Source organism: Pseudoalteromonas sp. CNC9-20, from assembly GCF_022347875.1.
Taxonomy (GTDB): domain Bacteria; phylum Pseudomonadota; class Gammaproteobacteria; order Enterobacterales; family Alteromonadaceae; genus Pseudoalteromonas; species Pseudoalteromonas ruthenica.
The window spans coordinates 519043-749728 of sequence record NZ_JAKRFS010000001.1; the positions used below are offsets into that span (position 1 = coordinate 519043).

General features: G+C 47.4%; 201 protein-coding genes, 4 tRNA genes and 1 pseudogene (1 of these 206 cut by a window edge). 81 read left to right on the forward strand and 125 right to left on the reverse strand.

Translation table 11 applies throughout. The annotated features are described in order from the left end of the window. The 5 genes from MHM89_RS02340 to MHM89_RS02360 all read right to left on the reverse strand — a co-directional run. Positions 1 to 1570: the 5' portion of a DUF3488 and transglutaminase-like domain-containing protein gene (locus MHM89_RS02340; protein ID WP_239407977.1), read on the reverse strand. Its footprint begins 371 nt before the window's first position; only the first 1570 of its 1941 coding nucleotides appear in the window; the start codon lies at positions 1568 to 1570; its stop codon lies beyond the left edge, outside the window. After that, positions 1567 to 2544: a DUF58 domain-containing protein gene (locus tag MHM89_RS02345; protein WP_235419030.1), complete on the reverse strand. Its 978-nt coding sequence runs from the start codon at positions 2542 to 2544 to the stop codon at positions 1567 to 1569. The genes MHM89_RS02340 and MHM89_RS02345 overlap by 4 nt, the downstream gene beginning before the upstream one ends. A gap of 1 nt (position 2545) precedes the next feature. Further along, a complete protein-coding gene (locus tag MHM89_RS02350; RefSeq protein ID WP_045978794.1) occupies positions 2546 to 3454 on the reverse strand; it encodes a MoxR family ATPase in 909 nt (302 codons plus the stop codon). Positions 3455 to 3465: 11 nt separating this feature from the next. Next, positions 3466 to 3846, reverse strand: a complete 381-nt coding sequence (locus tag MHM89_RS02355) for a response regulator (RefSeq protein WP_022944208.1) — start codon at positions 3844 to 3846, stop codon at positions 3466 to 3468. 411 nt (positions 3847 to 4257) lie between these two features. Then, positions 4258 to 4788: a cold shock domain-containing protein gene (locus MHM89_RS02360; RefSeq protein ID WP_239407978.1), complete on the reverse strand. Its 531-nt coding sequence runs from the start codon at positions 4786 to 4788 to the stop codon at positions 4258 to 4260. Between the two features lie 254 nt (positions 4789 to 5042). On the opposite strand from MHM89_RS02360, the gene MHM89_RS02365 reads away from it, so the two are divergent. Beyond that, the gene (locus tag MHM89_RS02365) at positions 5043 to 5276 is read left to right on the forward strand and encodes a hypothetical protein (RefSeq protein WP_239407979.1); all 234 of its coding nucleotides are present in this window, start codon (positions 5043 to 5045) and stop codon (positions 5274 to 5276) included. 39 nt (positions 5277 to 5315) lie between these two features. On the opposite strand, the gene MHM89_RS02370 is transcribed toward MHM89_RS02365, so the two are convergent. From MHM89_RS02370 to MHM89_RS02395, 6 genes are all read right to left on the reverse strand, one after another. Further along, complete coding sequence (locus MHM89_RS02370) at positions 5316 to 5708, reverse strand: MAPEG family protein (protein WP_151172792.1); 393 nt, start codon at positions 5706 to 5708, stop codon at positions 5316 to 5318. Between the two features lie 151 nt (positions 5709 to 5859). Then, positions 5860 to 6573 carry an SIMPL domain-containing protein gene (locus tag MHM89_RS02375; RefSeq protein ID WP_171036730.1) on the reverse strand — a complete coding sequence of 238 codons (714 nt, stop codon included), beginning with the start codon at positions 6571 to 6573 and terminating at the stop codon, positions 5860 to 5862. Positions 6574 to 6673: 100 nt separating this feature from the next. Next, entirely contained in the window at positions 6674 to 8230 is a 1557-nt protein-coding gene (locus MHM89_RS02380) for a SulP family inorganic anion transporter (RefSeq protein ID WP_045978789.1), read from the reverse strand. Positions 8231 to 8340: 110 nt separating this feature from the next. Continuing rightward, positions 8341 to 8799, reverse strand: a complete 459-nt coding sequence (locus MHM89_RS02385) for an Lrp/AsnC family transcriptional regulator (protein ID WP_022944202.1) — start codon at positions 8797 to 8799, stop codon at positions 8341 to 8343. A 68-nt stretch (positions 8800 to 8867) separates the two neighbouring features. Beyond that, on the reverse strand, positions 8868 to 9509 hold the full coding sequence (locus MHM89_RS02390; protein WP_239407980.1) for an MBL fold metallo-hydrolase: 642 nt from the start codon (positions 9507 to 9509) through the stop codon (positions 8868 to 8870). A 4-nt stretch (positions 9510 to 9513) separates the two neighbouring features. Further along, positions 9514 to 11283, reverse strand: coding sequence for a M14 family metallopeptidase (locus MHM89_RS02395; protein ID WP_239407981.1), 1770 nt, complete (start codon positions 11281 to 11283; stop codon positions 9514 to 9516). Between the two features lie 119 nt (positions 11284 to 11402). Between MHM89_RS02395 and MHM89_RS02400 the strand changes: the two genes are divergently transcribed. After that, the gene (locus tag MHM89_RS02400; RefSeq protein WP_045978871.1) at positions 11403 to 12230 is read left to right on the forward strand and encodes an SDR family oxidoreductase; all 828 of its coding nucleotides are present in this window, start codon (positions 11403 to 11405) and stop codon (positions 12228 to 12230) included. Between the two features lie 72 nt (positions 12231 to 12302). Here MHM89_RS02400 and rplT read toward each other — a convergent pair whose 3' ends face one another. From rplT to thrS, 4 genes are all read right to left on the reverse strand, one after another. Next, complete coding sequence (gene rplT, locus MHM89_RS02405) at positions 12303 to 12662, reverse strand: 50S ribosomal protein L20 (protein WP_022944198.1); 360 nt, start codon at positions 12660 to 12662, stop codon at positions 12303 to 12305. Between the two features lie 15 nt (positions 12663 to 12677). Beyond that, positions 12678 to 12878, reverse strand: coding sequence for a 50S ribosomal protein L35 (gene rpmI, locus MHM89_RS02410; RefSeq protein ID WP_022944197.1), 201 nt, complete (start codon positions 12876 to 12878; stop codon positions 12678 to 12680). Positions 12879 to 13086: 208 nt separating this feature from the next. Then, on the reverse strand, positions 13087 to 13647 hold the full coding sequence (infC, locus tag MHM89_RS02415; RefSeq protein ID WP_022944196.1) for a translation initiation factor IF-3: 561 nt from the start codon (positions 13645 to 13647) through the stop codon (positions 13087 to 13089). A 60-nt stretch (positions 13648 to 13707) separates the two neighbouring features. Next, positions 13708 to 15618, reverse strand: coding sequence for a threonine--tRNA ligase (gene thrS, locus MHM89_RS02420; protein ID WP_022944195.1), 1911 nt, complete (start codon positions 15616 to 15618; stop codon positions 13708 to 13710). Between the two features lie 246 nt (positions 15619 to 15864). Here thrS and MHM89_RS02425 point away from each other — a divergent pair, with 246 nt between their 5' ends. Continuing rightward, complete coding sequence (locus tag MHM89_RS02425) at positions 15865 to 16305, forward strand: DUF3010 family protein (protein WP_022944194.1); 441 nt, start codon at positions 15865 to 15867, stop codon at positions 16303 to 16305. Between the two features lie 40 nt (positions 16306 to 16345). On the opposite strand, the gene MHM89_RS02430 is transcribed toward MHM89_RS02425, so the two are convergent. After that, positions 16346 to 17368, reverse strand: coding sequence for a DNA topoisomerase IB (locus MHM89_RS02430; RefSeq protein ID WP_239407982.1), 1023 nt, complete (start codon positions 17366 to 17368; stop codon positions 16346 to 16348). Between the two features lie 287 nt (positions 17369 to 17655). Between MHM89_RS02430 and MHM89_RS02435 the strand changes: the two genes are divergently transcribed. The 3 genes from MHM89_RS02435 to MHM89_RS02445 all read left to right on the forward strand — a co-directional run bounded on the left by MHM89_RS02435 (position 17656) and on the right by MHM89_RS02445 (position 21958). Beyond that, positions 17656 to 18096, forward strand: coding sequence for a PA2169 family four-helix-bundle protein (locus tag MHM89_RS02435; protein ID WP_022944192.1), 441 nt, complete (start codon positions 17656 to 17658; stop codon positions 18094 to 18096). A 186-nt stretch (positions 18097 to 18282) separates the two neighbouring features. Continuing rightward, the gene (locus tag MHM89_RS02440; RefSeq protein ID WP_239407983.1) at positions 18283 to 19998 is read left to right on the forward strand and encodes an AMP-binding protein; all 1716 of its coding nucleotides are present in this window, start codon (positions 18283 to 18285) and stop codon (positions 19996 to 19998) included. A gap of 115 nt (positions 19999 to 20113) precedes the next feature. Next, complete coding sequence (locus tag MHM89_RS02445) at positions 20114 to 21958, forward strand: ABC transporter ATP-binding protein (RefSeq protein ID WP_239407984.1); 1845 nt, start codon at positions 20114 to 20116, stop codon at positions 21956 to 21958. A 160-nt stretch (positions 21959 to 22118) separates the two neighbouring features. Here MHM89_RS02445 and MHM89_RS02450 read toward each other — a convergent pair whose 3' ends face one another. From MHM89_RS02450 to lrp, 9 genes are all read right to left on the reverse strand, one after another. Next, the gene (locus MHM89_RS02450) at positions 22119 to 22571 is read right to left on the reverse strand and encodes a hypothetical protein (RefSeq protein WP_239407985.1); all 453 of its coding nucleotides are present in this window, start codon (positions 22569 to 22571) and stop codon (positions 22119 to 22121) included. A gap of 767 nt (positions 22572 to 23338) precedes the next feature. Beyond that, positions 23339 to 23899 (reverse strand): hypothetical protein, encoded by a 561-nt coding sequence (locus MHM89_RS02455; RefSeq protein ID WP_239407986.1) that lies wholly within the window; start codon positions 23897 to 23899, stop codon positions 23339 to 23341. Between the two features lie 425 nt (positions 23900 to 24324). After that, positions 24325 to 24744 carry an MAPEG family protein gene (locus tag MHM89_RS02460; protein WP_239407987.1) on the reverse strand — a complete coding sequence of 140 codons (420 nt, stop codon included), beginning with the start codon at positions 24742 to 24744 and terminating at the stop codon, positions 24325 to 24327. A gap of 101 nt (positions 24745 to 24845) precedes the next feature. Further along, complete coding sequence (gene serS, locus MHM89_RS02465) at positions 24846 to 26141, reverse strand: serine--tRNA ligase (RefSeq protein ID WP_022944186.1); 1296 nt, start codon at positions 26139 to 26141, stop codon at positions 24846 to 24848. Between the two features lie 8 nt (positions 26142 to 26149). Further along, on the reverse strand, positions 26150 to 26533 hold the full coding sequence (gene crcB / locus MHM89_RS02470) for a fluoride efflux transporter CrcB (protein WP_022944185.1): 384 nt from the start codon (positions 26531 to 26533) through the stop codon (positions 26150 to 26152). Beyond that, on the reverse strand, positions 26520 to 27803 hold the full coding sequence (locus MHM89_RS02475) for a replication-associated recombination protein A (protein ID WP_239408097.1): 1284 nt from the start codon (positions 27801 to 27803) through the stop codon (positions 26520 to 26522). Before MHM89_RS02475 ends, crcB begins: the two co-directional genes overlap by 14 nt. 46 nt (positions 27804 to 27849) lie before the next feature. Next, the gene (lolA, locus tag MHM89_RS02480; protein ID WP_239407988.1) at positions 27850 to 28494 is read right to left on the reverse strand and encodes an outer membrane lipoprotein chaperone LolA; all 645 of its coding nucleotides are present in this window, start codon (positions 28492 to 28494) and stop codon (positions 27850 to 27852) included. A gap of 9 nt (positions 28495 to 28503) precedes the next feature. Then, positions 28504 to 31131 carry a DNA translocase FtsK gene (locus tag MHM89_RS02485; RefSeq protein WP_239407989.1) on the reverse strand — a complete coding sequence of 876 codons (2628 nt, stop codon included), beginning with the start codon at positions 31129 to 31131 and terminating at the stop codon, positions 28504 to 28506. Between the two features lie 124 nt (positions 31132 to 31255). Further along, positions 31256 to 31735 (reverse strand): leucine-responsive transcriptional regulator Lrp, encoded by a 480-nt coding sequence (gene lrp, locus MHM89_RS02490; RefSeq protein WP_022944181.1) that lies wholly within the window; start codon positions 31733 to 31735, stop codon positions 31256 to 31258. A 141-nt stretch (positions 31736 to 31876) separates the two neighbouring features. Between lrp and ald the strand changes: the two genes are divergently transcribed. Continuing rightward, positions 31877 to 32998, forward strand: a complete 1122-nt coding sequence (ald, locus tag MHM89_RS02495; protein ID WP_022944180.1) for an alanine dehydrogenase — start codon at positions 31877 to 31879, stop codon at positions 32996 to 32998. A gap of 204 nt (positions 32999 to 33202) precedes the next feature. Here ald and MHM89_RS02500 read toward each other — a convergent pair whose 3' ends face one another. The 4 genes from MHM89_RS02500 to MHM89_RS02515 form a co-directional block, all read right to left on the reverse strand. Continuing rightward, positions 33203 to 33592: a hypothetical protein gene (locus MHM89_RS02500; protein ID WP_239407990.1), complete on the reverse strand. Its 390-nt coding sequence runs from the start codon at positions 33590 to 33592 to the stop codon at positions 33203 to 33205. A gap of 75 nt (positions 33593 to 33667) precedes the next feature. After that, complete coding sequence (locus MHM89_RS02505) at positions 33668 to 34084, reverse strand: hypothetical protein (protein ID WP_239407991.1); 417 nt, start codon at positions 34082 to 34084, stop codon at positions 33668 to 33670. 124 nt (positions 34085 to 34208) lie between these two features. After that, positions 34209 to 34721 carry a hypothetical protein gene (locus tag MHM89_RS02510; RefSeq protein WP_239407992.1) on the reverse strand — a complete coding sequence of 171 codons (513 nt, stop codon included), beginning with the start codon at positions 34719 to 34721 and terminating at the stop codon, positions 34209 to 34211. Between the two features lie 25 nt (positions 34722 to 34746). Beyond that, on the reverse strand, positions 34747 to 35178 hold the full coding sequence (locus MHM89_RS02515) for a hypothetical protein (protein WP_239407993.1): 432 nt from the start codon (positions 35176 to 35178) through the stop codon (positions 34747 to 34749). 78 nt (positions 35179 to 35256) lie between these two features. Here MHM89_RS02515 and MHM89_RS02520 point away from each other — a divergent pair, with 78 nt between their 5' ends. Further along, positions 35257 to 35556, forward strand: coding sequence for a hypothetical protein (locus tag MHM89_RS02520; protein ID WP_239407994.1), 300 nt, complete (start codon positions 35257 to 35259; stop codon positions 35554 to 35556). Between the two features lie 245 nt (positions 35557 to 35801). Here the strand turns inward: MHM89_RS02520 and pssA are convergent, their stop codons facing one another. Next, a complete protein-coding gene (gene pssA, locus MHM89_RS02525) occupies positions 35802 to 37127 on the reverse strand; it encodes a CDP-diacylglycerol--serine O-phosphatidyltransferase (RefSeq protein ID WP_239407995.1) in 1326 nt (441 codons plus the stop codon). A 261-nt stretch (positions 37128 to 37388) separates the two neighbouring features. On the opposite strand from pssA, the gene trxB reads away from it, so the two are divergent. The 4 genes from trxB to infA all read left to right on the forward strand — a co-directional run bounded on the left by trxB (position 37389) and on the right by infA (position 40099). Next, the gene (gene trxB, locus MHM89_RS02530) at positions 37389 to 38339 is read left to right on the forward strand and encodes a thioredoxin-disulfide reductase (RefSeq protein ID WP_045978766.1); all 951 of its coding nucleotides are present in this window, start codon (positions 37389 to 37391) and stop codon (positions 38337 to 38339) included. Between the two features lie 30 nt (positions 38340 to 38369). Further along, positions 38370 to 39113: a leucyl/phenylalanyl-tRNA--protein transferase gene (gene aat / locus MHM89_RS02535; RefSeq protein WP_239407996.1), complete on the forward strand. Its 744-nt coding sequence runs from the start codon at positions 38370 to 38372 to the stop codon at positions 39111 to 39113. Then, the gene (locus MHM89_RS02540; protein WP_239407997.1) at positions 39079 to 39783 is read left to right on the forward strand and encodes an arginyltransferase; all 705 of its coding nucleotides are present in this window, start codon (positions 39079 to 39081) and stop codon (positions 39781 to 39783) included. Before aat ends, MHM89_RS02540 begins: the two co-directional genes overlap by 35 nt. Before the next feature lie 97 nt (positions 39784 to 39880). Further along, entirely contained in the window at positions 39881 to 40099 is a 219-nt protein-coding gene (infA, locus tag MHM89_RS02545) for a translation initiation factor IF-1 (protein ID WP_010560183.1), read from the forward strand. Positions 40100 to 40167: 68 nt separating this feature from the next. On the opposite strand, the gene clpA is transcribed toward infA, so the two are convergent. After that, positions 40168 to 42435 (reverse strand): ATP-dependent Clp protease ATP-binding subunit ClpA, encoded by a 2268-nt coding sequence (gene clpA / locus MHM89_RS02550; protein WP_045978764.1) that lies wholly within the window; start codon positions 42433 to 42435, stop codon positions 40168 to 40170. Positions 42436 to 42461: 26 nt separating this feature from the next. Further along, entirely contained in the window at positions 42462 to 42779 is a 318-nt protein-coding gene (gene clpS, locus MHM89_RS02555) for an ATP-dependent Clp protease adapter ClpS (RefSeq protein WP_053911292.1), read from the reverse strand. 200 nt (positions 42780 to 42979) lie between these two features. On the opposite strand from clpS, the gene cspD reads away from it, so the two are divergent. The 9 genes from cspD (at position 42980) to MHM89_RS02600 (ending at position 51763) form a co-directional block, all read left to right on the forward strand. Next, complete coding sequence (cspD, locus tag MHM89_RS02560) at positions 42980 to 43201, forward strand: cold shock domain-containing protein CspD (RefSeq protein ID WP_022944168.1); 222 nt, start codon at positions 42980 to 42982, stop codon at positions 43199 to 43201. Positions 43202 to 43505: 304 nt separating this feature from the next. After that, positions 43506 to 45728, forward strand: coding sequence for an NADP-dependent isocitrate dehydrogenase (locus tag MHM89_RS02565; RefSeq protein WP_239407998.1), 2223 nt, complete (start codon positions 43506 to 43508; stop codon positions 45726 to 45728). A 64-nt stretch (positions 45729 to 45792) separates the two neighbouring features. Then, positions 45793 to 46428: a pseudouridine synthase gene (locus MHM89_RS02570; RefSeq protein WP_239407999.1), complete on the forward strand. Its 636-nt coding sequence runs from the start codon at positions 45793 to 45795 to the stop codon at positions 46426 to 46428. Further along, the gene (locus tag MHM89_RS02575; protein WP_138547247.1) at positions 46421 to 46864 is read left to right on the forward strand and encodes an NUDIX hydrolase; all 444 of its coding nucleotides are present in this window, start codon (positions 46421 to 46423) and stop codon (positions 46862 to 46864) included. Before MHM89_RS02570 ends, MHM89_RS02575 begins: the two co-directional genes overlap by 8 nt. Positions 46865 to 46947: 83 nt before the next feature. Further along, positions 46948 to 48048 (forward strand): tRNA 2-thiouridine(34) synthase MnmA, encoded by a 1101-nt coding sequence (gene mnmA / locus MHM89_RS02580; protein ID WP_022944164.1) that lies wholly within the window; start codon positions 46948 to 46950, stop codon positions 48046 to 48048. Between the two features lies 1 nt (position 48049). Continuing rightward, positions 48050 to 48652, forward strand: coding sequence for a high frequency lysogenization protein HflD (gene hflD / locus MHM89_RS02585; protein ID WP_045978760.1), 603 nt, complete (start codon positions 48050 to 48052; stop codon positions 48650 to 48652). Positions 48653 to 48720: 68 nt separating this feature from the next. Continuing rightward, positions 48721 to 50088 carry an adenylosuccinate lyase gene (gene purB, locus MHM89_RS02590; protein ID WP_239408000.1) on the forward strand — a complete coding sequence of 456 codons (1368 nt, stop codon included), beginning with the start codon at positions 48721 to 48723 and terminating at the stop codon, positions 50086 to 50088. A gap of 65 nt (positions 50089 to 50153) precedes the next feature. Continuing rightward, positions 50154 to 51296: a cupin domain-containing protein gene (locus MHM89_RS02595; RefSeq protein WP_239408001.1), complete on the forward strand. Its 1143-nt coding sequence runs from the start codon at positions 50154 to 50156 to the stop codon at positions 51294 to 51296. Between the two features lie 8 nt (positions 51297 to 51304). Then, positions 51305 to 51763: a GNAT family N-acetyltransferase gene (locus MHM89_RS02600; protein ID WP_022944160.1), complete on the forward strand. Its 459-nt coding sequence runs from the start codon at positions 51305 to 51307 to the stop codon at positions 51761 to 51763. Here the strand turns inward: MHM89_RS02600 and MHM89_RS02605 are convergent. From MHM89_RS02605 to MHM89_RS02625, 5 genes are all read right to left on the reverse strand, one after another. Continuing rightward, the gene (locus MHM89_RS02605; protein WP_239408002.1) at positions 51747 to 52169 is read right to left on the reverse strand and encodes a DUF4826 family protein; all 423 of its coding nucleotides are present in this window, start codon (positions 52167 to 52169) and stop codon (positions 51747 to 51749) included. The two genes, MHM89_RS02600 and MHM89_RS02605, sit on opposite strands and share 17 nt — an antisense overlap. A gap of 83 nt (positions 52170 to 52252) precedes the next feature. Next, complete coding sequence (locus MHM89_RS02610) at positions 52253 to 53494, reverse strand: lipoprotein-releasing ABC transporter permease subunit (protein WP_239408003.1); 1242 nt, start codon at positions 53492 to 53494, stop codon at positions 52253 to 52255. After that, positions 53491 to 54189 carry a lipoprotein-releasing ABC transporter ATP-binding protein LolD gene (gene lolD, locus MHM89_RS02615; RefSeq protein ID WP_235419050.1) on the reverse strand — a complete coding sequence of 233 codons (699 nt, stop codon included), beginning with the start codon at positions 54187 to 54189 and terminating at the stop codon, positions 53491 to 53493. Before lolD ends, MHM89_RS02610 begins: the two co-directional genes overlap by 4 nt. After that, entirely contained in the window at positions 54182 to 55390 is a 1209-nt protein-coding gene (locus MHM89_RS02620; protein WP_239408004.1) for a lipoprotein-releasing ABC transporter permease subunit, read from the reverse strand. The genes lolD and MHM89_RS02620 overlap by 8 nt, the downstream gene beginning before the upstream one ends. Positions 55391 to 55491: 101 nt before the next feature. After that, the gene (locus MHM89_RS02625; RefSeq protein WP_239408005.1) at positions 55492 to 56382 is read right to left on the reverse strand and encodes a LysR substrate-binding domain-containing protein; all 891 of its coding nucleotides are present in this window, start codon (positions 56380 to 56382) and stop codon (positions 55492 to 55494) included. A gap of 92 nt (positions 56383 to 56474) precedes the next feature. On the opposite strand from MHM89_RS02625, the gene MHM89_RS02630 reads away from it, so the two are divergent. Both MHM89_RS02630 and fghA read left to right on the forward strand, forming a co-directional pair. Beyond that, complete coding sequence (locus MHM89_RS02630) at positions 56475 to 57602, forward strand: S-(hydroxymethyl)glutathione dehydrogenase/class III alcohol dehydrogenase (protein ID WP_239408006.1); 1128 nt, start codon at positions 56475 to 56477, stop codon at positions 57600 to 57602. A gap of 8 nt (positions 57603 to 57610) precedes the next feature. Continuing rightward, a complete protein-coding gene (fghA, locus tag MHM89_RS02635; protein ID WP_239408007.1) occupies positions 57611 to 58459 on the forward strand; it encodes an S-formylglutathione hydrolase in 849 nt (282 codons plus the stop codon). A gap of 23 nt (positions 58460 to 58482) precedes the next feature. Here fghA and MHM89_RS02640 read toward each other — a convergent pair whose 3' ends face one another. Continuing rightward, on the reverse strand, positions 58483 to 60000 hold the full coding sequence (locus MHM89_RS02640; RefSeq protein WP_022944152.1) for a BCCT family transporter: 1518 nt from the start codon (positions 59998 to 60000) through the stop codon (positions 58483 to 58485). 162 nt (positions 60001 to 60162) lie between these two features. Then, entirely contained in the window at positions 60163 to 62055 is a 1893-nt protein-coding gene (locus MHM89_RS02645; protein ID WP_022944151.1) for a beta-ketoacyl synthase, read from the reverse strand. A gap of 122 nt (positions 62056 to 62177) precedes the next feature. Between MHM89_RS02645 and MHM89_RS02650 the strand changes: the two genes are divergently transcribed. Beyond that, entirely contained in the window at positions 62178 to 63173 is a 996-nt protein-coding gene (locus MHM89_RS02650; RefSeq protein ID WP_022944150.1) for a helix-turn-helix domain-containing protein, read from the forward strand. A 7-nt stretch (positions 63174 to 63180) separates the two neighbouring features. Here MHM89_RS02650 and msrA read toward each other — a convergent pair whose 3' ends face one another. Then, complete coding sequence (msrA, locus tag MHM89_RS02655) at positions 63181 to 64407, reverse strand: peptide-methionine (S)-S-oxide reductase MsrA (RefSeq protein ID WP_239408098.1); 1227 nt, start codon at positions 64405 to 64407, stop codon at positions 63181 to 63183. Between the two features lie 204 nt (positions 64408 to 64611). Here msrA and MHM89_RS02660 point away from each other — a divergent pair, with 204 nt between their 5' ends. From MHM89_RS02660 to MHM89_RS02680, 5 genes are all read left to right on the forward strand, one after another. Beyond that, positions 64612 to 65913 carry an MFS transporter gene (locus MHM89_RS02660; protein WP_239408008.1) on the forward strand — a complete coding sequence of 434 codons (1302 nt, stop codon included), beginning with the start codon at positions 64612 to 64614 and terminating at the stop codon, positions 65911 to 65913. Positions 65914 to 65991: 78 nt separating this feature from the next. Then, entirely contained in the window at positions 65992 to 66660 is a 669-nt protein-coding gene (pxpB, locus tag MHM89_RS02665; protein ID WP_239383953.1) for a 5-oxoprolinase subunit PxpB, read from the forward strand. Continuing rightward, positions 66653 to 67594: a biotin-dependent carboxyltransferase family protein gene (locus MHM89_RS02670; RefSeq protein ID WP_239408009.1), complete on the forward strand. Its 942-nt coding sequence runs from the start codon at positions 66653 to 66655 to the stop codon at positions 67592 to 67594. The genes pxpB and MHM89_RS02670 overlap by 8 nt, the downstream gene beginning before the upstream one ends. Before the next feature lie 273 nt (positions 67595 to 67867). After that, the gene (asnB, locus tag MHM89_RS02675; RefSeq protein ID WP_151172824.1) at positions 67868 to 69544 is read left to right on the forward strand and encodes an asparagine synthase B; all 1677 of its coding nucleotides are present in this window, start codon (positions 67868 to 67870) and stop codon (positions 69542 to 69544) included. Beyond that, complete coding sequence (locus MHM89_RS02680) at positions 69525 to 70337, forward strand: PhzF family phenazine biosynthesis protein (RefSeq protein WP_239408010.1); 813 nt, start codon at positions 69525 to 69527, stop codon at positions 70335 to 70337. Before asnB ends, MHM89_RS02680 begins: the two co-directional genes overlap by 20 nt. Here MHM89_RS02680 and egtD read toward each other — a convergent pair. Together egtD and egtB are read right to left on the reverse strand one after the other, a co-directional pair. Next, complete coding sequence (gene egtD / locus MHM89_RS02685) at positions 70317 to 71285, reverse strand: L-histidine N(alpha)-methyltransferase (RefSeq protein WP_152440695.1); 969 nt, start codon at positions 71283 to 71285, stop codon at positions 70317 to 70319. The two genes, MHM89_RS02680 and egtD, sit on opposite strands and share 21 nt — an antisense overlap. Continuing rightward, positions 71278 to 72474: an ergothioneine biosynthesis protein EgtB gene (gene egtB, locus MHM89_RS02690; protein WP_239408011.1), complete on the reverse strand. Its 1197-nt coding sequence runs from the start codon at positions 72472 to 72474 to the stop codon at positions 71278 to 71280. The genes egtD and egtB overlap by 8 nt, the downstream gene beginning before the upstream one ends. 199 nt (positions 72475 to 72673) lie before the next feature. On the opposite strand from egtB, the gene MHM89_RS02695 reads away from it, so the two are divergent. Then, positions 72674 to 74839 carry a S46 family peptidase gene (locus MHM89_RS02695; RefSeq protein ID WP_239408012.1) on the forward strand — a complete coding sequence of 722 codons (2166 nt, stop codon included), beginning with the start codon at positions 72674 to 72676 and terminating at the stop codon, positions 74837 to 74839. Between the two features lie 257 nt (positions 74840 to 75096). Beyond that, entirely contained in the window at positions 75097 to 76677 is a 1581-nt protein-coding gene (locus tag MHM89_RS02700; RefSeq protein WP_022943851.1) for a BCCT family transporter, read from the forward strand. Between the two features lie 57 nt (positions 76678 to 76734). Here the strand turns inward: MHM89_RS02700 and MHM89_RS02705 are convergent, their stop codons facing one another. The 7 genes from MHM89_RS02705 to MHM89_RS02735 form a co-directional block, all read right to left on the reverse strand. Continuing rightward, entirely contained in the window at positions 76735 to 77442 is a 708-nt protein-coding gene (locus tag MHM89_RS02705; protein WP_045978740.1) for a 3'-5' exonuclease, read from the reverse strand. Further along, positions 77442 to 79337, reverse strand: a complete 1896-nt coding sequence (locus MHM89_RS02710) for a DUF294 nucleotidyltransferase-like domain-containing protein (protein WP_239408013.1) — start codon at positions 79335 to 79337, stop codon at positions 77442 to 77444. Before MHM89_RS02710 ends, MHM89_RS02705 begins: the two co-directional genes overlap by 1 nt. A gap of 88 nt (positions 79338 to 79425) precedes the next feature. Continuing rightward, on the reverse strand, positions 79426 to 82512 hold the full coding sequence (locus tag MHM89_RS02715; protein ID WP_239408014.1) for an efflux RND transporter permease subunit: 3087 nt from the start codon (positions 82510 to 82512) through the stop codon (positions 79426 to 79428). A gap of 3 nt (positions 82513 to 82515) precedes the next feature. Next, positions 82516 to 83478, reverse strand: coding sequence for an efflux RND transporter periplasmic adaptor subunit (locus MHM89_RS02720; RefSeq protein ID WP_239408099.1), 963 nt, complete (start codon positions 83476 to 83478; stop codon positions 82516 to 82518). A gap of 357 nt (positions 83479 to 83835) precedes the next feature. Next, positions 83836 to 84906 (reverse strand): endonuclease/exonuclease/phosphatase family protein, encoded by a 1071-nt coding sequence (locus tag MHM89_RS02725; RefSeq protein WP_239383945.1) that lies wholly within the window; start codon positions 84904 to 84906, stop codon positions 83836 to 83838. Between the two features lie 126 nt (positions 84907 to 85032). Further along, a complete protein-coding gene (locus MHM89_RS02730) occupies positions 85033 to 85263 on the reverse strand; it encodes a DUF6500 family protein (RefSeq protein WP_053911322.1) in 231 nt (76 codons plus the stop codon). A 58-nt stretch (positions 85264 to 85321) separates the two neighbouring features. Continuing rightward, complete coding sequence (locus MHM89_RS02735; protein WP_022943844.1) at positions 85322 to 86308, reverse strand: rhodanese-related sulfurtransferase; 987 nt, start codon at positions 86306 to 86308, stop codon at positions 85322 to 85324. A 165-nt stretch (positions 86309 to 86473) separates the two neighbouring features. Here MHM89_RS02735 and MHM89_RS02740 point away from each other — a divergent pair, with 165 nt between their 5' ends. Further along, on the forward strand, positions 86474 to 87823 hold the full coding sequence (locus tag MHM89_RS02740; protein WP_239408015.1) for a DEAD/DEAH box helicase: 1350 nt from the start codon (positions 86474 to 86476) through the stop codon (positions 87821 to 87823). After that, positions 87823 to 88662: a S1-like domain-containing RNA-binding protein gene (locus MHM89_RS02745; RefSeq protein WP_239408016.1), complete on the forward strand. Its 840-nt coding sequence runs from the start codon at positions 87823 to 87825 to the stop codon at positions 88660 to 88662. The genes MHM89_RS02740 and MHM89_RS02745 overlap by 1 nt, the downstream gene beginning before the upstream one ends. Before the next feature lie 18 nt (positions 88663 to 88680). On the opposite strand, the gene MHM89_RS02750 is transcribed toward MHM89_RS02745, so the two are convergent. The 10 genes from MHM89_RS02750 to gyrA form a co-directional block, all read right to left on the reverse strand. Beyond that, positions 88681 to 89064 carry a hypothetical protein gene (locus MHM89_RS02750; protein WP_022943841.1) on the reverse strand — a complete coding sequence of 128 codons (384 nt, stop codon included), beginning with the start codon at positions 89062 to 89064 and terminating at the stop codon, positions 88681 to 88683. Between the two features lies 1 nt (position 89065). Continuing rightward, entirely contained in the window at positions 89066 to 89773 is a 708-nt protein-coding gene (gene pyrF, locus MHM89_RS02755) for an orotidine-5'-phosphate decarboxylase (protein WP_022943840.1), read from the reverse strand. An 11-nt stretch (positions 89774 to 89784) separates the two neighbouring features. After that, positions 89785 to 90921: a lipopolysaccharide assembly protein LapB gene (gene lapB / locus MHM89_RS02760; RefSeq protein ID WP_022943839.1), complete on the reverse strand. Its 1137-nt coding sequence runs from the start codon at positions 90919 to 90921 to the stop codon at positions 89785 to 89787. A 2-nt stretch (positions 90922 to 90923) separates the two neighbouring features. Next, positions 90924 to 91220 (reverse strand): LapA family protein, encoded by a 297-nt coding sequence (locus MHM89_RS02765; RefSeq protein ID WP_045978733.1) that lies wholly within the window; start codon positions 91218 to 91220, stop codon positions 90924 to 90926. Positions 91221 to 91241: 21 nt separating this feature from the next. Continuing rightward, entirely contained in the window at positions 91242 to 91529 is a 288-nt protein-coding gene (gene ihfB / locus MHM89_RS02770; protein WP_022943837.1) for an integration host factor subunit beta, read from the reverse strand. Positions 91530 to 91590: 61 nt separating this feature from the next. After that, positions 91591 to 93258: a 30S ribosomal protein S1 gene (gene rpsA, locus MHM89_RS02775; RefSeq protein ID WP_022943836.1), complete on the reverse strand. Its 1668-nt coding sequence runs from the start codon at positions 93256 to 93258 to the stop codon at positions 91591 to 91593. A gap of 95 nt (positions 93259 to 93353) precedes the next feature. Continuing rightward, positions 93354 to 94070, reverse strand: a complete 717-nt coding sequence (gene cmk / locus MHM89_RS02780; RefSeq protein WP_045978732.1) for a (d)CMP kinase — start codon at positions 94068 to 94070, stop codon at positions 93354 to 93356. A gap of 154 nt (positions 94071 to 94224) precedes the next feature. Further along, entirely contained in the window at positions 94225 to 95505 is a 1281-nt protein-coding gene (aroA, locus tag MHM89_RS02785; RefSeq protein WP_239408017.1) for a 3-phosphoshikimate 1-carboxyvinyltransferase, read from the reverse strand. Continuing rightward, entirely contained in the window at positions 95505 to 96587 is a 1083-nt protein-coding gene (serC, locus tag MHM89_RS02790) for a 3-phosphoserine/phosphohydroxythreonine transaminase (protein WP_045978730.1), read from the reverse strand. Before serC ends, aroA begins: the two co-directional genes overlap by 1 nt. Before the next feature lie 129 nt (positions 96588 to 96716). After that, the gene (gene gyrA / locus MHM89_RS02795; RefSeq protein ID WP_022943832.1) at positions 96717 to 99389 is read right to left on the reverse strand and encodes a DNA gyrase subunit A; all 2673 of its coding nucleotides are present in this window, start codon (positions 99387 to 99389) and stop codon (positions 96717 to 96719) included. Positions 99390 to 99577: 188 nt separating this feature from the next. On the opposite strand from gyrA, the gene ubiG reads away from it, so the two are divergent. From ubiG to yfaE, 4 genes are all read left to right on the forward strand, one after another. After that, on the forward strand, positions 99578 to 100288 hold the full coding sequence (gene ubiG, locus MHM89_RS02800; RefSeq protein ID WP_151172837.1) for a bifunctional 2-polyprenyl-6-hydroxyphenol methylase/3-demethylubiquinol 3-O-methyltransferase UbiG: 711 nt from the start codon (positions 99578 to 99580) through the stop codon (positions 100286 to 100288). Between the two features lie 518 nt (positions 100289 to 100806). Continuing rightward, complete coding sequence (nrdA, locus tag MHM89_RS02805; protein WP_045978728.1) at positions 100807 to 103092, forward strand: class 1a ribonucleoside-diphosphate reductase subunit alpha; 2286 nt, start codon at positions 100807 to 100809, stop codon at positions 103090 to 103092. A 69-nt stretch (positions 103093 to 103161) separates the two neighbouring features. Continuing rightward, positions 103162 to 104292 (forward strand): class Ia ribonucleoside-diphosphate reductase subunit beta, encoded by a 1131-nt coding sequence (gene nrdB / locus MHM89_RS02810; RefSeq protein WP_022943828.1) that lies wholly within the window; start codon positions 103162 to 103164, stop codon positions 104290 to 104292. 60 nt (positions 104293 to 104352) lie between these two features. Next, positions 104353 to 104598, forward strand: a complete 246-nt coding sequence (gene yfaE / locus MHM89_RS02815; protein WP_272946256.1) for a class I ribonucleotide reductase maintenance protein YfaE — start codon at positions 104353 to 104355, stop codon at positions 104596 to 104598. Here the strand turns inward: yfaE and MHM89_RS02820 are convergent. Then, complete coding sequence (locus tag MHM89_RS02820) at positions 104595 to 105119, reverse strand: YaeQ family protein (RefSeq protein WP_239408018.1); 525 nt, start codon at positions 105117 to 105119, stop codon at positions 104595 to 104597. The genes yfaE and MHM89_RS02820 overlap by 4 nt on opposite strands. Positions 105120 to 105270: 151 nt before the next feature. Here MHM89_RS02820 and MHM89_RS02825 point away from each other — a divergent pair, with 151 nt between their 5' ends. Beyond that, positions 105271 to 107742 carry a TonB-dependent receptor gene (locus MHM89_RS02825; RefSeq protein WP_239408019.1) on the forward strand — a complete coding sequence of 824 codons (2472 nt, stop codon included), beginning with the start codon at positions 105271 to 105273 and terminating at the stop codon, positions 107740 to 107742. A 53-nt stretch (positions 107743 to 107795) separates the two neighbouring features. Here MHM89_RS02825 and MHM89_RS02830 read toward each other — a convergent pair whose 3' ends face one another. From MHM89_RS02830 to MHM89_RS02930, 21 genes are all read right to left on the reverse strand, one after another. Then, positions 107796 to 109547 (reverse strand): DUF3466 family protein, encoded by a 1752-nt coding sequence (locus tag MHM89_RS02830; RefSeq protein ID WP_239408020.1) that lies wholly within the window; start codon positions 109545 to 109547, stop codon positions 107796 to 107798. An 11-nt stretch (positions 109548 to 109558) separates the two neighbouring features. After that, entirely contained in the window at positions 109559 to 111475 is a 1917-nt protein-coding gene (locus MHM89_RS02835) for an ABC transporter ATP-binding protein (protein ID WP_239408021.1), read from the reverse strand. Next, positions 111462 to 111728, reverse strand: coding sequence for a glutaredoxin family protein (locus MHM89_RS02840; RefSeq protein WP_045978722.1), 267 nt, complete (start codon positions 111726 to 111728; stop codon positions 111462 to 111464). Before MHM89_RS02840 ends, MHM89_RS02835 begins: the two co-directional genes overlap by 14 nt. After that, positions 111703 to 113823 (reverse strand): bifunctional 23S rRNA (guanine(2069)-N(7))-methyltransferase RlmK/23S rRNA (guanine(2445)-N(2))-methyltransferase RlmL, encoded by a 2121-nt coding sequence (gene rlmKL, locus MHM89_RS02845; RefSeq protein WP_239408022.1) that lies wholly within the window; start codon positions 113821 to 113823, stop codon positions 111703 to 111705. The genes MHM89_RS02840 and rlmKL overlap by 26 nt, the downstream gene beginning before the upstream one ends. Positions 113824 to 113876: 53 nt before the next feature. Further along, positions 113877 to 114404 (reverse strand): cell division protein ZapC domain-containing protein, encoded by a 528-nt coding sequence (locus MHM89_RS02850; RefSeq protein WP_239408023.1) that lies wholly within the window; start codon positions 114402 to 114404, stop codon positions 113877 to 113879. Between the two features lie 130 nt (positions 114405 to 114534). Beyond that, positions 114535 to 115545 (reverse strand): quinone-dependent dihydroorotate dehydrogenase, encoded by a 1011-nt coding sequence (gene pyrD / locus MHM89_RS02855; protein WP_022943965.1) that lies wholly within the window; start codon positions 115543 to 115545, stop codon positions 114535 to 114537. Between the two features lie 74 nt (positions 115546 to 115619). Further along, entirely contained in the window at positions 115620 to 120458 is a 4839-nt protein-coding gene (locus MHM89_RS02860; protein ID WP_239408024.1) for an NAD-glutamate dehydrogenase, read from the reverse strand. 197 nt (positions 120459 to 120655) lie between these two features. After that, positions 120656 to 122974: an MMPL family transporter gene (locus tag MHM89_RS02865; RefSeq protein WP_022943967.1), complete on the reverse strand. Its 2319-nt coding sequence runs from the start codon at positions 122972 to 122974 to the stop codon at positions 120656 to 120658. Positions 122975 to 122976: 2 nt separating this feature from the next. Continuing rightward, complete coding sequence (locus MHM89_RS02870; protein ID WP_239408025.1) at positions 122977 to 123975, reverse strand: YCF48-related protein; 999 nt, start codon at positions 123973 to 123975, stop codon at positions 122977 to 122979. Positions 123976 to 124050: 75 nt separating this feature from the next. Beyond that, positions 124051 to 125418: a DUF1329 domain-containing protein gene (locus MHM89_RS02875; RefSeq protein WP_022943969.1), complete on the reverse strand. Its 1368-nt coding sequence runs from the start codon at positions 125416 to 125418 to the stop codon at positions 124051 to 124053. A 12-nt stretch (positions 125419 to 125430) separates the two neighbouring features. Continuing rightward, positions 125431 to 127518, reverse strand: coding sequence for a DUF1302 domain-containing protein (locus MHM89_RS02880; protein WP_022943970.1), 2088 nt, complete (start codon positions 127516 to 127518; stop codon positions 125431 to 125433). A 243-nt stretch (positions 127519 to 127761) separates the two neighbouring features. Then, a complete protein-coding gene (locus MHM89_RS02885; protein WP_026110974.1) occupies positions 127762 to 127983 on the reverse strand; it encodes a DUF2835 domain-containing protein in 222 nt (73 codons plus the stop codon). 1 nt (position 127984) lies between these two features. After that, positions 127985 to 130594, reverse strand: a complete 2610-nt coding sequence (gene pepN, locus MHM89_RS02890; RefSeq protein WP_239408026.1) for an aminopeptidase N — start codon at positions 130592 to 130594, stop codon at positions 127985 to 127987. A gap of 55 nt (positions 130595 to 130649) precedes the next feature. Continuing rightward, positions 130650 to 132125 (reverse strand): Na+/H+ antiporter NhaC, encoded by a 1476-nt coding sequence (gene nhaC, locus MHM89_RS02895; protein ID WP_239408027.1) that lies wholly within the window; start codon positions 132123 to 132125, stop codon positions 130650 to 130652. Between the two features lie 142 nt (positions 132126 to 132267). Continuing rightward, positions 132268 to 134298, reverse strand: a complete 2031-nt coding sequence (prc, locus tag MHM89_RS02900) for a carboxy terminal-processing peptidase (RefSeq protein WP_022943974.1) — start codon at positions 134296 to 134298, stop codon at positions 132268 to 132270. 16 nt (positions 134299 to 134314) lie between these two features. Further along, positions 134315 to 134959, reverse strand: a complete 645-nt coding sequence (gene proQ, locus MHM89_RS02905; protein WP_022943975.1) for an RNA chaperone ProQ — start codon at positions 134957 to 134959, stop codon at positions 134315 to 134317. A gap of 15 nt (positions 134960 to 134974) precedes the next feature. Then, positions 134975 to 135253 carry a hypothetical protein gene (locus tag MHM89_RS02910; protein WP_022943976.1) on the reverse strand — a complete coding sequence of 93 codons (279 nt, stop codon included), beginning with the start codon at positions 135251 to 135253 and terminating at the stop codon, positions 134975 to 134977. After that, entirely contained in the window at positions 135253 to 135711 is a 459-nt protein-coding gene (locus MHM89_RS02915) for a GAF domain-containing protein (RefSeq protein WP_022943977.1), read from the reverse strand. The genes MHM89_RS02910 and MHM89_RS02915 overlap by 1 nt, the downstream gene beginning before the upstream one ends. A gap of 143 nt (positions 135712 to 135854) precedes the next feature. Continuing rightward, entirely contained in the window at positions 135855 to 136241 is a 387-nt protein-coding gene (locus MHM89_RS02920) for a hypothetical protein (RefSeq protein WP_022943978.1), read from the reverse strand. A 116-nt stretch (positions 136242 to 136357) separates the two neighbouring features. Further along, positions 136358 to 136448: transfer RNA gene (locus MHM89_RS02925), tRNA-Ser, on the reverse strand. A 44-nt stretch (positions 136449 to 136492) separates the two neighbouring features. Continuing rightward, positions 136493 to 136583 (reverse strand) — tRNA-Ser (locus MHM89_RS02930). A 226-nt stretch (positions 136584 to 136809) separates the two neighbouring features. On the opposite strand from MHM89_RS02930, the gene MHM89_RS02935 reads away from it, so the two are divergent. Genes MHM89_RS02935 through MHM89_RS02955 form a run of 5 tightly spaced genes read left to right on the forward strand, consistent with a single transcriptional unit; the run spans position 136810 to position 138847 of the window. Further along, positions 136810 to 137475 carry a Bax inhibitor-1/YccA family protein gene (locus MHM89_RS02935; RefSeq protein WP_022943979.1) on the forward strand — a complete coding sequence of 222 codons (666 nt, stop codon included), beginning with the start codon at positions 136810 to 136812 and terminating at the stop codon, positions 137473 to 137475. Between the two features lie 56 nt (positions 137476 to 137531). Next, positions 137532 to 137885 (forward strand): sulfurtransferase complex subunit TusD, encoded by a 354-nt coding sequence (tusD, locus tag MHM89_RS02940; RefSeq protein ID WP_130145235.1) that lies wholly within the window; start codon positions 137532 to 137534, stop codon positions 137883 to 137885. Further along, on the forward strand, positions 137882 to 138238 hold the full coding sequence (gene tusC / locus MHM89_RS02945; RefSeq protein WP_138508381.1) for a sulfurtransferase complex subunit TusC: 357 nt from the start codon (positions 137882 to 137884) through the stop codon (positions 138236 to 138238). The genes tusD and tusC overlap by 4 nt, the downstream gene beginning before the upstream one ends. Next, complete coding sequence (locus tag MHM89_RS02950; protein WP_022943982.1) at positions 138235 to 138504, forward strand: DsrH/TusB family sulfur metabolism protein; 270 nt, start codon at positions 138235 to 138237, stop codon at positions 138502 to 138504. The genes tusC and MHM89_RS02950 overlap by 4 nt, the downstream gene beginning before the upstream one ends. Before the next feature lie 13 nt (positions 138505 to 138517). Then, positions 138518 to 138847 carry a TusE/DsrC/DsvC family sulfur relay protein gene (locus MHM89_RS02955; protein WP_138508472.1) on the forward strand — a complete coding sequence of 110 codons (330 nt, stop codon included), beginning with the start codon at positions 138518 to 138520 and terminating at the stop codon, positions 138845 to 138847. A 35-nt stretch (positions 138848 to 138882) separates the two neighbouring features. Here MHM89_RS02955 and MHM89_RS02960 read toward each other — a convergent pair whose 3' ends face one another. The 4 genes from MHM89_RS02960 to MHM89_RS02975 form a co-directional block, all read right to left on the reverse strand. Continuing rightward, the gene (locus tag MHM89_RS02960) at positions 138883 to 140049 is read right to left on the reverse strand and encodes a lipase family protein (RefSeq protein ID WP_045978711.1); all 1167 of its coding nucleotides are present in this window, start codon (positions 140047 to 140049) and stop codon (positions 138883 to 138885) included. Positions 140050 to 140101: 52 nt separating this feature from the next. Next, entirely contained in the window at positions 140102 to 140533 is a 432-nt protein-coding gene (locus MHM89_RS02965) for a DUF6795 domain-containing protein (protein ID WP_022943985.1), read from the reverse strand. Positions 140534 to 140872: 339 nt separating this feature from the next. Next, positions 140873 to 142093 (reverse strand): amidohydrolase family protein, encoded by a 1221-nt coding sequence (locus MHM89_RS02970; RefSeq protein ID WP_239408028.1) that lies wholly within the window; start codon positions 142091 to 142093, stop codon positions 140873 to 140875. Positions 142094 to 142101: 8 nt separating this feature from the next. Then, the gene (locus tag MHM89_RS02975) at positions 142102 to 143487 is read right to left on the reverse strand and encodes an amidohydrolase (protein ID WP_239408029.1); all 1386 of its coding nucleotides are present in this window, start codon (positions 143485 to 143487) and stop codon (positions 142102 to 142104) included. Positions 143488 to 143928: 441 nt separating this feature from the next. Between MHM89_RS02975 and MHM89_RS02980 the strand changes: the two genes are divergently transcribed. Continuing rightward, positions 143929 to 144288, forward strand: a complete 360-nt coding sequence (locus tag MHM89_RS02980) for a DUF3718 domain-containing protein (protein WP_045978708.1) — start codon at positions 143929 to 143931, stop codon at positions 144286 to 144288. Positions 144289 to 144340: 52 nt separating this feature from the next. Here the strand turns inward: MHM89_RS02980 and MHM89_RS02985 are convergent, their stop codons facing one another. Beyond that, entirely contained in the window at positions 144341 to 145021 is a 681-nt protein-coding gene (locus MHM89_RS02985; RefSeq protein WP_239408030.1) for a DUF445 domain-containing protein, read from the reverse strand. Between the two features lie 126 nt (positions 145022 to 145147). Here MHM89_RS02985 and MHM89_RS02990 point away from each other — a divergent pair, with 126 nt between their 5' ends. Continuing rightward, positions 145148 to 146026 carry a fructosamine kinase family protein gene (locus tag MHM89_RS02990; RefSeq protein ID WP_239408031.1) on the forward strand — a complete coding sequence of 293 codons (879 nt, stop codon included), beginning with the start codon at positions 145148 to 145150 and terminating at the stop codon, positions 146024 to 146026. Positions 146027 to 146126: 100 nt separating this feature from the next. Beyond that, positions 146127 to 146330, forward strand: coding sequence for a CPXCG motif-containing cysteine-rich protein (locus MHM89_RS02995; RefSeq protein WP_022943991.1), 204 nt, complete (start codon positions 146127 to 146129; stop codon positions 146328 to 146330). An 11-nt stretch (positions 146331 to 146341) separates the two neighbouring features. Here the strand turns inward: MHM89_RS02995 and MHM89_RS03000 are convergent, their stop codons facing one another. Next, complete coding sequence (locus MHM89_RS03000; protein ID WP_022943992.1) at positions 146342 to 146971, reverse strand: riboflavin synthase; 630 nt, start codon at positions 146969 to 146971, stop codon at positions 146342 to 146344. 70 nt (positions 146972 to 147041) lie between these two features. Between MHM89_RS03000 and MHM89_RS03005 the strand changes: the two genes are divergently transcribed. The 4 genes from MHM89_RS03005 to MHM89_RS03020 all read left to right on the forward strand — a co-directional run bounded on the left by MHM89_RS03005 (position 147042) and on the right by MHM89_RS03020 (position 149689). Beyond that, positions 147042 to 148394 carry an MATE family efflux transporter gene (locus MHM89_RS03005; RefSeq protein WP_239408032.1) on the forward strand — a complete coding sequence of 451 codons (1353 nt, stop codon included), beginning with the start codon at positions 147042 to 147044 and terminating at the stop codon, positions 148392 to 148394. Then, positions 148369 to 149391, forward strand: coding sequence for a DUF3080 family protein (locus MHM89_RS03010; RefSeq protein WP_239408033.1), 1023 nt, complete (start codon positions 148369 to 148371; stop codon positions 149389 to 149391). The genes MHM89_RS03005 and MHM89_RS03010 overlap by 26 nt, the downstream gene beginning before the upstream one ends. A 115-nt stretch (positions 149392 to 149506) precedes the next feature. After that, positions 149507 to 149583: transfer RNA gene (locus tag MHM89_RS03015), tRNA-Val, on the forward strand. Between the two features lie 29 nt (positions 149584 to 149612). Further along, positions 149613 to 149689: transfer RNA gene (locus MHM89_RS03020), tRNA-Val, on the forward strand. 91 nt (positions 149690 to 149780) lie between these two features. Here the strand turns inward: MHM89_RS03020 and MHM89_RS03025 are convergent. The 12 genes and pseudogenes from MHM89_RS03025 to MHM89_RS03085 form a co-directional block, all read right to left on the reverse strand. Continuing rightward, entirely contained in the window at positions 149781 to 150272 is a 492-nt protein-coding gene (locus MHM89_RS03025; protein WP_239408034.1) for an arsinothricin resistance N-acetyltransferase ArsN1 family B, read from the reverse strand. A gap of 50 nt (positions 150273 to 150322) precedes the next feature. Then, a complete protein-coding gene (locus MHM89_RS03030; protein ID WP_239408035.1) occupies positions 150323 to 152350 on the reverse strand; it encodes a methyl-accepting chemotaxis protein in 2028 nt (675 codons plus the stop codon). A gap of 171 nt (positions 152351 to 152521) precedes the next feature. After that, positions 152522 to 152929: pseudogene (locus MHM89_RS03035) on the reverse strand (VOC family protein). Positions 152930 to 153042: 113 nt separating this feature from the next. Beyond that, positions 153043 to 153303, reverse strand: coding sequence for a hypothetical protein (locus MHM89_RS03040; RefSeq protein ID WP_239408037.1), 261 nt, complete (start codon positions 153301 to 153303; stop codon positions 153043 to 153045). A gap of 113 nt (positions 153304 to 153416) precedes the next feature. Next, on the reverse strand, positions 153417 to 155225 hold the full coding sequence (locus MHM89_RS03045) for a serine hydrolase domain-containing protein (RefSeq protein WP_239408038.1): 1809 nt from the start codon (positions 155223 to 155225) through the stop codon (positions 153417 to 153419). Positions 155226 to 155520: 295 nt separating this feature from the next. Continuing rightward, positions 155521 to 155919: a hypothetical protein gene (locus tag MHM89_RS03050; RefSeq protein ID WP_239408039.1), complete on the reverse strand. Its 399-nt coding sequence runs from the start codon at positions 155917 to 155919 to the stop codon at positions 155521 to 155523. A gap of 90 nt (positions 155920 to 156009) precedes the next feature. Then, a complete protein-coding gene (locus MHM89_RS03055) occupies positions 156010 to 156321 on the reverse strand; it encodes a cupin domain-containing protein (protein WP_045978698.1) in 312 nt (103 codons plus the stop codon). A 588-nt stretch (positions 156322 to 156909) separates the two neighbouring features. Continuing rightward, on the reverse strand, positions 156910 to 157584 hold the full coding sequence (locus MHM89_RS03065; protein WP_045978697.1) for an alpha/beta hydrolase: 675 nt from the start codon (positions 157582 to 157584) through the stop codon (positions 156910 to 156912). Between the two features lie 140 nt (positions 157585 to 157724). Continuing rightward, positions 157725 to 159485 (reverse strand): ATP-dependent helicase, encoded by a 1761-nt coding sequence (locus MHM89_RS03070; protein WP_239408040.1) that lies wholly within the window; start codon positions 159483 to 159485, stop codon positions 157725 to 157727. Positions 159486 to 159487: 2 nt separating this feature from the next. Then, positions 159488 to 161587: an AAA family ATPase gene (locus MHM89_RS03075; protein ID WP_239408041.1), complete on the reverse strand. Its 2100-nt coding sequence runs from the start codon at positions 161585 to 161587 to the stop codon at positions 159488 to 159490. A gap of 50 nt (positions 161588 to 161637) precedes the next feature. Continuing rightward, entirely contained in the window at positions 161638 to 162312 is a 675-nt protein-coding gene (locus MHM89_RS03080; protein WP_239408042.1) for a hypothetical protein, read from the reverse strand. A 103-nt stretch (positions 162313 to 162415) separates the two neighbouring features. Then, positions 162416 to 162898, reverse strand: coding sequence for a hypothetical protein (locus MHM89_RS03085; RefSeq protein WP_239408043.1), 483 nt, complete (start codon positions 162896 to 162898; stop codon positions 162416 to 162418). Between the two features lie 572 nt (positions 162899 to 163470). On the opposite strand from MHM89_RS03085, the gene MHM89_RS03090 reads away from it, so the two are divergent. Beyond that, positions 163471 to 164286 (forward strand): MliC family protein, encoded by an 816-nt coding sequence (locus tag MHM89_RS03090; RefSeq protein ID WP_239408044.1) that lies wholly within the window; start codon positions 163471 to 163473, stop codon positions 164284 to 164286. Here MHM89_RS03090 and MHM89_RS03095 read toward each other — a convergent pair. The 3 genes from MHM89_RS03095 to MHM89_RS03105 form a co-directional block, all read right to left on the reverse strand. Beyond that, entirely contained in the window at positions 164283 to 164642 is a 360-nt protein-coding gene (locus MHM89_RS03095) for a VOC family protein (protein WP_239408045.1), read from the reverse strand. The two genes, MHM89_RS03090 and MHM89_RS03095, sit on opposite strands and share 4 nt — an antisense overlap. Before the next feature lie 93 nt (positions 164643 to 164735). Further along, positions 164736 to 166412 (reverse strand): glutamine--tRNA ligase, encoded by a 1677-nt coding sequence (gene glnS / locus MHM89_RS03100; RefSeq protein WP_022944012.1) that lies wholly within the window; start codon positions 166410 to 166412, stop codon positions 164736 to 164738. A gap of 85 nt (positions 166413 to 166497) precedes the next feature. After that, the gene (locus MHM89_RS03105) at positions 166498 to 166890 is read right to left on the reverse strand and encodes a VOC family protein (protein ID WP_045978693.1); all 393 of its coding nucleotides are present in this window, start codon (positions 166888 to 166890) and stop codon (positions 166498 to 166500) included. A gap of 92 nt (positions 166891 to 166982) precedes the next feature. On the opposite strand from MHM89_RS03105, the gene MHM89_RS03110 reads away from it, so the two are divergent. The 4 genes from MHM89_RS03110 (at position 166983) to MHM89_RS03125 (ending at position 173011) form a co-directional block, all read left to right on the forward strand. Further along, a complete protein-coding gene (locus MHM89_RS03110; protein WP_239408046.1) occupies positions 166983 to 167408 on the forward strand; it encodes a CBS domain-containing protein in 426 nt (141 codons plus the stop codon). Between the two features lie 84 nt (positions 167409 to 167492). Then, the gene (locus MHM89_RS03115) at positions 167493 to 168557 is read left to right on the forward strand and encodes a DUF3083 family protein (RefSeq protein WP_239408047.1); all 1065 of its coding nucleotides are present in this window, start codon (positions 167493 to 167495) and stop codon (positions 168555 to 168557) included. Positions 168558 to 168787: 230 nt separating this feature from the next. Then, positions 168788 to 169918 (forward strand): efflux RND transporter periplasmic adaptor subunit, encoded by a 1131-nt coding sequence (locus MHM89_RS03120; RefSeq protein WP_151172861.1) that lies wholly within the window; start codon positions 168788 to 168790, stop codon positions 169916 to 169918. A gap of 3 nt (positions 169919 to 169921) precedes the next feature. Continuing rightward, entirely contained in the window at positions 169922 to 173011 is a 3090-nt protein-coding gene (locus MHM89_RS03125) for an efflux RND transporter permease subunit (protein ID WP_045978691.1), read from the forward strand. 27 nt (positions 173012 to 173038) lie between these two features. On the opposite strand, the gene MHM89_RS03130 is transcribed toward MHM89_RS03125, so the two are convergent. The 10 genes from MHM89_RS03130 to recC form a co-directional block, all read right to left on the reverse strand. Next, positions 173039 to 173659: a TetR family transcriptional regulator gene (locus MHM89_RS03130; RefSeq protein WP_045978690.1), complete on the reverse strand. Its 621-nt coding sequence runs from the start codon at positions 173657 to 173659 to the stop codon at positions 173039 to 173041. A gap of 73 nt (positions 173660 to 173732) precedes the next feature. Next, positions 173733 to 174524 carry an SDR family oxidoreductase gene (locus tag MHM89_RS03135; protein ID WP_152440654.1) on the reverse strand — a complete coding sequence of 264 codons (792 nt, stop codon included), beginning with the start codon at positions 174522 to 174524 and terminating at the stop codon, positions 173733 to 173735. Beyond that, positions 174521 to 175021, reverse strand: a complete 501-nt coding sequence (locus MHM89_RS03140; RefSeq protein ID WP_235419089.1) for an Mpo1-like protein — start codon at positions 175019 to 175021, stop codon at positions 174521 to 174523. Before MHM89_RS03140 ends, MHM89_RS03135 begins: the two co-directional genes overlap by 4 nt. 62 nt (positions 175022 to 175083) lie before the next feature. Continuing rightward, on the reverse strand, positions 175084 to 175728 hold the full coding sequence (locus tag MHM89_RS03145) for a DUF2589 domain-containing protein (protein ID WP_081604450.1): 645 nt from the start codon (positions 175726 to 175728) through the stop codon (positions 175084 to 175086). Beyond that, on the reverse strand, positions 175725 to 175991 hold the full coding sequence (locus tag MHM89_RS03150) for a hypothetical protein (RefSeq protein WP_239408048.1): 267 nt from the start codon (positions 175989 to 175991) through the stop codon (positions 175725 to 175727). Before MHM89_RS03150 ends, MHM89_RS03145 begins: the two co-directional genes overlap by 4 nt. After that, positions 175981 to 176637 carry a DUF2589 domain-containing protein gene (locus MHM89_RS03155; RefSeq protein ID WP_239408049.1) on the reverse strand — a complete coding sequence of 219 codons (657 nt, stop codon included), beginning with the start codon at positions 176635 to 176637 and terminating at the stop codon, positions 175981 to 175983. The genes MHM89_RS03150 and MHM89_RS03155 overlap by 11 nt, the downstream gene beginning before the upstream one ends. 58 nt (positions 176638 to 176695) lie before the next feature. Continuing rightward, entirely contained in the window at positions 176696 to 177061 is a 366-nt protein-coding gene (locus MHM89_RS03160; RefSeq protein ID WP_239408050.1) for a hypothetical protein, read from the reverse strand. A 2-nt stretch (positions 177062 to 177063) separates the two neighbouring features. After that, positions 177064 to 178896, reverse strand: coding sequence for an exodeoxyribonuclease V subunit alpha (recD, locus tag MHM89_RS03165; protein ID WP_239408051.1), 1833 nt, complete (start codon positions 178894 to 178896; stop codon positions 177064 to 177066). Beyond that, complete coding sequence (gene recB / locus MHM89_RS03170; protein WP_239408052.1) at positions 178889 to 182458, reverse strand: exodeoxyribonuclease V subunit beta; 3570 nt, start codon at positions 182456 to 182458, stop codon at positions 178889 to 178891. The genes recD and recB overlap by 8 nt, the downstream gene beginning before the upstream one ends. Further along, positions 182445 to 185708, reverse strand: a complete 3264-nt coding sequence (recC, locus tag MHM89_RS03175; RefSeq protein ID WP_239408053.1) for an exodeoxyribonuclease V subunit gamma — start codon at positions 185706 to 185708, stop codon at positions 182445 to 182447. The genes recB and recC overlap by 14 nt, the downstream gene beginning before the upstream one ends. 230 nt (positions 185709 to 185938) lie before the next feature. Between recC and MHM89_RS03180 the strand changes: the two genes are divergently transcribed. Beyond that, positions 185939 to 186496 (forward strand): DUF6795 domain-containing protein, encoded by a 558-nt coding sequence (locus MHM89_RS03180; protein ID WP_022943770.1) that lies wholly within the window; start codon positions 185939 to 185941, stop codon positions 186494 to 186496. Positions 186497 to 186652: 156 nt separating this feature from the next. Here the strand turns inward: MHM89_RS03180 and MHM89_RS03185 are convergent, their stop codons facing one another. After that, positions 186653 to 187702, reverse strand: a complete 1050-nt coding sequence (locus MHM89_RS03185) for an alkene reductase (protein ID WP_239408054.1) — start codon at positions 187700 to 187702, stop codon at positions 186653 to 186655. A 124-nt stretch (positions 187703 to 187826) separates the two neighbouring features. Here MHM89_RS03185 and MHM89_RS03190 point away from each other — a divergent pair, with 124 nt between their 5' ends. Both MHM89_RS03190 and MHM89_RS03195 read left to right on the forward strand, forming a co-directional pair. Further along, positions 187827 to 188411 carry a TetR/AcrR family transcriptional regulator gene (locus MHM89_RS03190; RefSeq protein WP_022943767.1) on the forward strand — a complete coding sequence of 195 codons (585 nt, stop codon included), beginning with the start codon at positions 187827 to 187829 and terminating at the stop codon, positions 188409 to 188411. A gap of 161 nt (positions 188412 to 188572) precedes the next feature. Continuing rightward, on the forward strand, positions 188573 to 189457 hold the full coding sequence (locus MHM89_RS03195) for a patatin family protein (protein ID WP_022943766.1): 885 nt from the start codon (positions 188573 to 188575) through the stop codon (positions 189455 to 189457). A 33-nt stretch (positions 189458 to 189490) separates the two neighbouring features. On the opposite strand, the gene MHM89_RS03200 is transcribed toward MHM89_RS03195, so the two are convergent. The 6 genes from MHM89_RS03200 to MHM89_RS03225 form a co-directional block, all read right to left on the reverse strand. Then, the gene (locus MHM89_RS03200) at positions 189491 to 189931 is read right to left on the reverse strand and encodes a nuclear transport factor 2 family protein (RefSeq protein ID WP_212750967.1); all 441 of its coding nucleotides are present in this window, start codon (positions 189929 to 189931) and stop codon (positions 189491 to 189493) included. A 266-nt stretch (positions 189932 to 190197) separates the two neighbouring features. Further along, positions 190198 to 190515, reverse strand: coding sequence for a hypothetical protein (locus MHM89_RS03205; protein ID WP_022943764.1), 318 nt, complete (start codon positions 190513 to 190515; stop codon positions 190198 to 190200). A gap of 86 nt (positions 190516 to 190601) precedes the next feature. Beyond that, positions 190602 to 192026, reverse strand: a complete 1425-nt coding sequence (locus tag MHM89_RS03210) for an alanine/glycine:cation symporter family protein (RefSeq protein ID WP_138547182.1) — start codon at positions 192024 to 192026, stop codon at positions 190602 to 190604. Positions 192027 to 192150: 124 nt separating this feature from the next. After that, positions 192151 to 193050, reverse strand: coding sequence for a protein translocase subunit SecF (secF, locus tag MHM89_RS03215; RefSeq protein WP_138547181.1), 900 nt, complete (start codon positions 193048 to 193050; stop codon positions 192151 to 192153). Beyond that, positions 193043 to 194872, reverse strand: coding sequence for a protein translocase subunit SecD (gene secD / locus MHM89_RS03220; protein WP_239408055.1), 1830 nt, complete (start codon positions 194870 to 194872; stop codon positions 193043 to 193045). Before secD ends, secF begins: the two co-directional genes overlap by 8 nt. 76 nt (positions 194873 to 194948) lie before the next feature. Further along, a complete protein-coding gene (locus tag MHM89_RS03225) occupies positions 194949 to 195374 on the reverse strand; it encodes a hypothetical protein (RefSeq protein ID WP_239408056.1) in 426 nt (141 codons plus the stop codon). Between the two features lie 236 nt (positions 195375 to 195610). Between MHM89_RS03225 and MHM89_RS03230 the strand changes: the two genes are divergently transcribed. Next, positions 195611 to 196897 carry a Glu/Leu/Phe/Val dehydrogenase gene (locus MHM89_RS03230; protein ID WP_138547178.1) on the forward strand — a complete coding sequence of 429 codons (1287 nt, stop codon included), beginning with the start codon at positions 195611 to 195613 and terminating at the stop codon, positions 196895 to 196897. On the opposite strand, the gene MHM89_RS03235 is transcribed toward MHM89_RS03230, so the two are convergent. After that, positions 196884 to 197465, reverse strand: coding sequence for a TetR/AcrR family transcriptional regulator (locus MHM89_RS03235; RefSeq protein WP_022943758.1), 582 nt, complete (start codon positions 197463 to 197465; stop codon positions 196884 to 196886). The two genes, MHM89_RS03230 and MHM89_RS03235, sit on opposite strands and share 14 nt — an antisense overlap. 387 nt (positions 197466 to 197852) lie before the next feature. Here MHM89_RS03235 and MHM89_RS03240 point away from each other — a divergent pair, with 387 nt between their 5' ends. The 8 genes from MHM89_RS03240 to MHM89_RS03275 all read left to right on the forward strand — a co-directional run bounded on the left by MHM89_RS03240 (position 197853) and on the right by MHM89_RS03275 (position 209634). After that, positions 197853 to 199043 carry an efflux RND transporter periplasmic adaptor subunit gene (locus tag MHM89_RS03240; RefSeq protein ID WP_045978677.1) on the forward strand — a complete coding sequence of 397 codons (1191 nt, stop codon included), beginning with the start codon at positions 197853 to 197855 and terminating at the stop codon, positions 199041 to 199043. 8 nt (positions 199044 to 199051) lie between these two features. Continuing rightward, positions 199052 to 202225, forward strand: coding sequence for a multidrug efflux RND transporter permease subunit (locus MHM89_RS03245; protein ID WP_138547177.1), 3174 nt, complete (start codon positions 199052 to 199054; stop codon positions 202223 to 202225). 205 nt (positions 202226 to 202430) lie between these two features. Then, positions 202431 to 203015: a PilZ domain-containing protein gene (locus MHM89_RS03250; protein WP_045978675.1), complete on the forward strand. Its 585-nt coding sequence runs from the start codon at positions 202431 to 202433 to the stop codon at positions 203013 to 203015. A gap of 118 nt (positions 203016 to 203133) precedes the next feature. Next, complete coding sequence (locus tag MHM89_RS03255; RefSeq protein ID WP_138547176.1) at positions 203134 to 204174, forward strand: agmatine deiminase family protein; 1041 nt, start codon at positions 203134 to 203136, stop codon at positions 204172 to 204174. Then, positions 204171 to 205070: a carbon-nitrogen hydrolase gene (locus MHM89_RS03260; protein WP_239408057.1), complete on the forward strand. Its 900-nt coding sequence runs from the start codon at positions 204171 to 204173 to the stop codon at positions 205068 to 205070. The genes MHM89_RS03255 and MHM89_RS03260 overlap by 4 nt, the downstream gene beginning before the upstream one ends. Positions 205071 to 205083: 13 nt before the next feature. Continuing rightward, a complete protein-coding gene (mfd, locus tag MHM89_RS03265; protein ID WP_045978672.1) occupies positions 205084 to 208560 on the forward strand; it encodes a transcription-repair coupling factor in 3477 nt (1158 codons plus the stop codon). Beyond that, on the forward strand, positions 208557 to 209363 hold the full coding sequence (locus MHM89_RS03270) for a CsiV family protein (protein ID WP_082079271.1): 807 nt from the start codon (positions 208557 to 208559) through the stop codon (positions 209361 to 209363). The genes mfd and MHM89_RS03270 overlap by 4 nt, the downstream gene beginning before the upstream one ends. 19 nt (positions 209364 to 209382) lie before the next feature. Then, on the forward strand, positions 209383 to 209634 hold the full coding sequence (locus tag MHM89_RS03275; RefSeq protein WP_022943670.1) for a hypothetical protein: 252 nt from the start codon (positions 209383 to 209385) through the stop codon (positions 209632 to 209634). A 12-nt stretch (positions 209635 to 209646) separates the two neighbouring features. Here the strand turns inward: MHM89_RS03275 and MHM89_RS03280 are convergent, their stop codons facing one another. From MHM89_RS03280 to MHM89_RS03290, 3 genes are all read right to left on the reverse strand, one after another. Then, positions 209647 to 211020 carry a hypothetical protein gene (locus tag MHM89_RS03280; protein ID WP_239408058.1) on the reverse strand — a complete coding sequence of 458 codons (1374 nt, stop codon included), beginning with the start codon at positions 211018 to 211020 and terminating at the stop codon, positions 209647 to 209649. Positions 211021 to 211132: 112 nt separating this feature from the next. Then, positions 211133 to 213877, reverse strand: a complete 2745-nt coding sequence (locus tag MHM89_RS03285) for a TonB-dependent receptor (protein ID WP_239383898.1) — start codon at positions 213875 to 213877, stop codon at positions 211133 to 211135. A 557-nt stretch (positions 213878 to 214434) separates the two neighbouring features. After that, the gene (locus MHM89_RS03290; protein ID WP_239408059.1) at positions 214435 to 214926 is read right to left on the reverse strand and encodes a hypothetical protein; all 492 of its coding nucleotides are present in this window, start codon (positions 214924 to 214926) and stop codon (positions 214435 to 214437) included. Positions 214927 to 215236: 310 nt separating this feature from the next. On the opposite strand from MHM89_RS03290, the gene ccoN reads away from it, so the two are divergent. The 11 genes from ccoN (at position 215237) to ttcA (ending at position 225137) form a co-directional block, all read left to right on the forward strand. Further along, on the forward strand, positions 215237 to 216670 hold the full coding sequence (gene ccoN / locus MHM89_RS03295) for a cytochrome-c oxidase, cbb3-type subunit I (RefSeq protein WP_022943666.1): 1434 nt from the start codon (positions 215237 to 215239) through the stop codon (positions 216668 to 216670). 10 nt (positions 216671 to 216680) lie between these two features. Next, positions 216681 to 217301, forward strand: a complete 621-nt coding sequence (gene ccoO / locus MHM89_RS03300) for a cytochrome-c oxidase, cbb3-type subunit II (protein WP_022943665.1) — start codon at positions 216681 to 216683, stop codon at positions 217299 to 217301. Positions 217302 to 217306: 5 nt separating this feature from the next. Further along, positions 217307 to 217492, forward strand: coding sequence for a CcoQ/FixQ family Cbb3-type cytochrome c oxidase assembly chaperone (locus MHM89_RS03305; protein WP_045978669.1), 186 nt, complete (start codon positions 217307 to 217309; stop codon positions 217490 to 217492). Beyond that, a complete protein-coding gene (gene ccoP, locus MHM89_RS03310; protein ID WP_022943663.1) occupies positions 217489 to 218457 on the forward strand; it encodes a cytochrome-c oxidase, cbb3-type subunit III in 969 nt (322 codons plus the stop codon). Before MHM89_RS03305 ends, ccoP begins: the two co-directional genes overlap by 4 nt. 122 nt (positions 218458 to 218579) lie before the next feature. Continuing rightward, positions 218580 to 219071: a FixH family protein gene (locus tag MHM89_RS03315; RefSeq protein WP_026110935.1), complete on the forward strand. Its 492-nt coding sequence runs from the start codon at positions 218580 to 218582 to the stop codon at positions 219069 to 219071. Continuing rightward, positions 219072 to 221456, forward strand: a complete 2385-nt coding sequence (locus MHM89_RS03320; protein WP_239408060.1) for a heavy metal translocating P-type ATPase — start codon at positions 219072 to 219074, stop codon at positions 221454 to 221456. Next, on the forward strand, positions 221453 to 221626 hold the full coding sequence (gene ccoS / locus MHM89_RS03325) for a cbb3-type cytochrome oxidase assembly protein CcoS (protein ID WP_022943660.1): 174 nt from the start codon (positions 221453 to 221455) through the stop codon (positions 221624 to 221626). Before MHM89_RS03320 ends, ccoS begins: the two co-directional genes overlap by 4 nt. Next, positions 221613 to 222284, forward strand: a complete 672-nt coding sequence (locus MHM89_RS03330; protein ID WP_022943659.1) for a sulfite exporter TauE/SafE family protein — start codon at positions 221613 to 221615, stop codon at positions 222282 to 222284. Before ccoS ends, MHM89_RS03330 begins: the two co-directional genes overlap by 14 nt. A 37-nt stretch (positions 222285 to 222321) precedes the next feature. Further along, positions 222322 to 223077: an FNR family transcription factor gene (locus MHM89_RS03335; RefSeq protein WP_022943658.1), complete on the forward strand. Its 756-nt coding sequence runs from the start codon at positions 222322 to 222324 to the stop codon at positions 223075 to 223077. A gap of 103 nt (positions 223078 to 223180) precedes the next feature. After that, positions 223181 to 224104 carry a universal stress protein UspE gene (gene uspE, locus MHM89_RS03340; protein ID WP_045978667.1) on the forward strand — a complete coding sequence of 308 codons (924 nt, stop codon included), beginning with the start codon at positions 223181 to 223183 and terminating at the stop codon, positions 224102 to 224104. A gap of 121 nt (positions 224105 to 224225) precedes the next feature. Next, on the forward strand, positions 224226 to 225137 hold the full coding sequence (ttcA, locus tag MHM89_RS03345) for a tRNA 2-thiocytidine(32) synthetase TtcA (protein ID WP_239408061.1): 912 nt from the start codon (positions 224226 to 224228) through the stop codon (positions 225135 to 225137). Between the two features lie 42 nt (positions 225138 to 225179). On the opposite strand, the gene MHM89_RS03350 is transcribed toward ttcA, so the two are convergent. After that, positions 225180 to 225830: a DUF2987 domain-containing protein gene (locus MHM89_RS03350; protein ID WP_239408062.1), complete on the reverse strand. Its 651-nt coding sequence runs from the start codon at positions 225828 to 225830 to the stop codon at positions 225180 to 225182. Beyond that, positions 225823 to 226638: a glucosaminidase domain-containing protein gene (locus MHM89_RS03355; protein WP_239383893.1), complete on the reverse strand. Its 816-nt coding sequence runs from the start codon at positions 226636 to 226638 to the stop codon at positions 225823 to 225825. Before MHM89_RS03355 ends, MHM89_RS03350 begins: the two co-directional genes overlap by 8 nt. Before the next feature lie 161 nt (positions 226639 to 226799). Here MHM89_RS03355 and MHM89_RS03360 point away from each other — a divergent pair, with 161 nt between their 5' ends. The 3 genes from MHM89_RS03360 to MHM89_RS03370 all read left to right on the forward strand — a co-directional run bounded on the left by MHM89_RS03360 (position 226800) and on the right by MHM89_RS03370 (position 230674). Continuing rightward, positions 226800 to 228095, forward strand: coding sequence for an anti-phage deoxyguanosine triphosphatase (locus MHM89_RS03360; RefSeq protein WP_045978663.1), 1296 nt, complete (start codon positions 226800 to 226802; stop codon positions 228093 to 228095). A gap of 90 nt (positions 228096 to 228185) precedes the next feature. Next, positions 228186 to 229277, forward strand: coding sequence for a DUF481 domain-containing protein (locus MHM89_RS03365; RefSeq protein ID WP_239408063.1), 1092 nt, complete (start codon positions 228186 to 228188; stop codon positions 229275 to 229277). A gap of 8 nt (positions 229278 to 229285) precedes the next feature. Next, entirely contained in the window at positions 229286 to 230674 is a 1389-nt protein-coding gene (locus MHM89_RS03370; RefSeq protein ID WP_239408064.1) for a DcaP family trimeric outer membrane transporter, read from the forward strand. Positions 230675 to 230686: the final 12 nt, after the last annotated feature.

The window sequence follows — 230686 nt, forward strand, 5'->3', positions numbered from 1 at the left end:
CGCTTTTTTGTTTTTGTTGATCAAAACCAAGCACCCACTTTGTCCAGCTGTAATCGAGCTCTTCCAATGTTAATCGTAACCAGTTCAATGCCTCTATATGGCTCAACTGCAATAAGCCGACATCAAGGTTATCCATAAACTCTTGTTGCAATTCTTGAACCTGAGAGAGCGAGCCATTTAATCGCTCTGGCGCGACCACACTGGTTGCATCAAAACGCTGCCATTGATTGCCATCATAATACTCAACCCAGGCGTGGGCATCATACTGATATACACGCAGGTAATTACCCTGTTCACTTTGCTCTCCTCCCAAATACCCTGATACCACACGTGCAGGGATCCCGGCAGCACGCATTATAAATGCACTTGTACTAGCATAATGGCCACAAAAGCCACGCTTAGTTTGGGTGAGAAATACGTCAAGGGAATTGTCATCGGTGATCGGCGTTGGAGTCAACGTATAGCTAAAGCCTTGTTGTTCATAAAAGCCCATCAGCCGGCTAGCAAACTGGTTTGCCGTGTTTGTACTTTGACTCAACTGCCGGGCTAACGCTCTTGCCTGCGGATTCCCATCCGTTGGCAGTAGGCGGTTAAGGCGTGATTGGTAATTAGTCAGGACACTTGCTTGCACCGGTCGGTAAAGCAATGGGTATTGAAAGCTCGATGCTGCTGACTCTTTGCGCTTAAGTAAACCGCCTCGTAAATTATCTACTTTTTGACTCGGGCTAACACTGTCTTGCAATGCATATAGCCAGCGGTTTGCGGAGCTTTCTAAGTACAGAGTGGCCTGAGCGCTATAACTCTGCCAGTCTATATCTGTACGAGGGCGAGGAGGGCGCTGCGCTTTTATCCATGCTTTGCCGTCGAATTCTTCATGATTAAGCGCTCGCCAATAATAAGGGGGCGCAGGAAGTTGCCCTGAAAACTCAGCACGAAACACCAAGTCATCGGACTTCGCCAGATTGGCAATATTGAACGGGTCTATACGCTCATTAAGGCCTGTTTTAGCACCGCCAGCGCCAGGAAGTTTCCAAAATGCAGGCACTTTGGGAATAAATAACAACAATAACGCAGCGATGGGGATTGCCATAGCGAACGAGCCAAGTGCTTGAAAGTAGGCTCGTTTGGGCGTGCGAGCACCATGTAAGGCGGCTAAAGATGCCAACAAACAAACGTAAAATATGGCCACTAATATTGAGCTATATAAAGACTGTTGATAAAGGAACACAGTCGATAATGAAAAGAAGGTAAGCACAATGACAGTCGATAGCTGCTTGGACGTTTTCGCTTGTAAGAGCTTTAATATTGCTGCCTGTAACAGCATTGACACGAACAGTAGGACACTTTCATCATAGCTGACCGACACAAACAGCACACCTAAGCAAGCCGCTGCCAATAAGTTAGTAGCCAGTGCACCTGGGCGAGTCAATGACTTGTTTGCCAGTAACAAATTCCAAAGACACAGTAACAACAACAGGCTCAGCATTAAGGAGGGGAGTTCTGCGCCTATTAACGTGAAAATACCGATGTAAATGACACTGAGCACCGTGCTAACAAAAGACAGCATCATTTCTCTCCATTTTTAAATAAAGCCAGTGCACGCAATGCATTAGTATAATGGGAGGGGCTGTTATCAGCATCAAACTGAGTACTGCCAATACGCAGCGCAAGCTTTGTTTGGGTGCTTTTCGCCTGCTCAATGGAATAGGCCATCGCACTCAGGCGTTGCTCAACACTGCCTTGTAGTGATGCGTAGTCGAGCATATATTGCGCATCCTGATAAGATACAAACTCTTTCACTAACAACTGCTCACGCTTGGCAAAGTGTTTCCAAGAAATGCGGCGGTAGTCAGCACCTTGTTTATATTCATTCAAGGCATAAAACTCTTCATTTCCTGACTGTGGCTTAAGCGCGTTCACTTCACCTTGGTTTTCACTGGCCTCATAGGTCAGTGCAGTATTGTGCGCGTGTGCAGATGGATAAACAAAGTAATGGGCATGTGGCTCTAGATAGCTCCATACTTTAGCGAGGCCAAATGGGAATCCCGTTGAAATCTGGAGTCGTGTTGCTGGATACTTGCCACGGGAACATTTACGGCCACTTACAAGCACGACCTGGGCATCTTGGCTAACGCGTTCAACTTCCTTACATTGACCTTGCCACGTTAGTTTAACGCCATAGCTGGTACGCGAGTTATTGCATACAGTAATATTCAATACAGGTGTTTGGTTCGCAAAAACATCACTAATATTATTAAATTTGACCTCGAGGCCCTTTAAGTTGGTATAGGCCTGAATTAACGACATCAATACCAACACCAACATCAAATAAGAGACAACTTGCACTAGGTTATTCTGATAATTGGCGGCCAAGATAAAGTTCAACACGGCAATAAGTAAAAAGCCCAAGCCCAGCTTAGATGGCAGCACATATAACGTACTGTGACCCAGTGTCAGGTGCTTTTTTTTGTGTTTATCACGCAGCAGTAGGGATTCTATTCGCGTTCGTATGGACGACCATCCCTGTTGCATTGTTGCAAGCATACTAAAGCGGAACCTTGACGCGAGCGAGAATATCGCTGCATACAGAGCCTTGACTGTAAACGTCATGCGGATTAATGCGGTGCTCACAAATACTGGCGAACACAGCTTGCACATCTTCTGGCATAACAAAGTCACGGCCTTCCATAAATGCCCAAGCCCGTGCGCCTTGGGCGAGCGCGATGCTGGCACGAGGAGATAAAGGATGACTGATATCTTTATCATGACGGGTGTGAGTTACGAGTGACAAGATATAATCAACAACGGTATTGGCTATAGTAACCTTATCAACATTGGCCTGCATGGCTTGTAACTGCTCGGCACTGATAATGGCATCAATCGCTTTATCACGCTGAGGAATATGGCCACGAATGAGTTGTTTTTCCGCATCGGCTGGGGGGAATCCTAAGCTTAAGCGCATAAAGAACCGGTCTAGCTGTGACTCTGGCAATGGAAAGGTGCCGGATTGATGCTGTGGGTTTTGCGTTGCAACCACAAAAAATGGAGTAGGGAGCGTATATCGTTCAGAGTCGATACTGACACAGCCTTCTTCCATGGCCTCAAGCAACGCACTCTGTGTTTTAGGACCCGCACGGTTTATTTCGTCGGCGAGTACCACTTGGCTAAATACCGGGCCTTTATGAAACGAGAAGCGCTGCTCTTGAGTGTTAAAAATGCTCGCCCCCAGAATATCTGCTGGCAACAAGTCACTGGTAAATTGAATACGTTGATAACTCATCCCCAGGGCTTGTGCCAAGCCATGCGACAGGGTTGTTTTACCCATGCCTGGAAGATCTTCTAATAATAAATGGCCGCGCGCTAACATTGCACACAGAGCTAACTTTATTTGCTGTTCTTTGCCATAAATAACATCAGCTAGGCCTAAGGTCAGCTGTTTTAATTGTTCTTGCATAAGGGGGCTTATTAATTTAGTTCTAAACGCTTCATAACCATATCAACCTTATTCGCGTTGAATGGTTTGCTAATGTATTCTTGCGCACCGAATTCCCAGCTATGTTCTACGTTTTCCTGGGAGTTATGATCAGCGCAAAGGATAATTCGACTGTGGGGGTGTAAATCTTTTAGGTAACTGACGACGTCGCAACCATCAGTGTCTGGGAGCGCTATATCCACAAATATCACCTCTGGCTCCAGTTGAGATAACAGCGGTTTGGCCTCTGCGACATCTGTAGCAACCGCGACTTGGTCGTAACCCAGCTCGGTGAGGATGGTGGTCAAAGAACTTCGCATGGACTGATCATCATCAATGATCAGAATCGGCTCCAAAGGGCGAACAAACTCCATAATACGTCTTTTTATTCGTGGTTTGGTTACTAATACTATGCGATAAGCGCATATTGCTCAATACAACCATAGACTAAAGCGCAGTAACTAACTAGGAAATTGTATAAATTGGTAAATGAACAACACTTGTCACAACATACTAAAAGCCGTAATGACACTAAATGTCCGATACCGTCTAGTATTGGACTTTTAGTATCGGTTTCTATGATAGTTATCTGGTTATTATAGCAACCTCCTATAAATTAGATTATGTTAAATAGCATTTAAACCTATTTAACCAACATCAATCGTCTAGTTAATGTATGACACAAACAAGCCTCTTTCGCTTTGAACCCATCAATCTCACTCTCGTACAGAGCAAAGCGTTCATTACGGTTCATCGTTAGAGGCTTATAGCTAGGCATTTACCTTTTAAAATCTTGAGTCACTCTCACAAGGATTGCCATCGTTATCACCGTCCATTTTTGTATTCGGACAATTTCGAATGAAAAATACAGCTTCTTCTCGTGATCTCATTTGGCTACAGTACTGGCGCCCATCACACTTAAATGTTTGTCGTGGCGTGGTGTCGAATGCGGTGTCTGGGATTTGTTGAATAGCCCTTGGGTTGCTGACTTGTTCGGTAAAATCTAAATAGTTAAATAATAAAACCGACATAATCCCAACCACTAATACAGGCACTAGCTTATTCGCACCGGGCTTGTTGGTGCTTTTTGAGGTTTTGAATTTCTTCGCGGCAACTCCCTCTATACGAGCATTTGTAGCGCGCGTTTTCCCTTCATGCCTTTCAACTTCAAAGTAAATATAGTCGCCTTGTTTTGGCGATCGACTCATGTGCTTAAGCGTTGAAATGTGAATAAAGGTATTTGATGAAAGCTCTGCTGCGCTGATGAAACCGAACCCTTTATCGTCATTCCAATTGACTAGCTTACCGCGATACATGTGCTCATCCTTGTTAGCAAATAAAGCTGCGATATTACAAATAATTACCAAGAAAATCTATAAATTACTCGTTGAATCAATCCGCTAACAGCCATTGCAGAAAAGGTTTGGCTACAGTTCCTCAGTCTTTGTCGGCGCTTGTTTTAAATAGTTACACTTTTTGCGTTGCAAACGAGCGCTTGGAATATAAAAATTACCTGAGTTACCGCACGTATACTCAAAATTTTAACAGTGTGGGCATTAAGGAGAAGTCAATGAAGTACGCAATCATCATCTTAACAGCAGCACTGGCTGGCTGCGCATCCCCTGAACAACAGCAATCATTTGAACAAGCTATGCTAGAGCAAGCAAACTGCTCTGGTGAGGTTGAGCAAAGTTATCGTATGACTTTTTATAGCTCAGACGAGCCAGAGAATGTGGGTAAAACCGAGCTGCAAAAAAAATGCAACCCGATCCCTACCCATGGTGATTTTGAGAAAAAGAAATAGCCATTTTCGTTGGGTTAAAATAACAAAATAATCAGGGCTTTATAAATAGAGCCCTAACGTAGCATCGAGCAGTAAGCTAATCGCCAATAAAACGATGACAGAGAATGTCAGCACCATGCTCACCACGCGAATCTTCAGCTGCTCATTGCTTTGGGCGATATTGCTTGCGTGCAGCAACCTCCCTAATACTAAGGCGGCACCAAATAGGTGGCAATAATGACTCGCTAAGCCTTGATACTCATTGAGAAAAAGTAAAATCAGTGCAAATGGCACATACTCAATGAAGTTTCCGTGTGCGCGAATAGCGCGTATTAAGCCTTCATCTTCGCCTGTACCTATGGATTTTTGAGCTTTGCGCCGTGCTTTAATAACATACATACTCAACTGCACGTAAACCAGCGCTAAAATTGCAGCGTAAATTGAGACTATCACCCTAACCCCTTAACAAATCAAAATTTGAGTAAGAACTTACAGGGCTTGGAGTAAAAAGAAAAGTGCCGACGGTAAACAAAATGCGTTTAGCCGCCGGCAGTTGGAGAGGTCGTTTCGATATCATGATTGCATCATGATAATTTCTATACCCTTAGTCCTCGAGCAAAAACACTGCGTTCACTTTCGCAGTGACTTTGATTTCACCGATGTTATAAGCATCTTCCACTTTCGCGCTACCGGCGCTATCAGCTCGTACCATCATGGCCTCGACCTGGGGCATTGGACGCGCGTAATCTTGTTGGGCACTGATACTATAGACTTTTTCAATGCGGGCGTTGAAACCTTCTGCGTAGGTGTTGGCTTTGGCATTTGCATCTTTGAATGCTTTTTGCTGCGCTTGGCTAAAAAGCTCATCATGATTGGTTAAACCAAATTGCGACTGCCCTACTTGATTTGCTCCTTGCTGAATAAGACCTTGCAGAGTTTGCGCATAGCTATCAATATTGCGCAAAATGATGCTGAGGTTACGACTGACTTCATAACCATCAAATTCGTTGGTTTGAGTATCGCGGTTGTAACGCGTTTTGCTGCGCACATTCAGTTGGCTAGCGTGAATATCTCTGCTGGCAACTCCCTGCTCTTTTAACGCCAGAATCATGGCCGCAAGTTTGTCATCAGCCGCTTTCTTTGCCGCAACAACATCCTTGCTGTGTTCATTGACACTGACATTCAACGTGACCTTGTCGGGAGTGGCCCACACCTCCCCTACACCAGTAACTTGAACGTGAGGCTCATCAGGGACACTGGCGGCATGAGCGCCGAATGCGATGCCTGATGTAAGTATTAGAGAAATAAGCTTTTTCATGTTTTTACCCATTAGCAAATAATGCTATCCAGTTTAGGGTGAAAACGTTAATTGTGCCTGAATAAAAAAGGCCAGCATGACGCTGGCCTGTTATTAAATGTTATCCGAGTTTATCGGAAGCAACGCGGTATTTGGGGTCTTCAATAACATTGATCTCGACTAAATCGCGCGCTTTATGCAGTAGTTGCTTACAGTCAGGGCTAACATGACGTAGGTGTAAGGTTTTACCTTGCTTGGTGTATTTTTCAGCAAGGTTATCTATAGCTTCAATGGCACTGTGATCGGCAACTCGGCTATGCTTGAACTCTACAATGACATCTTTAGGGTCATTCTTAACATCAAATAACTCAATAAAGTTTTTCACTGAGCCAAAGAACAAAGGTCCATGTAACTCATATACTTTTGACCCTTCTTCATCAATGTAGCTTTCGGTGTAAATATGTTTAGCATGCTGCCAAGCAAACACTAGCGCAGAGACAATAATACCCACGCAGACCGCAATGGCTAAGTCTGTGGCCACAGTTACGGCACTGACCAAAAAGATAACGAAGGCGTCAGATTTAGGTACTTTGCGCATAATGCGGAAACTTGACCATTCAAAAGTGCCTATAACCACCATAAACATAACGCCAACCAGTGCCGCCAGAGGCACCATCTCAATATAGCTTGCGGCAAACAAAATGAAGGCCAGAAGCATCAGAGCAGCTGTCACACCCGATAAACGACTGCGGCCACCTGAGTTGATATTAATCATTGATTGGCCAATCATGGCACAGCCACCCATCGCGCCAAAGAAACCACAAGTTAAGTTAGCTGCGCCCTGGCCCATGCATTCTTTATTACTTTGACCACGGGTGTCTGTGATTTCGTCAATTAGCGTAAGCGTTAGTAACGATTCGATCAGACCAATGGCGGCAAGAATAACCGCATAAGGCAGAATAATCTGGAATGTTTCCCAGTTGAGCGGCACTTGAGGAATATGGAATTCAGGTAAACCACCGGCGATTGTGGCGCTGGCATCACCGGTCATATCTTTAACAAAGTCGATAACCGTGCGGGCTTCTAAATCTAACCCTAAAACTAAACCCGTCACCACGACAATCGCTGCCAAACTTGAAGGAATCGCAGTGGTTAGTTTAGGTAAAAAGTGAATGATAGCCATGGTCAAAGCAACCAGGCCCAGCATGGTAGCCATCATTTCGCCTTGCATCCACTGCATTTGGCCATCGTCGCCAAGTACTTTAAATTGGCCAAGTTGAGCGAGAAAGATAACAATGGCCAAGCCGTTTACAAACCCCAACATCACAGGGTGCGGCACCATACGAATAAACTTACCAAGTTTAAAGACCCCAGCGAGAATTTGCAGTATGCCCATCAACACCACCGTGGCAAACAGGTACTCTACCCCATGGGTCACGACGAGGGAGGTCATGACAACAGCAAGGGCACCGGTGGCGCCAGATATCATGCCCGGGCGACCGCCTAATAAAGAAGTTATTAGGCCAACAATAAAGGCAGCGTATAAACCAACCAGAGGGTCTACTTGGGCTACAAAAGCAAAGGCAACGGCTTCGGGTACCAGCGCTAGGGCCACCGTCAATCCAGACAATATATCGTTTTTAGCAGAGCTTGGGGCTTTGCTTAATAAGTTAAACATTCATTCCTCGTGTACGTTAGGCAGAGCTCTTCGAAAAGGTCGCAGAGTCTAGCAAAATACCGAGAAATTAACAATTGAGTAAAAAGCTGAAGGCAGGCTTACTGCCACTTTTACAGTGGCAGTGCGGTGGAGCGCTTAACACAGGTCATAGTCACATTCGAATGTACTTCTTGCACATAGGGAAGGCTTAATAAGTGGTCTCGAACGAACTGTTCATAGCCTTCAATGCCTTTGGAGATAATACGCAACATAAAGTCCATGGTACCCGCCATAGTGTAGCATTCAGTGACTTCATCATAGCTCATAATCAGCTTTTCAAAATCTGCGAGCTGATCTCGGCCGTGGTTAGACAAACGTACATGGGCGTATACAAGCATATCGAAGCCAAGCTGCTTCTCATCTAGCAAGGCTACCTTGCCTTTGATATAGCCCTCCTGCTCAAGACGTGCAATACGGCGCCAACATGGTGATTGGGAAAGGCCGACTTGATCGGCTATTTCGGCGGTCGATAAACTGGCATCCTGTTGCAGCAATGCCAAGATCTGACGGTCAACTTGGTTTAATGACATTGATTTTTCTTTTTTAATTGTGAATTAGGTAAAATTATACATAACGCAAGGGTTTTCGTCTGTACTTTTTAACCGAATTTTCCGCTAATAAACGGGTTTTTATGGCGCTCTTGTCCCACCGAGGTATCTTCACCATGACCGCTAAGCAATCGATAGTCGTCATCTAGGCTAAGCACCTCTCGTTTGATAGAAGCGATTAATGTCGGGCCGTCGCCTTTAGGAAAGTCCGTCCGCCCTATTGAGCCTTTAAAAATCACATCGCCAACTATAGCAAGCTTATGACTATGACAAACAAAAATCACGTGCCCTGGCGTATGTCCTGGGCAATGGCGTACTTCAAATTGCTGCTCACCTAAACTTATGGTTTGCCCGTGCTCGAGCCAGGTGTCGGGCAAAAAAGGCACTTGCGGCGCAAAGCCAAACATCTGAGCCTGCTGCGCCAAGGCATCAAACCAAAATTGCTCATCTCGTTGCGGGCCAACAATGTCGATTTGGTAATGTTTGCGCAATGTATCCGCTGCACCAACATGATCTAAATGCCCATGAGTTAGCCAAACTACACTGGGCTCAATGCCGCGCTGTGTTAACGCACGGATGATTTTATCACTATCGCCACCGGGGTCGATAATAGCGGCCTGACCACTTTGTGCGCATTGCAATGTGCGGCAATTTTGCATAAAGGGAGTAACAGGAATGGTGGTAATTTTCATAAGTTTAAAACTGCATTAATATTGGGTAGTGCAAATAATGCTGATCATAATACGGTGTTTGCGCATAAAGCCAAGCTCTGCGAGCATCACTGTCGTTTGCAAAGTCTTCATCTTCAAGTTTGGCGTTGTAACGCTCGGCGATATCCGGGTTTGACTCAAGCATTTGCTGCGCATATGGAGCGAGTGCATAGTTCTCAACATACTCAGTGCGCTGAAAAATACTGTGGAAGAAGCCCCACTGGAACAATGAGTCTGGCGCCTCTGGGTGCAGCATATGTGTAGCCAAAAGCCCTAAGGGTTGTGTCGTGCTAACCTTCAGCCACTGTTGATTTACTGTTGTTTTCGCAGTGCTGTAATCAAACTCTGCACTAACGCGAAAGCGCCCCTCAAATGGTGCTTGAGCAAATTGATGATTAACAATACGTGCTTGTGCCAATGGCAACTCGGTGTCTGCTGTAACAGCCTCTATTTCAACCCCCTGCATTTTTAAGGTCGCGATCACATCAGTATACTGGCGTGGAATATAGAAAGCCTTGGGCACATCAACCTCGGTTTTTACCTCCTTTTGCCAGAATATGGGTAACGCACCATAATGCTTAGGTTTGCCTAAATAACGTACTTCTTTAGCACCGGTTGCTGTGCTTTCATAGTAATCATAGGCAATCCCCTTAAAGGCAATGGTATCAGGCTCTTTGGCATAGCTGCGTTCAACAACGAGGCGTTCTTGCTGCTGCGCTTTAGACTGTGCCACGGCGGCGCTGATATCATCGCCATGGCGGGTCAAGGCCGTGATAGCGCCGTCAATGAGCACATAAGTACCCAATACCCGTTGTTTATAAGGCTTAAGCGAATGGTTTTCTACCAAAATGGTGGGTAAATGGCGTAACTCGCCCCAACCATTTGAATAGCGAGGTCCAGCGACCCACCCAGCGAGACCTTTCGCAAAATCCATTTTATCCATGACGAACACTAAAGGCCCTGGAATATGCCCCATTTCTTCAAGTTTCTGGTCAATGACAGGCGCTATCCATTGATCCATCGCAGCTGTCACTTTTGGTGTGGCGCTGGCGAACGTTGGCGCATAACCATAGGTAATATCGTATTGGTAATCTGCGCCATCGGTAACATGAATATCGAGGTACAAACTGGGTTGATACTGATTAACAACCTTAGCTAATGCGCGCACACCAGGGGTATCAAGCTTAGTGAAGTCACGGTTTAAATTGAGGTTTTGACCATTGGTTCGAAAACCCATAACAGCAGGACCGCGCTGGTTGATGCGATTATAGGCACTGGCACGCTCGTGACCGTCGACGTTTAAAATCGGTATAAACAGTAGGTTAACGCTTTTCAAGATATCCAATCGTTTACCGGTGGCAATGTCTCGCAACAACATAAAGCCTGCGTCTTTACCGTCAATTTCACCACTGTGAATACCCGCTTGAATCAATAACGTGGGTTTGTCGCTATTAGCAATGTGCGCCGCGCTATTATTTCCTTGCTCGCTGGCAACCAGCATATTGATATCACGGCCAGCGTCACTTTGGCCTATTTTAACTAGGCTGAACTGCGTCGGGTTAGCCTGTTGTAAACGCTTTAAATAGGCCATCGTCGCTTGATAGTCGGGAGAGATCATTCCCCCAGAGTGTTCAAACGCCGTAGTTAACACGCCTTGTTGCTGCATCAACGCTTCACTTTGGCCTTGCCAAGGGATCAGTTTGGGCAAGTGGGCATCAGCGGCTAGGGCCGTGGCTAATAACAAGCTGGTAAACATAATACGCTCTTTTTGTTGTTGTTTTGCTGTATTTGAGTATAACAAGGGGGCTTTAAAGGTGGCCAGGATTGCGACGAAATGGTAGTTTTTCGCTATGACGTTGGCACTGAGTGCAAATTATGAAAACCATTCTTATCACCGGCTGCTCTAGCGGCATAGGTTATTACTGCGCTAAACAACTGCAAAAGCGCGGTTACCAAGTGATCGCTAGTTGCCGCAATGTAGACGACGTACGCGCTCTCAACGAGCAAGGCATCACCTGCGTGCAGCTTGATTACACCGATACTGACTCCATTGAACAAGGGCTAGCCGATGCCCTGGCTTTTAGCGGCGGTAAATTAGACGCCTTGTTCAATAATGGCGCTTATGGTCAACCTGGCGCTGTGGAAGATTTACCCGTGGCAGCGCTGCGCCGGCAATTTGAAACCAATGTTTTCGGCTGGCATCACCTTACCCAATTAGTATGTAAAAAGATGCGCCAACAAGGTCATGGCCGTATCATTCAAAATTCATCGGTGTTGGGGTTAGTCACCTTGCCCTATCGCGGCGCTTATAATGCCAGTAAATTTGCATTGGAGGGATTAACAGATACCTTGCGCTTAGAGCTACAAGGTTCCGGCGTATATATTTCTTTGATTGAGCCTGGGCCGATCAGTTCGCGTTTTCGTGATAACGCACTGCACGCATTTTTAACCTCAGGCATTGATATCGAAAAAAGTGCGCACCGAGATAATTATTTAGCGCAGCAGCGGCGGTTGGAATCCACCAGTGGCCCTCAGCCTTTTACCCTTGGACCCGAAGCGGTTTATAAACGCTTGGTGCATGCGTTAGAGTCGCAGCGCCCGCAGGCTCGTTACTATGTTACCACGCCCACCTATCTATTCGGTTTCCTTAAACGTATTTTACCAAGCAGCTGGCTTGACTGGGTGCTTACCAAGTCGCGCTAATGGCTATAGACGTGATTTTCAGGCATTAAAAAAGGAGCCAAAAGGCTCCTTTCTTCTGCTAACACAGGTAGATTAAGCTGAAAGACCTTCTTTCGCTTTAGCTACTAATGCTGCGAATGCAGTTTGGTCATAAACAGCGATATCTGCAAGGATCTTACGATCGATTTCTACAGAAGTCTTCTTAAGACCGTTGATGAAACGGCTGTAAGACAAACCATTTTGACGAGCTGCTGCGTTGATACGTGCAATCCATAGTTGACGGAAAGTACGTTTCTTCGCACGACGGTCACGGTAAGCGTATTGACCCGCTTTAGTAACCGCTTGGAAAGCTACGCGGTAAACACGTGAACGTGCACCGTAGTAACCTTTAGCTTGCTTTAAAACTTTCTTGTGACGTGCGCGCGCGATAGTACCGCGTTTTACTCTTGCCATTATTCTATACCCCTATTAAGCGAATGGTAACATACGAGAAACTAAGCCGTGATCGTTCTTATGAACCATTAGCTTAGGACGTAGGTGAAGCTTACGCTTAGAGGTTTTCTTGGTCAGAATGTGACGAAGGTGCGCTTGTTTACGCTTGAAACCACCAGAAGCAGTTTTCTTGAAGCGCTTAGCGGCGCCACGGTGTGTTTTTAGCTTATAAGCCATTGCAATAACTCCAATTGATATTGCTTAAATTTAGCAAGCAGGCGGTTTGAGTTCACAAACACTTTTTTGGCCCAACTTACTCCCAAAACCGGTGAGAGCGCTTAAAAAAGCGCCCTACTTCAACCGGATAGATACAGGTGCCACTGCCTTAGAAAATAAGTCACGTGGCTTGTAAACCTGCACTAATTCGTTAAACGCGCGGAGTATACTATTTTTTAGCCACCGGCGCTAGCATCATGATCATTTGGCGGCCTTCCACTTTTTTCGGGAATGACTCGACCTGTGCCAACTCTTGCAGATCATCTTTAATGCGATTCAAAAGCTCGATACCAATTTCTTGGTGGGCCATTTCACGACCACGGAAACGAATCGTTACTTTTGCCTTATCGCCAGCTTCTAAGAACTTGGTTAGATTGCGAAGCTTAACTTGGTAGTCACCAATGTCTGTACCAGGGCGGAACTTAACTTCCTTAACCTGAATTTGCTTTTGCTTCTTCTTCTGTTCTTTTTGCGCTTTGCTTTTTTCAAAAAGGAACTTACCGTAGTCCATTACCTTACAAACGGGGGGTTCAGCATTTGGGCTGATCTCTACTAGATCGACACCCGCCTCATCCGCCATTGACTGAGCTTCACTCAGGGACACGATGCCTGCTTGTTCACCTTCAAAGTCAATTAGTCGAACTTCTTTTGCCGTAATATCTTCGTTAATACGATTTTTTTGGACCTGTTGTTGGCCCTTTTTTCCGCCTCTAATGGTACGTTCCTCCAAGAATATTAAAAACTAAAAGGGTGTATTCGATACTGTTTGATACACCCTTTCGATCACAAATTACTGTCTTGTTTTAATTTCATTTGTGATTTTAGTGATAAAGTCATCGACTTTAAATTTACCTAGGTCTTCACCTGTACGTGTTCTTACTGCCACTTCTTGCTGCTCTACTTCTTTGTCACCAACAACTAGCAAGTAAGGAATACGTTTTAAAGTATGTTCGCGAATTTTAAAGCCAATTTTCTCATTTCTCAAGTCGGCTGCGGCGCGAATACCCAGTTTATTCAATTTTTGTACAACTTCGTGCACATAATCAGACTGTTTGTCAGTGATATTCATAATCACCACCTGCTTAGGAGCAAGCCAGGTTGGGAACAGCCCTGCGTATTCTTCGGTCAAAATACCGATAAAGCGTTCAATTGAACCCAGAATAGCACGGTGAATCATCACCGGAGTGCGACGCTCATTGTTCTCAGCCACATAAGTTGCGCCAAGACGTCCTGGTAACATAAAGTCTAGCTGTACTGTACCACACTGCCATGCTCGCTCTAAGCAATCATACAAAGTAAATTCAATTTTCGGACCATAGAAGGCACCTTCACCTGGTAGGTATTCGAATTCAATGTCTTTATCGCTCAATGCTTGCGCCAAGGCTTTCTCGGCTTTATCCCACAGTTCATCTTCACCGATGCGCTTTTCTGGGCGTGTAGAAAGCTTTACAACAATCTTTTCAAAACCAAAGGTCGAATAAGTGTCGTAAACCATATCGATACACGCTGTCACCTCTTGCAAGATTTGCTCTTCTGTACAGAAAACATGAGCATCGTCTTGAGTAAAGCCACGTACGCGCATCAAACCGTGCAACGCACCCGATGGTTCGTTACGGTGACAACAACCAAATTCGGCCATACGCAAAGGTAAATCACGGTAAGATTTCAAACCTTGGTTGAAAATCTGCACGTGACCAGGACAGTTCATTGGTTTAATAGCATACTCACGTTTCTCTGACTCCGTGGTGAACATGGCATCGCCATATTTGTCCCAGTGGCCTGATTTTTCCCACAGTCCACGGTCCATCATTAGCGGCCCCTTTACCTCTTCATAGTCATATTCGCGCAGTTTTTCGCGAACAAACTCTTCGAGCTCGCGGTAAATGCTCCAACCATCATTGTGCCAAAACACCATACCTGGCGCTTCTTCTTGCCAGTGCCATAAATCTAGGGCTTTACCAATTTTACGGTGATCGCGTTTTTCCGCTTCTTCTAAGCGCTGCAAGTAGCCTTTAAGTTGCTTTTTATCACCCCATGCGGTGCCATAAATACGCTGCAACATTTTATTGTCAGAGTCGCCACGCCAGTATGCACCTGCTACTTTCATCAATTTAAAGTGCTGACAAAAGCTCATATTCGGTACGTGTGGGCCACGACACATATCCACGTACTCTTCGTGGTGGTATAAACCAGGACGGTCATCTTTAGCGATATTCTCGTCCAAGATTTCAACTTTATAAGGTTCGCCACGTTGTTCAAACGTGTCGCGGGCCTGCTGCCAGCTCACGGTCTTCTTAACCACGTCATATTTGGTTTTCGCAAGTTCTTTCATACGCTTTTCAAGCGCTTCTAAATCCTCTTGCGTCAGCGAGTGCTCCATATCGACATCATAATAAAAGCCGTTGTCGATAGTTGGACCAATGGCCATTTTTGCATCAGGATACAATTGCTTAATGGCGTGGCCGATAAGGTGCGCACAGGAGTGACGGATAATTTCTAAACCGTCTTCATCTTTTGCGGTGATGATCTCTAACCGTGCGTCTTCGCTGATTAAATCACAGGCGTCAACACGCTCACCGTTAACACGCCCAGCGATGGTCGCTTTGGCAAGGCCTGGGCCGATGTCTTGTGCTACGTCTAACGTGGATACAGGGTTTTCGAATGAACGCTGACTGCCGTCAGGAAGAGTAATTACTGGCATGTTTAATCCTTGTACAGTGGTGACACCTACGCCGCGCCACGTGTATTTATTTGTCTATTTAATAAGTCTAATCAACGCTTATACCAACAAGCATTGCGATGATACTGCCGCCCACACAGCGTGAGCAAGGCGTTATTTTGGCGCGCTATAGAGGTAAATACAAGGCTCGTCTGCTAATTTTCTTAACAAATTTTGTATGCGCTTCTGATATACTAATGCCATTGATAAAAAAGGTGATATTTGACTATGCATACTTGCGGCGTAGAAATAAAAGGCAGTGAAGTTTTACTATGCCTTCTAAGTAAAGAAAATGATGTGTTTGACATCCGTGATGTGCGCCAAACACGTTTTGTTTTAAGCGATGCCAACGATACTGAAGAAATCCAAAAGTTTCATCGTGACTTTAAAAAGCTGATGGAAGATTACCAAGTGGATGCTATCGCCATCAAAGCGCGACCTCACAAAGGTAAGTTCGCTGGCGGCGCGGTTGGCTTTAAAATGGAAGCGGCACTGCAGCTAATAACTAACTTAGATGTGCACATTATTAGTGCCACAGAGATGAAAGAACAGCTTAAGCGCAACCCATTACCTATTGAGTTTGCAGATACGGGGCTGAAGAAGTTTCAAGAGCAAGCCTTTATGACGGCGTATGTCGATATTATGCTGCGCACTTACGCTAAGCAGTAATCCCCCCGACAGTAACAGGCCGCAGAAATGGCTTGTTACGTCATCGCCCGGTAATAATCGCTAACGCATGCCTCTCATCCATGTCTAACTCCCCGGTTAAAGAGCGCGGTGTCGCGTCAAAATGCGCAAACGGGTGTTCATTTTCATAGTGTTCGCTGAGGTGTTCTAACACCTTCGGGTGAATATAATACTGTTCGCAAATGTTCGCGGTATTGCCTAATTGCTTGGCGACGAGTTTAACCAGTTGAGACTTAAATTTGCGCCTCGGGTGCGCCTGTACTTGCTCTGCGGCTACGTGGGCAAAGCGTACCGCCATTCGCGTCCCCGCCCAAGTGCGATAATCCTTGGCGCTAAAGTGGCCGCCAAAAACACGGTGGATAAATTCGTTAATATCATCACTTTGCAGGTCATGCCATTGGCCTTGTTGATAATAACGTAGCAAGCTATACCCTTGTTGCTCTGCACTTGAAGCCACTAATTCAGCAAGCTCAGTATCGTCGATGCGCACCTCTCGATGTTTTGCGTGTTTACCTTTAAAGCTAAATTGTACATGGTCGTCTTTAATATCCACATGCTTGCGTCGGAGCGTGGTTAACCCGCAAGTTTCATTGGCTTTGTAATAATTATTATTGCCTACACGAATCGCGGTAAGGTCTAAGATTGCGCACCCAAGCGCGCACACTTTGTCTTTCGTCCAATCAGGTTCTGCCAATAAGGATAAGCATTGCCCTCGCGCATCTGGAAGCTGAGCAGCGAATTCACCTAACTTGGCAAATTTTTTTTGCTGTTGCGCCAATTGCCAATGGGCGTGGTAAATGTATTGTCGCTTTCCTTTGCCATCAACGCCAACGGCCTGCACCTTATTGTACTGGCAAGCGCTAATACGTACATCACGCCACATAGGAGGCACAGCCAACTCTCGCATTCGTTTTAAGTAAGCACGACTGGTTATCTTTTCCTTATCAAGATGGAAGTATTCAAATCCTTTTCCCCGTTTACGACGCGTTGTCGTAAGGGTATTACACTCGTGGTAGGTTGTGCTTGGGGCAACGTTACAATCCATTCTTCTTCCTTCTTTTTCCGATAATAGCTACTACGCAGCACATTTTCACTTGGCGCACTGTGAAAGGTAAAAAATAATACGCTTTGTTGGCTGTACGACTATGACGTTTTTACCGCCTGCAATTGAAAAGCTTTCACAGTTGCCCATGAAAAAGGTGTTGGTTTATACATTCCAAGCGTTCGAAGATAAAGATAAAACACTGTTTAATAATGGTTTTTATATATTTCCTCTATTTGGCACAAGCATTGCTCCTATTAAATCGAATTCAAAATTGAAGGAGCACAATTATGACAATGCAACGTTCAGAGAAAATCACAGACATTATCAAAGTACTAAAGGGTGGCATTGATTTTTACTCCGATGCCAAAGACAACATTGATAGTAATGATGTACGTACCGTGTTCCAAAACATGATCGATGAAAAGCACAAAGCGGTGACCGACTTGCAACCCTTTGCCATTGAAGAGCAAGGCGAAATTGAAACCGGCTCAGACACCCTGGTAGACGTACGTAAAACCTACACTAAGGTTATGAGCGCGATTAAGAGCAACGAAGAACATACGTACATCAAACACCTTGAAGAGGTTGAAGATAAAGTGCTTGAAGAGTTCGACGATGCACTAGAAGAGTCGCAGCCACCTCAGTGCGCACAAGTTCTTTCTCAGCTTCGTGAACGCATGCAAATTTGCCACGATAAAATGAAGGCACTGCAAGAAGCAACGAGCTAAATTATTTCTCTCCCCAAGACGATTTAGCGGGCCCATGGCCCGCTTTTTTATGTCGACAAAAACTAAACCTTTAGTCTAATTCCAACAGAAACCACCTCAAAATAATGGAAAGTGTCGACACTCTGTGCTTGATTAGGTGTTGAATAACCTAAAATGACAACATCTATCCGGGCAAGGAGGCAGTCAATGCCGCAACAACAAGACAATCACTCCCCTTCACTACCGTTAACGTTGAGCCAGTACCACGGCTCATTTTCAACGCCGCTTAGCGAGCGAACCATCGCCGAGCATCTTGATTATATTGTCGACAAACACCCAGACAATGAGGCGATTGTCGTTCGCCACCAAGGGATCCGTTGGACTTACCGCCAGTATTTACGGGAAATAGAGCGCCTCGCTGCGGGCTTACTCGCTCTAGGTGTGCAGCCAGGGGATCGGGTTGGCATTTGGTCACCCAACAATATTGAATGGTCCTTAGTGCAATTCGCAAGCGCCAAAATTGGCGCCATTATGGTGTGCATTAACCCCGCCTATCGCCCTCATGAGTTGGCCTTTGCCATTAACAACGTGGGTGTAAAGTATTTGGTGATGGCCGAGCAATTTAAAGCATCAAACTACGTTGACATGATCTACCAGCTTGCACCGGAATTAAAAGACGGTAGCAAAACCACCCTGCAAGCGCTGCCCACTTTAGAGCAGGTAATTATTCTCTCCGAGCAACCTTTTGCCGGCATGACATCATTTACGTCGGTTCAACAACTGGGCGAGGATGCGCACTACCAGCAAATGCGGGTTATTGAAGCGCAACTTCGACCCGATGACGCCATTAATATTCAATTTACCTCGGGCACAACCGGAAACCCCAAAGGCGCCACGCTCTCGCACCGCAATATTTTAAACAACGGTTTGCTGGTTGCCCAAGCAATGCACTTTAATGACAAAGACAGACTGTGTATTCCGGTGCCCTTATACCATTGCTTCGGCATGGTGCTGGGCAATCTAGTGTGTTTGGCCAGCGGCGCCTGTGCGATATTTCCAGCTCCCTCATTCGATGCAATCAGCACCCTAAGCTGCGTTGAGCAAGAACGCTGTACGGCGCTCCACGGCGTACCAACGATGTTTATTGCGCAATTAGAACACCCCGACTTTCAGCAGTACGACCTTAGCACTTTGCGCACCGGAGTCATGGCTGGCAGCACCTGCCCGCAAGAATTGATGCGCAAAGTACACAGTGATTTTCATATGCGCGAAGTGGTGATTGGTTACGGCCAAACCGAGTGCAGCCCCATCAACCATATTACCCAAACCGACGCACCAATTGACAAACAAGTGCAAACCGTGGGCCGAGCAATGGCGCACACAGAAATTAAAATTATTGATGAACGCGGTCAAATCGCTGCCATTGGTAGCCCGGGTGAAATTTGTGCTCGCGGCTACTGTGTGATGCAAGGCTATTGGGGCGATGAAGCGAAAACTAACGCCACTATCGACGCTGAGGGCTGGCTACACTCTGGCGATTTAGGGGTCATGGATGAGCAAGGTTACGTGACCATCGTTGGCCGAATTAAAGATATGATCATTCGCGGTGGCGAGAACATTTATCCGCGCGAAATAGAAGAAGTACTGTATTTGCATGACGCTGTCAGTGATGCGGCGGTCTTTGGTATCCCCGATGATAAATTTGGCGAGCAAGTATGCTTGTGGCTCAAAGCAAAGGACAACCGCGATATCGATGAGCCGCAAATTCGGGCCTACCTAAAAGATCAACTCGCCTACTTTAAAGTGCCTAAGTATATTCGTATCGTCGAGGAATACCCGATGACGGTCACCGGGAAATTACAAAAGTTTAAAATGCGCGAAATGATGCTTGCAGAGCTCAATGAGCAAGCACAAAGCGCGTAACTAGGTGTCGGCATAGTCACCACAGTGGTGCAAAATTAGCACACTTGTTGCGCTAGGTTTTACGCCGCAAAATCGCTACACTGACGCCTTAAATCAGTTAGTTATGTGTGGTGCTATGCTTTCCTTTTTCGAGAAGTTAACCGCCCCTTTTCCCGAGCGCACAACGACCGCGCCACCCAAGGGATTATGGGCTTTTTGCCGTTATTACACCCAAGGTATGGGCGGGCCGCTGGCGGTGATGTCAATCAGCGCTGCCTTGTTAGCCATTGTTGAAGTTTCGCTATTTAGCTTTATGGGTCAACTCGTTGACTGGCTTGGACAGACAACCCCGGAACAGCTGTTAAGCACCGAAACCGATACGCTTTGGTTTATGGGCTTGGTCACTATCGTGCTGTTGCCTATTTTAGTGTTTGTTCACTCAGCCGTTCTCCACCAAAGCTTGCTCGGTAATTACCCCATGGCCATCCGCTGGTTGGCGCACCGTTACCTACTGCGCCAAAGTGTGAGCTTTTATGCCGATGACTTTGCCGGGCGCATTGCCACTAAGGTGATGCAAACGTCGTTGGCGGTAAGGGAAACCGTCATCAAGCTACTGGATGTCGCGGTGTATATTGTGGTGTATTTTTCCGCCATGCTGTTCTTTGTTGGCCAGGCAGATTGGCGCTTAATGATGCCAATTTTAGGCTGGCTTGTAGGTTATATTGCAGTGCAGCGTTATTTTATTCCGCGCCTGAAAGCGGTCGCCGAGCAACAAGCCGAAGCCCGCTCGCAAATGACAGGCCGTATTGTTGATAGCTACACCAATATCGCCACTATCAAACTTTTCTCTCATTCATCGCGGGAGGAGCAATATGCCCGTGAATCGATGGAGCTGTTTTTAGACCCGGTATATCGGCAAATGCGTCTGGTCACTAAATTACAAGTGAGTGTGCAGCTGCTTAACTATGGTTTGGTGGCGGTGATTGCGGCGTTATCGATTTACCTTTGGTCTATTAGTTTAATCAGCGTCGGCGCCATTGCCATTGCCGTTAGTTTAGCACTTCGCCTTAACGGCATGGCGCAGTGGATTATGTGGGAAGTCAGCGCCCTGTTTGAAAATATCGGCACCGTTGCCGATGGCATGAACACCTTAACGAAACCCATAACCATAACCGACGCAGAGGATGCCAACACGCTGAAGGTGACCCAAGGGCGCATTGACTTCAATAACATCACCTTTAATTATGCCAAGCCAATTACCCCGTCACACCCGCCGGTGCTCGATGGGCTATCTCTGAACATTGGTGCTGGCGAAAAAGTTGGGGTTGTTGGTCGCTCTGGCGCCGGTAAATCAACCTTAGTTAACCTGTTATTGCGCTTTTATGATGTTGAGCAAGGACACATTCGTATTGATGATGCGCCGATAAACCAGGTGACTCAGGAAAGCCTACGCCAACATATCGCTATGGTGTCACAAGATACCGCGCTGCTGCATCGTAGCGTGCGCGAAAATATCGGTTATGGCTTAGCCGATGCCACGGATGAGCAAATCATCGCCGCAGCGAAAAAGGCTGAGGCATGGGACTTTGTCAGTGAACTGGAGGACAGTCATGGCAACAAAGGGCTGGATGCGCAAGTGGGTGAGCGCGGCGTTAAGCTATCAGGTGGCCAGCGCCAGCGTATCGCGATTGCTCGCGTACTGTTAAAAGACGCTCCTATTTTAGTACTGGATGAAGCCACATCAGCTTTAGACTCTGAGGTAGAAGCAGCGATTCAAGCGAGCCTCGATACCTTAATGGAAAATAAAACCGTTATTGCCATTGCCCACCGCTTATCAACCATAGCGCAAATGGACCGCTTGGTAGTGATGGACAAAGGCCATATTGTAGAGCAAGGCACACACCAAGAGCTTATCGCCCAAGGAGGGATCTACGCCCAACTGTGGGCCCATCAAACTGGTGGCTTTATAGGCACAGACTAATAAACAAGGGGCCATACAAGGCCCCTTTTTTTGTCGGTTTGAATATCGCCAGTGAATAATATTCACGCCGCCTTAAGTGGTAAGTAATTGTTGGCTAAAATGCGATACGGAGTCGATCCGACTGTTACGAACCCAACTTTAAAGCTTTGTTATGTGAAATTTAAAGGCAACCTTGCTCTACCTTTGGTAATTCAACTTTATCTAACCCAATGTAAGCGCCACAATAAAAGACGTACTTAGAGCAATGATGATTAGAGTCCGTTATTGTTAAGGTGTTATCTTTGAAGGAAACGTCCAACTCACAACTAATATCGTATTCAGGCTCACTATGACGATAAACGAGCTTGTTGTCGGCATAGTCCATTTGCAGTGGCCCATCAGTGCCTTCAATAGGAGAACCAATACGGCAAATGTGAAAATTAGGCCCCCAAATAACACCTTCTACTGAATAGTCATCAGCAGCCCTTGAAATTTTTACGTAAGTAGATTTAGTTTCTGACTCTTCAGATGAAAAACTGGTTATCTTATCAGTGGCCAAATAACAACCGTCGATTGATTCTGCATGCACATAAGGCACACAAATCAAACCTAAAAGAGCCATGATTCTTTGCATAGTAGCCTCTTTACACTGGCTTTACCCATCAAAAGTAGAAAGGTCATTAGGCAAACAGTTTGTCATATTCCAGCGGGTTGAGGTAACCCATTGCTGAAGGACGTCGTTTGCGATTAGAAAATATTCTTATTTATTCAAACTGAATTTCTCGGCATAAACCAGCTCAATTTTGAGGCGGTTGAAAAACGACTCCATCACATAGCTAGGTAAAGCTACAAGGCCGTAGGCACGGGTATAGGTCCATTTTTGGCTGTTTGTTTTTGAACCGCTAGCCAAGTACGTTTCAATCTACATTCAAGTTTGAATAATTACTGTGACTGTAACAGAACGCTTTACCGTTTCTTGCTTTGATGGCGTGATTTTGCATGATTTTAAGCAACCATATTCACAGAGCAGCGAACACTATAGACTACTTGCGCTTTGTTAGACACCCAAATAATGGGCTTCAACAATGAGCAAAATTGTTTGCACCTTCGTTGAACCTGAGACTAACCGGAGCTAAGAGCCGACTGACTTTAATTGTGCCTCCTAAGTTACCTATGAATATCTGGTTTCCTGAACCTGCATCAGGAATAACAGGCTTATTCAGTGATAAGAGCACAATATGAGAGCCTCAACATGTGTTTTCCTTAAGCAACTTTTCAACGGCGAATGATAAAACGAATTAAATTATTTTGCTGGTTGAAAACAATTAGCTGCCTATCAGCAGCTAATTGTTTAACGAAGGAAGGTCTATATGTGCTACTCTAATCAGTTGATATTGTAGCTTACTTCGGTGTTAAAGGGTTATCACCCACAGTGATAGTTTTACTATTAGCATCTTTTAAAATTTCATCTGCTTCCTTGTTACCTATTGACGCTCCGGCAATAGAAATAACACGAATTAGTTCTGCGGTCTGTGTATCCGTGAGACTTCCGTTTGCAGAAATCTGACACGTGTAAAACATACCTAAGTCAAGAAAGGTAGTCCTTTCGGTACTCGTGGTTAAGAGCTTTGCTGTTTCTTTCAGCGAATTAGTTACAGAAACTAAATCTTCGCTTTGACCGCTATTGGCTGCAACCTCAGCCGTTTTGGATAAAGCCAGCATTGCTTGAGAGACCTTAAACGAAGTATCTGCATCTATAGTTTTTACTGCGAGTGCTCGTTGCATACAGATCTGTCCTGAGTTGTAAGCTACAGCAGCAGACATTTCAGCATTCCATATAGATAGGCTACCTCCTGAATCTTTTGTAAACGCTATTGATGACTTTTTCGTCCATGCTCCACCAAGAGTTTCACAACCTGTCAGGAAAAAGATTAAAGTGATTGATATGAATATTTTAAACATAAGGTAAGTCCTTGATATGACTAAGAGCATTAACAACTGAATACTGGGAGCTCCATTTGCCAGCATCAACTACAGTATCTATTAGGCTTACAGCCCATTAGTAATGGCCTTGAAATCAAGTATGTATCACTGTACTGATAAGGCTAATAAATTGTTATGAATACTGCCACAGCATAATGTGAGTTCGCTCCAATATCGGCCCTACGTATTCTAAAGTTCGTAGAGATATTGAAGTCAAAAGAAGCTTACAAATATATACTAGTATTTACCACAGACCCCAAACCGCTCTAATAAAGAAAGTGAGTGAGTTCACCCCACCCGCTTTCAGTAATCCTATCTTTCTATATATGCAATTCATCTGTTACAAGCTCGTAGATTCTACTGCTCACGGCATTAACAATTAAATACACCTCACACCGGCAAGATTAAAAGAATAAGATTTCCAGTGTGAGGAGCACGAGCATCACGATATTCGCGAGCCAGCCGATCATGAAGAAATAACTTCGGGGGCTGGGGTTGGATTCGGTGGCAATCACATAGTAAAGCAGCATATGAATGACTCTCGCGGCGACAAATACCGCGCTGGCTATAGCGAAAATGGGCCCTGACACGCCCAAGTGCAGACCGACTAGGGAACAAACAATATACAGCGGCGCGTTTTCTAATGTATTTTGAAACGTTCGGTGGGCACGAAAGATAAATGAGTCATGAGACAGGTTATCATCAATTTTTCCAGGAATAGCGTTATCGGCCCTCGCCTTTACGGTTGATGCCACAAACCACTGCGCTACCAACATCCAGGCAAACAACACCAATGACACCAAAATAACCGCAGAATAATCCATACTTTCTCCTTGTAGTTAGCTTTGTATTAACTACGGTCAAGGCGTGCGGTGCGATCAAAAAAGGCCGCTAAAATGCGGCCTTTTCAATAAGCTACTAATAATTAAGCAGCACTGATACGCTCTAACCCACCCATGTAAGGGCGCAGCGCCTGTGGCACTTCAATACTGCCATCCGCCTGTTGGTAATTCTCCAAAATAGCCACTAACGTACGGCCCACTGCTAACCCTGAACCATTGAGTGTATGCAGTAATTCCGGTTTTTTCTCGCCCGCGCGGCGGAAACGCGCTTGCATACGGCGCGCTTGGAAGTCGCCCATATTTGAACAAGACGAAATTTCGCGATAGGTGTCTTGTGCTGGCAACCACACTTCTAAGTCATAGGTTTTCATTGCACCAAAGCCCATATCGCCGGTACACAACACTACTTTACGATACGGCAACTCAAGCGCCTGCAAGATTTGCTCGGCATGAGAAGTAAGCTCTTCCAGCGCCTGCATTGAATCTTCAGGTTTAACCAATTGTACTAACTCAACTTTATCGAACTGGTGCTGACGAATTAAGCCCCGCGTATCGCGGCCATAGCTGCCCGCTTCACTGCGAAAACACGGAGTATGGGCAGTCATTCGTACTGGCAGCTCTTTTTCTTCAAAGATTTCGTCACGCGCACAGTTCGTCAGCGGCACTTCAGCGGTAGGGATCAGGCTAAAGCCATCATCGTGCTCACCCAATTTCTCTGTGTGGAATAAGTCTTCTGCAAACTTAGGTAGCTGACCCGTGCCTAACAAACTGTCTTTATTCACTAAATAAGGCACATACATTTCGGTATAGCCGTTTTTATCGGTGTGCGTATCAAGCATCAATTGCACCAACGCGCGATGCATGCGCGCGATTTGCCCACGCATTACTGTAAAGCGGGCACCCGAGAGCTTCACCCCAGCTTCAAAATCCAGCCCTTTATCCAGCGCTTCGCCTAAATCAACGTGATCTTTGACCTCAAAATCATAGCTTTTTGGCTCACCCCAGCGGCTAACCTCGACGTTATCGTCTTCATCATTGCCTGCTGGAACATCCTCTGCTGGCAAATTAGGCAGGCCTAAGGCAATGTCTTTTAATTCATTGAGGACGGCATCTTGCTCTTTTTTAGCATTTTCGAGCTCATCACCTAAGTTGGCAACGGCATCCAATAAAGGTTGAATATCTTCACCCTTCGCCTTCGCTTGACCAATGGCTTTGGAACGGGAGTTACGCTCGCTTTGTAATTCTTGCGTTTTAGTCTGTAGCGCTTTACGTTGTTCTTCGAGTTGTGCCAGTTTCGCTACGTCTAATTCAAAGCCACGTGCCTTTAAACGGGCTGCTGTTTGCTCTACGTCCTGACGAAGATACTTTGAGTCTAACATGTGAGTTTTTAACCTTTTTGCGTTGTTAGCATGAGGCCTATCCAAGCCATAAATATACACATCCCCACATTAAGGAGGACGTTTAACGCCACTTTCAACCACTGCCCTTGCTGAAGCAACAACAGCGTATCCATGGAAAATGTAGAAAATGTTGTCAGCGCGCCCAAAAACCCGACTCCGAGTGTGACGCGGTGCGGATGCGATAGCATTTCGCGATCCAACAGGCCATATAATATGCCCATTAACAATGAACCGAGAATATTAACCGCCAGCGTGCCAAAAGGGAATCCCTTAGGCAGCAGTTTTAGTGCTAATTCACTTATACCAAAGCGGGCGCAGGCACCCAAGGCCCCGCCAATGGCAATAAAAAAGTAGGTACTAAGAGCGCTCATAGCGCTTCCTGTCGCTTTGCGCATCACGCTCTTGCAAATAAGCAAGCTTATCACTAATGCGTTTTTCTAAACCACGATCGCTCGGGTGATAATAACGGCTGTCAGCAATCTCCTCGGGGAAGAATTTTTCGCCTGCTGCATAGGCTCCCGGCTCGTTGTGGGCATAGCGATAATCCTCGCCGAAGCCCTGCTCTTTCATTAATTGCGTGGGCGCATTGCGAATGTGATAAGGCACATCGAGGTGAGCGGTCTCTTTCGCATGACGTTTGGCCTCATTAAAGGCCATATATACGGCATTACTTTTCGGCGCACTGGCTAGGTATAAGGTGGCTTGAGCTATGGCACGTTCACCTTCGCTGGGGCCAACGCGGTGAAAAATATCCCAGGCATTCAGCGCCACTTCCATCGCTTTGGGGTCTGCATTGCCAATGTCTTCGGTAGCAATCGCTAATAGCCGCCGCGCAACATACAAGGGATCGCCTCCGGCGGTGAGAATACGGCAATACCAATACAATGCTGCGTCCGGCGCAGAGCCGCGCACCGATTTATGAAAAGCGGAAATCAAATCGTAGTAATGATCGCCCCCCTTATCGTATTGGGCAACCATTTGCGGCGCGACTTGCTTGAGCACCGCCTGATTAATACAGCCTTGGTGTTGTTGTGCCAAATTTGCCGCCACTTCCAACAGGTTAAGTACACTGCGAGCATCGCCATTGGCGCTGTGGCACAACTGCTCAAGGCTATCGGGCTCGATGGTTACACCTTGCTGGCGAAGCAAGTCATCCTGTTCTAGCGCCTGATTCACCACTGCCTGCAAATCTTCCACTGAAAGCTTTTTCAGCGTGTACACCCTAGCACGCGACAGCACGGCGTTATTCAGTGCAAAAGAGGGGTTCTCTGTGGTAGCGCCAATAAAGATGAAGGTGCCGTTTTCAACATGCGGCAACAGAGCATCTTGCTGCGACTTATTAAAACGGTGTACTTCGTCCACAAACAATAAGCTGCGTTTGCCTTGTTGTTGTAGCAGGTCGCTGGCACTGGCGACAGCCTCACGGATATCTTTTACCCCTGCGCTGACCGCCGATAACTCCAAAAACTGGGCATCGCTGTGGTGCGCAATAATATGCGCCAGCGTGGTCTTACCGACCCCAGGTGGCCCCCACAAAATTAAGCTGTGGCAATGGCCACTTTTAATGGCTTGGTACAAGGGTTGCTCTGTGCCTAATATATGGCTTTGGCCGATGTACTGATCCAATGTGTGTGGGCGCATGCGCGCCGCCAACGGGCGCACATCGGGGGCAAAATCTAGGGAGAAATTATTCGCCACGGTCTATCTCGGCTTGTGGCGCACGCTGATCATCAACAAACACGTGCTCAGGAAGGGTAAATTCAAACACGCTGTCATCAATATCAACATTGCGCTTGGGCGCATCAAAATGAAAGTGTGAACGCTGACCTGATTGGTCAAGCACCTCAAGCGCCGCAACTTGTTGCTGCTCATCAAAATGCAACGTTAGCTTTTCTACTTGCGCATCTTCAGTATTTTTAGGGGTAATCTCAAAGCCGGCTTCGATTTGCTTGATACTAAACTGCTGCCACAACTCTTCATCTTCTGTGGTGAGCAGAATAAACGGCGTATTATCAATTAGTTTAGAGGTATCCAGTACCGTCACTTGCTCGGCGAAAGGGTCAAAGTAATAGCTATCAACCCCGTTGGAGACAAACAAGGTTTCGTCTGGTTGTTGTTGCTCCCAACGAATTTTCCGTGGTTGTTCTAGTTGCAATTTGCCTTTACTTTCACTCACCAGCTGCCCCTGCGGGTCAAACACTTGCTGTGAAAAAGCCGAACTGAGTGAGTCCAAACCCTGCAGCTGTTGTTGCAGCATCTGTGCGTCGTCGGCAAAAACCGTTGATGAAAACAGTGCTGTACTTGCCACTGCACTGTATAAGAATTGTTTCATATTACTTCCTTAGCCAGCGTTATTCTTAACTAGCACTTCACGGGCGCCATTATGGCCGGGCGAACTGACTAAACCGGAGTGCTCCATTTGTTCAACCAATCGCGCAGCGCGGTTGTAACCAACACGCAGTTTACGCTGTACACTTGATACCGACACACGACCACTTTCAATAACAAAAGCGCAGGCCTCGTCATACAATGGGTCTGATTCATCGTCGCCGTCTTCGGATGTTTCCCCTGGCAGCAATACGTCTTCGACGGCGTCACCATTGAGTATTTCATCCACATAATCAGGTTTACCTCGGGCCTTCCAATCACTCACAACTGCGTGAACCTCATGGTCGTCAACAAAGGCGCCATGAACACGGATTGGCACACTGGTCCCAGGTGGCAAATATAGCATGTCACCCATACCTAAAAGATGCTCGGCCCCTTGTTGGTCAAGAATAGTGCGCGAGTCTATTTTCGAGGACACCTGAAACGCCATACGTGTAGGTATATTGGCTTTAATCAGGCCGGTGATCACATCCACCGATGGACGCTGTGTAGCCAATACCAAATGGATGCCTGCAGCCCGTGCTTTTTGTGCGATTCGGGCAATGAGCTCTTCCACTTTTTTACCAACAATCATCATCATATCGGCGAATTCATCAATCACCACGACAATGCTGGGTAACTTGTCTAGCTCTTGCGGCCCATCAGCCATACCGTCTGTGTCTTTGAACAAAGGATCTAAAATAGGTTCCCCTGCGGCTTTAGCATCAAGCACTTTTTGGTTGTAGCCCTTCAGGTTACGCACCCCTAAAGCCGACATCAGTTTATAGCGGCGCTCCATTTCACCAACACACCAACGCAGTGCATTGGCCGCTTCTTTCATATCGGTAACCACTTCACACAGTAGGTGTGGGATCCCCTCGTACACCGATAACTCCAGCATTTTCGGGTCGATCATGATCATGCGCACATCTTCTGGCGGCGATTTATATAGCAAGCTTAAAATCATCACATTAACGCCCACTGACTTACCCGAGCCGGTGGTACCTGCTACCAACAAGTGCGGCATTTTGGCTAAGTCTGCAACCACAGGTTGCCCGGCAATGTCTTTACCTAATACCATGGTCAGTGGCGATTTATTTTGCTCAAACTTAGGGGCATTGATCACTTCTGATAAGCGCACGATTTCGCGGTGTTTATTAGGCAGCTCAAGGCCAACATAGGTTTTCCCCGGGATCACCTCAACCACACGCACACTGACCGCAGATAACGAGCGCGCCAAATCTTTCGACAAACCGGAGATTTTCGCGACCTTTACACCCGGTGCTAAATCGAGTTCAAAGCGTGTAACTACCGGACCGGGATAAACCCCTACAACCGACGCTTGTACGCCAAAATCTTGCAGCTTGCTTTCAACTAACCGAGAAACAGCCTCGAGCTCTTCTTCAGAAATGGGGTTTTTCTGTTTATCCGGCCTATCAAGTAAATCCAACGAAGGAAGCGGCTCCATGGGCGGCTTTTCTTCTAATAGCTGTTCGAATTTCTCTTTGGCTGTTGGCGCTTTTTTGTGTGCTACAGTGTTTGTTGCCACTGAATTGGAGGTTTCTTTTTGCGCTGATGCAACAGCCGTGTTCGCCCCTTTATTTTGGGGCTGTGTATTGGGTATTGCCTCGGTGGGCGCTTGGTCTAGCTCGTTGAGCGCGCTGACGGTATCAAAACCCTCATCATCAATGGCGCTAAAATTCATTTCATCGCCGAGCATGGCATCAATATCATCAAATGCCGGATGTTGTTTAGGCGCCTCTTTAGTAGCGCTCTGCGTATCATTTTCACTGCTTTGTTCTTGCCAAGGCTCTTTCTTTGGTTCAGGCGCAAACATAGCCGCAGCTTTATCTAACAATGATTTGTCTTTATCGGCTTCAACTTCTGTGTCGGCGTTATCGCTTTGGATTTCAAGCTTTGGTTCTTGAGCGCTCTGCATCGCTTCCACTTGTGGATTTGGCTCATTGGCCAAGCTGCGCTGCTCTGCTTCGGCAAACTCACTTTGGTATTGGCCGCGTTTGCTTTGCAACCATTGCCAGACAAACAAGGCCGCTTTCATAACATACGCGCCCAAGGTATCAACAAACTGAACCCAAGAAACACCTGTAAGTAAGGTCATGCCGGCAAAGAAAAAGCACAATAATAGGATAGAGGTACCCGTGAAATTAAATGCTGGCATCATCGCACCGGCAATAACATCCCCCACTACCCCACCGGAAGAAAAATAAAAAATATCGTCAAAATTAATGGAGCTAATAGCGCAAGCGCTCAATGTAAACAGCACTAAGCCGATGAGGCGCAGCGCCAAGGTAACATAATCTAAGCTAAGCACTCTGTGGGGGCGTTTAAAAACGAGATACCCAAACAGTTGAATGGCTGCGGGAACTAAAAACGCCAACCAACCAAAACTAAATAATAAAATATCCGCAACCCACGCACCCGCTGTGCCGGTGATATTTTTAACATCGACAAACTCACCTGTTTGCGACCAGGACGGATCGGCTGGGTCAAAACTCACCAGCGCACACAAAATAAAAATGGCTAGCGCGGTGCTGACTATTAAGCCAGTTTCAAGCAGTCTTTGGACACCATTTAGGCGCATATTCCATTATCCTTATTCTTTCTTTCGATACTACAGCGCATTACTCTTACCTTATCAATTCTCAGCTGAATATGCACTGGGTTTATAATCAGTAATTGTAATCGGCACGAGCATTAACGGGCCCTTAAGGAACTTGTGGACGGATAATTAATGCCTCTTCACCCTTTACTTCTTCCATGACCACATAAGTACGGCTTTCGCTGATATTGGGTAGCTTCAGCAAAATATCGCCAAGCACCTGACGATACTCAGACATATCGGTCACTCGTGTTTTCAGCAAAAAGTCGAAATTCCCTGATACTAAGTGGCATTCCACAATCTCATCGTGCTTTTTTACCGCTTGGTTAAATTCGTCAAACACATCGGGAGATGTTTTGGTAATGGTCACTTCCACATACACCAGCAGCGCCTGACCGAGCTTGGCGGGGTCGACCACCGCTTTGTAACCACGAATATACCCTTCACGCTCAAGTTTTTTCACGCGTTCCAAACAAGGGGTCGCACTGAGGCCAATTCGTTTTGCCAATTCAACGTTGGAAATACGGCCATCCCGTTGCAATTCGACTAAAATTTTACGGTCGATGCGGTCTAGTTGTGTATACATAGTTAATGAAAGTGGATTTATCTAATTTTACTTTGATTTAAGTGTATTCAACTGGCTTGAAAATGTAAAACAGTGAGACACACTATTTAGGCATAAGTACAATAGTGAAAAATTTTCCTGTTCACAAAAGGTATAGTAACTATGATTATTGGTGTACCAAAAGAGATAAAAAACCATGAGTACCGTGTTGGTATGATCCCAGCCAGCGCGCGCGAACTTATCAACCATGGTCACGAAGTCATTGTTGAAACGAATGCTGGTTTAGGCATTGGTTTTACTGACGAAGATTACATCGAAGTAGGCGCAAAAATCTTACCAAACGCGGCAGATGTGTTCGCCCAAGCAGAGATGATCATCAAAGTAAAAGAGCCGCAAGCTGTTGAGCGTGCGATGCTACGCCAAGATCAAATCTTGTTTACTTACCTTCACCTAGCGCCAGATTTACCACAAACTGAAGACCTAGTGAAAAGCGGCGCTATCTGTATCGCATACGAGACCGTAACCGATGCTAAAGGCGGTTTACCGCTACTTGCGCCAATGTCAGAAGTGGCGGGTCGTATGTCTATCCAAGCCGGTGCTCAGGCACTTGAAAAGTCAAAGCAAGGCCTTGGCATGTTGCTTGGTGGCGTACCGGGTGTTGAGCCTGCTAAAGTTGTGGTTATCGGCGGTGGTATGGTTGGCCGTAACGCAGCCCAAATGGCTGTCGGCCTAGGCGCTGATGTGACCATTTTAGACCGTAACGTTGACGTACTACGTAGCCTTAACGCTCAGTTTGGTTCTCTTGCTAAAGTAGTGTATTCAACTGCCGACGCGCTAGAGAAGCACGTACTGGATGCCGACTTAGTGATTGGTGGCGTACTTATCCCAGGTGCTGCTGCGCCAAAACTTGTGACTGCTGAGCACATCAAAGCAATGAAGCCTGGTGCAGCGATTGTTGACGTAGCTATCGACCAAGGTGGTTGTATTGCGACTTCGAAGCCAACCACTCATGACGAGCCTACATACATTGTTGATGACGTAGTTCACTACTGCGTTGCGAATATGCCAGGTGCAGTACCACGTACATCAACTTTCGCGCTTAATAACGCGACATTGCCGTACATCATCAAGCTGGCTAACAAAGGCTACAAGCAAGCACTTCTTGAAGACGAGCACTTCCTAGAAGGCCTTAATGTCATCAAAGGTAAAGTAACTTATAAAGAAGTTGCTGAAGCATTTGATATGGAATACCTTGACCCACGCACTGCGGTTGAGAGCCTATAACGACAAGTTATAAGTGACTAAATATAAAGGGCAGATACACTATCTGCCCTTTTTTATTGCCGATTAACAACTATTCCAGATTATCTATGACCCTACCCCGAATAACGCGAAACTTAATTAAGAGCAAGTATGAGACCGGTCGGAGACGGTCGGACACACTCGATTTTGGACAAAAACACGTTAGAGTATTTATTCAGTAACGCCCTACTCAGCCGAGCCGTTGTTTGGCATCGGCTGCATTTGATTGTTAGGTAACGTTGCATGCCCAGCTTTAACTTGGTCTGCTATGTACTTATCTATAGCATTTTTTAAATTGCTGCTTGGGTTAGTGTTACAATATGAACCGATGCTCAAAATAAAATTTTGACCTTCTGGCATTTTGTCAGGTGACTTACCTTGTTTAAAAACAACACCCGTTCCTGTTAAGTATCCAGCCCACCAATTTTTATAACCATATTGCCAATTGGGTTCATTTTTCTTTTTATTATATTGAGAGCACTCGACGCTACCGAATACAGTATTGTTTTCTGTTGCGTTTAATTGCTCAGAAATAATTAATGCAAATACGAGTGTAATCAGTTGCGAGAATCTCATTTATTTACCTAACGCCCTAATAATGGGCTAAAAATAGTTTGCTAAAATTTGAGGAACGAAAACAGCAAACTGTTTTTAGTCCTTATTTATTAGCTTGTTAGGTACACGTTGCACCCAGTTACGTTTTATAAACTTTACCCCAGTTATTACTACTAAAGCTATGATGCCGCCGTAGTAAAATGACTGGGAAGGTATCTGATATAGGACATCTAAAAGTTGCCCACCAAACCTGATGTGCTCCGCACTACCTATGTACGCAAAAAGCGAGAAAGCAGGGATATAGTGATATTTACTTTTAGGGCCTGCAAAGTATGAAACTAAGACAAACATACATCCAGCGAATATCTCTGGCCATTGGCTACACACGTAAGAATTATTATCAGGGAAACAGGCATCAAAAGCAGGACTAGGAAACCAAAAAATAACGAAAATAGCTAAAGCGAGAGCTAGAATACTTTTTCCAATATTTAAGAATATGCCTGAACTACCCATGTGTACCTAACGCCCAATTAAGGTGTGAAGCACGCTACCACGACAGTCAAAGTGGACGCCGGAATCACTAAACTAGACCCAAACCAAAAATGCCAAGCGTGCTGAATCACTCTTAAATTGTTTGTTATGCGTTGTTCAAAAAGACATACCTTCCACTGACAGTAGCAACATTTATCAATACCTTAGATGCCATACCTAAGTTGGTTACTTGATTATGGATCTGAGTAATATCCTTGTTTCCGTGGAACAAGTTATTTCTGAGTCGATAAACTATCAACAATATGGCGTGAGCTACTTTTAGTGCATCTGTTTGATTACCCAATAATACATCCGACACTAGTTTAATATGCGGTTTATGAGTAAAGCCTAGTTTATCGAATGACTTATTCGTTGCACCTTCTTCAATATATCGATTCGACCAAAACGCCAATTCCTCAGAAAAATCAATGTGGTCTTTCACTAACCGACAAGCTACATAAGCGAGTTCATCAACAGCAGAGTCAGCATCTGCCAACTCAGTCCCCTCAAACACAGCCCACATTACGCAAAAGTCTGCGATAGCTGTATATGTAACACCGTCATCAAGTCGCGTGTTTTCTAATTTACCTGATAACCAATCTTGTACTTCTGATGTCATAATTTCCTCGTAAACGCATAACGCTTCACTCAGCCGCAGCTTTAGCTGTCGGCTGGAGTGACTTGTTAGCTGGTGTTAGTGCATAGAAAAGGGGCGCATGCTTTTCAGATACGCGTTTTTCCCTTACCCAACGCTCTACATCCTGCGCAGTAAAACTAGGCTCTGAAACTTGGATTTGCCGAATTACATCTTTAAATACATCCTGCCCGAATGCATCGGCCTTTGATAGCCACTCAAAAGCTTCAAGATCAACTGTATTATTTGCTGCCTGTTTATATTTTTGTAGTGCCAACTGAACGGAGCCGTTTGCATTATTTGCTTTGGAATAAATATGCCAGTTCTGGGCTCGAATATAATCAGAAAGCCTAGCTTTAGAGCGATTCTCATAAACCGCATATGCTAAACCGGCGATACCAACAATCAAGCCAGCAACTCCTAACCAATCGGAACCTGTCATTGTTTCTCCTTTGGGCAGCTAACAGCTTATTAGTGAGACCTTGCAAGGTATGCTAACTTGTAAGGTAGGAGATTACCTATGTATAGACAAACTAATAAAGCTTCAAAAAATTATCGTAAATCATACACTAATCGAAAATTTGATATAGAACAAGAAAGCTTTGTAGAGCCACAAAACATTCCTGAACTAAGAAGAATAATCGAAATCACCGATTACGATAGTGGTGAACCCATTACTCATAAACTTGAACTGTACAAAACTGATCGGATCGATTGTTATAAAGTTTTAGTCGACGGAAAGCTTTGGAAAAAGCGTATTGGTTGGAGCAACATCTTGGCAGGAATTAGAAAAGCCCTCCCTAGATTAGCTAGAGAGTGACAGTCCGTTTTGCTCTAAGCCTCCCTTAGAGCATTTACGTTAACTCTTTTTGGGCAAAAACAAGTTACGCCTGAAAATCTGATTTTGGCATTGAATCGACTGCCGCACAAATTGTTATATCGCTATAACACCCCTATTCTTCCCTCACACTTGGGTCACAATAAACGGGTGACGACAACGATTACGCAAACAAAAAAGCGACCCGTTATGAGTCGCTTTATATAAGTGAATGCTACAATATGGCGTTAAATGAAGCGTTTAACGACAAAGTCCACTTTGACGCGCTTAGCCTGGCCAAGAATCTTCTGCACTGGCTCTGGGTAGTCAGCCATTTGCTCCAGCTCTTTATAGCTGTTCAAGCGGGTACAATGTTGCATAATCGCCTGCTTCTCTTGCTCAATCGCTGCAACCATTTGTCCGTCTTTGTCATCAATAAAAATACCGTTTTCGATATCCAGACCCCAAGCTCGAGGATTAAGGTTATGACCACTTAATAAGTGGTAACGCTTGTCGCTGCATATACCCTTGAGGTGAAACGAGTTGCTGTCATGTTTCCACAGGTACACATTAAGATTACCCGCTTCGATGAAGCGCTTTTGGTTTTTTAGGAACTTGGCCAAAATGGTTTCGTATAAATAAGGCAGAGCCCCTACTTTCGAAAAGCGCTCAGTCGGAGGGATGTAAAAATCATTGGCGGTTTTATCACCGACAACAATGGTGACTTGCTTACCTTGACGTAACAGCCTGCGTAGCGCTCTTAACAGCGGCGTTGGGAAATTAAAGTAAGGAGTATATAGCACAAGCTCATTATCGGTGATATCAAACAGTTGCTTGATTAAACGATTAAGTTTGTTGTTGCGCCGCCCGAGCCCAATGAAAGGGCGTACGGTTAAGGGGGCATGACTGTCTTGGCTGCTCTGGCGATAACTTGCTTTTTTCAGTGCCCTTACTAATTGCTTGTGCTCGGCTTTAATATCGACAAAGGCTGGAATTGGCCGTTTGTCTAAGCGCGGCACGGCGTCAGAAGCGATTAAGGTCTGCTCTATAAACTCAACAAAGGCATCACTTAGTTGTGCTTGCTTGATAACAAAATACCGGTCTAAGCGGTAGCGCTCGAAATAGTGTAGATAAACGTTATTTAGGCTCGCGCCGCTGTACAGCAAGGTGTCGTCGATGACGAAGCCTTTGAGATGCAGCACCCCAAACAATTCCTTTGCTTTTACTGGCACGCCATATACTTGCACGTTGGAGCCGCTTTGCTGTAAGCGCTGGTAATACAAAGCCGCATTGCCCTCGCTTTTGTCGGCACCAATGAGCCCACGCTGAGCACGATGAAAATCGACCAGTACTTTTATTTCCAACTCTGGATTTTGGCGCGATGCGTCATGCAATGCATCAAGAACTTCCCGACCCGCTTCATCATCTTGAAGGTACAAAGCGGTGATATAAATACGGTGTTTAGCCGAGGCAATCAGCTCAAGCAGTCGCTGCCGGTAGCTTTTTGCATCAAGTAAAATATCAATGTCTTGTTGTTCGAGCGCATAGCCCGCTTGATGTTGCCAAAAATACATGAGGCCCTTATTTTTCTGCGTCGCCGGGGGCGCACCCTCGGGGCGAGTTTATAATTGCCCTAGAACATAGCAAAAAAAATATCACAGGTCATGAAATAACGGTTTGTTATTCGTTATTTGCTGTAATAACGCACAAGTACAGATTTTTTGACATCCTGCGGTTTTAGCGCTGAGTTATGTTTGCAAAATTGTTTACTTATGGATTGTTTTTCTTAGAATCACCCGCATAACTATGTTCACATGAATTAATTGGAAAGTTGTATGAGCGCCAAACACTGTAAATTACTTATTCTTGGCTCCGGCCCAGCGGGATACACCGCAGCCGTCTATGCCGCCCGTGCTAACCTTAACCCTGTGCTGGTTACTGGTATTCAACAAGGCGGTCAGTTAACCACGACCACTGAAGTTGAAAACTGGCCTGGCGATGCCCACGGTTTAACAGGCCCGGCTTTAATGGAGCGTATGAAGGAGCATGCTGAGCGCTTTGAAACTGAAATTGTGTTCGATCACATCAACGAGGTGAATACCCAGGTTCGTCCGTTCGAACTCAAAGGTGACAGCGGCACGTACACAGCCGATGCGCTGATCATCGCCACCGGTGCATCAGCAAAATACCTTGGCCTTGATTCAGAAACTGCCTTCCAAGGCCGAGGCGTGTCTGCGTGTGCGACCTGTGACGGATTCTTTTACAAGAACCAAAAAGTGGCTGTTGTTGGTGGCGGTAACACCGCTGTTGAGGAAGCGCTGTATTTGTCTAACATCGCCTCTGAAGTTCACGTAATTCACCGCCGTGATAGCTTTAGAAGTGAGAAAATCCTTTCTGATCGATTATTAGAAAAGGCTGAAAACGGCAATGTAACTATCCATTGGAATCGTACACTTGATGAAGTGTTAGGTGACGACATGGGAGTAACAGGTGTGCGTATTAAAGATGCCAATTCTGACGCCACCGAAGAGCTTGATGTAATGGGCGTGTTTATTGCGATTGGCCATAAGCCGAACACCGATATGTTCCAGGGCCAGTTAGAAATGAAAGACGGTTATTTAGTTGTTGAATCAGGCCTAAATGGCAATGCTACACAAACCAGTGTGGAAGGTGTTTTTGCTGCCGGTGACGTGTCTGACCACATTTACCGCCAAGCAATTACCTCTGCTGGCACAGGTTGTATGGCGGCGCTCGATGCCGAGCGTTACCTAGATAACTTAAAATAAGTATTGATGGGGCTACGGCCCCATTATTCTATGACTCAATATTTACACCACTTGGGTAGCATTGACGAAGGCTTCCCACACCCGAATACTGCGCTAGAGAACCCTGATGGCCTCCTTGCTATTGGTGGTTGCCTTAGCCCTTCACGCTTAAGCGATGCGTATCGCCAAGGTATTTTTCCTTGGTATAGTGAGGGTGAACCTCTTATGTGGTGGTCTCCTAGCGAGCGCGCCATCATCGAACTTGATGATTTCCACGTTAGTCGTAGCCTGCGTAAAAGCGCACGCAAACTTGCTATCAGCGTAAGCGTGAATCAGTGTTTTGCTGAGGTTATCCATCAGTGCAAAGTACAACGCATAGCGCAAGAAGGTACTTGGATCACAGATGCGATGGAGCACGCATATATCCAAGCTCATCAACAAAACCTAGCCCATAGCGTTGAAGTATGGCAAGGCCCCCGTTTGGTTGGCGGACTTTATGGCATTATGCAGTCACGCGTATTTTGCGGTGAGTCGATGTTTTTTCGCCAGCGGGACTGCTCCAAATTAGCGATGTGGGCGCTGGTGGAATTGCTCAAGCAACATGGTGGAGATTTTATTGACTGCCAAATGATGAACCCCTATTTGGCGCAGTTGGGGGCAACTCCCCTACCCAGAGAGGATTTTTTAGCTAGACTTAAAGAGAGTAATCAATATCCCATTGATTTGTCTTTTTGGCGAGCACGACAACTAGAGTCTCCTTATGGCGCAACACCTTCCCATAAAAATAGGCCTTAGCCAACGTTTTCCTTGTAGTTATCTTGATGAACAAGAAGAACAGCTGTTGGTTATTCTTGATCCCTTATGTTATACCCCGCAAGGGTTTGAAGCGCTCTTGCAACATGGCTTTCGCCGTAGTGGTGAACAAATATATCGACCCCATTGCCCCAGTTGCACAGCCTGTGAATCGGTGCGCATATTAGCCAGTGAGTTCGCACCTTCACGTTCGCAAAAGCGTAAGCTTAATAAAGTCAAAGAGTTTGCCGTGCATGTGAGTCACTTTGAGCGCCCTGAATACTACCCGCTGTACGAACGCTATATTAATGAGCGCCACAGTGATGGCAGTATGTATCCCGCTGAGCGCAGTCAGTTTGAAAGTTTCTTACTGTGCAAGTGGATGAACATCGCTTTTATTGAGCTTTGGCATCAAGAGCGCCTGATTGGCGTTGCCGTTACCGATGTTATGCCTAACTCCTTGTCTGCTATTTATACTTTTTTTGACCCCGACTATGAGGCGCTTAGCTTGGGAAGCGTAATGATCCTCAAACAGATAGAGCATGCCCAGAAGCTGGCAAAAGACTTTGTCTATTTGGGATATCAAATCGATGATTGTCGCAAGATGCGCTATAAATTGCAGTACCGACCAGCGCAAAGATTGCGTGCAGATGCGTGGATTGCCGTCGAATGAGCACAAATTCGACAAATTCAGTGCCTTGGCTTTACTTATTCGTTGCTTTTCGGCACAATCGCATGCGTTTAACTATCACAGAGGTGTTACGCTAGATATGGCGAAAGAAGACGTAATTGAAATGCAAGGGACGGTACTTGATACCCTACCTAATACTATGTTCCGTGTAGAACTAGAAAACGGCCACGTAGTTGTGGCGCATATTTCCGGTAAAATGCGTAAAAACTACATTCGTATTTTGACTGGTGATAAAGTAACTGTGGAACTTACGCCTTACGACTTAAGCAAAGGCCGCATCGTTTTCCGCGCGCGCTAATTTGCCAGCGAAGCCAGTTTAGCAAAAAGCCCAGCAAGTGCTGGGCTTTTTGCTAAGTGCTAAGCACATTAGGCGGGGCTAAGCTCTTCAGAATAGTTAAATTCCAGCTTATCGTTTTTGACATCCACTTTCACATCACCGCCATCAACGAGCTGACCAAATAAAATTTCGTTAGCCAATGGTTTCTTAACTTGCTCCTGTATCACTCGCGCCATTGGCCGTGCACCCATAGCTTTGTCATAGCCTTTATGTGCCAACCAAGTGCGTGCTTCGTCGGTCAGTTCAAGGTTGACTGATTTCTTATCAAGCTGTGCTTGCAGCTCTACCAAGAATTTATCAACCACTTGCAAGATCACCTCGGTATCAAGGTGGTTGAACCAAATGATATTATCCAAACGGTTTCTAAACTCTGGCGTAAACACCTTGTTGATTTCCGCTAACGCATCATGCGATGAGTCTTGCGTGGCAAAACCAATGGAATTTTTCACCGTTTCTTGCACACCCGCATTGGTGGTCATCACTAAAATAACATTACGGAAGTCCGCCTTACGGCCGTTGTTATCGGTTAGTGTGCCGTGATCCATAACCTGCAACAGGATATTGTAAATATCGCTATGTGCTTTTTCGATTTCATCGAGTAGCACAACGGCATGCGGCTGCTTGATCACTGCATCAGTCAATAGCCCTCCTTGCTCGTAACCAACATACCCAGGCGGTGCGCCTATCAAGCGACTTACGGCATGGCGCTCCATGTACTCAGACATATCAAAGCGGATAAATTCAATACCTAAACACGTGGCCAACTGTTTAGTCACTTCTGTTTTACCCACGCCCGTTGGACCGGCAAATAAGAATGAGCCCACCGGCTTATCTTCATTGGCAAGGCCCGAGCGCGACAAGCGTATCGCCGAAGATAAAGCCTCAATTGACTGATCCTGACCGAACACCAACATTTTGAGGTTGCGGTCGAGATTTTTAAGCACTTCTTTGTCGCTTGAAGACACACTTTGCTGCGGAATGCGCGCTATCTTAGCGATAATTTGCTCGATATCGGCAACATTAATGGTTTTCTTGCGCTTAGATACAGGCTGCAAGCGTTGATTTGCACCCGCTTCATCAATGACATCAATGGCTTTATCAGGCAAATGACGCTCATTAATATATTTTGCACTTAGCTCAGCTGCCGCACGCAGTGCCTTTTGCGTGTAGCGTATGCCGTGGTGCTCTTCATAACGTTCTTTCAAACCATTAAGAATCTTTGCAGTGTCTTCAACGCTTGGCTCGCTCACATCTATTTTCTGGAAACGACGCACTAAAGCGCGGTCTTTTTCAAAAATGTTCTTAAACTCGTTATAGGTCGTCGACCCCATGCAGCGAAGCTCGCCACTTGAAAGCAATGGCTTAATTAAATTCGAAGCGTCCATGACGCCGCCCGATGCTGCGCCGGCACCAATAATGGTGTGTATTTCATCAATAAAGAGAATGGCCCCAGGTTCTTTTTGAAGCTGTTTAAGCAAACTCTTTAAACGTTTTTCAAAATCCCCCCGGTACTTAGTACCAGCAAGCAAGGCACCCATATCAAGGGAATAAACCACGCCATCGGCGATAACTTCAGGGACTTCATTGTGAATAATACGATATGCCAACCCCTCGGCTATGGCTGTTTTACCCACGCCAGCTTCGCCGACCAACAACGGGTTATTCTTTTTGCGCCGACACAACACTTGAACGGTACGCTCCACTTCTTGATCGCGACCGATCAGCGGGTCTACCTGCCCTTTTTCTGCCTGCACGTTGAGGTTAGTGGTGTATTTGTCGAGAATATTTTGCTCTTCCGACGCTTCACCACCCATCTCTTCGTGAATTTCTTCATGATCACCGAGTTCTTCCCCCTCATCGTCCATGCGCGAAATGCCGTGGGAGATAAAGTTCACTACATCGAGGCGATTAACGTCGTTTTTCTTCAATAGGTAAACGGCCTGGCTCTCTTGCTCAGAGAAAATAGCAACCAGCACGTTTACGCCTGTGACTTCACTTTTCCCGGACGACTGCACATGAAACACGGCACGCTGTAAAACGCGCTGAAAACCAAGTGTTGGCTGGGTTTCCCGTTCTTGTTCAAGATCTGAGATGACCGGCGTTGTTTCATCAATAAACTCAGATAATTCGTTACGCAACAAACTCAAGTCAACACCGCAGGCAATGAGGGCTTCATTCGCGGATGGATTATCTAGTAATGCCAGCAGCAAATGCTCCACAGTCATAAACTCATGGCGGCGTGTGCGGGCTTCTTTGAACGCATTGTTCAAGGTAATCTCTAGATCTTTATTTAGCATTGGCAACCCCCAAAACTTTCAAACTTTTATTCCTGCTCACAACTGCAAAGCAGTGGATGCTCATGGTCACGGGCGTAGCGGTTAACCTGCTCTGTTTTGGTATGGGCAATATCTGCAGGGTAGATACCGCAAACCGCTTTACCCTCGTGATGGACCTTGAGCATCACGTCTGTTGCTCTTTCGCTATCCATATTGAAAAACGTTACTAATACTTCAATAACGAAGTCCATGGGCGTGTAGTCGTCGTTATTTAAGATTACCTTAAACTTACGCGGTGGCTGCAGCTTTTGCTTTTGCTCGTCACGACTACGCTCTACAACACCTGAATCTTTCATTCCACTCATATCTAAATATAGTCTTGTCTCTAGATCTCAAGCAAACCTGAAATCAAAAATAAATAAACTGTTAAAAAAATGCACAAAAAACTTGACTGAATGACCAAATAAACTACAGTCAAACGTGGACTGGCTATTCATTCGCCAGTCTAACAAACTATCAGGTTTAGATTAACTAAATTAGTCAACTTATAGAAGGATGTAGAAGTATGGCTTGTGGAAAAGTCAAATGGTTCAACAACGCCAAAGGGTTCGGTTTTATCCAGGAAGATGGTAGCGAAGAAGATATCTTTGCCCACTATTCCACTATTCAGATGGACGGATATAAAACACTGAAAGCTGGCCAAGATGTTACGTTTGAACTGCAACAAGGGCCTAAAGGCCTGCACGCAACCAATATTGCACCAACTGATGGCTCTGAACCGCTTTAATGCGGAAAGACCTAAGTGCTTTTGAAGCGTACGCAGACATCAAACAGTACATCGAAGAGCGGGCTTTGCAGTATTTCGGCTCGCTTTGATTTTCCCCCTGACCCCTCCCTCATCTTTATTTACCGTAAAATCCGTTCATTTGTGTAAACATTACTTGAATTTTTTCTAATCGCCCTAACGTCTAGGTGAATGGAGCTTTTCTGTTTAGCTTGTTACACTGCCATACAGTAACAGCACGAGTTGGCCGCGCTAAACTAGACTTTAAAAGCGGTCGATACGATACAACGATAAATTAGGACACAAAATGACCTCGAAAATCATTTATACAAAAACTGATGAGGCGCCAGCCCTGGCTACCTACTCACTCCTACCTGTTATTGAAGCCTATTCCAAAGCTGCGGGCGTTGAGGTAGAAACCCGTGATATCTCGCTAGCCGGGCGCATCATTGCGCTATTCCCCGATTTCCTAAACGAAGATCAGCGCATTGGCGATGCACTTGCCGAATTAGGTGAGTTGGCAAAAACACCTGAAGCAAACATTATCAAACTGCCTAACATCAGTGCCTCAATTCCACAGCTGAAAGCGGCTATTAAAGAGTTACAAGCGCAGGGTTATGCCCTTCCAGATTACCCAGATGAGCCAAAGAACGAGCAAGAACAAGACGTTAAAGCACGTTATGACAAAGTAAAAGGCAGTGCGGTAAACCCTGTATTACGTGAAGGTAACTCAGATCGTCGTGCGCCTTCTTCAGTAAAAGCGTACGCTCGCAAAAACCCACATTCAATGGGCGCATGGAGCAAAGATTCACAGTCACGTGTCGCGTCAATGCAAGACGGCGATTTCTTCGGCTCTGAGCAGTCAGTAACCGTTGATAAAGCCACTAGCGTGCGTATTGAGCATGTCGACGATGCAGGTAACACCACCGTATTGAAGCCAGAAGTAAAATTACTTGATGGCGAAATTATTGATGGCTCACGCATGAGCGCAGCAAAGTTACAGGCCTTTATTGGCGAGCAAATTGATGCTGCGAAAGAGCAAGGCGTGTTGTTCTCGCTGCACATGAAAGCCACTATGATGAAAGTGTCTGACCCAATTATCTTCGGCCACGCGGTCAAGGTGTTCTACAAAGACGTTTTCGACAAGCACGGTGAGCTCTTCAATGAGTTAGGCGTAGACGTCAAAAACGGTATTGGCGATGTGTATGCACGTATCGAAAACCTTGATGAAGCCAAGCGCAAAGAAATTGAAGCGGACATTATGGCCGTGTATGACAAGCGCCCACGCGTAGCCATGGTTGACTCAGACCGAGGTATCACCAACTTACATGTACCTAGCGATGTGATCATTGACGCGTCAATGCCAGCCGCTATTCGTTCATCAGGGCAAATGTGGAACGCCGATGGCCAGTTGCAAGATGCCGCGTTTGTTATCCCAGATCGCAGCTACTCTGGCGTATACGATGCAACCGTTGAGTTTTGTAAAAAGCACGGCGCATTTGACCCAAGCACCATGGGCAGCGTGCCTAACGTCGGCTTGATGGCGCAAAAAGCGGAAGAGTATGGCTCACACGACAAAACGTTTGAGATCAAATCAGCCGGTAAAGTACGCGTTGTCGATGCGAACGGTCACACCTTAATCGAGCACGATGTTGAAGCCGGTGACATTTGGCGTATGTGTCAGGTTAAAGACGCGCCTATCCAAGACTGGGTCAAATTAGCAGTGAACCGTTCACGCGCGTCGAACACCCCTGCGGTATTCTGGTTGAATGAAAACCGCGCCCATGACGCCGAGCTAATCAAAAAGGTGAACAACTATTTACCTCAGCACGATACTGACGGCCTAGATATTCGTATCATGGACCCAGTCGCGGCAACGCAGTTCTCATTAGAACGTATCAAAGACGGTAAAGACACCATTTCCGTTACTGGTAACGTATTGCGTGACTACCTAACTGACCTATTCCCGATTCTAGAGTTGGGAACCAGTGCTAAAATGCTGTCTATCGTTCCATTAATGAATGGCGGCGGTCTGTTTGAAACTGGCGCCGGCGGTAGTGCACCTAAGCACGTGCAGCAATTCCAAAAAGAAAACCACTTACGTTGGGATTCTTTAGGTGAATTCCTTGCGCTGGCAGCATCATACGAGCACCTAAGCGGTCGCTTTGACAATGCCAAGGCGCAAGTGCTCGCCGATACGTTAGATGCAGCAACAGCGAAGTTCTTAGATGAAAACAAATCACCGTCTCGTAAAGTGGGTGAAATCGATAACCGTGGTAGCCACTTCTACCTAACGCTGTTCTGGGCCGAAGCGCTTGCAGCTCAAGATGACGATGCTGATCTAAAAGCACGTTTCACAGAAATTGCAGGTGAGTTGCGTAGCAACGAGCAGAAGATTATGGATGAGCTTAACGGTGCCCAAGGTAAAGCCATGGACATTGGTGGTTATTACCAGCCAAATGAACAACTTGCCTTCGGCGCGATGCGTCCAAGCGAGACATTTAACGCGATTCTAGCTAAACTTAAGTAATCGCCATTAATGCATTGGAAGGCACCCATAATGGGTGCCTTTTTTATTGGAAAAACTAACATTGATGAAACAACCACGTGGATTTAAAAGCGCAAGCGGGCATGCGCGCACGCGCCCAAAAAAAGCCAGCAAGCCCCCGTTGCCGAAAAAGCAAGTAAAAGTCGTGCTGTTTAATAAGCCTTTCGATGTGCTTAGCCAATTCACCGACGCTGAAAAACGGCAGACCCTGGCGGATTTTATTCCAATTAAACATGTGTATGCCGCTGGTCGCCTAGATAGAGACTCCGAAGGCCTGCTACTACTTACTAACTGCGGTAAGTTACAACATCAACTGGCCAATCCGAAAAAAAACACCTTTAAAACCTATTGGGTTCAAGTCGAAGGCGCAGTCAGTAAAGAAGCGCTCGAGGCACTACGAACCGGGGTCGAATTAAAAGATGGTCTGACCCGCCCTGCCAAGGTAAGTGTGATTGCCGAGCCACCTCACCTTTGGCCTCGTAACCCGCCTATTCGTGAGCGCAAAAGTGTGCCCACTACCTGGCTGCAAATTGCTATCAGTGAAGGGCGTAACCGCCAAGTAAGGCGCATGACCGCCCATGTGGGCCACCCCACCCTTAGGTTGGTAAGAGCCAGCATAGGTGAGTATCAATTGGGTGAGTTACAACCCGGCCAGTATCAGGAACTGCACCCTTATGCATAAGCCAAATGTCACGGTCGCCATAGTCGTAAAGAGCGCAGAGCGCTATTTACTGGTAGAAGAGCGCGATAAAAGCACCGGCCAGCGTGTATTGAATCAGCCAGCCGGCCATTTGGAAGCGAACGAAAGCTTAATAGCAGCAGCGCAGCGCGAGTTATTGGAAGAAACAGGACTCAACCTCGCGCCGCAAGGCCTAGTGGGTATTTACAGTTTACAAGCGCGCAATGGCACCCATTATTTGCGATTTTGCTTTTTTACTGAGCTCGATGAAGCAAGTGAAACCGCTCCCCAAGATAGCGATATTATTGCCTGCCACTGGCTGAACATAGCGCAAATCAAGGAGCAGCCATTGCGTTCGAGCATCGTGTTAACATGCATTGATGACGCCCAAAACCGCCCTATTTTACCCTTAGAATATCTGCGTCATTGTCAAGACTAAGCGCGCAGCAGTACTTCAAGCCCTTATGTAAGCGTGGTATAATCCGCGCCTTAGTAGCAACGTGATAGTTATTTTCAGTTTTTATGACCGATAACAGCCAAATAAAAGTCATCGTCGGCATGTCCGGCGGTGTAGATTCCTCCGTCTCAGCATACCTGTTAAAAGAGCAAGGCTACCAAGTGGAAGGCTTGTTTATGAAAAACTGGGAAGAAGACGACAATGACGAATATTGTGCCGCCGCCGAAGATTTAAAAGATGCGGAAATGGTATGTGAAAAGCTGGGAATTGAGCTGCATACGGTCAACTTCGCTGCCGAATACTGGGATAACGTGTTTGAGTACTTCTTAGCCGAATACAAGGCAGGACGTACCCCGAACCCAGATATCATGTGCAATAAAGAAATCAAATTTAAAGCCTTTTTAGAATTTGCTGCAGAAGCTTTAGGCGCCGATTACATAGCCACAGGTCACTATGTGCGCCGTGAGCAACGCGGTGATAAGTTTGTTATGCTGCGCGGCGAAGACGACAATAAAGACCAAAGCTACTTTTTGTATACTTTGAGTCATGAACATATCGCGCAAACCCTCTTCCCGGTCGGTGATATTCCCAAGCCACAAGTGCGTGCTATCGCTGAGCAACAAGGCCTAGTCACCCACGATAAAAAAGACAGCACCGGTATTTGCTTCATCGGCGAGCGCAAATTTAAAGACTTTTTACAGCGTTACTTGCCCGCCCAACCCGGTAACATTGAAGACACCGAAGGTGAAGTTGTCGGCGAGCATGAAGGCTTGATGTATCACACCCTAGGACAGCGTAAGGGTTTGCATATAGGCGGTTTAAAAGAAGGTTCAGGTGAGCCTTGGTATGTGGTTGATAAAGACATTGAGCGCAACGTGCTTATCGTTGGTCAAGGCAAAAATCATCCACGGCTATTTAGTAATGGCTTAAACGCCAATCAACTGCATTGGGTTGATCGCATCGGGCCTAAGGGCACGTGCCGACTTACGGTAAAAACCCGCTATCGCCAACAAGATATCCCCTGCACCGTGGTCGCTGGTGAAGACGGCGTCGCACGCGTGCTTTTTGATGAGCCGCAAAAAGCGGTAACACCCGGTCAATCGGCGGTCTTTTATGACGGAGATGTGTGCCTAGGTGGCGGCATTATCGACTCGGTGATTAAATAATATGAATGCCAATCAGATCATGGCCCTAGCCGCTATGTGCCAAGTGGCCATTCAAGTACAAAAGCTCGCGAAGTATGGCCAAGCCCAGCAAAGTGATATCGAACCCCTGCTCAATTCGCTGGTAGTTACCGACCCGGATAACGTCGAAGATGTATACGGCTCTCGTCGCGAGCTATACAGCGGCTATCGCGCCTTGGTGGCGCAGCTAAGTGCTGGCACCGAGAAAAATGTCGAACTTGTAAAATATGTCGGTGGCTTAATTCAGCTCGAGCGCATCTTAGCTTCCAAGCCCGAGGCATTGAATAAGTTGGGTAGTGAAATTCAAACCACTAAAAATAAGCTGACTCATTTAGAGCTAATGGATGAGTCCATTATTGCCGCTTTTGCCGAGACATATGCGACGGTAATAAGCCCCCTAGGGCAACGTATTCAAGTATTTGGTCAGCCTCAACTACTCAAACAAAGCAGCATCCAAAACCGTATTCGCGCCCTGCTATTAGCCGGTATTCGCGCGGCGGTGTTGTGGCGCCAGTTAGGCGGTAAACGGCGGCATTTTATTTTTGCCAAGCGCAAGATGTTGGCATTGGCCAAAGAACAACTTTAAACCCCAGCGCCGCTTCCGGTGGCGTACACATAGACATTATCGTTCAAACGTAAAACTTAGGAGTTAATATGGAGCTTTCAGCGTTAACCGCGATCTCTCCGGTAGATGGGCGCTACGGTAGCAAGACCAGCGAATTACGTAGCATTTTTAGTGAATACGGCCTGATCAAATACCGCGTACAGGTAGAAGTACGTTGGTTACAAGCTCTTGCTGCTGCCGAGCAGATCACTGAAGTTCCGGCTTTAACTAGCGAAGCCAATGCACTCCTCGATGGCATTGTAGCCAATTTCAACGAGCAAGACGCACAGCGTGTCAAAGATATCGAGCGCACCACCAACCATGATGTTAAAGCCGTTGAATATTTACTAAAAGAAAAAGTGGCTGATAACGCTGAGCTTAACGCCATCAACGAGTTCATCCACTTCGCCTGCACCTCGGAAGACATTAACAACCTATCTCATGGTTTAATGCTGCGCGAAGCCCGTGATAGCGTATTACTCCCTTACATGGATCAACTGCTTGAGGCCATTAAAGCCAAAGCGGTTGAGTACAAATCGGTGGCGATGATGACCCGTACTCACGGTCAGCCTGCCTCGCCTTCGACCATGGGTAAAGAGTTTGCCAATGTTTATATGCGCTTAAAACGCCAACGTGATCAGGTTGCGAGCATTGAATTGCTTGGCAAGATCAATGGCGCAGTCGGTAACTACAACGCTCACTTAAGTGCTTACCCTGATTACGATTGGCACAGCCACGCCGAGCGTTTTGTTACAAGCCTAGGCCTAAGCTGGAATGCCTTTACAACACAAATCGAACCGCATGACTATATTGCCGAGCTGTTTGATGCCGTTGCCCGCTTCAACACCATTATCATCGACTTTGACCGTGATGTGTGGGGTTATATTGCTCTAAACCACTTTAAGCAAAAGACCGTTGCCGGCGAGATTGGCTCATCAACCATGCCACATAAAGTGAACCCGATTGATTTTGAAAACTCCGAAGGTAACCTTGGCATCGCCAACGCTATTTTCGCCCACCTAGCGCAAAAACTACCAATTTCTCGTTGGCAGCGTGACCTCACCGACTCAACGGTGTTACGTAACTTAGGTGTGGGCATGGGTTATACCTTGATTGCCTACCAAGCGACGTTAAAAGGTGTAAGCAAGCTAGAAGTGAACGAAGAGCGCCTATTGGCTGAGCTTGACCAAAACTGGGAGCTACTTGCTGAGCCGATTCAAACCGTAATGCGTAAATACGGCATTGAAAAACCGTATGAAAAGCTTAAAGAGCTGACTCGAGGTAAACGTGTAGACCAAGCCGCTATGGCCGAGTTTATCGATACCCTAGCGTTACCTGAGCAAATCAAAGCGCAATTAAAAGAATTAACACCGGCAAATTATATTGGCCGTGCCGTTGAATTTGTAGATAACCTATAAATCCATCGACAGTGATAACATAAAAGCGAAAGGGCTGCCCTTTCGCTTTTTTATTGGGAGAAACTATGTATAGCTTAACAATCAATGAGCTGACTAAAGAACAGTTTTTGCAGCACTATTGGCAAAAGAAACCGCTGCTGATAAAAGCGGGCTTTACTGATTTCAATGATCCACTTTCACCCGAAGAGCTTGCCGGGCTTGCTATGGAAGAAGGGATTGAATCACGGATTGTCATCAATGATGGCAGTTGGCAATGTCTAAATGGTCCTTTTGAAGACTTTAGCGCCCTTGGCGAGTCTGACTCAACCTTGCTGGTGCAGGCGGTGGACCATTGGCATCCTGAAGCAAGTCAATTGCTGGAACCATTTCGATTTATCCCGAACTGGCGTATTGATGACTTAATGGTTAGTTACTCTACCCCAGGCGGCGGTGTTGGTCCGCATTTAGATCAGTATGATGTGTTCATTATTCAAGGGCAAGGGCAACGCCATTGGCGCGTTGGCGAGGTCAATAAGAACCTACGTCAATTCAGTGCTAATAAGGGATTATTACAAGTCGACCCCTTTGAGGCCGTTATTGATGTGCAACTAGAGCCTGGCGATATTCTCTATATTCCCCCGAATGCACCGCACGAAGGCTATGCCGTGGCCCCCTCACTGAACTACTCGGTGGGTTTTCGCGCTCCCAACCAAGTTGATTTAATGAGTGCCTTTGCCGATCACCTTATCGATCACGACCTAGGTCAACATCGCTATGGCGACCCAGAACTGGCAATTCGTAGCAGCCTAGGCCAACTTCAAACACACGAGCTCGACACCCTACGTGCGCTAATGCATCAGGTAATCGATGACGATAAGGTGTTTTTGCGCTTTATTGGCGAAACGTTGAGCCAACCTAAACATGACAAAGACTTACTCCCTGTTGAACCCGCCATGTGCGCAGATACTATTTGCGACTATGTGAGCGATTATCCGCATTTATACAAGGCAGGAGGCTTACGAGCCCTATACATTACTCGCGATAACGCGGTGATATTATTTGTCGAGGGGCACAGCTTTTCCCTTCCAATTGAGCATCTAGGCGTTATACGAGCCTTGTGTGATCAGCAAAGCATCTGCACATCTGTACTTGAGCCTGCGTTAAATTGTTTACTTTTTCGACAAACCTTGTCTACACTGATCAATGAGGGATACTGGTACAGTGAATAGGAGGGTGTATGTCCTATCAGATCCACCAAGTCGACTGGGGATCACAAGACAACCCAATAAGGCAAATTCGCGAAAGGGTTTTTGTGTGTGAGCTGAATATACCAAAGGCCATCGAGTTTGATGGCCGCGATACAACCGCCCTGCACTTTATTGCCTATGCAGATAACGGCGAACCCGTTGCCACTGCGCGGCTATGTAAAGATGGCTTACTTGGCCGAATAGCCGTGCTACCGCCCCATCGGAACCGAGGCATTTACTCGCAAATGCTCACTTTCATACTGAGCAACGCGGCCAGTAATGGTTTAGAGTCGATATGCATTAACTGCTTACTCGATGAAGTCGAGCGCTTTAAGAACAAGGGTTTCTCGCCGTGTGGGTGCGTGTTTATGGAGGCGGGCATTCCAAGGCAACGCCTGCAATGCCCTATTGCACAATGTGATTCAAGCCCTTTTACGATGGTTCATTAACCCATAACGCGTCTTTGTCACACAGCTCATACAAGCCGTGAGCGCGCTTGATTAGCAGTTGTGCAAAGTCGTGTTGGGTTTTATCTAAGTTTTGGCTATTGAGTAGCTGCTCAGCTTGCATTTGCCACTGCAACGAGAAATAGCGCATTGCTTCACGTGCGTTGGTGGCTGCTGTAACCTCAACATGATCAGCAGGCAAGCGCCCTGTGATCACCCAATAGGTTTTGCCGTTTTGCGCTCCAAATTTCCACACTGCACACAAAGGGGCGAGGAATCGACTGTCTTTGTCGACAACCGATTTAGGCATAATGCCCTTCTCTGCTAAGTGCTTTTGCGCACTTTGGAAACAGTGGCGTTGGAATTCGCGAATTTCTTGTTCTTTTTGCTGTTCTTGTTGTTCTGACATGTTACTACTTTTTTATCTGTTAACGCTGGCTTCACTTTACGAATTACCACTGCGTGTTGCAAGAGCTACGACGGATTTTGCCGTTAATTGCCAAGTACTTTAGCTGGGTCCACTTTGCTGGCCTGCCAAGCTGGGTATATAGAGGCTAAAACAGTGATCACAAGGGCAATCACAGCAATAGCAACAATATCCTGCCAATGGATTTGCGAAGGTAAAAAGTCGATAAAGTAGACCCCAGCCAGCTTGTTCTCACCGATAAAGGCACTCCACCAAGCAAAAAGTTCGGTGATGTTCATGGCTAACAGTACGCCGATAACAATACCTACTATAATCGCGAACAGCGCTGACACCACACCTTGCAGTAAAAATGCATGCATAATCACAAAGTCACTGGCCCCCATGGTGCGCAATATAGCGATGGCGCTTTGTTTTTCTTTTACTTCCATAAACAGCGACGAAACGATGTTAAAGCTCGCCACCGCGATGATCAAAAAGACGCTTAAATACACAATAGTGCGAACCATTTGAATATCCGCATAGAGGCTGCCTTGGGTTCTTATCCAGCTATTAACGTACACATAATCACTGAGTGTACGGCCTATGGCCATTGCCTGAGTTTGCGCGGCAAAGACATCATGCAGTGTTACTCTTAGCCCTGTGACCTGATGGTCGGCCATTGAAAAAGCCGATTGCAACCTAGACATAGGCAGGTAAATCAACTGCTTATCAAGCGGTCCATGGCTGTTTAGCATGGCCACCACCCGACCTTGTATGCGGATCGGCGCAGACAGTCCTTTGCTTTTATTCGTCACATCACTCATTAGCAAAGTGATATCATCACCAATATTAACCGCCAGTTGTTTTGCTAGCTGCTGGCCGATAATAAGGTCATTGCCTGCGAGTTGTGCTAAAGGTTTACCATCAATAAACTCATCGGCGATTGATACTTGGCTCTCAAACTCAGGCACAATCCCCCGAAGCTGAGCGGCGGCAAGTTCACCTCGATATTGCGCCATAGCATTGGCAGCAACAAAAGGCGCGGCGCTGGCTACCACATCCTGCTCTGCCAATTGCTGGCGTTTCGCTTGCCAGTTATCAATAGGGGTATCAGCGGCGACATACTCTACATGAGGCACCAAGGCTAGCAGCCGCTCTACTAACTGCTGCTGAAACCCATTAACCACCGAGAGCGCTAATATCAGTACCGCCACACCGAGGATAATGCCAAGACTGGAGCTTTTCGCCATAAAGCCCATAAATCCAGAGTGATGCTGAGATTTACGAAACCGCCGCGCAAGTTGGTAGCTTAGCTGTAGGGCATTCATTGTGCTTTGCCCACCACAGATTCATGAAGCACCCCTTCATCAAGTTCCACCTGGCGACTCAACTTCCCTGCTAACTCCAAATCATGGGTTACCACCACAAAGCTGGTTCCTAAATCTTGTTGTAACTGAGCAATAAGTTCATAAATACGCTGGGCATTATGTTTGTCTAAATTACCTGTGGGCTCATCGGCCAAGACTAAGGCAGGCTCGTTAACGATGGCCCGAGCAATAGCAACTCGTTGGCGCTCTCCGCCGGATAGCTTGGCGGGCTTGTGGCTCAAGCGGTGTGAGAGGCCAACGCGCTCAAGCATAGCTGCTGCCTTTTGCTGGGCTTGTTTAGCGTTGACCCCAGCGATAAGCAGTGGCATAGCGACATTTTCAAGTGCGGTAAACTCCATTAATAGGTGATGAAACTGATAAATAAAACCGAGGTGCTTGTTACGAAATTGGGCCTGTTGCTTACGGCTAAGCGCCGCAACATCGGTATCACAAATACGTAATTGGCCGCTACTTGGTACATCTAAGGTGCCAAGAATATGCAGCAAAGTGCTTTTTCCAGACCCAGAGGCGCCAACAATGGCAACACTTTCGCCGCGCTCTAAAGATAAATCGATGCCTTTTAAAACAGTAATCTCTTCTGCTGCATCGGCATATGTTTTGATTAGGCTTTCACAGCGTAATACTGCATTACTCATATCGTAGAACCTCTGCCGGGCGGACCTGCGCCGCTTTTTTTGCTGGGTATAGCGTTGCTAAAAAGCTCATAAAAATTGCTCCGGCAACAATCGCTAATAAATTAATAGAGGATACCACCACGGGCAGCTCCTGCTGCCCTAGAAGCTGGATTCCTATACTCGTTAAAAGGGTATTCAAATTACTCACCACCAACAGTGCCAATACGGCGCCGATAATGCTACCCACTACACCGTTGTACATACCCTGAACCATAAACACGCGAGCCACTTGACGATAGTTAAGCCCTAATGTTTGCAAAATAGCGACTTCACCTTGTTTTTCTCGCACCATCATGGTCAACGACGAAACAATGTTAAACACTGCCACCAATATAATCAGTCCTAGCAGTAGGCTCATAATACGCTTTTCCATTGCCACTGCTGAAAACAGGCTTCCCTGACTTTGCCGCCAGTCGGTTATGCCTTCACGCTGGTCGATGGGGAGTTTACGTAGCACCTCATCCACTAAGAAAGGGTCCTTGAGCATCACTTCTAATGGCGCGTGCGCTTGCTCTCGGATGCGCATCACGCGTTGTAATGATTCGCCGGAGGTAAATAAGGTATGCATATCAAGCTCAGATCCGGTGCGATAGATGGCGTTAATGGTAAACAATCGCTGTGCGGGAATACGCCCCATAGGGGTATAGGTCGAGACACTGGGAATGGTCACGCGCAACGTGTCTCCTAGCCCCACTTGTAAAGAACGAGCAAGGTAACGGCTAATGGCGATGGTGTAGCGCTGGGCAAAAACCTGCCTACTATCGCCTACTTCAACATGTTCAGTGACATGCTCGGGAAGCGCTTCATAGGGAGCTTGCAGCAATACACCTTGGATATCGGCGCCACTTTGCACAATCGCCTGCGCTTGATGGTAACGGTTGATAGCCTTAACTTCAGGCATTTGCTGCAACCTTGTCAGCAGTGCTTGTTGCTGCGCTTCATTGCGTTGCTGCATATCGATTTGCAGATGAGGGATCATCGATAACATTGAGCGTTTGAGGTTGTTTTCAAAGCCATCCATCACCGACATAACCGTAAACAAGGCGGTGATCCCTAAGGCGATGCCAGCGATGGAGAAAAACGACACAAAAGACACAAAGGCACTGCCTTTGGAGAGTCGCGAATATCGCAGGCCAATAAATAAACTGACAGGCTTATACATCAACAGGTTAACAGTCCAATTGCAAAGCGATGATGCTAACACAGGGGCCAGCGAATAGGTATCCCAACGCGCCCATCACCTGTGTTTACACAGAGCTGGGCTTAAAAATTAGGCTTGAGCGTTTCACTGAGGTGATCGGCAAAGTAATCTAGCAAGGTTTTGGTGGCATTCGCCAAATAAAGGTTAGCCGGGGTGACGGCCCAAATGGGCTCTTTGCGTATCGCAAATGGTTGCAGTACCTCATGCAAACGCCCCTGTTGTAAATCGCTGCGCACGTAGTAATCAGGCAGTTGCACCAATCCTAGTCCTTGCTTGGCGGCATCCGCTAGTGCCCAACCGCTATTACAACGCAGCCGGGTTTTACTGATTTTCACATGGCGCACCCGTTGTTGCTCAGCAAAACGCCAATAATCCGAATGACCAACTAGGCAATGATGATAATTAAGTTCGCTTAAAGCATAAGGCTCTCCCTGCTGCTCAAGGTATGAAGGTGCGCCACAAACCACCACAGCGCGGGCACCAATGCGCCGTGCGGTGAGGTTGGAGTCAGCCAGTTCACCGATACGAATGGCCAAGTCGATATGTTCTGATATCAAATCTAGAGATTGGTTACTGAGCATCATATTGACGCTCACTTTAGGGTATTTAGCCATAAAGCGATGCACCAAGGGCATAATAAATTGCTCACCAAACATCACCGGTGCGGTAATTTTAAGTTGCCCACTGGGCTGCGCTTGCTGCTCTTTGAGAGCCCACTCCCCTTGCTCCAGTACTGCTTGCGCCTTTTTAGCATGATGCAACAACAGCTCACCTTGCTGCGTTAGCACCACTTTACGTGTGCTGCGGATAAACAGCTGAGTATTGTAGTACTCCTCCAAAGCCCTTACCGAGCGGCTTATATGCGCCACGGATGTGCCTAGTTGTTTGGCTGCTTGAGTGAAAGAAGCCGCTTGCGCAGCAGCGACAAACTCGACCATACCTTGCCAGCGCATTGTTACCTCTGTGTAAAAGTATATTAATCTGGGCCAAAAAGTATCATATTGTGTAATAATTTCACCACTTTTACATAAACGGGAACACAAAAATGGCCGAATTTATTAAATCAAAAGCTGCTGTAGCCTGGGGTCCAAAGCAACCACTTAAAATTGAAGAAGTGGATGTCATGATGCCTAAGGCCGGTGAGGTGCTGGTTAAAGTCCATGCATCTGGCGTATGCCACACTGACGCATTCACTCTTTCTGGTGAAGATCCAGAAGGCATATTCCCTGCCATTTTGGGCCATGAAGGAGGCGGTGTTGTTGAAGCCGTCGGTGAAGGAGTCACCAGTGTGGCGATAGGCGATCATGTCATTCCACTTTATACGCCAGAGTGTGGTGAGTGTAAATTCTGTACTTCTGGCAAAACCAACCTATGTCAGAAAATTCGCGAAACTCAAGGTAAAGGCCTGATGCCAGATGGCACCACACGCTTTTATAAAGACGGTGAGCCAATTTATCACTACATGGGCACCTCTACCTTTTCGGAGTACACGGTCCTACCGGAAATCTCATTAGCAAAAGTGAATAAAGAAGCGCCTTTGGAAGAAGTGTGTTTACTTGGTTGCGGCGTCACCACCGGGATGGGTGCGGTGCTCAATACTGCAAAAGTACAGCCGGGTGATACCGTCGCTATTTTTGGTCTCGGTGGCATTGGCTTGTCAGCCATCATTGGCGCGAAAATGGCCGGTGCAAGCCGTATTATCGGCATTGATATCAACGAGAGCAAGTTCGCCCTGGCAGAAAAACTGGGGGCCACTGACTTGGTTAATTCCAATGATTACGACAAGCCTATCCAAGAGGTCATTGTCGAGATGACCGACGGCGGCGTCGATTTCTCGTTTGAGTGTATTGGTAACGTCAATGTTATGCGCAGTGCTCTAGAGTGCTGTCATAAAGGCTGGGGTGAGTCCGTAGTCATTGGTGTTGCCGGTGCTGGACAAGAGATTTCTACCCGTCCTTTCCAATTGGTTACCGGTCGTGTGTGGCGCGGTAGTGCCTTTGGTGGCGTTAAGGGACGCTCAGAGTTACCAGAAATTGTAGAGCGTTACCTAAACAACGAATTTGCTCTCAATGATTTCATAACCCACACCATGGGCCTTGAGGATATCAACGAGGCGTTTGATCTGATGCATCAAGGCAAGAGCATTCGCAGCGTCATCCATTTTGATAAGTAGAGGGTACTATGAGCCTTGAACTGATCTCAAAGAACAAGGTTCACGGCGGTTGGCATAAACGCTACCGCCATGAATCTGCCGTCAACAACTGCACGATGACATTCGCTATCTATTTACCACCCGGGGTGGATGAAAGTCAGCGCGCGCCGGTGCTGTATTGGCTTTCAGGTTTAACCTGCAGCGATGAGAACTTTATGCAAAAAGCAGCAGCATTCAAAAGTGCTGCTGAGCTTGGTCTTATTATCGTTGCCGCTGATACCAGCCCTCGTGGCGAGCAAGTTGCGGACGATAAAGAAGGTGCCTATGATTTCGGCCTGGGTGCTGGGTTTTACGTTAATGCCACGCAAGCACCTTATGATCAGCACTACCAGATGTATGATTATATCAATGAGGAACTACCGGCGCTTATTAACGAGCATTTCCCGGTCAGTGGTAAGCAAAGCATCAGCGGCCACTCCATGGGCGGTCACGGCGCGTTGGTATTAGGGCTGCGTAATAGCGATAAGTTTGCCAGTATCAGTGCCTTTGCACCGATAGCGAGCCCCACTCGGTGCCCTTGGGGTGAAAAAGCCTTAGCCGGCTATTTGGGCAATGATAAGCAGACGTGGCGCGAATATGACAGTAGCTTACTACTGGCAGAGACTAACGCCGAGCAGTGTCCCCCGCTCCTGATCAGTCAGGGGTTGGCGGACGATTTCCTGCAACAGCAGCTTAAACCTGAGCTGCTGCAAGCAAGCGCTGATGAAGCGGGCATTGCGCTTATTCTCGAGCAACACCCCGGTTACGATCATAGCTACTTCTTTATTAGCAGCTTTATTGATCAACATTTGCGTTTTCACGCCAAGTACTTAGCTTAATTCCAACCCCCTCCTGAGTGTCATTACTCGGGAGGGGGTTGCTGCGAGTCGTCAAGCAACTCTTGCGTAAAGGCGCGAATAAACCCCACAAGTTGCACAATAAAGATCAGTAAAAAAGGAATACCACCAATCACCGCAATATTGCGGTTAAGCGGTTCATCGGCAATAAGCAGCAATGCGAGGCTTATCACCGCCATCGCTGATGACCATAAAATGAGTGAGGCGCGCGAGTGCACGCTTTCACAGAGCTGGCGGATCACCAGCAGCGCAGAATCGGCACTGGTGGCCACAAACACCATGAGTAATAGCAAACTTAGCCACGCCAATAGTTCACCAACGCCACCAAGTTGCGAGAAGAAAATAAACACACCTTGAGTATAATCGGCGCTGATCACGGCAGCTAAATCCGCTTGGGTCTGGCTATCCAATGCCAGTGCCGAGCCCCCTAATACGCTGAACCACACTAAGCTGACCATAGTTGGGATAATAGTCACACCGAGAATGTATTGCCATAGCGGTCGACCACGGGATATACGCGCTAAAAACAGCCCTACAAAGGGCCCCCACGCCAACCACCAAAAATAGTAATTATAGGTCCAGGTTGAGGCCCAATCAGCATCTTTTAATTGCGAGTCAAACTGCCATGCACCTGAAACCACCAGCAGCAGGTACTCTTTTAGACCATTCCACAAAGTGCTCAAAATAGGCGTTAGCGGCACCGTCAATATCACCAACGCCATCATAATAAACGCTAGATAGACATTGAACTTACTGAGCACCTGAATACCACGGCGCAGCCCAAAGCGAGCTGAAGTAACATACAACGCGGTGATCGCGAGCAGCATTAAGGCACCGACCCAATGTGCGTTTAAACTCAAGCCGTAATGCTCAAGTTTAATGGTGACGCCATTTTTCAATAACATACTGGCATTGGCAATGGTGCCCACCACGCCAAAAAAGATGGCGATAATGGCAACAAAATAAATAACTCGTTTGATGCGAACTTTATGCTTTACTCCTAAGGAGCCCGGCAACGCGTGTAATACCGGAGCACTGAGATCATCGGCGTTTTTTATCGCCCGCGTGACACCCCCGAGCATCAAACCAAATACTGCGTAAAGTGCCCATGCATGAAAGCCCCAATTGAGCATAGTTAAGGCCATACTGGCGGCGACTGGCTCGGGATACATGCTGTGCTTAAGAGGCATTTGATGGCTGTGCAATACCGGCTCAGCGACGCCCCAAAACACCAACCCCGAGCCCATACCTGCGGCAAACAGCATGGCCAACCAGCCGAAAGTGGAAAACTCTTTTTGGGCATCAGCCCCACCCATTTTCCTTCCCGCCAAGGGACTAAAGCACAACATCAACAAAGCGAGCAGGAGCGCGTTTACAAACAGGAAAAAGCCGCTGCCCAAGTAGGCAATAGCTGTTTGAATGGCAGGTTGAATTAACGTTTTTAGGCCCTGGGGCCATAACGCGGTGATCGCCGCGATAGCGACACACACCACCAGCGCTTTACGTTCTAGGGAGTTTTTCACTACGCACCGAGCAATAAAGACAAACGCGTATTTTAGCTACAGGCTGCGCCCGAGGCAATTGCTTTACCGTGATAAAGCAGGCCACCTGAGTGACCTGCGGGTATATTGCGCAAATCTCCAAGGATTATGGCAGCAGCCCATAATCAATGAACAATGGTTGCGCTATTTCATATCTGCAAAAGGGTTCTCAATGTTAAGTTTCACCGAGTTTGTAAACCCGGGAATGCGCATTTGCTGCTGATCAAAGTGAATATCAGCTTCATCGATTAGGCCTTCACCAAAGCGATAGATGATGTTGAATTCACCTTGCTGTGCTTGTTGCCAGTAAATTTGCTGCTGAGCGAGAGTACTTTGCAAGCGCTTGTGGTGTTCGCTCATCGCCTGCTCTCCATGGCGTTTAGCCAACATCTTTTTGGTCAATTCGGGGCTTAGCACGGGCGCAGTAGCGTTGTTACCACCAAAGCCCTTCGAGTTAATAAAGGCAACGTCCTGCGCCTCACAGTGACGATGGGTCAAACTGATATGTAAGCGGTCATCGTGCACATCATCAGCCACTTTATCGATGGTCGTGATCCCCGGCATGATGTTGGTATCAAACACCCCCAATGCAAAGGCTAGCTGATCGCCACTGGCTGGCGCGATGGTATGGCCCACATAGGCTTTCGGGGCTACGATAGGCCATTGCTCAATACCATAGGCGCTGGCAATACGGTCGTAAATAGCAGACTCAGTGACGCGATTTTGCGGCGTACTTGAGCCGTGCGCCAATACAAAGCTGCGCTGGGTTAAAGATTCATCGCCGACCATGGCTTGGGCTAAGGCCACAGATTTGGCCATGGTGATGTAATTACCCGGCCCTGGCGCAGTTATTGACTTTTTATACCCATCGGCATTTACAAATACCTCTGGCACACTGCCACGTATTTGCGCACCCAGCTCTAAGGCTAGGGCGTCATCCATAAGAATGGTGACTTGTGCCCCCTCACCTATGGTGAAACCGCAGTTGTCACCGAACGGGCGGGAAGTACGGCGATAATCGACTTCATCGGTGTTATCAAGCTTTTTCAAATTATCATCGTTGGCCAACGCACCCATATTCCCGAAGCCTTCAATAATCTCCGGCTCGATGGCACACTCACTTGAAGCAACAATGGCCACGCGCGTACGCCCAGCGGTAATATCATTCACCGCAGCGCGCAGATTGTATAAAAACGTGGCACAGGCACCCGATGTGGTAAACGTCGTGCCGACACTGCCGGTTACGTAGGCATTGATAAAATCCGTCGACATGGTGTTTAAACCAAGCGCTAACTGCTTAGTACTGACGCGGTCACCTTGTAAACGGGAACGAAATAGACCGCCTAAGCCTTCGCTATTGACCTGCCCCGCTACCGAGGCGCTGTAAGTACCAATTTGATCGGGCGCTACAGCACTCATTACTTTTTGCCAATCAAGGCCACTGGAATGGATAGCATCACTGGCTGCAAAAATTGTCGCTTGCAGCCCCCGAGGCTGATAACGGCTATTATATAACACCGACGGGTCAAAGCCCGTTGGCAATTGCCCCGCCGCTTTAATCGGGTTATCTCGGAAACTATCATGTTTAAAGGTAAATTCGCCGTTGATACGTACTTCAACTTGGCCTTTATCTAGCTCAGTTATTTGCCAGTTACTAGGCACTGGCGAAGGTAATTGTCGTGCTCGCGTGGTAAAGGTGATCGCTTGTTCGCTGTGGCCAGTTAACTTTTGCTGCCAGTGAGTCGCATCCACATCAAAGTGCGTCGCCTCAATGCGGCGAATTAGCGTACCCGATAAAATTTGTTCGCCAAGCTGGCTCTCAACATTGTCAAGAGTAATGGTATTTCCATCGCCATCAACTAATTGCTCTTCTTGCTTACTCACCAAATTCATAAGCGCAGCAAGACCAAGTAAGGTTTCTTGGCGCTGTTGCTGCCCTAAAGCATCGAGGACAACACGACGAAACCCTTGGTTAAACGAAGTACGGCCAGCGGCATTGATGCCACCCATAGCGACAATGACAGGTAATGCTTTCATAATAACTCTAAGACGTTAAGACTTTATATGCCTCTAGTGTAAGTGGAACTACACCAGGCCTTTGTGCTTTAATGGCCATATATTTATTAAAAATAGCCAAACTGAAGTGGTCGGAGCTTTATATGTCCCCTTACAACGTCATGATTGCCCTGTATCCGCATATGCTGGCCACCAGCTTAACTTTGCCGTTTGAGATGCTTCAGGCTGGCTACGCCTATGCTAAGCGCCATGTGCCAAATTGCCGGGCACTGAGTATTGAGCTGCTTAGCCATAACCGAGAGCCAGTTACCGCACACAGCGGATTGCCGTTTTTTCCAGGCCGTAACTATGATGATATTTCGCATTGTGATTTATTGATTTTACCGAGCCTGTGGCGTAACCCCAGACCAGTATTGCGCCAACAAAATGCATTGGTAGCGGCATTACGGGCGATGAACTGCAAGCACACAGCCATGATAGGGGTGGGTACTGGCAATTGCTTTTTAGCAGAGGCTGGGTTGCTGGATGGTCACCCTGCTACCACGCACTGGCATTATGCTGCGCAGTTCAAACGTGACTACCCCAAGGTTGATCTAAAACCGGAATACTTCATCACCCAAGCCGAAGGGCTATACAGTGTTGCCAGCCTTAACGCGCTCGCAGATGTGATAGTTCATCTATTAGAAAGCCTCTACGGTCGCGCATGTGCTTTACACGTGCAGCGTAACTTCTCACATGAGGTCCGTAAGCCCTATGAACAGCAGCGTTATCTAGAGGGGATGAATGAACGCCACCCAGATGAGCTGATAGCGCAAATCCAATTTTGGATGAAAAACAACTTAAGCGCTGAGCTGAGTATTACTGAACTTGCAAGCTCCTTTGATATTTCTCAGCGCAGCCTCACCCGGCGTTTTAAACAGGCCGCAGGACTCAGCCCCAATCAATATTGGCGTAAACTGAAAATTCAAAGCGCTCAAGAGCTGCTCGCCAGCTCGAACTTAACGATTAACGACATCGCAATGGAGTTAGGCTTTAGTAATCAAGCCCTTCTTAATCGCCTATTTCGTCAAGAGCTGGGGCAAAGCCCCAGTGAGTATCGAGCCTTGGTGCGCAAAAAGCTGTTCGACAGCAGTGGCTGAGACATTGTTACGAACGCCCGTTAAATTCATCCCGAGGCAAAAACTCTAACACCGTCGCATTGATACAATAGCGCGCCTTGCCACCAGGCCCCTCATTGGGAAACACATGGCCCAGATGAATGCCCGACGACTTTGAGCGGATCTCAATGCGCTGCATACCGAAGCTATTGTCTTGATGACGAGTCACTTGCCCTGCCACCGGCTGAGTGAAAGACAACCAACCGGTGCCGGAATTATAGCGGTCGCGAGTATCGAACAGTGGCGCCCCTGATAGTTTATCAACAAACACTCCGTCCGGCGTGTTTTTGAACACCTCATATTGCTTACAAAATCGGCTGTCCGTCCCTTTGGCGAATGCTACCCGGTACGCTTCTGAATCACCCAGTTTAAACGCGCCGAGTGCTTTGTAGAATAGCTCAGGTGGCATATAACCTTGGTGCGCAGCTACTTCTTGGCCATTTTCTATAAATAAAATGGTGGGGGTGGCGTAAGTCTCAGAAGTAATTGTAAGGTCTTGAAGCTGCGAGGCGTAACGTAAATGTACGTCAATCGTGCCCTGATAACTTGCCAACACCTCTTGTTTAAACTTTTCACAGTAAGGGCAATAGTTTGGTGAGTCTAAAACGACAATGTGTTTGCCCTCAAGCAGCGGAGTGTTGTCTTGGTGCTCGGTCTCCTTGGCGTTAAACACCACGCCGGTGGAGTGATCGGGACAGTATCCATTGGGATTCTTACGCAAGTAGTCTTGATGATAGCGCTCAGCCATATGGAATTTATCCAGCGGTTTGATGAGCGTAGCTATCTTACCGTAACCCGCCTCGCTCAATAATGCTTGGTATTGTGCTTTTACTCGCTGCGCAAGTTCAGTTTGTTCGTTGCTGTAAGTGAGTATGGTCGAGCGATATTGCGTACCTCGGTCATTCCCTTGGCGATTGACTTGGGTGGGGTCATGTTGCTCAAAATAAAACTGTAAAATACGCTCTAATGAGATGGCATTGGCATTGAAGGTCACCCTCACCACCTCAGCATAGTTATTCTCATCATAGCGCCGCTTAGCAGCAATGATATTTTTGTATGTCGGTTTGAAACCACGCCCATCGGCATAGCCTGACTGAGCATCGAGCACTCCAGGGAGAGCTTCAAAGCGTTTTTCAACCCCCCAGAAGCACCCTGCTCCGAGCACGACGCGTTCTTTCGCGACACTCATTTGTGCGTCATTGTTGTCTGCGCCCATGGCTGCTGTGCTGGTAACGAGAAAAATAAGAAGAAAAAACAACTTGTTAAACATGCTAGCCTCATTAAACTAAATGATCATAGAAGCCCTGTTAGTACGTAGAGTGAATACAACGGTACCGCCAGACCTATGCTATTGCTTTACGCAGTAGCGTGTCTTTTAGTTGACCGTTCACACCAATAAATTTATTCATTGAGTACACGCATGAAAGACAAACTGACCAAAGAAGCCATATATGAACGCCTCGCCAACGTCGAAGATGCACGCGCTTGTAAAGCCATCGACGAAAATGCCTGCAAAGTGGTGCCCGGCAATTACTTAACCTTGCTACTGGCACAAATTCTCAGCAAGTTTGCTGATGCGCTACTCAACCCTAAAGTCACCCTGCCCTGGTTGATGCAAAGTTTGCAGGTTCCCAGTGCACTCATCGCGTGGCTGGTGCCTATTCGCGAGTCAGGCTCATTATTACCGCAATTAGCAATTGCCGACTTTATTCGTACTTTAGCGGTGCGCAAGTGGGTGTGGGTGCTAGGTGCCATAGTGCAAAGTCTTTGTATATTTGCCATGGTCGCAGTGGGGTTAACCTTGCAAGGCACCACAGCGGGGCTTGCTATCATCGCTTTGCTGGTGGTGTTTTCCTTAGCGCGCGGGTTTAATTCCGTCGCTGCGAAAGATGTACTGGGCAAGGTCATCCCCAAGCAGCAACGGGGCAGTTTATCGGGTTTTGCGGCAAGTGCAGCTGGGCTTGCGACCATTACCTTTGGCCTTGGTTTATGGTTTTATCAACAACAAGGGGATAAATCAGCGGTACTCATTGCCTTAACCTGTGGTGCCCTTGTATGGCTAATGGCCGCCCTCACCTATGGTCGTATTCGTGAATACAGCGGCGCTACAGAAGGAGGTCGAAATGGCCTTCGCCATGCGCTGGGCAAGCTTACTTTACTTAAGACTGATAAACAATTTGCGCACTTTGTGCTAACCCGAGCATTGCTATTGTGTTCGGCGTTAAGCGCCCCTTTTTATATTGTGTTGGCCAGTGAGCAACAGTTCGACTTTTCATTACTCGCTTTATTTATGGGAATTTCCGGCGTCGCCAGCTTAATCTCAGCACCGATTTGGGGGCGTCTCAGTGATTTATCCAGTAAGCATGTGCTCGTCTTAGGTGCCACTTTAGTTAGCATCAATGGTTTTACCGTTTATCTGGTCGCGACCTATTACCCTGGTTTGTTGAGTCATATTGCCTTTTTGCCAGCAATGTATCTGGTATTAACTATTGCCCACCAAGGCGTGCGTTTAGGACGCAAAACCTACGTGGTTGATATGGCAGAGGGCAATAAACGTACAGATTATGTGGCGGTAAGCAATACGGTTATAGGGGTCTGTTTATTGGCGTTTGGCAGTTTGGGCTTGTTAAGCCACTGGCTCAACAATGCTGAACTCATTTTAATTTACAGCATTCTCGGCATTGCAGGAGCTATCAGTGCTTTGATGTTGCCACGGGTTTAACTTTATCGCACGCGGTACTTAATTATCCGCATTTATGCTAATTTGCTAGCACAATAACAACAACTCAGTGAGGAGTTTATGGCCACAGCGAGACCTGATCCGCGCTTTTATCATATTGATACCCATACCTTGGTACTCGATTGCAGTGCCATAGACAGCATTGAGCATCAACACAAGCAGCGCATGGTCAATCACTTGGCCAACACGTATATAAATCAAGGTGGTTGTATTGATGTGGTCAGCGCCCATCAATGTCTGACTCTGTATTGCGCTCACGGCACTGATGTAGTGCAGTTGCAGCAGCAATTACTAACAGCGTGGCATCAGCTTGACGAAACAACGCTCAGTCACGCACACCACGACATTCCCGTGCACTATGGGGGCGAATACGGTATTGATTTAGAAGCCGTAGCTGAGGCCAGCAAGATGAGTGTCAAGGAAGTCATAGAGCTGCACAGTAGCGCCTTGTACGAGGTCGATTTTCTTGGCTTTCAACCTGGCTTCGCTTATATCAGTGGGCTCCCCAAAGCGCTGCATTTACCGCGCCTAGACACGCCCCGAACCGAAGTGAAAAAAGGCACCGTCGCCATCGCTCACGATAAAACCGCCATTTATCCTGCTCAATCCCCAGGGGGATGGAACCTGATTGGCTACACTGATCTGTGTTTATTCGACAAACATAATACCCCCCCTGCTTTATTTGCACCCGGTGATACTATTCGCTTTGTGGAGGTAAACCATGATTGAAGTGATAAAAAGCGGCCCACAGTTAAGTATTCAGGATTTGGGGCGATTCAATTATCGCCATTTGGGTGTATCGCAAGCCGGCGCTGCCGACAGTGATGCCCTGCGTATTGCCAACCGATTAGTGGGGAACCCGGATAATACGCCAGCGCTTGAGGTGACCTTAGGCATGGCGCAGCTAAAATTTTGCAGTAGCCAGTGCTTTTCACTCAGTGGCGCCGACATGAGTGCTAATCTCAATGGGGCTCGAGTTGACCCTGGCTGGAGTTATCAAGCGCAGCCTGGTGACATACTGACTTTCGCTTCCAGCGCACTGAACCTGCGCTGTTACCTTGCCTTTGCCGGAGGCATTGCCGCCACGGCAGAACTGGGTAGCTACAGCACCGATATCATGGCCGGTTTGGGCGCCAATCACGGTCGTGCACTCAGTGCGGGTGAGCGAATAGCTATCCACCCTAGCAACTTTCACCCGCAGGGTTTTGGGGCCCGCTTACCGACCCGCCAAGGGCCTATTCATTTTATCCCGGAACAACGCGATCATGGTTTAACCGCATCAATCAAAAGCGCTTTTATTGAAGGCCGTTGGCAAGTTGCACCGCAAAGTAACCGCATGGGATTGCGGCTGCATTGGCCACAGCATGAGCGCCTAAGCCACTACCTCGGGATCGCCAGCACGGCGGTGAGCCCCGGTACCATCCAATTACCTGGCAATGGCGAGCCCATTGTGTTGCTCAATGATTGTCAGACAACGGGCGGCTACCCTATTCTCGGTCACGTGATCAGTGCAGACTTGCCCCGCTTAGGGCAGGCTCGCGCCGGCGCTGAGTTGCAGTTCGAGGCCGTGAGCCTAGCACAAGCAGAGACGATAAATGCAGCCCACCAGCATGAACTTAACCGCCTTGAGATTGCCATGCGGGGGCGCCAACACGCTCACTAAGGTATCGCGCTTTGGTTCTCGACAAAGTGCACCCCTCACTCTATCTAAGGCGCACCACCTTGGTGCGTCGCAATTACACCTATCGACCGAAAATGTGCTAAAGCTGTTGCTTTTTCCCCGCAACAAACTTACTCCGACCTATTATGGTGCATAACAGCTTTTTTATGACTTATTTCAGTGCATTAAATTTGCATTAAAGAGGTGAATTGCGGTGTGACTTGGCAATTTTTTTCTGATACAACAAAGGTGAAGTAACAGGAATGAGGAAAAACCATGTGTTCAATCTTTGCCGTGCTGGATATAAAATCTGGCGCACAAAAGCTGCGCGAGCAAGCCATAGATATGTCCAAGCTATTACGTCATCGGGGCCCCGATTGGTCTGGTGTTTACAGTAGCGATAATGCCATTTTGGTGCATGAACGACTGGCTATCGTCGGTGTTCAAAGCGGTGCTCAACCTTTGTATAACGCCGATCGAAGTCATGTTTTGGCAGTCAACGGCGAAATTTATAACCACCAACAGCTCGCTGAGACGCTAACAATCGATTTTGACTTTCAAACGCAAAGCGATTGCGAGGTGATCTTAGCCTTGTACGAACAACAAGGCAGTGACTTTTTAGATGACTTAAACGGTATCTTTGCCTTTTGTTTGTACGATGAGCGCAAAAATAAATACCTGATTGGTCGCGATCATATCGGTATCGTGCCCCTTTACACAGGTCGCGATGAGCAAGGCAATTTTTATGTTGCCAGTGAGCTTAAAGCACTGTCCCCTATTTGCAATCATATTGAAGAGTTCCCTCCGGGCCACTACCTTGACAGTGATATCGGAGAGTATCGCCCTTACTATCAACGCGATTGGCAGCACTTTGACAACGTCAAGGATAACCCTGCAGAAGCCAAAGCCGTGCGTGAAGGTTTGGAAGCAGCGGTAAAGCGCCAGTTAATGTGTGATGTTCCCTATGGCGTATTGCTATCTGGCGGGCTCGATTCGTCGGTGATCTCGGCAATCACACAAAAATTTGCCAGTAAACGCATAGAAGACAATGACGCCAGTGATGCATGGTGGCCTCGCCTACATTCATTCTCCATTGGTCTGGAAGGGTCGCCGGACTTAGCTGCCGCAGAGCAAGTCGCCAAACAAATAGGCACCATTCATCACCCCATTCACTTTACCGTGCAACAAGGCATTGATGCCTTAAAAGAAGTGATCTATCACTTAGAGACCTATGATGTCACCACAGTGCGCGCGTCCACGCCCATGTACCTAATGGCTCGGCAAATTAAAGCCATGGGCATAAAAATGGTGCTTTCCGGGGAAGGCGCCGATGAACTATTTGGTGGCTATTTGTATTTTCATAAAGCCCCCAATGCGCAAGAGTTCCATGAAGAGCTTAATCGTAAAGTCTCTAAATTGCATATGTTCGACTGCCTGCGAGCGAATAAATCAATGGCAGCATGGGGGGTGGAAGCCAGAGTGCCGTTTTTGGATAAAGAATTTGTCGATACTGCCATGCGCATTAACCCTGAGGCGAAAATGTGTAAAGACGGGAAAATAGAAAAACACATTATTCGCCAAGCCTTTGAAGGCTACTTACCGGACGATGTGCTGTGGCGACAAAAAGAGCAGTTCTCCGACGGCGTTGGCTATAGTTGGATAGACTCACTGAAGGACTATGTCGATACCCAGGTCAGTGATATTGATATGGCCAATGCCCACTATCGTTTCCCACTAAACACGCCACAAACCAAAGAGGCGTATTTCTATCGCAGTATTTTCAGTCAACACTTCCCAGGAGAAGCGCCAACCCGGTGTGTGCCTCATGGCAAATCCGTGGCCTGTTCAACCCCTGAGGCTTTAGCCTGGGATGCATCTTTTGCCGATAACGCTGACCCGTCAGGTCGAGCAGCCAACACTCACCAAGCGGCCTATGCAACGCCCAAAGCATAGGCTCTATCCGGCAAAATCAAAGCTTGCGCTGCGCTTGAGTAAACGCTTTGGCTGCAGCGCGCTTTACTTTGCCAAGGTATTCAGTCAACTATCGGGCCGGGGAGCCAACCCCAGTTGGGTGTTTGATGGGCCACACCTGCAGGCCCATCACTGCCGTCATATTTCAATGCGCTTAGCGCCTGTGATGTGCACCTTTGTGACTAACCACGCTCGTTCACAAGTGATCCAATGGTGGCAAAACGGCCATGCTGTGCGCCGCTGCGGTCACGGCACTCTCGCTCACATTGCGTGCAGCGCCAATGGCAAATCAATGTGCTCCAAAACAGAGCCTCTTAGCGGCGGACTGGCTGTCAACGCTCAAGCAATGTTAACCTTTGACGCGCTTGAAGCAAGCCCTTGCAATGACAACAGCTTATCAAAAATCGTAAACCTGCCTTTGACCTTCACTGGCAGCGAACCTTTTGGCTATGATTTCATACAATGTGACAGCGACGATCTTCGCTTTCTTGAAGTGGATTTAGACCACCTTGCTACGCGCCGCAACGCGCTGATCGTCATCAATAAGCCGAGTCACCTTCAACGACATTGGCAATGTCGCTACTTTGCGCCGCAATTCGGTAACCCGGAGGACTTGGCAACCGCATCTGCCCTCGCTGTGATAGCGCCCTGGCTGCACCGTCATTATGGTGTTAATAGCGCAGTCATCCACCAGGGTTCGAGTCGCCTAAACTATAAGTTATCGGGTCAATATGTGCGTATTTTTGCCAAGGTGTTAGCGCTGCGGCTTCACTAAACACAGCGCAAAATCCCCTTGCGAATCGCACCAACTATCTACCAATGTCAATCCGGCATTGCCAATCAAGGAACTAAAGCTCGCTAACGTGTACTTATGCGAATTTTCGGTATGAATGGACTCTCCTGCACGAAGCGTAAAACGCTGATCCCGCACACTGATGCAGGTGTCTTGATTCGCCACCAAGTGCATTTCAACGCGGTGTTGTTCACTGTTGAAGCGGGCCTCATGGCGAAAGTGCTCTAAGCACAGATGTGCGCCTAACTCGCGCGCAATACGCGTCAGTAGATTACGATTAAACGCAGCGGTCACCCCTTCTCTATCATCATAGGCGGCCAATAATCGTGGTGTCGCTTTAATTAAATCAATACCAATGAGCACACGGCCGTTGTGACCACACAGAGTACGTAAATTATGCAGCACTTCAATTGCATGGATGGGGGAAAAGTTGCCTAAGGTTGAGCCTGGGAAAAACACCACATTATTGCTGCCATTCAGGCCATGCTGTTGCACTAACGCCTTGATGGTCGGGCCATGGGTAAAGTCACCATGCAGTGGGTGGATGTTGACGTGGGCAAAGCGCTGGCGCAAACGCTGCTGAGTATACAGCAACATTTCTGTGGAAATTTCCAGGGGTATAAAGCCATTTACGTCAGGCATGTTATCCAGTAAATACGCGACTTTCTGGCCCGAGCCGCAGCCGGGTTCGATCACGGTTGCCTGTGTCGGCAAGTGCGCGACGATGTCCTGCGCATACTGTGCCAGCAAGGCCAATTCTGTGCGCGTAAGATAGTACTCTTGCAGCGCCGTGATCTGCTCAAACAATTGCGCACCAAAGTCGTCGTACAGATATTTGCATGGCAGCGTTTTTTGACTTCGCGATAGACCATCAATAACGTCATCCAAAAAGCTCTGACGGCAGGTGAATGGCAATGCATGGTTACTCATAGATTCTGTCCTTGGCGAGGCGAATGCCACTACACATCCACCGTTGATGGGGGTAAAAAAAGTTGCGATACGTTAATCGCGTATGCTGCTTGGGGGTGAAATACGACCCACCTCTGAGCACCTGCTGATTCACCATAAACTTTCCGTTATATTCCCCGGCGTCGCCCGCAAATGGCCGAAACCCAGGGTATGGCTGATAGCTACTTAAAGTCCACTGCCAAGCGCAGTCATCAATTTGTGCGATATCACAATGACCTGCTTGAGCTTGCTCCATGGCCCACTCCCACTCAAACTCACTTGGCAACCGCGCGCCTTTAAATTGGGCGAAGGCACTGGCTTCATAAAAGCTGAGATGACGCACTGGTGCATTCATCGCAAGCGGGATTAACCCTTGGGGGGTGAATTCATACCAATTGTTATTCTGGTAGCGCCAATACAGCGGCGCTTTTATCTGCTGGCGCTGTAACCAACTAAAGCCATCACTGTGCCAAAACTCGCTGCGCTGATAGCCATCTGCGTCGATAAAGGACAGATATTCTGCGTTGGTGACAAGATGTGATGCAATGGAAAACTCATTAATATAGACGCGGTGACGGGGCCGCTCATTGTCAAAACTAAAGCCCGTTTGCGCCCCTATTTGCGCATCTGTGTTAGCAAAATCCAGCCACTGCCTGGGTTGCTCGTTCGAGGGACACACTAAGTGCTCGTCTAAAGTCGGGAACAGCGGATTAACACTGAAGTTATAAAGCATATCCATACGCATTAACTCTTGGTGCTGCTGCTCGTGCGCAATCCCTAAATTGACCCACTCTGCGCACTCATCGCTATCATGCTCAAGGGCGGCAACAACGTGGTTATCAACCCAGTGGCGATAATCCATCACTTGGCGCAATGAAGGACGAGATAATACGCCCCGTTGAGGGCGTGAGAACTGCTCACCGATACCTTGATAATAGGAATTGAACAGCACCTTGAAATCAGGATGCAAAGGCGCAGAAATAATCTTTTTTGGCGCAAGTAAAAATGTTTCAAAGAACCAACTGGTGTGTGCCAAATGCCATTTCATTGGGCTCACATCAGCCATTGCTTGAATTTGACAATCTTCAGCACTGAGGTTTGCCACCAAGGCTTCGCTGTTCTCCCGACACTGGCGGTACTGCTCTATCAACGCATGGGTTGTTTTGGTCACGACACGGACACCTTAAATTATTGTTGTTGTGTTTGAGCTTGGTTCCTAAAGCCTAGACGAGCCTCAGTAATTTTCCATTCCCTTGTTTGTAATCGATTATTTACACATCAGTTGTGAACTTAGCAGCAAAAAGTTGCACCGAGGTGGCAGCTAAGAGACACTTTTGTGGCACTAAAATAATAACTAGGAACTCTTGATTATGCGTTTTCGCTCTCTTAGCGCCCTTGCACTCGCTGTTGCTGCCTCTCCGGCACTGGCAGACGAAGGTATGTGGCAACCTCACCAGCTTCCGGAATTGGAATCTGTGTTAAAGCAAAAAGGGTTAGAAATAGACCCTAAGAACATCTCTAAGCTCACCGAATTCCCAATGAATGCAGTTATCAGCTTAGGGGGTTGTACAGCCTCATTTGTGTCGCCTAAAGGTTTAGTCGTCACCAACCATCACTGCGCGTACGGCTCCATTCAATATAATTCCAGTGCCGATAATAATATTCTGGAAAACGGCTTTTTAGCGAAAAAGCCTGAACAGGAATTACCTGCCGCCCCTGGCTCTCGAGTGTATGTAACCGAGCAAGTCACTAATGTCACTGACAAGGTGAACGCCCAGTTAAACGATGATATGGATGGTAATACTCGCTACAAAGCCATCGAAAAAGCAGAAAAATCGCTGGTGGCTGAATGTGAAAAAGACGTCGGTTACCGCTGTAACGTCTATACCTTCCATGGTGGATTGGAATATTACCTGATTAAAGCACTGGAAATTAAAGATGTGCGTTTGGTTTATAACCCAGCCATGGGCATCGGTAAATATGGCGGTGATATTGATAACTGGATGTGGCCACGTCACACCGGCGACTATTCATTTTACCGTGCCTACGTCAGTAAAGATGGTCAACCTGCTGAGTACAGTGAAGATAATGTGCCGTTCACTCCAGATTCTTACCTAAAAGTCAGTGCCAAAGGCGTTAAAGAGGGTGATTTTGTGATGGTTACCGGCTACCCGGGGCGCACCAATCGTTACCGCACTGCCTCCGAAGTGGCACACCAATTTACCCATGTGTACCCTACTGCTAAAGCCTATCGTGAACAAAGCATTGATATCATAAAGGCGCAGGCTCCGGAAGGCTCACAAGCACGTATAGCCTACGAGAGTACTTTGGCTGGACTGGCTAATTATGCGAAAAACTATGGTGGCATGATTGACTCCTATCAAAACACTGATATGCAAGCACGCAAAGATGCTTTGGCGCAAAAACTTGCGACTTGGATCAAGGCGGACAGCGCGCGTCAGTCGCGCTACGGCGATACCCTTACCCAGCTCAATGAGCTGGTAAAGCAATCGCAAGCAACCAGTGAGCTGGACTTGATTTTAGGCTACATGGGCCGCAGTGCCATGCTCTCTAGTGCGCAGCGTTTATATCGCCTAGCCAATGAGAAGCAATTGCCTGATGCTGAGCGTGAGCCTGGCTACCAACAGCGCGATCAAGCTCGTTTTGAAGCGCGCATGACCAGCCTATCTCGTCGCTACGACGACACCGTCGATAGCGCCATCCTCGCACACTTTATCGACCTTTATGCACAACTGCCGCAAGCGCAGCGTATTGCATCTTTAGATAAAGCCTTAGGGATTGATAAGGGTTATGATAGCGAGGCCATGCGCCAGCGCATCGACACTTGGTATGCCAAGACCGAGCTTAACGAACAGCAAGCTCGTATCGATTGGATGAACAAATCAGTATCAGAGTTCAAACAAAGCGACGATCCGTTCTTGGCAATCGCTGTAGCCACCTATGATGATATGCGCAGCCGAGAAAAGGCGAAAAAGGCGCTCAGTGGTGAACTGGCTAAAGTACGTCCGCAATATATGGCGGCCATTATTGCCTTTTACCAAGAGCAAGGGTTACCCGTCTATGCTGATGCTAATAGCACCTTACGTGTGACTTATGGCACAGTGAAAGGCTACTCGCCTAAAGACGCACTGACCTATACGCCGTTTACAACCTTAGAGGGCATCGCGCAGAAGTACACGGGCGAAGCGCCTTTTGATGCACCGAAAAAGCAAATGCAGCTAATTGCCGACAAACAATATGGTGAATACCAAATGTCGTCGCTTGGCTCAGTGCCGGTCAACTTTTTGAGCACCGTTGATACCACAGGTGGTAACTCAGGCTCACCGACGTTAAATGGTAAAGCTGAATTAGTCGGCCTGCTGTTTGACGGTGTAAGTGAGAGTATTATCGGTGATTGGGACTATGATCCTAACCTCAACCGCTCCATTCATGTAGACACTCGCTATATGCTGTGGGTCATGGAGCATGTGGATAACGCCGATAACCTACTTGCTGAAATGGATATCGTTCGATAATTTGCAGTGAAATTATTTTTACTCATAAGCGCCTTCGGGCGCTTTTTTGATCGCCCCTTGAAACATCCCCGTAATGTATAAGATTCAAGCTGTTAGACAATTGGTGATTTACATTTACATTTTTGCTTCTAAACTAGTGTAAGTGATATGGGGCCTATTTTAGTTAGTCTACAAACCACCTCTCTGTGCGCTGGCACGCAGGGTAACTCACATAGGTCTAAGCTCTAAGGGCATTATGACAATAACTAGAGGTATGCATGAGTGAACATCATGATAAGTATAGTATAGAAAATACCGACTACACCGTCGGCCAGGACAACGTGCAAAAATGGGGATTTGATGTACATAACCCTGTTTTTGGCGTGAGTGCTGGCCTTATTTTGGTGTTTTTAATCGCCATTTTAGTGACCGACCCGGCCACCGCCAAAGGGGCGCTAGATGGTATCAAATGGGATATTATCGGCAACTTTGACGCCTTATTTATGTGGGCGGCAAACATTTTTGTCATCTTCTGTTTAGCATTAATCGTCTCTCCTTACGGAAATATCCGCTTAGGTGGTGAAAGCGCCAGACCAACTCACTCACGTATTTCTTGGTTAGCGATGTTGTTTGCAGCCGGTATGGGGATTGGCTTGATGTTTTGGGGCGTTGCGGAGCCGGTTGCCTATTTCACAGGCTGGTATGAAACTCCCCTTGGTGTCGAAGCAAACACACCTGAAGCAGCGAAGGTCGCAATGGGAGCAACCATGTTCCATTGGGGTTTACACCCTTGGGCTATCTATGCAGTTGTCGCGTTATCTTTAGCTTTCTTCGCCTACAACAAGGGCTTACCTCTCTCTATTCGCTCTATTTTCTACCCGTTACTGGGCGATCGCGCTTGGGGCTGGCCTGGTCACATCATTGATATTTTAGCTGTTCTTGCAACTTTATTCGGTCTTGCTACCTCACTGGGTTTAGGCGCTCAACAAGCCTCCGCAGGGATTAACCATGTGTTTGGCAGCGACGGCGATATTGGCATGCAAGTGGCCGTTATCGCGGGCGTCACCTTGTTAGCCATTGTCTCAGTAGTGCGCGGTATCGATGGCGGCGTAAAACTGCTCAGTAACGTCAATATGGCCATCGCCTTTGCATTATTGGTGTTCGTTGGTTTAGTGGGTTTTGCCGCAGCAATGGGGAATGTGCCTAATACCATTATGGGGTATGTTGAAAACATTATTCCACTTAGTAATCCGCACGGTCGCGAAGACGAAGCCTGGCTCCATGGTTGGACTGTGTTCTACTGGGCATGGTGGATTTCTTGGTCACCGTTCGTTGGCATGTTCATCGCGCGTGTATCCGAAGGCCGTACGATTCGTGAATTCTTAACAGCGGTACTGCTGATCCCGACGCTCGTAACCGTATTGTGGATGTCTATTTACGGTGGTATTGCTATTGAACAAGTTATTGATGGGGTTGGTACCTTAGGTGAAAAAGGCTTGACGGAAGTTCCTCTGGCGATGTTCCAGATGTTTGAACAACTGCCGATGGCAAGTGTCCTTTCTTTTATCGCTATTGTTTTAGTATTGGTATTTTTCATCACCTCATCTGACTCTGGCTCTTTGGTTATCGACTCGATTACCGCTGGCGGTAAAGTAGATGCACCTGTTCCTCAGCGTATATTCTGGGCAACCGTGGAAGGCGCCATTGCCGCTGCACTGCTATGGATTGGTGGTACTGAGGCCATAGAGGCGCTGCAAGCCGGCGCTATATCCACAGGCCTCCCCTTTACCATTGTGCTACTGCTAATGTGTGTAAGCTTAATTTTAGGCCTGCGCACCGAGCCCCGCCCTGGTAAATAGTTAACCTTAACCTAAGTAAAACGCCGCAATATTGCGGCGTTTTTTGTATCTAGGGTGTCACTTCCATAACTGCGACAAAGGTGTGTCAGGGCGATAATGATAACGCAACTGCGCTTGCAGTAATTCAGCGGTCGCAAGAGCATCTGTCAATGCATTATGGCCCTGATAGGCCGGCAGGTTATAGCGCAGCCGAGTGTCCCCCAAGCGCAAAGAGCCAATTTTATCTTTAAATAGCCGACCTAATAAGCCACGACGTGCTAGTAGCGCTTGGTGCTCAACATCCATGGTATCAATTAACGCAAACTCGATCCCCTCACCTATGCGCCGCTCTAATGCATTAAAGAAAAATGGCCGCTCAATCGCATGGTAGTGAACCACGGCTACATGCCCAGCGAGAGCCTCAAGTACAGGCTCTAATACGGCGGTTAAATCCGGAGCATTGGCAATTTCAGAATGGGTAATACCATGAATAACAATAGACGATTCTGCTAGCTGCTGGCTTGGCTTGACCAACCAATGCCCCGATCGTTGGCAATAAATGCGATGCCAACTAAACGGCACCACACCAATACTGACAATATCATCGTTGCGAGCATCTAAACCTGTGGTTTCAAAATCTAAAGCCGCAAAGGGCACATGTTCTAAAGGGGTATCTCCTGCGGGGATACCAGCTTGATAAAACTGCCTCAGTTGCGGCGACTGGCATTGCTTCGCTAGTGCTTGATAGCGTGATGGCCAATCAAGCAAAGACGCTTTGTTAGCCATTACTTCAACCCTGCGCCGTTTTGATAACGGAATTTTAAGAAGCTTTGTGCTTTTTCTAAAATCGCAAAAGCCTCTTTGAGGTTTCGTTGCTCGAATGGCGACAGCAAATGCGGGTCTAGGTGATTGTCCGGTGCTTCGCCTTGCTCTATTTGCCATGCTTGGTGACGAATACGGGTCATGGCAATGTATTCTAGTGCATCGCGCAGATCCTGTGCCTTGCCCTCTGGCAATAACTTGGCTTCAATAATATCTTCTAGGCGTTCAAAGGAGTTTTGCTTACGCGAGCTGACCGCTAAGGCATGGACCCGCACCACGTCAGTCAACGGCGCTGTACCACGGCGTTTAAGGTTAATTGAGCGCTTGTGTTCACCATCATGTTCGAGTACGAACCCTTTAAAGAACCCCAGTGGCGGAGTTCTATTTCGCGCATTAGAGGCGATGTTGGCAAGGAAGCGACGGTTTGCTTTGGCTTCTTTAGCAATAAAGGATTTTAGTGCGTCGGCCCATTTAGTTTTACCCCACACGCCATCGAGGTCAAAAAAGATAGAGCAATGCAGTAGCGCCTGAGGTTTAGGCTCAGCTATCCACGAGGCAAATGTGTCTCGCCACTGCGAGCGTGTAAGGCGCCATTTTTTAAACGATGCCATAATTTCACCGTCGCAATAGCTGTACCCGCACGCAGCGAGCCCATCACAGACAAAGTCCGCCAGCGCTTGAAAGTACTCGTCATGCTGCGCTTCATCAAAGCTGTCATCAAGAATAATGGCATTGTCTTGGTCCGTCACTATCAATTGTTCATCTCGCGCCATTGAACCTAACGCGATAAAACAATAAGGGATAGGAGGAGGTCCTAGCTTTTCTTCTGCTAATGCTAACAGCCGCTGTTTAAACGTACGACCAATCACCGCCATAGCTGTGCCTATCATGTGTGAATTGGCATCTTCATTAACCATACGCACGAATACAGAGGGCAATTGCCGAGCATAATGAGTGAGGTCTTCAACGCTTTGCTGCGCAAGGATACCGCGCACTAATAATAGGCTGCTTTGCGACTCATAGCGCAAAATATCAGAAAGTGAAATGACACCGATGGGCCGACGTTTATGCAATACCGGCAAATGGTGCAAGTTATCACGCAACATCGCTAAAACGGCTTCAAAGACATAGTCATTGGCATCTAACAGCGTAAGGTTAGTCGACATAACTTGCTCAGCAGCAATAGCTAAAGAATGCCCCTGCGCCACAACCTTAGTGCGTATATCGCGATCTGTAATAATACCCACGACTTGTCCATCATCTTCTTCTGGGTCATCGCTAAGAGGCTTGTTGGCATCAGTGACCAACACACTGGATACGCTCTCTTGGGTCATCAAAGCCGCAACCTCCTGCACACTGGCAGTGGTGCTGACAGTAACCACATCACGATGTAATAAAACCTTGAGTTTGGCGGTAGTCAAATCATTACTATCAGCTTGCTCAACAACGGCTTGGTGCAAACGAACATTGCCATCTGCTTCAAAATAATCCGCAAATGGCTCAAATTTATCGCAATAGTCACTAAATAGCTCAACACTAATGCAATACACCAGCGTGTCTTCCATTGCTTTGACGGGAAAGCGCACTTTGCGGTTCATCAGTAAGCCCATTTGGCCAAAGATCCCGCCTTCATCCATGCGGTTGTACAAGTCCCCATTGCGCCGATACGACTCCACTGAGCCACTGCGGATCACGTACAAATCGGAAATGTCATCGCCATAATTGAGAATGTCAGAGCCGGCGCGGAAATACGCTACCTCGACCTGTTGAGCAAGATTATTAAGGGCATCTTCGGGGAGATCGTCAAAGGGTGGATGGGCACTCAAAAATTGTGCAATTTCGATTTGCTCAGCTTGCATAGTGCTGCCTTTAAAGGTGCTAATATACTGAGCTTAATACAAAATTGCTGAAAAAAAAATGTCCGCACCAGGTGCGGACATTTATTTATTAATGCGCTTGTTCTAATTCCTGCGCCAGTTGTTTGCTTTCATCACCTCGTGGCGAGGTGAAACGCGCCAGTCCTAAGTAAATCACCGGAGTGAGGAATAAAGTAAACAACACCGCTAACGCCAAACCACCGAAAACCACCCAACCGATGGCATTGCGCGCTTCCGCCCCTGCGCCGGTGGATAAAATCAGCGGTAAGGCCCCCAATAAGGTGGACACTAAGGTCATCGCAATGGGACGTAAACGCACTAGCGCAGCACGCTCAACCGCCTCTCGCACAGGGTGTCCTCGGTCACGCAGTTGGTCAGCAAACTCCACCAATAAGATTGCGTTTTTAGCAATCAAGCCAATCAGCATCACTAAACCAATCTGCGAATAGATATTCAGCGATGTACCGGTTAGATACAGTGCTAAAATCGCCGACGTGATACCGAAGGGCACTGTGATCATCACCACCACAGCACTGTTAACACTTTCGAATTGCGCTGCCAGTACCAGTAACACAATGACAAAGGCCAATACATAGGTCATCAGTACTTCATTGGCCGTTTCTTCAAAGGTCAATGCCTCGCCTTTGAATGCCAAAGTGATGCCACTGGGCAAGTGCTGCTGCGATAAATCTCGCAGCTGATCAACGAGCTGCGCCATTGGCATTTCCGCTGGCAACTCCATATCCATTTCTATGGCGCGGCGCTGCGCATGGCGCTCCAGCTCTGCAGCCACCCCTTCTTCGCTGATATTAGCAACAGAGCTTAACGGCACCAATTGACCATTGCTGGCGCCAACGTACAGGTTTGCTAGGTCGCTAGGAGAATTGATAGTACGATTTTGTGCTTGCAGCATAATCGGGATAGATTGGTCACCGACATTTAAATCCGCCACGTCGTCGCCATTGATGGCTGCGCGTAAGGTGATAGCAATGTCACTTAGATCAACACCTAGCTCTTGTGCCCGACGGCGATCGATATTAACTCGCAGCTGCGGCTGCGACGGCTGATAAGAAATGCGTACTGGCGCCACTTGTGGGATAGCCTTTTCTATTTCAGCGGCGAATTGTTGGGCAGCAATAAAAATTTGCTCATAATCTTGGCCCAATAATGCCAGCTCGACCCCACCCCCTTGACCGCGCAAATTCAAACTATTAGAACCAAATGCGCGCGCAGGTGCGCCGGGTATATCGCCTAATGGCCCGCGAATTTTGTTAATAATTTCCTGTTGGCTAAAATGACGCTTATCCCAATGCTTTAATGGCACAGTGATAAAAGTAATATTCGGATCCCACTGCCCAACCACGGTATAGATAGATTCAATTTCGCCACTTTCGACATAGGGCAACAGAATGTCTTCCATCTCCTTGGCTTGGCGGTCCATAAAGTTGAGACCGACGCCATCTGGTCCACGAGCAAAAATACGGATTTTACCTCTGTCTTCACTCGGTAAAAGCTCATTTTCTAATTGCGAATAAAGTGCCCCCGACGCCACTGCCACCAAAGCACAGGCAATTAACGTAAGCCAAGCATGGTTCAGTACTTTGTGAATACACCACTTGTAAACGTTCGCCAGCGCATGCCCTACTTTACCAAACACATGTTTGCCGCCGCTTTTTAGTTTTAGTTTCGATGTCAAAGCAGGCACTAAGGACAACGCCACAAAGCTGGATATAATTACTGCCCCAGCTAATACACCACCAAATTCACGAAATAATTTTCCTGCGGTAGAGGGTAAAAATGCGATGGGTACGAAAACAGCGGCTAACACGGCAGTGGTTGCCACCACCGCAAAGAATACCTCGCGCGTTCCCACTACAGCAGCCGCACGACGCCCAAGGCCCAAGCTTCGTTGGCGCTGAATATTTTCACTAACAACAATGGCATCATCGACTATCAACCCGGTTGCTAATACCAAGGCCAGCAAGGTCAAAATATTAATAGAAAAGCCCAGTGCCCAAATCAGCGCTAACGACCCCACCAGCGCCACAGGAATGGCGAAGGCCGGAACTAAGGTGGCACGCCATGAGCCAATAAACACCCATAAGGTAATGACCACCAAAATGACGGTGAGCACCAAAGAATTCAACACCTCATCCACTGAGCTGCGGATAAACTGAGCATCATCCGAGGTCAGTGTGAAAGTCATCTCAGGGAAACGCTCACGCATTTGAGTTAATAGCGATAGCACTTCATCAGAAATTTCGATGGTATTAGACTGGGCTTGGCGGATCACTTCCATGCCTATTACAGGCTGGCCATCCAAGCGCACCATGGAGCGTGGATCGGCGGGGCCAAAATAGACCGCTGCGATATCGGCAATGCGGGTATCATCGCCGACGATAATATCCCCCACTTGCTCGGCCGTGACCGAGGTGGCATCGGCGCGCACGATTAATTGCTGATCATTCGATTTTAAACTCCCCGCCGGCACATCAAAGGGCGCTTGGCGCAGGGCATCAGCAACATCGGGGACAGTCAGGTTAAAGCTGCTCAGTTTAAGTGGGTCGATACGCACTCGCAGCACCCGCTCTCGATCGCCATTGAGGCGTACATCAGCGACGCCGGGAATGGTCAGAAATTGCGGTGCTAAGTCAGTCTCAACTCGCTCTGTTAGTGCTTCCAGTGATAACGCCTCACTGCTGACCGTCAATGACACCACCGCCTCGGCGTCATTATCGGCTTTGATTATTGAGACACGCTCGACCTCTTCTGGGAGTTCGCGTTGAACCCTTGCCACTGATTCTCGCGTTTCGTTGGCGGCATCATCGAGGTTCACACCTGGGCGAAACTCGACTACGATACGAGAACTGCCTTCCTCACTTTGCGCGCGAATCGACTTTACGCCGCTTACGCGGGCTACCGCGCCCTCAAGCTTGCTCGTCACTTCCGTATCGACCGTTTCCGGAGAGCCACCAGGGAAAGACGCTGACACAGTAATACGAGGGCGGTCGACATCGGGTAGCTCACGCACTTCAACGCCTGCAATAGCGGCAATGCCGGCAATAATAATGAGTAAGTTGAGTACGACGATGAGGACCGGCCGGCGAATCGCCATCGACGGCAAGTCTTGGATATGGGCAGATGTTTGCTCGCTCATCACTTACTCCTTGCGTGCCAATGCGGGTTGCTCAAAGCGCACACTTTGCTGAGGTCGTAAGCTTTGTACCCCTTCGACTATGAGGTAATCACCGGCATTTAAATCACCGCTTACAAGCAAACGCCCGGATAACCGTTGTGCTATTTTTACATCAACGCGAGTGGCTTTGTTATCGACGCTTTTCCACACATACGGGCCCGTTGCCCCCCATAAGAGAGCGGCTTCTGGGACAACCGAATAAGCCTGCCCTTGCATGTTTAGATTGACACGAAAACCCATGCCCGGGATAAACTGTTCATTATCATTGGCTATTTTTGCTTTGACACGAATAGTGCGGTTTTGCGCATCGATTCGCGAGTCCATATAAGCGATATCGGCACTGAGCTGTTTTTGCGTGTGCCAAGGCACCACGGTGACACTGGCACCACCGCGCAGCATAGGCACAGCCGCTTCTGGGGCTTTAAAGTTGATGTACAACGCACTGATATCATCAATGCTCGCAATCGCGGTTTGCTCGGTGATGCGATCGCCGACTTCCACGTCGGTCAGCCCCATTACACCACTGAAAGGAGCGCGCACTTGACGGTCTTGCAACTCTGCTTTTGCCACTTGCAGCGCCACTTTGGCTAAGTCTCGCTGCGTCAGCGCATCGTCACGTTCGCTTTTAGGGATAGCGCCTTTAGCGAAGCTGTCTTCTAAGCGCTTTAATGTTCGCTCTGCATCGGCTAATTGTATTTGCGCTTCTTGAAGCGCCGCGCTTTGCAAGCGTGAATCAAGCTCCAATAGCAAGTCGCCAGCCTGCACTTCATCCCCAGGCTGAAAATACACACCGGTGACGCGATCCCCCACTGCTGGGTAAAGCACGACCGAGCGAATCGCCTCCGTACTGCCGACCGCCTGAACTTGCTGCTGTGCTCGCTCTTGGCTCACGGCATTGACGACCACACGCTTGCCCGCAGCGGCCAGCGCATTGCTAGATACTATGAAACTACAAATTAATGCACAAAATACCTGCTTCAAGGAACTCCACCTTCATTATTGTTGTTGGCCACAACCATTGGCCGCTATAAATTAATACTCTGTGTACGTAGTGTAACAGCTCTGTGATCAGCCTTGACGCTAAGCTCGATCAGTTACCACTGTAATGCGACTAATCGCTTCCCTTTTTTGGGAAATACAATACATAGCGTTATTTAATCACACATAGCTGCGGACTCATGCTGACTTTGCATATCTTTACTTTGTGGATAATCAAGGGATGGTTGTTAGGCTAAACGCCAAGTGGATGCTGAAATAGGCGCTACTTTGAGCCAATAACTTAGCTCAAAGCACGTCCTCTTTTGTCACTGGCTTTTGCGCCGCTATCTCTTGCGCTTGTTGCTTATCTTGTGCATCTGCGTTTATTCCCTGTTGCTGGCGACCCTGCTGCGGGGAGAAAGTAAGTGAAGCGTACAATGGGAAATGATCTGAGCCAATATTAGGCAGTGGCCGAATCTCATTTAAGGTGAAATGGCGAGAGTGAAATAAGTGATCCAACGGCCAGCGTACCAAGGGGTAATCAGCATGAAAGGTATTAAATAACCCTCGACCTATACGCGGGTCTAAAAGGCCACTGACCTTTCTAAATAACCGTGTAGTACGCGACCAAGCGACATCGTTTAGATCGCCGGTTATAAGCGTCGGTATCGATTGCTCAGCCACACGTCGAGCCACCACCAATAATTCAGCATCACGGGGAGTAGAATGGCTATTTTCAGTGGGACTCGGTGGCGCTGGATGAAGGAAATGCACCCGCACTTTGTTCCCTGAGCGCAGTACCAAGTCGCCATGAATAGATGGCACATCATCCTCGACTAAATAACGTATTTCACTGTTTTCAATGGCTAAGCGCGAATAAACATGCATACCATAGAGGTTATCCAACGGACACTTTATACTGTGCGGCCTTTGCGCTAACAACACATCCAGTTGGTCCTGCCACCATTGGTCTGACTCCAAAGTGATCACCACGTCGGGGTTATGTTCATGAATAAGCGCAAGCAGAGCTTTGCTATTGCGGTTGGTCATGAGCACGTTAGAAACCAAAATACTTAGGCTGTTGTCACTATCTTGGCTCTGACAACTATGCACTTCTTTACGCCACACTGGCGTATACGGTAACACCCACCATAATTGCCATAGCAAGCAACCGAGCGTCGCAGTGACCATGAGCCAGGATGCAATGCTTGCAAAAGAAAGAAAGTATGCTTGCAGTATTAGTAAAAGAGTCGCGATGGCCGCAAACTGTAAACGCGGGAAATCAAAACCCCGAACACTCCAATGACCGATAGGTAATAGAGGTAAACAGGTCGCTAAAACGAGAAACAAAGTGACTGCTCCAAGCGCCTCAAACATGGCCTTTCCTTCTAATTGTTTTAATTCGGCTTTGCGCCCTGCACAGCTTTTTATAAAAGCACATAAGCTTATGAAAAAAAAGTGTGTTGTATATAGTTGATGGTGATAGGTAGGTCGTTGTGGTCGTCACGACGATAAAGACTGCTCATTAATTAATAGGCTCTTTACTTTATGTGCTTTTTCAAAATGATCGAGCCGATGGGTGTGAATCCACCAAGTAGCCGCCTCCATCAGCAGCTCTGGGTCATCATTTTTATTTTTGAAAAAAGCGTAGAAAGATAACCCTACCTGCTCCCCTTTGCGCGCTATTTGTTGCTCGCATTTAGCTATCATTGTGCTGCGTAGTGTCGCTCTCATCATCCTTGCTCTTTAAAACGAAAAAGGAAGTGTTCAACACTTCCTTTTCGGTGGCTAATTATTTGCTAGCAGCGCGTTGCTGCTCTTTGAGCTTTTGCTTTTGCTCTTTGCGCTTTTGTAACATTTCTTGGGCCTCATGGCCAATATGACCCTCACCACGCTGCTTCGCCAAATCGATTTGCTTTTGGCGCTCTGCAAAACGTTGGCGCTGCTCCTCGCTCAAACTGTCATGACAGTGATGACAAGACACACCCTGCATGTACTGCGGCTTTTGCTTATCGTCTTCGGTAATAGGCATACGACAGGCATGACATTGGTCGTATTGACCCTTGTTTAGGTCATGATCCACAGCAACACGGTTGTCGAATACAAAGCACTCACCTTCCCACATGGTTTCTTCCTTAGGCACTTCTTCTAAGTACTTAAGAATACCGCCTTCAAGGTGGTAGACCTCTTCAAAACCCTGCTCTTTCATATAAGCTGTGGATTTTTCGCAGCGAATACCGCCAGTACAGAACATGGCTACTTTTTTGTGCTTTTTAGGGTCAAGGTTTTGCTCCGCCCAATTTGGAAATTCGCGGAACGTTTTTGTTTGCGGATCAACGGCATTTTTAAAGGTGCCAATTTCTATCTCGTAATCGTTACGGGTATCCACCAACACCACTTCAGGGTCGCTTATCAACGCGTTCCAATCCTTGGGTTTCACATAGGTGCCCACCACTTCTCGTGGGTCAATACCTTCAACACCCATGGTGACTATTTCTTTTTTCAGCTTCACTTTGGTGCGGTAGAAAGGACATTCATCGTCAAAAGACTCTTTGGTAACGATATTAGCGAGGTTAGGTTGCTTATCAAGCCACCCTAGTAAAGCATCAATCCCTTCGCGTTTACCCGCGACCGTACCGTTGATACCCTCTTTGGCAAGCAGTAACGTACCACGTACGTCATTAGCAAGCATGACATCTAAAAGAGGTTGGCGAAGTTGTTCGAAATCAGGCAGCGCAACAAACTTATACAGCGCGCACACGACGTATTGATCAGACATAGTAACTGTTACCTTCAGTGCTTTTAAAACGAAACCGAATCGTAAATCCGGCGCAATGGTCGGCGTATTTTACTGATTGTGGTGAAAAACGCAAAATTCACTGCCAGTGAACTGTCTCATTACGTTATAATAGCGGTGGATAAACTGTAATTTTGGAGAGTTAATTTGCAATTTAGTGATTTGGGTATCGATTCTCGACTGTGTGGGCAACTAACGCATCAAGGTATTACCACGCCCACCGATATCCAAGCGCAGGCCATACCCTTGGCACTCGCTGGCCATGACTTATTTGCGCAATCAAAAACCGGGTCAGGTAAGACGCTTGCCTTCTTATTGCCTGCTGTACAACGGGTTATGAAGCAACGGGCCCTATCAAAGCGCGACCCCCGTGTAGTAATTGTCACCCCGACTCGCGAGTTAGCGTCACAAGTATACTCACAGCTACGTTTACTGATAGCCGGAACGGCACTGTCGGGAACAAAAGTGATTGGCGGTGAAAACTTTAACGACCAAGTTAAGGCGCTGCGCAAGAATCCACATTTTGTGATTGGCACGCCAGGGCGAATTGCCGACCACCTTGATGGCCGCTCATTACAATTAAGCGGCTTGGAATTGCTCATTTTTGATGAAGCTGACCGCATCCTTGACCTCGGTTTTACCGAGCAAGTTGAGCGTATCAATGCGGCCGCAGATCATCGTCTGCGCCAAAGCCTTTTGTTTTCAGCTACTTTGGAGCACGCTCAGGTCGGTGCGCTCTCGCGTAACCTATTACGCAACCCTAAGGGCGTCACCATTAGTGCTGCCACTGATGAGCATAGCGATATCTCACAGCATCTGTATTTAGCGGATCACCTCGACCATAAAGAGGCGCTGCTCGATCACTTTATTGCCCAAGAGAATGTTGGTCAGTGTATTATTTTTACCGCCACACGAGATGATACCGAGCGCTTGTGTAACAAGCTCACGGCGCAAGGTTTTAAGGCCGTCGCTCTCGCAGGCACGCTGGCGCAGAGTAAACGGCTGGATATTATGGACGCCTTTAGCCGTGGACTATATCAAGTGTTGGTTACCACCGACGTAGCGTCACGGGGCCTCGATTTACTTAACGTTACCCATGTAATCAATTTTGACTTGCCAAAACATGCGGAAGAATACATTCACCGTATTGGTCGTACTGGCCGCGCGGGCTTTAAAGGTCATGCCATTTCATTAGTGGGGCCGAAAGATTGGCAAAGTTACTTGGCGATAAACCAATTTATGCGCCGTCCTTTGCCGTTCAGTGAAGTTGAGGGGCTAGTCGGCAAGTTTAAAGGCTTTACTCGTCCAAAGCCGCCAGCGAATGCAAAGAAAAAGCCCCAGGATAAAACTAAGCCAGTAACATCTAAAAAACCTCTTGCTAAGCGCAAGAAAAGTAAACCCATGCAGGTAAAAGTGGCGCAACCCGCACCGTTTGACCCGAACAGCATGGGCGTAAAACGCAAGCCTAAAAAAAATAACGACACAGAGAGCGAATAATGAGTGAATTAGGTCAATGGCAAACGCTGTTTGTTGAGGAAGTCGCAGGCGAAGGCGCGTATTTGCGAAGCACCGAACTCGGTGAAGTATTTTTACCTGCCTCTGAGCTGCCCGATGATTTACAGCAAGGTGATAGCTTAGGCGTATTTGTCTATTTAGATAGTATGGGCCACGCCACCGCAACTCGAAAAAAACCATTAGCGCAAGTGGGCGATTTTGCTTTTTTACAAGTTAAACAAGTCAACAAAACCGGCGCCTTTTTAGATTGGGGCTTGGATAAAGACTTGTTGGTACCCTTTAACGAACAAAAACCCCGAATGCGAGAGGGAAATAGTTATTTAGTAAAGCTCTACCTGGACAATGCCTCCAAACGTATTTGTGCATCCAGTAACCTCAATAAATTTGTCGGTCACGCAAAGCCTCGTTACCAGCTCAACGATGCCGTTGACATCATGGTGGCTGCTAAAACCGACTTAGGCTACAAAGTGATTGTCGATGATAGCCATTGGGGACTTATTTTTCATAATCGCGTACATCGCCCGCTGTACGTTGGTCAACAGCTTAACGCGTTCGTCTTACAGTGCCGCGAAGATGACAAGCTTGATATTGCCTTAGAAAAGCAAGGGATAGCAAAGCTAGACCCGCTTAAGGAGCAAATACTGCAAGCGTTAAAAGACGGTGGTGGCGTATTGCCGCTCGGAGATAAGTCTGCGCCGGAAGCCATAAAGCGCCAGTTTGGCACCTCAAAAGCGAACTTTAAAAAGGCTATTGGTGGTCTATTTAAAGATCAACTTATTGATATAGAGGCCACACGAATCACATTAAAAACGCGACCTTAAGTCGCGTTTTTACGTAGATTAGTAGGATTGGTAACGAAGGTCATCGTAAGGCAGAGCGCAGCGTACATAACGCTTAGAATAATCAAGCAACTCTGAGCGGTTACTAATACTCAATGGAGCAAGCCGAAAGATACGCCCTTCACACTCTACACGTTTAATATCATGGCCTTCCATACAATTACCCACTGAACGCCCAGACTCCAACAGCATTGCTTCATTGTTGGCGCAAATCGCATAGACACGTTTTGCCAGTGCCTCTTTCAGAGCAAATAGATCCACATCTTGGTATTCTACCTGCTCAATCAGCAGCGCCAGTGCGCGCGCATTACTTTCTGCGGTGCTCTGGCGATGATAATAGTAACCTGCGGCCACGATGAGGGCTATCAGCAGAATGTATTTCACCTTAGTCTCCTAGACTCTCATTAATCTCAGTTAATACCGCAACTGGATCAGCAGCTTGCGTGATTGGACGACCAATAACCAGGTAGTCGCTGCCGCTCGCGACGGCTCGCTCTGGTGTCATTATACGTTTTTGGTCCCCGGCATCGCTTCCTGCTGGGCGGATCCCCGGTGTCACGAGTGTAAACTCTGACCCCAACTGTGATTTTAATAACTGCGCTTCTTGCGCTGAACAAACTACACCATCAAGACCAGCCTGCTGTGCAAGCTTGGCTAGATACAATACTTGTTCTTGTGGGGATTTATCAATACCTAATTGTTTTAATTGTATTTCATCCATACTGGTAAGGACGGTCACCGCAATCAGTAACGGCGCTTTGTCACCGAAAGGAGTCAATGCTGCTTTCGCCTTTTCCATCATTGCCACACCACCACTGGCATGAACATTAACCATCCATACCCCTAATTTTGCAGCCGCAGTCACCGCTTTAGCAACAGTGTTAGGAATATCATGGAATTTCAAATCGAGAAATACATCGAAGCCCAAATCCACCAATTGTTTGACAAAATCGGGACCAAACAACGTAAACATTTCTTTGCCTACTTTTAAGCGGCAAGTGCTAGGTGATAATTGCTTTACGAAAGCTAAGGCTTTGTCTTGGTCGTCATAATCTAAGGCGATCAATACTTTTTTAGAATCAACAGAGCTCATTTTTTTCCTGTTTAAAAACCATCAAGCCCACGGCTTGGCTGTATAGACTCCCAATGTCGACATGAAGGACATAACCAGTAATGGCTATGGCTTTCAAAACCACAATGCTGACATTGATAGTCTGCCTTGGTGTCTATATATGATTGGATCAGTTTATCTATGGGGTTTAATGCCTCATCGAGTTGGGCATTTTGACCAGCCAATAATTGTAACAGAAAACGAAAGCCACGGATATTCGGCTGTTTCTTCAAGCTTTTGGTGAGAAACTCCATAGCCGCTTGGTTTTCGCCTCGTGTTAATAAATGCTGGCAATAATGAATTTTAAGAAGGACACCGCCTTGCTCTACCAGCTCACTCAACAATTGCTCGAACTGTTGCTGTAAGTTCAAATGACGATAGGCGTTGGCTAGCTTATCAATCACTAACGGTGAGCAGCGGGTAAATTGAGTGACCAAGTCACGCCAATAGTGAATTGCTTGCACATAGTCTTCCCGTTGATAAGCCTGTAAGCCCAGTTCATATAAGGGGCGAATACTCGGCTCGCCTACCCCTAAGGCTTGTGACATCAACTCTGTTTGCTGACTGTTAAGTGCTGCCTCACAGTAAAAATTCGCAATCGCAATACGTTGTTGGCTGTGAATGAATAAATGGGCATGACGCTGGTATAACTCAACGCCTTTTTGCCACTCTCGCGTTTGTGAGTATAAGGTGATCAGCGGTTCAATGGCCTGCTGACGCTTCCCCTTAACGAGGATAAGTAGGTGCTCTTCTGCGCTATCAAGTAATCCAGCCAAGATATAGTCCTGTGCTAACTCTAAGCGACTTTCAGTGAGCTGATCTTGATTTAAGTTAGGGTGCTCAAGTAATAACTCATGAATCTTGATGGCGCGGTCAAGCTCGCCGCGCTTGCGAAATAGTGCCGCTAAGGTCAAGTAGTGCTCGACCGAGTCCGCAGAGACCTCGAGTAACTGAATGAGGTGTTCAAGGCCTTGATCCTCTTCCCTATCAAGCAGGTACTTAAGGCCTTTACTGTATTCGGCGGTGATTTTGCGATTATGTTGATGGGCTTGGTTTTTGGCACTGTTTTTACCCATTATCCAGCCGTAGCCCGCAGCTACAGGCAAGAGTAAAAACAACAGTTCAAGCATGGCTAACCGTCTTTTTCAGTGGCAGGCTCAGGGCCTATGTCATTGTTGGAATCACGGGCTAGCTTGGTATTGCGTCGCTGCAAGCGGTAGTTTTGCCACTTTAACTTGGAAAACACACGGAAACTTACAAAGCAACCGACTAATAGGCCAATAACAAAACACACGCTGATAAGGGCAGCAAGTGGTAATTGAGCGCTAGCAATAAGATAATTTACTTGAACAGACTGTGGATTTTGCGAACCCAATACGAAGGCAATAAAAACACACAGTACAAAAAGAACGATTTTTACAACCTTCACTCGGTAACGACTCCGTTGTTATTATTGTATGCTCTCGTTAACGCGATCGCGCAATTCTTTGCCTGGTTTAAAATGAGGGACATATTTACCGTCTAGTTCAACGGTTTCGCCGGTTTTTGGATTTCGGCCTGTACGTGGTGCACGGTAATGAAGGGAAAAGCTACCAAAGCCGCGAATTTCGATGCGCTCGGCGCTAGAGAGCGAGCCGGCCATCTGTTCTAGAATTTCTTTTACGGCATTTTCAACATCACGTGCTTGGATGTGTGAGTGTTGTTCTGCAAGCTGTTCTATTAACTCTGACTTGGTCATAATGTTTCCTCAAGTGCTTACAAAAGGAAGGGCTTGCGCCCTTCCTAGACTCGACTAAAGCTTAGTCTTTTTGTGCATTTTTAAATGCAGCAGCCATAGCGTTTTCGAACTGAGGCTCATCTGCCTTCAGTTTCTCAAGCGCTTCTTTCTCTTCAGCTTCGTAAATCGCTTTTACAGAAAGGCTGATAGCGCGGTTCTTACGATCTACGCCAACAAACTTCGCTTCGATTTCGTCGCCTTCAGAAGCAACTGCAGTTGCATCTTCTACACGCTCTTGAGCGATGTCTGCTACACGGATGTAACCTTCAACGCCTTCAGCAAGCTCAACTGTTGCACCTTTAGCATCAACAGCTGTCACTTTACCTTTAACAATAGCACCTTTTTTGTTTGCGTCTAGGTAGTTATTGAAAGGATCCGCTTCGATTTGCTTAACGCCTAGAGAGATACGCTCACGCTCTGGGTCAACTTGAAGAACGATAGCTGTGATCTCGTCACCTTTCTTGTATTCACGTACAGCTTCTTCGCCAGGCGTGTTCCAAGAAATATCAGATAGGTGTACAAGACCGTCGATGCCGCCTTCAAGACCGATGAAGATACCGAAGTCAGTGATTGACTTGATCTTACCAGTAACTTGGTCGCCTTTGTTGTTAAGACGCGCAAATTCCTGCCAAGGGTTCGCTTTACACTGCTTAAGACCTAGAGAAATACGACGACGCTCTTCGTCGATCTCTAGTACCATTACTTCAACAGTATCACCTAGTGATACTACTTTAGATGGGTGGATGTTCTTGTTAGTCCAATCCATCTCAGAAACGTGTACTAGACCTTCTACGCCTTCTTCGATTTCAACGAAGCAACCGTAGTCAGTTAGGTTAGTTACACGACCAGTTAGCTTAGCGCCTTCTGGGTAACGGTTAGCAATTTCTTGCCATGGATCTTCGCCAAGCTGCTTAAGACCTAGAGAAACACGTGTTTTCTCTTTGTCGAACTTAAGTACTTTAACGTTGATTTCGTCGCCAACATTTACGATTTCTGAAGGGTGCTTAACACGCTTCCACGCCATGTCAGTGATGTGTAGTAGACCGTCTACACCACCTAGATCTACGAACGCACCGTAATCGGTAAGGTTCTTAACGATACCTTTAACTTCTTGACCTTCAACAAGGTTAGCAAGTAGCTCTTCACGTTCAGCTGAGTTTTCAGACTCAATAACAGCACGACGTGAAACAACAACGTTGTTGCGCTTCTGGTCAAGCTTGATTACTTTGAACTCTAGCTCTTTACCTTCAAGGTGAGTGGTGTCACGTACTGGACGAACATCAACAAGTGAACCAGGTAGGAAGGCACGGATTGAATCTACTTCAACAGTGAAGCCGCCTTTAACCTTGCCATTGATAACACCAGTAACTGTTTCGTTTTCTTCACACGCTTTTTCAAGGCGAATCCACGCTTCGTGGCGCTTCGCTTTTTCACGAGAAAGAATAGTTTCACCGAAGCCGTCTTCGATAGCGTCTAGTGCTACATCTACTTCGTCACCAACGGCAACTTCTAGTTCACCAGCAGTATTTTTGAACTGCTCTGCAGGAATGGCACTTTCTGACTTTAGGCCAGCGTCTACAAGAACGATGTTGTTCTCGATAGAGATTACGGTACCTTTTACGATTGAGCCCTGTTGAGCTTCAAAATCCTGTAGGCTTTCTTCAAATAACTGCGCAAAATTTTCTGACATACTTAATACGTCTCTATAAGTTAAATTCTCCACATCGCGTCACTGCTCAGCGGGGTTATTAGTAAAACATCAGCATCCTGCCAATGTGAAATAAATTAGTCTTTTATACTCGTATGCGGGAGTTTGCCGGCTAAGACCGCATCTTCTAGGATCTTATTAACCTGAGCGAACACCTGTTCGGCATTGAGCTGCGTTGTATCAACAGTGATAGCATCATCCGCTGGCACAAGGGGTGCCACGCTGCGATTCATATCACGTTCGTCACGTGCTTTAATGTCCTCGAGTAGACCACCTAGTGTAACATCCAGGCCACGCTCCTTCAACTCTTTAAAACGGCGCTCGGCGCGCTCTTCGGCACTGGCAGTGAGGTAAATCTTCACCTCGGCATCGGGGAATACCACCGTGCCCATATCTCTGCCATCGGCGATTAAGCCGTTTTCGCTGCGAAATGCGCGTTGACGGCGCAGTAATGCTTCGCGTACACGCGGCAGCGCGGCAACTTTAGACGCCGCAGCGCCGACTTCTTCGTTGCGAATGCCATGGGTGACTTCTTCACCCTCAAGGATAATCTTGCTCGAGTCGGTCTCGTTATCAAATTCGAATTGCACATCTAAATTCGCCGCCAGAGGAACAAGGGCCTCTTCGCTATCTAGGGCTATTTGGTGGTGTAACGCGGCGAGCGCTAACACCCGGTAAATTGCACCACTATCAAGCACGTCCCAGCCTAATTTTTGTGCAAGTAAGCGACACACCGTACCCTTGCCTGAGCCACTTGGCCCATCAATGGTGATCACCGGCATTGATGCCTGCATTCAAACCTCCTGCATGCACAGCAAACATTAAAATCGGCGGTATTATACGCGAACTTTTCTGCAAATTCGCGTCATTACAGTAGTTTTTTAATATTGTTTTGTAACAGATCAAGTATCAGCCTGCTTGCGAAAAAGCGTAAACAGGCTGCAAAGGCTAGTACTGACTGACGTGTGACAGTGTATCAAAATAGGTAGGGAAGGTTTTCGCGGTGCAATTCGGGTCGTTAATAGTGACAGGCCACCCGCCCACAGCAACCAATGAAAAGCACATCGCGATACGATGGTCGTTATAAGTATCGATGGCAACATCATTAAGTTTTGTTACCGGGGTGATTTCGATATAGTCTTCGCCCTCAATGACCTCAGCGCCCAACTTCTTCAACTCTGTTGCCATTGCATGTAACCGGTCGGTTTCTTTGACTCGCCAATTATAGATATTACGAATTGCCGTTTTGCCCTTTGCAAACAGTGCGACTGTTGCCAGAGTCATTGCTGCATCAGGGATCGCATTGGCGTCAATGTCCACGCCTTTGAGTGTACCTTTGCGCACAACCAACTTGGTATCATACCAATCAATGTCAGCCCCCACCTGCTGCATAACCTTCGCAAAGCCGATATCTCCTTGTACACTTTGCGAGCCAACACCATGAATGGTGATTTCACCGCCAGCAATGGCTGCCGCCGCAACAAAGTAAGATGCTGAGGAAGCGTCGCCTTCAACCATAATGCGTCCAGGGCTTTGGTATGTTTGTCCGCCTTTGACATAGAAGCGTTGATAATTGTCATGTTCAACATGGACACCAAATTTCGCCATCACCCCAAGGGTGATATCTATATAGGGCTTAGAAACCAACTCGCCTTTAATGCTGATGTTGGTATCCCCCTGAAACAGCGGAGCGGCCATCAATAAAGCGGTCAGAAACTGACTGGAAATACTGCCATCAATGCTTACTTCCCCCCCGCTGAGTCCTTGACCGTGAATCACCAACGGCGGATAGTGGCGCTGTTTGCTGTAGTGAATATCGGCTCCGAGGGACTGTAGCGCATCCACTAAGTGGCCAATTGGACGCTCTTCCATGCGCGGCTCGCCTGTCAGTGTGAAAGAGCCCGAAGTTGCTGCTAGCACCGCAGTCAGTGGTCGAAATGCGGTACCCGCGTTACCGAGAAACAAAGCATCATCTGGGGTATCCAGTTCACCGCCCCGCCCGTGCACCACAGCCTGCGTTTTATCATCGCTCAATTCAACCTTAACCCCTAAGGCCGAGAGCGCTGCAAGCATATGACGAATATCATCGCTATCGAGCAGGTTGGTCACTGTGGTGTTGCCCTGTGCAAGCGCTGCCAGCAATAAGATGCGGTTAGAAAGACTTTTTGAACCTGGGAGGGTGACCTCGCCATTGACGCCTTTGATTGGCGCTAATCGTAATGACTCCATCACCCATGCTCCTTGGCAAACTCATCCATAAAGGTCACGAGCGCTTCAATACCGGCAACGGGCATGGCGTTGTAGATGCTCGCACGCATGCCGCCAACAAAACGATGCCCTTCTAACGCCAGTAAGCCTGCCTGTTTAGATAGTGCTAAGAAGCGCTCGTTATGGCGCTCGTCGTTCAACCAAAATGGTACATTCATTAATGAGCGGCAGGCTTTGTCCACTTTATTATTGTAAAACGAGGAGCTATCGATGTAATCATACAAGATTGCCGCTTTATTTTTATTATGGCGCTGCATGGCAGGAACACCACCGTGCTCCTCGAGATATTTAAATACTTCATCAGCCAGATACCAAGCGAAGGTCGGCGGCGTGTTATACATACTGCCCTGCTTGGCCTCCACCGCGTAATCCAGTATTCCTGGGCGCGGCAGACCTTGGCGCTCTAGCAGCGTCTTACGAACAATCACAATAGCAAGCCCTGAAGGACCAATATTTTTTTGCGCACCGGCGTAAATGACATCAAAATCATCAACATTGATTTCCCGCGATAGAATCATCGACGACATATCGGCCACGATGGGCGCACTAGGGTGGCGAGGCACGTCAAATAATTCAACACCATCAATGGTTTCATTAGGGCAATAATGAATGTAGCTGGCTTTTTCAGGCAATGGCCATTGCGCCACCGGGGTTACGCCAAACTGACCATCACGGTCATCACGGACGTTCAGTTCAACCACATCGGTGTACTTACGCGCTTCTGTCGCCGCGCCGTCAGACCAAATACCGGTATTAACATACACCGCTGGTGCATCGTCCAAATGCAGATTCATTGGCACAGCGGCAAATTGACCACGACCGCCACCATGCATAAAGAGCACGGCAAAGTCATCGCTAATGTTCATTAACCGGCGCAAACGCGCCTCGCACTGTTGCGCCATGGTTAAAAACGGTTCAGCTCGGTGACTCACTTCCATCACCGATACTCCAAGGTTTTGCCAATCCAAAAATTCACTCTGTGCCTTTTTCATAACCTCGGGTGGCAACATGGCAGGGCCTGCACAAAAGTTGTATACGCTCATTACTTCTATTTCCTCATTCCATATGCGTATGGATAACACCTAGGACGCTATGCACCACGATTAAGTGCTCGAAAGGTATTATCAACAAATAAAAAAAGCGGCCGAAGCCGCTTTCATATACTAAGAGATTTACTCAGGCGTGTCATCGCCTGCAGTGGGTGCCTGTGAATTTTCTGGCACCTCATTTTGCTCTATGTCGACTAGGTCTTCATCATCGATTTCTTCGATACGTTGTAACCCAACCACAGCCTCACCGTCAATGGTACGGATCAAAATGACCCCCTGCGTGTTACGGCCAACGCGAGACACTTCATTAACACGAGTACGTACTAAGGTGCCGCGATTAGAAATGATCATGATTTCATCATTGTCATCGACTTGCACCGCACCAACTACAGGGCCATTGCGCTCGCTCACTTTAATTGAGACCACGCCTTGTGTCGCTCGACTCTTAGCAGGGTACTCTTCTAATGGTGTGCGTTTACCATAGCCATTCTCGGTCACGGTTAGGATAGCGCCATCCCCTTGCGGTACAATTAACGATACCACTTTGACGTCGTCTGGCATCTTGATGCCACGAACACCTGTTGCAGTACGGCCCATAGGACGCAGAGCGAGCAGTTCTTCGCCCGTTTCAGGGTCACGTTTAACTTCACCCGTTTCAGCATCGCGTTGTTTCTCATTGAAACGCACTACTTTGCCGTGCTCGGTAAATAGCATGATGTCGTCTTCACCAGTGGTGATACGTGCACCGATTAAGCTATCCCCTTCGTTCAGGTTAATCGCGATGATGCCGCTGGCGCGTTGACGGCTGTAGGCGGTCAGTGGCGTTTTCTTAACAACACCGCTGGCGGTCGCCATGACAATAAACTTGTCTTCTTCGTATTCACGCACAGGTAATATCGTGGTGATACGTTCATCAGCTTCGAGCGGTAGCAAGTTAACAATCGGCTTACCACGCGCTGCACGGCTGGCAAGTGGCAACTGGTAGACTTTCAGCCAATACAAACGCCCTGCACTGGAGAAGCATAAAATGGTGTCGTGGGTATTGGCGACCAGTAAGCGTTCGATGAAATCTTCATCTTTCATCTTCGTTGCCGACTTACCCTTACCGCCTCGACGCTGGGCCTCGTAATCACTCAAAGGCTGGTACTTAACATAGCCTTCATGGGACAAGGTCACCACCACATCTTCTTCGTTGATTAAATCTTCCAAGCTGATGTCGTGCGCAGCGGCACTGATTTCAGTACGACGTTCATCGCCATAGGTGTCTTTAATCAATACTAATTCGTCACGGATCACTTCCATCAAACGCTCAGGTGAACCGAGGATATGTAACAACTCAGCGATAAGCTCAAGTAGCTCTTGGTATTCATCAAGGATCTTACCGTGCTCTAGGCCTGTCAGCTTATGTAAGCGCAGCTCCAAAATAGCCTGAGCTTGGGGCTCTGATAGATAGTATTGACCATCGCGAATACCTAAGCCATCAGCAAGCCAGTCTGGGCGCGCAGCATCATCACCGGCTTTTTCCAGCATGGCTTTTACATTGCCGAGCTCCCACGGGCGAGATACTAACGCTTCTTTCGCCTCGGCCGGTGTTGGCGACTTGCGGATCAGCTCAATGACCGGGTCGATATTCGCCAAAGCAATAGCTAGACCTTCAAGGGTGTGTGCACGGTCACGGGCTTTACGTAAATCGTATACGGTCCGACGAGTGACCACTTCACGACGATGCAGAATAAAGGCTTCAAGCATCTCTTTGAGGTTGAAACAACGTGGCTGATTGCCATCTAGGGCAACCATGTTCATGCCAAACACTGTTTGCATTTGCGTTTGTGCGTACAGGTTATTGAGGATAACTTCGCCGACTTCGCCGCGTTTTACCTCGATAACAATGCGCATACCGTCTTTATCAGACTCATCACGCAGCGCACTGATCCCCTCAATCTTCTTGTCTTTAACCAGTTCGGCGATTTTTTCAATCAAGCGCGCTTTGTTAACCTGGTATGGGATTTCATGGACAACGATGGTTTCGCGCCCGGTTTTTTCATCCACTTCGACATCGGCACGAGCGCGGATATAAATCTTACCACGGCCGGTTTTATAGGCCTGCTCAATGCCCTTTTTGCCATTGATAATGGCTGCAGTAGGGAAATCAGGACCAGGAATGTAGTCCATCAATTCTTCAATCGTGGTTTCCGGCTCTTTAATAAGCGCCAAACAACCATTGATCACTTCGGTGAGGTTATGCGGCGGTATGTTAGTCGCCATACCGACGGCAATACCCGAAGAACCATTGACGAGTAAGTTAGGCACTTTGGTCGGCAACACATCTGGGATTTGCTCGGTGCCGTCGTAGTTCGGCACAAAGTCTACAGTCTCTTTTTCTAAATCAGCCAGTAGCTCTTGTGATAGCTTCGCCATACGCACTTCGGTGTAACGCATCGCCGCCGCTGAGTCACCATCTACCGAGCCAAAGTTACCTTGACCATCAACAAGCATGTAACGCAAGGAGAATGGCTGTGCCATACGAACGATGGTGTCGTACACTGCACTGTCGCCATGGGGGTGGTATTTACCGATTACATCACCGACTACACGAGCCGATTTCTTATAGGGTTTATTCCAGTCATTGCGGAGTTCATTCATGGCAAACAACACACGACGGTGAACAGGCTTAAGCCCATCACGCACATCGGGAAGCGCACGCCCTACAATTACACTCATAGCGTAATCGAGGTAGGAATTTTTTAACTCATCTTCAATATTAACCGGAAGGACTTCGTTGGCGAGATCAGTCATTGATTCCACTTTCCTTCTTCATTGACAGCCTCCGTCCCCAACAAAGTGAAGGAGACTCAGCGACTGTCATTTGTCGTTATTATCTGCGTTCATGCTATCACATTATTTTTGATTTTACAGGCGCTAAATCTTTGCGATTTGCGAAAATCCCCCCGTATAATGGCCTCATAAACACGAGGAAGTTTTATATGACCGAACATCAAAATGTAGACCACAGTGAAATAGCTAAATTTGAGGCCATTGCCGAACGTTGGTGGGATTTCGACGGCGAATTCAAACCACTACATGATATTAACCCTCTGCGACTGGATTTCATCGCCCAGCACGCACAAGGGCTGGCGCAAAAGCAGGCCGTGGATATAGGCTGCGGAGGTGGAATTTTAGCTGAAAGCATGGCCAAGCTTGGCGCCCAAGTCACGGGCATTGATATGGGCCAAGAGCCACTCAATGTAGCGAAGCTGCACGCGCTGGAGTCTGGCGTAAAAGTGGATTATCAGTTAAGCACTGCCGAAGCATTTAGCGAACACCACAGTGAACAGTTTGATGTAGTCACCTGTATGGAAATGCTTGAACATGTGCCTGAACCCGAGTCGGTTATTGCCGCTGCCGCCCGCCTCGCTAAACCAGGAGCAAACGTGTATTTCTCTACGCTCAATAAAACCACTAAAGCCTATTTGCTGGCAATACTGGGAGCGGAGAAGGTGCTAAAAATGGTTCCTGAAGGCACGCACGACCACAGTAAGTTTATTCGCCCCTCGCAACTTATAGCATGGGCTGAGCAACAAGGGCTCAAAGTGCGTCACAGCGCCGGCTTAAGTTATAACCCGCTGACAAAACAATTTACCCTTAACAACGACGTTAGCGTTAACTATATATTGCACTTCGAAAAATTACTGTGATCGAAAATGATCCGCGCATTGTATTGGCAAATTCGCGGATGACGAATACACTATATCTGGTGGCTTGTTAATTTTTGAACACCAGATATAGTGATTTGAAATGATCGTCACGAATACAATTTAAGCGTATTGATGATAAAAAAATCAGTCGCTATCGGTACAAAAATTTCGTTTAAATTGTTTTTTTTGGCGTTGATTTTCATCTAAATACAGCTTTAAAAATGCTATAAGGTTAACGATCACTAACCCCTTGTAGTTATCCACAGATTGTCAAGGTATGCGCCTCTTGCAAAAGCATCGCTACCCCACTATCTTGTGAGTCGCTGTGATGAAAACACCATATATAGTGTTTAAATCTTGGCCAATTAGGCCGTGCTTTAATCTGCTGTACTCATAAATAGGTGATAGCGAAGCACTATCCTGGCAGTAAAGTAACATTCGCTGGTGTAAATACGGGCGGCAACACGTATTTCTCAGCCGTGCGCTAAGACAACTAATTATAAATACGGGCAATAACTATGAACCAACAGCTATCTGTTAGTAAACGCGACGGACGTAAGGAAGCGCTGGATTTAGATAAAATCCATCGCGTTATTACTTGGGCGGCAGAAGGTCTGAATAATGTATCTGTCTCACAAGTTGAACTTAAGTCCCATATTCAGTTCTATGACGGTATCCGCACCGAAGACATTCATGAGACAATCATTAAGTCAGCAGCAGATCTGATCTCAAAAGACACTCCTGACTATCAGTTTTTGGCAGCTCGCCTTGCCATCTTTCATCTAAGAAAGAAAGCTTATGGCCAATTTGAGCCACCGAAGCTGTATGACCACGTAGTTAAGCTCGTTGAAGATAAACGCTATGATCAACATTTACTCACTGATTACACTCAGTCTGAGTTCGAGCAAATGGATGCCTTTATTGATCATAGCCGAGACTTAAACTTCAGCTACGCCGCAGTAAAGCAGTTGGAAGGTAAATACCTAGTCCAAAACCGTGTTACTGGCGACATTTACGAGAGCGCGCAATTTTTATATGTATTAGTGGCTGCCAGCTTATTCTCTGAATACCCAAAAGAAACGCGTCTTGACTATGTTAAGCGCTTTTACGATGCCGTTTCTACATTCAAAATTTCGTTGCCAACACCGATTATGTCGGGTGTGCGCACACCGACTCGTCAATTTAGCTCATGCGTACTGATTGAGTGTGACGATAGCCTAGATTCCATTAACGCGACTTCTTCTGCAATCGTAAAATACGTATCACAGCGAGCCGGTATTGGTATTAACGCTGGACGCATTCGTGCCCTAGGCAGCCCAATCCGTAACGGTGAAGCCTACCATACAGGTTGTATCCCATTTTATAAGCACTTCCAAACGGCAGTAAAAAGCTGCTCTCAAGGTGGGGTGCGCGGCGGCGCAGCAACACTCTTCTACCCACTGTGGCACTTGGAAGTGGAAAACCTGCTGGTCTTGAAGAATAACCGAGGTGTCGATGACAACCGGGTACGCCACTTAGATTATGGTGTGCAGTTTAATAAGTTGATGTATACCCGACTCATTAAAGACGGCCACATTACCTTATTCAGTCCATCGGATGTGCCAGGCTTGTACGATGCCTTTTTCGAAGACCAAGAAAAGTTCGAACAGCTATATGTGCAGTACGAACAAGACGACAGTATTCGCAAAAAGCGTATCAAGGCCATTGAGCTGTTTTCGATGTTTTTGCAAGAGCGTGCCAGCACTGGGCGCATCTATCTGCAAAACGTGGATCACTGTAATACTCACAGCCCGTTCGATGCTAAAGTCGCGCCTATTCGCCAATCTAATTTATGTTTAGAAATCGCGCTGCCGACTAAGCCGATGAATAATGTTATGGACGAAGAAGGCGAAATTGCCTTGTGTACGCTATCGGCATTTAACCTCGGTGCTATTAATTCACTCGACGAGCTCGAAGAGCTGGCCGAACTAGGTGTCCGCGCCCTTGATAGCCTGTTGGATTACCAAGAGTACCCTGTTCCTGCTGCGTATAACGCCACCATGGGCCGCCGTACTTTGGGTATTGGCGTCATTAACTTTGCCTATTACTTAGCTAAAAATGGCAAACGTTATTCCGATGGCAGTGCCAACGCGCTAACACACAAAACTTTTGAGGCGATTCAATATTACTTAATGAAAGCGTCAAATGAGTTAGCGAAAGAAAAAGGTGCTTGTCCTAAGTTTAACGAAACAACCTATGCTCAAGGCGTTATGCCTATCGATACTTATAAGAAGGATCTCGATAGTGTATGTGACGAGCCGTTGCACCTTGATTGGGATGGACTACGCGAAAGCATTAAAACCCATGGTATGCGTAACTCGACGCTTTCAGCGTTAATGCCTTCAGAGACATCATCGCAAATTTCTAATGCCACTAATGGCATCGAGCCACCGCGTGGGCACATCAGCGTTAAAGCATCTAAAGACGGTATTTTGAAGCAGGTAGTGCCTGAATATGAGCGTTTGAAAGAGCAGTACGAGTTACTTTGGGATATCCCTTCTAACGATGGCTACCTGCAACTTGTTGGCATTATGCAGAAATTCGTTGACCAAACGATTTCAGCCAATACCAACTATGATCCAAACAAGTTCGAAGGCGGTAAAGTACCTATGAAGTTACTGCTTAAAGACTTATTAACCGCGTACAAGCTTGGTGTCAAAACGTTGTACTACCATAACACTCGTGATGGTGCAGCTGACTCGCAAGACGAGCTTAAGCCAGAACAAGCCGATGACGGCTGTGAAGGCGGCGCGTGTAAAATATAATTACAGCATGCGGCTGTGTACAGCCGCATTCCTTTGTTGTTCTACCAAGTAGATTGAGACCCCACGACTATGTCATACACCACTTTTAGCCGTAATCATAACGACCAATTAAAAGAACCGATGTTTTTTGGGCAAACGGTGAATGTGTCACGTTACGACCAGCAGAAGTACCCTATTTTTGAGAAGTTAATTGAAAAGCAACTGTCTTTCTTTTGGCGCCCGGAAGAAGTGGATGTCAGCAAAGACCGTGTTGATTTTCAATCATTGCCCGATCATGAACGTCACATTTTCTTGAGCAACCTGAAATACCAAACCCTGCTAGACAGTGTTCAAGGGCGCTCACCCAACGTTGCCTTGCTACCTATCGTGTCGCTGCCCGAGTTGGAAACCTGGATAGAAACATGGGCGTTCAGTGAGACCATCCACAGTCGCTCATACACTCATATCATTCGCAATGTAACGCAATCCCCTGAGCTTATTTTTGATGACATTGTCACCAATGACAAAATCAATGAACGTGCCGACGCGGTGACTCGTTACTATGATGACTTAATCCACTTAACATCAATTTATAACCTGTACGGCGAAGGTCAGCACACCGTCAACGGCGATGTTATTGATGTGAGCCTGTACGAGCTTAAGAAACGTTTGTATTTAGCGATGATGTCGGTGAATATTCTCGAAGCCATTCGCTTCTATGTGTCGTTTGCATGCTCGTTTGCGTTTGCAGAGCGTGAACTGATGGAAGGCAATGCGAAAATCATTAAGCTTATCGCTCGTGATGAAGCCTTGCACCTCTCTGGTACGCAGCACATGCTCAATATTATGCAAGAAGGTAAGGACGACCCGCAAATGGCAGAGGTAGCAGCCGAGTGCCGCGAGCAAGCCATTGCGATGTTTGTCGATGCAGCGCAACAAGAAAAAGAGTGGGCTGAATATCTCTTTAAAGATGGCTCTATGATAGGGCTCAACAAAGACATTCTCTGTCAGTACGTTGAGTACATTACCAATGTGCGTATGAGCGCAGTAGGCTTGCCAACTCAATTTGAAACTCAAAGCAATCCGATCCCATGGATCAATGCTTGGTTGGTATCTGATAACGTGCAAGTTGCTCCGCAAGAAGCGGAAATCAGCTCTTACTTAGTTGGCCAAATCGATTCGCAAGTGGATGCTAACGACTTTGGTGACTTTGACCTTTAATATAAGTGGGGCCCTTTTGGCCCCCTACTCTTCCTAATCGTGTCTAACAAACCCGCTACAATCACACTTAATGGCCAAGCCCTGCTTCACCCAGAGCAGAGCCCCAGCTTGTTACATAGCCTAGAAAGCCAAGGTGTCGATGCGCCATATCAATGCCGTGAAGGGTTTTGCGGCGCTTGTCGAGCCAAGCTATGTCAAGGCAGCGTGGTGTATCGCCACGAGCCGCTTGCTTTTATTCGTGATGGTGAAATATTACTGTGTTGCTCCACCCCTGAAGGCGACATTACAATAAGTTTTGACGACTAGAACCAACTCACCTGCAGTGCTGAACGAACAAATACATCATTGGCAGTAATACTGATTTCATCACTGTCAACACTCACATGCCATGCCAAAGAGCGCGCCAACATGGCCTCTAGGCGCTCAATAAAAGCGTTTTCGATAGCAATTAGCTCAACCCGCTGATGTGCTAGTAACCAGTGCTGTAGCTCACTATCAACAGGCAGTACGGTGATCACATACAATTGTTGAGCCTCGCGATACAGCTTATTTAAGACCTTAATATCACCTGTAAACACTTCGATAACCAACTCATAATCATCGAAATCATTTTTGGCATAAACATCACGCTGTGGTTTTTCACGGGCGTCACATAACGTAAGGTCATGGCGATAAGCAAATAAGCAAAATCCAAGCAGTCGTAGGATAAAGTGGTGTAGGGATTCGTTATCTCGCCGCGCGGTTGTAAAATGCTCATTCAATTGGCAGTGATGAACGTTATCATTAATTGTAAAGTGTGCTTTAAACACCCTTCCTTTATCGCTCATAAGTCCCGCTTCCTGATCCTTGATACTTAGTAAGTATAGAGCAAGGCGCTGAGTAACAACGAATAAACTCAAGGTTATAGTATAACATTGTTGAGTTTATTGATTTGCTAATGTTATATTATAGCCAATGTCAGTAACTGGAAGTATTCTTATGTTCAAACCTGCGCCTCTTTCTCTCACTATTGCCGCGCTACTGAGTGCGCCCAATGCGCTCGCGGGCACTGTGACCGGAACCGTTATCGACCCTCAACAGCAACCCATCGAAAACGTTATTGTCCACTACCATGGTAAACAGCAAAGCGTTCGTACCAATGCCAATGGTGAGTTTTCAATCACCCTAGATGCAGCGGGCGAGCTACATTTCAGTAAAGACGACTATATTGATAAGCGCGTGGCGGTCAATGAGCAAGACCAAACGGTTCAAGTCAACCTTACCCCCTCCGCAATTGAAACCGTTGTTGTTTACGCTTCGGGACTGGATAAAAATAACCTCGACATGGTATCGCCAGTATCTGTACTGAGCGGCGATGCACTGCGTGATAGCGCGCAACCAACATTGGGTGAGACCCTCAAAGGGATCCCAGGCATTAACGCCAGTTATTTCGGCCCTGTTTCATCGAGCCCTATCATTCGTGGTTTAGATGGCCCACGTGTAAAGATCACTCAAAATGGTTTAGACAGCAGTGATGCCTCTCGCGTCGGTCCGGATCATGCTGTGACCACCGAGTCTATTGCTGCTGAGCAAATAGAAGTACTTCGTGGCCCAGCTACGTTGCTGTATGGCTCTGGTGCTATCGGTGGTGTAGTGAACGTCGTTGATAACCGTATCCCCACCGATCGTATTGAGGGTTACGAAGGAGCGGCTGAATACAGCCATGATACCGTATCGACTACCAACACCTATGCGGGTAAGTTTGCAGCGGGTCACGATGGCTTTAATGTGCATGTCGATGGCACTGACCGTGTTGGTCATGATTATGAGACTCCACGTTTCTATACCCAAGAGCATGAGGGCGAATTAGCGGCTCACGATAAAGTGGATAATACCTTTATCGATAGTGCCACGGTTAATTTAGGCACCAGTTACGTTGCCGATCATTGGACCCTTGGTTTGTCTTATGGCCGTATTGAGAGCGACTACGGAATTCCAGCCCACTCCCATGACCATCACGATCATGAAGAGCACGGACACGATGAACATGGCCATGAAGAGCACGGACACGATGAACATGGCCATGAAGAGCATGGACACGAAGACGAGCATGACGGTCACGATGAACATGCCGGCGAAGAGCAAGCCCACAATGTATTTGCGCGCGTTGAGCAAGACCGCTGGCAAGCGTTAGCAAGTTACTCATTCCACGACAGTATCATAGAAACACTGAGCGTTCGCGCAGGTTACACAGACTACCGACACGCTGAAGTGGAAGAGCAGACAATCGGTACCTTATTCGAAAATACCACCCATGAAGCACGCATCAATGCCAAGCATCGCGTTGGTCAATGGCACGGTACATTGGGCTATCACTACACTGACTCTGACTATGCAGCTTCGGGTGCCGAAGCCTTTACACCTGCGACAGAAACGCAAGTACACGCCCTGTACTTGCTAGAAGAGCGTGAATTTGGTGACTGGACATTAGAGCTTGGTGCTCGCGTCGAAGATTACAGTTTGTCTAGCGATATAGCTGGTACATCAGATCATGAAGATGAACATGACAGTCATGACCATGAACAAGAGCATCATGATGAGCACCTCGAAGACCCAGAGCTTATCGCTTACGAGTATGATGAAACAAACATGAGCTTTTCATTAGGTGGGATTTGGCAGTACCAAGAAGGTTACAGTTTAGCTGTCAGTTTATCTCATTCTGAGCGTGCTCCACTGACGGCTGAGCTGCTATCTAATGGTGAGCATATCGCAACATCAACGTACGAGTTAGGTCTTGCTTATGATATAGAAGACGGTGAAGCGCACTTTAACGGCCAAAATGTGCAGCAAGAAGTGGCAAACAACATCGATGTCAGCTGGCGTAAATACATCGGTGATTTTGGCGTTAACCTAAGTGTGTTCTATAACGACGTTGAAAACTTCTATTACCAACAAGATACTGGCTTGGTATATGAGCATGATGAAGGCTTCATTGCTGCACAGCTTGGCGATGAAGACGCCATGACAGTGTATCAATATCAGTCTCAAGACGCCGAACTATATGGCTTCGAGTTAGATATGCACTACCAAATTAGCCAGCAATGGCGTATTAAGGGCTTTGCCGACTCGGTCAGCGCAAAACTCGATAATGGTGAGTATATTCCTCGTATTCCTGCCGCCAAGCTTGGCACCCAGGTTGATTACACGCTACAAAATTGGGACTTAGCACTTAAGGCCACGCACTATCTTGAACAAGATGATATTGCTGCCTCTGAAACGGTCACCGACGCTTATACCTTAGTTGATTTCACCGTTGACTATAACTTTGCCGTGGGGTCGTTTGATGGCGTGGCTTACATGCAATTAAATAACCTGACTGATGAGCTTGGCTTTGTTCATAGCTCCTTTATAAAAGAGCAAGCTCCGTTACCTGGGCGTAATCTGCGTCTCGGTATTCGCGCTTACTTCTAATTCGGTTAGACATAAAAAAGCCCGCATTTGCGGGCTTTTTTGTGTTTGTAACCTTAACCGTGTTTACGGCGCCAGCCTAGCAGTGGCAACGCCAATAAAGCGAGCCAACCTAGACTTCCGCTTTGACGCTCGTAGGTTTCTGCAGCCTCAGGTGGGCACTCTTCAACCTCACCGCCGGCGATTGGAGTGAGTTTCACTGGTTTGGCTACACTCTCGTATAGCGTCTCACCATCACTATCGACCTCCACTTCACCGAAAGAATTCAACTTAGGTTCGGTTTTAGTAGCAACACCATAAATGATGTTGTCATCATCAATGGCCGTTGCTTCAGCGAAGGTATATGGATAATTGCTTTCACCATCAACGTCGTAGCATGGCAATAAATCGTTAATATTGGCGATTTTTTCATCACCTAAGGTGTAGATGAAGCCTTCACGACGACGACTGCCTGAGTTAACAACATCGACTTCACCTTCGCCGACAATGACGCCCTGCTCGTTTATGTCACGGCCCACTGAGCTTGAACTGGTAAAGTAGTCTGTCGGGAACACTGTGGTGCCCGTTTCAATGTTATGGTAGAAGAACTTGGTCGTGCGTCGCCCTTCGATGTTTTTGGTGGCGTAACCGGTGACGATACCATTATCAGTAATCGCCGTTGCCTTACCAGAGTACCAATCATCTTCTTGGTCGATGATTTCTAGTACTTCACCATCTTTAAACAGGGCTGGCAGGGTATTAATGCGATTATCGTTGTTATTATCACGGATATGTGAATAACCAACGGCAATTCCTTGTGCATTAACGGCCAACGCCGTAGAGACGAATGCACTGTTTTCGTCTTCTTCAATGCTCAACCCTAAACCAAGGTTCTTTGTATCAACCACATTTAAATCTGCATCCAAGGTCCACAACGTGGCTCGGCGGTCATACAAACCATTGCGGGTATTGCTGGCGCTGCGATTTTCGATTTCCCAAACGCACACTGCAACTGGCTCATCTTCACCGTCGCAGCGATCGTCATAGTTATCTTGGCGATCTTCAGGCACGCCAGTTGAGCTGTCACCAACCACATAGTAACCGCCATCAGGGCGCATAACGATATCATTCGCTGTCCCTTGACCGCCGTATAAATCGCTGATCACTGGCAAGGTGACTACCGTGCCATCGACACCTACAACCACCCCGCGAGAGCGAAAATCGCGCACAAAATAGGTTTGCGCCTCATCATCGCCACTCGGCGTGAATTCTATTTGTTCATAAGGTGCTGATGACCACCCTGCGCGCACCCCATCTTCACTGATAGCGTTATATAAGTTGGCGACGCTGCGTGTCAAACCGTCGTAATGATCGCTTTGCTCGTCTAATAACACCTGCTCTGTTGCTGGGCTCGGTGTAAAGTTTACAGCCACGCTATCAGCAATTTTCTGCCAGTTGGCATCGCTGTTAACACTAGACGTTGATAGGAAGCTGAGCATAAAACGATGCGCATCAGCATTGAGGTTACCTGCTTCGATATCGTCCAAGGTAAAGGTAATTTCTTTATCAATGGCTTCGAACTGACTACGCTCCCAATCATCGTATGCGTTGGTGATCTGGCTATCGCTAAAGTCTATGTAACTAACATCGATTGGAAGATTGTATACGCCACGAGCTTGGCCAATAACCTCGCCATTATTATTAGCATCAGTAACGTAATGGTGTTTCGCAATATCTAAGGTACTCAGCTCCTCCACCTGATAAACGGCACCATGGACATGGGCGCTCAAGCCGGTAAGAATGCTCAATGCGACTAAGGATTTTTTCATGTTCTTCCCTACTACTGATTTTGTAATTCTTCGAGTTCTTCCCAACGGGCGAACGCAGCTTCAAGCTTCGACTCAAGCTCGGCCAATTGGTTCAATTTAGCGCTGGTAGTTTCGTTATCTTGCTTAAAAAAGTCACTACTATTGACCTCTTGTTGCAATGTGTCAATAGCTTGCTCAAACTGTTCCACCTGCTCAGGTAAGGTTTCGAGTTCGCGCTTATGCTTATAAGACAGCTTATTACTGGATTTAGGCTTGCTCGTTTTGCTCTGCGCTTGTTGCTGCTCGGCCTCGGCACTGGCTTTACGCTGCGCCTCTAGTGCCGCCAACTGCTGGGCGCGATAAGCTTCGTAATCGCTGTAACCGCCCACCACTTCGGTGATTTTACCATTGCCGTCAAATCCCCATACGCTGGAACAGGTGTTATCGATAAACTCCCGGTCGTGACTAACAATCAACACCGTGCCTTGATATTGGTTAACAATATCTTCTAATAGCTCGAGTGTTTCAATATCAAGGTCGTTAGTCGGCTCATCGAGTACCAATACATTCGATGGCTGCAAGAAAATTTTCGCTAGTAACAGGCGGTTCTTTTCTCCCCCAGAGAGGGCCTTCACTGGCGTGCGAGCGCGCTTAGGGGGGAATAGAAAGTCTTGCAAGTAACCCAGGACATGGCGTGAGCGCCCGCCTACATTGACTTCCTGCTTACCGTCCGCGACGTTGTCTTGCACACTTGCCTCTTCATCAAGCTTGGCACGGTATTGGTCAAAATAAGCTATTTCTAAATTAACGCCCTGTTTAAGTTGTCCTTTGGTGCTTTGCAACTGCCCAAATAGTAGCTTCAACAAGGTCGTTTTGCCGACCCCATTAGGGCCGACGAGGCCAACACGGTCACCACGCATCAATAACGTGGAAAAGTCATCGACTATGACTTTATCACCAAAGGCATGGCATAAATGCTTGGCCTCGGCAACTAACTTGCCTGAACGTGCTGCAGTTTCGATATTTAAATCGACTTTGCCGACTTGCTCTATCCGTTGTTTACGCTCTTGTCGCAGTGCTTTCAGTGCGCGTACGCGGCCTTCATTACGGGTGCGTCGCGCCTTAATGCCTTGGCGGATCCACGCTTCTTCTTCTGCCAGCTTTTTATCAAACTCGGCGTTTTGCTGTTCTTGCACTTTTAAATCGTGGGCTTTGCGCTCTAGGTAAGTTGCATAATCCCCTGGGTATGAGACCAACTGGCCACGATCTAAATCGAGAATGCGGGTTGCTAGGGCGCGGATAAAGGCACGGTCATGCGAAATAAAGATAATCGCACCTTTAAACTCTTTCAAAAATTGCTCTAACCACTTAACCGATGCGACATCTAGGTGGTTAGTAGGCTCATCCAATAGCAGTAAATCGGGTTCACCAACCAGGGCCTTCGCCAATGCCACTTTACGCAACCACCCTCCTGAAAGAGTGGCTAATTGCGCGTCTGCATCTAATTCTAATTGCCCCAGTACGAGCTTAATTTTGGAATCAAATCGCCAGCCGTCTTGGGCTTCGATATCGGCAGAAATACTTGCCAGACGCGACAATGCTTTTTCATCATCGGCATGCTCAGCAAGCTGTGCGTTTAAGGCATGAAACTCTTTAAGTAATTTAGCAACGGTGGGCAGGCCATCGGCCACATAGTCGAATACGCTGCCCTCACTATCACGGGGTGGATCTTGCTCTAGGCGCGCGATTTTAAGCTCACCTACCTGATTAATGTCACCATCATCAAGGATTACATCACCGCTAAGGACTTTTAAAAAAGTCGATTTTCCGGCGCCGTTACGGCCAACGACACACACACGCTCGCCCTGCTCAATAACGGCATTGGCACCGTCAAGTAACGGATGAGTTCCATAGGCCAACTGGCCGTTTGTTATTCTAATAAGGTCCATACTGCTCTATCAATTGATTGATTGCCTGCTGGTCAAAAGGCCATCCCAGCTCGGCCTCGGGTCGATGTGCCAACGCCATAACGGGAATACGCACTTGGTAAGCGCTAAGCCACTCGGGATCATCGATGATGTCACGCAATTCAATAGCACTCACTTGTGGATGCTGCGCCAACATTGCTTGCGCTTGCTCGCACAGGTGACACCCTTCGGTGTGATATAACACCACCTTAGCCACGGCGAATGACCCAGGCATTGTGAATATGTTTGTTACGGGCAAAATCTGCAGACTGCGTCTGCTCAGTGATATTTTCAACAACCAAGCCTTGTAAAGCCAATGCGTCTTCGTCCATCTTAAAACCACGTTTATTGTTCGAAAACACTAAGGTGCCATTTTTTGCCAATAACTTAGCTGTGTCTGCCAATAGGCTGACATGGTCACGCTGTACATCAAAACTTTCCTTCATGCGTTTTGAGTTTGAAAAGGTTGGCGGGTCGAGAAAAATAACATCGTACTCACCGCGCGTACGTTTTACCCACTCTAAACAATTGCCATGCTCAAAACGATAGCGCGGGCTCTTTAATTTATTCAATGCGAAGTTACGCTGCGCCCATTGCAGATAGGTTTTCGACATATCCACGGTGGTCACTGATTTAGCTCCGCCCAGCGCCGCTTGCACCGAGGCTGTGCCTGTATAGGCAAATAGGTTCAGCACCCGTTGATCTTTGGCGATATCGCGAATGTATTTACGTGCTAAACGGTGATCGAGGAAAATACCGGTATCAAGATAGTCATATAAATTCACCTCAAACAGCGCGCCATACTCGCTAATCACTTGGGTGCGACCTTGATTCGCTTGCGCTTGGTATTGACTGTCACCTTTTTGCCGCTGTCGCACTTTCAAGGCAACATTCGCTGGCGCCAGCGACAGCGTCTCACAGGTTAACATTAATACATCCTGCAGACGTTTCTGCGCGACGCTCTCATCGATGTTCTTCGGCGCAGCATACTCGTAGATCACCGCACTATCTGGATAGACATCCACGGCGACATTGTATTCAGGAATATCGGCATCATAAATACGATAAGCGGTGATTTGCTCTTGCTTGAGCCACTTTTTCAAACCTTGGCGGTTCTTTTTCAGGCGATTGGCAAAGGCCACCGACTGTTCAAAATGCAGTGGGGTTTTATCCCCTTTATGCCCTTGGGTCTGCTCTTCGGTAATGTCGTACAGTGCCAATACCGTATCGATGGGGCCATTTTTAAACTTGTATTGCTTGTGCTTAACTAATTTAAACAGCTTCAATAGCTCTGCATCACTCACTAGCAAAGCGCTGCGCCAGTGACAAAAGCCCTGTTTGAGTTGATGCCCCAGCTGGCGATACAGGGCCAAAATTTCGGCCATCGATCCCAAACGCTCACCGTAAGGTAAGTTCGCAATGACCACACCGGGGCGTTTACACGGCGCCTTCATATTGGCCAAATCACCGGTGTCAAAATCGATATACTCAGCAACTTCTGCGCGCGTAGCATTGTCTTTAGCCTTAGCAATGACGTTGGGGTTAATATCATGACCAATGAGCCAAGGTTTAGCGCTGTCGTTAATCTCATTGCGCAGGGACTGCTTTAATTCTTTAAATTTGACCGCTCGGTGACTGGGTAAACGTTCAAAGGCAAACTGCTCACGTTGCAAACCCGGAGCAATGTTTTTTGCCATTAGCGCCGCTTCAATGAGTAAGGTGCCAGAGCCACAGGTGGGATCAAACAGCGGTTGCGTGGTGTCATCTAGCCAGCCACTGCGCATAATCAACGCGGCCGCTAGGTTTTCCTTTAAAGGAGCTTTACCCTGAGCGCTACGGTATCCACGCTGTGAAAGACGAGGACCTGAATAATCAATGTACAGCGTCAGCTTATCACGATTCAGCTTTGCCACCACCCGTACGTCAGGGTGCTCTTTGCTAACATTTGGGCGGCGCTCATATAAGTCGTGGAAGTAATCACAAATTGCGTCTTTGATAACAAGGCCACCAAACTGACTGTTTTTCAGCTGGCGGTTAGTGCCATTAAACTCCACGGCAAAAGACTGATCCGGCCCAAAATACTCTTGCCAAGGCTGAAAGCGGGCAAAATTATATAACGCGGTTTTGTCTTCAACACCACTGCCCTGTTGCAATTGCAGCATGACCCGAGTAGCAAGGCGCGTCGTTAAACAAATGCGTTGAGCAGTAAGGCTATCAGCACTGAACTCCACCGCGCCAACACGCTGTTTTTGTACTTCGGCGCCAAGCGCGCTGAGCTCTTGCTCGAGTAACTGTTCAATGCCTATGGAAGTAAGGGCAACAAATTGCAAAGTGACTATCCTATCTCGTAAATTCGCCGAGATTGTATCATAGCCGAGGAAGGTTAAGCGCGCTTTTGTTGGTTCTGAGCGGATAAAATAGGATGAATTCGGTTGTTGAGTACCTTGATAACCTCAAACTGTTTTAAGCTAAGATTTTCATCAAGTGCGAAGTGTGGTTCCAAGCACAAACAAACACTGGCGCCACCGGCACAATCAACAATGAGAAACTGGCCGCTTTGGCACTGTGAAGTAAGGCTAACAATGGCTTCTTGATTGATATCTCGGCCGGTGTATGGCGCAAAAAACCAACTTTTAGCGAGCACAGGCTTAAGGTAGTGTTTTACCGCTGTGGCGTTAAGTGCTATTTGACAAATCTGCGCATCACTCCACAGATTAAAGGTACTTAGATACTCACCCACTTGCTTATAAAAGTCGGCGTCAAGGAGGTTAAATTGGGGCTCACTCAAGGCTTCATCTGTCAGCTGGCGCAGCTTATAGGGCGTGCAAAACTGCATCTCTCCCATATCGAGCACTAAGCGATTTTGCTCACTCGAAATTTGCCATTGCCAATGTCGTTGTGCCTGTAACATGTTGCCCTCTAAATCCGTAAAAGCCTTTGTACACCTACCTTATAACTTTGGATTATAGCGTTAGTTGATCCCATGTAAAATAGATTCTAAGAATATTTTATGAGGGATCAAACACTAACATAACTGATCCTTATAAGGCGCGAACGATCCTTTTCACTAAAGCCGGACCTTCATAGATAAAGCCGGTATACACTTGCAGTAGATCAGCACCGCCATCAAGCTTTTCCTTGGCGGCTTCGGCACTGTCAATGCCACCGACACCGATAATAGGTAAACGCCCTTGCGATAACCGTTTGATCTCTTTAATAACCTCTAGAGACTTAGCCCGCACCGGACGTCCTGATAGTCCGCCAGCCTCATCGGCATATTGCAAACCCGCGACAGCGCTGCGCTCTAAGGTGGTATTAGTCGCAATGACCCCGTCAATGTGGTTGTTCAATAACGATTGGGTGACCTGCTCGACTTGAACACTGTCTAAATCCGGTGCAACTTTGACCAGCATCGGGACTTGTTTATGGTGTTTGGCTGCCAAGTCGAGCTGTTCATTTTTCAAACTCGACAACAAGTCATCGAGCGCTTCGCCGTATTGCAAGTCACGCAGCCCTGGGGTATTTGGCGAAGAAATGTTAACGGTTATATACGAGGCATGTTCAAAGACTTTGCGCATGCAATGGATATAGTCGTCCTTGCCCTGCTCATTAGGCGTGTCTTTGTTTTTACCTATGTTGATCCCTAAGATGCCATCATAATTGGCGGCTTTGACATTCGCCACTAAGTTATCAACGCCTTTATTGTTGAACCCCATACGGTTGATCACCGCATGTTGCTCTGGCAAACGGAAAATGCGCGGCTTGTCATTTCCTTGCTGAGGTCGCGGAGTCACCGTACCCACCTCAATAAAACCAAATCCCATCTGAGCGAAGGCTTCAATGCATTCGGCATTTTTATCTAATCCAGCCGCCAACCCCACGGGGTTTTTAAATTCAAGGCCAAGGAAATTAACTGGTTTGTCTGGAACTGACTGGGACCACGCCATGGATAAGGGCGTGTTGGCATAGCGACTTAAATTAGACAATGCGAAGTCATGCGCCCACTCAGCGTCTTTAGTGAACATAAACCGACGCGCTAAATCATAAAACATGGAACCCCCAAAAAAATACCCCAGACAAAAGCTGGGGTATTCTACAGAGTTTTACTGCTTTTTAACAGCGGCGCTTACGCCCGTTGATCACAGTTGTGTGCAAGCAACATCAATTCCCGTAGTGCTACTGAGAACTTAGCAAAGTCATGGCTTTGCGAAGTTTTAAATTCGCTAAGCATTTGTTGCCAGCGATGCAATACAGCATTATTTGCTTCCATCCACGCGTCAATTTGCGCATCCACATCTTGCTCTTTGTCATCGAAGCTACGCAGTACCACATCAGTTAATGTGCGTTGCTGCCAATCGAGCTCTTCACGATAAGATGCACGCGCCAAGGCTTGCCAATGGTTTTGCACTGGCTGATGAGTGATTTGCGTTAAGAACCAGTGCAAGCCCATACGCGCACCCAGCTTGAAGTAGGTGTTTGACACCAAGGCTGTGTTGCGCTCGGTTTGCGCGGCCACTTCGGCCAAGTCCATGGTGGAGAACAAGCTCGATAGTGACACAATACGCATCGCCAATTGAGCGGGAACGCCTTGATCGGCCAGGCTCTTGGCGTTTTCGCGGATTTGCTCGCTCTCATCACTTACCATGTAGCTGTGCAAGTTATCCGTCAAGTCTTTAAAACAAGGCGCAAAATGAGCGATGGTTTGCTCAATAGTCCATGCCTTATTACGGTGACGTAAGAACCAACGTGTTACTCGACGTACAGTACGACGTAGCTGATACAGCATTTCTGTTTGCACTTCAGCATCTATCTTATTGTCGAGCGCTTCGATTTCCGACCAGGTCTGCTGCATATCGAAAATCTCGCGAGCAATGGAGTAACATAAGGCGATTTCAGCGTCTGATGCGCCCGTTTCTTCGTGCATACGCACCATGAAGTTTAAGCCCATGTCGTTGACGATGTTATTGGCCAACTTAGTAGCAATAATTTCGCCACGCAACGGGTGGTTATCCATGGCTGAATTGAACCGCTCACGCAATGGTACAGGGAACGACTGGACCAGCAGCTGACGGTAGTACGGGTTCTCAGTGATCTCATCGGTGACTAAGGTCTCTTTGAGCACCATTTTCGCATAAGACACCAACACTGACAGCTCTGGACGAGTCAAATCTTTACCCGCAGCAGCGCGCTCAGCAAGCTCTTCGTCAGTAGGTAAGAACTCAATAGCACGATCGAGCTTACCGTCTTTTTCAAGCGCGTGGATAAAGCGGATCTTCTCTTTTAATGTCGATGCGCCCTTAGATTGTGTCACGGAGATAGTGTGAGTCTGACGATAACAATCTTGTAGTACTAGCTCTGACACTTCATCGGTCATCGCGTACAACAGCTCGTCACGTTGCTTTTTAGTGAGCTCTCCTTCACCCACTAAGGAGTTCAGTAGGATCTTGATGTTCACTTCGTTATCAGAACACGCCACACCGCCCACGTTATCGATAAAGTCGGTATTAATACGCCCACCTTTGGCCGCGAATTCAATACGACCAAGTTGAGTAGCGCCTAAGTTACCGCCCTCACCGAAGATTTTCGCACCCAGTTCACCGCCGTTGATACGCAATGCATCATTTGCACGGTCGCCAACATCTGAGTCTGTCTCAGACTTAGCCTTGACATAGGTGCCAATACCGCCATTCCACAACAAGTCGACGGGCATCTTCAGGAGCGCTTTGATTAGCTCATTAGGCGTCATCGCCGCTTTCTTAGTACCCACCATCTTCTTGATTTCAGGCGTTAAGGTAATCGACTTAGCACTGCGGGCAAAGATACCACCGCCTTTGGAGATAAGCTCACTGTTATAGTCTTCCCAGCTCGAGCGCGGTAATTCAAACAAGCGCTTACGCTCGTCCCAAGATGTTGCAGCATCTGGGTTCGGGTCGATGAAAATATGCATGTGGTTAAAAGCCGCCTGCAGACGGGTATGCTTCGAGAGCAACATGCCGTTGCCGAATACGTCACCGGCCATATCACCGATGGCAACCGCAGTGAAATCGTTGTTCTGACAATCAATACCAATTTCGCGGAAATGACGTTTAACAGACTCCCACGCGCCTTTTGCGGTAATCCCCATCTTCTTGTGGTCATAACCAATCGAGCCACCGGAAGCAAAGGCATCACCTAGCCAGAAGTCATATTCGCCAGCGATCCCGTTGGCAATATCAGAGAAGGTGGCGGTGCCTTTATCGGCGGCGACCACTAAGTACGGGTCATCTTCGTCATGACGTGTGACATTCTCTGGCGGAACAATGTCGCCATGTACGATGTTATCGGTGATATCAAGCAAACCACGGATAAAGATTTTGTAGCACTCTTGCCCTTCTTTAAAGAAGGCTTCACGCTCACTAGGCAGTTGCTTACAAACAAAACCACCCTTTGAGCCAACAGGCACAATAACGGTGTTCTTAACCTGCTGCGCTTTTACAAGGCCCAAAACCTCGGTACGGAAGTCTTCACGACGGTCTGACCAACGCAATCCGCCCCGCGCTACTTTACCGCCGCGAAGGTGAACGCCTTCAACGCGTGGTGAGTAGACGAAAATTTCAAACGCCGGCAGTGGCAATGGCATCTCTGGAATCAAGCTTGGCTTGACCTTGAAAGAGATATACGACTTGAATACGCCGGTGTCGTCTTTCTGATAATAGTTAGTGCGCAGCGTGGCGTTGATCATATCAACGTACAAGCGAATGATGCGGTCATCATCAAGGTTGGCAACGTTCTCAAGCGATTCATATACCTGAGCGACGAGCTTCTCCAAGGCTTTTTCGCTGCCTGGTGCTTTCACTGAGAACTTTTTCGCAAACAGCTTCACGATTTGTGTCGCAATATCTGGGTAGTTAGCGAAGGTGCTTTCAATGTAAGTCTGCGAGAACGTCACTCCGATTTGGCGCATGTACTTGGCATAAGCACGCAAAATCGAGGCTTCGCGGCCCGTTAAGCCACCATTGAGCACTAAACGGTTAAAGCCGTCGTTTTCCAGGCGGTTATTCCATACATCGGTGAGCGCTTTTTGGAAACGCGCAGATACTTTGTCAAAGTCAGCGATCTCTTTGTTGTCGAGCAACATTGAGAAGTCCATAATCCAATTCACTTGGCCGTCTGAGGTTTTTACTGCATACGGCGTTTCACCGATAACGCGTAAGCCAAAGTTTTCTAACATCGGCATCACGTCAGACAAATGAATAGGCTCGTCTTTGTGGAACAACGACAAACGAACAATATTCGAGCTCACTTCCTCTTGTGGGCGGTAGAACAACATCTCTAGTTTGTTGTCGTCATTGAGCAGCTCAAGTTTTTCAATATCAACCACTGCGGCACTTGGCAACACTTGGTCTTTATATGAGCTGGCGAAGGCATTGGCATATTTACGGTTTAATTCATTACCGCGCGCTTCGCCATTGCTGCCTAATAGCGCTGATTGTAGTTTGTCTTCCCAAGTACGGGCTGCTTCTACTAAATTATTTTCGATTTCTTTCACGTCGTAATCTACGTCACTGTTGTTAACTCGCACAATATAGTGGGTACGAGCAAGGCTGGACTCGGAGAAATAGGTGGTAAAGCTGACTTTCTCATCGGAGCCAAAGGCATCAGCAAGAATTTGCTGCGTTTCACGGCGCAGTGCAGTGTTATAACGCTCACGTGGTACATACACCATGCACGAGAAAAAGCGTCCGTAAGTGTCTTTGCGCACAAACAGGCGACACATGTCGCGCTCTTGAATATGTAAAACCCCCATGGCTACATCCAGTAGCTCTTGTTCGCGGGCTTGTACTAGCTCATCACGAGGATAGGTTTCGAGAATATTAAGGACCGCTTTGTAGGCGTGGGTGCCCTCGGCAAAGTCGCTCATCTCTAGAACACGACGAATTTTCGACTTCAACACGGGCACATCGGCCGCACTGTTGTTGTAGAAACTGGATGAGAACAAGCCAATAAAGCGGTCCTCGCCAATGACGTTGCCGTCTTTATCAAAGCGCTTCACACCGATGTAATCGATGTGTGCCGGGCGATGCACTCGCGATACCGAATTGGTTTTCGTTAATACCAACAAATTATTGCTGCGTGCTTCTTTGCGTGCGATTTCTGGCATATTAGAAAGTAACCGCACTTGCTCTTCGTCAGAGTTCTTCATTAACCCTAGACTTGTGCCTTTCACACCGCTGAGCTGATGATCACCTTTTACCGGCTTAAGTTCGTATTGACGATAGCCCATCAAGGTAAAGTTATCGCTGGCCAGCCACTCTAGAAATTCAACCGTTTCGTTTAATTCGGTTTTATCGACATTGTGTGGACGCTTAGGGAGATCGTTAATTACATCCAGCAACTGCTGACGAATGGGTTGCCAGTCTTCAACAGCCACCGACACATCATTAAGCACAGAATCAAGCTCTTCTTTAAACGCTTTAATTTCCGCGTCATCGGTCTGGCGATCGATTTCAATAAAGAACACGGTTTTGGTCGAGCTCGACTCTTGTTCCGCTTTTAAGTTTGAGAGATTAGTAATCGTGCCATCTTTATCGCGCTGAATTTTTAATGGCGTATGCAGTAATAAGTGAGAAGCGATGTTCGCGCGGTTAAGTGCCATGCGAACGGAGTCAACGAGAAACGGCATATCTTTAGCAATGATCTCGACAATGGTATGCGAGGACTGCCAGCCGTGCTTAGCAACTTCGGGATTGAATACGCGGATAACAGCATCATCGCCTTTTTTACTCTCTAACGAGTTCCAAAGGCTCAACGCTGCGCCGTAGAGGTCACTGTCGTTTCGGTGTGTCAGATCTTCATTCGACATGTTGCGATAAAGCGCCTTGGCGAATTTGTCGACCAGTGACACTTTGTCTGCGTGAACTTTGCTTTGAATAAGCTTGCTGACGTTATTGAGAATAACGGAAGCGTGACCATCATTTTGTGTCATTGTGTGTTCCTTAATCTATACCGCCTTGTGAACGGGTGACTGAATAGCGTGGAGTCAGTTAAATTCTAACGCTTTTGCAGCTAATAAAAAGCCTTTTCGATGAAATCAGACCAATGATTTCAGCATGTTGGCATTCTATTCACAAAATATAGATAGAAATGGCCGGTTAAGGCCATTTCTGTACACAAGTATTCACATTATTTTTTCTGGTCAGACCAGAGGAAGGCACCAATTGCTGGCAAAATGAGCACTGCACCGAGCATATTCACTAAGAACATGAAGGTCAGCAAGATGCCCATATCAACTTGGAACTTCAATGCAGAGAAGATCCATGTGCTCACTCCCACTGCCAAGGTGATACCAGTAAAGAGCACGGCACTGCCTCGCTCTGCTAGTGCATTTCGATACGCTTCACTTAAGTGCACGCCTTGTTTGAGCTGAGTCATCATTGACGAGAGAATGTAAATACCATAGTCGACACCGATACCCACTCCCAATGCAATGACGGGTAAGGTCGACACCGTTAGGCCTATTTCCAGCCCCACCATCAGCGCCTGCGCTAACGTTGAAACAATGTATAGCGGCAACACCACGGCGATAGTGGCGCGCAACGAGCGGAAGCTCAATAAACACAATACGATCACCGCACCGTAGACATATAGCATCATCGGCGTTTGCGCTTTCGATACCGATTCATTCGTTGCCGCCATTACCCCAATTGGTCCGGATGCCAGTCGGAATGACACTTTGTCTGTGCCAAATTCAGCACCGTATTCTTTCACTGCAGCCACTACGCGCTCTATGCTCTCGGCCTTGTGATCTTCCATAAAGATGATCACTGGCATCACCGAGCAATCGCCATTGAGAAGACCTGAACTGGTTTCCACCCGTGAAGTTGCTTGCACGAGAGAAGCGCTATTGCGTGGTAGCGTTTGCCACTTCAAATTGCCTTCGTTGTAACCGGCATTCACGGCTTTAGCGACACTGGCTAGAGAAACACTGCTTTGCACCCCAGGGATATTATCCATACGCCATTGGAATTGGCTGATACGGTCCATCACTTCGTGCTCGGTACAAGCTGCTGGGTAGGCTTCGACAATCACTTTTAAGATATCGACAGATATACTGTAGCGATCAGAGATGAGGAAGGTGTCTTGGTTGTAACGCGCCTCCTCGTGTAGCGCCGGTGCCCCAGCGTGTAAATCGCCTATGCGCATGTTTTGTGACTGCCAGTAGCCAAATGCAAACAACACAGCGGTGCAAATTAAAATAGCCGTCGCATTTTTCTTGTTAGTGGTGGCAACCAACAATTCACGGAGCTTAAATAGCGCGTTCTTATTGGCATTATCGGCTTCTAGTACCGCGAGCTTCGAAAAGGTCAGATAAGACGCTATCACAGGCAACAGAAGCAGGTTAGTGAAGATGATCACCGCCACACCTAAACTGGCTGTAATCGCCAACTCGCGAATAATACCGATGTCTATCGCCAACAAGGTTAAGAAGCCCACCGTATCCGATAGCAAAGCAATGCCGCCGGGGATCAGTAAGGCTTTAAAGCTTGATTGCGCAGCGGTTTTAGCATCGCTGCCTAACTGCACTTTCTTGGCAATGCCGTTGATCATCTGCACACCGTGGCTCACGCCAATAGCAAATACCAAGAACGGCACTAAAATCGACATTGGATCAAGGCCAAAGCCAAGTGTTGATAGCAGCCCCATTTGCCAAACCACAGCAATAATCGAGCAGCCTATTGGCAGCAGTGTGAGCTTGAAGCTTTTACAAAACAGCCAGACCATCACCAAGGTAATTGCGATGGCGATAGCGAAGAAAAGAACCACGTCTTTGGCACCCTCAGCAATATCACCGGCCATTTTTGCAAAGCCGATAATATGGATGCTGACGTTGTCAGTGCTTAAAGGAGTGCGAATTTTACTCTCTAATTGCTCTGCAATATCAAGAGTGTCGAGCTTTTCACCGGTTTGTGGGTCAAACTCCATGAGCTGAGCGCTGACCATGGCACAGGAATAATCCGAGGCCACCATGCGCCCTACAACTTTGGCCTTTTCAATATTTTCTTTTACTCGTGCAAGGCCTGCTTTGTCGGCACTGAAGTTTGCAGGAATAATAGGGCCACCGCTGAATCCATCTTCAACCACCTCAACAAAGCGCGCGCTTGGAGAGTAAATTGAATTAACCAGTGGGCGGTTAACCCCAGGGATGAAATACAGTTGGTCGTGTACCGCTTTTAATTGGGTAAAAAATTCCGGGTTAAAAATATCGCCACGCGCATCACACACGGAAATGAGAATGCCGTTGGCGCCACCAAACTGCTTCTCGTGTTTGGTATACACCTTCATGTATTGGTGATTAAGCGGGATATTCTTATTGAACGACGCATCTAATTGCAGTTTAGTTGCCTGCCACGCCAAGGCCACGGTGGCGATAATAAAGGCCAAGATCACCCACATGCGATGGCGGAATAAACTGCGCTCTAATAATTCCACTAAAGTTTGCATGATTAGTTTAACTCCTTGGTTTGAATGCCCGCTTCCGTTGCTAGAATCAACTTACCAGCAAACTCCGTACCATCCATCACGGCTTTACCATCAGCGCGTTGACGCGCCTTGAGCTGGTTCTGTTGCATGTTTTCTAAGCGGTAAATCACAGCGGAGTTACCAAAAATATACACCCCACCCTTGTTGCTTTCGACGATGCTGTTCATGGTTGCTTGCTCTTGCGTACGCAGTGCTTGCCACTGGCCGCTTTCGCCTCGTTTAAATGCATTACCGCGTAAACCGGCAACCAGTATTTCGCCTTCGACCTCAGCAATATCGAAAAAGGAGCCATGATATATCTCCTGTTCCCGTTGCCAGCTTTGACCCTGGCTGGTGCTGTGCGCTATCAGTCCCATTTCACCTGCAATGTAAAGCCCTTTGGAAGTCTCAGCAATGCGGTTAAAGTGCGGCAAGATGGAGCTAGTTTCTATCTCATAACCTTCTGGATCGTTGACCTTCAAATCATTGAGGTATTCCCTATCTTCGGGGTAAAGAAGGCTATCTAAAAAGCGTTTAGTCCAGTTTTGGCCACCATCTTTGGTCTCGAAGTACATTCCATAGGCACCCACAGCAACGCCGTTTTGCTTATCGAAAAAGTGAATATCCAAGCACGGTTTATCAAGATCAGGACGATACTGCAGTAACTGCCAGCTGGCGCCGCCATCGGTGGTGCCTAAGATGCTGGCATCGTGACCGCATGCCCAGCCTTGTTGATTATCAATAAAGAACACCGCTGTCAGCAGAGTATCAATAGGACTTGTGGCCTGCTGCCATTGCTCGCCATCATCGCTGTATACAATGGTGCCATGTTGGCCAACGGCGATAACGCGTGATTCTGTGGTGGTGATATCGGTAAATAACGTGCGCGTGGCACTGTCAGCCTGATAAGCCGGTTGTGGTGTCTCTTGTTGCGCGCTGACGCCAAGGGGCAAAAGCAACACCGCCCAAAGCAAGTACTTCATATCTAATTGAGCCTATAGAGGGTTAACGTGAGAGCCTCAGGCCTGCAGCAGCAGACCTGAGGAGTTCCGAGGAGATTAACGGCGCCCTTCGCGACGAAGTGCATTAGATGTAAACTCATTGTCTTGGAACGACTCAGAGAAGTCGTACATTTTTTCTTGGTTATCTAAGCCAATAGCCAAGTAACGACGTGAGTTTAGGTCGTGATAAACATCCAACGTACTCCAGTGCGTTGGTACTTCGTAATAGTTCACACCGTGGGCCATGGCTACACGATACATTTGGTCGCGGTTATCGTATAAATCGGCGACCGAAATCTGCCAGCTGTCCTCATCGATGTAAAACACGCGTTTCTTGTAAATGTGGCGAGTGCCTTCTTTAAGCGTCGCTTCAACCACCCAGACGCGGTGTTTTTCATAACGCACATGTTCTGGGTTAACGTGACCAGGCTTAAGAATGTCATCGTACTCTAGCTCATCGCTATGCAATTTATAGCTGTTATACGGAATGTACATTTCTTTTTTACCTTTGAGTTCCCAGTTATAACGGTTCGGTGAACCGTTGAACATGTCGAAGTCATCGGTAGTACGCAAGTTATCAGACGCTGTTCCCGGTGCATCGTATGCAACATTAGGGGCACGGCGAACACGGCGTTGACCGGTGTTATACGTCCATGCTTGGCGTGGCGTGAGGATTTGGTCCATGGTTTCGTGCACTAACAATGCGGTCCCTGCAAGGCGCGCTGGTTCGGTGACACGCTGTTTAAATTTAAACAGAATATTCGACTCTTGCAGCTGCTCCGGTGTGGCCTCTGGATCCGAGTACTTCACTAACAACTGCTCATCAAAACCAATCAGGTTGTACGAACCCGAGGCTGTTGGCATGGCTTGACCACCATAACGAGCAATCGATAAACCACGGTAGCGCAACAAGTGGTTCCACACCGCCTCTAAGCCGTTTTCCGGAATTGGAAATGGCACACCGATAGCGGTGTTTTTGATGCCGTTACCGCCTTCAATCAACTCCGCTTCAGTGGCGTACTTCTTCGTTGCATCGTAATAAAACTGCGGGAAAGATGCACTACGGCGAGTCGGATAGATATGCATTTTGAAGGTGTCAGGGTACGCCTCAAATAAGGCTATCTGACCCGGGCTCAAGAATTCCTTGTGCTGTTCCAAGTTCGACTTATCAATGGTGACAAGGACCTGATCATCTGCATAAGGGTCAGGGTGATGCATCCCTTGCTCATAATTCTCTGGAGCTTTAGTAATACCACCATCCCAAGCAGGAATAGAGCCATCTTCATTACCTGCTTTAAGTGCACCAATAGGTGTCAAATCCGCGCCCAGGCGTTCAGCCTGCTCGGGTGTTATTTTTGCCTGTACTGCAGAAGTGGCAAAGATGCCACAAAAGGCTGCTGCAATGAGGGTAGGTTTAGTTAACATGCGTGTACCCTTTTAAATTGAATATTTAATATTAAACGACACAAAGTCTCGGTCTGAGAAGTTATTCGTCGCACCACCGCCCCAGAAAGAGCTATAGCCTACGTCGAAAGACCAAGTATTTTGATAATTAAAGTTCAGGTTAATCCCCAACGATTTTCTATCTTCAATAAACAAGTACATTGGGTCAGGTGTAATGCCATTGACGTCGTGGGAGAATACGAACTTAGGTGAAAAGTTTACGCCTGAGAAGAGATTGAAGTAATCCCCCTTGGCAATAAGACGATATCCCCATGCCGAAGCCGTTGGGAATGGATTTGTTTCTGGGCCATTGGATAACGCCATTTGCAACGCGGTATAGTCAGCCGCAGGTCCTTGAATGACACCACTGCGTCCAGTCCCCGCCACATTCAAACGCAGCTCATCGTACTCTGGCATGTTATTAACACGCACCCCGCCGACTTCACCAACAACGGCCCAGCTGTCAGCACCTAGATAAGGGCCAAACAGGTGTGTGGCGGTGAATTGTAGCTGTGCCGTGTTGCGCAAGATATAACCTTGTGCCGTTTCACCTGGGCCTACAACCGACGTCGCATCGCCTGGGCTCAACTGTGAAATACCCGCAAATTCTGGACGTAACCCGGCAACAGCTAGCTGCTCAGGCATACCGGCATAAAGAAGCTCTACGTCATCCACTTGCAGTGGTTCATCCTGACGAAACGCAAATTCGCCTGAGAATGCGGTCTCGCCTAACGCCGTGTTAAAGCTCAAGCCATACAGTTTAATGTCTTCTGGATAAGCTAATACCGCTTTGGTAAACGCTTGCAGATCGGTGACGTTGTCTTCTGTGATTTCCGTCGTCGCCAACATCGCTAAATCATCGCCAATGGCGGTAAAGTCCGATACTTGTCCAGAGATAACTGGGCGGCGGCTATGATAATTAATGTAGTAAAGCGCTACTTCAGTATCATTAAAGTCAGGCATAAACATACCTAGGCGCAAACCATACTGGCCGCCATCATCGGGCTCAGTCTTACCTTTGTGACCTTTGCCTTTTAGTGCCACCTTAGTGGGGTATGCCAAGTACATATTAGCCAGTAACTGTTGCCCCGCTGCTGAATTAGGGTCAATACCCTGCGCCGCTGCGGCCATCTGCCAATCACTGCCAAGGTTGTTGAGGCTCTCGGTTAAAAAGGCAAGGTCAATATCTGGGTTGGAGGTGAAACCTAACTGTACGTTTTGGTTAAAACCGTTTTCCGAGGCAAAATCGTTGGTCGAGAAATAACTTCCCGATGCTGGTAGACGAGTTTCATGCCACTCGTACTGATAGAAACCTTCCAGATAGATGTTATCGGTAATACCTAGTGAGGCCCATAACATGCCGACGGGAATAAAGGCTTCTTTTACTTCAGCACCCGGTGCCTTCAGACGGTCGATATCTACAGGGTTAACATTGATACCATGTGATATCAGGGTACTTTCACCCCAGTTTACAACTTGTTGACCTAAACGCACAGAGAGCGGGTTGCGACCTTCATTGAAATCAAAATCGGCCCAAATGAAGGCATCAAGCAAACGAAAATCAGCACAGACTTGCTCTTTGGTTTCGTCATAGTCACAGGGATCAACCTGCTCCCCTGAGGTAGGGTTGGTGTAAGCAAAGTCACCATCCATCAAAGCGAAATCATAAAAATACATGAAGCGCGAGAAGAAACCGTACATGTCGCCATTGATGGCTAACTCATGTGTGCCCTTTAGCTGCTGTGAAAAGGTATCGCCACTATCAAAGTTTAAGTTACCCGCATCACCATTATTAGAGTAAGCGCCAGGTTGGGCCCACACATCTGCAGATGAATAGATTGGATTCAAAGCGGCGTTATAACCGGTCCAGTCAAAGCGTGGATGGTTACTTTTACCTATGTTGGCGTCGAAGTTTCTATCTTCCGTACGAATGCTTTGTCCGTATGAAAATGTCGAGTCGAAGTTAACATCGAAGTCCCCGACTGTAAAACTGGCACTGTGTGCGGCGCTACTCATGCCGAGCATCGCTCCCCCTACACAGAGCGCTAAACGATGCTTAGCAAATAGTGGCTGTCTTATCATTGTTGCTTCCCCCCTTTGCGCGGGTAATTAAGATCAAGTTATTGTTTTTAGTGTAGTCTTATACATTAGAAAGGATACGCGAAATTTACAAACAATCTAGATTAATGGCCTGTAATAAGCGTTAATTTTCCTTTATCTGCGCTAATGGTATGACATCCTACCACTATTTTTATACATGACAATAACGTTAACGACAAATGCAATTTACAACTGTTTAAAAATAGCGCACATAAGCAGGTTGAATTAGTGAACGCGCTCTAAGCGAATAAACTTATTATTCGCATCCAATAACAAGCGAAAACGCCCACGGATGCCGATTTGTGACATATAGGGAAGCAGTTTGTTAGCCGGGAAACGAATTTTTCGCCCGGCGTCATCAATGACTTGTACAGCAGAAATCCGGCCTTTGTAATAGGCCAGACACTGGCTGTAACTCATAGATAGCGTGAAATAAAATTCTTTAATCTCATTCACTGAGGGCTTTATCTACCTTTTCAAATAAATCTTTGCTGAGTTTTGGTAATACCTTTAAACGCTCTAGTTGCTCTTTCATCAACTGCTGACGTGTACTATCAAAACGTCGCCATGCCAACAACGGCGTGATCAGGCGCGAAGCGTTCTGTGGATTGATATCATTGAGCTTCACTAAAGCATCACCCAATAGCGCGTAGCCCTGCCCGTCTTTGGCATGAAATTGCGTTGGGTTACTCATCGCAAAGGCACCAATAAGAGCACGTACTCGATTGGGGTTACGCCAACTAAAGTGAGGGTGTTGGTATAAACGAGTCAGATTGGCGAAGCTGTCCGAGCCTTTGCGCAGGGCCTGAAGATTAAACCATTTATCCATCACAAGAGTATCATGCTGCCAACGCGCCGCGAACTCGTCTAACATAGCACTACTGCGGGGGTGTTGAGCAAGGATCAACGCTTTTATCGCCGCCAAAGATAAAGTCATTGAGCCCTGATGTGCCTGGGTCTCAATAAATTCAAGCTGCGTATCTACGCGCGCTAAATACCCCATACAGGTTGCGAGTAACGCTCGCTTGGCAACGCTTTGCTGCGATTGCTGCTTATCGTCGCTGAGTTGGGTCACTACTTCGCTCAGCGGCACTTGCAAGTGCTCGGCAATTTGTTGCGCAAATGCCTCAGTTACCGCTGTGATGGCATCAACAGGGACTTGCTCAAAATGAGCACTCAAGGTATCAAAGCTAGGTAGCTGTAATAGCTCTGCGACTAAGGCCAGATCATGTTCTTGACCGGCTAATGCGCCATTAAGTAAGTCACTCAATGTGGCTAACACTGCTTCATCAAGCTGGGCTTTTTCGCCCCGTCCAAGCTCGTCTAGAATACACCCGCTTAATGCACTTTGCTGCGCATCCCAGCGGGAGAAGTCGCTGCTAGCATGGCGCACTATATGCAGTTGATCGTTAAGGCTCTGCTCAAACTGAACCTTAACCGGCGCGGAGAAGTCCTCAAACAGCACCGCGACAGGTCGCTCGGTGATGTTATCAAACACGAACTGCTGTTCACTTTGGTGTAACTGCAATACGTTATCAGCGACGCCATGCGCATTTAAGCTCAATGCCTTACCTTGGCTATCAAGCAGTTCAATCGCCACAGGGATGAGCAAATTATCTTTGCTTGGTTGATCTGCTGTCGGGCTATGATGCTGACTCAGGGTGAGTACATATTGCTGCTGTTGCGCGTCGAACTGTTCCTGAACATGCACTTGTGGCGTACCCGATTGGCTGTACCAGCGTTTAAACTGAGAGGCATCAAAGCCATTCGCATCACTCATAGCGCTAATGAAATCATCACAAGTCACCGCTTGGCCGTCATGACGCTCGATGTAGCACTGCATGCCTTTTTGGAAGCCTTGCTCACCCAGCAATGTATGCAGCATACGGATCACTTCGGCGCCCTTATCATACACTGTCACGGTATAAAAATTATTCATTTCTAATACCTTCTCAGGACGAATAGGATGAGCCATTGGCCCCGCATCTTCAGCGAACTGATGTGTGCGCATCACCTTAACCGCATCAATTCGGTTAAGGGCTCGTGAGCCTAGATCACTGCTAAACTCCTGATCTCGAAACACCGTCAACCCCTCTTTCAAAGAGAGCTGAAACCAATCCCGACAAGTCACACGGTTACCCGTCCAATTATGGAAGTATTCGTGACCGACAATAGACTCAATCAAATGGAAATCGCGATCCGTTGAGGTTTCTGCATTGGCGAGCACACATTTCGAGTTAAAGACATTTAACCCTTTGTTTTCCATCGCTCCCATATTGAAAAAGTCGACCGCCACTATCATGTACACATCGAGGTCGTATTCAAGATTAAAGCGTTGTTCATCCCATTGCATTGCCCGCTTGAGGGACGCCATCGCATGCGGGGCTTTACTTAAATTCCCCTTATCTACATAGAGCTCTAATGCCACTTCACGACCAGAGACGGTTGTGTAGCTATCACGTAATACGTCGAAGTCCCCGGCTACCAAGGCAAATAAGTAGCTTGGCTTTTTAAAGGGGTCTTGCCAAGTTGCAAAGTGGCGGCCATCGGCCAAGTCACCGCTGTCAATCTTGTTGCCATTTGACAGTAGATAGGGGAACTGGGCTTTATCCGCTTTGATGGTGACCTCATACTCGGCCATAACATCGGGTCTATCAAGGAAGTAGGTGATTTTACGAAACCCCTCAGCTTCACACTGGGTGCAATAAGCACCGTCTGATAAATACAGACCTTCTAATGAGCTATTAGTTTGTGGCGAACAGGCCGTTGTTATCTCTAGTACAAAGTGTTGTGGCACATCGCGCAGCAGTAATTGCTCATCGTTAATGTCGTAATTGGTGAACGTATGACCATCAACTTTCACCTCTTTAAGAGTTAAATCTATACCATCTAACACTAAGTCGTTTGCCGAGTTTGCCTCATTGCGACGCACCTCGGAGCGGGCATACACTGTGGTTTGCGTCGGCTGTAAATCAACGTCCAAGGTAAGGGTATCAATAAAAAAGTGAGGGGGTTGGTAGTCTTTTAAATACTTCGCATTGCCATGCTGGGAGGTCATATAGGACAGTCCTCTGTTGCTCAGAGTGGGCATCAGGTGATGCCCACATTATAGGTTATTCGCTACGTTGCGCTTGTGTTTCAGGCTGTAAGTGTTTTGGCTCTAGCTTTAAAATTTTAATACCGAAATAAGCATAGATCACTGCTAACACTGGATTAATCAAATTAAAGAAGGCGTATAGAGCGTAATCAAATGGGTTAATTAGCAGTACACTTTGCATGTAGGCACCACAGGTATTCCAGGGTATAAGTGGGCTGGTTATAGTGCCGCCATCTTCTAACGTACGTGACAAATTCACTGGGCGTAAGCCCCGTTTTTTGTACTCTTCTTTAAACATTCGACCCGGCACGACAATAGCAATGTACTGATCAGCAGCGACTAAATTGGTGCCGATACATGTGGCGATAGTGGATGCGATAAGCGAACCTGTGGATTTAGCTATTTTTAAGATGCTGCGCACAAACACATCTAGCAGGCCGGTCTTTTCCATGATAGCGCCGAACATCAACGCCATCATAATGAGCCAAGTGGTAGTCAACATCCCTGACATGCCGCCGCCGGAGAGCAAGCTATCCATTTTTGCATTGCCAGTTTGAATAGCAAAACCGTCAAAAAAGGTTGCCCAAACTAGCTTAAAATAGCCAATTAATTGGCCTTGGGAGACATCCACTTGGCTGGCTAATAATTCGCCTTGGAACAGCAGCGCCCACACCGCGCCTAATACTGCCCCAATAGAAATTGCCGGGAATGCCGGCATTTTGCGAATAGCCAGTGCCAACAACACCACTAAAGGCACCAAGTTGACGATGCTAATGTTAAAGTTGTCCTGCAACAGCCCGACCATGTTATCTATGCCTGCGGTATCGCTGCTCACATCGGCGTTAAAGCCCATAAAGATGAAAATAATCACGGCTATCACAAAACTCGGAACCGTGGTCCAAAGCATGTGGTGGATATGAGTAAACAAGTCGGCCCCTGCCACTGCTGGCGCTAAGTTAGTGGTCTCCGACAGTGGGCTGAGCTTGTCGCCGAAGTACGCACCAGATATAACCGCACCGGCGGTAACCACAGGATCTAAGTCTAACCCATTGGCTACCCCAAGTAAGGCCACACCTATGGTGGCTGCGGTAGTCCAAGAGCTACCGATACTCATCGCCACAATTCCGCATATAACGCAGCTTGCGGCATAAAACCAATGCGGGTTAATAATTTGTAGGCCGTAATAAATGAGCGTCGGCACGGTGCCCGATAGCAGCCAAGTGCCAATCAAGGCACCGACCATCAACAGTATTAATATAGCGCCCAAAGAGATGGTGATGCCTTTAATCATCGCCTCTTCAAGGGTTTTCCAGGTATAGCCGTTTTTTAAACCGATCAATGCTGCGGTGAACGTCGCAAACAGTAAGGCTATTTGATTGGGGCCTGACGACGAGCTGTCACCATAGAGATACACCGCTGCGCCGAGCAAACAAATAAGCACGACGATGGGGATCAATGCATCAAGAAACTTGGCTTCTTTGGTGGTTGTCACAATGATTCTCCTGCCCTCGCCTTAAGCACGACACACGAGGGTTATTGTTATTATCAGCGCAAAGAGTACCAGAGGAAAACATTTTTAACACCGTCTAAACGACAAAAAGGGCGCTCAAAGCGCCCTTTTCCGTGGTTTTTGGTTACTTATTGTTCTTCGCCAAGCGCCCTTGTTTAATATAATCTTGGGTGATCAACGCCGCCTCTTCCAAGAATGGGTCGAATTCATCTAATACCTCAGGGGCATCATCAACGTCTTCCACTTTTTCCAATCCTAGACGCGCAAGCCGTTCGTTGGTGCGCTTCAAGGCAAGCTCTTTGCGCTCATCACGTTGGTCAAGACGCTCTTTCTCATTCAAAGAGATGAACTTACGATCTTTCTCTTCTTTGTACTTTTTGATGTCTTGCATCACGTAATTGAACTCAGGCTCGCTGGCAACACGCTTATCGTGCTCCTTCGCCAAATAATTGATGGTGCCATCAAGGGTATCGACCATCGCGTAATTAGCACGGACAATGCTATCCCATGGCAACGCGTTGTCTTCTTGGCTCTCTCCCCACTCTGCGGGGTCTATCGGAGAAGGCAACTCAATATCAGGGACCACGCCTTTGTGCTGGGTACTGCCACCATCAATACGGTAGAACTTAGCGATGGTGTACTGCACGCTACCTAGTGGGTTGTCGTACAAGTCGTAGTTGCGCCCCAAGCCTCGGTGTTGCTGCACCGTGCCCTTACCAAAGGTTTGCTCACCAATGATCACCGCACGACCGTAATCTTGCATAGCCGCCGCGAAAATTTCCGATGCCGATGCGCTGTAACGGTCCACTAATACAGTCAATGGACCATCATAATAGGTCACACCATCTCGGTCTTTTTGCTGCTCAATTCGCCCGTTAAGAGTATGAATTTGCACCACCGGCCCTTGATCGATAAACAAGCCTGTCAGCTTGGTGGCTTCGTACAAGGAGCCGCCACCATTTTGGCGTAAATCAATAACTACGCCATCTACTTTTTGCTCTTTTAACTTGACCAGCTCGCCTTTAACATCCTCAGAGAGGTTGTTATAGAAGCCTGGGATTTCAATCACGCCAATTTTGCTGGTCAGCTCAGAATAGCTGGCTTCGAACACACTCGATTTCGCTGCACGATCTTCAAGACGCACTTTATCACGCGTGATCTCTACGACTTTGGGCATGCCGTGGTCGTCTTTACCCTCTAAGTACTGCAACCGCACCACAGTGCCTTTAGGACCTTTAATGAGATCAACGACATCATCTAAACGCCAACCGATCACATCAACAAAATCGTCTTCCCCTTGAGCAACACCGACAATGCGGTCTTCGGGGCTGATTTCACCGGTTTTATCCGCTGGGCCGCCGGGCACTAGAGAACGAATAACGGTGTAGTCTTCGTCGTAACTGAGGACCGCGCCAATACCTTCGAGTTCAAGATCCATGTCCATCTTGAACTGCTCAGCACGTCGTGGTGATAAATAGGAAGTATGAGCTTCAATAGAACGCGCGAACGCGTTCATAATAATTTGGAAAGCGTCTTCGCTTTTTGTTTGCACTAGGCGTTTTAACGTGTAGGTATAGCGTTTTTCCAATACCTCTTTGATGCCTTCCCAGTCTTTGCCGGTCAGCTTCAAACGCAGCGCATCGTATTTGACCTTTTGTCGCCATAACTCATTGAGTTCTTCCTGCGTTTTCGCATAGGGCGCCTGTTCACGGTCAAAGTAATATTTGTCGTCCTTAGTGAAGTCAAATTCATTCTCAAGTAAAGACAATGAATAGTCATAGCGCTCGAAACGACGCTTCATACTAAGGTTAAATAAATCATAGGCAAAATCGAGTTTGCCGGATTTCAATGCATTATCAAACTTATCACGATATTGCTCGTATTTAGCAATGTCCTGCTCTAGAAAGATAGTGCGATTGAAATCCAACGATTCAATGTAACGGTCGTACATTTGCTCCGACAGTTCATCATTGAATCGTATTGGCTTGTAGTGTGCACGTGTGAAGAGATTCGTCACTCGTTTACTTGCTGTACTGTGTTGCGACTCCTGCTGTAGGGTCGGCAAATCAGCCATGGTGACCTTATCCAGTGAGGCTAAGGCCGGTGCTGCTACAAGGGCAGCGACCAGTGGGATGAGTGAAAACGACTTACTCATGCACAACTCCTTCTTTTTATACTAGGTATAAGCTATCTGCTTTAGTTTTTACCTGCATGCCGGTGACTAATTCAACGTGGATATCATCTTTGTTGACTTCAGTGATAGTGCCGTTGACCAGCGCCTGACCTAGTTTAACTTTAACTTTGGTATTAGCCTTGACCTTGTCGCTTGGCAAAGGTTCAACTTTGTTACTACGACGCGGTGCAGGTTCTGCATTCTTTTTGACTTTAGCGCCTTTAGGGTGAGGCTTACCAGGTCCACTTGGACGTTTTTTGTAACCCTTTGTATCACCGTCTTTAGCACCACGAGCAGGCTTTTTACGTTTAGCCATTTTTGCGCGGCTTTGCTCAAGCGCAGTTTTTGCATGCTCAACGTGCTCTTGCTCTACTTTTTCTGCTTGGTTGCCATCTAAATCAACGCGATATTCATTATTAACAACCGCTTCAAGGTAGCGCCAGTGTGAAGTGTACTTTCTCAACGCTTGACGAACTTGCGTTTTGCTGACCTTTTCACTGCCTTCAATACGCTCAGCAATGTCTTTAAAAATACCGACTTTAAGTGGCTTAATGCCTTCTTTTTGTTTAAAACAATTGGGAAATTCCTGGTATAGGAATTCCAATACTTCGTTTATGTCTTTTAGCTTGTTTGTGGTTTCCATTTCTAAACCTTAAATTTACATCTGCTCGTCTTGCGCCGAGTCGACATAGTGTTCAACCCAGTCCATTAATTCTTCGTGTTCAGCATCAAGAAGCGCGGTGTCTCCGCGTAATTGCTCCCAAATACCGTTAATTATTTCATCTATGCGTTCGCAGCTTAGATCATCATCCAAGCGTTCCCATGCATGGTGGATTAGTTCGTTGTAACGCTCAGTAACGAACTCCTCTTCCCCTTCCCAGTCGCCAATATCGGACTGTGCGAAAAGGTAGTCATGTACACTAAGTAAGTCTTTCATTACAGGTATTTTTCGATGCTGTGAACTAGCTTCTCAAGGCCCTGCTTATCTTGCTCATCGAACCGTCCCACTGTAGGACTGTCGATGTCAAGAACGGCAATGGCATTTCCTTGCTTTTTCACCACCACCACAACTTCAGAGTTTGACGCCGCATCGCAGGCGATATGCCCAGGGAATTGATGAACGTCAGTTACCAGTTGAGTGGTGTCTTCAGCAACAGCAGTACCACACACACCTTTTCCAACTTCAATGCGTACACACGCTGGTTTTCCTTGGAACGGCCCTAACACCATTTGTTGTGGCGACTCCAAAATGTAAAACCCTGCCCAGTTTATATCCTCTAAAGACATAAATAACAGCGCACTAATGTTCGCCATATTAGCAATTTGATTGGTTTCATCACTGACCAGCGCGAGTGCTTGCTGTGTCAGGGATTCATAAAAGGCTTCTTTACTCATTCACACTACTACTTCACATAGAATACGCAGTGTTTAAGGTACTCTTTGTGGCGCGCAAATGAAACCTTTTATCATGAAAAAAGTGATGCAGTCGCTTGAAAAAACGCTGATTGATTATTTTTACGCCATGAAGATAGGTAAGATTAAGCTTCGCGGGCGCTGCCCCGGCGCAGGGCAAACAAGAACAGTCCACTTCCAAGTGCCGCCATCAGTGCGTTGACAATGAGTAAAAACCCCGCCTGCGCGCCAAAAGCATAACTGAACAACGCCCCTCCTAGTAGACCTAATGTGAGTACGCCGCTGTAATGCACTTTATTGTACTTGTACATCAGCAAATAACCGGGGACGACAAACACAGCCATCGCCAATCCCAATATATGGGCGTTAGCAATAGCAGATAGTAATACGGCAAAAAATAGCTGCGCACCGTTTTGCTGTGCCCCTAAGGCGTAATAAATGCCTAACACCACACCAATCAATACCGGTGCTAATAAGGAATATAAAACTGCTTTTGCGAGGGTGTGTTTCATAATGGTGACTGCTGAACATGATTTATGAAAGCATTGCAGATCTGCAAAACCCTGCCAATAGCGACGTTAGTCGTAGAAAGCAAAAAGGCCTCAGCATATGCTGAGGCCTTTAATAGTGGCGGAGAGATAGGGATTCGAACCCTAGATGGGCTATTAACCCATGCCGGTTTTCAAGACCGGTGCATTCAACCGCTCTGCCATCTCTCCTAAAGCGGTACTTAGATAACTGCGTCACCTAAATAAAAATTAAGTGGCGGAGAGATAGGGATTCGAACCCTAGATGGGCTATTAACCCATGCCGGTTTTCAAGACCGGTGCATTCAACCGCTCTGCCATCTCTCCGCAGCGGCGTGCATATTAGTGAAATGCCTGACGTTTGTGAAGTGTTATTTTAAAATAATGTTCTAAATGGCTATTTTTTATCATAATCGCACAGCAATCGAACAATTTGCGAATTTTGCAGTCTATTGAAAGGTAAAGGTTTGCCCATATATAGAAGACTTGGTAATCTTTAACTCAGGTGCCCTCGGGTACTTCGAGGATCGATTTCAATTTAAGGAGTTTCACAATGGCGTTTAATAACTCGTACAGCTCGGCTAAGCCGGTGATGTCGACCATTGAGACAAATAAGGTTTTAAAAAACACTTACTTTTTACTCGCGATGACGTTGGCATTTAGTGCTGTGACAGCGGGTATTTCAATGGCGCTTAACCCACCGTTCTTTACCGGTATCGTTTGTTCACTGATTGCCCTCGGCATGTTGTTCATTATCAACAAAAAAGCAGACTCTTCAGCGGGTGTGCTACTGACCTTTGCCTTTACCGGTATTCTTGGTTTCGGCCTCGGTCCGATGTTGAACCACTATGCTGCGATGGCAAACGGCCCAATGTTGATCATGCAAGCACTAGGTTCAACGGCGCTGATCTTCTTTGGTCTTTCTGCTTATGCACTCACGACTAAGAAAGACTTCTCCTTTATGGGCGGTTTTTTGATGGTTGGCTTGGTTGTTGTGATTATCACCAGCATCGTTAATATCTTTATCGGTAGCTCGATGGTGTTCATGGTCACTAATGCAGCCGTTGTGCTTATCATGTCAGGCCTCATCCTGTTTGATACCAGCCGCATCATTAACGGTGGTGAAACTAACTACGTGCGTGCAACTGTGGCGTTGTACCTAAACGTATATAACTTATTCACTTCGTTACTGCACCTACTTGGCGCAGCTGATGACTAATTAGCAATATTTGCTAAAATGAGCCCCATTCATTGGGGCTTTTTTGTGGATGTAATTTGGCCAGCTTCGTATTATCACTGCATAGCGCACCGAGTGATGCCATCACTTTGGTGGCGCTCAAACGCTTTGTTGACAATGCCCTCTCGCTTGGGCACCAAATAAAAACGATTTTTCTCTATCAAGATGGGGTTTATCATGCGCTGGATCAGTTCGATGTCAGTAGCGATGAGTTCGATGTCGCAGCGCTGTGGCAGCAGCTCTTTGATAGCGGAATTGAATTGAGCCTGTGTATCACCGCAGCTAACAAGCGTGGCATTGACACCGAGCAGGTTAAACTATTTACCGTCTCGGGACTTGCAGAGTTTGCCATGCTCGCCACTGACGCCGACAGGTGGGTACAATTCAAATGAATAACATCTTAGTCATCTCTAAACACGGGCCCTATCATCAGCAAAGCCTGCGCGAGTCCTTAGATATGGTCCTTATTTTCGCCGCTATTGATCAGCAGGTTACCTGGTTACTAGAAGGTGCAGCGGTACTCTCACTAGTGAAAAATCAACGCCCCAGTGCGCAGCAACAAAAAGACTTCACTAAAGCCATCGGCATGTTGGAAATCTATGATATTGAGTCTGTCTATGTGTGCGCCGATGCGCTGAACGAGCATGGCTTGAGCACAGATGACTTGGCGATAGAGGTGCAAATCGCCTATGACAATGACAAGCGTGCATTAATCAAGCAAGTGGATAAGGTAGTGACTTTATGAGCAAGGGTACATTATTCATCGTGCGTAGTGCACTTAGCGAGCACCCTACTCTGAGCAGCATCATTAGCAAGGAAGACGGCGTATTACTGCGCGCTGAGGCCTGTTACAATGCGTCGGCTTTTGTAGGGCTGGGTGTGGCCACTTATGCCCTTGAGCAAGATGTGAATGCCTGTGGCGGGCACCATCGCACAACAGGTGTCACCGTGATTAACGATGCGCAATGGGTCGAATTGACCTTACAATACCAACGAACAATCAGTGAGTAAATCAGTGAGTAACATGATTGAATTCAACGGCCAAGAAATAGCAACAGACAAACAAGGCTATCTGCTCGATAGTAGCCAGTGGCAGAAAGAGTTAGCTCCGGTTATCGCCGCGCAAGAGAATATTGAACTCACAGAGGCGCATTGGGAAGTGGTGATGTTTGTCCGTGACTTTTATCAGGAATTTGATACCAGCCCAGCGATTCGTATGCTGGTAAAGGCCATGGCAAAGAAGTTGGGTGAGGACAAGGGTAATAGCAAATACTTGTATAAGCTCTTTCCCAAGGGGCCGGCAAAACAAGCAACTAAAATAGCCGGTTTACCCAAACCGGCTCGATGTATTTAATACTAAAAACGCTCGCAGTTGCGAGCGTTATTATTTTAATCTAAGCCATTAAGGGCGCCACGCACACTGCGATACAGGGCTCCCATGGTCGAGTCGAAGACCCACTTAATCATGTTATAAGTTAGCTCAAACGCTTTGCCCACAACCTTGCCTGCGAAAACCAGCATATGCCCTAATAAACCCAAGGTTTGCTCGGCAAAACGCGCAGATGCCTTCGCTACCTGCTCTAAGGTACGCGCGACCATATCATAGAACGTTAACGAACTGCTGATCGCCGCTTGCGTTACCACTGCCGTGTAATAGCCGGAGTCTTTCAACAAAGTGATCAACGCTGAGCTTATTTTATCCGCCCAATGGCTTGAGAATGAAGCCTGAGCTCTATCTTCAAAACGAAGACGCACAGGCTGGCTCAAGAAATTATCTGAGCGCTGCTTTAAGGTGGACCAGTCACTGGCGCTAGCGGTATTTAAGTAACCCGGAGTGCCATCGAGCTTATGGGCCGACACGTTAAGGCCTTGGCCATCGTCGAGGCGGAATTCACTGCCATTAAACGGCGCGTGAATAAAAGGCCAAAGCGGCACTTTAGGAACCGGATCGGCACCATGAGTAGAGCGGTATATATTCTCTAGCTTCGTAGTGGTTGAGCGGGCAAAATCGGTCTTACCTACACGCGGTGCGCCAAAGGTATATAGTTTAGTTGGCAAAGAATACTCGGTATTCACCCAATCAGCGGTCAATTGTGCCAACGCCCCGCCTAAGCTGTGGCCAACACAATGCACAACACCTGTGTTGCCGGCTTTGCGGTTACTATCAACAAACTGAGCAAACGCCTGCTTCATGGAATTGAAGGTTTTATTAAATCCGGCGTGTACCATTTTATTACTGCTGCTGGCGCTGAGACCACAGTTTAAGTCTGTCAGTCCATCACGTAATGAGGCAGTACCACGAATCGCAATAACGCTGTCGCCGGCAAACTCGTTGATGCCTTTACCAACAAAAGCAAAGCCCGTGCTTAAGCCGAACAGATGAGAGAAAAAACCACCTGAGACACCGTCAACAACACTGTCACCGGTGACAAACTCAAACGAGTTACGTAGATTAGGGCCAACGATAGAGCGCACATCTAGCACCTTACTTGCACCTTTAGCACGGTACGCCATGGCGGCGAGTTCAGAGGCCTGACGCGGGGAAAGAGTGTTCATAATTACTTAATTCCTTGTATGAGTATTTTTTTGCGTCGCTAAACCGCAGCGATCAGTCTAAGTTGCAGACACCATAAATAGTTTGATATCTGCCCGGTACATCTTTAAATTCAAAGTCGTATATTTTTTCTTCACGCCCTATATCACAGTGCAAATCTTTAAGTTTGGCGGCAACAATGTCATTTCCTTCAACTTGACCAATCAACGTGCCCCAGAGCGTGTATTTCTTATCGTCAACAATGACATAAATTGCTTGCGCGATGCCTTCGTTATCGAACATATTGCCCGGCTTTGACGATTCAATATTTTTTTCTTCAAAGTGAAAACGGCCCTTCTCGTCAGTGGTCACACTGTCACTGTAAACGTCGCCATAACTAATATCGCGGTGAATGGTCATGTGCGCCAGCGCGTCGCCGTTGTGTTGCACTTGGCCATACACTTCGGGTGATAACTGTACGGTGTGTTTTTTAAAAATTCCGAACATAGCGAATACCTTTATAGAAAGTACTAACAGTGATATACCAACGAGTACAGTGACCGAGAGCTTAAGCTGTCGGTACCACGACCCAGATTCAACATTGGAATTGTCTATCAAAGCGAAGCTCCACATAGTGAAGCGCAACGAGGAAGGGGGACATACCTACACAGTATGGCGATTCTTCCCTGAGCGCGATTCATTCCTTGGCTAAATGCAAACTACGCAAATAACCTGTTTGAGTATGTTCACATATTGTAAACAACACTGTGAGCAAAACTCAATCACTATTTGGCATAAAAAAAGGCGCTCTTATAGCGCCTTTTAATACTTTTTCATACTAATGACTTATTTGGTGTAAGCCCTTGGCATCTCACTATCCGTGGTATAACGCTCACGTAATTTATCATGGCGCGACTGAGTTGAGACCTCAGTACCGTTTATCCACACTTTTTCAATGCGAGTACTGAACTCGAACGGATCAGCACTCCAAAGTACCAAATCAGCGGGTTTACCCGGCGCAATTTGCCCTACATCTAAATTAAATGCCGAGGCAACATTACTGGTGATTGCTGCCAGTGCCCCTTGCGCTGTCATGCCATATGACACGGCATTGCCCGCATCAAAGCGCAATTGATACAAATTGTGAGCGCTATCTCCAGCAATGGTCAGGATCACGGTGACGCCTGCTTGCTCCAATTTAGCAGCGTTCTCTAAATGAGCGTGCATCGAGTCAAAACTACCTGGCAGGTTATCCATGGCACTGATCACCACAGGTGTATCACTGTCAGCTAGCTGCTCGGTAATTAATACGGCATCTTGCGCCCCCGCAAAAACCATGTCGACATCAAAGCGTGCTTTTACTTTGAGCAGCTCTAACATATCCGATGCCCGCGACACATCGATCACTAGCGGGATCTCTTTGGCAAAGACTGCATCGAGGATTTCTACCTCTTTGCCTTTGGATTTATCGTCGTCCTCATCACGTTCACTGTGCTTTTCTAGCGTATCAATCAGTGTTTGCAACGACAGCGCACGTGAGCCTTCATGTTTAGCTCCAAGCTTTACGTATAAGGCCACGCCTTGGCGGGTTACACTGTCAAATTCGCCTGATAACGACACCAATGACGCCAGGCCTGCAAAAATATCATCGCCACCGTAGGGTGCAATCACATTGCTGGTAATACCGCCTTTGCGTGCATAAGGTATTAAGCTTGAGCGCGGATTGAACGCTAAGCTTGGGTCGAAAGTCATTGTCGCTTTTTTATCACCGCCATCACGCGAGTCTGCAACGGCACTGACCTCCACAAGGCCTAAGCCGTTCAGCGAGCCAATAAAGCCCGGAGTGAGGATTTTATCCTCAGCATCAATAATGGTATCGGCGCTCACTTCACTGGGGTTCACAGCAACAATGTTACCGTTTTCTATTACCACTGTTGCGTCTTTTAATACGCCCTGCTGTGCTGCGGTATAGACCGTGGCATTGGTAATCGCCAGGCTTTCAGCGTAAGTTTGCGTGCTCATTACGAAGGCGGCGCTAATTGCTGTCAATTTAAATAAGTTCATCATACAACTCCTTAGCGTTGGCCTAACATAAAGTCACTTTGTGCTTGGTATTTTTCATCGTTACGGTCATACACTTTGGCACCGTCGATAAACACCTGCTCTGCTTTGGCATACACACTGAATGGGTTTTGATTCCAAAGTACCACATCGGCTTGCTTGCCTGCGCTTAAGGTACCCGTTTTATCTGCTACGCCCAGTGATTTTGCAGCATTGGAGGTGATCCACTTAATAGCATGCGCTTCATCAATGTCGAAGCCATTATCATTGGCGCGATACATTACTTTCGCCGCTTCTTGGTTTAGGCGCTGAATTGTGGTGTCAGAGTCTGAATGCACAATAGCGCAGGAATTTTTAACCGCATCAACGATGGCAACATTCTCTTGTACCATGTCATAGGCTTCCATTTTGAATCCCCACCAATCTGGCCACAGTGCGGCACAGTTGCCATTCTCAGCGAGTAAATCAGCGATTTTGTAAGCCTCGATACCATGGTGGAACGTGCCTGAGTGGTAGCCAAACTCTTTACCTAAATCAATCATCATCGCCATTTCTTCAGCTTTATAGCAATGATTGTGAATGAGGATGTCACCGTCCAATACCGCACTGAGCGTATCTAACGTAATATCACGCTCAGGCGCTTCTACGTTCTTACCCGCATCGTAGTCCGCTTCATACTTCTCCCAAGCACGCTTGTACTCAGTTGCGTCAATCCACGCCTTTCGGTAACCCGCCATGTTGCCCATTCGCGTTGATGGCAACACACCTTTACTGCCATAAACGCGCTTAGGGTTCTCACCACAAGCCATTTTTAAGCCATAGGGCGCCTCAGGAAACTTCATTCCCTGCATAGTGTGTGACGGTACATTTTTTAGCGTCACGCTGCGCCCACCGAATAAGTTCGCTGAGCCGGGCAAAATCTGCAAAGTGGTGATCCCGCCTTCACGGGCACGATTAAATCCAGGGTCTTGCGGCCACACTGAATGCTCTACCCACACGGCTGCGGTGTTAGGGCTGGTCATTTCATTACCATCTTGGTGTGATTCTACCGCTGGACTTGGATAAGCACCCAGGTGGGAGTGGACATCAATGATACCAGGTGTCACCCATTTTCCTTCTGCGTTGATGGTGACATCGGCTTGCACGTCCAGGTCTATGCCTACCTGCTTAATTTGCCCGTCAACCATGTACACATCGCCGGCATCGATGCGCTGACCATCACCCGTTAATACTGTGGCATTGGTGATCAACGTCGATTGACGTGGCATAGGCTGATAAGTACTTGGATAGGGGTTCTTTTCGATAGATATTTTTTCGCCTTGCGGACCGTCACTTTGCTGGCAACCGGCTACTGCCAGCGCAACTGCAACAGCGCTTAGGCTTGCTGTGTATTTACGCATTGTTTTCATCACTCCGTTTTTTGCGTAACTTTAACCAATCATTGCGCAAAATGCGAAAATTTAAGGTTAATGAACAGTAAACTGAGATAAAAAAGAGAGGGTTATGGGTACATACCTGGCAAAAATGATTAAATAAAAAACAACAGTGCCGACGCCTTGAAGTGGGTTATCCTGACACCCGCAGTTACATCTGCCGTGACACAATCCCAGCGACTGATGGGGATGAGCAATTAAACTCGAATAAGCGTCACCCTTTTCAACAAAAAAAGCAAAAAAAAGTGTGTCCAAATAAGGTCGCCAATACCTTGAAAAATGGCGCGCTTTACCCCCTTCGACACACTTGACACAGATGCTTACATTCGGAGACACCTTATTCATGCTATGAACAATTATGTGGCGCATACTTACATTGCACCCGACGAATGTACTAAGGAGAATACAATGAAACGCACCGCATTATTAACCAGCGCTTTGGCCCTTGGCCTACTTTCAACTACAGCCGCTGCAGATAGCTCAAAATTTGTAGCTGCCGATAACAGCGCTGGTACCGAGTTGTGTATGGCAATTACTAAAAACAGCCCACTGAAGCTACGCCGCTCCATGAAAGAGCATTACGTTAATACCTACACCATGGAAAACAAATTAGCGTGTAATGATTTAACTGTTCGCCAATTTGCCAGCCTCTATGGCTTTGATCGCAGCCTCAAAGTGCTCAATATAGAGCGCCTAACTGAAACCTCTATTCGCGATTTAGCAGCCAAAAACGACACCGATTCTTTTATGGTGTACGGCTCAAAGTAATATCACCTTTGATTCCATCCCTGGAAGTAAAGCCCGCCAATGCGGGCTTTTTTTACAGCCAATAAGCAAGCGCACCGAACGCACCGCCAAAGACCCCTCCCCATACCACTAACCAGCCTAAGTGAGCGCGGATCATCGTTTGAATAATCTCTTTGACCATGGCTGGGGTTAACTCATCTAAGCGCTGGCTTACCAGTTGCTTAACCTGCGCCTGCAAATCGCTACCACCGCCTAGTTGCGCAATAATCTGCTCGCGTATTTGTTCATCTTGTAGCATTTCTGCGATGGCCTCACGCATTTTATCAGCAAACGGCTCACGCATCGGTTCGAGCGCTGCTCGACCACCAAACATACCAAGCATGGACCCAAACTGTGACTGCTCTATCACCTGTACCAACTTATCAAAAGCCAGCGACATATCCAGATGGTTAATTAATGCGTCCATTTGCGGCGCTGGCATCTGCGCTGAGGCCTTTTTAAGGTTCTCAGGAGATAGAAACTGCTCCTCAATGAGCTCATGTATCCCTTGTTTAAACGCATTAAATTTAATCTGCACCACACCTGAGCCGTACAATAACGGCACTTTTTCGAACAGCATATGCACGGCAAGCCAATTGGTTAGTGCGCCTGATAACGCAAATAACCCCATGCTCAACAACAGTGGCTGCTCTAGGTGCCACCCGACTAATGTAACAATGAGGGCAATCAATGACGTTACACTGCTTTTATTCACGCGTTCACTCCTTCTAAAATCGCTGCAGACTATTTTAACGTGGGATTAGACTTTGCGGAAAATTTTTGCATCAATCAACAACTTTGCCATACTCATATCACCGCACTCTAAATTTGCTAACTTGCCATGTGGAACGCCGTCGCCCAAGTAATTAGTGATACCTTAGCTACTCCTTTCGAAATCACGCAAAAGCAGCAATTAAGTAATTCCTCGGCCGATATGCTATTTCGTATCAGCGATGGGCAACATACATTTTTTGTTAAAGTTGCCCCGCTCAGTGCGCTGGAGCGTCTTGAGTGCGAAGCGCAAAGCTTGTCGCTATTAACACAAGAGTCGTTGTTTTTGGTGCCGGATTGCTTAGCCACAGACACCACACTGGAGTTTGCTTTTAATATTATAGAGTGGCTCGATTTTAGTGACCCTACCCCTCCCAACTGGGCAAAAATGGGTGAATATCTGGCGATGATGCATCAAAAGCACGAACAAGCCATGTTTGGCAATGAACAAGACAATTTCATTGGCGTCACTGCGCAGCCCAATCGATGGCACAAAAAGTGGGATGTATTCTTTAGTGAAGAACGTATCGGCTGGCAAATGCAGTTACTGGCGGAAAAAGGGTTTCACTTTTGTGATATCGATACGTTAGTGGATTGTGTAAAAGCACGCTTGCACAGCCACAACGTGCAACCGTCATTATTACATGGGGATCTCTGGCGGGGTAATGTCGGCTTTGTTAACTCCGTCCCATGTCTATACGATCCAGCCTGTTATTACGGTGATAGAGAAGCGGATATTGCCATGACACGGTTATTTGGCCCTTTCCCAGACGCCTTTTATACCGCTTATAACGCACACTACCCGCTGGCGCACGATCATCGCTCCCGCGAGGGAATATACAACCTCTATCACCTGCTTAATCATGCCAATATCTTTGCCGGTCATTATTTGACGCAGGCGCGTGACAGTATCGAAACCATAATTCATCAACAAAAAGGTGGCGATTAATAGCACAATTGCGCCTTTTCACTGCGTCAAATTAGTCGGAATTCGTAGCAAAAACGCACTATACTCAAAGTATGTCATCAGACTGTCATACGAGGCGGCTATGAAAGACTACAGCCTACAGCGCATTCGCTGTCCCCATTGCGGCAATCATATTTTTGTTGATGTCGATACATCTTCAGGGGATCAAGACTACTACGAGGATTGCTCAGCGTGCTGTAACCCTATTCACCTTAATATGCACATCGACTACGCCTTAAACAAAGTACAGTTAAGGGTCGACGCAGACGATGAGCAAATTTTTTAACCTGCGCATTGTTAGGGTTTGTGTTGTTGTAGGTAACGCTGCACCGTATTGACTATGGTGTAGGTCTGCTGGTCTACCTCAATATTGAAGACACTGCCAGTGACTGCCTCGCCAATATTGGTAATGCTTAGGGTTTCAGGAATAAGATGCAGCCAAAAGCCCTGTTCACTGAGCTCGCCCACGGTAAGGCTTGCCCCATTAACGCACACAAACCCTTTATATAAGACATAGTCGCGCCACTTCTCATCCAAGGATAAATGCAAGCGGCAGTTATCTTCACTGTCTATACGCTCAAGTACTTCACTGGTAGTGTGAATGTGCCCAGAGACAATATGCCCGCCTAACTCAGTGCCAAAGGTGACTGACCGCTCAAAATTAACTGCGTGGCCTGGTCGCAACTGGCCTAAGTTGGTGAGAGCCAAAGTTTCATCAATTACATCGAAATGCACTTGGCCGACAACATCACCGGCGGGGCTTTCTACTTTAACAACAGTAAGACAACAGCCATTGATGGCAATACTGGCCCCTAAGTCTAGGTGCTGTAGGTAATTTTTATTCACAGAAAGTACTAACCGCAGAACCGCGTCTTCGAGCTTTGCAGCAACGACATGAGCTTGGCACTGCACTATTCCGGTAAACATCGCTATTCCTTTTTTTCATATCACACACAGGATACACTTACCTTTTATCTTATCTGATGTTTTCTCTCTTATGAAGTTTTGTACGTGGGAGGCTGGGCGTTTATTGCGTTTGGCCGCACCGGTGTTTTTTGCACAAGTTACGTTGGTATTAATGTCGGTCGTCGACACCATTATGGCTGGCCAAGTAAGTGCCGTTGACCTAGCCGCTCTTTCAATTGCGACCGGATTATGGAACCCCATGGTACTGGCACTATTAGGCGTCTTATTGGCACTCACTTCGTTAGTTGCTCATAGCTTTGGGGCAAATGACGAGCCGGCAATTCGTAACCATTTTCAGCAAGGCTGTTACTTAGCCGTGCTGCTCTGTTTAGCCGGCGTCGCGATTGCGCAATTGGCTCCGGTGCTCATTGCACAACTCGATACTCAAGCCAGCGTAAAAGTACTGGCTCAAGATTATATCGACTATATCCAATGGGGCCTGCCTGGGTTCTTTGTTTACTCGCTGTTTCGCAACGTGGCTGAGGGGAAGGCCTACACCGCGCCTGCATTTTATATTTCAATTATCGGTTTGCTGGTGAATATTCCCGCCAATTATATATTTATACACGGCCACTTCGGCGCACCTGCGCTCGGAGGTGCTGGATGTGGCGTCGCTACGGCCCTCGTCTTTGCGGCCATGGGCAGTGCTCAGTTTATTTATAGTTTAATAAGTAAACGCATCGATGGACCAGGTTTGTTTCGTCATTTTGCCAAGCCTGACGGCAGAGCTATTTGGGCGATGTTTAAACTCGGCGTGCCGCTGTCATTAGCGACCTTTTTCGAGGTGACGTTATTTGCTTGTATTCCTTTATTTATTGCCTCGCTGGGGGCTATCGCCGTCGCCGGTCATCAGGTCGCCGCTTCGGTCACTACCTTGTTGTTTATGCTGCCGATGAGCTTATCTATGGCGGTGGCCATTCGCTTTGGCAATCTATACGGACAGCAGGACTTTGTTGCACTTAAACGCTGCATGAGTACAAGTTTTGTGTTGTCTATCGCCATCGCGGCATTAGTAGCCTTAATCACTTACCTGCTGCGTTTTGATATCAGCGCCATATACAGTGATAACCCCGAGGTAATAGCACTTGCCGCAAGCATTATGGTGCTCGCCTGTTTTTATCAACTACCGGATGCACTGCAAGTGGTTAGCAGCGGCATGCTCAGAGGGATCAAGCATACCAGTCCAATTTCATATATTACCTTCATCTCTTACTGGCTGATCGGCTTTGCTCTAGGCTACGTACTAGGTCGTACTGATTACATAGTGCCAGCGATGGGACCGCAAGGGTTCTGGTTAGGGATCATTGTCGGCTTATCTTGCGCTGCGGTACTGCTTATTTGGACTCTCAGGAGGCGACTTGCTCAGGCTCCTTTTAATTTTTAGTTTGGTTGTGCTCGCTGGCTGCGCCGAGGGGCCCGAGCAGGTCCACGAAGAATATCGTGCGCGGCTCGCTAAATTTTTACCTATTAATGAAGCACATACCCTAGCCGTTGAACGCTGGCCCGAGTTTAACGCACAGCCTCTGGACAGCGGCGTGCGCATGGGCATTTTGGAGCTTGGTCAACTGGGCCATTGTCAGCTTGCCACTGACATTGCCGGGCGTAACAATCAACTAGGTAAAGTTGCTACGGCCAGTGAACGCTTTAAGTATCACCTGCGTTTTTTACAACAAGTGGACGCCTGCCTAAATCACCCCGATAGCGAGACATTAAGTCCATCGCTTATCGCTGCTCTTGAGCAGGAAAAACAATTTAAAACACGCACTCTGAGTCAAGCTTTTAATAACTTGCTGGCCCAAGAAAAAGAGCTTAAACACCTCTTTACCTTTTCGCGCAACGCGCTTGATTTTGACGAGCAAGCGGGTCGCGTAAATAGCCAAAGTGCGCTGACCCAACTTGCCAATATTGCCGATAACCTTGCCCAGCACAATGTTGAAGATATTGACACCGCGCAACTGACGCAGGCGCTCGAGCAGCTAAACCGCAGTGATTACACAGCCAAGTTACTGCGCGCAACGCGCGAGCAAATTGCCCTAAACAATGCCCTGAGCGCTGAGCTTGAGCGCATCAAGTTACCTGGGGATATTTGCGCTGCCCATAAAAACAACCGTAATAGCATGATAGTCCATAATATCTTTAACAAGTTCTACATTGGCCAACTGCAGGGCTTTCAAAGCCACCTCGCCGGCAGGTTACAGCAAGTACAGCCCATTTTTACCCGCATACTGCAATTTCAGCCAGACGACAGCCACATCAAGGCACAGTTGCTAGGCACTCATGGCGAGCCGAGCTTGCTTGCAGAGCTTAAAACATCGAGCCGCCGCCATGTAACCTGGTGGCAAGCGTTTTACAAACACTGCGATTTAACACCAGGTGAGTAAAATAACAGCAAACAAACAATAATTCCTTGAAAGTTGCTTGATTAGCTTCGTTTCTCGCTATATATTACACCGCGTTGTCAACGCCGTAACGTTTTGCCTTGATAACAAAAATTGTACGACCGTAGCTCAGTTGGTTAGAGCACTACCTTGACATGGTAGGGGTCGGTGGTTCGAATCCACTCGGTCGTACCAATTCTCAAAAAATACATCTCGTATTCTGTACGACCGTAGCTCAGTTGGTTAGAGCACTACCTTGACATGGTAGGGGTCGGTGGTTCGAATCCACTCGGTCGTACCAATTTATTTTCCAGCCTTTATTAATAAATTCAGAAAAATTTATTTCTGATATTGTATATTCCAGTGCCTATACACAGTAACTCGAATAGAGCTTATGCCTGTAGGTGAATTTGCCAATAGCCAACGTCCAGCCATTGCTCAAATTTGTACCCTACTTTTTCAAAATGCGCGACCTTATGCATGCCTAACGCCTGATGCAAAGCCATACTCGGGGGGTTAGGCAACGTAATGCCACCGATAGCGGTATGCACCCCCTGCGCGGTGAGTGTCTCGAGCAGTGCGCTATAGAGCTGGCGCCCTATTCCTTGGCCCTGATGCTGATGCGCCACATACACGCTCGTCTCAACAGCAAAACGATAAGCGCTGCGCTCTTTCCATTTACTCGCATAAGCGTACCCTTTGAGTTCACCGTCTTGTACATATACCAGCCAGGGTAAGTCCACCGCTTTAATGCTTGCGATCCGCTGACTCATAAGCTGGGTATCAACAAGCGACTCTTCAAAAGTAAAGGTGGTGTGGCGAATATAATAGTTATATAGCTCGGCGATGGCCTTAGCATCTTCAGGCGTGGCGTGTCGTAACAAAAGTACCTCGAAAGAAGTAATGGAGCCCGAAGGCTCCCATAAAAGTAGGCTTACAGCTTAAACTGATTCACTGTGGCATTTAAAGAGCTCGCTAAGGCGTTTAAGTCTTTCGCCTCATTCGCTAAGGTGTCGGCATGGTGCGCGGTATTATTAACAAGGTCGTTAATAGCACTCAAACTGGTGTTGATATCCTCAGCAACAATACTTTGCTCTTCAGTGCTGGTCGCTATTTGGTGACTCTGATCAAGCACATGCGCCACCGACTCCCCTATTTGCTCTAGCGATTGCAACACGGCTTGGGTTTGTGTCACCGAACCTTGCGCCCGCTCTTGGCCCTGCGCCATCATATTTGAGGCTTTATCAGCAATGCTTTGCAGTTTATCAATCATAGTGCGAATATCGTCGGTCGACTCTTGCGTGCGACTTGCAAGCGATCGCACCTCATCCGCCACCACGGCGAAACCGCGACCTTGCTCGCCAGCTCGTGCGGCTTCAATTGCAGCATTGAGTGCCAGCAGATTAGTTTGTTCGGCAATGCCGTTAATCACATCGATCACCGCGCCAATATTATTGGTTTCCTGCGCCAGACCAGTGACCACTTGCGCGGCCTCACCAATATGTTCAGCTAGCTCATGCATCACCTGCTGCGACTGATTTGATTGCGAACGCCCTTGCTCACTAACCTGTTGCACCGATGCAGCGGCATCATTGGTTTGATTGGCGTTCCGTGAGATTTCATTGACTGTAGTGGCCATTTCGGTCACCGCCGCGCTGACACTGTCGACTTGTTGCTTCTCTTTTTGAATTTCACTGTTGGTTTGCCCAGAGACTTGTTGCAACTGGCTGGCGGCGGCACTTAATTGCTCTGCCTGCGCAGCAGTGTTCAGCATCATCGCCCGCAGCTTATCGATAAAGGTGTTCATGTGATGGGCAAGCTGGCCCACCTCATCTTTACTCGAGATATCAATACGCCGCGTTAAGTCGCCCTCACCGGAGGCAATATCACGCATAATATGGGTTAAGGTGGTGATAGGCTTGGCAACTAAATGAGTCACCCAGAAAATCATCGCTACAATAATGGCAAGAATCACCACCACGGCGATGGACGCCGACATCACCGCATCATTAACGGGCTCTTCAATTAAGCTCACTGGAATAAGCACTCCTAAGTGCCAATCGATCACCGGCTTATCGAGCTTTAGGCTATTGAATAAAGCATAAAACTCTTGGCCTTTAAGGGTGACTTTAACAATGCCACTGTCGTTGTTGGCTATCGCGCTATTAAGCGTATCAAACCCTTGAGTTTGCTTGAATTGTTGCTCAAGAGCACTCAAGTTATCTTTACCTTCACCGGTATCTGTTATCGATAATGAATGCCCTGTACGCTGCGATAAATGCACCACATTTAAATCACTGTCGAGTAAAAAGCCAAAGCCCTCCCCTTGGAAAGTAATGTCCTCGACAATGTCTTTAATGGCATTAATTTGTAAATCAACCCCACCTACACCGACCAGCTCTTTGGCGTCATTGTAAACTGGCTGCTGCACCACAGCGGATGCGTCTCCCGTGTTGATGTCGACAGAGATAGCGCCAACATAAAGTTGGCCTTTATTCAGCGCATCTTGCCACCAGGGCCGCTTATACGCATAGTAAGGGCGCCCATCGCCATACGCTGAGGTACGCTCATTTTCTTTGAAGTATTCACCGGTGTGAGCCGAGGCAAAAAACGCAGACAAAATATTACTGTCGCGGCCGCTAATACGGATAAAATTATCGTTCAGTAGTGGATAATCAGGTAAAGAGGATAACGCCACACCGCGCTCACGGTAGTTATCGAAAAAATCAACCATATGCGGGCTGGTCACATAGGTTTCAACTACCTTGCCGTATTGCGCAAAAAACGACTGCATCGACAAACGCTCAGCATCTAAGTAATTTTGTACTTCGCGCTCAACACTATTTCGAGATAAAGACGCGATATGGTTAATGAAGAACACGGCCACGGCAACCATTAAAACGCTCAAGGTGCCACCGATCAGCAATAAAATCTTCTGTCGTAAGGAGAGGTTGTTTAACATAAGAATAATTATTATTTTGTTAAGCTAAGCTGCTATAAAAACACATCCTTACGCCCTTGACTACGTTATCATGACCAAAAAGTGAATAACCGCACAATATTTAACCAACCTTAATAGTGCTACCGCCGCACCGTTTAGCCCCCTGCCTTTGCCAAGGCTAGGATTGTACACCTACTGTGATAAATTAAGCTGCCACGACACACCATACCTGTCATTGAGCCAACCAAACCTATGGCTAAAGGCCTAGTTATCCAAAGGCATTAGCTCTGTGCCGCCCTCGGCTAAGGTGCGAAAGGTGCTCTCTATTTCGCTCAATGATTGGCACTCTAAGTACAACGAGATGGATGGGGTAAAACTAAATGAGTGGTTAAGATGGCTGTCGAGGGCCATAAACTCTGTGCCATTGATATGAAACTTCGCCCTTTTCACACTCCCCTCGGGTTCATGCTCGTCGGCGGTGTAATACTGAATATCGATGATCTCAGCATCGCAGAACAACGACGTATAGAACTTAATCGCCTCCTCGCACTTGCCCGCCTGATCGCCAACGAACATCAGTGAAGTTAAAATGGATTTCATCTCTGCCTCCGTTCTATCCGATGATACTGGACGCCTTATTTGCAAGCCTAAACCTTGTTGCGTAACGGCCAGCCCACTGACGAGCACAACACCGCTGAATTAAGCCAAGCACTTTATTTTCCTTTACTGCGCAAGTAGGTGAGAAAAACCAATCGCCCTAACTTAGCCAAGGTGTTGTTGCGAGAAACACTGTAGCTCACCAGGCTTAGGCCAACAAACAGCAGCAACCCCATGCCTAAGCAATAGAGTAAATCATAGTTCTCATAGCCGCGACTGCCACCCTCAAGGCTATTTATTAACCCTAGCACCAGGCTAGCAGTGGCTAATATAAGTGCACATAAGCCCATGCGAAATGGACGTTTTCTGCGAATCATGTTGTTCCTCGCAAAATTGCCGCCGCAAGCACGGCAAATAACGGCCCAGCACCTCGTAAAGTGACCGGCTTCCCCCTAACCAGAGGGCGACCAACCATGTACTGCGCCACAACTTACTGCCAAAACATAATGGGCAGCAGCCCCCAAGCAACAAGCACAACGCACCATTGTAAAGCCAGTACCAGTGATGCGACATCAAGGCGTTTACATTGCTGCTCTTTACGCGCTGCCCACAAGCAGAAGACAAGGGTTAGGGGCAATAGCCCAGATAACACCGCCAAACTGATACTGGCTGCATTGATATCACCAAACTCCAGGAACGACTGGTTCATATAGAGGCATATCTGCAAAGCAAATAGCCCCAGATTGATAAACCCCCATTTGATCGCGCCTAATCCCTGGTTATTGCGCTTAACCAACCTTATCAAGCCGACAATAAAGATATAAATCAGCCCGCTTAGGCCAGCAAGCATGCTTAACCAATACAGTGCCAATGCCACGCCGGACACTTTGCGATAGGTTTTGCGTCCGTCATTGATAAACCACTGCCCTTGCTTATTAGCATAGAAAACGTGCGAGCCTTGTGTCCGGGTTGTATCTCGAAATAATCCCCCTTCGATAGCAAGCAGTTGCTTATCTTCCTTTTGCAATGACTTCACTACAAGGTGCTCGTTTGCTTGCTCTAACCATATGAAATGAAAAAGCATATCCATAAATTCAAACTCAGCCATACTATTTGGCGACGGCGTATAAACCCCTGGCAAGGCCGAGCGCTCAATGGCGTTTCCCTTCGGCGCCACTGGCGTCGCTTTGCTGATATCTAACTCATTGATAAATAGTTTATTAAACCTTTCATAGTCGGATGTTTCGTTATCGGTGTTAATGGCATAGAAAAAGCCCTTTTTTTGCTCGGGGAAAAGGCAAATATAGGCTCTAAAACCAAATGTCGTACCGGGGTGGCACATGCCTAACACCTGATGACGGTCTCTACTTGCAAAGGCGAGGCCGTGGCCAATGTTAAGCCCAGCTCGCTGTGCGTCGGTATGCAAAGGTGTGGCGAGCCGAGCCATATGTTTGGCGGCGATAAGTCGCTCACCGTTAACCCTGCCATCGTGCAACAAAAAGCGGATAAACTTAGCCATGTCTGGCGCGGTCGTGGTGAACTGACCCGAAGGCCTAAGGTAATTCGCCACTGCAGGTTGAGCAACATGATTTTCATGATACCCCATTGCCAGTAATGGGTCGGCGAATGCCCCCTGCTGACTAATAAACTCAAAGCTGCTGTTATGCATGCCTAAAGCTGCCAACAGGTTAGTATCGAGATACTCTTCGTAGCGCTGTTTGGTAACCGCTTCTATCACCATCGCGAGCAAGGTATAGCCCATATTAGAGTATGAATATTGGCTTCCTGGCTCGGTTCTAGCCGTTAGTAAATTCCCTTGGCTTGAAGAAAAAGCATGTTGCAATGGCGAGTCTGGCGACGCATGGGTATTTAATAATTGCCACATGCGAATGTTGTCTAATCCAGCGGTGTGTTCGAGTAAGTGTTTAACCTGAATTGGCGAGTGCTGAGACCAGGGGTTATCGAAGTGCAATTCACCTAGTAAGGCCTCAACGTTGGTGTCTAAAGAAAGTGCGCCTTGGTACACTAAGTGTAAAACCCCCATAGCAAAAACCGACTTGGTCACAGAGCCAACATGCATTTTTTGCTCGGGCTTCATCAACTCTTGGCTGGACACATTGGCATAGCCTGCACTGCCTACTTGCACATGCTCATCGGCAACCGCCGTCCAAGTGATCCCCACGAGCTGCTCCTGTTCGATGGCCTTTTCGACCTTGGTTGCCAGCTGCGCATTGCTATTGCCATAGGCACTACTAAACGACAATAAAATAAGCAGTGAGGAAATGATTGTTTTTATCATGGGGTTCTCTGTATACAACTCAGGTTTTACGGGCAAGTAAAACGCAGATAATGCATGACGATAATCATAGGGAATGGAGGTTTGTCATGCTTTACGCGTCCATGCCTTGAGCTGCTTGCCCTGTGCATTGATAACTTAGGCTGGCCTAGGTCAATATTGCACCGCTATAACCATACCTTTTTTCAGATAAGTTTATAAGCACAAGCGGCTGTTAAGCTCATTTATAAGCTCAGTGTTGCGCGTAAAGCCCTGAAGCCAACACCATGTGAGTTTACAAACGGATTTCAGCAACTTGTTAGGAATTGCTTACATCAATAATGTCACTACTTGCCACAACTCCACACAACCCAGCAGTTTCGGGCCACCACATAACATGCAAGAAAGGTAATGAATTCTCTTTTTGCACCACTGTAAAAGTTCCTACAGCGTTACCATCAATAACCTTAAAATCAAGCTTTAGAGATTCTTGCATAAATTTGAAACCCTCAGCATTTTTAGGTGAGTAACCCAGGTTAACTTCTAACTCATCTAACCCCTCCATTTCGGAAGGAATAATGAACTTATAAACGTCTGTATCTTTGGTGCTGATAATTTCTATTTGTTTATTGTATTTTTCCCCGCTCATGGGAAAAGTACAAGACCAAACACTTGTGGATATACAAAATAAAGATATTAAAGTGATAACAAACTTCATTGCGATACCTAACGCTTTTGTATGCGTCCACCGAAGCGATAGCATAGGTGGTCTGGCACGCGCTTTTTGCGTGCGAACATGACAAACTTGTTAAACGCTGCCTTCTTTCTCAATTACCAAAATCCTTGCTTCGCCAAGTGGATGAGCAACATGCTCTGTACCTATGGATGCGAAAAATATATCGCCAGCTTCCAGGATGCTGGATTGCTCGCTTCCATTTTCTTTAAAGAACATTTCCACTTTTCCATCGAGTACCACGAACACTTCTTCGCCATCATTCACATGCCACTTATATGGCTCTTTTGTCCAATGGAGCCTAGTAGAGATTCCATTCATTGATGCTATATCTTTAGCTCCCCACGAACGATCTGATATAAATTTTTTACTTCTAATTATTTCCACGAAATTTCCTTAATCGTAAACGCCCTGTTAAGGTGTGAGCAACACAATACCGAAGCTCCCGCATACCACCTTAACCACTAAAATCAACGCATAGTAAAAATGCCACGCGTTGCGAATCACTCTTAAACAGATTGTATGGATAATAACTCCATATTTTTATTCTTTTAAACCAGTTTAGGGTAATGTGAGACCCAGGCTTAAGCTGCAACTTAAGCTTTCCATGTGGCAGTTCGATTGAGCGCTGGCTCCTCAGTTGAGAGGCCAATGACTAAACCCGCTATTAAACTAAGCAAACTCCAAGCCAAGACAACATCCCACACATAAATCTTTTGTTGGGGATCATAGCTTAGAGAAATAACACTTTAGATACTTACCAAAGAACAAACTATTCTCCCGCCTGATAGAATGCACAGCGCTATAAGTAATCTGGCTATTAAAATGCGTTGATTTGATATTTAAATTGACACCTTCGAGCTATACATTACACCCACATGAAACAAACCGAATACGGAAGTTGCCTTGTGTTAAGTTGGACCAAAGCGAAAACACGAGACAACTGGAGTGTTTGGTTCGTTTTTAATGCACTTATCACATGTTTGCCGCATTTGTGATGGCTTTTGCACATGCTACAGGGTTTGACTGTGCTATAAAATGCCCACCTAAAACCTCTATTTTTGTAAAGTTGGAGCACAATGATGCCAAATAATGAACAGAGCGGCTAGCAATCAAAAGGTCCTTGCTTGGGCTTATATAAGTCACAGGACAAGTAATTCTCTTGGTAGGCTTATCCAAACGAGCGATATTCCTCAGGCGTTCTTTTAACTTTTTGTTATCAGTATGCCCGAGCGAATGGAAAACAGGGCTTACAAGCTGAATACCACCTGACATATTAAAGCCGACAATATAGACCAATAACCTTGTAATAAAATTAGGCCTCAAAAATGAGATTGGAACTATAGAAGCTAAGCGTGAGTAAATGGATGGCTTAGAAACAAAGCTAGCCAAGAATACTAAGCCTTTGACTCGCTCTCCAAGTAAATGACAGAGTTCATATGCCACACGACCAGAATATGACTCCCCAACTATCAAGACGTCTTCATCGGAGTGAAGGGTGGCGATTTCTTGAGCTTGCCCATAATACGATAGAGATGAAATTGAAGAATAAGAAATTACTTCAACGCTTAACGTCGAAGGTAATTCTTTCATTAAGTTTTTAAAAAGATAGCCTGTACCGTCAAGCCCAGGAAGCAGAATAATTTTCATCTTATATTGCAACGCCGCGCTCTGCGGCAAATTTGGAGCGCAGCGGAAAATTTGTCCGACAGCAGCGCCTTGTTAGTGCTAATCTCGGAAGCGAAATATGATTCAAACTTGAGTGGCTACAGAATAGCTAGGCGGGGGCTTTAATCATATTGATAATTATATGTATTCAGCATGTTAGAGGTTTCATAAGGGCTTCCACCTTGAGTTCTGCGACCATGCTCAGCAAATAAGAATAGACTCTCTTTTGCTCTTGAAGCTATTACATAAAGCATTTTTGACTCAGCATTTCTTCCTACCTGAGCAGGTTGATTAATTATGTCATTCCAGTGGGGGACAAAACCATTTAATAAACCGAATGCAATCACAGTCTTATACTCTTCTCCCTTTACTCCATGACAAGAGTTAACAATTATTCCAGTGGACTCCTTAAAAAAACTCTTAAGGGCAACTACCGTGTCTTCATACTGACCGTTGTTGTTTTCTATATTTGAAGTAGCTTTCTCAAAGAACAAGTCAAACTGTTCTTTGAGCAACAAATCATGCGTTAAATCTATGTTTAATTCGTCCAAAACAAACTCAAAACATTCTTTAAGGTATTCTGTGCCAACAACAGTTTTACTGTGAAAGGAGTTAATAACTTTAAGCAGTTTTTTAGCGGTTAAATCACGGGTATGATGATGATTTTCTATTAGATTATTTAACAGTTCATTGGCCCATCTAACGCGGGCACTTAGCAACCTTCCTGATGGTTCTGTTAATAACAGTTTGGAAACTATCAACCAAAAATTATCTTGTTGGCCGTGAAATGGTGACAAAGCCGGAGCGTCAAACTTCACTTGCGGTAGTAGGGTTATGAGCTTCTTTGTCATTGACCTTATCGGCGCCCACTGGGGTGCAATAACACATATATCATTTTCATTTGTGCCATTATTGAGTTCTATTTTGATTAATTCTGATATAGCTTCGGCTAAATGGTCTTTGTCTACTGATTGATTAAAAAAGCTTATCGTTCCTTGCTCATTTTTATGTGCTGCTTTTGACTGCGCTCCTTGGACATTTCTAAAAACAGAAAAGTAGTCAACCAACCTTTGCGTAGAGCGGTAATTTTCGCTAAACGTAAAGTGGTTGATATTACTACCTATAAATTCTGCGTTTAATTCTGCTAAGGAAAGGGATTTTCCTCCAATTCCTCCATAAATTGCTTGATTTTCGTCGCCTACAATAAACAAAGAAGGCTTTATAAGTGACTCGTTAAATATCTTGGATAAAATTGCATACTGTAGATCTTGTGTATCTTGAATTTCATCAACACATATATGAGTAAATATACTGCCTAAAGTCTGGGCAATTTCTGGCAGCATTTCCATTAACTGAAATGCAAAATAGAGTGACTGGTCAAAATCAATTTTCTTTCTTGAAGACAGTATTTGACGGTATTCCTGCTCTATTTCTTTTGCTCGGATATTAATATTTTCAACCACGCCTTGCCTATTAAAGGTTGTATTTACGTCATCAAAAATTCTCAACCCTTTATCAGCTTTTAATTTGTTAAGAATTCGTCTTGTTTCAAATTCATCCGCAATAGAGTAACCAGAATTAAGTGTTGCAGAGTATGAGGCGTAAGGCTTTATTATCCACTCTAGCGCAAATGAATGAATTGTCCCTGCCCAAACGCAGCCACTTTCAATAGTGTAATTTTCTTCTAGTCTTGTTTTTATTTCATCGGCAGCTCTGTTTGTGAAAGTTACTGCAAGAACTTTATTGTTTTTATGCTTTAACTCTTCAACACCTTTTGCTATACGAGCTGTAAGCGCTCTAGTTTTTCCACTTCCTGGACAGGCTGTAACATATGCATTTCCGTTGCAGTATACAGCGGCATGCTGCTCAACGCTTAATTTCATATTTATCTATCCAACAGTCCAATCAGATAACTTAAATCATCGTCTGGACATTGTTTTTCAAACTCTTTAATACAGGCATTAATATCCTCGTAGTTGTCGGTAAAAAATTGTATTGGTTTATCCGTATCTTCCATTATTGGCATAGGGTTAGAGAGTCTGTAGCAACACATCTTATAAAGGATTTGAGGAGCAAGCTTGTAACCACATGAAAATGCAATTGCATCTAGTATGTAGTTGGGGATGTAAGTTTGAGAAGTTACTTTTTCAGAAGTCAGCAAAGACAACCACCCTTTACCAACCTTGTCGGCGAGGCGCAGTATTTCTTTTCCATAGATTTCAACTGCACTTTTTTTAAGCAAACGTTTTGACTTAGCTATACTAGCTTCCTTTTGATAAATACAGGGAAGCACTTCATTGAGTTCAATTGAATTGTCAGCACCAACAAAGTCAACTTCAAAAGTATGGTTAGCGTAAAACACCTCAATAAATTCATTATCCTTAGTATGTTCGTCTAGCTTGGCTTTTCTAAGCAACCCTGATTTTTGAGAATTTCGACATGACTTTTGATACTTGTTGTCATCAGCCTCGTCATCAGGAAGAGGTTCGATAGATGTATCTAAGTCAGTAATAATTGCACAGTGCTTTCGTATTCTTTCCGGATGAAACAAGTTTGAAATGTGCTCAAAAAAAGCACTATCCATGCTTATTAGGCTAATCCCAAGCTCGTCCAGTGATACGCCAAGAACCTTTTTTATTAAAGCAGGAATTAATATAAGCTCCGCTTCTCCCTCAACTAAAGTTACTCCTTTAGCAAAAAGAAGTGTTGAACGGGTGGCGTTTAAGTATCTTTCAATACGGCTACACTCTGTTGGATTTAGATTGTTTGAAGGTTGAAAAACATCAACGTGATTTTCATTCAGCCCAAGTATGTTCATCTCAGAAATCTTAGCCACAGATGAAATATGAGTTGAGTGCGTCGATAAGAATACTTGAGTCTTATTAATAGCATGGTTTTCAAACAATGTTTTTTGAATATGAGTATGAATGTGAGCTTCTGGCTCTTCTATCACCAAGAACTGCGCCGCTTTATCGGCTTCTTGTTTTCGCTCATATTCTAGTAGTTTTAGTGCAACGTAAATTAAGTTAGCACCACCAAGACTAAGCTCATTAAGGTCACCACTATAACCATCTACATGGTTGTCACCAACAGTTAGCGAAAGTTTTTGCAGGAGCTTATCTAACTCACTTGGTAGAGACGACTCTATATCGATGATTGGGGAAAACGTATACCCAACCGTTTTGTGCAGTGTATTTTGAATTCCACTGGAAACCTGCTTGATTTCATCCAACTCAGAAATTGCATTGTTTATGTCAGAAACAAGGGTGGTAATGTTTTCGGAATCTTTATCAGGTATTTCAGATTCCAGCCCCTTTAATAAAGCTATTAACGGGCTGTTTCTGTAGTTTTTTAAGTCTGAAACTACATCTCTCAATGCTTTCACAAATGTAAAAGATACTTCTTCATGCATTGGTGAAAGCTTAACTCCATAAGCCTTAAAATCTTTGTTATCGGGGTCTGGAAACACAAAGTTTTGAAAGTCACCGACTAAATCTCGATATGTATCATCGCGCAGGAAATCTGCGTTAGCTCTACCAGAAAATACGGGCTCATAATCTTCTATGCTAATTTCATCGATGATTTGCTGGGCTAAAGCTGCTTTACCATTTGCTTCAAACAGTGCTTTTCTTATTTTTAGGCAGGGTCGAAAATAATAGGTTAGCGTGCCTTTTTCACTACCGTCCATATGACCAGCATCATGTTTTAGCATCTGGCAGCCTTCATGAGGTGACAGCTCATCAAAATCTACCGAAATCACAATCCAGTGGCCTTTCCAGTCTCCGAGGTTACGACAGAAGTCGCTATCTCGTAACTTTGTTATGTTTCTGGGTAGTGACTCGTCAAGAAGGAGTCTCAGTGCGAAAAGCGCATTGGTTTTGCCTGAACCATTTTCACCGAGAATAGTGTTAACGCCTTTTTTGAACTCGAAATTTGAGCTTAAGAAATTTCTAAAATTTCGTATTCTTAATGAGCTTATATACATTCCTTATCCTTGAATTTTTTAAGACTCCCACAAGAGCACTAACGCCGCATTCAGCGGCTCGTCCGCTGCAATGCCTTGTTAGGCATTTCTATGCTGGTTGAGATGATGTGGAAATCACCGCCATCAATTTTGTAAAGCTCCTGCTTGGGGTCATAGAACAAGTTTAATGTCCCGACTTCACAATTCAGAAATTCATTACCCAACAGTTGACCAAGCCTTTGCAGCTTTCCCTCTTTGGTAAGTTGCGAACGGTTGCCACCGGCTAGAACTACGTCGTTTGCCAGACATGCTTTGTAACCTGAACTATTAAAGTCGACCACTATGCCACCGGGAGTAAAGCGCTCCATATCTTTAGCTTGATCAGAAAGCTTACTGTTTGTGCCTTTCCAGTTTTTCTTGGATTGAAAGGGTAGGCCTTTGGAGCGAATGACATTCCCACGACTATCAAAAACCTTAATTTGGAATATGCCGTCAGACCCATATATGCGTTCGGGAGCGTTTTTTCCGCGACCTCTAAGTTTTGTATATCCGATATCAACCGTATACACCCCTTCTGGAGTTGAAAATATTTGGTTTCTAGGCACCGCTATGGCTTGACCAAATGCTCCAGTTAATGCGTCCTCATCTCCATAGTTCATATCGAATGTACTTTCAGCGTCTGAAACAGCGGCTAAATACCTATCTCGAAGTGAATCTATTACTAAGTCTGGAAGTATATCTTTCATAATTGCCTAACGCCCAATTAACAGGAAAAAGATAGTTGGTTTAAATAAGTGACGGAGGAGCAAAAACCAACTATTTTTGTCCTTGTTGAGTTTCTTGTTATATTTATCCTATCTGCTTATTTAAAGCAGGCAGGCAGCCATCTTGTCTTAAACAGATTGTTTGTAAAAGCACTTCCAATAAAGAAACCATTTCTCTAGGCTCTATAACTATCGCGCTTATGTTAAAGGCTCCATTAGTTATAAGTTCAGACAAATCTTTTGTAGGCGCATATTTGGCCATTTTACTTTTTACAAACATTGGAGCCCCGTCGTTACCAACAACCGGTGCGCCAAACTTCCCCCATATTTCAGCTGCTAGATTATTTTTTCCTGCCTTTCCGATATATAGAATTTCACCCTTCAAATTCGAGATAAAGTAAACGCCACTTTTGTCTTTATATGTTTCGGATGGAACATGTTGCTTAAATGATTCATTGAAAACTTTCATCCTTGGGAACGCTACTACATTGAACTCCAACTCCTTAAAAGAATCATTTAGAGAACTAGCAAATGAATTAATAATCTCGGTGATACTGTTTAGGTGCATAATACTCCGTAAATATAACAGCTTACTAGCGTGCATTTCGGGTTAAACCAAATAACCTTTGGCTACTTACCCACGCTAACGTTCATTTAGTGTTAATAAATCATTAAGTTATCAGCTGGAGGTTCCTATGTCGATACTAAGGCGCGTGGTTGAAAACGCGCAATAAGATAATCGTGCCGAGACTGGCTCGCCAAATATAAATAAATGACTCTATTTCAATACCTTAAAAATGCTATTGGTTTAGTCGCGGCTGATATTACTTTGCATAACATGGCTTGTTTTTGCTTTTTTGATAAAGGCCATCTTTACCGTTACATACAGCTTCTTGGTTTTGTCACGCCCTCATTTCTATTTTTAGAGTCAGTAAGCATTGAGCCAAGAACGGGCGTTACAGCTTAGGAACGGAAAAAGTTTACTTAATGTAGATAAGGGGTTTTAAACTTTTAAATGGTTAAACATACTGATATCTCTGGCGCTGCCTAGCGGAGCAGCTGTCGCAATATACGGCGCTATTCACCCTCTATTAATACCCCTTTTCTATAATTGCGTTTTTACTCTCGCTATTGTTAATTATGAAGCGTTTAGCCATTGTTACCGCCGTTCTGACTCTTGCCGCCTGTCATGTTGCTACCGCACCAAGCGGTGAATCCCCACCAGCAGAAACTCCCACACCGACCCAATGTACCCAAGCTAATCTCAATGCAATTGAGCAGCTAGCCAGTACCAGCGATGGCAGCGGGCACGGCCCGGATATTGGCACTACGGAATGGGCAAACAGTGTGGAGCATCGTTTAGATATCAATAACGATGCAGATAAGCCGCCATTATTAACACCGAAGTGGTGCCAATGGGTGGCAAGCCAAGCGAACACCTCAGCCAGCTTTAGCTGTGAGCAAGCACACAGTGATATCGCCCGCCAAGTATGCCAGTCGCCAAGGCTGAGTGAGTTAGATGCGCAATTGGCTAACACCTTCGAAAAAGCATTGGCACAATCCGATAGTGACAAACATAAAAGCACGTTACGGGCCATGCAACGTGGTTGGATAAAAGGCCGTGATGCATGTTGGCAAGCAGATAACGTAAAACAGTGCATTATTGATGCCTATCAGCATCGCAACGCCTCACTGCAAGTGCAGTATCAACTCACCACGGCTGTGGATCATCTTCAGTATGATTGCGAGGGCAAACAGGTGAGTGTTGATTTTTATGATACCACGCCACAATTTATTGCCCTGCACGAGGGTGAGCAACAATGGCTGATGCAGCGCGTGATTGCCGCCAGTGGCGCTAAATACCAAGGCCGCAATCAGGTTTTTTGGCAAAAAGGCGATAGTGCCTTTGTGCAATGGCAGTACAACACGCCCATGCAGCAGTGCACATTACGCTAAGCAGGCTCCGACCACACCGCAAACTCATTGCCGCTAGGCTCCACAAAGTGAAACCGTCGCCCGCCGGGGAAATCGAATAACGCCGTGGAGATCTCGCCTCCCGCTTGCTCTATCTTAGCTTGGGTTTGCGCAATATCGCTGGAATAAAAAACCAATAACGCGCTGCCTTTACTGAACTGAGCATTTAAGTCGCTACGATAAAAACCGCCATCGAGCCCTGCTCCGCTAAAGGCTGTGTAATCTGGGCCGTAGTCAGTAAATTGCCATGCAAAAACTTGGGTAAAGAATGCTTTTGTGGCCTCGAGGTCACGCGCAGGGTATTCCACATAGTTCAGCATTTCGTGATTATTTTTCATCCTTGTCGCCTGCTATAAAACAAAAAAGGTGCGCTAAGCATAGCGCACCTTTTTTATTGGTTCTACTGGGTTGCGTATTAACGCATTAAGGCCCTACTGGCCTTTGTCTTGTTGCTCAATCTTGGCCCAAGAATCACGTAGCCCCACCGTTTGGTTAAACACTAAGTGTTCAAAGTGATCGTCACGGCAGAAATACCCAGTGCGCTCAAACTGATAGCCTTTCAGTGCTGCGGCTTCGCTTAAGCTAGGCTCTAATTTAGCGTTTTTAACCACTTTTAATGACTCTGGGTTAAGGGCATCGGTAATGTCCTCTGCCGCACCTGGGTTAGGCACATTGAATAAGCGGTCGTACTGGCGCACTTCGGCTTCAATACAATGGCTGGCACTCACCCAGTGAATAACCCCTTTAACCTTGCGGCCATCGGCTGGGTTTTTGCCTAATGTTTCCGGGTCATAAGAGCAATAAATAGTGGTGATATTGCCTTGCTCGTCTTCGTCAATGCGCTCTGCTTTAATCACATAAGCATTACGTAAACGCACTTCTTTGCCTAGCACTAAGCGCTTAAACTTCTTATTCGCTTCAACACGGAAGTCTTCGCGTTCAATGAACACCTCGCGAGTAAATGGCAGCTGACGCGAACCCATTTCTTCTTTGTTCGGATGATTAGGCGCATCGAGCATTTCCACTTGCTCTTGTGGGTAATTTTCGATCACGACGCGTACCGGGTCTAATACCGCCATGGCACGTGGCGCGTTTTCATTTAAATCATCGCGAATACAGGCTTCAAGCATGCCCATTTCTACTAGGTTATCTTGCTTGGTTACACCAATGCGCTTACAGAATTCACGAATAGAACCTGGGGTGTAACCGCGTCGGCGCAGCCCGGCAATCGTTGGCATACGCGGGTCGTCCCAACCATCAACATGACCATCGACCACCAACTGATTAAGCTTACGCTTACTCATAATGGTGTACTCGAGGTTCAGTCGTGAAAACTCGATTTGCTGTGGGTGGCACTCTAGGCTGATATTATCTAACACCCAGTCGTATAAACGGCGGTTGTCTTGAAACTCCAAGGTACACAATGAGTGGGTAATGCCTTCAAGCGCATCGCTAATACAATGGGTAAAGTCATACATTGGGTAAATGCACCACTTATCACCGGTTTGGTGGTGGTGGGCAAAACGAATGCGATAAATAATCGGGTCGCGCAGCACCATAAAGGAACTGGCCATATCGATTTTGGCTCGCAGTACACACTCGCCCTCTTTGAACTCGCCGTTTTTCATTTTTTCGAATAACGCTAGGTTCTCCGCCACAGGTGTATCGCGATAAGGGCTGTTTTTACCCGGCTCTTTTAACGTGCCACGGTACTCGCGAGCTTGCTCGGGTGTTAAGAAACACACATAAGCGAGGCCTTTTTCAATAAGCTCAACAGCGTACTGATACAACTTGTCAAAGTAGTTAGAAGAGTATTGAATCTCACCGCTCCACTGAAAACCCAACCAGTTCACGTCTTCTTTTATTGAGTTCACATAGTTGATGTCTTCTTTTTCTGGGTTGGTATCATCAAAACGCAAATTACACAGCCCGTTGTAGTCTTGTGCAATGCCAAAATTCAGGCAAATAGACTTGGCGTGGCCAATGTGCAAAAAGCCATTTGGCTCGGGTGGAAAACGCGTGTGCGTTTGCTGATGTTTGCCTGAGGCTAAATCTGCGTCAATGATGTTACGAATAAAGTTCGTTGGGCGATTCTCAATCTCCGCCATTGGGATACTTTCCTCTGAATTCTGCGTGACTTATAACCCACGCATTATGACAAATACTGCGCTTAACTTACAGCTTTTAGTAAGGTCACACCAGCTTTAATTCAACGGTGTTGCCGTCTGGGTCAAGAATGTATAAAGAACGACCAAAACCAGTGGCCCCGTAGCGCTCAGCGAACTGCAACGACTGGTTTACGCCTTTGGCTTTTAAGGTGCGGATCACCGCCTGTTCGCTCGCAGCGCTGATTTGCAAACAAAAATGCGCCAGTGGCGAGGTGCGCACCTGCACCGGTTGCTTGCTATCTAAGCTGCCCTGAGTGCTAAGAATATCAATCAGGGCTTGGCCGGCGCGCAACTGATACAACCCCTCTTGCTCCAATACGCGCTCTAACTGAGCGCCAAGTACTTCCTCGTAAAATGCGCACATGCGAGGTACATCATCGGTGCGCAGCACAACATGGTCTAGCCCGTGTAATTGCATTGAATGCTCCTTTTATTGATTAGGATCTAATCACTGTGCATCTCGCTAAGCTATGCTACAGAGACATTCATTACAACGCTAAAGGAGCCGTGATGCAATTGCATACTGCTGCAGATCTAATGACCCCAGCGCCGCTGACCGTAACCGCTGATGCCTCGTTGCATGATGCCCATGCATTAATGCGTGAGCACAATATTCGCCATATTCCCGTCACCGATGAGCACGGCAAGCTTATTGGCATGCTGACGCAAAAACTGATGATTGCCCAAGTGATGCGCATTATTTCAGTGTTTGGTGCACCGGCACTCGAGCGCAAAGAGAAACAAACGCAAGTGGGCGATATCATGCTTCAAGATTTTGGTACCGTGGCTCCCGGTGATGCTTTAAGTGATATCGCTGAATTTTTTCTCAATAACCGTCATGGCTGTATGCCGGTGGTTGAGGAGCAAAAACTGCTCGGCATACTCACCTCTTCAGACTTTGTGCGCCTAAGCGTTGAGCTGTTGAAAAAGTCATAAAAGTTTAATCTAGCGCAACATCGCTGACATTTATCTGCCCTACACTTGAGGCGAATTTAACAAACCTAGGAACAAGGAATAACCATGGCTTCACAGAATCAACATCGCGTTTATATACCGACCAATGCTCGCGCCAACCAGTATATTCTCGCCGAGTTTAAACCGGATGATGATTTTTACGCCTGCTTTAGCGATTATCGCAGCGCATATCAGCGCGTTGCCCGACAACTGTTCGCGTTATGTGACGATGCCGAACTCTACAATGTGCACATGCTGGTCAACGACAAGCTGCCCATTGTGCGCTTTCATGAAGAGGCATATTGCCTAGAAACTCAACGTCAGCAGCTGTTCTTTTATAATCCGCGATATCACGAGGCTCATCAGCTACATGGCTGCTGCGAAAGCCGAGCACGCAAAGTACGGTTGCTATTCCTTGCTACAGGTGAAGACATTCGTGCTCATTCTGCCGATTTTCACCGCCGCGTTGCCAAGGTGCTAAGCGCTCTGCAAGAGCAACTTCCCGGCGATGCCAATAAGTTGAAAGTACGTGACCATCAGCACCTAACCTATGATTTGTTCGCCCGCGCCAAAGGGCATAAAGAGAGCTACGGGTATAAACTTAGAGCACTGGCACCACGCTATGAAGCCCGTGGCTGCCCCTTACCCAGCCATCGCGACCTGACTTATGCGCGTTTTACTTTGCCGCTCACACGGCAGTTAAAAACGCAGCTATTGGATACCAGCGCCACGGATTACGGAAACTTTTATAGCCATATTGAAGATGCGTTTATCAGCGCCTGTGAAGCCAAGCGCCTACCGCGCCGCGCAATGGTGGCCAATGGCCGCACACCGCTTATTCGCCACCGTGATATCGACACCAGCGCTCACAATGAGGAACTGGAAAAGCTCAGCTTTGAACCCGGCAAAGGCGAAACCCAAAGTCACGTACTCTTTGATGCCGCCAACTTGGTACAGAGCATTGACTTTGTGATTGTTGCGGGCGTCGAGGATCATCATGATATGGGCTATGGCCGCTTTATGAATCAAGTCGAGAGCGTGATCAAGGCGCTGTGTAATAGCTTACAGGTGAACCCAGAGCGCCAAGATATCAACACCCGCTTTTATCAGCACCTGAGCTACAGCCTATAACTGCACGATAAAAACATTAACAAGGCCGCTGTTGAGCGGCCTTTTTTGTTGCTTGGCTCAGTCCCTTACCAGCCTAATTTAGCGTGTTATCCGCTCCGCAAAAAAGACTTTTTTACTCTTTATATCAACACCTTAAAAGTAAACGAGATAGTTTACCTTGCTTACATACATTCATGTATGTATATTCCTGCTCTAGTCGGTTTAATAAATTGTTCAGCTAAAGGTAGGTTATGAATGTAAAAACGCTGGTCGCAGTCACGGTACTTGCGGCGCTTAGCTTAAGTGGTTGCCAGGAGCAACCACAACAACAAGCCCAAACGGCCCCCACTGCCGTTGAAGTCGAGGCCATAACGTTGTCGCCACAAAGTATTGACCTCAGCACCGAGCTGGTTGGCCGCACGGTCGATTTTCGTCAAGCTGAGATCCGCCCTCAAGTAAGCGGTATTTTGCAGGCGCGACTGTTCGAAGAAGGACAAATGGTGAGTAAAGGAGATGTGTTGTATCGGATTGATCCCGCGCCCTACCAAGCTGAACTTGCCAGTGCCAAAGCGGCGCTCGCCAAAGCGCAAGCCAGTGTTCGCAACAGTGGCATGAAGGCTGAACGTATCAAAGGCTTATTAGGTAATAAATCGGTCAGCCAGCAAGACTATGATGATGCCGAAGCCACCTTGCTACAAGCAAAGGCGGATTTAGCAGCCGCCAAAGCCGCTGTACTGAGCGCCGAAATTAATCTTGATTACACCCAAATCCGCGCCCCCATTGACGGTCAGATTGGTCGCTCTAGTGTTACCGAAGGGGCGTTGCTGACGGCCAATCAAAGCGCTGCGCTGTCGATAATTCGCCAGCTTGACCCTATTTATGTGGATATGACGCGCGCCGCCTCCAAGCTATCTTCTTTGCGCAGCGCCATGCATCAAGGCAATCTCAGCCAAAACCCCGAGGTTAAACTGAGATTAGAAAATAACGACTGGTATGCGCTCTCGGGTGAGCTGAAGTTCTCCGAGGTAAGCGTTGACCCATCAACGTCTATGGTCACCATGCGCGCAGTGTTCCCCAACCCCAATGGTGAATTACTGCCAGGCATGTTCGTGCGAGCGCAGTTAGCTACCGGCCAAGATGATGACGCCTTATTGGTACCGCAAAAAGCCATTGTGCGCACTCCAAAAGGTGAGGCCACGGTAATGGTGGTCAGCAAAGAAGGCACGGCGCAAACTCGCGTAGTTGAGCTCGGTCAAGAGATAAACCAAAGCTGGCAGGTCCATTCCGGGCTACAAGCGGGTGACCAAGTGATCGTCGCCGGGCTGCAAAAGGTTCGCCCCGGTAGCAAAGTGACAGTGGCAAAACAGGACACGGGGGCATAATTTATGGCTAATTTTTTCATTGGCCGGCCTATTTTTGCTTGGGTGATCGCCATCGTGATCATGCTTGCGGGCCTGCTATCGGTAAAACAGCTGCCCGTTGAGCAATACCCTAAGGTTGCGCCACCGGCGGTCAGCATTAATGCCAGCTACCCTGGTGCCACCGCACAAACAGCCGAAAACGCCATTACTCAGGTGATAGAACAAGCCATGAACGGCTTGGACAACCTCATGTATATGTCGTCACAAAGTGACTCGGTGGGCAATGTCAGCCTGACACTCACCTTTGAAACCGGCACTGATCCGGATATTGCTCAGGTTCAGGTGCAAAACAAACTGCAACGGGCAATTCCTCTGTTACCGCAAGAAGTGCAGCAGCAAGGGGTTTCGGTAGCCAAGTCTAATGGCAGTTTCTTAATGGTTATTGGCTTTATCTCCGAAGATGGCTCGATGAACCGCGAAGACATCGCCGACTATGTGGTTTCTAATGTTAAAGACCCAATTAGCCGCACCCCTGGGGTGGGCAATGTCACCGTATTTGGCAGCCAGTATGCCATGCGTATCTGGCTTGATGCGCAAAAGCTTAACCAGTATCAACTGACCCCCACCGATGTTACCGCTGCCATTAAAGTGCAGAATAATCAGGTGACAGCCGGACAGCTCGGCGGCGCCCCGGCGTTACCCGGGCAGCAATACAATGCCGCCATCACCGCACAAAGCCGCCTCAGTAGCCCAGAAGAATTTGGCCAAATCCTATTACGGGTTAACGAAGATGGTTCACGAGTGCAGCTTAAAGATGTGGCTCGCGTTGAGCTCGGCGGTGAAGACTATTCCGTTATGGCGCGCTATAACGGCATGCAAGCAACGGGGATCGCCATCGAGTTGGCCACCGGAGCCAATGCCCTCGATACCGCTGAAGCGGTGCGCGCTCGCCTTGACGAACTAAAGCCTTATTTCCCAGAAGGGCTCAAGATTGAAGTGCCCTACGACACCACCCCGTTCGTTGAGCTTTCTATCAGCTCGGTGGTGCAAACACTGTTTGAAGCCGTGCTTTTAGTGTTTGTGGTGATGTATTTGTTCTTGCAAAACTTCCGCGCCACTTTAATTCCGACCTTAGCAATTCCTGTGGTCTTGCTTGGTACCTTTGGCATTATGTCGGCGATGGGCTTTTCGATAAACACCCTCACCATGTTTGGTATGGTGCTGGCCATCGGCTTATTGGTGGATGATGCCATTGTTGTGGTCGAGAACGTTGAACGGGTCATGAGCGAGGAAGGCTTGGGGCCTGTGGAAGCAACGCGCAAGTCCATGGGACAAATCACCGGCGCCTTGGTGGGCATAGGCTTGGTACTCTCCGCCGTATTTGTGCCGATGGCCTTTTTTGGCGGCGCAACCGGGGCTATCTATAAGCAGTTCTCTATTACCATCGTTTCAGCCATGGCGTTATCGGTGTTGGTGGCGATTATTTTCACGCCGGCACTGTGTGCCACCATTTTGAAACCCATCAAAGGCGACCATTTGGAAAAAGGCGGCTTCTTCGGCTGGTTTAACCGTACCTTTGATCGCTCTAACGATGGTTACCAAGGGGCAGTAGGTGGCCTGCTTAAGCGTCCGGTGCGCTCAATGGCGTTATATGGCGCGATTATCGCAGTGATGGCATTGATGTTTGCCCGTCTGCCCTCGTCATTCTTGCCCGATGAGGACCAAGGTATCTTTTTAACCATGGTGCAGCTGCCAAGTGGTGCCAGCCAAGAGCGTACCGAAGAGATAATGACTAAGGTCGCCGATTATTATCACGGCGAAGACTCAGTACGCTCGGTGTTCACCGTCAGCGGCTTTAGCTTTGCCGGACGCGGACAAAATGTCGGCCTTGCCTTTGTGCGCCTTAAAGATTGGAGTGAGCGCGACGACAGCCAAAGCGTACAGGCTACTATCGGCCGGGCGATGGGGTATTTTTCTACCATTAAAGAGGCGCAAATTTTTGCCTTTAACTTGCCTCCTATTCAAGAGCTAGGACAAGCCACTGGCTTCAACCTGTTCTTGCAAGATAGGGGCGCCTTAGGCCATGACGCGCTACTGCAGGCCCGTAATCAACTGTTGGGAATGGCGGCGCAGCGCCCCGAGCTGATGGCTGTGCGCCCTAACGGCATGGAAGATGCGGCGCAGTTACAGGTGGATATCGACCAGCTTAAAGCGCAAGCGTTAGGAGTCTCAATTAGCGAGATAAACCAAGCGTTGTCTATTGGCTGGGGCTCACGCTACGTCAATGACTTCACCGACCGAGGCCGTGTTAAAAAGGTCTATGTGCAAGCCGATGCCGAATACCGCATGACCCCGGAAGATTTAAGCCATTGGTATGTGCGCAATAACGAAGGTGAAATGGTGTCCTTTGATACCTTTGCCACCAGCCGCTGGGTATATGGTCCGCAACGTTTAGAGCGTTACAACGGCATCTCAGCCATGGAAATTCAAGGTCAGCCAGCACCGGGATACAGCTCCGGCGTGGCGATGCAAACCATGGCCGAGTTGGTTGCTCAATTGCCACCGGGCATTGACTTTGAATGGACCGGCACCTCTTACCAGGAAAAAATGTCTGGCTCCCAGGCGCCGATGCTCTATGCCTTGTCGATTTTGGTGGTGTTCTTATGTTTAGCCGCCCTATACGAGAGCTGGGCTATTCCATTTTCGGTGATTATGGTGGTGCCGCTGGGGATCATCGGGGCGCTCAGTGCCGCCTTCTTGTTCGGTCTTCAGAACGACGTGTATTTCCAAGTGGGCTTATTGACCACCATGGGCTTGGCATCGAAAAACGCGATTCTCATCGTCGAATTTGCCAAAGATTTACAGCAACAAGGTCGCTCGGTGATCAACGCCACGCTCGAAGCCGTGCGCTTGCGTTTACGGCCCATCATCATGACCTCACTGGCGTTCTCGCTCGGGGTATTGCCATTGGCGATAAGCTCCGGTGCCGGCTCAGCCAGTCGCAATGCCATTGGTATTGGCGTTCTTGGCGGCATGCTCAGTGCCACCTTCTTGGCTATCTTTTTAGTTCCCGTGTTTTATCTCGTGGTGCAAAAGCTCTTTGTTCGAAAGTAACTGCACCCAACCCCAAAGCCGGACTTTTTAGTCCGGCTTTTTTATGCCTAAAAACAAGGTATCAAGGAGGGCTTGCGCTTGCTCGATAAGGTCAATATAACCTGGGTGTTGCAGGAATTTACTGATAAGGCCACCGACGAGGGAATTCATCGCCGCTGCCGCAACTCGCGGCTCAATAGCGGGGTTAAGCTCACCATTTTCCAATGCTCTGGCGAACGCCAGTGTGAGCGTGTCCTGCACTTCTTGATTGAGTTGTTCTTGTTGTTGTACTGCGGGGTTAAGCTCGTCAACATACTCACAGCGATGGAACACCACCGTTAGCACGCGATGATACTGGGGGTCTTGTTGTACTATCACCAAGGCGCGATGCATCACGTCTTTTATTTGCGCCAAAGCGCTCAGATCATTGGCACTTTGCAGCTCACTGAGCATTTGTCGAAACGGCAGACGAATACGGTCTAACATGGCGTTGAACAGATCGGCTTTGTTGTCAAAATGCCAATAGATTGCGCCGCGCGTGACGCCTGCGGCGCTGGCGATGTGTGCCAAGGTGGTACGCGACACACCATGCTGGTAAAACTGATGCTCAGCGGCATCTAAGATAGCACTGCGGGTTTGTTCGGCATCAGCCTTCGAACGCCTGACCATGGCCTTGCTCGATTAGGAAATAATGATCGCAATATTAACATAGTTGCTACCTGAACCAACAGCCATGGCGGTGTTATCGATACTCCAGCCGGGCGGTTAGGCGATTAAATAACCTGGGGAAAAAACGCTTGATGGTCGGTGCCCAATAACTTAAGCCTTGGCCAATCACCACTTCTTGCTTTTGCTTTTCAATCGCGGTGATGATTTCTTGCACACAGGCGCTTACCGGCATACCGTTTTCAATCGACTGTTCACTGTGATTTTGCGCCACCCCTTTCTCGTTTAAGGAGTTATGAGCAATGCGGGTTTGCACCGAGCCAGGACACACGGTGAGGCAATGAATGCCGTCAGCGGCAAGCTCGGCGCGAATGCAATCCATAAAGCCGACCACCGCATATTTGGAGCCGGAATAACCGGAGCGAAACTTAGAGCCCACTTTGCCCGCGACGCTGCTTATTGCCACGATCATCCCCTGCTTTCGGGCCTGCATTTGCGCAACCACCAGTTTAGTGAGGGCCACAGTGCCAAAGTAGTTGACCGCCATTAATTGCTGGTAAGTAGCAAAGTCGGTGTCGGCAAACAAGCTACGTTGCGACACCCCACCATTATTAATCAAAATATCAATATCACCGATGGCTGCGAGCTGCTCGGGGAGCTCTTTGAGTAGGCTCTCAGCGGCGCTCAAATCTAAAGGTAAGACAACATGCCCCTGCCCCATCAAGCTATTTTTCACCTGCTCAAGGGCTTGCTCGTTGCGCGCCGATAACACCAACTTAGCGCCTTTGGCCGCAAGTTGTTTAGCCAGCTCCTCACCAATGCCCGATGAGGCGCCGCTTAACCACACCCGTTTGCCATCTAAGTTCATTTTATCGCTCCTGCTTGGTGTTCAATTTGCGCTTGCAGCTCTTTGCAAAGCCCCATTAAAAATAAGGCTTCAACGACAACAAATAAGGGCCCAATAACCAAGCCGATTAAATCATCCACAAAGGCAGGTTTTTTGCCCTCGTAATAGTGACCGACAAATTGAAATACCCAGCCCACGACGAATAATCCGATACCAATGGACAGCCACAGCCACGTGCTAAGCATCGCCACGGGCGCAGCCCCGAGCAGACCCAGCACCAACAGTGCGCTCATCAGCAGGCCAAGCCTGAGGGATAGCTTTAAATAGTAAAGGCAGGTAATACTCACGACCAACACAGCTGGGGTGAGGCTGAGCGCTAAAACGGTAAAACTCGGGCGAGAGAGCAGCACCAGCAAGGCATACACGATTAAGGGTATGCCGATAAAATGGGTGTATATATTGCGTTTATCACGATGATAACGAGCGTAATTACTTAATTGGGTAACCAAGGTTTTCATGGTGTTAGCACCTTTTTTATTATTAACCTTGTGCTCAGTTTAGAGTAAAACCCCTAACTTGCCTATATTTTTGGCTCGTCTCGCTCGCCCTCATCAAGATTACCAGTGGCATGGGTATTCATGCGTACTAAATTAGGCTTACGCTCACTCGCAGCGGCGCTCTTTAATGGTCCCTGCCCCGGTGGAGAATTAGGCTCATCAGACACTGGCTCGCCGTTTTTAAAGGGCTGGATCATATTGGCATACTGTTCAATGAGCCGATGCATTCCCTCTGGTGCTTCACAACGCGTAAACTGCATCTCCACATCAACAATATCGGTTCGCCGGCGGTTGCTGTCGCTGGTTTTCGGCGAAAGGTTCACCTTGAATGCCACTCGCTCGGCATTAAACCCATCCACTTGGTGCGTCGCCCGTTTCAACTCGCTTTCACTGATTTGAATCGACATATCAAAACGCATTTTGTCTAAGGCTATGCCTTGCGGCTGTACTAAAGCAATAAGCGGCACATACATATCGTGTTGCTCGTCGACTTGCACTTTCACCATTTTCGCCGCTAGCGAGCCATCCTCTTGAGTATCGAAGAACTGCTGCAATTGCATCACATATTGTTGCGATATCATGGTCCCGGTGGTGTTCACCGCATGGTGGATCCCCCGAGTGATATCGGTGAGCATTTGCGCATTCATCTTTTCTTTGCCAAACATCATAAGTCCTTACTATCAATGACATTGGGAGTGCGCAGCCGCTGTAATAACTCAGTGTTGAGAAAATGACTTTGAGCATGCAGCTGCACGTTAACATAGGCACGCGTATCACCTGCGCGCCCAGAGTGCTCGGAATGTAACAGCACAACATTGGTCTGTTTGGTGTGACAGTGCGTAGACCAATACCGGCTTGGTATTGGCCACAATGCACTGATGGCCTGCCAGCACCGCCGCCAAGCACTTTTTAGCTTCACCTTAGCCGCCATCCTTTTTACCATTTTTATCGGAAGGCGGTGCGATTTCAGCTTTCGTGTCCGCAGGTAAGGCATCGGCAGAGGTCGGTGAGCCATCGCCGATAACCACGGGCTTGGTAGCCGCATCGGTGAGAAAATCAATGACCCGCATTAATGCTTCAGGCGGCCCTTGACGTTTCACTGCGGTATGAATTGAATATTTAGCTCGGGTATCGGTTTTACGAGTTTGCTCCGACTTATGAGACACCTTGCCGTGTACTTTAACCGAGAATGGACCCCAGCCCATTTTCGCCTCAAAGCCACCTTCAGCACTGGTTTCGCTGTGGCTTTCTTCTGATTGTGTCACTTCCAGTTCAAAGTCAATTGACCCTTCTTCGACACAAATATTGGGGTGGGTGATCGCTGCAAGTAGCGGCACCCGCATAGTTTTACGTATGGTGCCCTTGAAGTTACCTTCGGTATCCACTTGGGTTTCATCGTATTCGAACTCAACGTTCACCGCCTTGCCATCTTTAATGCACACGGTCATCAAAAATTCGGCGTAAGCCCGACTTGCCTGTACTTGGGCGGTGATCATTGCATGCAATGGCCCCCCTATCATGCGATCCAATGGCAGGGCATTAATTACCGAGCCAACGAGTCCTGTATCGATAGCCATAGTTCTCTCCTTTTGTTCCTATTTGCGCTATTGCCATTAAAAACTAGGAGTCGCTGGCTTAACTCGTGCTCTTATGTAAGCCCTTGTAATAAAAGTAGCGCCGGATAAGCATAAAGATCACCGTGGCGCCGATGACGGCTGACATCAGGTGGTGTAACAGTAAGTGGCCGACAATAAAGGCCGGGATATCGTCGAAGGAGTCGATCAGCAGCAGCTTGAGTATTAGCGCCACATAAACGCTAAGATGCAAAACAAACGCGACTTTAAATAACCGCCTAAACCCTTGCTTCATACTCGGATGAATAGCCACCACCCCTAAGCGCAACAGTAGCCATGCGCACAGCGCAATGGCCATGGACACCCCACCTAACCCCAATAACGAGGTTTTAATAAGCACTACCGCTAAAATGACATAAAACCACATCGCTAACACTCACATAAACGTTGATACAACCCCGATGCCCGGCGCACTGGCGTGGCGATGGCATAGGCCAAAGTGCGCGCATCGCAGATCAATTCAATATGCGCCTTGGCACGGGTCACACCGGTATACACCAATTGGCGATTAAGTCCTTGGCCGCCCCGATGCAGCGGCGGCAGCACCATGGCGGTGTGGGCAAACTCAGAGCCTTGTGATTTGTGAATAGTCATAGCAAAAACTTTATCAAATTGCGGTAAACGTCCCGGATAGAATGCCCTGGCCTCGCCCTGCGCGCCCATAAAAACGGCCTGAGGCTCGCCGTTGTCATCCGCCATAATGATGCCAATATCACCATTAAACAGGTGAAGCTGATAGTCGTTCTGAGTGATCATCAACGGCATACCAATATAAAAGCGCTGCTGCACATTGATTTTCCCCTGCTGAGCGAGGTGATATTCAATGCGTTGGTTAAGCGCATGCACACCAAAAGGCCCCTCTCGCAGTGCGGCAAGTAACTGGAAACGAGCAAATGCGTCATGCACCTGCGCGGGCGTTGCCCCGGCTGCAATCAATGCTAAGTAGTGGCTGTACTGCTCGGCGCAGCGGGCAATGAGTGCGCTGTAAAACCCCTCATCCAAAGGGTAATAACTAGTATCGCTGGCGCGGCTTTGCAACAGATATCGTGCTTTTTTGCTATCGGCTGTGTTAATTGCATACGCCAGTTGGCCTATGCCGCTGTCGCCATCAAAGCGATAGCTGTGCTGCAAAAAGGCAACATGATCGGTTAACGCATAAGGTGATTGCTGGCCACTGTGATAAGAATGCTCACCGCATAAATAGCCAAGTTGCTCGGCGCGCTGGTCACTGTAGTGCGGCAGTTGGCCAAGGGCACATTCACTGCAAATATCAGCCATGATATTGCCCGTGTCCACTGAACTCAGTTGGTCTTTATCGCCCAATAAAATCAATCGAGTGTGCGGTGCTAAGGCGTCTACCAATTTACTCATCAGGCTAATATCGACCATGGACGCTTCGTCGACAATCACTAAATCGGCATGCACCGGATTACCCCGATGATGGCGAAAATGATTGGACATGGGCACCGTGCCTAACAGCCGATGCAAGGTTTGCGCTTGCTCGGGAATACTCTCTAATACGGCTTGGTCGGTCTCGGCTAAGTCGCCTTTTGCTCCTTGAATAGACTCGCTTAGGCGTGCTGCTGCTTTGCCGGTTGGAGCAACCAGTTCAATGTGCAAAGGGGCTTGGGCATAGAGCGACTGTAAAATCGCTAACAAACGCGTCACTGTGGTGGTTTTACCGGTGCCCGGACCGCCGGTGATCACACAAAACTTACTGGTGGCCGCCAGAGCACAGGCCACTTTTTGCCAGTCAGGTTCACTTTTTTGATTGTTAAAGTAATGCGTCAATAGCGCTTTGAGCGCGGGCAAGTCAAGCTCCAAAGGCTGCTTAGCTAGCTGCAAAAAGCGCGCGGTTAACTGCGCTTCGTAGCCATCATAGCGCGCCAGATAGACGCGCTGCCCATGTAAGCGCAGCGGTTTTTCAGCCCCAGTGCAAGGCAAGGCATTAAGGCAGCCTAGGGCATCAAAGTCAGGCGCAAAAAACGCGGGCACTGGCGCGCGGGTATCGAGCTCAAAGGGGTTGTCCCAGTTCACACTGTGTAAATCTAAGCAGGTATGCTGCTCATGCATAGCTTTGAGCAACAGCAGGATAATATAAAATCCCTCGCTGTAAGGCGGTTGCTGCTCATCGACGAGTAACGCCGCCAACTCGACATCCACGGTACGCACTTTACGCTGTTCTAACAGTACCTCAAGCATAGTGCGCTCCTTTGGCGAAAAGCCCGTCTAAAGTGTCGATTTCAGCAACACTGAATGGCCGATAATACACCCCGTGTCCCTCGGGCATGGCTCGTAAAAAGGTATACACCATGCCTCCTAGGTGCTTAGCGGGGTCATAATCAGGCAATCGCGCCGCCAGCAAGCGGTGCAATGCCACCATATAAATCGCCCCTTGGACATGATAGCTATGGGCATTCATGGCGTGCGTTAAGGCTTCATCGTTATAATCATCGGCGCTCTCACCGAGGTAATTCGATTTGTAATCAAGCACGTAATAGCGCCCCTGATAGCAAAAGATTAAATCAATAAAGCCTTTTAGCACGCCTTTAACACGTTCAAAATCAAGACCAAAGTCATAGCCAAACAGGCTTATCATGGTGGCATTGAAATGTTGGGCATCAAGCTCATTGAGCGCGAGATGAAATTCCATCTCCACTAAACAATCATCGCTTTGTAATTGCCCCAAATAAAGCCCTGACTCGAGTATGGGGCAGCGCATAATCGCCGCCATCCAGCTGCATAGCAGCGCGTGCCAGCTCTCATCCAGTGCGTATTTATGCAGGGTATGGGTGATCACTTGCTCAAGCTCTTCCATGGCCTGCGCCTCGCCGGCGAGCACGCCGCGAAAAGAGATTTGCTCGAGAATATCGTGCAGTGCACTGCCAGGCCCCGGGCCTTTGGGAAAATCATAAGCCGTTAGCTGCGCCACCGGGAGGGCCTGCTTAAGCACTAAACTTTGCTGCAAACGGTGATCCTCATCATCACCGCCACTGTGACTGGCACCATGATAATCACTGTGCTTGAAGCTCAAGGCGCTAAAGCTGGTGGCCCGCCAGTTGCGCTCAATAACCGCCTGCTGGGCGCGCACATCGCGCTCAACGACCGCGTTTTCCTGCACCAGATTCTCACCCGATTGATAATGATCAGCATCGGTTAAACTCATGTCCGGGTAAGGCGCGAGCCGAGCCTGCAGCAGCTCACGAATATTCTCCGTGCCCTCAGCGCCCGGAAACAACAAGTACCCTAGCGCGCTTTGCAAAAGCTGCGAGCGTTTATGCTTACCCAAATTATAAAGCCCTAAGGCACAATGATAGATAGGCCGGGTCAAGGCCACATATAATAACCTTAAGTCCTCGGCTAAGCGCTCACGTTCGGCGCGCGCAAGGTTCTCTTGTTGTTTAGATAAATCTAAGTACAGCTGCCCTTGGTGGTGATAATAAGCGGCGCTGGCGCTGCGGAAATTGACCGCAAACGGCATAAACACAATGGGGTATTCTAACCCTTTAGAAGCATGCATGGTCACGATTTGCACCAGCTGGGCATCGGACTCCAAACGCAGTTGGGCGCTGTCACCCTCACTGCTATCACGGGTCAATTGCTGGTGAAAATACTTCAGCAACCGCGCCGTGCCATCCAGTTCAAGTTGCTTATGTTGGAGAATTTCACCGAGATGACGAAAATCCGTTAATAGGCGCTCAACATCCCACCCTTGCTCGGCCCATACTTGCGGTAATTGATTTTGCCATAACAGCTGCTCGAGCATTGCCAACGCGCCATCGCGGTACCAACGCCGCTTGAGCTCAGCGAAGTGCTGCAATTGTTGCTGCCACTGTTCGGCATCATCGCTCAGTGCCAGCAGTTGGGCGCTATTGAAGTTATAAAATGGCCCCGCCAGCAAGCCGCGCAGTGCGCGCTCATCATAGGGACCGTGTATAATCGCCAACAAGCGGTAAAGGTGTTGCGCCAGCGGTTGCTTAAACACACTTTCGCGGGCTAGATAAACACTGGCAACACCTTGGCGGGTAAGCGCCTGTTTCATCAGTGCCGCTTCACCCCTGTCGCGTACCAAGATGCAAAAATCGCCGGCACACGGGGGCGTCTCACCTAGCAGCAAGTCTCCTTGTTGCGCCGCAGCCAACAAAAAGTGAACCCGCTTTGCAAATGCCTCGGCCAAGGCGCTTTGTCCTTGCTCTTTCGATAACACCTCAGCACCGCTGCTGTAAAAGACAAAATCCATGGCACCGAGCGCCTCGCCTTTATAGAGCAGCGCTTTATCTTTGCCATTCGCTTCCACTTCTTGATAGGGAATGGCGTCGTTAAAGATAAAGCTCTGCGGGTGGCTGCTGAATAAGTTATTGACACTTTCCACTAATGGCATCGCCGAGCGGAAGTTTTTTGCCAAGGTATATTGCTGCTGCGCGCTCAGTTGTTGCTTGGCATCGATGTAGGTAAAAATATCGGCGCCACGAAAACCATAAATGGCCTGCTTGGGATCCCCTATCATGGTGAGGTTAGTGAACTGCTCATCGCTGGGACGATAAATAGTGCTGAAAATACCATACTGAATGGGATCGGTGTCTTGGAACTCATCGATCATCGCCACTGGATATTGGCGGCGAATTTGCTGTTGCAGCTGGTTGTCGCTGTCGTTGTGCAACGCATCATAGAGCTGACTAAGCAGGTCATCGGGGGCGATAATGCCGGTGCGCGCTTTGTTGCTCTGCACATGGCGGCGCACATAGGCGAGCGCCAAGACACATATCACTTGTGCCAAGCGCTCACCCAGGCCCTGGCTAAGCTGCGCCATACGTTCAAATTCCACCACCAAAGGGTGAGAAAAAGGTTGGCCATTTTTCTTATAAATGCTGGGGTCCTCAAGGCTTTGCGCACTCCATAAGCTAAAGGAGTGTTTGGCCGCACCTAAACTCAACTGGGTGTCATCATTGTCGCTAAACGCTGCCAAGCCCGCCAAATTACTTTTATGCTTAGGTTTGGCATTGCCTTTGATATCGCTGGCGGCAATGGCATTGAAGAAATCGCCCTCGCGCAGTGCCTGTTTGAATTGGGGCAAAGCCTTGAGGTATTCGCTTTGGCAATGCCACAATTGGGTCAGCTCAGCCTCAGGATCATCAATGTGCGGTTGTAACTGCAGCTGTTCGCGATTAATGAGCGCACGCAGCTCTTTTAGCAGGCTATGTGGCGAGCTGTAATGAGCGAGGACCGCCTGCGCTTGCTCTGCACGCAGCGGATACACAAACTGTCGCCAAAAATCGAACACCGCCTGCTCATGCAACTCACTCTCATCCAGGGTGAAGCGCAAATTAAAGGCCATGTTCGATTCAAACGCATGTTGTTTAAGCATGCGCTGACAAAACCCATGAATGGTGTAAATGGCACTTTCATCCAAGGATTTCGCCGCCATATCCAGACGATTAAATGCCTGTTGACGGTCGTCAAGCTGCGCTATCAAGTCACGCAATAGCGCATCGCTGCTGTGCTCGCCTAGCAGCATGTTTTTTGCCATGCTAATGCGCGAGCGCACCCGGTCTTTGATTTCACTGGTGGCGGCCTCGGTAAAGGTCACGACCAATATTTGCTCGACCGTCAGCGGCTCGCCTTGGTTGCCCTTAGCATCTTCATACAGGCCCAATAAGTAGCGTAAATACAACCCGGTGATGGTATAGGTTTTACCGGTTCCGGCACTGGCCTCAATAAGCTGTTGTCCATCAAAGGCAAGGGTGACAGGGTTAAGCGTCTGCATAGCGTTGCTCCTCGCCTAATTGCGCTATGGGTTGCAACAATCGCGTACTCCAGTCACAGAATTCCTGCTCGCACTGGAAAAGGTCGGCAAAGTCAGTGGCGATGTAAGGGTCACTGCGCTCGGCGACCCCCACATACGGGCTGCCGACGAACTTAATATTGGCTTTATTCATATCTTGGCTTTGTATCCATTCCCAGGCACTGGCGGGGAAAAATGCCACACTGCTTTGATGGCTGCTAGTAAAGAGTTCTAGCCAAGGCGCTAATAATTGTTCGGCACGCTCAGCATTCATCGGGGCAAAGGACACTTGTTCGTCTAAGCCCATCACCACGGTAGTGACCGCCTCCCCACACAGCTGCGCGAGTAAGTGATAAATAAACCCTTGGGTTCTATCCTTCGCTTTAATACTGGCGCTGCGATAAAACACCTGTTGACTGCCATAGAGGTGCGCTAACCAACCTTGCAGGCGCACTCCAGAAACCGTGATATCCACTTCCAGCATTTGCGCCATTTGCCCTTGCGTACGCAGCTGAACCTGCTCTGCCAGTGGGCTGATACGACTACGCAGTTGCTGCAAGGTCAATGTCGATAACACACCTTGGGGCAGCACCCCGCGCTGGATAATTTCCTCATCACTCGGAGCGCTACCGTGCAATTGTCCTTCGAGCAGCTCATCGAGTAATTGATAACGCGATAAGGCATCTAAATCGAAATGCTCGATATCTTCATCGTGTGCATCAATGCCATCTATGCGCACCCCAAGTACTTGTTGGTAGAAATAACGTTGTGGGCGAGTAGCACATTGCATTAAGGTGTCGAGCTCGCACAGTTGTGGCGCTGTGACAGCCAAAGGCTGAAGCTGTTGTTTTTGCTCTTGAGCGGCTGTTAACGGCAAGGCCCACACCGGATTAAAGCTTTGCCAACGGCTGTCCTTTTGATAATACTGCGGATGAAACGGCTGCAGATGATGCTCTATCACTAATCGGCTTGTGAACGTTTCATCGCTGTCTTGCCAGCAAAAGCTGCGGTCTAAATATTCGCACAGCTCACTGACTAATACCGAGGGCATACGGGGACTGTTATCGCGGCTAGAGCGACCAATATAACTAAGATATAGGCTATCTCTGGCGCTCAGCAAGGCCTCTAAAAATAAATAGCGGTCGTCTAGGCGACGTGAGCGATCGCCTTTGCGTCGCTGACTGTAAGGCACCAGGTCAAAACCAATAGGCTGTACACTGCGTGGGTAATCGGCATCGTTCAGCCCCAAGATACAGACCTTTTTAAAGGGCACGGCGCGCATCGGCATCAGCGTACAAAAGTTAACTTTACCGATTAAAAACCGCTGCCCCACGCCTTTTTGCTCGACACCTTGTTGAATCAAGGTGGCGAAGATCCGTGCCGAGATGAGCCCTTGATAGTCACCATTATCATAGTGCTTTTCAATGTCACTATAGAGACCATCTAACAAGGCTAAGTCTGCGGCGCTTAAATACTCTACTGCCATCACTTCACTGGCAATTGCGCGCAAGCTGGTACACTTATCCAATAAGCTTGCATCACCACTAAGTGCCTGCTTGGCCTGCAACAACACATTGATAAAGGCCAAGAGTTTGCTCAATGTATCACTGGCCATGCCCTCAACTGCGTCAGCCGGATAGACCCCATGATAAGGGGCATCGGTGGCCGCGATGCCTAACAATAATCGCTTTATTCCCAAACGCCAGGTGTTGAGATCAATACTTGGCAGGTTGAATTCTTGTTTGTGCGCGCCATCAATTCCCCACTTCACCCCGACTTGCTCAAGCCACACTTGGCACTGCTCGAGTTCGCTGGCGACAAAGCCGAAATGCTGGCTAATGGCCTCAATGTATAATAAGTCCATCAATTCACTGACACCAAAGCGGCTAAAGGGTAGATTCACCAAGCTCACCAAGGCATTAACAATAGGCTGCTCTTGGGCAATGGATAAGTCGGCAATGGCATAGGGAATATGGCGCTCGCCTTTAGCGCCACCAAACACCGCTTCAATAAAGGCGCTGTACTGGCCGACATCAGGCATCATCACAATGATGTCTTTGGGTGTTAGGGTTGGATCGCGGGCAAACTCAGCAAGTAGATGGTCGTGTAAGCACTCCACTTCGCGCAAAGCGGTGTGGCAATTACTTATTAACAGGGAATGATCTTGTTGCGCCAATGCTATCTTGCCCTGCTCACTGATAAACCAGTGTGGGTCTTGCGCTAAGCTTTCCCCTTTGAAAGCTAATTCATATACCTCTTGCTGTAGACGACCCAATAAATGCGGCGCAAATTCATCATCGAAACCATCCAGCCACTTGCCATCTAATTGCAGCAGTTGCTCTAGGTAATCGCGGCCAAGCTTACCCCATGATGCCAATAACGGATTACCGACGATAAAATATTGTTGCTCAGATTCAGCCGCGTCGATATTAGGCTTACGTTGATACTGAGTGTGTATTTTAGCCAGCGTTTTCTCATCGACGATATCGCCCCAATAATGTTCACTGGGGTTGAACAGAAATATCAACACATCCGTGTGCTCACTGAGCGCCTGAAAGATCGCTAGCTGCGATTGCGCCAAAGCGGAGATACCAAACAAGCAAATACGTGGCGGCAGTTGCAACTGCCCCGCCGCCAGTGCATCCAGTAATCCTTGGTGCATATTAGCGCGATGGTACGGGCTTTGCTCCAGCTCTTGAACACGCGCGACTAAAGCACGCCAAAGATCGGGCTGCCAAGGTGCATGGCTAATATCAACGTCATCTAGTTGGTCTTCACCCGCTTGCCAACTAGCCAACCACTGTGGTCGATACATTAGATAATGATCGAACACATCGGCAACTTTCTCACACAGGGCATAGCGTTTGTGACCATCATCGTCACCATCAAGGTAGCGCATCAGGGGTTGGTAATGAGCCTGTGTTAATTTTTGCGGCAACAGTTCGTAGAGCTTCCATGTCATATTGGCTTTGTTAAACGACGACTCTGGCGGAACATCAGGCAAAGCTTGCTGGTACAAAGACCAGATAAAACTCGAAGGTAATGGAAAGTCGACCTGTGCACATACGCCTAACTGCGCTGTAAGCTCAAGCTTCAACCATTGTGACATTCCTGGAGAATGCACCAATACTTGCTCTTTATGGAAAATATTAGAACTGCTGGTATTCGCCAGCAACGCACAGAGCTGGGCGCTGAGAATCTCCATACGGTTTGACTGTATTATATGCAGCATGCGTTATCGGTATTATTGGAATGCCTAGATAGCCAGTGTACGCAATTTTAATGACGGGCACTAGGTTGACATCACAGTGTATTTTCACCTTATTGGTTATTGTTAAGCGGCATCATTGTTGCACCTAAGTTAATAGCAAAATATTCGGTAACATCTTGAATTTGCATATTTTAGGAACATAGATTAAGTTATAACCACAATGGAATGAATTAGCACACAGGAGCGTGCCAATGCGATTGATTGCTTTCAGCCTTTTTTGTGCCGGCTTACTTGCTTGCTCAGTGACGCTGCTTGGTGATTTTGGGCAACATCGCCCACTTATCTCTGATTTAGTGACCCAATCTCAAACCCTATCCCCGCAAGTGAAGGGGAAGCTTGCTTTGGGCGGCTCTGAGCTGGCCAATGTCGAAATTACCCGCACCTTATCGGTGGGCGATCAGCAATTCGTTAGCCGCGCGAAAACAGACAGCAGCGGACACTTTTACTTTGCCCCCATGACCACAGAGCACCCTGTTTTTGGCGAGCCTCCTGAGCGCTTATGGCAGGACATCAGTGTGCGCTACCAAGGCCAACAGTACGTGTTATGGTACACCGCCATTGACCATGAATTAGACAACTTCGTGCTACAAGAAACCCTATCGCAGTTGCAGTGTAATTTGCTCTCCGCTGAAAATGAATTCAACATCAGCGATAAGCGCCGCCCTAGCCTGCCTGTGAATGTCTACTCAATATGTGATTTACATGTGCAAAAATCGGCACAAAAAAAAGCCGCTGTTATCAGCGGCTAAGTCGGGGTCTAATCAGAGTTCAAGCAACACATACGTCATTACTTGCCACTCATAGTAAAGCGCCAAAATTGCAAATTCATGACAAGGGTCATATTTTTGCATTTTCTTCGCTCACCACCAAAAATATAGCGGCACTGCAAAGCTAGCGCAGCCTTTTTAGTAAAGTTCAGCCAACATATCATCAGTGTATGGCGTGAGTGGTTTTTGCGCTTTCACTTTGGCGACCAAATCAGGGTTAGCAATAAAAGGACGACCTAAGGCTAGTAAATCGAACTCTTCATTACTGATTGCCTCAGCGCCTTGCTCCGGCGTATAACTGCCAACACCTACCAAGTTCCCGTTATAATGTTTACGTAGATATTGCGAGGCACTGCCGTTGCCACCAAGATAAGGGAAACGCATGCTGTCATCGAAAATACCCAAGTGCAGATACGCAAGGTTTCGATGGTTAAGCTGCTCCAGTAAATAGTCGAACACGGCGGTATCTTGCTCATCACCCTCATCGAGCAGGAAGTACGCCCCAGGGGATAACCGTAAACCAACTTTCGCAGCCCCCACACGCGCGACCACAGCGTCGACCACCTCAAGTGCAAAACGTGCGCGATTGGCAGCATTGCCGCCATAGTTGTCGTTGCGTTGGTTGCTACTGTGGTGCAGGAATTGATCAATCAGGTAGCCATTGGCGCCATGGATCTCAACGCCGTCAAAACCAGCCTCTATCGCGTTTTCTGCCGCTTTAGCATAATCAGCCACAAGCTGTTCGATTTGCGCTTCACTCGCGGCTTTTGGTATTTGGTAACTTAATTCACGCATGCGCGGCACAGTGCCTTCGATACCAATCGCACTGGCACCGAGCACATCTCCTGCAAAAAAGTGTGGATGAGCGACACGGCCAACATGCCATAGTTGGCAAAATATCTTGCCTCCTTGGTCATGCACTTGCTCAGTGACATTGCGCCAACCTTGTATTTGCTCACTGGTGAATATACCCGGGACATTCGGATAGCCCTGGGCATCAGGGCGAATAATCGTGGCTTCACTAATGATCAACCCAGCATCAGCGCGACGAGCATAATAGGCCGCCATTTTTTCCGTTGGTACGAGATTATCATCCGCCATACAGCGCGTAAGCGGCGCCATAAGAATACGATTTTTAAGAGTCAGTTCGTCATTTAAAGCATAAGGTTGTAAAAGAAGATCGGTCATATAAAGCATATTTATTTTTTGAATGTATATTCAACGTATGGATTATTGAATGCTAATTCAAGTAAATATTGAAAATAAATGGTACCATGTTCGTTATCTTAGTTAGCAGCATCATGTCGTTTTTATGCGCAGCGCCGAATTTGACCGAGCCCACGTTTTACAACAAGCCATGCAAACCTTTATGGAGCATGGTTACAGCAAAGCCAGTATGCAAAAACTAACCCAAGCAACGGGGTTGCATCCAGGCTCTATTTATTGCGCATTTGGCAGTAAAAAAGGTCTGTTTATCGAGGCGGTGAGTCACTACCATCAGCAAAAACAACAAGCGTTCGACACCATTTTTAACGCCCAACGCCCGGTTGTTGATAGTTTGCGTGAATTTATCGCCAACACGGTCACTGAGTGCGTGCAAAAGACCTGTGCGAAGGTATGTTTACTCACCCGCTCTTTAAATGAAATTGAAGGCCAAGACCCGGAAGTGGCCAATATTCTTGCACAAAACCTCAAGCAGTTAGAGCAGAACCTAGCTGCGCAAATTCGCCGCGCTCAGCACCAAGGTGAAGCCGTGAACCAAGATGACGCGATGAAGCTAGCGCGCTTTTTGGCCATGGGCATTTACGGCATGCGCACCTATGCGTTTACACAGCCAGATGAAGCCCTGTTAACACAAATGGGCGAACAACTTTTAGCCGCTATTATTGTTGATTAACTTGAAATTCATCGCTATCGCCCATAATACAGCTAATATTCCACATTCAGTGGGGGATGAAACACAATTGACCAAAGCTGACGGCGAAAACCTCTGCACGTAATTGGTTTTGGTGAAATGTGTACCTCTTCACACATTAATAATTAATAGAAGAGTACAATATGACAACACATATACGCTCCGCACTCATCGCCGAAGGCGGTGGACAAAAAGGCATTTTTACCGCCGGCGTACTCGATGCTTTCCTAGAAAAGAAATTTGCGCCCTTCGATTTAAAAGTCGGCGTTTCTGCAGGCGCCCAAAATCTCGCAGCTTACTGTGCTCGGGCACGCCAATATGCACAAACAGCGATTGAGCACCTCACCACAGAGCAACAGTTTTTTCGACCGGCCCGGTTTTTCACCGGTGGTAACGTCATTGACCTAGACTGGTATTTTCATCAAGTTGAGCACAACGGCAAGGTGCGCTTCCCCACTGAGCCTAATAACCTCACCCCAGAGAGTAATTTTTATGCGGTAGCTAGCCACTACGACTCGTTTGAGCCGCATTACTTACATACCTGGCATGAAAATATGTTTGCGCACCTAAAAGCCTCAAGCGCCATCCCATTTCTGTATCGCCCCGGCGTAAAAGTCGAAGGTCATGGCATGATGGATGGCGGCGTTGCCGACCCCCTGCCGGTGCGGTGGGCTCATGAAAAAGGCGCGAAAACCATTTGGGTGATCCGCACAGTTGAAGCTCATGATGATGGCAAGATGCCGGTGTTGGAGAGGCTTAAACCTATTATGAGGCGCATCAACCAATCGCCACGGATGTTTGAAATTTATCATCACTATCAACAGCGTTACGCCGAGGCTGTTGAGTTTATGAGGTCACCACCTGAAGGTGTTAACGTGGTTCAAATAGCCCCAACTCGGCCATTACAATCTATGGTGTTAGGCTCAAGTATCGAGACTTTAGAAGAGGACTATCGCCTCGGTTTTGAAGTTGGCTTAAAAGCAGTCAATCGATGGAAAGAGCCCGAGCCACAACCTGAGGCAGTATAATTAGGCCTCGGGTTGCGCTGCTTATTGTTAAAGCTAAAACATGGTATTGGTATTTTTGGCTTGCTCAGGGATGGCTTGAATGACATCCCAGTGCTCGACAATTTTGCCATTTTCCACACGAAATATATCAACAATGGCACCGCCATTGGGCTGTGGCCAATGGTAACTTTTAACGTGTAATACCACCAAGTCGCCCTCAGCTATCACCCGCACTACCTCACCACTGGGTCCGGCGCTTTTATCTCGTTTAGGTAAGCTGCGCAATAACGCCCGCAGGCCTTCTTTACCATCTGCGACCATGGGGTTGTGTTGAATATAGCGCGGACCTAGGTACTTATCGATATGTGTTGCGTCTTCAGCTAGTACCACATCGGTATAAAAATCAATGACCAGTTGTTTGTTTTTGGTCAGTTGACCTTCAGCCAGTGTACTGGTGCTAAATAAAATCATGAGTGTAATGAGTATTTGCTTCACCGCTGCCTCTTATGCTTGAAAAGTAACCCGTTCCATATTGTAAAATGAGCTTACAGCGCTCGTTTTAAGGGTTGGGTTGCATGTTGCCAGCTTAGAGTAAACTCAAAAACATCCGATGAGCAGTGAATTTCATTAACAGTAGTTTTAATTAATCTGAATGAAATTTATCGACAAAAACCTAGGTCTGAGCGGCGTTTTTAATCATCGCCCTATTAAGTAATGACAGCGCTAGCCATCACCTCCTAAAACGGAGGAAGGTTGAACGGCTAGTCTGCTTGCGCAGTTAGCCATAGGTAATCATGCGGCTTAAAAAGTACGTAAACAATGGCGAGCATAATTCGCGGACCTCGTAAGTTTGAACCTCCGCTTAGCTGCGCCGTCCCTTCTGTTGGCACGTTAATACGCACTTTATTAGAGCGGCACCAGTCCACTTTTAAATAAACTTCTTTTTCGCCTGGTGGCACATCAAACTCAACACTTTCGCCATTACCAATTTTACCCAACGCCTTACCTTCACACATAACCGTGTACTTTCTAGCTCTATCTGCATAGCCACTATCACGACTAATTCGTAGTTTACTCATGGTTTTCCTTAACACCTTAACGGCGACAGTCATCAAAGCCGTGAGTGTAACAAAAATTGCCATGAATAAGGCAAAATGCTTTTAGCTCAGCTATCTATACTTTTCTCTTGCCAAATTCCTGACTCTGTTTGCCCCTGTATTTTGACCTTTGCTACGCAAAATTCAGGTGCTTTACCCTGCTTACGCTGGCGGTGGTAGTCTGATGTAACGCGTTTAATCGTCGGCGTAAGCTGCACAATCGCGATGATATTAACCAGTGTCATCAAGCCTAAGGCCATATCTGCTAGGCTCCACACTTGTTCAAGCTTGGCACTGGCTCCCCATAACATCATCGCCAGATAACTGAGCATGTACAGACCTCTGCCCATGCGGTTGTCCAAGGCAAAAAGGTGCAAGTTACTCTCGGCATAGGCGAAGTTTGCCACCACTGAGGTAAATGCAAACAAGGTGATAGCCGCCGCAACAAAATACACACCGGCATCGGCCATATGCGCGGTCATGGCATTCTGAGTGAGGCGAATGCCCTCCATATCGCCGCTGATGGGGATATCCGCCAGTAATATAATCACCGCCGTGCAGCTGCATAGCACTATGGTGTCGAAAAACACCCCTAGCATTTGTATATACCCTTGTGTGGCTGGGTGATTCGGCGTTGGTGCTGCCGCACCCGCTGCGTGGGGAACACTCCCGGCTCCAGCCTCATTGGAATAAAGGCCGCGCTGAATGCCATTTTTAATCGCCGCTCCGAGCGCCCCAGCTCCCGCTTCTTGCAGGCCGAACGCACTGTGCAAAATATCACTGAGCATCGCCGGCACCCGTTCAAAACTGACCATCGTCACTACCACTGCGCTAAACACAAAAACTAACCCCATTAGCGGCACCACCCGCTCTGCGAAACGGGCAATGGCCTTAAAGCCGCCGGCGATGATACTGCCTGTGACTAAGGTGATAACCAAACCGGTATAAAATCGGTCCACGCCAAAGGCATGATGCAACGCATCGGTGATAGTGTTGGTTTGCATGGCACTAAAGCTAAAGCCATAACCGAGAAACAAACACAGCGCAAAGGCAATGGCTAGCCATTTTTGCCCCAACCCCATTTGAATGTAGTACGCAGGGCCGCCGCGAAACTCGCCTTGGCTATCACGTACTTTATATACTTGCCCTAGTACGCTTTCGGCAAAACCGGTGGCCATACCGAGTATGGCAATCACCCACATCCAAAACACCGCACCACTGCCGCCCAAAGAAATAGCCACTGCCACCCCGGCGAGGTTGCCAGTGCCGACACGAGCACTTAGGCCGGTGCACAGCGCTTGAAATGAGCTTATCTGGTTTTTGTGAGCGTGTGTGCTGGTTCTTAATAGCGCAAACATATGGGTAAAATGGGTGAGCTGAATCCCTCTGAGCGAAATCGAAAACCACACACCAGCAAAGAGCAGTAAATAAATAAGGATCTGCCCTTCTCCCCACAACAGCGCATTTACGCTGGCTATCAATGACTCTAGCAATGTTCACTCCAAGTGCTTGTAAAACTGCTTGTTTATATCACTTTATACTAGGCTATGGAGATAAAAATGCGACTTTAGGCGGGATATAATCTAGGAGGCTAAGCCTCCTAGATAGGCAGTAACGCTAAGGTTGAGCGAGTTGACGTTTTACCTCATCACTGTCTTGGTTGGTGTAGTTTTCGGCGCTAAGTCCTAACCAATGTGGCACGGTGGCACTGATGAACACCGATGACCAAGTGCCCACCAGCACACCCACAAACAAGGTGATGGCAAACCCTTGCAGAGGCGGCCCTGCCAACGCCCAGATACTGATAATCGTCGCCAGTGTGGTCATTGAGGTAATAAGTGTACGACTCATGGATGCGGCAATGGCGGTATTGATACTCAGCGCCACTGATTGTGCAGGCTTCGCGCGGACAATCTCACGCACCTTATCACCGATGACAATGGAGTCATTGAGCGAATAGCCAATGATGGCAAGGATGGCAGCTAACACGGTTAAGGTGAAAGGAATGTCAAAAAGCACCAGCACCGCCAGTGTCAGTGCAACGTCATGCACCAACGCCAAGGTGGCCGCCAGCGCTAAACGCCATTCAAAGCGACAGACTAAATACAGCATCACCGCTAGGGTTGCGAATAACAACGCCATCAGCCCCTGGTCGATGAGCTCGTCACCGGCCTGTGCACCTAAAAAGCTGCTATCCAGTAGCACCAATGCGTTGTCACTGACCCAGGTATCGAGCCACTTGGGGTTGCTCTGCCCTTCGCTCGGTGGTTGAAACAATTGGTATTGATTATCACTGTGTGCGCTTAATTGAAACTCGCCACTCAGTAAGCCCTCGAGTTGGCGTTGCAATTGCTGCTGAGTGAGTGTCTCAGGTGCTTGAAATTGATGCACATAACCGCCGGTAAAATCTTGGCCTAACGGCACTCCTTTGATAGCAATCACAGTGCCGGCGAGTACCAACATAAGCATACTAACCGCCATTCCCAAATGGCGTAATTGCGAAAAATACTTAGCCATGACGCACCTCCTTCGGTGCTGCGAACAACCAGTGTGACAAGTAAGAAGACACCAATACACCGCTAAATACACTGGTGAGAATGCCCAGCGCTAACGTAATGGCAAAGCCTTTAACTGGGCCATAGCCCACACCGATAAGCACTAAGGCACTGATAAATGTCGTTAAGTTGGCATCAATAATACTGCTCATCGCGCCTTGATAGCCACGTTTAAGAGCTTGTAAGCGGGTTCTGCCTAAGCGCAGTTCCTCCTTGATACGCTCAAATATAATGACGTTGGTATCCACCGCCATGCCAATAGTCAGCACCAAACCGGCAATCCCAGGTAGCGTTAATACCACGCCGGGTAGCAGTGACATTAGCCCCACCAAAGCAATTAGGTTAATTGCTAATGCAAGGTTGGCGACAACCCCTAAACGCCGGTACCACAGCAGCATAAACGACAATGTTAGCGCTAAGCCCAATAACAAAGCGTTAAAACCGTTCTCTATGTTTTGCTTACCGAGGCTGGGGGTCATGGTTTGCTCTTTGACTATGGTAATGGGTGCTTCTAGTGAGCCTGCGCGCAATACTAAGGCTAAGTCTTGAGCCCGTTGCCAGGTACCCAGCCCGGTAATACTAAAACGTGTTCCCAATGCTTCGTTAATGGTCGCCACAGATATGACCTGCTCGCGCATTCGCACCTCACCTTGAGCATCCGCTACATATTCACTGTACAAGGTAGCCATGGGTTGACCTATGTGCGCACGCGAGAACCGATTAATTTTGTCTCCCCCTGCTGAGGATAGTTGCAACTGTACCATCGGCTGCCCCATTTCATCTCGACCGGCTTGAGCACCGGTGATATCTGCACCCGTGAATATTGCTTTACTCTCTATGGCAATGCTGTGCCCTTGCTCAGTGCGCACCCGCTTACCGCCAATTTCTTGCAGGCCGTGAAAAGAAAGCTGTGCAGTGGCACCAATAATACGCTTTGCTTCACTGGGGTCTTGCACACCGGGTAGCTCAATACGAATAGCCCGCTCGCCTTGGCGTTGCACCACAGCCTCGGTTATACCTAGCTCCTCGATGCGCGAGCGCAAAGTAGCCAACGCTTGTGTCATATCTGCCTGAGCAAATTGCTGTTGCTGCGCATCCAGGTAGCGTAAGGATACTATTTCTAAGCTGCCTTGATGGGCGCTACCGATATCCAGTTTTGGATAGGCCGCCTGCAACTTATCAGCCAATTGCTGTAAGTGTGCTTGGTTAGCTGGCGCTGCCACTAAGCGTACTTCGTTATTTTGCGGCGAGTGTATTTTTATGCCCCGTAAACGCGCTTTAACTCTCAGCGTATTGGCCTCTTCGGCAATGCTCTTTAACCGTGTGGCGAGTGCTTGGTCAGTATCCACTTGCAATACGAATAGCACCCCTCCCCCTAAATCCAGACCGAGCTTCATCGGTGCTAATCCCAAACTTTGAAGCCACTGTGGTGTGCTGCTTTGGCTGACAACTTTGACCTGCTCATGCCCATGCTCACGCAATATACGTGCGGCTTCGACACTGCGTGCGGGATCAGTTAAACGGATATCAAAGCGTTGCTCGCCAGCATCATAGTGCGCCTTTGCGAGGGTAAAACCAGCCTCTGTCAACTGTGTTTTAATATTAACGGTATCGCTGTGGGTGTGCACAGACGCCACATGCACTACAGCATGATCAGGGTAGATATTGGGAAGCGCACTAAGAAAAAGTACTAAAATAACACTAATAACGGTAAATAAGCGCAGCTGTCTGCTCAGCGCCGACGCGCCTTTGACTCGCTCTTGCGAGTGAGGTTGTTGTCTCATTGTGAGTCCTTTTCGCTTGCTCAGCAAGCGTGTTAAATCTTGATTTCGGTATTGATAGAAAGAAGGTCGATTTAACTCAGGACTCGTAGTGAAGCCGGCTACGATAAGTTAAGTTCGCGGCCTGACAGTGATTGATAAGGCCACATTTTTTCTGCTCCCTGGCGATATACCAAGGCTCAAAATGGCTGGCGGGTGGCGCCTTAAAGCGCTGTTTAAACGGCGCAGTGTGCTGCGCCAATGTGTACGCCAGCAAGTAAAGTGGTTGTTGCTCCGGGTGTAAAAAATAGCTGGGGTGAGTACGCATAGCGCGCTCTGGCAATTGCGCGGGGTGCGGTGCTGGGCGCTGGTGCTCTGAGGCGCCATCGGCGCTGACATCATCAAAACTACACTGCATGGGTTCTTGCACCATCAACGAGCAGAGCGGTGATTCGGCTGCTGTGGTATGGGTATGGGCAAGCGCGGATGCACTGCTCAAAAGCAGCGTCATTAACACGATGACCATAATTATACCGTTGCGCATGGGTGCCTTGTACTTATATTTATGCTCGGCCAGTTGCCGACATTGAATGCCTCTTAGAGATAGGGTTGATTTTATCTATTTCAATCCCAGAGATTAAATAACCTTAAAAAGTGAACCACAAACGCTATATAGACGTTTGATTTAGGTACTAAAAATAATTGCTCTAAATAGTTCGACCTTGCTCTTAAGCAAAATCGAATCATGCCAATGGAGGCCCAATGAGTAGCACAACTTTTGACGACGCAGTGACACGATTAAAACGCATCGGGGATGCCATCCAGTGCTCACAACAAGTTCTCAACACGCTCAGTCACGCGCAGGCAATGATGCACGTGAACGTTGAAGTGCGTATGGATGATGGCCATGTTCAGTATTTCCCTGGCTACCGTTGCCAGCACAACAATGTGCTCGGCCCGACCAAAGGCGGTATTCGCTTTCACCCCGAAGTTGACAGCGAAGAGGTACAAGCCTTAGCGCTGTGGATGACGCTCAAATGCGCTGTCGTCGATATTCCATTTGGAGGCGCTAAAGGCGGTGTGAGTGTCGACCCGAAAACCTTATCTCCTTTTGAACTTGAACGCTTATCACGCGCCTATGTGCGCTCTATGGCCGATTTTATTGGCCCTGAGCGTGATATTCCAGCACCGGATGTGTATACCAATGCCCTTATTATGGGCTGGATGATGGATGAGTATGAAAAAATTACCCGAGTTAAGAATCCCGGCGTGATCACCGGTAAACCATTGGCTCTCGGCGGCAGTATTGGCCGCGACGATGCCACTGGGCGCGGCGCTTACCTATGTATTAAAGAATTAGAAAAACGTGACAATCTCGACCCTCAGCAAACCACAGTGGCAGTGCAAGGCTTCGGTAACGGCGGTTATCATGTTGCCCGTTTACTCGCCAACGATGGCTATAAAGTGGTGGCCGTTAGTGACTCTAAAGGAGCTATTTATCGCCAAGAAGGTCTCAACGTTGATAGCGTCTATCAGCAAAAGCAAGAACATAAAGAGCTTAAAGCGGTCTATTGTGAAGGCTCAGTGTGTGAAAGTCAGGACTACGACACCCTCTCCAATGAGGAGCTGCTGCACTGCGATGTCGATATTTTAATTCCCGCTGCACTAGGCGGCGTGATCACCGCTGATAATGCTGAGCAAGTTAAAGCACGATATATCGTTGAGATAGCTAATGGCCCAGTGACCAGTGATGCCGACAGTATACTAAAACAACAGGGTGTCATTGTGATCCCTGATATTTTGGCCAACGCCGGTGGTGTGACTGTCAGCTACTTCGAGTGGGTACAAAACCGCTGCGGTTACCAATGGTCGCGCGAGCGGGTTGAGCAAGAGCTAGAGCAAGTGATGCGCCGTGCATTTGCGCGCGCTAACGAGCAAGTACAGCGCCAAGAACTCGATTTTCGCGATGCGGTCTATGCCGTCGCACTCAAGCGTCTCAGTGACGGTATTGAAGCACATGGCACGCCCGATTATTTTAATGGCGAGTGAACATCCGACAGGTAAGCTCGACTAACTGGTCGAGCTTTTCTTTTTCCACCGGCGGTTTCCACTTGATGAGCTGCTCCCAATATGCCAACTTTTTCATGCCCCCGTAGAACACGGCAGCAGCGATTTCGGCGGGCGTTTCACCCAAAGCACCTTGCTGCTGCGCCTCATAAAACCATGAGTGCAAACCTTGCTCAAAACTTTGAAACCGCTCTTGCAGCTTGGCCGCGCGCTTTTTCGAACGCAACGATTCAATCATAACAATACGCGACAGGGTCAGGTAGTCTTTGTCTTGTGTCAATCGTAAGCCGACATGGGCCTGTGCTTGCAATTGCTCTTTTATCGGGGTTTGCGCGCAAAAATGGTTTTCTTGCAGTGGACGAATACGCTCTATGAGTAGGTCCACCACACCATCAAATAAATGCTCTTTACTGGAGTAATATTTATACAACGTGCGCTTTGATACCTTTGCCTTGCCCGCCACCGCTTCCATAGTGGTACCTGCAAGGCCGTGTTGTGCAAATAATGCGATAGCAGCGGTGATCACCGCCTGCTGCTTATTACTACTCATATTCCGCCCCTCAACGATTTGCTGCGCAGTATAACGGAACCAATGATTATTCGCAGCAATAGTAAACGAAGATGTATACCTGAGATGAAAATAAGTATACACTTTCGTTTACTCAGTGCTAACACCCGTAATTAAATATGTAAAAATTTTCGGCTGTCATCTACACTGAGCGTTGGCGGTCGTGCCACGATTTGTGTCTTCAATGTTGTGCTCATGCACAGTAATGCCGATACACTTGAGCGCATGACATGCACCAAAAAAAGCCTGCGCCCGCATAGAATAACCGCGAATTGTCACCTCGGTGTGGCTTGGCAACTCGCCTGCGAGAGCACGCTATAACAACGTCTGACCCATATCATTCAATTTGCAAAGGGAAACGCTTCACTCATGCGTCGTTATTCTATTACTACTGTATTACGTCCAGTTACACTGGTGTTCAGCTCTTTATTATTGTTAAGTGCCTGTGAGCAGCCAGCACAACAATCACAAGGGGGCATGCCTAATGCCCAAGTCGAAACTATTACCGCCAAAGCGGTGGATGCGCCTTTTATTATCTCTGTACCAGCCACGGTATCAGGCTCGAAAGAGGTGGAGATACGTGCTCGGGTCAGTGGCGTGTTGGAATCTCGAAACTTCTCTGAAGGTCAAACGGTCGATGCCGGCCAATCCCTGTTCACTATTGACCTTGCCCCCTACCAGCTCGCTTATGAGCAAGCCCAAGCGGCTGTCAATGCCGCTCAAGCGCGGTTAGAGCAAGCGCAGCGAGAAACCAAGCGGCTGAAAAAGTTACGCGAAGACAAATCAGTATCACAGCGCGATTATGATAACGCCATTTCCAGTGTTCAAATCGCCACCGCTGATTTACAAGCCAGCAAAGTGCAGCTGCGTGAGGCTAAATTAAACTTGGACTATGCCCAAGTCAAAGCTCCCGTTGCCGGGGTAATGGGCCGAGAGTTAGTCTCTGAGGGCACCTTCGTGCCAGGGCCCGAGTTACTGCTGACCTATATTACCGAATTAGACCCTGTCAGAGTGCGTTTTGGTCTCTCAGAACGTGAGCAACTTATGATGCGCCAGGCACAGAAAAAGGGCGAATTGAGCTTACCTGAAGACGGCCAATGGCAAACACGCCTACGTTTGCAAGACGGCAGTGAGTACCATCACGGTGGCGAGGTTAACTTTACTGATGTGCGCATCAATCCTAATACCGGCACCTCAGAGTTTCAGGCTATTGTGCCAAATCCTGAGTTTAGTTTGCGCCCTGGTCAGTTCGTGCAAGTAGAACTTATCGGCGCGGTGCGTAACAACACCTTCGTGGTGCCCCAACGTGCGGTGTTGGATAATGGCACCGGCAAGTTTGTGTATGTTGTCGGCAAAAATGAACAAGGTGCAACCATCGCTCGTCCCGCTCCAGTGCAGGTGGGCGAGTGGTATCGTAAACAAAACGGTGACAAGACTGAGAACCTATGGATTATTCGCAGCGGCATTAATGCCGGAGATGAAATTGTTGTCGAAGGCATGGCGCGCATTTTCTTCCCAGGTATGCCCATTACCGTGTCTAATCAGCAACAGCAGGGATAAGCAGCATTATGTTCTCTCGTTATTTTATTGATAGGCCGATTTTTGCTTTTGTGATCAGCATTGTCATTGTCCTTGCTGGTTTAGCTGCCATGCGTGCCCTACCCATAGCTCAGTATCCGGAAATTGCCCCTCCTGTAGTGCAAGTCACAGCCAGTTATCCTGGCGCTTCCGCCGAAGTTTTGGAGCAAACAGTGGCGGCGCCAATCGAAAATGCCATTACTGGTGTTGAGGGCATGATGTATATGTCTTCAACCTCCAGCAGCGCCGGCGCAACCACCATCGAGGTGACCTTTGAAATCGGCACTGATGTCGACCAAGCCGCTGTGGATGTGAACAACCGCGTGAAACAGGTTGAGGCTCGCTTACCAGAGGAGACTCGACGGCAAGGCGTGGTGGTGCAAAAGGGCTCGTCGAGCTTTTTGCAAGTGCATGCGTTTTACTCCCCTGACGGGTCACGCTCGTCATTGTGGACGTCGAACTATGTCACCCTTAACATTCTCGATCGTATTAAACGCATCCCTGGCACTACCAATGTACAAATATTTGGCGCTAAAGATTACGCCATGCGAATCTGGTTACGCCCTGACTTAATGAGCCAATTGGGCGTCACCGTGGATGAAGTGGCCAATGCGATTCGGGTGCAAAACTCGCAATATGCGGCGGGTAAAATTGGTGCGACCCCGACTTCCAAGTCACCGCAATCTTTGGTTTATAGTGTCACCGCTCGCGGGCGCATGTCTGAGCCACAAGAATTCGAGAATATTATTGTCCGCTCGAATCCCGACGGCAGCAGCCTACGCCTTAAAGACGTTGCGCGAGTTGAGCTCGGCTCCAAGGATTACAACTTTAACGGCACCGTCAATGGCAAAGAAGCGGTGCTGTTGGGGATATTTCTGCAGCCCGGCGCAAACGCGCTGGACGTAGCCAAAGAAGTCAACGGCGTGATGGCTGAGTTCAAACCGCAGTTCCCTATGGGTCTTGAGCATGTGGTCTCTTACGACACCACCCGCTTTGTCGAGGTGTCCATTCGTGAGGTGGTAAAAACCCTGGCCGAAGCCATGCTATTGGTATTTCTGGTGGTGTTCTTATTTTTACAGAACTGGCGTGCCACACTTATCCCTACATTAGCGGTCCCGGTCTCGTTATTAGGCACCTTTGCTGGCATGTATATGTTGGGTTATTCCATCAATACGCTAACGCTATTTGGCATGGTGTTATCTATAGGTATTGTGGTTGATGACGCCATCGTGGTGCTTGAAAATGTTGAGCGCATTATGCACGAAGAGCATGTCAGTGCTCACCAAGCAGCTATCAAGGCGATGCGAGAGGTTTCTGGGCCAGTGGTAGCCATTGTTTTGGTGCTGTGTTCAGTGTTCGTGCCGATTGCTTTTCTGGGTGGGCTAACTGGTGAACTTTTCCGCCAATTTGCGATTACCATCTCTATCTCTGTGAGTCTCTCTGGTGTGGTGGCGTTAACCATGACTCCGGCGCTGTGTGTGATGATTTTAAAGCATGAGCACAAACAAACAGCCGGTTTCTTTATTTGGTTTAATAAGTTCTTCAGCGCTGTGACCCATAAGTATGTGGGCGCCGTAGGGTTTATGGTGCGTCGTGGCGTGCTTGGGCTGGTGTTAATGATAGCCATGGTCAGCGCAACCGTTGGCATTTGGCAAAAAACGCCGAGCTCCTTGGTGCCCGATGAAGATCAAGGCTTCTACATTGCCGCTGTTTTTCTACCGGATGGTTCATCACTAGAGCGCACCGCAGCGGTGGTTGACGAAGTGGTCGCGGCGGTTAAATCCAACCCAGCCAACGAAAATGTCGCCGCTTTTACTGGCTTTGACTTTATCGGGGGCGGCTATAAAAACTCCGCCGCAACCTTATTTGTTACGCAAACCCATTGGGATGACCGCGAGGTCGATACCAAGGCCTTAGTGGCAGAGTTGTTTGGCAAAACCGCACACATCAATGAAGCCTTAGTGCTGGCTTTTAACCCCCCCGCTATCTTCGGCTTAGGCACCACCGGTGGTTTTGAGTTTTACATTCAAAATAAAGGCGCAGGTGGCCCAGAAAAGCTTCAACAAGCCATGCAGCTGGTTATGAATGAAGCACAAAAAAGCCCGATTGTCGGCAGTGTGCAAACCTTGTGGCGCCCCGACGCTCCACAGCTAAAAGTGGATATAGACCGGGAGCAAGCGCGAGCTATGGGAGTCAATATTAATGATGCTTTCAATACGCTGGCCGGTACGCTGGGCACTTACTATGTCAATGATTTCAATAAGTTTGGACGTGCATGGCAAGTATTGATGTCTGCTGATGCCGAATATCGTATGCAGCCGCAAGATATAGGCCGAATTTACGTCAAGAGTCACTCTGGTGACATGGTGCCGATGTCGGCTTTCACCACGGTGGAATTTACCCGAGGGCCGGATAGCTTGAGTCGGTATAATAATTTACCCGCCGTAAAGTTACTCGGTGAAGCTGCGCCAGGTTACAGCTCCGGACAAGCGATTGCCGAAATCGAACGTATCGCCGAGCAAGTGCTGCCAGCGGGTATGACCTATGACTGGACCGGCACCGCGTTTCAAGAAAAACGCAGTTCTGGCACCACCGGATTAGCATTAGGATTAGCGGTGATCATGGTGTTTTTGATTCTTGCAGCCTTATACGAGCGTTGGTCTTTGCCCTTGTCGGTGATGCTGGCTTTGCCTTTTGGTACCTTTGGCGCACTGATTTCAATTTGGGTGGCAGGGCTCACAAATGATGTCTACTTCCAAATTGGTCTGGTCACCCTACTGGGCTTAGCGGGCAAAAACGCCATTTTGATTGTTGAGTATGCCTTGCTCAAACATCAGCAAGGTTGGAGCGCTGCCGCCGCCGCATTAGAAGCAGCCCGGCTGCGTTTTCGCCCCATAATTATGACCTCACTGGCGTTTATTCTTGGCGTTGTGCCCTTAGTGTTGAGCTCTGGTGCTGGCGCCGGTGCCCGCCACAGTGTGGGAACCGGGGTGATGGGCGGGATGATGGCCGCGACCTTCCTAGCCGTGTTCTTTGTTCCACTGTTCTTCTATTGGCTTACTGAGCGCCGAATTGGTGAAAAACGCTCACGCCAAGCGCTGAGCGAGGAAATCGCAGCGCAGCATAAAAAGGAGCAGGTAGAAACTGACGAAGGCCTACTGTAGCCTGCCAAAAAGTCTCTCAAAGGCGCTGTTATAGCGCCTTTTCTTTTCAAACGTTGCAATGACAGCTACTATAGAAAAATCAGCAAGTTAAAACTTACTTTCGACAGTAGGGTAAGACTTAATAGCAGCGCTGCTCATAGTGCTGTGCAACAATGACTGTGCCGACAAGGTCTTTTAAGTAATGTGGTTGAGATAAGTGAGCAACATGAGCAATGAAAAAAGCGAGTTATTCGCCGAGTTTTTTCAAATTCAAGAAAGCGTGAATGTCGTCGTAGAGAGCATAGAATCCGCCCTCGTTCCCACCGACGCCGACGCTCTAGAGCGCGATATCCCGCCGCTTTTTCGGCTCGCCAATGAAGTCAATACGCTCGAACAATCAGCGCTTCGACCGCTGCGACTGCTCGGTGAAACCGCCAATGAACTCGCCCACTACTTATCACTGCAGTCCCGTAAAATCGATCTTATTCTTAGCCATATTTTGATGCAGGAAAGTACCGACCAACCCAATGAACGCTGCCAAAGCTATGGTGGCTCAGGGTTTACCTTACGACGTGAACAGCCAATGGAGGTTGGCCAGTATGTGCGGTGTAAATTGTTTTTAGAGCAAGAGGCCGCCGCCATCTATTGCTATGGCGAAGTCATTGAGGTTGATACCCAAGACGATGGCTGTTTGCACAAGATTCTTTTTGCTACCATTCGCGAGCAAGACCAAGAGCTTCTCGTACGTGCCAGTTTACACGCTCAGACTCGACAACTGAAAAAGCGCCATGAACAGCAACGCGAAAATTAACGCTTAGATACCTACCCGTTTCTGGCGGTGCTCTATGATAATAATTCCGCGCCTTATTTAGCTGACATTCAAGCTGTAAGTGCTAAACTAGCGGCTTGTTTTTCTGTGATTCATTGAAATGACGTTTAGACTCCTCCCTGAGTGGCATCAGCAGGATGCCGTGATGTTAACCTGGCCGCATTCGAATACTGATTGGGCGGCGAATTTGGCGGCTGTTGAGAGCGTGTATTTAGCGCTGTGCGATCATATTAGCCAACGTCAAGAGCTGCTTATCGTTGTCGACAATGAAGCCCTTGAAGCCCATATCCGCGCGCGATTGACAGCACAACACACCAATTTGAATCAGGTGCGTTTTGTCCGCGCTCAGTGCAACGATACCTGGGCGCGCGATCATGGCCCACTGACCTTAAGTGATGGCAAGCAGTTAAAAGCCCTCGACTGTCAGTTTACCGCTTGGGGCGGTAAATATGCAGCCGAGAAAGACAACGCCATTAACCAGCAAGTATTCGCTCAGGCCCTTAGCGCTCAAGTAAACGTAGAGCGCAGCGAATTTATCCTTGAAGGCGGCGCCGTTGAAATCAACGAGCATGGGGTGCTGTTGAGTACCCGTCAATGTGTTCACAATGAGAACCGCAACCAACAGTTATCGGCCGCACAAATCGACAGCACCTTAGCGCAACTACTAGGAGCACAAAAAATCCTGTGGTTAGAGCACGGCTACTTAGCTGGTGATGATACCGACTCCCACATTGATACTTTAGTGCGTTTTGCTCCAAATAATGTGCTGGTTTACGTGCATTGTGACGACCCTAACGATGAGCACTATCAGGCTTTGGGCGCGATGCGTGAGGAGCTCGTGGCACTCAGAGGGCTCGATAATGAGCCTTATCACCTTATTGCCCTCCCCTGGCCCAGGCCCATCACCAACGCCGAGGGTCAGCGCTTACCGGCCACCTATGCGAATTATTTAATTATCAATGGCGCGGTGTTGGTGCCAACCTATAACGACCCACATGATGCCGTGGCGCTTAAGCAAATCGCCAAGGCGTATCCTGAGCGTGAGGTGATCGGTATCGATTGTCGCGCGCTGATTGAACAATTTGGCAGCTTACACTGTATAACCATGCAACTACCGCATGGCTTTTTGGAGGAACGATGAGCGCCCCAACCCAACAATCATTGCGCGTTGCCTTGGTGCAACAGCAAAATACCGCCGAGCGTGATTACAACCTAACACAGTCTATTAACGGCATTCGTGAAGCAGCCGCGCAAGGCGCCCAACTGGTGGTCCTGCAGGAGCTTCATACTGGCTTATATTTTTGTCAAAGCGAAGATGTCGAGCAATTTGATTTGGCTGAGACCATACCTGGTCAGAGCACGCAAGTCTTTGGCGAGCTTGCAATAGAGCTTGGGGTGGTGATTGTTGCCTCACTGTTCGAGCGTCGCGCAGCCGGCTTGTACCACAACACCGCCGTGGTGCTGGAAACGGATGGCAGTATTGCTGGTAAGTATCGCAAAATGCATATTCCTGATGACCCCGGGTTTTATGAGAAGTTTTACTTCACGCCCGGTGATTTAGGGTTTGAGCCAATAAAAACCTCGCTTGGCACCTTAGGGGTGTTGGTATGTTGGGATCAATGGTTTCCAGAGGCAGCGCGATTAATGGCTACTAAAGGTGCCGAAATCTTGATTTATCCGACCGCCATTGGCTGGGATAAAAATGATGACGTTGCTGAGCAACAACGCCAGCAAGATGCCTGGGTTATTTCCCAGCGCGCCCACGCAGTGGCCAATGGTGTCTATGTTATCAGTGCCAACCGCACCGGCTTTGAGGCCGATCCAAGCGGCCACAGCGCCGGGATCGAATTCTGGGGTCACTCATTTATCGCCGGGCCGCAGGGTGAGTTACTGGCCACGGCCAGTGATGATAAACCCGAAGTATTAGTGGCAGAGCTCGATTTACAGCGCGGCGAAAAAGTCCGTCGTATTTGGCCCTACCTACGCGATCGCCGCATCGACCACTATGATGATTTAACCAAACTTTATCGCGATTAAAACGGAGTATTCCATGCAGTTAGCGCAGTTCATTGAATTGCCTTGGGTAAAGACACAACAAGACAAAATAAAGTGGGGCCAGCTACATGGCAGTGCCCTCGCTCTAAGCATTGGCGAAGCGGTTAAGCAACATCAGCAGTTAGTGGTGTTAGTGACACCGGACACCCCCAGTGCGTTGAAGCTAGAGCATGAATTACATGCTACCTTGAGCCGTGATGAAGTGATGGTGTTTCCTGATTGGGAAACATTGCCTTATGATCATTTCTCACCTCATCAAGACATTGTCTCTACCCGGCTGCATACCCTCAGTCGTTTGAACAATATCAGCCACGGCGTGCTGATTGTGCCCGTTGCCACACTCATGCTGCGTGCAGCGCCGAAAGAATTTATTTACGGCAATGCCATTGTTTATCAGGTTGGTGACACGCTTAACATCGACAAGCTACGCAAACAGCTTGATGATGCCGGTTACATCCATACTCAGCAGGTGATGGCCCATGGTGAGTATGCGGTGCGCGGCTCGGTGGTCGACTTATTCGCAATGGGTCAAAACGCGCCTGTACGTTTTGATTTGTTCGACGATGAAATAGACAGCATGAGTCACTTTGATGTCGACAGCCAGCGCTCTAGCGATAATATAAGCCACATCAATTTATTACCGGCGCATGAATTTGGCACCACGGATAGCGACATTGAACGTTTTCGTATCCAATACCGCGAGGCTTTTGGTGCCAGTGCCGAGCAAGACTCGGTATATATGCAAGTCAGCAAAGGCGCCCTGCCCGCTGGTATTGAGTACTACCTGCCGCTATTTTTTGAGCACTTGGGCACCTTATTTGATTATCTACCCGAGCAAGCGGTATTTATGCATATGGGCGATACCCAACATGGTGCCCAGCAGTTTTTAGATGATGTGCACAGTCGCTATGAAAGCCGCAAGGTGGACCCTCTGCGACCGCTGTTACCACCTAACCAGCTCTACTTGCCCATTGAAGAGTTAAACCAACAGTGCAAAGCCTATCCGCGCATTGATTTATCGCAAGCGAAGCTGCCAACCAAAGCCGGCTACTTTAATCTTCCCTGCGAGCCGTTGCCCGAGGTACGCATAGATCATAGTAAGCAGCCTCCCTATGGCGCCTTTTTAGATTATGCCGTAGAGCAAAAACGCCAAGGCGCGCGTATCGTGCTGTGCGTAGAATCCGATGGCCGCCGTGAAGCGCTACTAACGTTGCTCAAACCCAGCGGCTTGAAAATCCGCGCCTTTGATACCTTGGCACAATGCCTAGACAGCGACGCGGATATTTCTTTACTAGTGGCACCTTTTGAGCAAAGCGTGGTGCTAACTCACAATGCCCGTGTCAGTTTAATCACCGAACAAGAACTGCTCGGGATCCGCGTGTCACAACGCCGCCGCCGTAAACATAAACACCAGGCCAGCAGTGATGCACTGATCCGCAACTTAGCAGAACTCAAAGAAGGTCAGCCAATCGTTCATTTAGACCACGGTGTGGGCCGCTATGTGGGCTTAGAAACGTTGGACGCAGCAGGTGTTGCCACGGAATTCGTCACCATCATGTATGCCAATGACGCCAAGCTTTATGTACCGGTATCGGCATTGCATATGCTCAGTCGTTATTCCGGGGGAGAAGAAGCCAGCGCGCCATTACATAAACTTGGCTCTGATGCTTGGGAGAAAGCCAAACGCCGCGCTGCCGAGAAAGTCCGTGATGTGGCCGCTGAGCTGCTCGATATTTATGCCAAACGCCAAGCTAAGCCAGGCTATAAGTTTGCTCTCGATGATGCCGGTTATCGACAATTCAGCGATAATTTTGTGTTTGAGGCCACCGACGATCAGCAAAATGCTATTGATGCCGTGCTCAGCGATATGCAAAGCAAAAATGCCATGGATCGCTTGGTCTGTGGTGATGTCGGTTTTGGTAAAACCGAAGTGGCGATGCGCGCAGCCTATACTGCCGTTGCCGATTCTAAGCAAGTGGCGGTATTGGTGCCCACCACACTGTTGGCGCAGCAGCACTTTGAGAACTTCCGTGACCGCTTTGCCGACTTCCCTGTGGAAGTCGATATTTTGTCACGGTTCAAATCCACGAAAGAGCAAAATGCCACCTTAGCCAAAATAAAAGATGGCCAAGTCGATATTGTTATCGGCACCCATAAGTTGTTGCAAGAAAACATTAAGTTCGCCGACCTTGGTTTACTTATTGTCGATGAAGAGCACCGTTTTGGGGTGCGCCAGAAAGAAAAAATTAAGGCCCTGCGTGCAGATGTCGATATTCTCACCCTAACGGCCACGCCAATTCCGCGAACCCTAAACATGGCCATGAGTGGCATGCGTGACTTATCCATTATTGCCACGCCGCCGGCCAAACGTTTAGCGGTGAAGACCTTTGTGCGCCAACGAGACGATGACATGATCCGTGAAGCTATTTTGCGGGAAATTAAACGCGGTGGTCAGGTGTATTTCCTCCATAATAACGTTGAAACCATCGAGCGCACTGCCGAGGATATTCGCAAAGTCGTGCCTGAAGCCAGTGTCGCGGTCGCCCACGGTCAAATGCGCGAGCGTGAATTAGAAAGCCTTATGAGTGAGTTTTACCATCAACGCTTTAATGTGTTGGTGTGTACCACCATCATAGAGACCGGCATTGATATCCCCAGTGCCAATACTATTATTATGGACCGCGCGGATCGTCTCGGCTTAGCGCAATTGCACCAGTTGCGTGGGCGCGTCGGCCGCAGCCACCACCAGGCCTATGCCTATTTGCTCACCCCGGGCCCTAAAGCGATGTCGAAAGACGCGCAAAAACGCTTAGAGGCCATCGAGTCCCTTGAAGACCTCGGTGCGGGCTTCACCTTGGCCACCCATGACTTAGAAATTCGCGGCGCCGGTGAACTACTTGGCGATGAGCAAAGCGGGCAAATCCAGACCATCGGGTTTAGCATGTACATGGAGATGTTAGAGCAAGCGGTGGAAGCGCTAAAAAATGGCCAAGAACCCACTTTAGATAAGCTGATTAAATCACACACCGAAGTCGATATTAAACTGGCTGCGCTATTGCCCAATGATTACATCAGTGATGTTAATCTACGCTTGGGGCTTTATAAGCGTATCGCCAGTGCCAGTGATTTTGATGCCCTTGATGAGCTGAAGGTCGAACTTATTGACCGTTTCGGCCTACTCCCTGATGCCACCAAGAATTTATTTGCCGTACAACAACTGAAAATCCGCGCCGGGGCCTTGGGTATCACTAAAGTTGAGGCCAACCCCAAAGGCGGGTACTTTGAATTTAGTGAACAGACCAAGGTTAGCCCCGAGTTTATTATTGGTTTAATTCAAGCTGATCCACAGCACTATAGAATGGAAGGCGCCAATCGGTTACGCTTTATGATTGATGAAGCCAATGCTCAAGAGCGCTTAAAACTGATCACCGCGATGATTGCGGATTTCGAAGCCAAGGTAGGAAGTAAATGATAAGAATAATGGCCACGCTGATGGCAGCCTGTTTTAGTAGCCTGAGTTACGCCGCCGATGGGCGCTGGTTCGAAATTGAGGTGTTGGTGTTTAGCCAACCTGATGCGTTAATCAGTGAGACCTTAGCGAATGACAATGCCAAGCTCGATGATTATCACAGTAATGACGATATTATCACTGAGGGCTATATCACGACGCTCACCAAGCAGTGCTTAGCGGGGCAGATTGACCCACCCACTACGCCTGCCAAACCTCTGCTTGCAAGTGACAACCAAGTATCCGCAGCGTGTGAATACAGCAAAGAGGATTTTAGCGCACTGACCCGTTTACCTCAGGTCGTCGATGGTGAGGTGTATGAACATACCGACACGCCTTATGTGCTAGCCCAATCGCAATTGCAATTTAGCGATAAGCGTGATCAACTGGCGCGCATCGGTAGGCAAGTGCTTTTGCACACAGGTTGGCGCTTTCCTGGGCAGTCGAAACGAACGGCCCCTAAATTCCGTTTGTACGGGGGTGAGCTAATTGCTCGAGTGCCAAAAAATGTGCCTAATAGCGCAGATTTTTTGAGCCCAATACGTCCGGAATATAACTTAATTTGGCAGTTAGATGGCTTTTTAAAGGTACATCTAAACCATTACCTCTATATTACCTCGGCGTTAACATTGCGTCAGACTGGGGATACAGAAACACACTTGAGTGGCGAGTTTTCGCAATTTCGTCGTGTTATTTCCGGCGAAATCCATTATTTTGACCACCCACAACTAGGCATGCTGGTGCAAATAAGGCGCTTTAACCATTAATTCAATGTGAGGAAAAACAATGAAAAAATCTCTCTTTCTCTCTTTAGCCACCGTGCTCACCTTGAGTGCCTGCTCGAAAGTAACGCTGGAGAATTACGAGCAACTGTCTGTGGGCATGGATAAAACCGAAGTCGAAGCCCTGCTTGGAGAAGCTGATGCGTGTGAAAAGAAAGCGCTTCACACTAACTGTATTTGGGGTTCTGAAAGCAAAAATATTCAAATAACCTTAGTTTCCGACAAAGTAACACTCTATTCAGAAAAAGGGCTGTAACGAGGCCACGGCTCACGCACTGGGTGAGCCGATTTTTTCTAGGGCAACTATTTGTGAGCGATTGAGGGTGATCTTATAGCGCTGGGCCTGAGCCTCGTGATTATCATCACGCGTCACGAGTACCACGTTAATTTGATAACGCCTTTCAACGGCATGCTTGCGGATTTTTTTGCCACTGTACTCATATACCCGCCCTTCCCCTTTACGTAAGTAGCGCACCATCGGCGCCATGCTAATGTTGATGCTTTGGTGCAAGGCATCGTAGCCTGGCATAAAGGTGTTCACGGGCACATCACACTCAAAGCGCATATACATCCATTGCGCTGCCTGCTTATTTTGCTGTCGACGCTTAGAGAAGATAGCCGCTATCTCTTTGGGGATCCGCGTTGGTTTTATATATTCCAACCAGACCTTTTGTTTCGCCACTTTCACTTTCGTAGTGGAGTTATAAAAAGACTGTAACCATTTAGCACGGCCCATAATAATACGACGCCAAATAATACGCGTGATGTCTTCTTTAAAGATCTCCCTGAGCCCGTAAATGGTGCCTAATAAGGCGACTAAACCAATAGTTACCTGAGTGAAGTTGGTCCGTGCAGTCAGCACCAGTAACATGACAAAGGCCATCATAATCGCGGTGACCGAGCCTTTAACCACTCGTCTTAATAAGGTGTTTAAGTTTCGAGTTTCTCGTCTGAGTACCACCCCATGCTCGATTAAACGTTGCAACAAATGCATTTTATTCGCTAGCCGATTGGGGTCATCCACAGTAGATACAGAGTTATAACGTTTTTGTTCGCGGTAGCCGTTTTCTGCCTCACAAAACTGAAGTAATTGCTTGCGCTCAACAGCATGCTCACTGCTTTTTGGTCCCTTATCAAGAAGCTTTAAAATCACTTGCTCAGCGTGCCAACTAAGAAAGTTATCGGCATTGTAAAAAAACGACAACAGCTTTTCTTCTTTGGGCTTATACCGCCGTAAACGCTTTAACAGCCGCTCAGTTTCTTGTTGCATGGCTTGAACACGAATAAAAAATGCATCCGGCTCCTTTATGGCCAACGCTTCATTAACATCGGTATCTAACGCCAACCTTACCTGATAACAATACAAGTTGAGGTTCTGCCGATAGTCTTGCTCATCACCTCGGTTTTTACTTATAAAACGACTGCGCACCAAAGGCAGGTGGATGCCACTGGCGTTATAAGCCATGCGCGTTTTCACATGGTTATGATAAAAGCTTTCTTCACTTAAAGTATTAGGATTGATCCCCATTTCATTGGGAATGCAAAGATACAACTCCACGAGCGAATGAGACTTTGGCAACAGCGATTGACTGATTTGCAGCCTGAGGCCTTCATCTTGTTTGAAGCTAATATGATGATGCAAAGTAGCCGTACCTAGGTTGCTGAATTCAACTTAGTTATACCATTGTTTAGACACATAAAAAATGCCCATCAGCAAGCTGATGGGCATTTTATCACTCGTAGCTTGACGCAGTTTAGAACTTAACGTTCACACCTGCGAAGAAGCGACGACCTAGTACATCATAAGTGTACGGGTCAGTGTTTGAGTCATTGTTACCTGTGTAGTACGGAGGCTGCTTATCAAACAAGTTGTTCACACCACCAGTTAGCGTTACTGCATCATTTACGATGTATGAACCACTTAGGTCGTGGTATGTAACACTAGGAGTTGTAGGTGCGTAACAGTCATCTTTTTCAAGACAGCTGAAGCTATCCATACCAGCAATGTAACGTGCTTGATACTGCATATCCCAGTTATCGCCCGAGACGTTCAAAGTGAAGTTTGACTTGATTTCAGCATAACCACCAGTACCTGATGTGATTAGACCTGCATAATCAACTGGCTCTTCAGTTGCTTGAACAATGTACTCGTCAAGGAAAGTTGTATCTAAGCTTGTACGCCAGTTTAGACCTGCCGCTTCGAAAGTATACTTAAGGTTCAAGTCGTAACCTGAAGTTTGCTCTGAACCAATGTTTTGCAACTGGTTGTTGAAAATAATACGACCAGTTGAGTCGATAGTTACATTAGCAGACTGACAAAGTGCTAGACCAGAGTTCTTATCTGCGTCTTCAAGACAAGTATCAACGATGTACTGGTTGTCTACTTCAGTGATTGCGTTCTCAATCTCAATGTCATAGTAATCAAGTGTCATTGAGAAGCCTTCGAACCAGCTTGGCTCATAAACTAGGCCTGCAGTTAGCGTGTCAGCTTCTTCAGGCATTAGCTCTTGGTTACCACCTACAGTGACTTCTGCTTGGTCTTGCGCACCAGGGAACTCTACTTGCTCGAATGACGGAGAGTTACCAGAGTATAGCTCGTCAACCGTTGGCGCACGGAATGCTGTTGAAACAACACTACGTAGCATTAGCTCTTCGTTAACTTTCCAAGTAAGACCTAGTTTCCATGTTTCATCGCTACCGAACGTGCTGTAGTCGAACGCACGGATTGCTGCGCTTAGGTCAACCATTTCAGCAAAAGGCACGTCTGCAAGAAGTGGTAAAGCGAATTCTACATACGCTTCGTTTACATCGAAGCCACCTGAGGTAGGTTCAACTGCTGGATCGTTAGCCAGACCCTGTGCTGTTAGTGAATCAGGTGTGTACCATGCTTTTTCTTGACGACGCTCAACACCTGCAGCAAATGCTGAGTAACCCGCTGGCATTTCGAACATTTCGCCAGATACAGACGCAGACAAGATGAATAGTTGGCTACCACCGTTGTTTACTTCGGTGTAAATATTTTTGCGGAAATCTTCAGAAGTCCATGCAGCCTGATCAAGCGGGTTAAATGTACCTTCAACTTGACCTTCGTCATTTGTAAACATGATGCTGTCAGTAAGTGAACCTACGTTGTGTAGGTTGCTTAGCTTATCAACAGAGTCGTTACGACCGAAGTTAGCTGATACATCCCAAGCGTAGTCGCCTACAAAACCTTCTGCACCAATTACCGCACGAACTGTGTCTACAGACTGCTCGAAGAAACGAGGGCCTGTGTCGCTCATACGGCGACCATAGAAGATTTGGTCTCCATATGCGTAGTTAGCTGTTTCAGTGATGTACTCACCATCAGCATCACGGTCAGCAATGCCGTCACCATCACGGTCAACTTTTGAGTTGTATGTTTGACCTAATAGTGAATCGCCCATTGCTTCATCGTACTTGAAGCCAAACCAGATTGGTTGCGGTGCCATTTGCTGCTGAGACCAACGCTTACTGTAAGTGAACTCAGTGAAAAGACGTGTGTCGTCGGTTAGCTCATAGTTAGCGATACCTGTTAGGTTTAAACGCTCCATTGGCGTGTATAGGTAGCTATCAGGTGCGAAATTGTAACGATCTGCATCGGTGAACGGGTGCAGACCACCCATGCCGCTAAGGCCTGAGTCATTTAGCGCAAGACCTGAAGTGATTGGGTTACCGTCTTCGTCTACAGACTCACCTTTTTTGTTCACATCACCGATAACGCCGTCTTGCCAAATGTGGCCGCCTTGAGCGTATACAGAACCGCCGTTACAATTTAACTCACCGCCAGCTTCGGCAATTGGGCACTTAGAGAATTCACGGTCTGCTTGAGAAGCTTCGCCACGGTCTGTGTACTGAAGGCCAATTACAACGTTACCACGGTCAAAAGAACCACCTACAGTGATGTCGAAAGAGCTTTCCTCGGCATCACCTTCACCGCTCATCGCAGTGTTAAGGTTCATGTCCAGACCTTCGAAGTTGTCTTTAAGGATGATGTTAACAACACCCGCTACCGCGTCAGTACCATATACTGCAGATGCGCCATCTTTCAGTACTTCAACTGATTTAATCATTGATACTGGGATAGTGTTAAGGTCAACAGTTGACGCTGCACCAGTACCAGAGTTAATCATACGGCGACCATTTACAAGTACTAGCGTACGCTGAGCACCAAGACCACGTAGGTCAATGCGCGCGTTACCGCCTGAACCATTGTTGATACCTGGGTTGGTCATGGCACCGCCGGTCGCAGTCATTTTTTGCAAAACGCTGTCGATGCTGGTTGCGCCCATCGCTTTGATGTCATCGGCACCAATCAATGTAACTGGGCTAGCAGTTTCCATGTCGGCACGCTTGATGCGTGAGCCGGTCACTTGAATTTTTTCAATTGCTTCAGCTGAAGAATCTGCCGCAATTGCTTGAACACTTGAGAACATAGGCAGTGCCGCAGCAACGGCTAGCCCTAGTTGTGTCTTTTTCATATTAAACCCTACTTGTTGAATTTTTACCCATATCGGGCCGATAGCAGTTCATTTTTATATGAAGGTACTGCATAACGAGACGCAACTTAGGACTATCTAAATGAACGATAACTGAATGGGAGATTTAATTTTAACCCAACCAGGCTATAGGTATATAGATACATTACCCATGTAAAGAAATGTTATAAATGTATCAACCCACAAACCAGCAAAAGCAAGCCACCCACCCCACTTTCATACACTTATTTGACCAATGAAACTATGTGTACGCATTTTGTAATTCAATGTAACCAGCAGTAATTGTTTTAACTTAAATGATTATTTACAACCTATACACACAAACTTATTACCCCATTCAAAAACCTCCACTATTTTTTATAAGCGCACGGCGATCGCAATCAACGTGAGAATGATGCAACCACTTAACTTGAACGAATTTAATACAGGTTTGGATGATTTTTTATGCATATCACTTCACAGACACACATATATTCGCTGCGCAATAAAGACTTGTCGCACCAGCTTAGCGACACCGAGTGAGCCAGTGCCTTCGCCTTTTAATATGCTGGGGTCGAGATAAATTGGAAGTGATGAGTTTGCTGTTGAGTGTTTTGTGCAGTTTTAACAACAAGTTGCCAGCGCATTGTTGGTTCACTGCAACTCCCTACTTGAGTGCTTGCAACCCAAGTGCCCGCGTCCACTTTATTGAACAAAACCGGGATACGTCCCATGTACATGCCAACACCCTCTAGGTGCGCTTTAATTACTTGAGTGTGCTCAGGCAGTGTTAGTTTTATCGCGAACGGGTTCTCAGGGTGAACCTGTTCAGTGCTCAAGGCAAAGGTAATGTCTTGATGTGTTTGCTGCTGATGCTCGCAACAACTGGTATTCGGACTGAGATTTTCTATACTTGTCGTCGAGTCGCTGTCACAACCAGCGATAAGCAGTAATGTGCAGATCAGTACGCCGACACCAGAGCGAAGGGGGTGGCCGCTTGGGCGGTATTTTTTTTCACGCTCAAAGCGTGGTGAAGTAATCGATTCTGTCACTGTATTACGTACTTGTAGCTAACACATTATTCGGCTGATGCTTTATTACACCAGAAGTCAGTTAAATTTTCCCCAACTTCTTGGGATAATTTGATTGAAGTCATTATTTTAGCCATTTGCGCTATCTTTTTAAGGTCAAAAATTTTATCATTTCGGCCGAAAATAATAAGCGTGTTTCGAGTGTGTTTTCTGAAATGCTCAAAGTGTTGAGGGTTTTAGATAGCGGGCTTGGAGCACAATCAGTAGGGCCTATTCGCATAGAATAGGTAATTCATTTCTAATCGCATAATAATGCAGCGGAAACCTGACAATGAGCCAAACAGTAGCATCACAAACTGAGTACAACTATAAAGTTGTTCGCCAATTCGCTATTATGACAGTGATTTGGGGCATCGTTGGCATGAGTGTCGGTGTTCTGATTGCCGCCCAGCTTGCCTGGCCAGCGTTGAACTTCGATACCCCATGGCTAACTTACTCTCGACTTCGTCCGTTACATACGAACGCAGTTATCTTCGCTTTCGGCACCAGTGCCCTTTTTGCAACGTCTTACTACGTTGTACAACGCACCTGCCAAACCCGTCTTTTCTCCGACAAACTCGCGGCCTTCACATTCTGGGGCTGGCAACTTGTCATCGTACTTGCAGCAATTACCTTACCTATGGGTATTACTAGCTCAAAAGAGTACGCTGAGCTTGAGTGGCCAATTGATATTCTGATTGCCGTCGTGTGGGTCTCGTATGCCGTGGTGTTCTTCGGCACGCTAATCAAGCGTAAGGTGTCACACATTTACGTGGCAAACTGGTTCTATGCTGGTTTCATTATCACGGTCGCCGTTTTACACATTGTAAACAGCATGGCGGTGCCGGTTTCGCTGACCAAGTCATACTCCATTTATGCCGGTGCGGTGGATGCCATGGTGCAATGGTGGTACGGCCACAACGCTGTAGGTTTCCTACTGACAGCGGGCTTCCTTGGTATGATGTACTACTTCGTTCCTAAACAAGCGGGGCGTCCTGTATACTCTTACCGTTTATCGGTTGTACACTTCTGGGCACTTGTCTCTCTTTACATTTGGGCTGGTCCTCACCACCTACACTACACGGCTCTTCCAGATTGGACACAGTCGCTAGGTATGGTGATGTCGGTGATCTTATTCGTACCTTCATGGGGCGGCATGATCAACGGTATCATGACCCTATCGGGCGCGTGGCACAAATTGCGCACTGACCCAGTACTGCGTTTCTTGGTGGTCTCACTGTCATTCTACGGCATGTCGACTTTCGAAGGCCCGATGATGGCTATCAAATCAGTAAACGCCCTATCTCACTACACTGACTGGACCGTAGGTCACGTACACTCTGGTGCGCTTGGTTGGGTAGCGATGATTTCTATTGGTGCAATCTATCACCTAATTCCGGCATTGTTTGGCCATGGTCGTATGTACAGCATCAAGCTGGTTAACACGCATTTCTGGCTACACACTGTGGGCGTTGTTCTTTACATCGTGGCAATGTGGATTTCAGGTGTAATGCAGGGTCTAATGTGGCGTGCAGTGAACGAAGACGGCACCTTAATGTACAGCTTCGTACAATCACTAGAAGCGTCTTATCCCTTCTACATCATGCGTTTCCTAGGCGGTGTATTCATCGTAACGGGTATGTTGGTTATGGCTTATAACTGTTATCGCACCATTGCTGCCAAAAAAGGCGCAATCGCTGACGATACACAGGCACAACCAGCTTAAGGGGTAGATGATGAGCAATAAAAACTCTAGCAACAAACACGAAATTGTTGAAAAGAACGTCGGCCTGATGGCCATCCTAACGGTGTTCGCGATTAGCTTTGGTGCACTTGTGGAAATCACCCCGCTGATGTTCCAAAAAGACACCACTGAGCCTGTAGATGGGCTACGCCCACTCACAGCGCTTGAGCTTGAAGGCCGTGATATCTATGTTCGTGAAGGTTGTTACAACTGTCACTCACAGATGATCCGTCCTTTCCGTGACGAGGTAGAGCGCTATGGTCACTACTCGGTGGCTGGTGAGTCGGTATGGGATCACCCTTTCCAATGGGGCTCAAAACGTACCGGTCCTGACCTTGCACGTGTAGGCGAGCGCTACTCTGACGATTGGCACTACGCCCACCTTATGGACCCACGCGCAGTGGTTCCAGAGTCAAACATGCCAGCTTTTCCTTGGTTGGATGAAAACGTACTTGATGGCGAGTTAACGGCTAAGAAAATGGAAGTATTCCAGGATTTTGGCGTGCCTTATACGGATGAAGACATTCAAGGCGCCAAAGAAGCGGTGCAAGGCAAAACCGAAATGGAAGCCTTAATCGCCTACTTGCAGCAACTTGGCACACACTTGAAGTAATTATTATGGATTACGGCACGTTCAGAGGCATTTTAACTCTGGTAATAATGGTACTTTTTATCGTGATTGTGTTGTGGGCATTCAGTAAGCGCAGTAAGAAGCGCTTCGACGACGCAGCCAACTCGGTGTTTGAAGACGAAAAGAAACACCAAAACACAATCACACATGAGGAAAAGGAGTCTGAGAAATGACTAGCTTTTGGAGTATTTGGGTCATCGTGTTAACAGTGGCCTGTCTAGCTCTCATTTTTGCTCTACTAGTTTGGAACTTGAAAAACTACGTGGGTGTAAAAGAGGGTGAAAGTTGTGGCCACGAATTTGATGGCATTGAAGAGGTGAATAACCCACTACCAAAATGGTGGACATACATGTTCTTCGCCACCTTTATTTGGGCAGTGTTTTACCTTGCTGCTTACCCTGGTTTAGGTAACTTTGAAGGCCTATTTAAGTGGAAAAGCTCGAACCAAGGCATTACGTCTTTAGAAGAGTCAAAGCAAGCCGTCAGTGAAGCCGAAGAAAATGGCTACCGTATTCAGCTTGACGATGAAATTCGTGCCGCTGAAAAACGCTATGGCCCTATCTTTGAGTCTTTTGCCAAGCGTGATGTACTTGACTTAGCAGCGGATGAAAAGGCGTTAGAAATTGGTCAACGTTTGTTCTTACAAAACTGCGCGCAATGTCACGGCTCTGATGCTCGTGGCGGTGACGGCTTCCCTAATCTGACCGATAATGATTGGTTATATGGTGGCTCGCCAGATAAGATCAAAGAAACGTTACTGCACGGTCGTGTAGCAGCCATGCCAAGCTGGGAAGCTGCATTGGGTGATCAAGGTATCAAAGAGATGACCGCCTATGTACTTAGCCTTTCCGGACGTACAGTTAACCAAAAAGACGCTGAAGCCGGTGCCGCTAAGTTCGCTATGTGTGCTGCCTGTCACGGTGCTGATGGTAAAGGCTCTGTTGCTCATAACCTGCCGTTTGGGGCACCTAACCTTACCGATAACATTTGGTTATATGGTAGTGGCTCAAAGCGTTCAGTAGAAGAGACGCTACGTAACGGTCGCGCTGGTGTCATGCCCGCTTGGAAAGAAATTCTTGGCGAGGACAAAGTTCACCTGTTAACGGCATACGTATACAGCCTGTCTCAGGAAAAATAATCGCTTAGATTAATTGAAATCAAAAAAGCCTCCTAATTTGGAGGCTTTTTTTTGGGAATTTTTGTTCTAATACCGTAAAATAGCAGCCACTATTCGGCAATATGAAGTGCGTTATGAAAGCAGTGTCTCCCCCTTGGTATAAGCAGTTTTGGCCTTGGTTTCTGTTGTTTTTCCCATTAGTAACAATAATAGCCTGCATCGGTCTTATCACCTTCGCTGTTGGCAACGGCCCTGATATGGTAGTGGACGATTATTACAAAAAAGGCAAGGCCATCAACCTCGAGCTGAGCAAGTTTAATAAAGCCAAAGCGCTCTACTTACACGGCGACCTTGATATTGACCAAGAGCGTGTGGTGTTCCGCTTTACCAAAGGCGACGCATCAAAAGTTGCAGCGCTCAATATCGGCCTGTATCACCGCACCATTGAAGAAAAAGATATTCGTTTTAGACTCACGCAAAATGCCCGTGGTGAATTCACGGCGCTATTAGACTCCCCGATCCCACAGGGCGCTTACACTGTGTTTATTACTCCTTTTGATGACAGCTGGAAGCTAAAAGAAAATATTCAGCTGCCCTTGAACGGCACCGTAAAAGTTGACCCTGAGTATAAGTAAATGAGCGCAAAGACGTGTTTTCACTGTCTTGAGCCAGTTCCGGCTGGCTTTAATGAATCGGTCACCATTCAAGGTCATGCGCAGCCCATGTGTTGCATTGGCTGTAAAGCTGTCGCCCAGACCATCGTTGACCAAGGCATGACTGATTATTATAAGTATCGCACAGAGTCTGCCGGTAAAGTCGAACAGCTTGTGCCAGAGCAACTTGCACTTATAAAAAGCTACGACCAAGAAAGTATTCAGCAAGAGTTTGTGGCTCATCAAGGCGACGATAAAGAGGTGCTGCTCAGTGTCGAAGGGATCAGTTGTGCTGCCTGCGCTTGGCTTATTGAAAGGCAGCTGCTCGCCCATCAGGGCGTAAAACGCGTTGATGTTAATACCTCCACTCATCGCGCCATGGTGGTGTGGAACGACGAACAGGTCAAACTCAGCACCTTGATCACCAGTCTCGCTGAGATCGGTTATAAGAGTTACCCTTTTCAAGCTGATAGTGAAGCGGCACAAAAACAGGCAACAGCTAAGAGCTTTATCCGTCGTCTTGGCGTCGCAGGCCTGATGACCATGCAGGTGATGATGTTCGCCTTTGCCATGTACTTTGGCATGTTCTCAGGGATGGAAGATAACTTCGAGCAATACTTCCGTTGGATCAGTTTAACCCTTGCTACGCCCGTTATTTTTTACTCTGCACTGCCCTTTTTAACCAATGCCATCAGTGGTCTTCGCGCTAAACAATTGAATATGGATGTCCCTGTATCCTTGGCGATATTTGGTGCCTATTTTGCCAGCTGCTATGCCACACTGACTGAGCAAGGCGAAGTGTATTTCGAATCCATTTGTATGTTTACCTTCTTGCTGTTACTGGGTAAATATTTAGAGTTTCGCGCCCGCCTTAAAGCCAGTGAATTTACCGCTAACTTGCAAAAATTACTGCCCCTAACAGCGCGTAAAGTAGAGAATAATGAAGAGCATATAACCAGTGCCAAACTCCTCTCTCTAGGTGATATCGTACGCGTCAAAGCCGGCGAAACCATTGCCGCTGACGGCGTGGTGATTGCGGGGCATTCCAGTGTTGATGAGTCAATGATGACCGGCGAACATCACCCTGTGACTAAGCGTGTAGGCGACCAAGTCCATGCTGGCACTCTCAACCATGATGGCGTATTGACGATAGAGATCAACAAAGTGGGCCAAAACACCTTGGTCAACCAAATCATCAGACTGCAACACTCAGCATTAAGCCAACGCCCGCGCATTGCCCAAGTAACCGACAAGGTTGCCCAGTGGTTTGTTGCCTGCTTACTCGTTTTTGCCTCGATTACCGCAGCAGCTTGGTACAGTATTGCTCCCGAGCACGCCTTTTGGATCACCATTGCGGTGTTGGTTGCAACTTGCCCATGTGCACTGAGTTTGGCCATCCCCACCGCACTAACATGTGCTGTGGCCAACCTCACCAAGCGCGGGGTGTTAATCAAACAGTCTCATGTGTTAGAGACAGCCACCAAGCTCACCAAGGTGGGCTTTGATAAAACGGGCACCCTGACGTTAGGGCGCTTTGTTATTGACCACACGGAAATACTAGATAACGCCTACGACGAGCAACAAGTACATGCATTGGCCAGCGCTTTAGAAGCGTATTCCGAGCACCCCATAGCCAAAGCGTTTACCGAGAGTGCGAGTGCTGCTGCCCAACAAGTCATCACCGATGCCCAAGTACACACAGGTTATGGGGTGGCTGGTATGTGGCAAGGTCAACGTGTGCACATTGGTAAAGCGAGCTGGTTTGCAGGCCCGCAACCTAAAAACGCGCAGGCGGTGTTATATGTAAATGAATCCGCCGTGGCCGCATTCTTTTTACAAGATAAAGTAAGAGAATATGCACAAGAGCTGCAACAGGAATTAAAACAACAAGGCATTGAGCGCGTGATGCTCACTGGCGACCCCTCCGATAAAGGTGCCCAATTAAGCCAACAACTGCAATTAGATGCATGTCACAGTGCGCTGCTGCCACAAGACAAATTAGCACTGATGCAATCGTGGCATAATCAGGGAGATATCTGTGCCATGGTTGGCGATGGCGTCAATGACAGTCCGGTATTTAACGCCGCACATTTATCGATTGCGATGGATAGCGGCGCCGATATTTCGAAGAACACCGCCGATGTGGTATTGTTAAACAGCGATTTACGTTCGGTGTCTAAGCTTATCACCATTGCCAAAAAAACACGCCGAATTGTTCGTCAAAACTTGGCACTGTCGCTGTGTTATAACGGCGCTATCTTGCCTTTGGCAGCGATGGGCCTCGTGGCGCCGTGGATGGCGGTCATAGGTATGTCTGCCAGCTCCATTATTGTTATTACCAACTCGTTGCGACTATTACGCCTATGAGCATTATTTATGTGTTAATCCCTATCGCTATTTTGTTCGTGATTATTGCCATCGGCATTTTCTTTTGGGCAGTCAAAAGCGAGCAATTTTCCGACTTAGATAAACAAGGCCACAGCATTCTCTTTGAGGACGACAAAGAAGAGCACGACAAGAGCAATGAGCGAGATTAACTTTATTGCTGCTTTGCTTATGGGTCTTGCCGGCAGCGGCCACTGCGTTGCTATGTGTGGCGGTATCGCCGGCAGTTTTCAATTGGCCAGTAAGGACCTTAATGCCGTCGGTGCAGCCAGTGCTTACAACATAGGTCGGTTATTTAGCTACACCCTAGCGGGTGCCCTTGTAGGAGGGCTAAGTGCTGCCTTTGCCAAGCAGAGTAACACCCTCAGCCAAGTATTAAGCTTATTCAGCGCAGTCTTTATGGTTTTGGTTGGCCTGTACGTGATGCGGCTATTTAATGCCCTTGGCCCAGTTGAAAAAGCCGGACAATGGGCTTTGTGGCGCCATATCGTAAAATTAAACCGCTACCTAATGCCAATTAATACCTATCCCAAGGCCCTGGGTTATGGTGCACTTTGGGGGTGGCTGCCATGTGGTTTAGTTTACAGCGCGCTAACTTGGGCTATAACCAGCCAAAGCGCGATTAATGGCGCACTATTTATGTTATGCTTTGCGCTTGGGACACTCCCTGCCATGTTGGCATTAGGGTTAGGCGCCCAATTTATAAAGCGTGGCCTCAATCACCCATGGGTGCGCCTAGCACTTGGTAATCTATTACTTTGGTATGGGTTGTATAGCCTTATTGTTGCAAGCCAACCTCTACTGACGTAGATTTAACACAAACATTCAGTTCACCTTGGATAGTAAAATGGACGTAAAACCAACCCTTTCAGGTAAATACGCAGGTAAGTCAAACTGTGCCATTAGTTGCACAAACTGCTCTATTTCCCAACTGTGTCTGCCGTATAGCCTCAATGGCGATGAAATGGATCGTCTCGACGATATCATTGAGCGCAAAAAACCGCTGCACAAGGGAGATTTCCTGTTTGAATCTGGGGACGAACTGAAGTCCATTTTTGCCGTGCGCAGTGGCTCGTTTAAGTCCTTTACTCTATCAGAGCAAGGTGAGGAACAAATCACCGGATTCCATCTGGCGGGCGACTTAGTTGGTTTTGATGGTATTCAAACCATGAAACATCAAAGCTTCGCCCAAGCCTTAGAAACATCTATGGTGTGCGAGATCCCCTTCGCTACGCTCGACGAATTAGCAGGGAAGTTACCGAAGCTGCGCCAGCAGATTATGCGCTTAATGAGTAATGAAATTAACTACGACCAAGAAATGTTATTGCTGCTAAACAAAAAAACCGCTGAGCAGCGCCTGGCCTCTTTCTTGTTCACCTTATCACGCCGCTTCAGCGAGCGTGGGTTCTCAGCCAGAGAGTTTCGTCTCACTATGACGCGCGGTGAAATTGGTAATTACCTAGGCTTAACAGTTGAGACCATCAGCCGCTTATTAAGCCGCTTCCAAAAAGGGGGATTCATTCGTGTGGACGGTAAGTTCATCACCATTGAAGATCATGAAACCCTGGCCCACACGGCTGCGATAAGTTTGCCAAGCGATTGATCTAACTCAAACTCACAGACCGCGCCCCCTTTTCAATTGCGTTAATTGCGTTACACTGAAATGGTGTATATTACAATTCGCTTGGTAATGCAGGAGGCGCACAATGGATAAAATTAAACGTATTTTAGCTGTGGTTGATCCCACCGTGGAGCAGCAACAGAGTTTGTCTCGGTCTATCGAACTGGCGCGAAAAAGCGGTGCGCAAATCACCGCCTTCCTGTCCATCTATGATTTTTCTTATGAAATGACCACAATGCTCAGTGCCGAAGAGCGCGAAGCCATGCGCAAAGCGGTGCTCAGTGAAAAAGAGCAGTGGTTGAAAACCCTCACTCACCAATACCAAGATGTGCAATTTGACACCAAAGTGGTATGGCATAATCGCCCTTTCGAAGCCATTATTCGCGAAGTGCTCGGCCATGATTATGATCTAGTCGTCAAAGGCACACACCAACATGACACGCTAAAATCGGTGATCTTTACGCCTACCGATTGGCACTTGATCCGTAAATGCCCGGCTCCTTTATTGCTAGTGAAAGATCATAACTGGCCAGTTGGCGGTGCAGTGGTGGCTGCAGTTAATGCTTCCAGTGATGATGAGCAACACCAAGCGCTTAATCAACGCATTGTTCAAGACGCTAAATTTATCGCTCAACTTGCTCAGGGCGACCTGCATTTAGTTAATGCTTACCCGGCAACACCGGTGAATATTGCCATTGAGATCCCGGAGTTTAATCCCTCACAGTACAATGAAACGGTGAAAGAGCATCATCTCAATTCAACGCGAGAATTAGGCGCTCAACATGGTATCGCCACGCACCATCAACATGTGGAGGAAGGTTTACCGGAGGATGTGATCCCTCGGATTGCGAAAAAGCTCGACAGTGAACTTGTGGTGATGGGCACTGTGGGCCGCACCGGTCTTAGTGCAGCTCTTGTCGGCAACACTGCTGAGCATGTTATCGATAGTCTTGATTGTGATGTCCTGGCGCTGAAACCCGATGGCTATCACTCCCCGCTTGAGGACTAATCTGCAACCATTACACACTATCTGTCATTTGGGCGGCGCTAATGCCGCCTTTTTCTTGATGCCGCTGCACTGTATGCCTATAATACGCGCCTTTAAAATGAGCCGTAACAAGGGTGTCTAGGTGTCGCATTCAGCACAAGCCAAAGCGCAATATAACTTCAATAAACTGCAAAAGCGGCTACGCCGCCATACAGGTCAAGCCATTGCTGACTTCAATATGATTGAAGAAGGCGACCGCATCATGGTGTGCTTATCCGGCGGTAAAGACAGCTACACCCTGCTCGATATTTTACAAAATCTACAACGCTCAGCGCCGGTACGCTTTGAGCTGTTTGCGGTGAATTTAGACCAAAAACAACCCGGCTTTCCTGAGCATGTGCTGCCCGAATACTTGGATGGTTTAGGTATTGAGTACAAAATTGTTGAAGAAGACACGTACTCGATTGTTAAAGATAAAGTGCCTGAGGGTAAAACCACCTGCTCGCTGTGCTCGCGCTTACGCCGTGGTATCTTATATCGCACCGCTAAAGAGCTCGGAGCAACTAAAATTGCTCTCGGCCACCACCGTGATGACATGATTGAAACCTTGTTTTTAAATATGTTCTATGGCGGAAAAATGAAAGGCATGCCAGCCAAGCTAATGAGCGATGACGGCCAGCACATGGTGATCCGCCCACTGGCCTATTGTAAAGAAGCTGATATCAGTGCATACGCACAACAAAAAGAGTTTCCAATCATTCCTTGCAACTTGTGTGGCTCGCAAGAAAACTTACAAAGACAGAACATCAAGGCGATGCTGCAGCAGTGGCATAAAGAATCACCTGGGCGTATTGAAAGCATCTTTACCGCCATGCAAAACGTGGTGCCCTCACATATGGCTGATACTTCGCTGTTTAACTTTGCACAGCTGCAAACCGGTGAAGTAATAGATGGCGGCGATATTGCGTTGGATAAAACCCAGTTCGACACACCAACTGTGCCCGAAGAAGAACACTCTGACAGTGGTGTAAAAATTCAAGCCATTGAGCTGTAAGAGTATAATAAGGCCGCTTTTAAAGCGGCCTTATTCCTTTCTCTACTGCGCTATCCATGGCGTAATGCGGTGAATCTGCGCGCCTTCTACTAAGATGTTATTATTGTCTTGCCACTGCTGCTCAATCGGCACCTTGCATTGCAAGCCTTGGCACTGCCAGCTGTCCGGCACCTTCGCCGGCAGCGTATCAGCAAAGTGTAGTTGCACCCCTTTATGTTCAGGTAGCAAAAACGGCATCAGCGTACCCACGAAAAAGCCAGATAAGTCGCCAATTAAATCATCAAACTCTTGCTCGATGGTATAAGCTTGGGCATGGGTTAATCGTGTAAACGGTCCTGGTGCTTCAATTTGCATACTCAACTGGCACTGCCCTGATTGTGGCGTGGCGATGACCATAGCTTTGTGGGTATCTAGTTGCTTGTCAAAGGGCAAGAACAGTTGCCCGTTATCATCATAAGTTAAAGGAAAGCGTTCGCGCTCGGTCACGATTTTGCCTTCCTTTAGTACGCAATTTTCTGCATTTTCATAGGTTTTTAAGTAAAAGCCAACTTTAGCGTGTTGGAAATTGCCCTCGTTGACAACCTCCATACGGTCGTAAAAGCCATCGTAAGACATCACCACAGGCTCATCTGTTGGCTGCGCATTCACAGCCATTGAACACATTAGTGTGGCAATAAAAAGGCATTTATTCATCGAAGTAAGTCCTATTATGGTCAATCATCGCTTGCAGCTCTTCAATATAGGCTTCACCGCGCTCAGAGTAAGACATCAACCCATACGTCAGCGCCTTGGCATCGATTGGCTGTTGTGCTTGACGTAAGTCGGCGCGAATATCGCGTAATTCACGATACGCGCTGTTGGTGTTGATATTATAAAAATAGGCATTCACCGCCTCTTGCACAGACTGATACACTGCAACCTCATGTTTTGCCCCTTGGTTGCGGCGCTTTGGCACCATACCGCAGCCCTTACTAAAGCACCATTGCCCAAAAAAGTTAAGTCCGATGCGGGCAAAACGTGAGGTGCCCCATGCCGACTCATTAGCCGCCTGCATCATGACCAATTCTTTAGGGATCACATCCACTCTGCGCAATGCTTGGCGCAATGATAATTCACTAATTTGTTCATCTCCCAGCCCATATTCAGCGAAAATATCGGTGACTTTATCAATCTGCACATCAGTAAGTGGCTCGTCAAATTGGGTCATCATCAGGGCAATTTCTAACACTGCACGCTGTGAGCGTAACTTAGCATTCGCTTTTTCAATAGGCTCGCGAATAAAGTCGAAGAACGCCGCCTTTTTCTGTTTTACATCCTTTATCGCAGCAAAATTAGGTAGCTTAACGTTGTGCAGAGGTTTTTCCGGCACTGTTGGCTTTTCCACAGTGGGCTGCTCCTCACGTGGCTGAGTGTCTGCGACACGGGTTCCCCATATGAACGGGTACAACAATGCAGTCACACAGATTATTACGGTTATTAGCAGTCCAAGCTTTTTTATCATGAATCCTCCACGAGCCCCCAAGGCCAGATCAAAAAACGCGGCATTATATCGCGAACATGGTTGTTTTAAAAACGCAATCTGAACACTCGGGTGATTGAAAAGACTTTGTTTTATTTATAGTTTACACTTTGCACAGTGCAAAGGATCAGATTGAGGAAGCCATGCAGCATATCTGGCAACAACGGCGCGCCGATGAACACAAACACCGCCCTAATGACAATCGCTCACCTTGGCAAGTGGATCGCTCACGTATTATTCATGCCGCAGCGTTTCGCCGCCTGCAAGCCAAAACCCAAATTATGGGTATTGGCCTGAATGACTTTTATCGCACTCGCTTAACCCACTCTTTGGAAGTTTCGCAAATTGGCAGCGGTCTATTACGTCATCTCAGTCGACAACATCCAGATATTACTTGTCTTCCTGATGAGTCATTACTTGAAACCTTGTGTTTAGCCCATGATATTGGTCATCCACCATTTGGCCATGGCGGTGAAATTGCCCTGAATTATATGATGCGCGAACACGGAGGCTTCGAGGGCAATGCGCAAACCTTGCGAATCGTCGCGAAGTTAGAGCCCTACACTCAGGGCTATGGTATGAACCTAACCCGACGCACTTTACTGGGGTTTATAAAGTATCCAGCGCTTATTGATACACTTTGGCACACTCACCCAGAGCAAAACGCCAAACAACAATTTATAAAAGCGCACGATTGGCGTCCGGCGAAAGGCTTATACAATGATGACCAAGATTTGCTTGATTGGATTTTAGCGCCGCTCGATGACTCACAACGCCAACGCTTTACCAGCCATGAGCAGTATGATGCATATCGCCACAAAACTCGTTATAAATCACTCGATGCGGCCATTATGGAGTTGGCAGATGACATTGCTTATGCGGTGCATGATCTTGAAGATGCGATTGCCACCGAGCAAATCACTGTCCACGATTGGCAGGCTCATGGCGAGCCAGCACTTGCTCAAATCGATTGTCCTTGGCTAGATGACAGCCGCATCACTGAACGGCTTTTCTTTGGCTGTGAAGCGCAGCGCAAAGACATCATTGGTGAGTTAGTTAACTTGTTCATTACCCAATCCCGACTTGAGCAAACAGACAGCCGCTTTGGGTGTGATATTTTGCGCTATCAAGTGACCCTGCCCAGCGCTTACATGAGTTTATTAAACGCGCTCAAACACTTTATTTATAAACGCCTTATTCGCGCCCCCCATATGCAGCAAATTGAGTTTAAAGGACAAAAACTAATCATGGAATTATTTGCCGCATTTGCCAGTGATCCCCTACGCTTGCTGCCGGAGACAACCGCATTGAGTTATCGTAAAGCCGAGCAACAGGGCGATAATCCTTTACGCGTGCTATGCGATTACCTCAGTGGCATGACCGATGAGTATGCATACAAAACTTATCAACGGTTGTTTGCACCGACCATCGGTGTTTAACTACATAATAGGAACACAGCAATTGCTTTATGTTCGTCTAAACTAATAAAGCAATAACGAAAACGTCTGAGTATTCAAGGACCGACACCAATGCATTACCCTTTATGCTTACTGGCGTTGCTCATAAGTACTAGCAATAACGCCAACACAACCGGTTCGTTGCCTGATACCTTACTTGAGGAGCGTCAGGTCGTTATCAAACAAGCCGATAAATACGACTGGTTACGCCTAAATTCCGGAGAGTGGCTTAAAGGAGAGCTGAAATCGCTCTATGACAAAAAGGTGGAATTTGAAAGCGATATTCTCGATACCCTGATCATTGATCAAGAAGATATTTATATGGTCATATCTGGGCGCTCTCACAGCGTGCGCTTTAATGACGGCACTGTGCAACAAGGGTCGCTGAATATATCCGGAGGCTATGTGGTTGTGGGAAACAGTCCTTCGCAATATCGCTATCAAGACTTAGTTTCTATTGCTCCTAGTGCCGAAGACGAGCTAAGCGCTTGGTCTATCAAGGTCGGCGTAGGCGCGAATTTAAGCAGAGGAAATACCGAACAAACCGAGCTCTCGGCCAGTGTTGATATAAAACGTCGGACGGCCAGTAACAGGTTACTCATTACCGCGCTGGCAGATCGCACAGCAAACGACGATAAGGTGACTGAAAACAATGTCCGAGCGAATGGCACCTTTGATTGGTTTTATACCAGCTCACTGTACTTTCGCCCGGTATTTTTTGAGTATTACCGCGACCCTTTTCAAAATATCGATAACAAATACACACTGGGTGCTGGTTTTGGCTACTACTTAATAGACACAGATAAACTGGAATGGGATATCGGTGCGGGGCCAGCCTATCAACGAACCGAGTTTAGTGATGTCGCTGCGGGGCAAGATACCAGTAATTCCTCCACCTCTTTTTATTTTGAGTCAAATTTGGATTACGAATGGCGCACCAATGTAGATTTAAAGTTTGACTACCGTTTTACCTTTGCTGAAAACGCCTCAGGTGGTAATGCTCAACATGCTCTTGCTGGCGCTTCTATTGATATAACTAACGACATAGATTTGGACTTATCATTGGTGTGGGATCATCTTGCCTCCCCCGTGGCTAATGCCGATGGCAGTATTCCCAAGCAGGATGACTACAAGATGATTGTTTCTTTAGGTGTTGAACTTTAGGAGAGCCAATGAAATTTCTGCCATTAAATGTCGTCGCCGCAGCGCTCTTTTCTGTGCTGTGCTACAGCGCCAATAGTCATGCACAAAGTGTAGAGCAGCGTCTCAGTGCGCTTGAGCAGCGCCTCAGCGAGCTAGAAAAGCAGTTGGCTGCTAAAGATAAAAAAATCGCTGCATTGGAGCGCGAACAAAAACGCACCCAAGTAGTGGCCAATAATGCCAAGGTCTCTGCGATAGAGGCGCAGCAAGTGCTCTTTAATGACACCACCCGACCGAGTCACCGGTTTGCCGCCCCCGCCAAAAGTATTCGCTTAAGCGACTCAACGACGACGTTGCAACTAGGTGGACAAATTTGGCTTGATGCTATCTATAATCACGGCGAAATGACGAATCGTGCCGGCTTTCAAACCTCTTCTATTGCTTATGATGACAACACCACCAACGACAACACGCTGTTGAGCGCCGGCCAATCTAAGCTGTCGTTTCGCAGCCATACGCCCACCCACTATGGTGATATGACCACGCGTTTTGAATTCGATATGTTTGATGACCAAGGTAATGCCGATTTTCACCTGACTCACCTATGGGGTGAGCTTGGGAATTGGGGAGCAGGACAAACCTTTTCCGGGTTTATGGACATTAATTCCTTCCCCAACATCATTGATTATTGGGGTCCCACTGCCATGGTGTTTACCCGTCAACCACAAATCCGCTATCACACTGAACAAAGCGCATCGGGGGCAACATGGATGGTGACCATGGAGCGCTCTGACGCCGACTTGGCATTTCCTCGAGATATCGACCCCGCGACCCTTTCTTTCAATGAGCAGAACGATTGGCCAGACGCTACGCTCAGTTATCAGCAGCGTTTCACAGATGGCTACATAAAAGCCGCCCTATTACTACGTAGCTTAGGCTTTGAAACATCGACCCAAGAAGACTCAGTAACAGGATGGGGTATCAATGTCACCGGCAATTATGCCCTTGATAAGGCACATTTATTGAAGTTCCAATTTGCAACTGGCGAAGGCATCGCCCGCTATATCAATGACCCGTGTTGCAGTATATACAGCGCTATCACCGGGGGCAGCGATGCAGGATTAAACAGCAACGGTGATTTACAAGCAATCGGTATCAGTGGTGGGTTTGTGTATCTCGATAAGCAATGGAGTGAGCGCTTTACATCTAGCCTAGGGGTAAGCTACGTCGACGTTGACAACCTTGCTACGCAACACGCTAGAGCATTTAATAACAGTCTCTACAGCACTATTAACCTTATTTGGAACCCAACTATGATGTCCCGTTTAGGCGTGGAGCTACAATACGGGGAAGTAGAGAATTTTGCCGGTGAGCAGGCTGATAACCTGCGCCTGCAAACCTCATTTGGCTTTAAGTATTGAAGCGATGATTTA

Bases quoted from the DNA above. Each gene is read 5' to 3' on its own strand.
- MHM89_RS03120 (WP_151172861.1), top strand. From the start codon at position 168,788: ATGAATGTAAAAACGCTGGTCGCAGTCACGGTACTTGCGGCGCTTAGC.
- rpmI (WP_022944197.1), bottom strand. From the start codon at position 12,878: ATGGCTTATAAGCTAAAAACACACCGTGGCGCCGCTAAGCGCTTCAAG.
- crcB (WP_022944185.1), bottom strand. From the start codon at position 26,533: ATGAGCGCTCTTAGTACCTACTTTTTTATTGCCATTGGCGGGGCCTTG.
- MHM89_RS03140 (WP_235419089.1), bottom strand. From the start codon at position 175,021: ATGAAAACCTTGGTTACCCAATTAAGTAATTACGCTCGTTATCATCGT.
- MHM89_RS02980 (WP_045978708.1), top strand. From the start codon at position 143,929: ATGAAACGCACCGCATTATTAACCAGCGCTTTGGCCCTTGGCCTACTT.
- lolD (WP_235419050.1), bottom strand. From the start codon at position 54,189: ATGAGTAATGCAGTATTACGCTGTGAAAGCCTAATCAAAACATATGCC.
- MHM89_RS03085 (WP_239408043.1), bottom strand. From the start codon at position 162,898: ATGCACCTAAACAGTATCACCGAGATTATTAATTCATTTGCTAGTTCT.
- MHM89_RS03145 (WP_081604450.1), bottom strand. From the start codon at position 175,728: ATGATGTTTGGCAAAGAAAAGATGAATGCGCAAATGCTCACCGATATC.
- MHM89_RS02880 (WP_022943970.1), bottom strand. From the start codon at position 127,518: ATGATAAGACAGCCACTATTTGCTAAGCATCGTTTAGCGCTCTGTGTA.
- MHM89_RS03205 (WP_022943764.1), bottom strand. From the start codon at position 190,515: ATGAGTAAACTACGAATTAGTCGTGATAGTGGCTATGCAGATAGAGCT.
- MHM89_RS02695 (WP_239408012.1), top strand. From the start codon at position 72,674: ATGCGTTTTCGCTCTCTTAGCGCCCTTGCACTCGCTGTTGCTGCCTCT.
- ald (WP_022944180.1), top strand. From the start codon at position 31,877: ATGATTATTGGTGTACCAAAAGAGATAAAAAACCATGAGTACCGTGTT.
- MHM89_RS02660 (WP_239408008.1), top strand. From the start codon at position 64,612: ATGAAAGACAAACTGACCAAAGAAGCCATATATGAACGCCTCGCCAAC.
- MHM89_RS03285 (WP_239383898.1), bottom strand. From the start codon at position 213,877: ATGAAAAAGACACAACTAGGGCTAGCCGTTGCTGCGGCACTGCCTATG.
- MHM89_RS03305 (WP_045978669.1), top strand. From the start codon at position 217,307: ATGGATTACGGCACGTTCAGAGGCATTTTAACTCTGGTAATAATGGTA.
- MHM89_RS03355 (WP_239383893.1), bottom strand. From the start codon at position 226,638: ATGATAAAAAAGCTTGGACTGCTAATAACCGTAATAATCTGTGTGACT.
- MHM89_RS02700 (WP_022943851.1), top strand. From the start codon at position 75,097: ATGAGTGAACATCATGATAAGTATAGTATAGAAAATACCGACTACACC.
- MHM89_RS02520 (WP_239407994.1), top strand. From the start codon at position 35,257: ATGTATAGACAAACTAATAAAGCTTCAAAAAATTATCGTAAATCATAC.
- MHM89_RS02435 (WP_022944192.1), top strand. From the start codon at position 17,656: ATGACAATGCAACGTTCAGAGAAAATCACAGACATTATCAAAGTACTA.
- MHM89_RS03320 (WP_239408060.1), top strand. From the start codon at position 219,072: ATGAGCGCAAAGACGTGTTTTCACTGTCTTGAGCCAGTTCCGGCTGGC.
- MHM89_RS02540 (WP_239407997.1), top strand. From the start codon at position 39,079: ATGGCGCAACACCTTCCCATAAAAATAGGCCTTAGCCAACGTTTTCCT.
- fghA (WP_239408007.1), top strand. From the start codon at position 57,611: ATGAGCCTTGAACTGATCTCAAAGAACAAGGTTCACGGCGGTTGGCAT.
- rpsA (WP_022943836.1), bottom strand. From the start codon at position 93,258: ATGTCAGAAAATTTTGCGCAGTTATTTGAAGAAAGCCTACAGGATTTT.
- msrA (WP_239408098.1), bottom strand. From the start codon at position 64,407: ATGGGCGCAGACAACAATGACGCACAAATGAGTGTCGCGAAAGAACGC.
- MHM89_RS02710 (WP_239408013.1), bottom strand. From the start codon at position 79,337: ATGCAAGCTGAGCAAATCGAAATTGCACAATTTTTGAGTGCCCATCCA.
- MHM89_RS03195 (WP_022943766.1), top strand. From the start codon at position 188,573: ATGACAACACATATACGCTCCGCACTCATCGCCGAAGGCGGTGGACAA.
- aat (WP_239407996.1), top strand. From the start codon at position 38,370: ATGACTCAATATTTACACCACTTGGGTAGCATTGACGAAGGCTTCCCA.
- pyrF (WP_022943840.1), bottom strand. From the start codon at position 89,773: ATGAGCTCTGTTGATTCTAAAAAAGTATTGATCGCCTTAGATTATGAC.
- MHM89_RS02645 (WP_022944151.1), bottom strand. From the start codon at position 62,055: ATGAAAGCATTACCTGTCATTGTCGCTATGGGTGGCATCAATGCCGCT.
- MHM89_RS02440 (WP_239407983.1), top strand. From the start codon at position 18,283: ATGCCGCAACAACAAGACAATCACTCCCCTTCACTACCGTTAACGTTG.
- MHM89_RS03040 (WP_239408037.1), bottom strand. From the start codon at position 153,303: ATGATTCGCAGAAAACGTCCATTTCGCATGGGCTTATGTGCACTTATA.
- MHM89_RS03155 (WP_239408049.1), bottom strand. From the start codon at position 176,637: ATGGCTATCGATACAGGACTCGTTGGCTCGGTAATTAATGCCCTGCCA.
- MHM89_RS02975 (WP_239408029.1), bottom strand. From the start codon at position 143,487: ATGCGTAAATACACAGCAAGCCTAAGCGCTGTTGCAGTTGCGCTGGCA.
- pepN (WP_239408026.1), bottom strand. From the start codon at position 130,594: ATGACCTCCCAGCATGGCAATGCGAAGTATTTAAAAGACTACCAACCC.
- glnS (WP_022944012.1), bottom strand. From the start codon at position 166,412: ATGGCGGAGATTGAGAATCGCCCAACGAACTTTATTCGTAACATCATT.
- MHM89_RS02400 (WP_045978871.1), top strand. From the start codon at position 11,403: ATGAAAACCATTCTTATCACCGGCTGCTCTAGCGGCATAGGTTATTAC.
- MHM89_RS02935 (WP_022943979.1), top strand. From the start codon at position 136,810: ATGGCGTTTAATAACTCGTACAGCTCGGCTAAGCCGGTGATGTCGACC.
- pssA (WP_239407995.1), bottom strand. From the start codon at position 37,127: ATGTATTTTTGGCAACATCAAGCGGGCTATGCGCTCGAACAACAAGAC.
- MHM89_RS02375 (WP_171036730.1), bottom strand. From the start codon at position 6,573: ATGAAAAAGCTTATTTCTCTAATACTTACATCAGGCATCGCATTCGGC.
- MHM89_RS02380 (WP_045978789.1), bottom strand. From the start codon at position 8,230: ATGTTTAACTTATTAAGCAAAGCCCCAAGCTCTGCTAAAAACGATATA.
- MHM89_RS03230 (WP_138547178.1), top strand. From the start codon at position 195,611: ATGAGTAGCACAACTTTTGACGACGCAGTGACACGATTAAAACGCATC.
- secF (WP_138547181.1), bottom strand. From the start codon at position 193,050: ATGGCTAAGTATTTTTCGCAATTACGCCATTTGGGAATGGCGGTTAGT.
- MHM89_RS02860 (WP_239408024.1), bottom strand. From the start codon at position 120,458: ATGACACAAAATGATGGTCACGCTTCCGTTATTCTCAATAACGTCAGC.
- MHM89_RS03190 (WP_022943767.1), top strand. From the start codon at position 187,827: ATGCGCAGCGCCGAATTTGACCGAGCCCACGTTTTACAACAAGCCATG.
- egtD (WP_152440695.1), bottom strand. From the start codon at position 71,285: ATGAGTAACCATGCATTGCCATTCACCTGCCGTCAGAGCTTTTTGGAT.
- MHM89_RS02650 (WP_022944150.1), top strand. From the start codon at position 62,178: ATGTCCCCTTACAACGTCATGATTGCCCTGTATCCGCATATGCTGGCC.
- asnB (WP_151172824.1), top strand. From the start codon at position 67,868: ATGTGTTCAATCTTTGCCGTGCTGGATATAAAATCTGGCGCACAAAAG.
- lolA (WP_239407988.1), bottom strand. From the start codon at position 28,494: ATGAAACAATTCTTATACAGTGCAGTGGCAAGTACAGCACTGTTTTCA.
- MHM89_RS02515 (WP_239407993.1), bottom strand. From the start codon at position 35,178: ATGACAGGTTCCGATTGGTTAGGAGTTGCTGGCTTGATTGTTGGTATC.
- ihfB (WP_022943837.1), bottom strand. From the start codon at position 91,529: ATGACCAAGTCAGAGTTAATAGAACAGCTTGCAGAACAACACTCACAC.
- MHM89_RS02960 (WP_045978711.1), bottom strand. From the start codon at position 140,049: ATGAACACTCTTTCCCCGCGTCAGGCCTCTGAACTCGCCGCCATGGCG.
- thrS (WP_022944195.1), bottom strand. From the start codon at position 15,618: ATGCCAGTAATTACTCTTCCTGACGGCAGTCAGCGTTCATTCGAAAAC.
- serS (WP_022944186.1), bottom strand. From the start codon at position 26,141: ATGTTAGACTCAAAGTATCTTCGTCAGGACGTAGAGCAAACAGCAGCC.
- MHM89_RS02875 (WP_022943969.1), bottom strand. From the start codon at position 125,418: ATGTTAACTAAACCTACCCTCATTGCAGCAGCCTTTTGTGGCATCTTT.
- nrdA (WP_045978728.1), top strand. From the start codon at position 100,807: ATGAACCAACAGCTATCTGTTAGTAAACGCGACGGACGTAAGGAAGCG.
- MHM89_RS03050 (WP_239408039.1), bottom strand. From the start codon at position 155,919: ATGAAGTTTGTTATCACTTTAATATCTTTATTTTGTATATCCACAAGT.
- hflD (WP_045978760.1), top strand. From the start codon at position 48,050: ATGAATGCCAATCAGATCATGGCCCTAGCCGCTATGTGCCAAGTGGCC.
- MHM89_RS02850 (WP_239408023.1), bottom strand. From the start codon at position 114,404: ATGTTACAGGCACAACGACATTGGCAATGGCAAATTTCGAGTGAGCAA.
- MHM89_RS03350 (WP_239408062.1), bottom strand. From the start codon at position 225,830: ATGAATAAATGCCTTTTTATTGCCACACTAATGTGTTCAATGGCTGTG.
- purB (WP_239408000.1), top strand. From the start codon at position 48,721: ATGGAGCTTTCAGCGTTAACCGCGATCTCTCCGGTAGATGGGCGCTAC.
- MHM89_RS02505 (WP_239407991.1), bottom strand. From the start codon at position 34,084: ATGGGTAGTTCAGGCATATTCTTAAATATTGGAAAAAGTATTCTAGCT.
- MHM89_RS02610 (WP_239408003.1), bottom strand. From the start codon at position 53,494: ATGAATGCCCTACAGCTAAGCTACCAACTTGCGCGGCGGTTTCGTAAA.
- mnmA (WP_022944164.1), top strand. From the start codon at position 46,948: ATGACCGATAACAGCCAAATAAAAGTCATCGTCGGCATGTCCGGCGGT.
- tusC (WP_138508381.1), top strand. From the start codon at position 137,882: ATGAATAACATCTTAGTCATCTCTAAACACGGGCCCTATCATCAGCAA.
- MHM89_RS03225 (WP_239408056.1), bottom strand. From the start codon at position 195,374: ATGGTCATCGTGTTAATGACGCTGCTTTTGAGCAGTGCATCCGCGCTT.
- MHM89_RS02360 (WP_239407978.1), bottom strand. From the start codon at position 4,788: ATGTATCGCGGTAAGCTAGTCAATTGGAATGACGATAAAGGGTTCGGT.
- MHM89_RS02625 (WP_239408005.1), bottom strand. From the start codon at position 56,382: ATGCGCTGGCAAGGTATGGTCGAGTTTGTCGCTGCTGCGCAAGCGGCT.
- recD (WP_239408051.1), bottom strand. From the start codon at position 178,896: ATGCTTGAGGTACTGTTAGAACAGCGTAAAGTGCGTACCGTGGATGTC.
- MHM89_RS02670 (WP_239408009.1), top strand. From the start codon at position 66,653: ATGATTGAAGTGATAAAAAGCGGCCCACAGTTAAGTATTCAGGATTTG.
- MHM89_RS03365 (WP_239408063.1), top strand. From the start codon at position 228,186: ATGCATTACCCTTTATGCTTACTGGCGTTGCTCATAAGTACTAGCAAT.
- recC (WP_239408053.1), bottom strand. From the start codon at position 185,708: ATGCTGCATATAATACAGTCAAACCGTATGGAGATTCTCAGCGCCCAG.
- MHM89_RS02605 (WP_239408002.1), bottom strand. From the start codon at position 52,169: ATGTCAGAACAACAAGAACAGCAAAAAGAACAAGAAATTCGCGAATTC.
- mfd (WP_045978672.1), top strand. From the start codon at position 205,084: ATGCAGTTAGCGCAGTTCATTGAATTGCCTTGGGTAAAGACACAACAA.
- MHM89_RS03000 (WP_022943992.1), bottom strand. From the start codon at position 146,971: ATGTTTACCGGAATAGTGCAGTGCCAAGCTCATGTCGTTGCTGCAAAG.
- MHM89_RS03160 (WP_239408050.1), bottom strand. From the start codon at position 177,061: ATGTGGTTTTATGTCATTTTAGCGGTAGTGCTTATTAAAACCTCGTTA.
- MHM89_RS02745 (WP_239408016.1), top strand. From the start codon at position 87,823: ATGAGTGAATTAGGTCAATGGCAAACGCTGTTTGTTGAGGAAGTCGCA.
- MHM89_RS02365 (WP_239407979.1), top strand. From the start codon at position 5,043: ATGAAGTACGCAATCATCATCTTAACAGCAGCACTGGCTGGCTGCGCA.
- MHM89_RS02345 (WP_235419030.1), bottom strand. From the start codon at position 2,544: ATGCTTGCAACAATGCAACAGGGATGGTCGTCCATACGAACGCGAATA.
- lapB (WP_022943839.1), bottom strand. From the start codon at position 90,921: ATGCTTGAACTGTTGTTTTTACTCTTGCCTGTAGCTGCGGGCTACGGC.
- cspD (WP_022944168.1), top strand. From the start codon at position 42,980: ATGGCTTGTGGAAAAGTCAAATGGTTCAACAACGCCAAAGGGTTCGGT.
- lrp (WP_022944181.1), bottom strand. From the start codon at position 31,735: ATGTATACACAACTAGACCGCATCGACCGTAAAATTTTAGTCGAATTG.
- pxpB (WP_239383953.1), top strand. From the start codon at position 65,992: ATGGCCACAGCGAGACCTGATCCGCGCTTTTATCATATTGATACCCAT.
- MHM89_RS02510 (WP_239407992.1), bottom strand. From the start codon at position 34,721: ATGACATCAGAAGTACAAGATTGGTTATCAGGTAAATTAGAAAACACG.
- ccoP (WP_022943663.1), top strand. From the start codon at position 217,489: ATGACTAGCTTTTGGAGTATTTGGGTCATCGTGTTAACAGTGGCCTGT.
- MHM89_RS02430 (WP_239407982.1), bottom strand. From the start codon at position 17,368: ATGGATTGTAACGTTGCCCCAAGCACAACCTACCACGAGTGTAATACC.
- MHM89_RS02575 (WP_138547247.1), top strand. From the start codon at position 46,421: ATGCATAAGCCAAATGTCACGGTCGCCATAGTCGTAAAGAGCGCAGAG.
- MHM89_RS03075 (WP_239408041.1), bottom strand. From the start codon at position 161,587: ATGTATATAAGCTCATTAAGAATACGAAATTTTAGAAATTTCTTAAGC.
- MHM89_RS03110 (WP_239408046.1), top strand. From the start codon at position 166,983: ATGCAATTGCATACTGCTGCAGATCTAATGACCCCAGCGCCGCTGACC.
- MHM89_RS03330 (WP_022943659.1), top strand. From the start codon at position 221,613: ATGAGCGAGATTAACTTTATTGCTGCTTTGCTTATGGGTCTTGCCGGC.
- cmk (WP_045978732.1), bottom strand. From the start codon at position 94,070: ATGCAGGCATCAATGCCGGTGATCACCATTGATGGGCCAAGTGGCTCA.
- MHM89_RS02450 (WP_239407985.1), bottom strand. From the start codon at position 22,571: ATGCAAAGAATCATGGCTCTTTTAGGTTTGATTTGTGTGCCTTATGTG.
- MHM89_RS03180 (WP_022943770.1), top strand. From the start codon at position 185,939: ATGCGATTGATTGCTTTCAGCCTTTTTTGTGCCGGCTTACTTGCTTGC.
- MHM89_RS02390 (WP_239407980.1), bottom strand. From the start codon at position 9,509: ATGAAAATTACCACCATTCCTGTTACTCCCTTTATGCAAAATTGCCGC.
- MHM89_RS03240 (WP_045978677.1), top strand. From the start codon at position 197,853: ATGCGTCGTTATTCTATTACTACTGTATTACGTCCAGTTACACTGGTG.
- MHM89_RS03185 (WP_239408054.1), bottom strand. From the start codon at position 187,702: ATGACCGATCTTCTTTTACAACCTTATGCTTTAAATGACGAACTGACT.
- MHM89_RS03105 (WP_045978693.1), bottom strand. From the start codon at position 166,890: ATGCAATTACACGGGCTAGACCATGTTGTGCTGCGCACCGATGATGTA.
- MHM89_RS02990 (WP_239408031.1), top strand. From the start codon at position 145,148: ATGTGGAACGCCGTCGCCCAAGTAATTAGTGATACCTTAGCTACTCCT.
- rplT (WP_022944198.1), bottom strand. From the start codon at position 12,662: ATGGCAAGAGTAAAACGCGGTACTATCGCGCGCGCACGTCACAAGAAA.
- recB (WP_239408052.1), bottom strand. From the start codon at position 182,458: ATGCAGACGCTTAACCCTGTCACCCTTGCCTTTGATGGACAACAGCTT.
- MHM89_RS02620 (WP_239408004.1), bottom strand. From the start codon at position 55,390: ATGTATAAGCCTGTCAGTTTATTTATTGGCCTGCGATATTCGCGACTC.
- MHM89_RS02385 (WP_022944202.1), bottom strand. From the start codon at position 8,799: ATGTCATTAAACCAAGTTGACCGTCAGATCTTGGCATTGCTGCAACAG.
- MHM89_RS02425 (WP_022944194.1), top strand. From the start codon at position 15,865: ATGCATACTTGCGGCGTAGAAATAAAAGGCAGTGAAGTTTTACTATGC.
- trxB (WP_045978766.1), top strand. From the start codon at position 37,389: ATGAGCGCCAAACACTGTAAATTACTTATTCTTGGCTCCGGCCCAGCG.
- MHM89_RS03270 (WP_082079271.1), top strand. From the start codon at position 208,557: ATGATAAGAATAATGGCCACGCTGATGGCAGCCTGTTTTAGTAGCCTG.
- MHM89_RS02600 (WP_022944160.1), top strand. From the start codon at position 51,305: ATGTCCTATCAGATCCACCAAGTCGACTGGGGATCACAAGACAACCCA.
- MHM89_RS02915 (WP_022943977.1), bottom strand. From the start codon at position 135,711: ATGAGTAAAGAAGCCTTTTATGAATCCCTGACACAGCAAGCACTCGCG.
- MHM89_RS03070 (WP_239408040.1), bottom strand. From the start codon at position 159,485: ATGAAATTAAGCGTTGAGCAGCATGCCGCTGTATACTGCAACGGAAAT.
- MHM89_RS02820 (WP_239408018.1), bottom strand. From the start codon at position 105,119: ATGAGCGATAAAGGAAGGGTGTTTAAAGCACACTTTACAATTAATGAT.
- MHM89_RS03095 (WP_239408045.1), bottom strand. From the start codon at position 164,642: ATGAAAAATAATCACGAAATGCTGAACTATGTGGAATACCCTGCGCGT.
- MHM89_RS03130 (WP_045978690.1), bottom strand. From the start codon at position 173,659: ATGGTCAGGCGTTCGAAGGCTGATGCCGAACAAACCCGCAGTGCTATC.
- MHM89_RS02995 (WP_022943991.1), top strand. From the start codon at position 146,127: ATGAAAGACTACAGCCTACAGCGCATTCGCTGTCCCCATTGCGGCAAT.
- MHM89_RS02565 (WP_239407998.1), top strand. From the start codon at position 43,506: ATGACCTCGAAAATCATTTATACAAAAACTGATGAGGCGCCAGCCCTG.
- MHM89_RS03065 (WP_045978697.1), bottom strand. From the start codon at position 157,584: ATGAAAATTATTCTGCTTCCTGGGCTTGACGGTACAGGCTATCTTTTT.
- MHM89_RS02955 (WP_138508472.1), top strand. From the start codon at position 138,518: ATGATTGAATTCAACGGCCAAGAAATAGCAACAGACAAACAAGGCTAT.
- MHM89_RS02970 (WP_239408028.1), bottom strand. From the start codon at position 142,093: ATGATGAACTTATTTAAATTGACAGCAATTAGCGCCGCCTTCGTAATG.
- MHM89_RS03360 (WP_045978663.1), top strand. From the start codon at position 226,800: ATGCAGCATATCTGGCAACAACGGCGCGCCGATGAACACAAACACCGC.
- prc (WP_022943974.1), bottom strand. From the start codon at position 134,298: ATGAGTAAGTCGTTTTCACTCATCCCACTGGTCGCTGCCCTTGTAGCA.
- MHM89_RS02630 (WP_239408006.1), top strand. From the start codon at position 56,475: ATGGCCGAATTTATTAAATCAAAAGCTGCTGTAGCCTGGGGTCCAAAG.
- ccoO (WP_022943665.1), top strand. From the start codon at position 216,681: ATGAGCAATAAAAACTCTAGCAACAAACACGAAATTGTTGAAAAGAAC.
- MHM89_RS02595 (WP_239408001.1), top strand. From the start codon at position 50,154: ATGTATAGCTTAACAATCAATGAGCTGACTAAAGAACAGTTTTTGCAG.
- MHM89_RS02350 (WP_045978794.1), bottom strand. From the start codon at position 3,454: ATGCAAGAACAATTAAAACAGCTGACCTTAGGCCTAGCTGATGTTATT.
- MHM89_RS02870 (WP_239408025.1), bottom strand. From the start codon at position 123,975: ATGAAGTACTTGCTTTGGGCGGTGTTGCTTTTGCCCCTTGGCGTCAGC.
- proQ (WP_022943975.1), bottom strand. From the start codon at position 134,959: ATGGAAACCACAAACAAGCTAAAAGACATAAACGAAGTATTGGAATTC.
- uspE (WP_045978667.1), top strand. From the start codon at position 223,181: ATGGATAAAATTAAACGTATTTTAGCTGTGGTTGATCCCACCGTGGAG.
- MHM89_RS03275 (WP_022943670.1), top strand. From the start codon at position 209,383: ATGAAAAAATCTCTCTTTCTCTCTTTAGCCACCGTGCTCACCTTGAGT.
- MHM89_RS02475 (WP_239408097.1), bottom strand. From the start codon at position 27,803: ATGCGCCCACACACATTGGATCAGTACATCGGCCAAAGCCATATATTA.
- MHM89_RS02395 (WP_239407981.1), bottom strand. From the start codon at position 11,283: ATGTTTACCAGCTTGTTATTAGCCACGGCCCTAGCCGCTGATGCCCAC.
- MHM89_RS02455 (WP_239407986.1), bottom strand. From the start codon at position 23,899: ATGTTTAAAATATTCATATCAATCACTTTAATCTTTTTCCTGACAGGT.
- MHM89_RS02825 (WP_239408019.1), top strand. From the start codon at position 105,271: ATGTTCAAACCTGCGCCTCTTTCTCTCACTATTGCCGCGCTACTGAGT.
- secD (WP_239408055.1), bottom strand. From the start codon at position 194,872: ATGAGACAACAACCTCACTCGCAAGAGCGAGTCAAAGGCGCGTCGGCG.
- MHM89_RS03080 (WP_239408042.1), bottom strand. From the start codon at position 162,312: ATGAAAGATATACTTCCAGACTTAGTAATAGATTCACTTCGAGATAGG.
- MHM89_RS03260 (WP_239408057.1), top strand. From the start codon at position 204,171: ATGAGCGCCCCAACCCAACAATCATTGCGCGTTGCCTTGGTGCAACAG.
- MHM89_RS02730 (WP_053911322.1), bottom strand. From the start codon at position 85,263: ATGAGAGCGACACTACGCAGCACAATGATAGCTAAATGCGAGCAACAA.
- gyrA (WP_022943832.1), bottom strand. From the start codon at position 99,389: ATGACTGATCTCGCCAACGAAGTCCTTCCGGTTAATATTGAAGATGAG.
- MHM89_RS03255 (WP_138547176.1), top strand. From the start codon at position 203,134: ATGACGTTTAGACTCCTCCCTGAGTGGCATCAGCAGGATGCCGTGATG.
- MHM89_RS03115 (WP_239408047.1), top strand. From the start codon at position 167,493: ATGGCTTCACAGAATCAACATCGCGTTTATATACCGACCAATGCTCGC.
- serC (WP_045978730.1), bottom strand. From the start codon at position 96,587: ATGAGCGTATACAACTTTTGTGCAGGCCCTGCCATGTTGCCACCCGAG.
- ccoS (WP_022943660.1), top strand. From the start codon at position 221,453: ATGAGCATTATTTATGTGTTAATCCCTATCGCTATTTTGTTCGTGATT.
- MHM89_RS03090 (WP_239408044.1), top strand. From the start codon at position 163,471: ATGAAGCGTTTAGCCATTGTTACCGCCGTTCTGACTCTTGCCGCCTGT.
- MHM89_RS03045 (WP_239408038.1), bottom strand. From the start codon at position 155,225: ATGATAAAAACAATCATTTCCTCACTGCTTATTTTATTGTCGTTTAGT.
- MHM89_RS02965 (WP_022943985.1), bottom strand. From the start codon at position 140,533: ATGTTCGGAATTTTTAAAAAACACACCGTACAGTTATCACCCGAAGTG.
- MHM89_RS02830 (WP_239408020.1), bottom strand. From the start codon at position 109,547: ATGAAAAAATCCTTAGTCGCATTGAGCATTCTTACCGGCTTGAGCGCC.
- MHM89_RS02715 (WP_239408014.1), bottom strand. From the start codon at position 82,512: ATGAGCGAGCAAACATCTGCCCATATCCAAGACTTGCCGTCGATGGCG.
- MHM89_RS02355 (WP_022944208.1), bottom strand. From the start codon at position 3,846: ATGGAGTTTGTTCGCCCTTTGGAGCCGATTCTGATCATTGATGATGAT.
- MHM89_RS03335 (WP_022943658.1), top strand. From the start codon at position 222,322: ATGGACGTAAAACCAACCCTTTCAGGTAAATACGCAGGTAAGTCAAAC.
- clpS (WP_053911292.1), bottom strand. From the start codon at position 42,779: ATGAGTGGAATGAAAGATTCAGGTGTTGTAGAGCGTAGTCGTGACGAG.
- MHM89_RS03250 (WP_045978675.1), top strand. From the start codon at position 202,431: ATGAGCAATGAAAAAAGCGAGTTATTCGCCGAGTTTTTTCAAATTCAA.
- MHM89_RS02705 (WP_045978740.1), bottom strand. From the start codon at position 77,442: ATGGCTAACAAAGCGTCTTTGCTTGATTGGCCATCACGCTATCAAGCA.
- MHM89_RS03150 (WP_239408048.1), bottom strand. From the start codon at position 175,991: ATGGCGGCTAAGGTGAAGCTAAAAAGTGCTTGGCGGCGGTGCTGGCAG.
- ccoN (WP_022943666.1), top strand. From the start codon at position 215,237: ATGAGCCAAACAGTAGCATCACAAACTGAGTACAACTATAAAGTTGTT.
- MHM89_RS03125 (WP_045978691.1), top strand. From the start codon at position 169,922: ATGGCTAATTTTTTCATTGGCCGGCCTATTTTTGCTTGGGTGATCGCC.
- MHM89_RS02680 (WP_239408010.1), top strand. From the start codon at position 69,525: ATGCAACGCCCAAAGCATAGGCTCTATCCGGCAAAATCAAAGCTTGCG.
- MHM89_RS02500 (WP_239407990.1), bottom strand. From the start codon at position 33,592: ATGAGATTCTCGCAACTGATTACACTCGTATTTGCATTAATTATTTCT.
- infA (WP_010560183.1), top strand. From the start codon at position 39,881: ATGGCGAAAGAAGACGTAATTGAAATGCAAGGGACGGTACTTGATACC.
- MHM89_RS02735 (WP_022943844.1), bottom strand. From the start codon at position 86,308: ATGTCTGATCAATACGTCGTGTGCGCGCTGTATAAGTTTGTTGCGCTG.
- MHM89_RS02570 (WP_239407999.1), top strand. From the start codon at position 45,793: ATGAAACAACCACGTGGATTTAAAAGCGCAAGCGGGCATGCGCGCACG.
- clpA (WP_045978764.1), bottom strand. From the start codon at position 42,435: ATGCTAAATAAAGATCTAGAGATTACCTTGAACAATGCGTTCAAAGAA.
- MHM89_RS02460 (WP_239407987.1), bottom strand. From the start codon at position 24,744: ATGGATTATTCTGCGGTTATTTTGGTGTCATTGGTGTTGTTTGCCTGG.
- MHM89_RS02865 (WP_022943967.1), bottom strand. From the start codon at position 122,974: ATGCAAACTTTAGTGGAATTATTAGAGCGCAGTTTATTCCGCCATCGC.
- pyrD (WP_022943965.1), bottom strand. From the start codon at position 115,545: ATGTTTTATGATTTAGCGCGTCGGTTTATGTTCACTAAAGACGCTGAG.
- MHM89_RS02725 (WP_239383945.1), bottom strand. From the start codon at position 84,906: ATGTTTGAGGCGCTTGGAGCAGTCACTTTGTTTCTCGTTTTAGCGACC.
- MHM89_RS02910 (WP_022943976.1), bottom strand. From the start codon at position 135,253: ATGAAAGACTTACTTAGTGTACATGACTACCTTTTCGCACAGTCCGAT.
- MHM89_RS03005 (WP_239408032.1), top strand. From the start codon at position 147,042: ATGAAGTTTTGTACGTGGGAGGCTGGGCGTTTATTGCGTTTGGCCGCA.
- MHM89_RS03235 (WP_022943758.1), bottom strand. From the start codon at position 197,465: ATGAGTAGTAATAAGCAGCAGGCGGTGATCACCGCTGCTATCGCATTA.
- MHM89_RS03245 (WP_138547177.1), top strand. From the start codon at position 199,052: ATGTTCTCTCGTTATTTTATTGATAGGCCGATTTTTGCTTTTGTGATC.
- MHM89_RS02485 (WP_239407989.1), bottom strand. From the start codon at position 31,131: ATGCGCCTAAATGGTGTCCAAAGACTGCTTGAAACTGGCTTAATAGTC.
- MHM89_RS02445 (WP_239407984.1), top strand. From the start codon at position 20,114: ATGCTTTCCTTTTTCGAGAAGTTAACCGCCCCTTTTCCCGAGCGCACA.
- MHM89_RS03030 (WP_239408035.1), bottom strand. From the start codon at position 152,350: ATGTTAAACAACCTCTCCTTACGACAGAAGATTTTATTGCTGATCGGT.
- MHM89_RS02920 (WP_022943978.1), bottom strand. From the start codon at position 136,241: ATGAAACACACCCTCGCAAAAGCAGTTTTATATTCCTTATTAGCACCG.
- aroA (WP_239408017.1), bottom strand. From the start codon at position 95,505: ATGGAGTCATTACGATTAGCGCCAATCAAAGGCGTCAATGGCGAGGTC.
- MHM89_RS03370 (WP_239408064.1), top strand. From the start codon at position 229,286: ATGAAATTTCTGCCATTAAATGTCGTCGCCGCAGCGCTCTTTTCTGTG.
- ubiG (WP_151172837.1), top strand. From the start codon at position 99,578: ATGACCGAACATCAAAATGTAGACCACAGTGAAATAGCTAAATTTGAG.
- MHM89_RS02835 (WP_239408021.1), bottom strand. From the start codon at position 111,475: ATGGACCTTATTAGAATAACAAACGGCCAGTTGGCCTATGGAACTCAT.
- nrdB (WP_022943828.1), top strand. From the start codon at position 103,162: ATGTCATACACCACTTTTAGCCGTAATCATAACGACCAATTAAAAGAA.
- MHM89_RS02950 (WP_022943982.1), top strand. From the start codon at position 138,235: ATGAGCAAGGGTACATTATTCATCGTGCGTAGTGCACTTAGCGAGCAC.
- MHM89_RS02840 (WP_045978722.1), bottom strand. From the start codon at position 111,728: ATGCCTGGGTCATTCGCCGTGGCTAAGGTGGTGTTATATCACACCGAA.
- MHM89_RS03135 (WP_152440654.1), bottom strand. From the start codon at position 174,524: ATGAACTTAGATGGCAAACGGGTGTGGTTAAGCGGCGCCTCATCGGGC.